Origin of the sequence: Alkalihalobacillus pseudalcaliphilus (assembly GCF_028610675.1) — a bacterium.
Lineage (GTDB): Bacteria > Bacillota > Bacilli > Bacillales > Bacillaceae_D > Alkalihalobacillus > Alkalihalobacillus pseudalcaliphilus.
Genome location: NZ_JAQQWS010000001.1, coordinates 766,451 through 991,174, shown reverse-complemented (window position 1 = coordinate 991,174; position 224,724 = coordinate 766,451). Strand labels below are relative to the sequence as shown.

General features: G+C 37.7%; 228 protein-coding genes, 4 tRNA genes, 1 other RNA gene, 3 pseudogenes, 4 riboswitches and 2 other annotated features (1 of these 242 running past the window's edge). Of the genes and pseudogenes, 163 read left to right on the top strand and 73 right to left on the bottom strand.

What is annotated here, in order from left to right; all coding sequences use genetic code 11:
* The first annotated feature begins 379 nt into the window (after positions 1-379).
* From PQ479_RS04875 to PQ479_RS04815, 13 genes are all read left to right on the top strand, one after another.
* A complete protein-coding gene (locus tag PQ479_RS04875; protein ID WP_047988770.1) occupies positions 380-1,096 on the top strand; it encodes a hypothetical protein in 717 nt (238 codons plus the stop codon).
* Positions 1,097-1,193: 97 nt separating this feature from the next.
* A complete protein-coding gene (locus PQ479_RS04870; RefSeq protein ID WP_273716788.1) occupies positions 1,194-1,715 on the top strand; it encodes a GNAT family N-acetyltransferase in 522 nt (173 codons plus the stop codon).
* Between the two features lie 168 nt (positions 1,716-1,883).
* Complete coding sequence (locus PQ479_RS04865; protein ID WP_273716786.1) at positions 1,884-3,161, top strand: GNAT family N-acetyltransferase; 1,278 nt, start codon at positions 1,884-1,886, stop codon at positions 3,159-3,161.
* Positions 3,162-3,316: 155 nt separating this feature from the next.
* A complete protein-coding gene (locus PQ479_RS04860) occupies positions 3,317-3,805 on the top strand; it encodes a tetratricopeptide repeat protein (RefSeq protein WP_053070394.1) in 489 nt (162 codons plus the stop codon).
* A gap of 269 nt (positions 3,806-4,074) precedes the next feature.
* Entirely contained in the window at positions 4,075-4,746 is a 672-nt protein-coding gene (locus PQ479_RS04855) for a Type 1 glutamine amidotransferase-like domain-containing protein (protein WP_047988772.1), read from the top strand.
* A 120-nt stretch (positions 4,747-4,866) separates the two neighbouring features.
* A complete protein-coding gene (locus PQ479_RS04850) occupies positions 4,867-5,841 on the top strand; it encodes a quinone oxidoreductase family protein (RefSeq protein WP_047989547.1) in 975 nt (324 codons plus the stop codon).
* A 15-nt stretch (positions 5,842-5,856) separates the two neighbouring features.
* The gene (locus PQ479_RS04845) at positions 5,857-6,195 is read left to right on the top strand and encodes an SdpI family protein (RefSeq protein ID WP_047988773.1); all 339 of its coding nucleotides are present in this window, start codon (positions 5,857-5,859) and stop codon (positions 6,193-6,195) included.
* 80 nt (positions 6,196-6,275) lie between these two features.
* Positions 6,276-7,190 carry an NAD(P)/FAD-dependent oxidoreductase gene (locus tag PQ479_RS04840; protein WP_047988774.1) on the top strand — a complete coding sequence of 305 codons (915 nt, stop codon included), beginning with the start codon at positions 6,276-6,278 and terminating at the stop codon, positions 7,188-7,190.
* A 424-nt stretch (positions 7,191-7,614) separates the two neighbouring features.
* A complete protein-coding gene (locus PQ479_RS04835) occupies positions 7,615-8,460 on the top strand; it encodes a 3-hydroxybutyryl-CoA dehydrogenase (RefSeq protein ID WP_047989548.1) in 846 nt (281 codons plus the stop codon).
* Positions 8,456-9,595 carry an acyl-CoA dehydrogenase gene (locus tag PQ479_RS04830; protein ID WP_273716860.1) on the top strand — a complete coding sequence of 380 codons (1,140 nt, stop codon included), beginning with the start codon at positions 8,456-8,458 and terminating at the stop codon, positions 9,593-9,595. The genes PQ479_RS04835 and PQ479_RS04830 overlap by 5 nt, the downstream gene beginning before the upstream one ends.
* A gap of 254 nt (positions 9,596-9,849) precedes the next feature.
* Positions 9,850-10,815, top strand: coding sequence for a biotin/lipoyl-containing protein (locus PQ479_RS04825; RefSeq protein WP_053070395.1), 966 nt, complete (start codon positions 9,850-9,852; stop codon positions 10,813-10,815).
* 26 nt (positions 10,816-10,841) lie between these two features.
* Positions 10,842-11,237 carry a methylmalonyl-CoA epimerase gene (mce, locus tag PQ479_RS04820; RefSeq protein ID WP_047988776.1) on the top strand — a complete coding sequence of 132 codons (396 nt, stop codon included), beginning with the start codon at positions 10,842-10,844 and terminating at the stop codon, positions 11,235-11,237.
* 27 nt (positions 11,238-11,264) lie between these two features.
* Positions 11,265-12,812, top strand: a complete 1,548-nt coding sequence (locus PQ479_RS04815) for an acyl-CoA carboxylase subunit beta (RefSeq protein WP_047988777.1) — start codon at positions 11,265-11,267, stop codon at positions 12,810-12,812.
* A gap of 303 nt (positions 12,813-13,115) precedes the next feature.
* Here PQ479_RS04815 and PQ479_RS04810 read toward each other — a convergent pair whose 3' ends face one another.
* The 5 genes and pseudogenes from PQ479_RS04810 to PQ479_RS04795 all read right to left on the bottom strand — a co-directional run bounded on the left by PQ479_RS04810 (position 13,116) and on the right by PQ479_RS04795 (position 15,502).
* Complete coding sequence (locus PQ479_RS04810; protein WP_047988778.1) at positions 13,116-13,337, bottom strand: helix-turn-helix domain-containing protein; 222 nt, start codon at positions 13,335-13,337, stop codon at positions 13,116-13,118.
* Positions 13,338-13,351: 14 nt separating this feature from the next.
* Positions 13,352-13,828, bottom strand: a complete 477-nt coding sequence (locus PQ479_RS04805) for a DUF2975 domain-containing protein (RefSeq protein ID WP_047988779.1) — start codon at positions 13,826-13,828, stop codon at positions 13,352-13,354.
* 109 nt (positions 13,829-13,937) lie between these two features.
* Positions 13,938-14,165, bottom strand: a pseudogene (locus PQ479_RS04800) (YolD-like family protein); the annotation flags it as partial.
* Positions 14,166-14,185: 20 nt separating this feature from the next.
* Positions 14,186-14,276: pseudogene (locus PQ479_RS21865) on the bottom strand (YolD-like family protein); the annotation flags it as partial.
* Complete coding sequence (locus PQ479_RS04795) at positions 14,273-15,502, bottom strand: DNA polymerase IV (protein ID WP_047988781.1); 1,230 nt, start codon at positions 15,500-15,502, stop codon at positions 14,273-14,275. The gene PQ479_RS04795 and the pseudogene PQ479_RS21865, both read right to left, overlap by 4 nt.
* A 323-nt stretch (positions 15,503-15,825) precedes the next feature.
* On the opposite strand from PQ479_RS04795, the gene PQ479_RS04790 reads away from it, so the two are divergent.
* Complete coding sequence (locus PQ479_RS04790; RefSeq protein WP_053070396.1) at positions 15,826-17,046, top strand: peptidoglycan recognition protein family protein; 1,221 nt, start codon at positions 15,826-15,828, stop codon at positions 17,044-17,046.
* A gap of 67 nt (positions 17,047-17,113) precedes the next feature.
* On the opposite strand, the gene tenA is transcribed toward PQ479_RS04790, so the two are convergent.
* From tenA to pssA, 3 genes are all read right to left on the bottom strand, one after another.
* On the bottom strand, positions 17,114-17,788 hold the full coding sequence (gene tenA, locus PQ479_RS04785) for a thiaminase II (RefSeq protein ID WP_047988782.1): 675 nt from the start codon (positions 17,786-17,788) through the stop codon (positions 17,114-17,116).
* Between the two features lie 121 nt (positions 17,789-17,909).
* Positions 17,910-18,015, bottom strand: a riboswitch (TPP riboswitch).
* A 246-nt stretch (positions 18,016-18,261) separates the two neighbouring features.
* The gene (locus PQ479_RS04780; protein ID WP_047988783.1) at positions 18,262-18,534 is read right to left on the bottom strand and encodes an HU family DNA-binding protein; all 273 of its coding nucleotides are present in this window, start codon (positions 18,532-18,534) and stop codon (positions 18,262-18,264) included.
* Positions 18,535-18,798: 264 nt separating this feature from the next.
* Positions 18,799-19,338: a CDP-diacylglycerol--serine O-phosphatidyltransferase gene (pssA, locus tag PQ479_RS04775; protein ID WP_047988784.1), complete on the bottom strand. Its 540-nt coding sequence runs from the start codon at positions 19,336-19,338 to the stop codon at positions 18,799-18,801.
* A gap of 205 nt (positions 19,339-19,543) precedes the next feature.
* On the opposite strand from pssA, the gene PQ479_RS04770 reads away from it, so the two are divergent.
* Positions 19,544-20,338, top strand: a complete 795-nt coding sequence (locus PQ479_RS04770) for a phosphatidylserine decarboxylase (protein ID WP_047988785.1) — start codon at positions 19,544-19,546, stop codon at positions 20,336-20,338.
* A 146-nt stretch (positions 20,339-20,484) separates the two neighbouring features.
* Here PQ479_RS04770 and PQ479_RS04765 read toward each other — a convergent pair whose 3' ends face one another.
* The 3 genes from PQ479_RS04765 to PQ479_RS04755 form a co-directional block, all read right to left on the bottom strand.
* On the bottom strand, positions 20,485-20,745 hold the full coding sequence (locus tag PQ479_RS04765; RefSeq protein WP_047988786.1) for a hypothetical protein: 261 nt from the start codon (positions 20,743-20,745) through the stop codon (positions 20,485-20,487).
* A gap of 330 nt (positions 20,746-21,075) precedes the next feature.
* Positions 21,076-21,885, bottom strand: a complete 810-nt coding sequence (locus PQ479_RS04760; RefSeq protein WP_047988787.1) for an SDR family NAD(P)-dependent oxidoreductase — start codon at positions 21,883-21,885, stop codon at positions 21,076-21,078.
* 14 nt (positions 21,886-21,899) lie between these two features.
* Positions 21,900-22,646 (bottom strand): SDR family NAD(P)-dependent oxidoreductase, encoded by a 747-nt coding sequence (locus PQ479_RS04755; protein ID WP_047988788.1) that lies wholly within the window; start codon positions 22,644-22,646, stop codon positions 21,900-21,902.
* 139 nt (positions 22,647-22,785) lie between these two features.
* On the opposite strand from PQ479_RS04755, the gene PQ479_RS04750 reads away from it, so the two are divergent.
* On the top strand, positions 22,786-23,331 hold the full coding sequence (locus tag PQ479_RS04750) for a TetR/AcrR family transcriptional regulator (protein WP_047988789.1): 546 nt from the start codon (positions 22,786-22,788) through the stop codon (positions 23,329-23,331).
* A gap of 52 nt (positions 23,332-23,383) precedes the next feature.
* Here PQ479_RS04750 and mnhG read toward each other — a convergent pair whose 3' ends face one another.
* From mnhG to PQ479_RS04715, 7 genes are read right to left on the bottom strand one after another with little or no spacing between them, the layout of a single operon-like run.
* Entirely contained in the window at positions 23,384-23,851 is a 468-nt protein-coding gene (gene mnhG / locus PQ479_RS04745; RefSeq protein ID WP_069187719.1) for a monovalent cation/H(+) antiporter subunit G, read from the bottom strand.
* The gene (locus tag PQ479_RS04740) at positions 23,829-24,128 is read right to left on the bottom strand and encodes a Na(+)/H(+) antiporter subunit F1 (RefSeq protein WP_047988790.1); all 300 of its coding nucleotides are present in this window, start codon (positions 24,126-24,128) and stop codon (positions 23,829-23,831) included. Before PQ479_RS04740 ends, mnhG begins: the two co-directional genes overlap by 23 nt.
* Positions 24,125-24,604, bottom strand: a complete 480-nt coding sequence (locus PQ479_RS04735) for a Na+/H+ antiporter subunit E (RefSeq protein ID WP_047989552.1) — start codon at positions 24,602-24,604, stop codon at positions 24,125-24,127. Before PQ479_RS04735 ends, PQ479_RS04740 begins: the two co-directional genes overlap by 4 nt.
* Before the next feature lie 10 nt (positions 24,605-24,614).
* Positions 24,615-26,096, bottom strand: a complete 1,482-nt coding sequence (locus tag PQ479_RS04730; protein ID WP_047988791.1) for a Na+/H+ antiporter subunit D — start codon at positions 26,094-26,096, stop codon at positions 24,615-24,617.
* The gene (locus PQ479_RS04725) at positions 26,089-26,430 is read right to left on the bottom strand and encodes a Na(+)/H(+) antiporter subunit C (protein ID WP_047988792.1); all 342 of its coding nucleotides are present in this window, start codon (positions 26,428-26,430) and stop codon (positions 26,089-26,091) included. Before PQ479_RS04725 ends, PQ479_RS04730 begins: the two co-directional genes overlap by 8 nt.
* Position 26,431: 1 nt before the next feature.
* Positions 26,432-26,854, bottom strand: a complete 423-nt coding sequence (locus tag PQ479_RS04720) for a Na(+)/H(+) antiporter subunit B (protein ID WP_047988793.1) — start codon at positions 26,852-26,854, stop codon at positions 26,432-26,434.
* Positions 26,854-29,265, bottom strand: coding sequence for a Na+/H+ antiporter subunit A (locus PQ479_RS04715; RefSeq protein WP_047988794.1), 2,412 nt, complete (start codon positions 29,263-29,265; stop codon positions 26,854-26,856). Before PQ479_RS04715 ends, PQ479_RS04720 begins: the two co-directional genes overlap by 1 nt.
* A 349-nt stretch (positions 29,266-29,614) precedes the next feature.
* Between PQ479_RS04715 and PQ479_RS04710 the strand changes: the two genes are divergently transcribed.
* A complete protein-coding gene (locus tag PQ479_RS04710) occupies positions 29,615-29,842 on the top strand; it encodes a hypothetical protein (protein ID WP_047988795.1) in 228 nt (75 codons plus the stop codon).
* A 51-nt stretch (positions 29,843-29,893) separates the two neighbouring features.
* Here the strand turns inward: PQ479_RS04710 and sda are convergent, their stop codons facing one another.
* On the bottom strand, positions 29,894-30,034 hold the full coding sequence (sda, locus tag PQ479_RS04705; protein WP_047988796.1) for a sporulation histidine kinase inhibitor Sda: 141 nt from the start codon (positions 30,032-30,034) through the stop codon (positions 29,894-29,896).
* 1,112 nt (positions 30,035-31,146) lie between these two features.
* Here sda and PQ479_RS04700 point away from each other — a divergent pair.
* The 9 genes from PQ479_RS04700 to PQ479_RS04660 are packed head-to-tail and all read left to right on the top strand — an operon-like array spanning position 31,147 to position 37,048.
* Positions 31,147-31,665, top strand: a complete 519-nt coding sequence (locus PQ479_RS04700) for a YqeG family HAD IIIA-type phosphatase (protein ID WP_047988797.1) — start codon at positions 31,147-31,149, stop codon at positions 31,663-31,665.
* The gene (gene yqeH, locus PQ479_RS04695; RefSeq protein WP_047988798.1) at positions 31,665-32,777 is read left to right on the top strand and encodes a ribosome biogenesis GTPase YqeH; all 1,113 of its coding nucleotides are present in this window, start codon (positions 31,665-31,667) and stop codon (positions 32,775-32,777) included. Before PQ479_RS04700 ends, yqeH begins: the two co-directional genes overlap by 1 nt.
* A 19-nt stretch (positions 32,778-32,796) precedes the next feature.
* Entirely contained in the window at positions 32,797-33,639 is an 843-nt protein-coding gene (aroE, locus tag PQ479_RS04690) for a shikimate dehydrogenase (protein ID WP_047988799.1), read from the top strand.
* Positions 33,633-33,923: a ribosome assembly RNA-binding protein YhbY gene (gene yhbY / locus PQ479_RS04685; RefSeq protein WP_047988800.1), complete on the top strand. Its 291-nt coding sequence runs from the start codon at positions 33,633-33,635 to the stop codon at positions 33,921-33,923. The genes aroE and yhbY overlap by 7 nt, the downstream gene beginning before the upstream one ends.
* 31 nt (positions 33,924-33,954) lie before the next feature.
* Complete coding sequence (gene nadD / locus PQ479_RS04680; protein WP_047988801.1) at positions 33,955-34,542, top strand: nicotinate-nucleotide adenylyltransferase; 588 nt, start codon at positions 33,955-33,957, stop codon at positions 34,540-34,542.
* Complete coding sequence (gene yqeK, locus PQ479_RS04675) at positions 34,520-35,098, top strand: bis(5'-nucleosyl)-tetraphosphatase (symmetrical) YqeK (RefSeq protein ID WP_047988802.1); 579 nt, start codon at positions 34,520-34,522, stop codon at positions 35,096-35,098. The genes nadD and yqeK overlap by 23 nt, the downstream gene beginning before the upstream one ends.
* A 14-nt stretch (positions 35,099-35,112) precedes the next feature.
* Positions 35,113-35,451, top strand: coding sequence for a ribosome silencing factor (gene rsfS / locus PQ479_RS04670; RefSeq protein WP_420535537.1), 339 nt, complete (start codon positions 35,113-35,115; stop codon positions 35,449-35,451).
* Positions 35,451-36,311: a CvfB family protein gene (locus PQ479_RS04665; RefSeq protein ID WP_047988804.1), complete on the top strand. Its 861-nt coding sequence runs from the start codon at positions 35,451-35,453 to the stop codon at positions 36,309-36,311. Before rsfS ends, PQ479_RS04665 begins: the two co-directional genes overlap by 1 nt.
* Positions 36,308-37,048, top strand: coding sequence for a class I SAM-dependent DNA methyltransferase (locus tag PQ479_RS04660; RefSeq protein WP_047988805.1), 741 nt, complete (start codon positions 36,308-36,310; stop codon positions 37,046-37,048). Before PQ479_RS04665 ends, PQ479_RS04660 begins: the two co-directional genes overlap by 4 nt.
* 151 nt (positions 37,049-37,199) lie before the next feature.
* Here the strand turns inward: PQ479_RS04660 and comER are convergent, their stop codons facing one another.
* On the bottom strand, positions 37,200-38,021 hold the full coding sequence (gene comER / locus PQ479_RS04655) for a late competence protein ComER (RefSeq protein ID WP_047988806.1): 822 nt from the start codon (positions 38,019-38,021) through the stop codon (positions 37,200-37,202).
* Positions 38,022-38,447: 426 nt separating this feature from the next.
* On the opposite strand from comER, the gene PQ479_RS04650 reads away from it, so the two are divergent.
* From PQ479_RS04650 to PQ479_RS04640, 3 genes are all read left to right on the top strand, one after another.
* Positions 38,448-39,080, top strand: a complete 633-nt coding sequence (locus PQ479_RS04650) for a helix-hairpin-helix domain-containing protein (RefSeq protein WP_047988807.1) — start codon at positions 38,448-38,450, stop codon at positions 39,078-39,080.
* A gap of 84 nt (positions 39,081-39,164) precedes the next feature.
* Positions 39,165-39,737 (top strand): ComE operon protein 2, encoded by a 573-nt coding sequence (locus tag PQ479_RS04645; RefSeq protein ID WP_047989553.1) that lies wholly within the window; start codon positions 39,165-39,167, stop codon positions 39,735-39,737.
* 12 nt (positions 39,738-39,749) lie between these two features.
* Positions 39,750-42,068 carry a DNA internalization-related competence protein ComEC/Rec2 gene (locus PQ479_RS04640; protein WP_053070397.1) on the top strand — a complete coding sequence of 773 codons (2,319 nt, stop codon included), beginning with the start codon at positions 39,750-39,752 and terminating at the stop codon, positions 42,066-42,068.
* Positions 42,069-42,141: 73 nt separating this feature from the next.
* Here the strand turns inward: PQ479_RS04640 and PQ479_RS04635 are convergent, their stop codons facing one another.
* Positions 42,142-42,279, bottom strand: a complete 138-nt coding sequence (locus PQ479_RS04635) for a YqzM family protein (protein ID WP_047988808.1) — start codon at positions 42,277-42,279, stop codon at positions 42,142-42,144.
* 887 nt (positions 42,280-43,166) lie between these two features.
* On the opposite strand from PQ479_RS04635, the gene holA reads away from it, so the two are divergent.
* Positions 43,167-44,201: a DNA polymerase III subunit delta gene (holA, locus tag PQ479_RS04630; protein WP_047988809.1), complete on the top strand. Its 1,035-nt coding sequence runs from the start codon at positions 43,167-43,169 to the stop codon at positions 44,199-44,201.
* Positions 44,202-44,514: 313 nt separating this feature from the next.
* Here holA and rpsT read toward each other — a convergent pair whose 3' ends face one another.
* Positions 44,515-44,781, bottom strand: coding sequence for a 30S ribosomal protein S20 (gene rpsT / locus PQ479_RS04625; RefSeq protein ID WP_047988810.1), 267 nt, complete (start codon positions 44,779-44,781; stop codon positions 44,515-44,517).
* A gap of 225 nt (positions 44,782-45,006) precedes the next feature.
* Here rpsT and gpr point away from each other — a divergent pair, with 225 nt between their 5' ends.
* The 14 genes from gpr to PQ479_RS04555 all read left to right on the top strand — a co-directional run bounded on the left by gpr (position 45,007) and on the right by PQ479_RS04555 (position 61,600).
* Positions 45,007-46,134, top strand: a complete 1,128-nt coding sequence (gpr, locus tag PQ479_RS04620; protein WP_047988811.1) for a GPR endopeptidase — start codon at positions 45,007-45,009, stop codon at positions 46,132-46,134.
* Between the two features lie 234 nt (positions 46,135-46,368).
* The gene (locus tag PQ479_RS04615) at positions 46,369-46,617 is read left to right on the top strand and encodes a hypothetical protein (protein ID WP_273716784.1); all 249 of its coding nucleotides are present in this window, start codon (positions 46,369-46,371) and stop codon (positions 46,615-46,617) included.
* Positions 46,618-46,651: 34 nt separating this feature from the next.
* A complete protein-coding gene (locus tag PQ479_RS04610) occupies positions 46,652-47,038 on the top strand; it encodes a DUF3679 domain-containing protein (RefSeq protein WP_047988813.1) in 387 nt (128 codons plus the stop codon).
* A gap of 145 nt (positions 47,039-47,183) precedes the next feature.
* Entirely contained in the window at positions 47,184-49,004 is a 1,821-nt protein-coding gene (gene lepA, locus PQ479_RS04605) for a translation elongation factor 4 (RefSeq protein ID WP_047988814.1), read from the top strand.
* 64 nt (positions 49,005-49,068) lie between these two features.
* The gene (hemW, locus tag PQ479_RS04600) at positions 49,069-50,274 is read left to right on the top strand and encodes a radical SAM family heme chaperone HemW (RefSeq protein ID WP_047988815.1); all 1,206 of its coding nucleotides are present in this window, start codon (positions 49,069-49,071) and stop codon (positions 50,272-50,274) included.
* A 77-nt stretch (positions 50,275-50,351) separates the two neighbouring features.
* Positions 50,352-51,374, top strand: a complete 1,023-nt coding sequence (gene hrcA / locus PQ479_RS04595) for a heat-inducible transcriptional repressor HrcA (protein ID WP_047988816.1) — start codon at positions 50,352-50,354, stop codon at positions 51,372-51,374.
* A gap of 101 nt (positions 51,375-51,475) precedes the next feature.
* A complete protein-coding gene (gene grpE / locus PQ479_RS04590) occupies positions 51,476-52,051 on the top strand; it encodes a nucleotide exchange factor GrpE (protein WP_273716858.1) in 576 nt (191 codons plus the stop codon).
* A gap of 31 nt (positions 52,052-52,082) precedes the next feature.
* Positions 52,083-53,924, top strand: coding sequence for a molecular chaperone DnaK (gene dnaK, locus PQ479_RS04585; protein ID WP_047988818.1), 1,842 nt, complete (start codon positions 52,083-52,085; stop codon positions 53,922-53,924).
* 238 nt (positions 53,925-54,162) lie between these two features.
* Positions 54,163-55,278: a molecular chaperone DnaJ gene (gene dnaJ / locus PQ479_RS04580; RefSeq protein ID WP_047988819.1), complete on the top strand. Its 1,116-nt coding sequence runs from the start codon at positions 54,163-54,165 to the stop codon at positions 55,276-55,278.
* Between the two features lie 51 nt (positions 55,279-55,329).
* A complete protein-coding gene (gene prmA / locus PQ479_RS04575; RefSeq protein ID WP_047989555.1) occupies positions 55,330-56,265 on the top strand; it encodes a 50S ribosomal protein L11 methyltransferase in 936 nt (311 codons plus the stop codon).
* 22 nt (positions 56,266-56,287) lie between these two features.
* Positions 56,288-57,046, top strand: a complete 759-nt coding sequence (locus PQ479_RS04570) for a 16S rRNA (uracil(1498)-N(3))-methyltransferase (RefSeq protein ID WP_420535521.1) — start codon at positions 56,288-56,290, stop codon at positions 57,044-57,046.
* A gap of 5 nt (positions 57,047-57,051) precedes the next feature.
* Complete coding sequence (mtaB, locus tag PQ479_RS04565; protein ID WP_047988821.1) at positions 57,052-58,407, top strand: tRNA (N(6)-L-threonylcarbamoyladenosine(37)-C(2))-methylthiotransferase MtaB; 1,356 nt, start codon at positions 57,052-57,054, stop codon at positions 58,405-58,407.
* Between the two features lie 915 nt (positions 58,408-59,322).
* Positions 59,323-59,994, top strand: coding sequence for a deoxyribose-phosphate aldolase (gene deoC, locus PQ479_RS04560; RefSeq protein WP_047988822.1), 672 nt, complete (start codon positions 59,323-59,325; stop codon positions 59,992-59,994).
* Between the two features lie 637 nt (positions 59,995-60,631).
* Positions 60,632-61,600, top strand: a complete 969-nt coding sequence (locus PQ479_RS04555; protein WP_047988823.1) for a DMT family transporter — start codon at positions 60,632-60,634, stop codon at positions 61,598-61,600.
* A gap of 37 nt (positions 61,601-61,637) precedes the next feature.
* On the opposite strand, the gene PQ479_RS04550 is transcribed toward PQ479_RS04555, so the two are convergent.
* Positions 61,638-62,570: a Na/Pi symporter gene (locus PQ479_RS04550; RefSeq protein WP_047988824.1), complete on the bottom strand. Its 933-nt coding sequence runs from the start codon at positions 62,568-62,570 to the stop codon at positions 61,638-61,640.
* Positions 62,571-62,859: 289 nt separating this feature from the next.
* Between PQ479_RS04550 and rpsU the strand changes: the two genes are divergently transcribed.
* From rpsU to recO, 15 genes are all read left to right on the top strand, one after another.
* Positions 62,860-63,033 carry a 30S ribosomal protein S21 gene (rpsU, locus tag PQ479_RS04545; RefSeq protein WP_003323311.1) on the top strand — a complete coding sequence of 58 codons (174 nt, stop codon included), beginning with the start codon at positions 62,860-62,862 and terminating at the stop codon, positions 63,031-63,033.
* Between the two features lie 19 nt (positions 63,034-63,052).
* Positions 63,053-63,496: a GatB/YqeY domain-containing protein gene (locus tag PQ479_RS04540; protein WP_047988825.1), complete on the top strand. Its 444-nt coding sequence runs from the start codon at positions 63,053-63,055 to the stop codon at positions 63,494-63,496.
* Between the two features lie 154 nt (positions 63,497-63,650).
* On the top strand, positions 63,651-64,976 hold the full coding sequence (locus tag PQ479_RS04535) for an NfeD family protein (protein ID WP_047988826.1): 1,326 nt from the start codon (positions 63,651-63,653) through the stop codon (positions 64,974-64,976).
* A gap of 15 nt (positions 64,977-64,991) precedes the next feature.
* A complete protein-coding gene (gene floA / locus PQ479_RS04530) occupies positions 64,992-65,996 on the top strand; it encodes a flotillin-like protein FloA (RefSeq protein WP_047988827.1) in 1,005 nt (334 codons plus the stop codon).
* 43 nt (positions 65,997-66,039) lie between these two features.
* The gene (locus tag PQ479_RS04525; RefSeq protein ID WP_047988828.1) at positions 66,040-66,687 is read left to right on the top strand and encodes a hypothetical protein; all 648 of its coding nucleotides are present in this window, start codon (positions 66,040-66,042) and stop codon (positions 66,685-66,687) included.
* 333 nt (positions 66,688-67,020) lie between these two features.
* Entirely contained in the window at positions 67,021-67,302 is a 282-nt protein-coding gene (gene yqfC, locus PQ479_RS04520) for a sporulation protein YqfC (protein WP_047988829.1), read from the top strand.
* A gap of 23 nt (positions 67,303-67,325) precedes the next feature.
* Entirely contained in the window at positions 67,326-68,513 is a 1,188-nt protein-coding gene (gene yqfD, locus PQ479_RS04515; RefSeq protein ID WP_047988830.1) for a sporulation protein YqfD, read from the top strand.
* A gap of 14 nt (positions 68,514-68,527) precedes the next feature.
* On the top strand, positions 68,528-69,514 hold the full coding sequence (locus PQ479_RS04510; protein ID WP_420535536.1) for a PhoH family protein: 987 nt from the start codon (positions 68,528-68,530) through the stop codon (positions 69,512-69,514).
* A 74-nt stretch (positions 69,515-69,588) separates the two neighbouring features.
* Positions 69,589-71,811, top strand: coding sequence for an HD family phosphohydrolase (locus PQ479_RS04505; RefSeq protein WP_053070398.1), 2,223 nt, complete (start codon positions 69,589-69,591; stop codon positions 71,809-71,811).
* Complete coding sequence (ybeY, locus tag PQ479_RS04500; protein ID WP_047988832.1) at positions 71,795-72,265, top strand: rRNA maturation RNase YbeY; 471 nt, start codon at positions 71,795-71,797, stop codon at positions 72,263-72,265. The genes PQ479_RS04505 and ybeY overlap by 17 nt, the downstream gene beginning before the upstream one ends.
* Positions 72,219-72,644, top strand: a complete 426-nt coding sequence (locus tag PQ479_RS04495; RefSeq protein WP_337957083.1) for a diacylglycerol kinase family protein — start codon at positions 72,219-72,221, stop codon at positions 72,642-72,644. The genes ybeY and PQ479_RS04495 overlap by 47 nt, the downstream gene beginning before the upstream one ends.
* 550 nt (positions 72,645-73,194) lie before the next feature.
* Positions 73,195-73,593, top strand: a complete 399-nt coding sequence (locus PQ479_RS04490; protein ID WP_047988833.1) for a cytidine deaminase — start codon at positions 73,195-73,197, stop codon at positions 73,591-73,593.
* Positions 73,586-74,503, top strand: coding sequence for a GTPase Era (gene era / locus PQ479_RS04485; RefSeq protein ID WP_047988834.1), 918 nt, complete (start codon positions 73,586-73,588; stop codon positions 74,501-74,503). Before PQ479_RS04490 ends, era begins: the two co-directional genes overlap by 8 nt.
* Positions 74,504-75,139: 636 nt before the next feature.
* Positions 75,140-75,289, top strand: a complete 150-nt coding sequence (locus PQ479_RS04480) for a YqzL family protein (RefSeq protein ID WP_083991240.1) — start codon at positions 75,140-75,142, stop codon at positions 75,287-75,289.
* Positions 75,290-75,329: 40 nt separating this feature from the next.
* The gene (gene recO / locus PQ479_RS04475) at positions 75,330-76,091 is read left to right on the top strand and encodes a DNA repair protein RecO (RefSeq protein ID WP_047988835.1); all 762 of its coding nucleotides are present in this window, start codon (positions 75,330-75,332) and stop codon (positions 76,089-76,091) included.
* 30 nt (positions 76,092-76,121) lie between these two features.
* On the opposite strand, the gene PQ479_RS04470 is transcribed toward recO, so the two are convergent.
* Complete coding sequence (locus PQ479_RS04470; protein WP_047988836.1) at positions 76,122-77,012, bottom strand: manganese catalase family protein; 891 nt, start codon at positions 77,010-77,012, stop codon at positions 76,122-76,124.
* A 39-nt stretch (positions 77,013-77,051) separates the two neighbouring features.
* A complete protein-coding gene (locus PQ479_RS04465; RefSeq protein WP_047988837.1) occupies positions 77,052-77,270 on the bottom strand; it encodes a YuzF family protein in 219 nt (72 codons plus the stop codon).
* 145 nt (positions 77,271-77,415) lie between these two features.
* Positions 77,416-77,593, top strand: a binding site (T-box leader).
* Between the two features lie 100 nt (positions 77,594-77,693).
* Between PQ479_RS04465 and glyQ the strand changes: the two genes are divergently transcribed.
* The 9 genes from glyQ to PQ479_RS04420 all read left to right on the top strand — a co-directional run bounded on the left by glyQ (position 77,694) and on the right by PQ479_RS04420 (position 88,157).
* The gene (gene glyQ, locus PQ479_RS04460) at positions 77,694-78,578 is read left to right on the top strand and encodes a glycine--tRNA ligase subunit alpha (RefSeq protein WP_047988838.1); all 885 of its coding nucleotides are present in this window, start codon (positions 77,694-77,696) and stop codon (positions 78,576-78,578) included.
* Complete coding sequence (glyS, locus tag PQ479_RS04455) at positions 78,575-80,656, top strand: glycine--tRNA ligase subunit beta (protein WP_047988839.1); 2,082 nt, start codon at positions 78,575-78,577, stop codon at positions 80,654-80,656. Before glyQ ends, glyS begins: the two co-directional genes overlap by 4 nt.
* Before the next feature lie 80 nt (positions 80,657-80,736).
* Positions 80,737-81,564, top strand: coding sequence for a pyruvate, water dikinase regulatory protein (locus tag PQ479_RS04450; RefSeq protein WP_047988840.1), 828 nt, complete (start codon positions 80,737-80,739; stop codon positions 81,562-81,564).
* Between the two features lie 298 nt (positions 81,565-81,862).
* Positions 81,863-82,345, top strand: coding sequence for a YaiI/YqxD family protein (locus PQ479_RS04445; protein WP_047988841.1), 483 nt, complete (start codon positions 81,863-81,865; stop codon positions 82,343-82,345).
* A 25-nt stretch (positions 82,346-82,370) separates the two neighbouring features.
* Complete coding sequence (dnaG, locus tag PQ479_RS04440; RefSeq protein WP_047988842.1) at positions 82,371-84,188, top strand: DNA primase; 1,818 nt, start codon at positions 82,371-82,373, stop codon at positions 84,186-84,188.
* Positions 84,189-84,228: 40 nt separating this feature from the next.
* Positions 84,229-85,347: an RNA polymerase sigma factor RpoD gene (rpoD, locus tag PQ479_RS04435; RefSeq protein ID WP_047988843.1), complete on the top strand. Its 1,119-nt coding sequence runs from the start codon at positions 84,229-84,231 to the stop codon at positions 85,345-85,347.
* Between the two features lie 499 nt (positions 85,348-85,846).
* Positions 85,847-86,221: a cytochrome c550 gene (cccA, locus tag PQ479_RS04430; RefSeq protein WP_047988844.1), complete on the top strand. Its 375-nt coding sequence runs from the start codon at positions 85,847-85,849 to the stop codon at positions 86,219-86,221.
* A gap of 110 nt (positions 86,222-86,331) precedes the next feature.
* Positions 86,332-87,036: a tRNA (adenine(22)-N(1))-methyltransferase gene (locus tag PQ479_RS04425; RefSeq protein ID WP_047988845.1), complete on the top strand. Its 705-nt coding sequence runs from the start codon at positions 86,332-86,334 to the stop codon at positions 87,034-87,036.
* The gene (locus PQ479_RS04420; RefSeq protein WP_047988846.1) at positions 87,036-88,157 is read left to right on the top strand and encodes a Nif3-like dinuclear metal center hexameric protein; all 1,122 of its coding nucleotides are present in this window, start codon (positions 87,036-87,038) and stop codon (positions 88,155-88,157) included. The genes PQ479_RS04425 and PQ479_RS04420 overlap by 1 nt, the downstream gene beginning before the upstream one ends.
* Positions 88,158-88,206: 49 nt before the next feature.
* Here PQ479_RS04420 and PQ479_RS04415 read toward each other — a convergent pair whose 3' ends face one another.
* From PQ479_RS04415 to vrrA, 3 genes are all read right to left on the bottom strand, one after another.
* The gene (locus PQ479_RS04415) at positions 88,207-89,151 is read right to left on the bottom strand and encodes a 4-hydroxy-3-methylbut-2-enyl diphosphate reductase (RefSeq protein WP_047988847.1); all 945 of its coding nucleotides are present in this window, start codon (positions 89,149-89,151) and stop codon (positions 88,207-88,209) included.
* Between the two features lie 415 nt (positions 89,152-89,566).
* Complete coding sequence (locus tag PQ479_RS04410; protein WP_047988848.1) at positions 89,567-90,058, bottom strand: CarD family transcriptional regulator; 492 nt, start codon at positions 90,056-90,058, stop codon at positions 89,567-89,569.
* A gap of 108 nt (positions 90,059-90,166) precedes the next feature.
* A complete protein-coding gene (vrrA, locus tag PQ479_RS04405; protein ID WP_047988849.1) occupies positions 90,167-90,748 on the bottom strand; it encodes a VrrA/YqfQ family protein in 582 nt (193 codons plus the stop codon).
* 245 nt (positions 90,749-90,993) lie between these two features.
* On the opposite strand from vrrA, the gene PQ479_RS04400 reads away from it, so the two are divergent.
* Entirely contained in the window at positions 90,994-92,352 is a 1,359-nt protein-coding gene (locus PQ479_RS04400; protein WP_047988850.1) for a DEAD/DEAH box helicase, read from the top strand.
* Between the two features lie 24 nt (positions 92,353-92,376).
* A complete protein-coding gene (locus PQ479_RS04395) occupies positions 92,377-93,270 on the top strand; it encodes a deoxyribonuclease IV (RefSeq protein ID WP_047988851.1) in 894 nt (297 codons plus the stop codon).
* A 92-nt stretch (positions 93,271-93,362) separates the two neighbouring features.
* On the opposite strand, the gene PQ479_RS04390 is transcribed toward PQ479_RS04395, so the two are convergent.
* Entirely contained in the window at positions 93,363-93,626 is a 264-nt protein-coding gene (locus PQ479_RS04390) for a DUF2624 domain-containing protein (protein WP_047988852.1), read from the bottom strand.
* Positions 93,627-93,802: 176 nt separating this feature from the next.
* Here PQ479_RS04390 and PQ479_RS04385 point away from each other — a divergent pair, with 176 nt between their 5' ends.
* From PQ479_RS04385 to PQ479_RS04360, 6 genes are all read left to right on the top strand, one after another.
* Positions 93,803-94,930: a two-component system sensor histidine kinase NtrB gene (locus PQ479_RS04385; protein WP_047988853.1), complete on the top strand. Its 1,128-nt coding sequence runs from the start codon at positions 93,803-93,805 to the stop codon at positions 94,928-94,930.
* A 261-nt stretch (positions 94,931-95,191) separates the two neighbouring features.
* Positions 95,192-95,893 carry a lytic transglycosylase domain-containing protein gene (locus tag PQ479_RS04380; RefSeq protein ID WP_047988854.1) on the top strand — a complete coding sequence of 234 codons (702 nt, stop codon included), beginning with the start codon at positions 95,192-95,194 and terminating at the stop codon, positions 95,891-95,893.
* A 231-nt stretch (positions 95,894-96,124) separates the two neighbouring features.
* Positions 96,125-96,901, top strand: coding sequence for a metal ABC transporter ATP-binding protein (locus tag PQ479_RS04375; protein WP_047988855.1), 777 nt, complete (start codon positions 96,125-96,127; stop codon positions 96,899-96,901).
* A 3-nt stretch (positions 96,902-96,904) separates the two neighbouring features.
* On the top strand, positions 96,905-97,771 hold the full coding sequence (locus PQ479_RS04370) for a metal ABC transporter permease (protein ID WP_047988856.1): 867 nt from the start codon (positions 96,905-96,907) through the stop codon (positions 97,769-97,771).
* A 454-nt stretch (positions 97,772-98,225) separates the two neighbouring features.
* Positions 98,226-99,065 carry a metal ABC transporter permease gene (locus PQ479_RS04365; RefSeq protein ID WP_047988857.1) on the top strand — a complete coding sequence of 280 codons (840 nt, stop codon included), beginning with the start codon at positions 98,226-98,228 and terminating at the stop codon, positions 99,063-99,065.
* Positions 99,066-99,098: 33 nt separating this feature from the next.
* Positions 99,099-99,521, top strand: a complete 423-nt coding sequence (locus PQ479_RS04360; RefSeq protein ID WP_047988858.1) for a Fur family transcriptional regulator — start codon at positions 99,099-99,101, stop codon at positions 99,519-99,521.
* A 242-nt stretch (positions 99,522-99,763) separates the two neighbouring features.
* Here the strand turns inward: PQ479_RS04360 and PQ479_RS04355 are convergent, their stop codons facing one another.
* On the bottom strand, positions 99,764-100,348 hold the full coding sequence (locus tag PQ479_RS04355; protein ID WP_047988859.1) for a 5' nucleotidase, NT5C type: 585 nt from the start codon (positions 100,346-100,348) through the stop codon (positions 99,764-99,766).
* Between the two features lie 283 nt (positions 100,349-100,631).
* Between PQ479_RS04355 and PQ479_RS04350 the strand changes: the two genes are divergently transcribed.
* A complete protein-coding gene (locus PQ479_RS04350; RefSeq protein ID WP_053070399.1) occupies positions 100,632-101,150 on the top strand; it encodes an SLC5/6 family protein in 519 nt (172 codons plus the stop codon).
* A 65-nt stretch (positions 101,151-101,215) separates the two neighbouring features.
* Here the strand turns inward: PQ479_RS04350 and ispG are convergent, their stop codons facing one another.
* Together ispG and PQ479_RS04340 are read right to left on the bottom strand one after the other, a co-directional pair.
* A complete protein-coding gene (gene ispG, locus PQ479_RS04345) occupies positions 101,216-102,319 on the bottom strand; it encodes a flavodoxin-dependent (E)-4-hydroxy-3-methylbut-2-enyl-diphosphate synthase (RefSeq protein ID WP_047988860.1) in 1,104 nt (367 codons plus the stop codon).
* A gap of 187 nt (positions 102,320-102,506) precedes the next feature.
* Positions 102,507-102,875, bottom strand: a complete 369-nt coding sequence (locus PQ479_RS04340; RefSeq protein WP_273716782.1) for a hypothetical protein — start codon at positions 102,873-102,875, stop codon at positions 102,507-102,509.
* A 595-nt stretch (positions 102,876-103,470) separates the two neighbouring features.
* Between PQ479_RS04340 and PQ479_RS04335 the strand changes: the two genes are divergently transcribed.
* Both PQ479_RS04335 and PQ479_RS04330 read left to right on the top strand, forming a co-directional pair.
* Positions 103,471-104,355 carry a DUF1002 domain-containing protein gene (locus PQ479_RS04335; protein WP_047988862.1) on the top strand — a complete coding sequence of 295 codons (885 nt, stop codon included), beginning with the start codon at positions 103,471-103,473 and terminating at the stop codon, positions 104,353-104,355.
* Positions 104,356-104,842: 487 nt separating this feature from the next.
* Positions 104,843-105,490 carry an NfeD family protein gene (locus PQ479_RS04330; protein ID WP_047988863.1) on the top strand — a complete coding sequence of 216 codons (648 nt, stop codon included), beginning with the start codon at positions 104,843-104,845 and terminating at the stop codon, positions 105,488-105,490.
* Positions 105,491-105,536: 46 nt separating this feature from the next.
* Here PQ479_RS04330 and PQ479_RS04325 read toward each other — a convergent pair whose 3' ends face one another.
* The 3 genes from PQ479_RS04325 to PQ479_RS04315 form a co-directional block, all read right to left on the bottom strand.
* Positions 105,537-106,325, bottom strand: coding sequence for a DUF1189 domain-containing protein (locus tag PQ479_RS04325; protein ID WP_053070400.1), 789 nt, complete (start codon positions 106,323-106,325; stop codon positions 105,537-105,539).
* 105 nt (positions 106,326-106,430) lie between these two features.
* A complete protein-coding gene (locus tag PQ479_RS04320) occupies positions 106,431-107,477 on the bottom strand; it encodes a hypothetical protein (protein WP_047988864.1) in 1,047 nt (348 codons plus the stop codon).
* On the bottom strand, positions 107,471-107,929 hold the full coding sequence (locus PQ479_RS04315; RefSeq protein WP_069187720.1) for a helix-turn-helix domain-containing protein: 459 nt from the start codon (positions 107,927-107,929) through the stop codon (positions 107,471-107,473). Before PQ479_RS04315 ends, PQ479_RS04320 begins: the two co-directional genes overlap by 7 nt.
* 224 nt (positions 107,930-108,153) lie before the next feature.
* On the opposite strand from PQ479_RS04315, the gene PQ479_RS04310 reads away from it, so the two are divergent.
* From PQ479_RS04310 to PQ479_RS04275, 8 genes are all read left to right on the top strand, one after another.
* Positions 108,154-108,228: transfer RNA gene (locus PQ479_RS04310), tRNA-Asn, on the top strand.
* 5 nt (positions 108,229-108,233) lie between these two features.
* A tRNA-Met gene (locus PQ479_RS04305) sits at positions 108,234-108,307 on the top strand.
* 23 nt (positions 108,308-108,330) lie between these two features.
* Positions 108,331-108,407 (top strand) — tRNA-Ile (locus tag PQ479_RS04300).
* A 7-nt stretch (positions 108,408-108,414) separates the two neighbouring features.
* A tRNA-Ser gene (locus PQ479_RS04295) sits at positions 108,415-108,504 on the top strand.
* Positions 108,505-108,847: 343 nt separating this feature from the next.
* The gene (locus PQ479_RS04290; protein WP_047988865.1) at positions 108,848-109,456 is read left to right on the top strand and encodes a superoxide dismutase; all 609 of its coding nucleotides are present in this window, start codon (positions 108,848-108,850) and stop codon (positions 109,454-109,456) included.
* Positions 109,457-109,954: 498 nt separating this feature from the next.
* Positions 109,955-111,226 (top strand): MFS transporter, encoded by a 1,272-nt coding sequence (locus PQ479_RS04285; RefSeq protein WP_273716855.1) that lies wholly within the window; start codon positions 109,955-109,957, stop codon positions 111,224-111,226.
* Between the two features lie 89 nt (positions 111,227-111,315).
* Positions 111,316-111,495: non-coding RNA, 6S RNA (gene ssrS, locus PQ479_RS04280), on the top strand.
* A gap of 276 nt (positions 111,496-111,771) precedes the next feature.
* Entirely contained in the window at positions 111,772-113,832 is a 2,061-nt protein-coding gene (locus PQ479_RS04275) for a penicillin-binding transpeptidase domain-containing protein (protein ID WP_047988867.1), read from the top strand.
* A 34-nt stretch (positions 113,833-113,866) separates the two neighbouring features.
* Here PQ479_RS04275 and PQ479_RS04270 read toward each other — a convergent pair whose 3' ends face one another.
* Entirely contained in the window at positions 113,867-114,208 is a 342-nt protein-coding gene (locus tag PQ479_RS04270; protein ID WP_047988868.1) for a hypothetical protein, read from the bottom strand.
* A 589-nt stretch (positions 114,209-114,797) separates the two neighbouring features.
* Between PQ479_RS04270 and PQ479_RS04265 the strand changes: the two genes are divergently transcribed.
* From PQ479_RS04265 to PQ479_RS04215, 11 genes are all read left to right on the top strand, one after another.
* Positions 114,798-115,475: a DUF4912 domain-containing protein gene (locus PQ479_RS04265; protein WP_273716780.1), complete on the top strand. Its 678-nt coding sequence runs from the start codon at positions 114,798-114,800 to the stop codon at positions 115,473-115,475.
* 13 nt (positions 115,476-115,488) lie between these two features.
* The gene (locus PQ479_RS04260) at positions 115,489-118,266 is read left to right on the top strand and encodes a 1,4-alpha-glucan branching protein domain-containing protein (RefSeq protein ID WP_047988870.1); all 2,778 of its coding nucleotides are present in this window, start codon (positions 115,489-115,491) and stop codon (positions 118,264-118,266) included.
* Positions 118,267-118,281: 15 nt separating this feature from the next.
* The gene (locus PQ479_RS04255; protein ID WP_083991242.1) at positions 118,282-119,439 is read left to right on the top strand and encodes a nucleotidyltransferase family protein; all 1,158 of its coding nucleotides are present in this window, start codon (positions 118,282-118,284) and stop codon (positions 119,437-119,439) included.
* Positions 119,440-119,616: 177 nt separating this feature from the next.
* Positions 119,617-119,766, top strand: a complete 150-nt coding sequence (gene rpmG, locus PQ479_RS04250; protein ID WP_003323811.1) for a 50S ribosomal protein L33 — start codon at positions 119,617-119,619, stop codon at positions 119,764-119,766.
* Between the two features lie 161 nt (positions 119,767-119,927).
* On the top strand, positions 119,928-120,488 hold the full coding sequence (locus PQ479_RS04245; RefSeq protein ID WP_053070402.1) for a 5-formyltetrahydrofolate cyclo-ligase: 561 nt from the start codon (positions 119,928-119,930) through the stop codon (positions 120,486-120,488).
* Positions 120,485-121,264: a DUF92 domain-containing protein gene (locus PQ479_RS04240; protein ID WP_053070403.1), complete on the top strand. Its 780-nt coding sequence runs from the start codon at positions 120,485-120,487 to the stop codon at positions 121,262-121,264. The genes PQ479_RS04245 and PQ479_RS04240 overlap by 4 nt, the downstream gene beginning before the upstream one ends.
* Positions 121,265-121,292: 28 nt before the next feature.
* Complete coding sequence (locus tag PQ479_RS04235; RefSeq protein WP_047988872.1) at positions 121,293-122,312, top strand: ThiF family adenylyltransferase; 1,020 nt, start codon at positions 121,293-121,295, stop codon at positions 122,310-122,312.
* A 556-nt stretch (positions 122,313-122,868) separates the two neighbouring features.
* Positions 122,869-124,254, top strand: coding sequence for a Na+/H+ antiporter NhaC (nhaC, locus tag PQ479_RS04230; protein WP_047988873.1), 1,386 nt, complete (start codon positions 122,869-122,871; stop codon positions 124,252-124,254).
* Between the two features lie 66 nt (positions 124,255-124,320).
* Positions 124,321-124,527, top strand: a complete 207-nt coding sequence (locus PQ479_RS04225) for a hypothetical protein (protein ID WP_047988874.1) — start codon at positions 124,321-124,323, stop codon at positions 124,525-124,527.
* Between the two features lie 150 nt (positions 124,528-124,677).
* Positions 124,678-125,403, top strand: a complete 726-nt coding sequence (locus PQ479_RS04220; RefSeq protein ID WP_053070404.1) for an HAD family hydrolase — start codon at positions 124,678-124,680, stop codon at positions 125,401-125,403.
* A gap of 6 nt (positions 125,404-125,409) precedes the next feature.
* Complete coding sequence (locus PQ479_RS04215; RefSeq protein ID WP_053070405.1) at positions 125,410-126,948, top strand: rhomboid family intramembrane serine protease; 1,539 nt, start codon at positions 125,410-125,412, stop codon at positions 126,946-126,948.
* Positions 126,949-126,994: 46 nt separating this feature from the next.
* Here the strand turns inward: PQ479_RS04215 and PQ479_RS04210 are convergent, their stop codons facing one another.
* Entirely contained in the window at positions 126,995-127,870 is an 876-nt protein-coding gene (locus PQ479_RS04210; protein ID WP_053070406.1) for a hypothetical protein, read from the bottom strand.
* A 109-nt stretch (positions 127,871-127,979) separates the two neighbouring features.
* Here PQ479_RS04210 and PQ479_RS04205 point away from each other — a divergent pair, with 109 nt between their 5' ends.
* Positions 127,980-129,428: a spore germination protein gene (locus tag PQ479_RS04205; RefSeq protein WP_273716779.1), complete on the top strand. Its 1,449-nt coding sequence runs from the start codon at positions 127,980-127,982 to the stop codon at positions 129,426-129,428.
* Here PQ479_RS04205 and PQ479_RS04200 read toward each other — a convergent pair.
* Together PQ479_RS04200 and PQ479_RS04195 are read right to left on the bottom strand one after the other, a co-directional pair.
* The gene (locus tag PQ479_RS04200; RefSeq protein ID WP_273716777.1) at positions 129,425-129,580 is read right to left on the bottom strand and encodes a hypothetical protein; all 156 of its coding nucleotides are present in this window, start codon (positions 129,578-129,580) and stop codon (positions 129,425-129,427) included. The genes PQ479_RS04205 and PQ479_RS04200 overlap by 4 nt on opposite strands.
* A gap of 549 nt (positions 129,581-130,129) precedes the next feature.
* On the bottom strand, positions 130,130-130,522 hold the full coding sequence (locus tag PQ479_RS04195) for a YueI family protein (RefSeq protein WP_047988877.1): 393 nt from the start codon (positions 130,520-130,522) through the stop codon (positions 130,130-130,132).
* Positions 130,523-130,676: 154 nt separating this feature from the next.
* Between PQ479_RS04195 and PQ479_RS04190 the strand changes: the two genes are divergently transcribed.
* The 16 genes and pseudogenes from PQ479_RS04190 (at position 130,677) to PQ479_RS04115 (ending at position 144,126) form a co-directional block, all read left to right on the top strand.
* Positions 130,677-131,186 carry a hypothetical protein gene (locus PQ479_RS04190; protein ID WP_047988878.1) on the top strand — a complete coding sequence of 170 codons (510 nt, stop codon included), beginning with the start codon at positions 130,677-130,679 and terminating at the stop codon, positions 131,184-131,186.
* 83 nt (positions 131,187-131,269) lie between these two features.
* On the top strand, positions 131,270-131,470 hold the full coding sequence (locus PQ479_RS04185; RefSeq protein WP_047988879.1) for a YqgQ family protein: 201 nt from the start codon (positions 131,270-131,272) through the stop codon (positions 131,468-131,470).
* A 19-nt stretch (positions 131,471-131,489) separates the two neighbouring features.
* Complete coding sequence (locus tag PQ479_RS04180; RefSeq protein WP_047988880.1) at positions 131,490-132,479, top strand: ROK family glucokinase; 990 nt, start codon at positions 131,490-131,492, stop codon at positions 132,477-132,479.
* Between the two features lie 78 nt (positions 132,480-132,557).
* The gene (gene aspA, locus PQ479_RS04175) at positions 132,558-133,973 is read left to right on the top strand and encodes an aspartate ammonia-lyase (protein ID WP_047988881.1); all 1,416 of its coding nucleotides are present in this window, start codon (positions 132,558-132,560) and stop codon (positions 133,971-133,973) included.
* Positions 133,974-134,431: 458 nt separating this feature from the next.
* On the top strand, positions 134,432-134,770 hold the full coding sequence (locus PQ479_RS04170; RefSeq protein ID WP_273716776.1) for a PadR family transcriptional regulator: 339 nt from the start codon (positions 134,432-134,434) through the stop codon (positions 134,768-134,770).
* Positions 134,757-135,926: a DUF2812 domain-containing protein gene (locus tag PQ479_RS04165; protein WP_047988882.1), complete on the top strand. Its 1,170-nt coding sequence runs from the start codon at positions 134,757-134,759 to the stop codon at positions 135,924-135,926. Before PQ479_RS04170 ends, PQ479_RS04165 begins: the two co-directional genes overlap by 14 nt.
* A gap of 144 nt (positions 135,927-136,070) precedes the next feature.
* On the top strand, positions 136,071-137,177 hold the full coding sequence (locus PQ479_RS04160; protein ID WP_047988883.1) for a YqgU-like beta propeller domain-containing protein: 1,107 nt from the start codon (positions 136,071-136,073) through the stop codon (positions 137,175-137,177).
* 61 nt (positions 137,178-137,238) lie between these two features.
* Positions 137,239-137,350, top strand: a riboswitch (TPP riboswitch).
* Between the two features lie 77 nt (positions 137,351-137,427).
* Positions 137,428-138,072 (top strand): thiamine phosphate synthase, encoded by a 645-nt coding sequence (thiE, locus tag PQ479_RS04155; RefSeq protein WP_047988884.1) that lies wholly within the window; start codon positions 137,428-137,430, stop codon positions 138,070-138,072.
* Complete coding sequence (gene thiS / locus PQ479_RS04150; RefSeq protein ID WP_047988885.1) at positions 138,056-138,253, top strand: sulfur carrier protein ThiS; 198 nt, start codon at positions 138,056-138,058, stop codon at positions 138,251-138,253. The genes thiE and thiS overlap by 17 nt, the downstream gene beginning before the upstream one ends.
* Before the next feature lie 2 nt (positions 138,254-138,255).
* Positions 138,256-139,035: a thiazole synthase gene (locus tag PQ479_RS04145; RefSeq protein ID WP_047988886.1), complete on the top strand. Its 780-nt coding sequence runs from the start codon at positions 138,256-138,258 to the stop codon at positions 139,033-139,035.
* Positions 139,036-139,217: 182 nt separating this feature from the next.
* Complete coding sequence (thiO, locus tag PQ479_RS04140) at positions 139,218-140,327, top strand: glycine oxidase ThiO (protein ID WP_047989567.1); 1,110 nt, start codon at positions 139,218-139,220, stop codon at positions 140,325-140,327.
* A 17-nt stretch (positions 140,328-140,344) separates the two neighbouring features.
* Positions 140,345-141,151 carry a bifunctional hydroxymethylpyrimidine kinase/phosphomethylpyrimidine kinase gene (gene thiD / locus PQ479_RS04135; RefSeq protein WP_047988887.1) on the top strand — a complete coding sequence of 269 codons (807 nt, stop codon included), beginning with the start codon at positions 140,345-140,347 and terminating at the stop codon, positions 141,149-141,151.
* Between the two features lie 1,022 nt (positions 141,152-142,173).
* Positions 142,174-142,758, top strand: a complete 585-nt coding sequence (locus tag PQ479_RS04130) for a hypothetical protein (RefSeq protein WP_047988888.1) — start codon at positions 142,174-142,176, stop codon at positions 142,756-142,758.
* 15 nt (positions 142,759-142,773) lie between these two features.
* Positions 142,774-143,445: pseudogene (locus PQ479_RS04125) on the top strand (DUF1385 domain-containing protein); the annotation flags it as partial.
* A gap of 72 nt (positions 143,446-143,517) precedes the next feature.
* The gene (locus PQ479_RS04120; RefSeq protein WP_047989568.1) at positions 143,518-143,826 is read left to right on the top strand and encodes an MTH1187 family thiamine-binding protein; all 309 of its coding nucleotides are present in this window, start codon (positions 143,518-143,520) and stop codon (positions 143,824-143,826) included.
* Between the two features lie 18 nt (positions 143,827-143,844).
* Positions 143,845-144,126: a DUF3986 family protein gene (locus tag PQ479_RS04115; protein ID WP_047988889.1), complete on the top strand. Its 282-nt coding sequence runs from the start codon at positions 143,845-143,847 to the stop codon at positions 144,124-144,126.
* Positions 144,127-144,205: 79 nt separating this feature from the next.
* On the opposite strand, the gene PQ479_RS04110 is transcribed toward PQ479_RS04115, so the two are convergent.
* Positions 144,206-144,631 carry a GNAT family N-acetyltransferase gene (locus PQ479_RS04110; RefSeq protein ID WP_047988890.1) on the bottom strand — a complete coding sequence of 142 codons (426 nt, stop codon included), beginning with the start codon at positions 144,629-144,631 and terminating at the stop codon, positions 144,206-144,208.
* A 44-nt stretch (positions 144,632-144,675) separates the two neighbouring features.
* Positions 144,676-145,410, bottom strand: coding sequence for an esterase family protein (locus PQ479_RS04105; protein ID WP_047988891.1), 735 nt, complete (start codon positions 145,408-145,410; stop codon positions 144,676-144,678).
* A gap of 153 nt (positions 145,411-145,563) precedes the next feature.
* Between PQ479_RS04105 and PQ479_RS04100 the strand changes: the two genes are divergently transcribed.
* Together PQ479_RS04100 and PQ479_RS04095 are read left to right on the top strand one after the other, a co-directional pair.
* Positions 145,564-146,115: a phosphatidylglycerophosphatase A family protein gene (locus tag PQ479_RS04100; protein WP_047988892.1), complete on the top strand. Its 552-nt coding sequence runs from the start codon at positions 145,564-145,566 to the stop codon at positions 146,113-146,115.
* 98 nt (positions 146,116-146,213) lie between these two features.
* Positions 146,214-146,408: a hypothetical protein gene (locus PQ479_RS04095; RefSeq protein WP_047988893.1), complete on the top strand. Its 195-nt coding sequence runs from the start codon at positions 146,214-146,216 to the stop codon at positions 146,406-146,408.
* A 45-nt stretch (positions 146,409-146,453) separates the two neighbouring features.
* On the opposite strand, the gene fumC is transcribed toward PQ479_RS04095, so the two are convergent.
* A complete protein-coding gene (gene fumC / locus PQ479_RS04090) occupies positions 146,454-147,836 on the bottom strand; it encodes a class II fumarate hydratase (protein WP_047988894.1) in 1,383 nt (460 codons plus the stop codon).
* A 381-nt stretch (positions 147,837-148,217) separates the two neighbouring features.
* Here fumC and PQ479_RS04085 point away from each other — a divergent pair, with 381 nt between their 5' ends.
* The 4 genes from PQ479_RS04085 to PQ479_RS04070 all read left to right on the top strand — a co-directional run bounded on the left by PQ479_RS04085 (position 148,218) and on the right by PQ479_RS04070 (position 151,968).
* Complete coding sequence (locus PQ479_RS04085; RefSeq protein ID WP_047988895.1) at positions 148,218-149,171, top strand: ABC transporter permease; 954 nt, start codon at positions 148,218-148,220, stop codon at positions 149,169-149,171.
* Positions 149,161-150,108 (top strand): iron chelate uptake ABC transporter family permease subunit, encoded by a 948-nt coding sequence (locus tag PQ479_RS04080; protein ID WP_047988896.1) that lies wholly within the window; start codon positions 149,161-149,163, stop codon positions 150,106-150,108. The genes PQ479_RS04085 and PQ479_RS04080 overlap by 11 nt, the downstream gene beginning before the upstream one ends.
* On the top strand, positions 150,102-150,860 hold the full coding sequence (locus PQ479_RS04075; RefSeq protein ID WP_047988897.1) for an iron ABC transporter ATP-binding protein: 759 nt from the start codon (positions 150,102-150,104) through the stop codon (positions 150,858-150,860). Before PQ479_RS04080 ends, PQ479_RS04075 begins: the two co-directional genes overlap by 7 nt.
* Before the next feature lie 124 nt (positions 150,861-150,984).
* Positions 150,985-151,968: a siderophore ABC transporter substrate-binding protein gene (locus tag PQ479_RS04070; RefSeq protein ID WP_047988898.1), complete on the top strand. Its 984-nt coding sequence runs from the start codon at positions 150,985-150,987 to the stop codon at positions 151,966-151,968.
* 918 nt (positions 151,969-152,886) lie between these two features.
* On the opposite strand, the gene msrB is transcribed toward PQ479_RS04070, so the two are convergent.
* The 8 genes from msrB to PQ479_RS04030 form a co-directional block, all read right to left on the bottom strand.
* Positions 152,887-153,321 carry a peptide-methionine (R)-S-oxide reductase MsrB gene (gene msrB, locus PQ479_RS04065; RefSeq protein WP_047988899.1) on the bottom strand — a complete coding sequence of 145 codons (435 nt, stop codon included), beginning with the start codon at positions 153,319-153,321 and terminating at the stop codon, positions 152,887-152,889.
* Positions 153,308-153,856 (bottom strand): peptide-methionine (S)-S-oxide reductase MsrA, encoded by a 549-nt coding sequence (gene msrA / locus PQ479_RS04060; RefSeq protein WP_047988900.1) that lies wholly within the window; start codon positions 153,854-153,856, stop codon positions 153,308-153,310. Before msrA ends, msrB begins: the two co-directional genes overlap by 14 nt.
* Before the next feature lie 73 nt (positions 153,857-153,929).
* Complete coding sequence (locus tag PQ479_RS04055) at positions 153,930-155,006, bottom strand: Ger(x)C family spore germination protein (protein ID WP_047988901.1); 1,077 nt, start codon at positions 155,004-155,006, stop codon at positions 153,930-153,932.
* The gene (locus PQ479_RS04050) at positions 155,003-156,094 is read right to left on the bottom strand and encodes a GerAB/ArcD/ProY family transporter (RefSeq protein WP_083991245.1); all 1,092 of its coding nucleotides are present in this window, start codon (positions 156,092-156,094) and stop codon (positions 155,003-155,005) included. The genes PQ479_RS04055 and PQ479_RS04050 overlap by 4 nt, the downstream gene beginning before the upstream one ends.
* A gap of 24 nt (positions 156,095-156,118) precedes the next feature.
* A complete protein-coding gene (locus tag PQ479_RS04045) occupies positions 156,119-157,636 on the bottom strand; it encodes a spore germination protein (protein ID WP_047988902.1) in 1,518 nt (505 codons plus the stop codon).
* A 331-nt stretch (positions 157,637-157,967) separates the two neighbouring features.
* Positions 157,968-158,114: a YvrJ family protein gene (locus PQ479_RS04040; protein WP_273716774.1), complete on the bottom strand. Its 147-nt coding sequence runs from the start codon at positions 158,112-158,114 to the stop codon at positions 157,968-157,970.
* Entirely contained in the window at positions 158,115-158,339 is a 225-nt protein-coding gene (locus PQ479_RS04035; protein WP_047988903.1) for a DUF2922 domain-containing protein, read from the bottom strand. It abuts the gene before it with no gap.
* A 22-nt stretch (positions 158,340-158,361) separates the two neighbouring features.
* Complete coding sequence (locus PQ479_RS04030; RefSeq protein ID WP_047988904.1) at positions 158,362-158,568, bottom strand: DUF1659 domain-containing protein; 207 nt, start codon at positions 158,566-158,568, stop codon at positions 158,362-158,364.
* A 434-nt stretch (positions 158,569-159,002) separates the two neighbouring features.
* Here PQ479_RS04030 and PQ479_RS04025 point away from each other — a divergent pair, with 434 nt between their 5' ends.
* Positions 159,003-160,799 carry a PAS domain-containing protein gene (locus PQ479_RS04025; protein ID WP_047988905.1) on the top strand — a complete coding sequence of 599 codons (1,797 nt, stop codon included), beginning with the start codon at positions 159,003-159,005 and terminating at the stop codon, positions 160,797-160,799.
* Positions 160,800-160,853: 54 nt separating this feature from the next.
* Here the strand turns inward: PQ479_RS04025 and PQ479_RS04020 are convergent, their stop codons facing one another.
* Positions 160,854-161,489, bottom strand: a complete 636-nt coding sequence (locus PQ479_RS04020) for a LysE family translocator (RefSeq protein WP_047988906.1) — start codon at positions 161,487-161,489, stop codon at positions 160,854-160,856.
* Between the two features lie 410 nt (positions 161,490-161,899).
* Here PQ479_RS04020 and PQ479_RS04015 point away from each other — a divergent pair, with 410 nt between their 5' ends.
* The 6 genes from PQ479_RS04015 to PQ479_RS03990 all read left to right on the top strand — a co-directional run bounded on the left by PQ479_RS04015 (position 161,900) and on the right by PQ479_RS03990 (position 166,302).
* A complete protein-coding gene (locus PQ479_RS04015) occupies positions 161,900-162,064 on the top strand; it encodes a hypothetical protein (RefSeq protein ID WP_273716772.1) in 165 nt (54 codons plus the stop codon).
* 358 nt (positions 162,065-162,422) lie between these two features.
* Positions 162,423-163,223: a transporter substrate-binding domain-containing protein gene (locus tag PQ479_RS04010; RefSeq protein ID WP_053070407.1), complete on the top strand. Its 801-nt coding sequence runs from the start codon at positions 162,423-162,425 to the stop codon at positions 163,221-163,223.
* A 42-nt stretch (positions 163,224-163,265) separates the two neighbouring features.
* Positions 163,266-163,925, top strand: a complete 660-nt coding sequence (locus PQ479_RS04005) for an amino acid ABC transporter permease (protein WP_047988907.1) — start codon at positions 163,266-163,268, stop codon at positions 163,923-163,925.
* A complete protein-coding gene (locus tag PQ479_RS04000; RefSeq protein ID WP_047988908.1) occupies positions 163,918-164,640 on the top strand; it encodes an amino acid ABC transporter ATP-binding protein in 723 nt (240 codons plus the stop codon). The genes PQ479_RS04005 and PQ479_RS04000 overlap by 8 nt, the downstream gene beginning before the upstream one ends.
* A 112-nt stretch (positions 164,641-164,752) precedes the next feature.
* On the top strand, positions 164,753-165,757 hold the full coding sequence (locus PQ479_RS03995; protein ID WP_420535520.1) for an aromatic acid exporter family protein: 1,005 nt from the start codon (positions 164,753-164,755) through the stop codon (positions 165,755-165,757).
* Positions 165,758-165,819: 62 nt separating this feature from the next.
* The gene (locus PQ479_RS03990) at positions 165,820-166,302 is read left to right on the top strand and encodes a L,D-transpeptidase (protein WP_047989571.1); all 483 of its coding nucleotides are present in this window, start codon (positions 165,820-165,822) and stop codon (positions 166,300-166,302) included.
* Between the two features lie 227 nt (positions 166,303-166,529).
* On the opposite strand, the gene prli42 is transcribed toward PQ479_RS03990, so the two are convergent.
* Complete coding sequence (gene prli42, locus PQ479_RS03985; RefSeq protein WP_273716770.1) at positions 166,530-166,619, bottom strand: stressosome-associated protein Prli42; 90 nt, start codon at positions 166,617-166,619, stop codon at positions 166,530-166,532.
* A 352-nt stretch (positions 166,620-166,971) separates the two neighbouring features.
* Between prli42 and PQ479_RS03980 the strand changes: the two genes are divergently transcribed.
* Entirely contained in the window at positions 166,972-168,093 is a 1,122-nt protein-coding gene (locus tag PQ479_RS03980; protein ID WP_047988911.1) for a M20/M25/M40 family metallo-hydrolase, read from the top strand.
* 237 nt (positions 168,094-168,330) lie between these two features.
* Here the strand turns inward: PQ479_RS03980 and PQ479_RS03975 are convergent, their stop codons facing one another.
* A complete protein-coding gene (locus PQ479_RS03975; protein WP_273716768.1) occupies positions 168,331-168,540 on the bottom strand; it encodes a hypothetical protein in 210 nt (69 codons plus the stop codon).
* 350 nt (positions 168,541-168,890) lie between these two features.
* Here PQ479_RS03975 and PQ479_RS03970 point away from each other — a divergent pair, with 350 nt between their 5' ends.
* The 7 genes from PQ479_RS03970 (at position 168,891) to PQ479_RS03940 (ending at position 177,087) form a co-directional block, all read left to right on the top strand.
* Positions 168,891-170,519 (top strand): Na/Pi cotransporter family protein, encoded by a 1,629-nt coding sequence (locus PQ479_RS03970; protein ID WP_047988913.1) that lies wholly within the window; start codon positions 168,891-168,893, stop codon positions 170,517-170,519.
* Between the two features lie 211 nt (positions 170,520-170,730).
* Positions 170,731-171,966, top strand: a complete 1,236-nt coding sequence (locus PQ479_RS03965; protein ID WP_047988914.1) for a DNA polymerase IV — start codon at positions 170,731-170,733, stop codon at positions 171,964-171,966.
* A 78-nt stretch (positions 171,967-172,044) separates the two neighbouring features.
* Positions 172,045-174,300, top strand: a complete 2,256-nt coding sequence (locus tag PQ479_RS03960) for a hypothetical protein (RefSeq protein ID WP_047988915.1) — start codon at positions 172,045-172,047, stop codon at positions 174,298-174,300.
* Positions 174,297-174,593, top strand: a complete 297-nt coding sequence (locus tag PQ479_RS03955) for an EscU/YscU/HrcU family type III secretion system export apparatus switch protein (protein WP_047988916.1) — start codon at positions 174,297-174,299, stop codon at positions 174,591-174,593. Before PQ479_RS03960 ends, PQ479_RS03955 begins: the two co-directional genes overlap by 4 nt.
* 56 nt (positions 174,594-174,649) lie before the next feature.
* Complete coding sequence (gene fliS, locus PQ479_RS03950) at positions 174,650-175,075, top strand: flagellar export chaperone FliS (protein WP_047988917.1); 426 nt, start codon at positions 174,650-174,652, stop codon at positions 175,073-175,075.
* A gap of 24 nt (positions 175,076-175,099) precedes the next feature.
* Complete coding sequence (locus tag PQ479_RS03945; RefSeq protein WP_047988918.1) at positions 175,100-176,524, top strand: flagellin N-terminal helical domain-containing protein; 1,425 nt, start codon at positions 175,100-175,102, stop codon at positions 176,522-176,524.
* 122 nt (positions 176,525-176,646) lie between these two features.
* Entirely contained in the window at positions 176,647-177,087 is a 441-nt protein-coding gene (locus tag PQ479_RS03940) for a YaaR family protein (RefSeq protein ID WP_047988919.1), read from the top strand.
* Positions 177,088-177,149: 62 nt separating this feature from the next.
* Here the strand turns inward: PQ479_RS03940 and PQ479_RS03935 are convergent, their stop codons facing one another.
* The gene (locus tag PQ479_RS03935; protein WP_273716766.1) at positions 177,150-177,752 is read right to left on the bottom strand and encodes a CPBP family intramembrane glutamic endopeptidase; all 603 of its coding nucleotides are present in this window, start codon (positions 177,750-177,752) and stop codon (positions 177,150-177,152) included.
* A 35-nt stretch (positions 177,753-177,787) separates the two neighbouring features.
* Between PQ479_RS03935 and PQ479_RS03930 the strand changes: the two genes are divergently transcribed.
* Positions 177,788-178,213 (top strand): hypothetical protein, encoded by a 426-nt coding sequence (locus tag PQ479_RS03930; protein ID WP_047988920.1) that lies wholly within the window; start codon positions 177,788-177,790, stop codon positions 178,211-178,213.
* A gap of 21 nt (positions 178,214-178,234) precedes the next feature.
* On the opposite strand, the gene PQ479_RS03925 is transcribed toward PQ479_RS03930, so the two are convergent.
* A complete protein-coding gene (locus PQ479_RS03925) occupies positions 178,235-179,212 on the bottom strand; it encodes a DMT family transporter (protein WP_047988921.1) in 978 nt (325 codons plus the stop codon).
* 125 nt (positions 179,213-179,337) lie between these two features.
* Positions 179,338-179,491, bottom strand: a riboswitch (FMN riboswitch).
* A gap of 93 nt (positions 179,492-179,584) precedes the next feature.
* The gene (gene cbpB, locus PQ479_RS03920) at positions 179,585-180,034 is read right to left on the bottom strand and encodes a cyclic-di-AMP-binding protein CbpB (RefSeq protein WP_047988922.1); all 450 of its coding nucleotides are present in this window, start codon (positions 180,032-180,034) and stop codon (positions 179,585-179,587) included.
* A 154-nt stretch (positions 180,035-180,188) separates the two neighbouring features.
* On the opposite strand from cbpB, the gene PQ479_RS03915 reads away from it, so the two are divergent.
* From PQ479_RS03915 to cysC, 6 genes are all read left to right on the top strand, one after another.
* Complete coding sequence (locus tag PQ479_RS03915) at positions 180,189-180,434, top strand: hypothetical protein (protein WP_047988923.1); 246 nt, start codon at positions 180,189-180,191, stop codon at positions 180,432-180,434.
* An 839-nt stretch (positions 180,435-181,273) separates the two neighbouring features.
* A complete protein-coding gene (locus PQ479_RS03910; RefSeq protein WP_069187721.1) occupies positions 181,274-181,414 on the top strand; it encodes a YezD family protein in 141 nt (46 codons plus the stop codon).
* A gap of 105 nt (positions 181,415-181,519) precedes the next feature.
* A complete protein-coding gene (locus PQ479_RS03905) occupies positions 181,520-182,233 on the top strand; it encodes a phosphoadenylyl-sulfate reductase (RefSeq protein ID WP_047988924.1) in 714 nt (237 codons plus the stop codon).
* A 14-nt stretch (positions 182,234-182,247) separates the two neighbouring features.
* On the top strand, positions 182,248-183,402 hold the full coding sequence (gene sat / locus PQ479_RS03900) for a sulfate adenylyltransferase (RefSeq protein WP_047988925.1): 1,155 nt from the start codon (positions 182,248-182,250) through the stop codon (positions 183,400-183,402).
* Between the two features lie 17 nt (positions 183,403-183,419).
* On the top strand, positions 183,420-184,496 hold the full coding sequence (locus tag PQ479_RS03895; RefSeq protein ID WP_047988926.1) for an inorganic phosphate transporter: 1,077 nt from the start codon (positions 183,420-183,422) through the stop codon (positions 184,494-184,496).
* An 18-nt stretch (positions 184,497-184,514) separates the two neighbouring features.
* Positions 184,515-185,150 carry an adenylyl-sulfate kinase gene (gene cysC / locus PQ479_RS03890; RefSeq protein WP_047988927.1) on the top strand — a complete coding sequence of 212 codons (636 nt, stop codon included), beginning with the start codon at positions 184,515-184,517 and terminating at the stop codon, positions 185,148-185,150.
* A gap of 289 nt (positions 185,151-185,439) precedes the next feature.
* Here the strand turns inward: cysC and PQ479_RS03885 are convergent, their stop codons facing one another.
* From PQ479_RS03885 to PQ479_RS03870, 4 genes are all read right to left on the bottom strand, one after another.
* Positions 185,440-187,215: a S8 family peptidase gene (locus PQ479_RS03885; RefSeq protein ID WP_047988928.1), complete on the bottom strand. Its 1,776-nt coding sequence runs from the start codon at positions 187,213-187,215 to the stop codon at positions 185,440-185,442.
* Complete coding sequence (locus tag PQ479_RS03880; RefSeq protein WP_047988929.1) at positions 187,208-187,771, bottom strand: GNAT family N-acetyltransferase; 564 nt, start codon at positions 187,769-187,771, stop codon at positions 187,208-187,210. The genes PQ479_RS03885 and PQ479_RS03880 overlap by 8 nt, the downstream gene beginning before the upstream one ends.
* Positions 187,768-188,568 carry a divergent polysaccharide deacetylase family protein gene (locus PQ479_RS03875; protein ID WP_047988930.1) on the bottom strand — a complete coding sequence of 267 codons (801 nt, stop codon included), beginning with the start codon at positions 188,566-188,568 and terminating at the stop codon, positions 187,768-187,770. The genes PQ479_RS03880 and PQ479_RS03875 overlap by 4 nt, the downstream gene beginning before the upstream one ends.
* 155 nt (positions 188,569-188,723) lie before the next feature.
* The gene (locus PQ479_RS03870; RefSeq protein WP_047988931.1) at positions 188,724-189,026 is read right to left on the bottom strand and encodes a MerR family transcriptional regulator; all 303 of its coding nucleotides are present in this window, start codon (positions 189,024-189,026) and stop codon (positions 188,724-188,726) included.
* Between the two features lie 228 nt (positions 189,027-189,254).
* Between PQ479_RS03870 and cobA the strand changes: the two genes are divergently transcribed.
* The 3 genes from cobA to PQ479_RS03855 are packed head-to-tail and all read left to right on the top strand — an operon-like array spanning position 189,255 to position 192,127.
* Complete coding sequence (gene cobA / locus PQ479_RS03865) at positions 189,255-190,721, top strand: uroporphyrinogen-III C-methyltransferase (RefSeq protein WP_047988932.1); 1,467 nt, start codon at positions 189,255-189,257, stop codon at positions 190,719-190,721.
* A gap of 4 nt (positions 190,722-190,725) precedes the next feature.
* Entirely contained in the window at positions 190,726-191,502 is a 777-nt protein-coding gene (locus tag PQ479_RS03860; protein WP_047988933.1) for a sirohydrochlorin chelatase, read from the top strand.
* Positions 191,495-192,127: an NAD(P)-dependent oxidoreductase gene (locus PQ479_RS03855; RefSeq protein WP_047988934.1), complete on the top strand. Its 633-nt coding sequence runs from the start codon at positions 191,495-191,497 to the stop codon at positions 192,125-192,127. The genes PQ479_RS03860 and PQ479_RS03855 overlap by 8 nt, the downstream gene beginning before the upstream one ends.
* On the opposite strand, the gene PQ479_RS03850 is transcribed toward PQ479_RS03855, so the two are convergent.
* Positions 192,120-192,731, bottom strand: coding sequence for a hypothetical protein (locus PQ479_RS03850; RefSeq protein WP_047988935.1), 612 nt, complete (start codon positions 192,729-192,731; stop codon positions 192,120-192,122). The two genes, PQ479_RS03855 and PQ479_RS03850, sit on opposite strands and share 8 nt — an antisense overlap.
* Before the next feature lie 106 nt (positions 192,732-192,837).
* On the opposite strand from PQ479_RS03850, the gene PQ479_RS03845 reads away from it, so the two are divergent.
* Together PQ479_RS03845 and PQ479_RS03840 are read left to right on the top strand one after the other, a co-directional pair.
* Positions 192,838-193,128 carry a hypothetical protein gene (locus PQ479_RS03845; RefSeq protein WP_047988936.1) on the top strand — a complete coding sequence of 97 codons (291 nt, stop codon included), beginning with the start codon at positions 192,838-192,840 and terminating at the stop codon, positions 193,126-193,128.
* Between the two features lie 237 nt (positions 193,129-193,365).
* Positions 193,366-194,739 carry an aspartate kinase gene (locus PQ479_RS03840; RefSeq protein ID WP_047988937.1) on the top strand — a complete coding sequence of 458 codons (1,374 nt, stop codon included), beginning with the start codon at positions 193,366-193,368 and terminating at the stop codon, positions 194,737-194,739.
* Positions 194,740-194,781: 42 nt separating this feature from the next.
* Here the strand turns inward: PQ479_RS03840 and PQ479_RS03835 are convergent, their stop codons facing one another.
* The 4 genes from PQ479_RS03835 to proB form a co-directional block, all read right to left on the bottom strand.
* Positions 194,782-195,618, bottom strand: coding sequence for an ion transporter (locus tag PQ479_RS03835; RefSeq protein WP_047988938.1), 837 nt, complete (start codon positions 195,616-195,618; stop codon positions 194,782-194,784).
* A 121-nt stretch (positions 195,619-195,739) separates the two neighbouring features.
* Positions 195,740-196,573 carry a pyrroline-5-carboxylate reductase gene (gene proC / locus PQ479_RS03830; RefSeq protein ID WP_047988939.1) on the bottom strand — a complete coding sequence of 278 codons (834 nt, stop codon included), beginning with the start codon at positions 196,571-196,573 and terminating at the stop codon, positions 195,740-195,742.
* Between the two features lie 14 nt (positions 196,574-196,587).
* A complete protein-coding gene (locus tag PQ479_RS03825) occupies positions 196,588-197,832 on the bottom strand; it encodes a glutamate-5-semialdehyde dehydrogenase (RefSeq protein WP_047988940.1) in 1,245 nt (414 codons plus the stop codon).
* A 167-nt stretch (positions 197,833-197,999) separates the two neighbouring features.
* Complete coding sequence (gene proB / locus PQ479_RS03820) at positions 198,000-199,115, bottom strand: glutamate 5-kinase (protein WP_047988941.1); 1,116 nt, start codon at positions 199,113-199,115, stop codon at positions 198,000-198,002.
* 64 nt (positions 199,116-199,179) lie between these two features.
* Positions 199,180-199,384, bottom strand: a binding site (T-box leader).
* 132 nt (positions 199,385-199,516) lie between these two features.
* On the opposite strand from proB, the gene PQ479_RS03815 reads away from it, so the two are divergent.
* Positions 199,517-200,293, top strand: coding sequence for an SDR family NAD(P)-dependent oxidoreductase (locus PQ479_RS03815; protein WP_047988942.1), 777 nt, complete (start codon positions 199,517-199,519; stop codon positions 200,291-200,293).
* A gap of 119 nt (positions 200,294-200,412) precedes the next feature.
* On the opposite strand, the gene PQ479_RS03810 is transcribed toward PQ479_RS03815, so the two are convergent.
* Both PQ479_RS03810 and PQ479_RS03805 read right to left on the bottom strand, forming a co-directional pair.
* Entirely contained in the window at positions 200,413-202,884 is a 2,472-nt protein-coding gene (locus PQ479_RS03810; RefSeq protein ID WP_047988943.1) for a YhgE/Pip domain-containing protein, read from the bottom strand.
* Positions 202,885-202,976: 92 nt separating this feature from the next.
* The gene (locus tag PQ479_RS03805; protein WP_047988944.1) at positions 202,977-203,552 is read right to left on the bottom strand and encodes a TetR/AcrR family transcriptional regulator; all 576 of its coding nucleotides are present in this window, start codon (positions 203,550-203,552) and stop codon (positions 202,977-202,979) included.
* Positions 203,553-204,090: 538 nt separating this feature from the next.
* Between PQ479_RS03805 and asnB the strand changes: the two genes are divergently transcribed.
* Both asnB and PQ479_RS03795 read left to right on the top strand, forming a co-directional pair.
* Positions 204,091-205,938, top strand: a complete 1,848-nt coding sequence (gene asnB / locus PQ479_RS03800; RefSeq protein ID WP_047988945.1) for an asparagine synthase (glutamine-hydrolyzing) — start codon at positions 204,091-204,093, stop codon at positions 205,936-205,938.
* A 311-nt stretch (positions 205,939-206,249) separates the two neighbouring features.
* Entirely contained in the window at positions 206,250-206,993 is a 744-nt protein-coding gene (locus PQ479_RS03795) for an SDR family NAD(P)-dependent oxidoreductase (protein ID WP_273716764.1), read from the top strand.
* A 183-nt stretch (positions 206,994-207,176) separates the two neighbouring features.
* Here the strand turns inward: PQ479_RS03795 and PQ479_RS03790 are convergent, their stop codons facing one another.
* Together PQ479_RS03790 and PQ479_RS03785 are read right to left on the bottom strand one after the other, a co-directional pair.
* On the bottom strand, positions 207,177-208,691 hold the full coding sequence (locus PQ479_RS03790; protein WP_047988947.1) for a SulP family inorganic anion transporter: 1,515 nt from the start codon (positions 208,689-208,691) through the stop codon (positions 207,177-207,179).
* A gap of 45 nt (positions 208,692-208,736) precedes the next feature.
* Positions 208,737-209,327, bottom strand: coding sequence for a xanthine phosphoribosyltransferase (locus PQ479_RS03785; RefSeq protein ID WP_047988948.1), 591 nt, complete (start codon positions 209,325-209,327; stop codon positions 208,737-208,739).
* Between the two features lie 93 nt (positions 209,328-209,420).
* Positions 209,421-209,522, bottom strand: a riboswitch (purine riboswitch).
* Positions 209,523-209,681: 159 nt separating this feature from the next.
* Here PQ479_RS03785 and PQ479_RS03780 point away from each other — a divergent pair.
* Positions 209,682-209,957, top strand: a complete 276-nt coding sequence (locus tag PQ479_RS03780; protein ID WP_047988949.1) for a holin — start codon at positions 209,682-209,684, stop codon at positions 209,955-209,957.
* 108 nt (positions 209,958-210,065) lie between these two features.
* On the opposite strand, the gene PQ479_RS03775 is transcribed toward PQ479_RS03780, so the two are convergent.
* Entirely contained in the window at positions 210,066-210,158 is a 93-nt protein-coding gene (locus tag PQ479_RS03775; protein WP_083991247.1) for a YjcZ family sporulation protein, read from the bottom strand.
* 197 nt (positions 210,159-210,355) lie between these two features.
* Between PQ479_RS03775 and PQ479_RS03770 the strand changes: the two genes are divergently transcribed.
* From PQ479_RS03770 to PQ479_RS03725, 10 genes are all read left to right on the top strand, one after another.
* Positions 210,356-210,874: a PTS sugar transporter subunit IIA gene (locus PQ479_RS03770; RefSeq protein WP_047988950.1), complete on the top strand. Its 519-nt coding sequence runs from the start codon at positions 210,356-210,358 to the stop codon at positions 210,872-210,874.
* 794 nt (positions 210,875-211,668) lie between these two features.
* Positions 211,669-212,226: a DUF2179 domain-containing protein gene (locus PQ479_RS03765; RefSeq protein WP_047988951.1), complete on the top strand. Its 558-nt coding sequence runs from the start codon at positions 211,669-211,671 to the stop codon at positions 212,224-212,226.
* Between the two features lie 149 nt (positions 212,227-212,375).
* A complete protein-coding gene (locus tag PQ479_RS03760; RefSeq protein ID WP_047988952.1) occupies positions 212,376-213,497 on the top strand; it encodes an amidohydrolase/deacetylase family metallohydrolase in 1,122 nt (373 codons plus the stop codon).
* Positions 213,451-214,560 carry a DgaE family pyridoxal phosphate-dependent ammonia lyase gene (locus PQ479_RS03755; RefSeq protein ID WP_047988953.1) on the top strand — a complete coding sequence of 370 codons (1,110 nt, stop codon included), beginning with the start codon at positions 213,451-213,453 and terminating at the stop codon, positions 214,558-214,560. The genes PQ479_RS03760 and PQ479_RS03755 overlap by 47 nt, the downstream gene beginning before the upstream one ends.
* Positions 214,557-215,306 (top strand): 2-dehydro-3-deoxy-phosphogluconate aldolase, encoded by a 750-nt coding sequence (gene dagF, locus PQ479_RS03750; protein ID WP_047988954.1) that lies wholly within the window; start codon positions 214,557-214,559, stop codon positions 215,304-215,306. The genes PQ479_RS03755 and dagF overlap by 4 nt, the downstream gene beginning before the upstream one ends.
* Complete coding sequence (locus PQ479_RS03745; RefSeq protein WP_083991248.1) at positions 215,299-216,312, top strand: sugar kinase; 1,014 nt, start codon at positions 215,299-215,301, stop codon at positions 216,310-216,312. Before dagF ends, PQ479_RS03745 begins: the two co-directional genes overlap by 8 nt.
* A gap of 8 nt (positions 216,313-216,320) precedes the next feature.
* Positions 216,321-217,034: a GntR family transcriptional regulator gene (locus PQ479_RS03740; RefSeq protein WP_047988955.1), complete on the top strand. Its 714-nt coding sequence runs from the start codon at positions 216,321-216,323 to the stop codon at positions 217,032-217,034.
* Positions 217,035-217,073: 39 nt separating this feature from the next.
* Complete coding sequence (locus tag PQ479_RS03735; protein ID WP_047988956.1) at positions 217,074-217,532, top strand: GNAT family N-acetyltransferase; 459 nt, start codon at positions 217,074-217,076, stop codon at positions 217,530-217,532.
* Between the two features lie 116 nt (positions 217,533-217,648).
* Positions 217,649-218,494, top strand: a complete 846-nt coding sequence (locus PQ479_RS03730) for a sulfurtransferase (RefSeq protein WP_047988957.1) — start codon at positions 217,649-217,651, stop codon at positions 218,492-218,494.
* A gap of 342 nt (positions 218,495-218,836) precedes the next feature.
* Positions 218,837-219,232, top strand: a complete 396-nt coding sequence (locus PQ479_RS03725; RefSeq protein ID WP_273716762.1) for an NUDIX hydrolase — start codon at positions 218,837-218,839, stop codon at positions 219,230-219,232.
* A 681-nt stretch (positions 219,233-219,913) separates the two neighbouring features.
* On the opposite strand, the gene PQ479_RS03720 is transcribed toward PQ479_RS03725, so the two are convergent.
* Both PQ479_RS03720 and PQ479_RS03710 read right to left on the bottom strand, forming a co-directional pair.
* Positions 219,914-221,407 (bottom strand): serine hydrolase domain-containing protein, encoded by a 1,494-nt coding sequence (locus PQ479_RS03720; protein WP_053070409.1) that lies wholly within the window; start codon positions 221,405-221,407, stop codon positions 219,914-219,916.
* 1,097 nt (positions 221,408-222,504) lie between these two features.
* Positions 222,505-223,347 carry a PaaX family transcriptional regulator C-terminal domain-containing protein gene (locus PQ479_RS03710; protein WP_047988958.1) on the bottom strand — a complete coding sequence of 281 codons (843 nt, stop codon included), beginning with the start codon at positions 223,345-223,347 and terminating at the stop codon, positions 222,505-222,507.
* A gap of 152 nt (positions 223,348-223,499) precedes the next feature.
* Here PQ479_RS03710 and pdhA point away from each other — a divergent pair, with 152 nt between their 5' ends.
* A complete protein-coding gene (pdhA, locus tag PQ479_RS03705; RefSeq protein WP_047988959.1) occupies positions 223,500-224,552 on the top strand; it encodes a pyruvate dehydrogenase (acetyl-transferring) E1 component subunit alpha in 1,053 nt (350 codons plus the stop codon).
* Positions 224,553-224,665: 113 nt separating this feature from the next.
* On the opposite strand, the gene mtnA is transcribed toward pdhA, so the two are convergent.
* Positions 224,666-224,724 carry the 3' end of an S-methyl-5-thioribose-1-phosphate isomerase gene (mtnA, locus tag PQ479_RS03700; protein ID WP_047988960.1) on the bottom strand. It continues 997 nt past the right edge of the window, so 59 of the gene's 1,056 nt are visible here — the last part of the coding sequence; the start codon falls outside the window, past its right edge; the stop codon is at positions 224,666-224,668.

Below are 224,724 nucleotides of genomic sequence, written 5' to 3'. Positions count from 1 at the left end.
CAAACCGTGGAGTAACTGCACAAAGAGGCGGTTAATGTGCAGATACGGAGGCCAAACCGTGGAGTAACTGCACAAAGAGGCGGTTAATGTGCAGATACGGAGGCCAAACCGTGGAGTAACTGCACAAAGGCCATTCTTCATGGATAGTGACGACTCTTAATCTGTGGGTACGATTATAACTAGTCCTCTCCAAATATATAAGTAGGGTTTAGCTTTTAACTGGTGGAACTTCATTCAATTTGATTTTGTTCTTTTTCATTTATAGTGTTGGATCGTTTTTTTGAACTAAAGAATTACTGTAACCAAGTGGAGCATGATTTTCGGTAGCAACGAGCAACGCTCCATGTTCGAACTAACTTTCATACAAATGGAGGTAAACATGAATACTTTTAAAGGGCCCTTTCGGATGGCATGGGAAGACATGCGTTTTATGGTACTTTTGATGCTTTCAGTAACGACTTTATTGTTCGGGTTCTATATAATGATGGGTATGCTATTGAAAGTAGAAGGGATGAGAGGTGTACTTTTTGGTCCCTTCTATGGATTGTTGGTATTCTACCCTTTACAAGTTATCAAACATACCTTTCCTACCTTTATCTCTTTTGGTGGGACTCGTAAACAATTTGTTTCCGCCAATATCTGCGTTTCGTTAATCTTTATTGTTATCGGTATGTTTTATTTAAATATTTTATATGCAATCAACCAATATTTTCATGACATGGGTATCAACACGACAAATCTTTTTCATCTAGGTGATCTTATTGAGCCCAATCATTTTATCGCTTATTTTTGGACCGATATGCTTTGGGGGATTTTCATCATAGGATTAGGAATGGCTGTTGCTTCAGTGTGGCATTTTTTTGGAACACCTAAATTGCTATATGGCTTTACTGTTCTTGTCCTCGCTTTTTTAGCCTGGTGGACTCTAGGTTATCTAACAAAATTCATCTCATTTATTGTGAATGAACATTTTGTATTTGTTCATGTTTTAGCTGGCATAGGAGTTATCGGAATTGCCGTTTCTTATTTCTTGATGAGAAACGGGCCAATTGAGCGAGGTGCACATATTCATGTGAATCTACCCACTAAAAATTAATTTTTCTATGAGAGCTCTCCGATTTGGGGAGCTTTTTTATGGTAGGGAATTTACTGTTTTTGTCGAATAATATCATTAGGCGAAGGGTTGATGTGAGGTGAAGGAACTAGTAGTAAACATTCGTACGATGGTGGCTGAGGATGGGGAGAAGTTCGTCTATGCTTTTAATAAGCAAGACTGGCATAAGTCGCTAGAGTTGTTTCAAAGATATGTAGGAGAACAGAAACAAGGTAAAAGAGCGGTTTTTGTGGCGGAGGCTGACAAGGAAGTGGCTGGATATGTGACCCTTGTTTATGAACCACTGGGGCCATATGCTGACAAGGCAATTCCAGAAATCGTTGACTTTAACGTTTTAATCCCATATCAAAAACAAGGTATTGGGACACAACTCATGAATGGTGTTGAAGCTGAAGCAAAGCGAGTAGCTGATGTAGTAAGCCTAGCCGTTGGTCTTCATACCGGTTATGGACAAGCTCAACGACTGTATATAAAACGAGGCTATATCCCTGATGGCACAGGGGTTTGGTATCAAGGACAACCATTAGAGCCGTATGGTCACTGTGAAAATGATGATGACCTCGTTCTTTATATGAAAAAAGAATTAACGTTGAAAAAGTAGAAATATTATGACTGAATATAAAGGAGTGGTTGGATGAGTGGATTGGCGAAGGTCCTATTGGTAGGCTGTAACCATTTTGATTTGGGGCAGGTTACGGATTATATGAAAAAGCATAGTTGAGCCCCTTATTTGGGATTAAATCGAATAATGAAAGGTTTGATTATCACCATGAGTACTCATGAATTAGCGTTATTAGCGATTGTTCACGATGAAGAAGGGCAATTGTATCATAATATCAATGAAGTGTTACCCTTTATTGAAAAGTATTATCCTCAAGCATATATAGCTGTCAGTGAGGTAACATCTCATAAAGTGAAAAAGTTGTTAGAGGGTTCAGCCCTTACTATTTATGAAATTCCAAAACGAGGTGCCGCACAAGCACGCAGGCAAATTGTGAGGAAGGCGGTAAATAACAGTGATGCTGACTATTATCACTATTGTGACCTCGATCATTTAATTACTTGGATTCAAACAAATCCAAAAGAACTTCTTAAGGTCCACTCGCAACTTAAGAAAGGTGATTATACGATTATTGGTAGAAATGAACAGGCATTTGCCACACATCCAAAGGAATGGCAGGAAACTGAAAAAATTACGAATCTAATCTTTTCGATCGAAACAGGAATAGAGGCTGATGTAACAGCTGGTAGTTGTAGTATGAGTAGGCGAGCATTAATGGAGGTAGCGAGAACTTCGGATGCAAAAATGACGGATGCCGAGTGGCCACTTATTGTTCGGGAATGTTTTGGGATAGAGGCGATTCAGGCCATTCATGTAGACGGGCTCCAATTTTTAAAAATTAATGAATCGCTACATTCAAGTGTAACAGATGCGTGGTTTAGTCGAATTCGGCTTTGTTATGTGATTTCTGAAAGTATTGCTCGTTTTTCAAAGAGGAATCATGAGAGAGTAAGTATTTCTAAAGAGCGAGTTTATTTAAGACCGATTGAGCGTAGTGATTATAGGACGATTTATGAAGGGATCCAGGATGAATCCTTACGTTTTCTTACTGGAACAAAAACGGTGTTCACTTTTGAACAAATTGAGCAGGTAAATGAACGTTTTCGAGAAGATAAGGCTCGTTATGACTGGGCCATCTGCTTGCATGACTCTAATAAAATGATTGGCGATGTAGCGCTCGTTGATATTGATGAGGACAATCAGCGTGCAGGTTTTCGGATTGCAATTTATGACTGCACCTATCGACAGCATGGATACGGTTCAGAAGCAATTCAGCTAGCTCTTGCTTTTTGTTTCGAAAAGCTAAAATTACACCGATTGCAGCTCGAGGTCTTTTCTTATAATCAAGCGGCTATTAAAGCCTATCAAAAAGTTGGCTTTCAACAAGAAGGTATCTTAAGGGATGCTTTGTATTGGGATGGTCAGTATTATGATGAGCTGATTTTTTCTATACTTGCAGAAGATTATTTTCGGGTGAAGGTGTGAGAAGGTACCACTTTCTTGAAAGCAGAAGGCTCTAATCAAGGGCCTTCTATTTGATCGATCAGAGCATTTTTGGATCTATGAATACTTGAACCTGAAGAACGCTTTACAAGCTCGCCCCTCCTCTTTAAAGTAGTAGTATTAAAGGAGTGATTGAAGTGAGTAGTGAAAAGAGACAAATTAAGAATTGGATTCAGAATGGAGAATATGAGCAGGCACAGGCACAATTAAAGATCGCTTTAGAAATGAACGAAAACGATGGTGAGTTATTTTACTTATATGCATCGGTTTGTGATCCTCAGGGATTTGAGCGCGAAGCCGTACCTTATTATGAAAAGGCACTCGAGCTAGGGTTAGAGAAAAGCGATGAGCAAGGGGCATATTTGGGATTAGGCAGTACATACCGTGTGTTAGGTCAATATCAAGATTCAAAAAGGGTTTTCGAACAAGGGATTAAAAAGTTCCCTAATTATCGCCCGTTGCATGTCTTTTATGCGATGACTCTATATAACGTAGGTGAAACGAATCAAGCTCTAGAAGTATTATTGACACAATTAATGGAAACGACTAATGATAAAGATATTCTCCTATATCAAAAAGCGATCGCGTTCTATGCACCGCAACTAGACGAAGTGTGGGATCAATAACAAACTAGGTAGAAAGAATCTTGACAGGATTAGCTTATTTTATATAGTGTCAATATTAAGAAATTTGCACTTTTTTATCACAAACACTTGCTGTTTACTGATATAATGATTGAAACATATTGAGTCTGAAATAGCTAATCATGAAGTGAGTCTGTAGAACGGTGCCCTTTGAGGGTGCATGATTTTTGGTAGCGACGAGTAGAGATCCGCACTCGAGCATCAGAAGTAACTTTCATACAAAATATAAAAAGAATGTAGAGGTGAATGAAATGGAAAAGCATATTTTTTTAGTTGGTGGAGGTCCACCATTCACGCCGAAAATGGCCAAATCCTTTGTTGGTTTGCTAGGTTTCAATAAACCCCGTGTCGCTATTTTGTGCTTGGACCGAGAAGGTTGGCAAGATTATATGCCGATTTATATGGAAGCGTTTAAGCAATATAAGAAAGTAGCCTTCGATTTCATTCCTCTACCGACTACGCCTATAAGTGAGGCACTCGTGACGTTGCAGTTATCTTCAGGAATTATCATTGGTGGAGGCGATACGAGCTTATACGCAGATTATATCGTGGAAACACCGATTGCGGATGTTATTAAGGAAAAATATGAAGCTAGTACTCCGATTATTGGTTTTTCAGCAGGAGCATTGATTTCCCCGACTGATTGTTTCATTTCTGCTCGTGATAATGTCTTAAAATTACCCGTGTATCGTGATGGCTTAGGCCTATTAAAAGACGTAGTCATAGCAGTTCATTATTCGGAATGGGATGAGGAAGAACATTTAAAAGAAATAATTGAACGCTTCCCGAAACATAAACATTATGGGATCGATGAACAAACATGCTTGTACTTCCGAAATGAGCAGTTAGTAGATATGGAAGGTCGTGGCGTATTTACTGCAGAAGACGGAGAGCTAGTGAATATTAATCGATCCTTTGTATGATTTTTTCTAGAAACAGATTACCTCTAAGATTTAATGATAGAGGTAGTCTTTTTTGTGCTTATTTTCATCTGATATACTGAAGAGGTTAACATGTCTATTCATAAAGGGGGAGGTTTTGGAATGAAAGCAATCGTCATCAATCAATTGGGTGGTCCAGAAGTTATGATATACCAAGAAGTTCCTATGCCAAAGTATGAAGCAGATGAAGTATTGATTCGCGTATTAAAAACAAGTGTAAACTTTGCTGATGTAAAAAATAGAAGGGGACAGAAATCAAAAGGTAACTTTCCACTTATTTTAGGCTTAGATTTAGTCGGTGTGATTGAGGAAGTCGGGGAGGAAGTAAAAGATCTTGAGGTAGGGCAACGAGTTATCGCTTTTCCAAAAAGTGGCTCTTATGCTGAGTATGCAGTGGCTCATGAACTTTTAACGTATCCAATACCTGCAAATATCAGTATGGAGACAGCCGCAGCAAGCCCAATAGTTAGTTTCCTCTCTTACCAATTATTACATTCTGTAGGTGGGTTACAACAAGGTGAATCAGTACTTATTCACTCTGGTGCTGGTGGAGTTGGTACAACGGCTATTCGAATGGCTAAATATTTGGGAGCCAAGCAAATCTTTGCAACTGTAGGTCATGAGAGTAAAATGGAAAAAGCATTACAAGTAGGGGCAGATGCCGTATTTACATATGATAATTTCACAGAAAAAATAATTACTAAAACAGAAGGCGAAGGTGTTAACCTAGTGTTAGACTCGGTTGCAGGTAATGTAACGGCTAGGAGTGTTGCTTGTTTGTCTTTGTACGGTAGACTTGTGCATTTTGGTAATTCAAGTGGGGAGGTTGGGGAAGTTAAAACAAAGGATGTTCATGCAAGTTGTCGGTCGTTCTTAGGTTATAGTTTAGGAACGACACGAAAGCATAAGCCAGAGTTATTAAAGAAAATTTCCGGGCATGTCATAAAGCTTTTGCAGTCCAAGGCGATCGAGGTGGAAATTGGTCATCAATTTTACTTGCAGGAAATGTCGGAAGCACATAAACTTATTGAGGAGAGAAGACACCAAGGAAAAATCATCATTCACGTGAATGATTAGAGGGTAGTTGATAGGATGGAAAATGGGTGGGTTGCCTTTTATTGCTTGGTTTTGGGGGCGATTTTTATAGGAGTCGGTTATCCATTGTGGAAAAGAAAGGTAGCACCTAATGAGTTATATGGCTTTCGTTTCAAACGAACATTAGAGTCTGAAGAGGTTTGGTATGATGTTAATGAGCATGGAGGTAGGAACTTTTTTTTTTATGGCACCGCCACTTTTTTAGCGGGAATTGTTGTTTTATTTTTTCCACCTTTATCAGAAGTGTCAATTTTGATCTGGCTGCATGTCCCAATATTTTTGATCTTGTTCGCTTGCTTACATACATACGTATGTATGAAAAAGGAATACGAATGAGGTGCAGATTGAATCTGCATCTTTTTTTCTGTGCGCGTAAAAGCTAGGAGGGAGAATGTTTTTAACGAAAGGGTTTTAACATGAATATATATGATTGTGCAATTATTGGTGCGGGACCTGCGGGATTAACGGCTGCCTTACTCTTGGCACGTGCTAGACGAAGTGTTGCATTATTGGATGACGGTACAAACCGTAACCAAGTGAGTCAGGCTGCTCATGGTTTTATAACGAGAGACGGCTTTGCACCTGCAGAGATAAGGAAGCTTGCTCTTCAAGAAGTTTTGGCGTTTGATACGGTTGATTTTTATCAAGCGACGATTGTTCACATTGAACGGGAGAGCTGGAACCAGTTCGGTATTTTTCAATTAATGAGTTCAAAAGAAGAGGTATTTAGAGCGAAAAAAGTCTTACTGGCTGCCGGTGTCCATGAGATTTTTCCGGAAATTCCGTTCATACGATCTTATTATGGTAAAAGTTTATTTAGTTGCCCTTACTGTGATGGTTGGGAAAATCGCGATAAGCCCCTTGTTATTATTGCTGAAAATCAAAAACATGTGCATCATCTAACAAAACTTTTATATCAATGGTCTAAGGATTTACTTGTAACGACAAATGGTCAGCCTATGTCTGATGAAATGGTACAGGAGCTAGAAGCAAAAGGCATTAAAGTCTGTAATGAGCGTATCCATAGTATTCATGGAGAAAAAGGATATTTGGAAGGTATTGAATTTGAGGGTGGTACGTATATAAAACGGGAAGCAGGCTTCATTTCACCGACACTTGTACGACCACAACCTTTTCTCGAACAAATTGGTTGTGGACTCAAAGAAGATGGTAAAGTCAAAACGGATGATTTGGGTCGAACATCGATTTATGGCGCGTACAGTGCTGGTGAGTATTCCCATCAAGGACCAACCTCGATAATGATTGCTGCAGCAGAAGGTAACAAAGCCGCTGGAGCCATCCATTATGATTTAGCTGACGAAAGCTTTTGAATGAAATCATTATGTTGGAAAAAATGGTTAAGGGTTCGAAGTGGTCGTAAAAGTGGGATGAGGACAACATATCGGGAGGAAGAGTCCGTAAGTTGTTGTGAAAGCAGAATGAGGACCACAAAACTGGAGGAAGAGCCCGAATATTGTCGTGAAGGTTTTTACTTAGTGACACTTCGTTCAATTTGTTTTTGTTCTCATCAGCAGTAACTTTCATATAAAACCCACATTAAGGAGCCGGCACAAACTATCGTCCATAAGTAACATTCATATAAAAGTCATAGGTACATAATCTTATTTTCAGAAAAATGAATGAATTGAAGACGAAGTGCAGGAGCATCTGTAGTAAAATTATAGATGAGTGGAGAAGAAATGATATCGCTACTTTAATGATGGAAGGATTCATGAAGGAGTGAGCGATGTGAACATGAACAAAGTGATGGTTATTGGTGCTGGACAAATGGGCGGGGGTATTGCTCAAGTTGCAGCAACAGCTGGATTACACGTTTACGTATTTGATCTTAACTTAGAACAAGCACAGCAATCAGTCATAACGATTGAAAGGTTTTTGGAAAAAGCAGTCGCTAAAAAAAAGATAACGGCTACAGAAAAAGCAGATATTTTATCACGTATTCACATTACTGGGGAACTGTCACGAGCGAAAGAAGTTGATTTAGTAATCGAAGCGATTGTTGAAAAGCTTGATGTAAAAAGTCAATTATTTCGACAGTTAGATAAAATTTGTCCGCCTCATACAATTCTAGCCAGTAATACGTCGTCACTTCCGATTACGGAAATTGCTGCGGCTACAAGTCGTCCCCAAAAAGTGATAGGCATGCATTTTATGAATCCTGTTCCTATTATGCGTTTGGTAGAAGTCATTCGTGGTTTAGCAACAAGTGATGAGACGTTCAATACGATTGAACAACTCGCTAAAACGATGAATAAGGTTGCTGTGGAAGTTAATGATAACCCAGGTTTTGTCTCGAATCGCGTGCTTATGCCCATGATTAATGAGGCGATTTACTGTGTATATGAAGGTGTAGCAACGGTTGAAGCGGTTGATGACGTGATGAAGCTTGGTATGAATCACCCGATGGGGCCATTAACCTTAGCAGACCATATCGGGTTGGATACGTGCTTATCAATTATGGAGATTTTACATGAGGGCTTTGCTGACTCTAAATATCGCCCGTGCCCGCTTTTAAGAAAATATGTAAAGGCTGGTTGGGTAGGGAAAAAATCTGGAAGAGGGTTTTATACCTATGATTAATTGGACAGAGGAGCAGCAATTAATTCGCGAAATGGTACGAGATTTTGCTCAAAATGAAATCCAACCAGCCGTTGAAAAAATGGAAGAGACAGACCAGTTTCCATCAGAAGTCGTGAAGAAGATGGGCCAATATGGGTTGATGGGTATTCCGATTGAAACGAAATGGGACGGTGCAGGTTCTGATTTTCTTTCTTATATTATTGCTATTCATGAAATTTCGAAGGTAAGTGCGACGCTTGGTGTCATTTTATCCGTGCACACATCAGTAGGAACTAATCCGATTTTGTACTACGGTAATGATCTTCAGCGCGAGCACTTTGTTCGTAAGCTTGCAACGGGGGAATATTTAGGGGCATTTGCTTTAACAGAACCGAGCTCGGGCTCGGATGCGAGTGCGATGAAAACGACGGCTACTAAAAAAAGAGATTCATATTTTCTCAATGGCAGTAAAGTGTTTATTACGAATGGTGGGGTAGCCGATACGTATGTAACTTTTGCAATCACCGATGCAACCAAAGGAAGGAATGGCGGTATTTCTGCTTTTATTGTTGAAAAGGATACACCGGGTTTTAAAGTCGGCAAAAAGGAACGAAAGCTTGGGTTGCATGGTTCGAATACGACAGAGCTTATTTTTGATCAGGCAGAGGTGCCGTGTGAAAACTTGATTGGTCAGGAAGGTGATGGTTGGAAAATTGCGATGGGTAACTTGGATGTTGGTCGCATAGGCATTGCTGCTCAAGCACTTGGTATTGCGGAAGCCGCTCTTTCATCAGCTGTTGCTTATTCTAAATCTAGAAAGCAATTTGGTCAGCCTATTTCTGTGAATCAAGGTGTGTCCTTTAAATTAGCTGATATGGCGACAGAGCTTGAGGCCGCTCGCTTACTGGTGTATCAAGCCGCCTTATTACGTCAACAAGGGAAAAAAGCTGGGAAATTTGCTTCTATGGCGAAGCGTTATGCGACGGATACAGCGATGAAGTTAGCTACGGAAGCTATTCAAATATTTGGTGGTTATGGCTACATGAAAGATTATCCAGTTGAAAGACTCTTCAGGGACGCTAAGGCTACACAAATTTATGAAGGGACAAATGAGATTCAAAGGATGATTATAGCCAAACACCTGTTGGAGGATTAGTCGGGATCATTACTGAGTGAGCGTTCAGTCGAGAAACTCATTCAAAAAATAATTCTGTAAAGGGATACTTAACCATTTGTTTAAGTATCTTTTTTTGCGTAATGTAAATATTATATTTTCTGTACGTCTTTTTGGAATCAATTCAGTAGACTTAATTCTAATTGAGACGAGCGTTTCGGGCATATCTCGTCTTGTTTCTGCATATTTTTAGCAAGGATTGACATAGGTTCGGGATTATTAAGGGGGAGGAATATTTGAATATACGATCATTACTTACATCCTATCTTCATATGTTACGGCAGCATCCTTTTTTACATGCTTTATCGATTGAACACGGCCCTTTTTTACTGGATGTAAAAAAAGGGGAAGAGCCATTTGCTTCTGGTTTAGTAACAGTAGAGGTGAAGTCAGATTTTCTTGAAAAAGACCATTACAGGTATGTCACCGCGGCGCAGGTCGGTCGTTTGACAAATTTACTTGTGCAAAGTGGGCACAAGCTTGAAGCCGGAAAACAAATTGGAACCTGTCGAATCGATCATTTGCATTTGGAACAACCGATTATCACATCATTATCAGGTGAGGTTGTTGAAATTTTAGTTCAAAATGGGCAAATCATTGAATATGGTCAGCCGCTACTGAAGTTACTAGTTACATCGACAGAGGGGCAAAGAGAAGCACCTGTTTCTGTCGAAGAGCTGGAGGAGCTTTTGAGTTTATTTAAGGATATAAATCTTGAACAGTTAAAAATTGAGGCATTGGATCAATCGTTTTATTTGTGCATAGATCGTCAGATAAAAGAAGAATCTACGCTGAAAAGACGGCCAGAGTCTGAATCTAATCAAAAACGTCCTGAACGTAGAACTGTTCAAATAAGAATGCCAAAATCAGCCGATGTGTATACTAGTGACAAGCTAGGGGGAGTAAGCGAAGGGGGAAAGAATAGGACGCTGAGTCTGGAGCAAACAAAGCTGTCCCTTTTGGAGATTCAATCTCCGATGGTGGGTACTTTCTATCAAGCCCCCGGCACGGGCGAGCAGCCTTTTGTGACGGTTGGGCAAAATATTGAAGCTTCTACGGTGGTTGGTATTGTTGAGGCAATGAAACTGTTTAATGAAGTTGAAGCAGGTATTTCAGGTGAGATTTGTGATGTATTAGTTGAAAACGGACAATTTGTGAAGCAGCATCAGCCTTTATTTTTAGTGAAGCCGCTCTCTGAATAGTCAGAAGAGAAAGGAATGGTTAAGTAATGAAAAGGTTCGATCATGTCGCCATTGCGGTCTCGGACTTAAATGAAGCTATTATGCTTTATCGGGATGTTTTTTCTTTTTCTTATATGGGCACAGAGTTCGTATCAGAGCAGCAAGTACGGGTCGCATTTTTTGAGCTAGGTGACTTCAGATTGGAGCTATTAGAAGCGACAAGTGAAGAGAGTCCCATTGCACGTTTTATAAAAAAGAGGGGCGAGGGTATTCATCACCTTGCTTTTAAAACGGATGAGCTAGCATTAGAAGTCTCTGAATTAAAAAAAGCAGGCGTTCATTTCATTGGTAACGGAATAACAAAGGGGGCAGGAGGTAGCAAGGTTCAGTTCGTACATCCAAACGCTACATTTGGTACATTGATTGAGCTATGTGAAGGTTGAGTACGGGCCACAAGGTGGGGGATGCCGATGCGTGAGGAGCTTAAGGAGTTAAAGAATCGTGTTGAACAAGTCAAGGTTGCTGGCGGTCGTATCAAAAAAGAGACACAACATGCCAGGGGTAAGCTTTTAGCTCGGGAAAGACTGGAGCTTTTATTTGATAAGGACTCATTTGTGGAGACCAATCAATTTATATCACACCGGTCTGAGCAGTTTAATTTATCGGAGAAGCGGATTGTTGGAGATGGCGTGATTACAGGGTATGGTCGGGTGAGGGGCAGGCGTGTGTTTGCCTTTGCCCACGATTTTACTGTGTTTGGAGGCACCTTAGGCGAAATGCATGCTTTAAAAATCGCTCAATTAATGGATGCGGCAGTAAAAGCGGATGCTCCTATAATTGGTTTAAATGATTCTGGGGGTGCCAGAATTCAAGAGGGCGTTCTTGCTCTTGATGGTTATGGTCAGCTTTTTTATCGAAACGCCACCTATTCGGGGGTGATTCCGCAAATTTCGATGATTTTGGGACCTTGTGCTGGAGGAGCGGTATATTCCCCGGCCTTAACAGATTTTGTTTTTATGGTCGAAGGTATAAGCCAAATGTTTATTACGGGTCCTAAGGTGATCGAAACCGTAACAGGGGAAACGGTTTCGGCAGAGGAACTTGGCGGTGCACACATGCATGCCTCTAGAAGTGGCTGTGCTCATTTCACTGCCAAAACGGAGCAAGAGTTATTTGAACAAGTACGACGTTTGTTGTTCTTTCTTCCGGATAATGATGCCGAAAATCATTCTGAACCGCTAGATGACGTGCTTGATCAATCGGGGGCTTGTGAAGAGTTATTGGAACTTGTGCCAAGTGAATCGACCAAGGTGTACGATGTTCGCCATGTGATTGAAACGTTCGTGGATCAACGTGATTTTATGGAAGTGCAGGGCGATTTCGCTCCCAATATTGTGATTGGTTTTGCTAAGCTAGCAGGGGAAAGTGTTGGAATTGTGGCTAATCAGCCTAAGGTGATGGCCGGTAGCTTAGATTTAGATGCGTCAGATAAGCTCGCTCGTTTTGTTCGTTTTTGTGATGCTTTCCGTATTCCTCTGCTCATTTTAGAAGATGTTAGTGGTTTCTTTCCGGGGATTGACCAAGAACATGCTGGCATTATTCGTCATGGGGCCAAGATTTTGTATGCCTTCGCTGAGGCAACGGTACCCAAAATTACGATTATTTTGCGTAAAGCATACGGTGGTGCTTATGTAGCCCTTAATTCCAAAGCAATGGGAGCAGACTATGTGTTCGCCTGGCCAAGTGCTGAGATTGCTGTGATGGGACCAGAGGCGGCAACATCGATTATATTTGCACACGATATTCAAGAAAGTAGCAACCCAGAGGCTACACGTAAGCAAAAAATCACTGAATATAAGCAGCATTTTGCGAATCCCTATGTCGCTGCTGCTTATGGTATGGTCGATGATGTAATTGACCCAAGAGAAACAAGAGCTAAGGTCATAGAGGCCTTAGGATTACTAAAAAATAAACAAGAAAGCAGACCGATTAGAAAGCATGGCAATATACCACTTTGACAGACATACGTGTCGAGATGTTAATACTCTTTGTAGCAAGAGTTGAGGGATAGAGGCATTTTTATGTGCTATAAATGGGAAATACGCGGCAAGTGTGGGAAAAGAGAGTTCAATGCGGAGTAAACGGAAATACGCGGCAATGAAGCCGGAAAAAGAGTGTTCAATGCCGAGCAAATGGAAGTACGGGGCAATGAGTCGAAGAAAAGAGACCGAGTGTCTTGTCCATAAACATACGTCGCGTCAATGTCCTCCTTAATAGGCAACTTAAAAATGCCCCTCATCTAAAAGGAGAGGGGCATTTTTTCATTTATTTGTTTCTTCGTCAGGTCGGTATTCTAATATATCGCCTGGCTGACAATTGAGTGCTTCACAGATTGCTTCCAAGGTTGAAAATCGTACCGCTTTTGCTTTGCCGGTTTTTAAAATGGACATGTTTGCCATGGTGATTCCAACTCTTTCAGATAGCTCCGTTACACTCATTTTTCTTTTTGCTAGCATGACATCGACATTTACAATAATGGCCATATTCTCATCTCACCTCAAACCGTTAAATCATTTTCATTTTGAATATAAATGGCCTTGTTCAGAAGTTCACGTAAAACAGAGGCGAAGATAGCAATGATAAAAGAGGAGAAGGCAATAATGAGTGTGACTAGCCAAACCGCGAGATTACCTGCACCTTGGGATACTAATGTGATGAGCCCTGCTAAATAAAGAATACATACAGTAAAAGCACAGTATTTAATATAATTTAAATAGTTTGCTGGTGGCTTCGTAAAGGAATGCCCTTTGTCTATGTAACGAACAATTTGATAGGCATAATACAAAGCGATAAAAAATGGAATCATCGTCGCATAAACACCTATTAATAGTGGATATTGCAAATATAAAAATTCAGGGTATACGTGACCAAGCGAGTTGGCTTGCCACGGTAGCCAAAAAACGCCAAGAACAGCTATGATAAGTGCGATACCAATGATGGCTACTTTTAGTAGCTGTGTTGATACATGTTGCAAGTCAAACACCTCACCAAACTAGTTTTATCTAGTATAACTTGTTATTTATCGTTTTTCAATAAAATATCAAGATTCTTGAATGCTGAGCTTAGTGAGGAGTTTTCTAAAACTATAAAAATTCGACTTCGGTTAAAGCGTGGAAAGGAATGCGCTGCTTATGTTGATTGGTCTCTAGATGAATGTGCTTGTTCCATTCATCTACATGGGCAATAAGTCCTTCTGTTTTTTTCATACGATGCTGTTCCCAATAGTGGATACGTACAGGCATTGTATAGTTAAGAGCGGTTAAAAGGTACATCCCCATTTCGTGATAGGCTTGATCATCAAGTTCAGGCTTTACTTGTCGCTTCTCTTTTTCTTTTAGCTCAAGTAAGGCTTCTTTATGCTCAGGTAAAAACATTCGGCTTCCTTCCCATAATAAATTACCTCTCTTTAAATGTTCACTCATCGGTAATGTCCTCCAATTTTAGCGGCTCGATCCTTTGCTTGGCTTGCAGAGAGAAACGAGGTTGCACGCATTAATGTCGTTTTTCCGTAACGATTGTTGATTTTGTCCATGGTATACCCGATTTTTAACAACCGATCGCGATTTTGTTCGAAAAGGCTTAATTGAATTTCTTGATCGCTTGAAAGAGACGAGAGCGAGACGGCTAGGCGACGAATCGGATAGTTCTGCCAAAAGCGCTCTAATAGCTGGCAAGCGGCGTGGAAAAGTTCTAAGGTTATATTGGTCGCTTGCTCGATTTTAAGTTGGCGGTGGAAACCTTGTGGGAGCTCATAACTTGCACCAGAAATACTGAGGCTCACAGTTTCACCTTGAACGCCCTTTGAGCGTGCTCGTCTACATACCTCTTCACAAAGTTCGAGTAAAACAACTCGAATATCTGTGAGATTGTCATAATCACGTGGCAAAGTCATACCGTGACCAATTGCCTTTTGCCCATCATGTGAACGTGTGGTGACGGGCGAATAGTCGATGCCGTGGGCTGTCATCCAAAGAACGTGACCTGGTATCCCCCATTTTTTCTTGAAGTGCTCAAGGGGGGTATGAGCAAATTGACCAATCGTACGAATCCCCATATTGCGAAAATGTTTAAGGCGTTGTCGACCGATGCCGTAAAGCTTTTCAATAGGTAGTGGCCATAGGGTTTGTTCGAGTTGGTCTTGCTTTAACCAGTAAATCCCATCTTTGTTTTTTTTGGCGAATAAGTCACAAGCCATCTTTGCTAGCACTTTGTTCTCACCGATACCAATACGAGCACGTACACGCATGTGATCCCAAATGTGTTTTTGAATCTTTTGAGCGATTTGGTGCGGTGTGCCAAACAGCCGCTGACTCCCTGTGATATCTAAAAACTGTTCATCAATTGAAAATGGCTCGACGAGGTCTGTATATTGCTTTAAAATTTCTGTTATTTGGATTGAGGCTTCCACATAGTCCTGCATACGTGGGCGTACAATCAATAAATTTTTACACTTCTGTTCGGCCTCCCACAAGCGTTCTGCGTTTTGAATGCCGTAGGATTTGGCAATCGGACAGGCGGCGAGGATAACGCCACTACGCCGTGCTGGGTCACCCGATACGACAAGTGGTTTGTCACGTTGCTCGGGGTAGCGTGTCTTTTCGATCGATGCATAAAAGGATTGCATATCAATCAAAAAAATAACCCTCATTTTAACCCCTCCCTTTCATAGAACTTATGTTCGTATTTGTATTATATGCGAAAATATGTTCGTTATGCAATGAGAAAAAGTGGAATTTATAACAGGGTTGCAGCAGGGAGATAAAGAAAATAATTGAAAAGGTCTTTTCAAAACATACAAAAGCATTCCCCATTCACGATATTGATTTCGATTTAGTAAATAACGAAAAAATTCCTGTTTGTCCTAAGCTTTTTTATGAAGTAGACATACAGTGTTAGTAGGTCGCTTGAAGTCATGAAGACAAAGGCGATGTGTAATCATATCAGGAAATCTTTAGTTAAGGAGGAATAAGTATGGAAATTAGACAGGACTTTATCCCGACAAGTAATCGCAATCGTCCTGGTACAAGGATGAATGCTCGCTTCATCACTGTCCATGAGACCGCAAATAGAAGAAATGGTGCAAATGCACGTATGCATGCTGCATATGTAAAGAATCCATCCACATCAGTAAGTTGGCATTATACGGTTGATGATGAACAAATTATTTACCAACACCTACCAACCAATGAGATTGGGTGGCATGCAGGGGATGGGGGCACAGGTCAAGGAAATCGAGAGTCTATTGGTATAGAAATCTGTGTGAATAGCGATGGTCAATTTGCTAAAGCAAGGGAACATGCCATCACATTAATTCGGTTTTTGATGGGGGCCCATCAAATCCCGATTGACCGAGTAGTTCCCCATCAACATTGGACGGGGAAAAACTGTCCAGCTACTCTTTTGAAAGATTGGTCAACTTTTATAGGACAGGTGCGACAAGCACAGGAAGTCGATTTGATTGTTAGACCTGACGTTGGTGGTGAACAAATTGGGGCCACTATTTTAAGAAGAGGGAGCAAGGGTAATGCTGTACGTCAACTGCAGCAAGACTTGTTGAAGTTAGGTGAAGTATTGCCACGTTTTGGAGCAGATGGGGATTTTGGTGCAGAGACAGAAAGTGCGGTTCGGTCATTTCAACAAAAACAAGGGATTGCCGTTGATGGTATCGTCGGAGAGCAAACCTTTAAGGCTTTAGAAAGGGCACTTGCCGCGTTAGAAGAGCAGCCAGCACCCCCACCGGTGCCACCTCCGACATCTGGTGGAGGGACCGAGAGAAGGACACTAAGAAATACAACACCTATGATGCGTGGCGATGATGTTAGAGTCGTTCAAAGAGCAACTGGAGCGACTGCTGACGGTATTTTTGGTCCGGCGACCGAGCAAAGAGTACGTACCTTTCAGCGAGCTCAAGGCTTAACCGCAGATGGTATAGTTGGTCCAAAGACATGGACGGCGATTGATAATCCGAAGCCGGCGCAACCAGCGACGCCTAAATATACACGATTATTAACACTGAGAAGCCCTAATATGAGGGGCGAGGATGTGCGTGCTGTTCAAAGGAAAATAGGGGTAACCGCAGACGGCATTTTTGGACCAAATACGGAGCGAGCGGTTCGAGATTTTCAAAGAAAGGAAAGAATAGCTGTCGATGGCAAAGTAGGCCCTGTAACATGGGGACGGTTATTTTCTTAATCATAATGAAAGCTGTTCTAAGGAAATCCCCTTAGAACAGCTTTTTTTGATCGGTACGTATTAAACGTTAATCTTCCATAGGCCATGATGTTTGCTCAAAGGACATATCCCAGAACATATATTCAAAACGACTCGTCGTGAGGAAAATTTCTTCTAACTCCTGTAATTCTTTTTCCGTACTAGAAGCAGTTAATTCATCGATTAATTGAATTTGCCACTGTGCTACAGCGCCAAATTCATCTGATTCATACATTCTAATCCACTCACCATACCATTCGTGCTCACGGGCACCTGGAATTTCACTTAAACGCAAACCAATTTCATAATAACTCCATGTACAAGGCATAATGGCTGCTAATAGTTCTTTTAGTGAACCGCGTTGAGCAATGTTTAGCATATAAGAGCTGTAGGCTAAAGTTGTCGGTGCTGGCTTTGTCGCTTCAAGCTCTTCTTCAGATATGCCTAGACGCTTCGCATAAGCTCTGTGTAAGCTCATTTCTTCGTCTAATGTTACGTGTAGCATTTTAGCGAAAACTTGCATAGTCGTTAAGTCTGAAGCTTTTAAGCTACCTAAAGCAAATAACCGCGAGTAATCGATTAAATAAATGTAGTCTTGACACATAAAAAATTTAAACTTTTCAATGTCGAGACTTCCATCACCAATTCCTTGTACGAATGGGTGTGAATGACTCTTCTCCCAAATAGGCTTAGCTGCTTCATATAAGCGCTGTGAAAATTTCATATTCTCATCATCCTCCTCGTTCGCTAGTCACTAGAGCGTACGACGACGCAAATAAACTCCTCTAAAAAGAAGAGGAGTTGTAAACAAGTGTAAGAAAAGTACACGTCGCTAACGTGCATACTTTTGTCTACTTCCACTTCCCTCCGCTAGTATTATCTAGTTCAGGTAAAAAGGGTTAAGGCTCATAGCCTCTCTCAGCACAAATAAACGCACCCCTAGTGAACGAACTTATATCATTTATCCCTTTCAAATTAACATATAATGCATATACAAGCAATGAAAATGATTGACCATTCAGCTAAATAGTTGGTAAAAAAGTGGGAAGAGCAGTAGGGTACTATGTAAATCGAAGAGGTGGTTATGCAGTGAGCAAATAAAATGTGCGGCTGAGGTCTTGATACGGTTTCAAATAAAAAATCGAAGCAAGGAGGTTAATCCTTTGCTTCGATTTAATGTTCATTACATATGTGTAATTAGTTTACTGCGTCTTTTAATTGCTTACCTGGCTTGAATGCAGGGTTCTTAGTTGCTGGAATTTCAATTTCAGCACCTGTTTGAGGGTTGCGACCCTTACGAGCAGAACGCTCACGTACTTCGAAACTACCAAAGCCAACTAATTGAACTTTGCCACCTTCTACTAATGTTGAAGTAATGCTTTCGAATACTGCGTCTACTGCTTTAGAAGCATCCTTTTTAGAAAGGTCTGCTTGCTCTGATACTGCGTTAATTAAGTCTGTTTTGTTCATGAAAAAAACTCCCTTTCATACCTTGTTTAGAAAAAACTTATTTTCTATCATTTTAGAAAACAAAAGCTTATTTCTGCATTATAGCAAGCTAATCTGCCTTGATTTAAAGCCTGCACTTACAATTTACTCTCCAAGCCTATGACTGTCAAGCCTTTCGAAGGAAAATCATTCATATTAAGCCAATATTTTCACCGTTTTTGACATTTCTTCGTATATTTTAGTGATAATGTCGAATAAAGAACGAATCCTTCTTAAAAAGTCATATTACATTTTTCGAATTTTCATAGGGCTAATCATAAGAAAAGCTAAGATTAAAGTGAAAAGCATAAATACATATTCCGGAATATAGGCGACAAGAAGAGTTAAAATGGTTAACATACAACCGGCAGCTGTAATAGGGAGGCCAAAGAAGAAACCATTAGATTCGGTAATATTAAACTTCGCTAATCGAATCGCACCACAAATAATAAAAACAATCGCAAAAAATGCACCTGCAAAACCAAATTCAAATAAGACCGCTTGATGAATTAATAAGGCTGGAGCTACGCCAAAAGAAATCATATCGCATAATGAGTCCAGTTGTTTTCCTAACTCTGACGTACTATTTAGTTTACGGGCAACAGCACCATCTAAACGATCAAAAACAGCAGCGATTGTAATGAGCAGTAAAGCGAGTCGTAGCTGATCTTGAATCGTAAAAAGGATTGCAAATGCACCTAAACTAAGATTTAATAGAGTCAGGATATTGGCAATTTGTCCTTTTAACTTCTTTTTCGTATGGTCAAGGCGTTGTAATAGCAACATCCATTTCACTCCTTGAGTTAATAATCACATAGGTTGTTCTATATCTTTATGAAACTTCCTTCAAAAAAATCGCATATTAAAATAAATCATGGTACATTTTTTTACATGCGCTATTAAAGTATAATCTTATCATATACAGGGTGTTTACACTACTAAAAGGATAAAGATTGCCAAAAATATTTACAGGTACATGGGGGACAGGTCGTTGAAACAAAAATTGTTCAGGATATTTGTTGAATTGAGTAATTCACCTTTTCAATCGAAGATAATCATGCGTTTTGCTCAATCTAAAATAAGTAAACGCATTATACCGGCGTTTGCTAAAACATTTCAAATTAACATGCATGAAGCTGAAAAGTCAATAACAGAGTATCAAAGTCTACATGCTTTCTTTACGAGGAAATTAAAAAATGGGGTTCGTACTGTGGATGATAAGGAAACAAGTATTGTTAGTCCTGTGGACGCCAAAATAGCCTCCTTGGGTACATTGACACCTAAAAGTGAGTTTCAAGTTAAAGGGCAAATGTATCAACTGCTTGATTTATTAGGAGACAGAGAAAAAGCACAGCAGTATGTGAATGGACACTACATCGTCCTCTACTTAAGTCCGAAAGATTATCATCGTATACATAGTCCTCTTACGGGAGAAATCACAAAGCAATGGGAGCTAGGAAAACGTTCATACCCTGTCAATGATGCAGGATTAAAATATGGAAAAAAGCCATTATCGCATAATTATCGCTCGTTAACAGAGCTGTGCGTGATGAATCAACATGTCATCATGGCTAAAGTGGGGGCGATGAATATTAATACAATTGCTCTTACACATTCACACGAGCAGCTAAAAAAGGGAGAAGAGCTCGGCTATTTTTCCTTTGGCTCGACAGTCATCCTGCTCTTTGAGCCTACTATGATGGAATTTGAACATCTGCAAGAAGGAGATTCCGTTCAAATGGGCCAAAAGATAGGGATGTTATTGACAACAGAGGGCGCGAAATAAAAAAGTAGAACGCTTTTTAGAACATGTAAAATTAATCGGATAAGATATAGACCCAAGGCAGTTAGATGGAATAACCTAACACGCTTGGGCCAAGTGTCAATAAAGGTCAACGTTACGATACCCTTTTAAATAGGGCGCTATTTTTTTCACCCTTCTGGAATGCCTTCATACAAGAGGTATTCGTCATCTTTTACAACATATATAATGTCGGGGTTATCTGATTTGAAAATTTTCGTACCTGGTTGAAGTTTAGTAGCAGAAACTGTATTTGAGTTATTTTCCATATGATATTCTGATTCTATTGCTATTTCTTCAAGTTCTTTAGGTGATTCTATGATGTGTTTTTGTGAAAAAATATAGACAACATCATTAATAAATATAAAATCAGCTTCTTTATTTTGGGACAACTGTTCTTCAGCAATTATTTGACCTGTTGTTGTAACGGCTGTCTCAGATGAATGTTGCCCATTACTACAACCAATTAAAAAAACAAAATTAGAAAAAATGGTAAAAGAGTCTTTATCATTTTGCCTACTCTCCTTGAAAAGTTTTTCATATCATAACTTCAGCAGTAATTTTAAGATTATTAATATTGTATAAGATTATGTGTCATGAAGCTATGGTATTATAATAAGTATGATGGTTGTTAGGTTACTACAAAAAGTCGACAAGATACAATTTGTACCATGCCGACTTTCCTTCATGACAGTCAAGTGTCATCTATTTTTTTTCACTTTCTACCACCCAATACCAGCCTTTTTAATCGCACTAATCGTCGGGTTCCCAACGGTCATGCCGCCATCAGCAGAAATCACTTGTCCGGTAATAAAGGAAGATTCATCACTTGCTAAATAAAGGGCAAGTTGAGCGATGTCTAATGGAATCCCAATACGTGGCGTTGCTTTTGTTTCTTCAAAAATCTGAGCGTATTGCTTTAGGCTCTCGTGGCCGTTTTCAACAATCTCAGGCTCAAGCACCATCCCTGGTGCAATGGCATTGGCACGAATTCCTTGCTTGCCAAATTGAATCGCTGTCGATTTAGTTAATGAGATAACACCAGCTTTTGCGACAGAATAAGCAGACTTAGAAAGCTCAGGGTGAATTCCTGCAATCGAAGCGGTATTAATGATCGAGCCACCGCCATTTTCTAACATAAGAGGAATCGCGAATTTCGTCCCTAACATTACCGAAGTCAAATTATAACGTAATGTTTCTGTCCACTCGTCAATGTCCATATTCATCACATCGACATCGCCCGAAAAATTAAGGCGTGCTGCATTATTATGCAAAATATCCAAGCGACCAAAATGTTCTTTCGCTGCTAAGACCATTTCCTCAATTTGCTGGGCTGAACCGATATCAACTGGCTGAGCAATTGCAGTAAATCCAGCGTCATTAATTTCCTTCACAACTTCCTTAGCACCGTCGATATTAATGTCAGCGGCAATGACTTTCGCCCCTTCACTGGCAAAAAGCTTAGCGGTTGCTTTTCCCATACCTGATGCTGCACCTGTAATAATCGCTACTTTATTTTCTAAACGTTTCATATGTTATCCACCTCTTAGTTATAAATTTGTCCACCAGCACAGTTAATAATGGAACCTGTCAATACTTTTCCATTATTCATCGCAAAAATGACAGCATCGGCAATCTCCTCGGCAGTTGCTGCAATGTTTGGACCCGTAGTAGCACCGATTTTTGCTCCAATTTCAGGCGTAAAAGTCGTGCTTGCATTTGCGGCAATATTCGTTTGCATCGTATTAGGAGCAACACCAACCGCATAGACATTTACGTCTTGGTAATCTTGACCGATCGATTTTGTCATACCGGCTAAAGCATGCTTGGAGGCAGAATAAATTCCATTATAAGCAGTTGGTTTATAAGAGTTGGATGATACAGTATTAATAATCGTACCCCCACCGTTCTTGAGCATCACCTCAATGACGTATTTAATGCCTAAAAAAGCACCTTTTACGTTAATATTCATTAAGCGATCATACTCATCTGCTGAATACTCATGGATCATTCGAAAAGGAATCATAATGCCTGCATTATTATGGAAATAATCGATACGTCCAAATGTTTCCTCAGTACGTTTGACGTAAAGTTTGACGTCATCTTCATTGGACACGTCGGCTTTAATAAAAATAGCCTCGGCACCTTTATTTTTCACTTCCTCGGTTGTTTGCAAACCAGCTTCTTCATTAAAATCGACAAGGGCTAGACGGTAGCTTTGTTCTGCTAACTTTAAGGCAGTGGCACGACCTAAGCCTGTAGCCGCACCTGTAATAAGAACAACTTGATTCATAATGGTTAGCCTCCTATAGGAACTTTGGTATACTAAAAGTATAGCTTGTTTATGTAAAGGCTTACAATATGCAAAAGATACAGTTTTGTAGGATAATGAACAACTTTTAAAGACTTGTACGATAAGTGAGGAATTTTTTATGAATATGAATGATTTACGCGTGAAGAAAACAAGAAAAAATATATTTGATACGTTCATAAAGCTGTTAAAGAGGAAGACGTTAGAAGAGATAACCATTTCAGAAATATGCAAGGAAGCTGAAATTAATCGAGGAACGTTTTACGCACATTTCTTGGGAAAAGAGGAGCTGTTTCAGGAATATTTTAATGAAGTGATTGGATTATTAGAAGTGAAATATCGTCAGGTTTACGAAAGGAATACGTCTTCGAGTGAGTCAACAATCACTCCTTTGTTTGAACATGTGTTAGAGCATAAAGATTTTTATGAGATCATTTTCTCTGAACATGCCCCTATAAAATACATGAATCTATATCACCAAACGATTATGGACGTTTCCATGAATCTTAACTTAAAAATGCTACCTTTCAATTTAAATCGAGAGCTTTATTTATCAATGATTACGAGTGCAACGATCGGTATGATTATGTATTGGAAAAGACATCAATATCAATTGAGTATCGAAGAAATGAACAAACATCTTATGCATTTTTTTCAAAAACAGTAATAAAAGCCGCCACTTTGCTTAAGCATCGTGACGGCTTTTTATTGTTTGTCTATTACATTTCACCTTCATGGCGATTGACTTCTTCTTCTTCTTTTTTGCGACGATCAAACTCTTTCAGTCTTCGACCTTCGTCACCTTTTTTCTTAGCGAGCTGCATTTCATAACGCTTTCTACGTTTTTCAAGTACTTCTTTTAAATCATCTCGTACAGCATTCTCCCATTGCGGTACGTTAGAGAAATAGGCAGCACGGCTGACTAAATGACCAGCAACAGGTGAGGAAACAAATACAAAAATAATCGCTAACAAAATTCTTGCATCAAATCCGTATTCTGGATAGAAAAAGGCGAGTGCTGCTAGTAAGATTAACAAAACTCCTAACGTAGCACTTTTACTTGCTGCGTGAGCACGTGTATACGTGTCAGGTAGTCGGATTAATCCCACCATCGTTACTAGGGAGATAATGGAACCAAGGACGACAAACACAGCAACAATAATATCAATGATTACGTTTTCGCTCAAGAACAACACCCCTTTCGATAAACTTAGCAAAGGCTACCGTACCAATAAACGCTAGAATGCCTACAAGGAGAATCACAGTTAAAAAAGCAGAGGTACGTAAAATCATACCTGTAAGTGCTGTGATTGAAATAATATTAATTCCAATAGTATCTAAAGCCATAAGTCGATCGGCTGGTGTTGGCCCTTTGTATATACGATAAACGCCTCCAATAAGACCTACAGAAATGACGGCAATGCCAAAATAAAGGAAATAATCAATCGTCGCATTAATAATCATGTCCTGCTCACCTCCAAAATCACTTTTTGAAAGGAGTTTGAAATATGCTCAATACTATTTTCAAGGTCATCAATATTCATTGTGTGAATATACATTTGTTCTTTGTCGTGTGAAATATCAATCACGACTGTTCCAGGTGTTAATGAAATTAAAAGGGAAAGCAAAGTTAATTCCCAATCGGATTTGTAGTCTATATGCAGAGTGAAAATACCAGGCTTAATGTCTAGCTTTGGCTTCATAATAATTTTCATAACACTCAAGTTAGAAAGTAAAAGTTCCCTAATAAACACAAACAACAGGTGAATGACCCCGTAAATACGAATGATATATAACCTTGACGGGAAAATACGTCTCATTAAAACTAGAATAATGAAACCTATTATATAGCCAATAATAAAAGTCTTTAAATCATACGTATTATATAAAAGCATCCATGCAATAGCCAGTGCGAAATTTATGAGTAACTGAAAAGACATCATAATAAATCTACTCCTTTAATACGGCTTCAATATAAATTTCCGGGTTTAGTAACACCTCAGCAGCATTTGTTAGGTGTGGAACAAAGAACTCAGCACCAAAGCCCATCACAAATGATAAAAATAAGAGAATCATACTAGGGTAAAGAAGCCCTTTAATATTCGCTTTCTCGTTTTGAGAAGCATGATTTTCTTCCCCTAAAACAACGTTAAAGAAGATACGCATAACGGAGTAGAGGAGGAGTAGACTAACAAAAATCATGATAATAACGGAAATATATTGTCCGGCTTCAATACCGCCTTGGAATAAATATAGTTTCCCGAAAAATCCACTAAAGGGAGGTATTCCTGCTAAAGAAAGTGCTGCTATTAAAAATGACCAACCAAGTAGTGGATATTGCTTAATTAAACCACTAGCATTCTTCATCGATGATGTTTGTGTGACAATCATGATCGCACCAATTAATAGGAAAAGTGCTGCTTTAATAAGCATATCGTGCAATAGGTAAAAACCAGCTCCGAAAAGTCCTGCTTCATTAAAAGAAGAGATTCCAAAAATAATAAACCCAACACCAGCGACAACGTTGTAAACAACCACTTTTTGCATATCATTATAAGCAACTGCACCGATAACACCAACAACCATCGTTAGAATCGCTAATATTTCAAGGACCATATGAGTGATTTGCGGTTGATGATGAAAGATGATCGTAAAGATACGCATAATCGCATAAATTCCTACTTTTGTTAGAAGACCAGCGAATAAGGCGGTAATAACAGGTGGCGGAGCAGAATAAGAGCCCGGTAACCAGAAATAAAGTGGAAAAATCGCTGCTTTCATTCCAAATACAATTAGGAATAAGAAGGCAATAACAGTGACAATACCTGGCTGTCCGATTTCAGCAACACGTTCTGATAAATGAGCAATATTTAATGTCCCGACAACGGCATAAAGATAAGCGACTGCTGCAATAAAGAAAGCAGAAGAAATGACGTTAATCAACACATATTTTATCGACTCTTGAAGCTGTGCTCTCGAGCCACCGAGTGTTATTAGACCATAAGAAGCCATTAATAACACTTCAAAAAATACAAATAGATTAAATATGTCCCCTGTTAAGAAAGCACCGATTACGCCAAGAAGTAGAAATTGGACAAGTGGATAGAAATAGAATTTGACTCGAACTTCATCAATTCCTTTAATCGAAAACAAAACACATACAAAAACAACAATACTAGCAAATAAAACAAGGAGTGCAGAGAGAGGGTCGGCAACTAAAGCGATCCCAAATGGTGGATCCCAACCACCGACTGCATAAGAGATAACTCCTTGGTTATAAACATCTATCACTAACCAGCCACTGACTAAGATGGTTGCAATCCCAGCAATGATGCTGAGAATACGCTCAGCAGTTACACTCTTTCTAATAAAAAGAAGAATGATTGCAGCTAGAAAAGGGATTAATAGTGGAAAAACAATTAAATTACTCATCTTCTTTCATTCCCCTCAATTTATCCATGTCAACCGTTCCGTGTACTTTGTACGTACGATAAGCAAGCACGAGCAAGAATGATGTAACACCAAAGCTAATAACGATAGCTGTCAAAATTAGTGCTTGTGGAAGCGGGTCCGTGTAAGCTGCTTCTTCGTACCCAAGTAGGGGTGCAGCGCCTAATTTAATACCTCCCATTGTTAATAGCAATAAGTGTACACCGTGTGTAAGAACAGCTGTTCCAATTACAATTTTTGTTATATTTCTCGATAGAATGAGGTAGGTCCCAATAGTAAAGAGGACACCACACAATATGGAGATAATAATTTCCATGTTATTGCTCCTCCCCTATTGTAAAAATAACGGCTAAAACAACAGCAATAACGACGAGGTAGACGCCGATATCAAATACAAGTGCTGTTGCAAGCTCCGTATTTCCAAGCAACGGCAAATCAAAATAGTCAAATGTTTGCCATAAGAAGTTTTCTCCAAAAAAGAAAGGAAGTACCCCTGATATAACAGCAATCAAAAGTCCAACAGCCATAATTGTTTTAAAGTCGACTGGGATCATTTTTTTGACCGTTTCAATATCAAAAGAAACACTAACAAGTAAAAAGGCACACGCTGTAGTAAGTGCTCCGATAAATCCACCGCCAGGGTTGTGGTGACCAGCTAAAAATACATAGAAGGAGAAAATTACAATAATAAATGCCAAGACTTTTGTGACAGTTTGGAGTATGACATCATTTGGGTGCATTATAATTCCTCCTCTTTAATACTACCTTTAATCATTGCATAAATACCAATGGCGGCAATGCCTAGTACAGCAATTTCAAATAACGTATCAAATCCACGGAAGTCAACTAGAATAACGTTAACCATATTGTTTCCACCTGCTTGCTCATAACTAGCATCTACGAAAAAGTCCACTAATGAATCAAAATAGCGATTATTATGTGCAGAGATCGCAAGAACGGTAACGAGCACACCGATGCCCGTTGCAACAATACCATTTACAATTTGTGATGATTTTGAATCAATCGTTTCTTTGAAAAGAGGTAAATGGTAAAAGCAAAGTAAGAACAATAATGTTGACACCGTTTCAATAACTAATTGAGTTAAAGCTAGATCTGGGGCACGGAATAGCACAAAGAAAATAGCAATCGCAAAGCCTAAACTTCCTAATGCAGCTAAAGAAGTTAAGCGTGTTTTTGCAACAGCAACTGTAATGGCACCAGCAATCATAATGACAACTAATGTCACTTCATGGAAGGCGATCGGTGCATAGACTTCTGGGAATAGAGCAATAACATCTAAATGAATCATCATATAACCTAGGAACAACACAATAAAGCTGTAAATGTAAATTAAATATTGTCTGAAATTATCCTTCATATAAGAATCAGTTAGCTTGCGTCCACCCGTTGAAACACCTGCTAAAAGGCCATCATAAACACGATTGAATGGATCGCGTTCTTTTTTATAAATAGAGAGCTTTACCCATTTATTCATAAGAAGGAATAAGATAGTACCTAAAACAACGACACCAATCGTCATCATTAATTCAGTATTAAACCCGTGCCACATATAAATGTCGACATCTAAATACGCACTGTCGGCAAGCATCGGTGCAATGGAAACCACGGCTGGTTCAATAATTGATTTAGATAAAATGTTAGGGAAGAACCCGAAAATCACAACTAATGAAGCTAATACAAGAGGGCTTATTAATAAGCCGGCCGGTGCTTCATGAACCACTTTCTTAAAGTTACTTGGTTCAAATTTGCCTGTGAAAGTTTGGAAAAACATAACGGCACAGTATAAGAATGTAAATATACTAGCTATCCAAGCAATAACAGGAAAGAGCATACCGAATGTTTCCATATTAAATATCCCGAATTCTGTTGCATGTAAAACAGACGTGAAGAACATCTCTTTACTTAAGAATCCATTAAAAGGTGGTAAACCAGCCATAGCGGCTAATCCAATTAAAGACATCGTAAAGGTTATTGGCATAATGGTCATAAGACCGCCCAGCTTACGAATATCTCTTGTACCTGTTTCATGATCAATAATTCCAGCACTCATAAACAAACTACCTTTAAATGTAGCATGATTAATAAGATGGAAAACAGCGGTAACAATGGCCGCTAAGTAAATTTCAACATTTTGTCCATCAGTAAAATAAAGGGTAGCCGAACCTAATCCTAATAAAGTCATGATGAGCCCTAGCTGACTTATCGTTGAAAAGGCTAATATTCCTTTTAAATCTTTTTGTCGAACAGCCGACAATGATCCCCATAATAAAGTGACGATACCAAAAGTTGAGATAATCCAGAACCATTCTGCGGCACCACCAAAGATAGGAGTAAACCTTGCGACTAAGTAGATACCTGCTTTAACCATCGTAGCGGAATGCAAATATGCACTAACTGGAGTAGGGGCTTCCATCGCATCTGGTAACCAAATGTGGAAAGGAAATTGCGCTGATTTAGTAAATGCTCCGAGTAAAATAAAGAGCATGGCAGGGATAAATAATTCACTGCTTGCAATGATGTCTGCTTGTGCAATCATTTCGCGAATAGAGAATGTATCCGTAATAATCGAGAGCATTATGATACCGGCGAGCATCGAAAAACCACCGAATACCGTAATAAGCATTGATTTTTGGGCACCATCACGAGATTTCTTTCTCGTATACCAATAACTAATTAATAAAGCTGAAGCTAAACTTGTTAATTCCCAAAATGTGTATAAAACGATTAAGTTATCGGATAAAACAACACCTAGCATAGCTCCCATAAATAACAGTAGATATACGTAGAATTTGTGGAGTTGCTCTTTGATTTTTGATAAGTAGAAAATCGAATAAAGAACAACGAGGGAACCGATTCCGGTAATGAGTAATGCAAATAATAGACTTAATCCATCTACATATACATTAAAATGAATCCCGAGGGATGGCACCCAAGGAACTGAGTTTGAAATGATATCTCCATTTGAGACAGTTGGTAGAAACTGAATGAAATAGATAAACAGTATGACCGGCAAAATTAACACGAACCAGCCCGTATGTATTTGACGAACATACTTATAAATGAATGGAATAATAATGGCTAACAATAAGGGTGAAATCGTAGCCCAATGTAAAGCTGTAAACACACACATACCTCCTTAAAAAATGTTGATCATTGAAATGGGCCCTTTTTTAAACTCCCCTTTACGATTGTAAGCGAAACATCTTTTTCTTTCGCACTAAGTAAGATTATAACCCAATTTGCATAAACACGCATCAAACATGCTTATCCTAGTGTTTCCTGAACTTTTTTATTTTATTAATATATGTAGACTTTGAAAATAGAGCTATTTGGAAATCGTAGTAAAAAATTGTTTAAGTACTGATATAAAGGTAATTTCCGATGATTAAAAGCTAAATGTGTATATTTATTGACGATTTGGGCGAACGTAAGGATAACTTAGGTTTTCGGTACATCAAATTTAAAAATGAGGGAGTACCATGAAGTTACGCTCAAAAGTGATCTTTTGTATGATTGTCTTTATATTAATGTTCATCGGTGCCTGGTATATTAATTTGGATTCCAGATATGTTGAACAAGAACGTGGTTATCAAATTCAGCAGCTCGACGGTGTGCGCATAAAGAAGGAGCGTCTAGCACCTAGACAGTATATAAAAGTCATTCCTAAAGAACAGTCAGAGGTTAACAACAAAGAAGAGAGTCGATAGAGTTCGACTCTCTTCTTTGTTATGCTGGAATGGATGGGAAATAAGATAGTTTTAGGAACTGAGTTTTATTTTGTCTAATAGAGCACGATTGTGAAGTTCGTGTTTGATTAATTCAATAAAATCATGATTTAAATTAAGTTCAACAGCTTTGTGGTATGTCTCAATTAATAATTCATCGGAAAGGTTTTGCATAAGTTCCTGTCAGACCTTTGACAGGTCACCTCCTTTAAGATGTTTATTTAATCCATTTACGTTTCATTATTCAAAAAGTTTCAGAAAGTCAGAAGTTAATCGATTTATTAAAATAATCCTATCATGTTCGATTGAATAGAACAACCGTTCGTTTTATCCACAAATCCCAGTGGATAACCTGTGGGTTACTTGTGATTAAAAGGATATAAGTGTAGTTAATAAAAGGTTTAATTCGTGCATAACTTTATCCACAGTTGAGAATTCAATTAGAATTTGTCGAAAAGTTTTCTAAAAAAACAATAAGAACTAGTTCTAACTTAAAAAACTTGTTAAATGAGCAGACTGAATAATAGAAGTGGTATCTAGAAACATTGGTGAGGGAAACTTTAGAGCAGAGGTGTCGTTATGTTGTCGTGGAAAGCGGTATGAGGACAGCATAAGTAGTACCCAGTGGAATATGATTTCCGGTAGCGAAGAGTAATACAAACCCCAGATGGCGAAGCCCGATTCACTTCGCCACCAACAAAGATGAAAGTAGTGGCGACTGTTCAAACTGTTGGCACATGTACAACTCGATCACCATCAGGAGTCGGTCTGAACAAACAGGGAGCACTGTCCTACTAAGGTCATTTATCGTAAGATGGATGACGTGCTAACTTCAAGGCACAACGCCCATAAGTAACTTTCATATAAAACCCACATGGCAAAGCCAAAACCAGCTTCGCCACAAACAAGAACGAAAGTGGCGATAAGCCCTTTCCAACTCAGCTCTTGATGCAATTTGGTTTTGATCTTTCTCAATTTAAATGAATGATCTTGGATTGTTGTTTGAACCTGAGAATTTCCAGTAATCCAGCGGACGAAAATATGCGGAGACTCCCGCGGGACGTAGTGGCAGAGCTGAGATCCAGCGGCGTAGCCGATTAGCTCAGCGCCACCCCGCAGGACGAGTAGCATAAGTTTCGGTAGCGACGAGTAACGCTCTATGTTCGCACTAACTTTCATACAAAATATCGAAAGTACGGGTTATGCCAAGTTTTCAATTGAATTTTGTCGTAAATATAGGTATAGTTAAAGATTGGTTAAGAAGAACGTGATAAGAGGTGCGTACAATGTTTAAAAATTTATTTCCGAACCAGTATGTAAAGAGCATTTACGAAATAAACTTGACTGAATTAAAAGAACTTGGCATTAAAGGTATTATCACAGACTTAGATAACACACTAGTAGAATGGGATCGAGCTCTAGCCACAGAGGAAGTCAAAGGGTGGTTTAAAACGGTACAAGACTTAGAAATGAAAGTGACGATTGTTTCTAATAATACGGAAAAAAGAGTGAAAGCCTTTTCTGACCCAGAAAGTGTTGTGTATATTCATAGTGCCAAAAAACCGATGCGCCGTGCTTTTATGAGAGCGTGTAAAGATATGGGACTCGCCCCTAACGAAGTCGTTGTAGTAGGTGACCAAATTTTTACGGATGTATTAGGTGGGAACCGAGCTGGTTTACAGACAATATTAGTGGTACCGGTGGCTAAGACAGATGGCTTCATTACGAAATTTAACCGAAAAATGGAACGAATTGTTTTAAAGAAAATGCGTCAAAAAGGTTTAATACAATGGGAGGAAGATTAATGTCAGATGAAAAAATAATTTGTGCGGGCTGTGGTGTGCGCGTACAAACAGAGGATCCTAAAGGACTAGGTTATGCACCGAGTTCAGCCTTAAAGCGTGATGTGATTATTTGTCAACGATGCTACCGCTTAAAGCATTATAATGAAGTGCAAGACGTTTCATTAACAGATGATGATTTCTTGAAACTGTTACACACAATTGGACAAGAAGATGCCTTAATCGTAAAAATAGTTGATGTCTTTGACTTTAACGGAAGCTGGCTCAATGGCTTACATCGTTTTGTAGGCAAAAATAATGTCCTATTAGTAGGTAATAAAGTGGATTTACTACCAAAATCATTTAAAAGAAATAAGTTAATCAATTGGTTAAAAAAATCGGCGAAAGATTTAGGCTTAAAACCAATTGATGTACAATTAATGAGTGCTGCTAAAGGTGATAGTGTCCTTGAAATTGCTGGTGCTATTGACGAGTTAAGAGAAGGAAAAGATGTATATATAGTAGGGGCTACGAATGTTGGTAAATCAACTTTTATTAATCAATTGATTAGAGGATTTGATGGAGATGAAGACCAGCTGATTACAACCTCTCATTTTCCTGGTACAACATTAGACTTGATAGATATTCCTTTGGATGACGGTAAAACCCTATATGACACTCCAGGGATTATTAATCAGCACCAGATGGCTCATTATATGGATAAAAAAGAATTAAAAATTATTACGCCTAAAAAAGAAATTAAACCAATGGTCAATCAATTAAATGACGGCCAGACATTATTCTTTGGTGGTTTAGCTCGTCTAGATTTCGTCAAAGGAGAAAGAAGTTCATTTGTTTCATACTTTTCAAATGAAATAAAGCTGCACAGAACGAAATTAGAGAAAGCAGATGAACTGTATGAAAATCATTTAGGGGAATTGCTTGCACCACCAGGGCCAGATACAAAAGAGTCATTTCCACCTTTAACGAAAAAAACATTTAGAATTAAAGAGAATAAAATGGATGTTGTTTTCTCTGGATTAGGTTTTGTAACAATTAACGGTTCCAATATTGATATTGTTGCACATGTGCCTAAAGGCGTAACGGTTTCATTACGTGATTCCATTATTATTTAATTAGGAAGAGGGGAAGATTATGAAGAAGGTATTTGGTTTATTTGGATACCCAGTCCACCACTCGATGTCACCGATTATGCAAGAGGCCGCTTTTTCTGATTGCGATATTATGGCTAATTATCATGCATTTCTAGTTAAACCTGAACAATTAAAAGAGGCTGTTAAAAGTATTCGAGCCTTACAATTAGGTGGGGTAAACGTCACAATCCCACATAAGGTTGCTGTTATGGAGTACTTAGATGAAGTTGACGAAGAAGCCCGGCAAATCGGTGCCGTAAATACGATTGTTAATCGTAACGGCAGACTTATCGGTTATAACACAGATGGTAGAGGGTATTTAGAATCTTTATTAGAGCTAACGGAAACCGTAGTAGGTAAAAATGTGGCGATTATAGGAGCGGGTGGTGCGGCAAGAGCTGTTGCCACAGTTCTAATCAATGCCCAAGTATCTCAACTGGTCATCGCTAATCGGACGGTTCTAAAAGCTGAAGCCCTCCTTCAACGTCTTCCAAACGGAAACACCGTGACAGAAGTTATGAGTATAGCTGAACTTGAACATACATTACACAAATTTGATATCATTATAAATACAACATCCGTTGGTATGAGTCCACATGCGGATGAGAGCCCGCTTTCGCTAACACATCTCAAAGAAAATACAGTGGTTAGTGATCTTATTTATAACCCACTTCAAACCAAACTATTAATGGAAGCTGAAGCGATGGGAGCACTAACGTTAAATGGACTTGGGATGTTTGTGAATCAAGGAGCACTCTCGTTTGAATATTGGACTGAACAAAAACCAAACCGTCAAAAAATGACAGATGTTGTGTTAAAGCAACTTGGAGGTATACGATGTTAACTGGAAAACAAAAAAGATTTTTACGCTCAAAGGCTCATCATTTAAACCCTATTTTCCAAGTAGGGAAAGGTGGAGTCAACGATAATATGATTGCCCAAATTTCTGATGCTCTTGAAGTGAGAGAATTAATGAAAATTAGCGTCTTACAAAATTGTGAGTTTGATAAGGGAGATGTCGCAAAAGAGCTTGCCAAAGGAACAAAAGCAGACATTGTGCAAATTATCGGTAATACGATTGTTTTATACAAAGAATCAAAAGAAAATAAACAACTTATTCTCCCTTAATAAAGGTGTCCAAACGATAAAGGAGAACATTATGAAACGAATTGGTTTATTTGGTGGAAGCTTTGATCCCCCGCATATTGGTCATATGTTAACAGCTGTACAAGTGATGGAATCATGTGAGCTAGATGAAGTTTGGTTTATTCCTGTTCATACAGCACCTCACAAATATAAAAAATCAATGTCCAGTAATGTAGAACGTTTAAAAATGCTTGAAGAGAGTACCGCTTTTCATGAAAAATTTTTTATTTCTACAGTCGAGTTAGAACGAAAAGGTGTGTCCTATACAATTGATACGGTAATGCACTTGAAGGAAAAGTACGATAACACTCAATTTTATTTTATCGTTGGTGGTGATATGTTAGCCACACTTCATACGTGGAAAGGTATCGAACAACTTTATTCAAACGTGACATTTATAGCGGTAGAGCGCCCGGGGGTATCAATGGAACGGCTTCCTCATGAAACCATCATTCAAATTGAAACGAAGCAATTGGATATATCCTCAACGATGATTCGAGAGCGAGTCAAACTTGGAAAATCAATTTCTTATATGGTGGTGCCAGAGGTTGAGGCATTCATTAGGAAGAAGGGGTTATATGGAGAGAGAGAAAGCACTTGAAATCGTGCAACCGCACTTAACTGAACATCGTTATCAACATACATTAGGAGTTATGCAGACAGCATTACGGCTAGCAAGGAAGTTTGGAGTCGATGAAAAGAAAGCAGAAATTGCTGCTATTTTTCATGATTATGCCAAGTTTCGAAATAAGGATGAAATGAGAAGCTTAATTCGTGAGAAGTTACAATGGCTTGAAATTTTAGACTATGGTGATGAGCTTCTTCACGCTCCGTGTGGTGCTTATTATGTGCAGCATGAGGTGGGGATTCGCGATCAAGAGATCTTAGGTGCGATTGCGTATCATACAACCGGGAAACCAGGGATGAACGATTTAGAAAAAGTGATTTTTTTAGCTGATTATATAGAACCGGGTAGGCATTTTAAAGGTGTTGATGAGGTAAGGGCATTGGCTGAAGATGATTTGGATGAAGCGATTTTACAATCGTTACACAATACGGTTCAGTTTTTGATGAATCGTCGTCAGCTTATTTTTCCCGATACGTTAGCGACATATAATGATTTTATTTTTAAGAAAAAAAGGAGAAGTGATCGTTAGTGTTAGAAGATAAAATGTTAGAACTAGCCGTTAAAACTATAGATGATAAAAAAGCAGCAAATATTGTTGCGTTAAATATGAAAGGTGTTTCATTAATAGCTGATTACTTTGTTATTTGTCATGGTAATTCAGAAAAGCAAGTACAAGCAATTGCCCATGAGTTGAAAAAAGTAGCTCAAGAACAAGGAATTGATATTAAGCGCTTAGAAGGGTATGACACGGCGAGGTGGGTATTAATCGATTTAGGTAATGTGGTTGTCCACATTTTCCATAAAGATGAACGTGTTTATTATAATTTGGAAAAGCTTTGGGGAGATGCGGCTATCATTGAGTTAGAAGGAGTATTGGACTGATGGAACTAAAGCCAGGATATATGGCGGAGTTGACCGTTGATCGTAAAACTGATTTTGGTTATTTTCTTTCAACCAGTGCAGAAGATGTGCTTCTTCACAATAACGATGTTGTGGGTAATGTGGCAAATGGAGACAAAGTTCAGGTGTTTTTATATTTAGACCACCAAAACCGACTAGCAGCAACGATGAAAGAGCCGATTATTTCGGTTGGCGAGTATGCATGGTTGGAAGTTGTTTCTGTTCGCACTGGGCATGGTGTGTTTATGTATAATGGGATTTCGCGTGATTTATTTTTATCCATGGATGAATTGCCTGAAGATCGTGATCTTTGGCCAAGAAAAGGCGAGCGTCTCCCTGTAACTATTACATGGGATAAGCGTGGTCGAATGATGGCTAGGCTTTTAAAAGGCGGTCCGATTGAGGAAATGTCAGAGAAAGCACCAGAATCAGTGAAAGACGAAGAAGTTGCTGGATATGTATATCATTTTCTCGATGAGGGTGCATTACTCTTAACGCAAGAAGGTTATTTGGCATTTATCCATAATAATGAAATGACAAGAGCTTTACGTTATGGAGAATTTGTACAAGGGCGAGTTCAGTATGTAAGACCTGATGGACGAGTAAATATTACTTTACGTGGGTCTAGAACGGAACGCCAAGATGATGATTCTGAAGTAATTTATACGTATCTTGTTAATCGTGGTGGTGCAATGCCATACACGGATAAAACCCCACCGGAAGATATCAAGGCACGTTTTCAAATTAGTAAAGCCGCTTTTAAGCGTGCTTTAGGTAAGTTAATGAAAGAAGGAAAAATTGAACAGCGTGATGGTTGGACTTATCAAAAGGGGAAGAAATGAACTATTTAACTTTTGCCCATTATTATGATCAATTAATGGCAGAGGCACCTTACGATAACTGGCTAGAATTTGTATTAGATACAGTTGGAAAAGACTCTCTAAAAGGCCACAAGGTATTAGACGTAGGCTGTGGAACAGGTGAATTACTTCTTTCATTCCTCAAAAAAGAAGCTGAGGTTACAGGGCTTGATCTATCAGCTGAAATGCTGATGGTCGCCCACGCTAAAGCGGAAAAAGCGGGGTATAAGCCTTTTCTTATCGAGCAAGATATGTCCGAGATGACGTTAATGAGCCAATTTGATATCGTTTGTGCATTTTGTGATTCCATCAATTATCTTGAAAATGAGACGGATGTTCAACGAACCTTTGCCGCTGTTTTCAAGCAGTTAAAGCAGGGCGGATATTTTTTATTTGACGTACACAGCCTGTATAAAATAACACGTTATATAGAAGACACACATGCAGAGCCAGGAGAAGAGATTTCATATATTTGGAATTCTTTTGAAGGCGATTGGCCGGACAGTGTAGAGCATGAATTGACATTTTTCGTGCGAGATTCGCTAGGGAAGTATGAACGGTTTGATGAGCTTCATAAACAACGAACCTATGAGATTAAGCAATACGAAGAATGGTTAATAGAAGCGGGTTTTTCTATAGAAAAAATTACAGCTGACTTTACAGATGAAACACCAAATGATCAAAGTGAAAGAATCTTTTTCAAAGCCATTAAAAAATAAGCAGGAAAAACATTGTTTCTGTCGAAAAAGATAGCCTAAGAATAAAAAACTTTGGTGATGAGCAAATCGATGCCTCCGTTGATTTACAGCTAACTTTTAAGTACAAATAAACTGTCCTCCGTGAACATAAGAGGACAGTTTAGCTAAAATGTTAGGTCTTAAACATGATTTTTAACTTTTCTTGCTCATCATAATATTTTCTATGCGTTTCTTGAAAAAGGTGATCAAACATCGACCCTGTCTCATCTTCAAGCACCTGCAAGCCCACCCCGGTAATCCCACCAGGTACACATACTCTTTCTTTTAAGCTATCTAAAGAATAATGCCCTTTTTCAATCAATTGACCCATTCCAATTAACATATTTGAAGCTAAAATCGTTGCTTCTTCCTTTGAAATATCGGTTTGCCTTACTGCTGCATTAATGAACTCTTGCAATAAGTAACTGAAAAATGCAGGTCCGCAACATAAAATGTCAGAAGCAACACGTGTAATATTTTCATCGATAAAAAGTGGTTCAGAAATAGAGGACATCAATTCGATAATTGTTTCTTTGTCAGATTCTGAACATCTTCTTCCAATATTAACTAAAGAAGAGCCTGCACTTACACGATTCAAAATGCTAGGTATGACTCTAGCTACCTTGCAGTTTAGTTGCTCTTCCAGTTGTTCAACAGTGATGGGGCTTGTAATGGAGACGACGATTTGTTCATTTTCTAGCTTATGTGCAATTGCATCAATCACATCAGGAAAATGGTGTGGCTTGACACAAATAAAGATAATTTCAGAATTCTGAACGACATTAACAGGATTAGAAAACAAATGAATGGAGGGATATTGTTTTTGGATCCTCTCCGCTTTGTGCGATGAACGATTGTAGATGTTGATGGATTCAGGGCTCATTTTTTTTGAATCGATCCATGCTTCAATTAAAACTGTACCCATACTACCAGTTCCGATAACGCCAATTCTCATGGTATTCCCCCCTTTGCTATTTCGTCCATATTGATGCGTTCAACACTATAAATAACTTTATGTTCTTATAGCCCCAGATATGAATCAATACAAAAATAAAAATGTCCATTAAGTTAATTCTTGTTGCTTAATTATATTATTAGTAAAATAGATGAGACAAAGATGTGTTATTCAAAGCTATAGTTAGATCTTTAAGGAAGCGGGTAAGTAGCAGGGGTGCTTTCATACATTTGATGAACACGAATCTATGTGATCTCGTCGTAAGTAAGATGTGTGTAATGGCAACGTTTATGAGTAGTTTGGGAAAATGCTCGATAACACAATTACACAAAGAAAGAGCAGACGTAATGTGCATGTAAGCTATTTAATAAGGCAGTTACTCAACGAAAGTGTGCTCGGTAACTTCATACAAAGGAAGGTGTCAAAATGAAGAAGTTATCTATACGTGAATGGTTAGTTTTGATTGCTTCAGGTTTGATGGTCATTTTTAGCTTAGGATTATTTACATTTGTATTTAATCGAGATAAACCTCAAGCAGAGGAAGCGAATAGTTGGGCGTTTTTAGAAGAAGGTAAAACAGACGAAGAGGCGAATCATGACAAAGAGCAAGAAGATCTTTTAGAAGTGGTTGTCGATATTAAAGGTGCGGTAAAAATACCGGGGATTTATGTGATGGAGCAGGGTGATAGAATCCATGAAGTAATTGAAAAGGCAGGAGGGCTTAGTGACGAAGCCGATGATCTACAAGTAAATTTGGCTTCATTACTTGAGGATGAAATGGTTATTTATATTCCCTTTCAATCAGATGAGGACAACCAAGCTGAGGTTATTGCTCAATTAGCTGCGTCTCAAGACCAAGATGAAGTCCTGATCAACCTTAATACCGCAACTCAAGTTGAATTAGAACGATTACCGGGAGTAGGGCCTTCCAAAGCGACTCAAATTATTACATATCGTGACGAACACGGAAAGTTCACAGATATTCAGGAACTAACCAATGTTTCTGGTTTTGGAGAAAAGTCATTTGAACAACTTAAAGATTTAATTACAGTTAAATGATGGTTTGACGATTTCGAAGGAGCTTCACTAAACGAGCTAGTAGACAAGCCTTTAAGCTTGAACATCAGGAAGGTGCGAATGAAAATGGAGAGAATTTCATGGAATCAATATTTTATGGCACAAAGTCAACTATTATCTTTACGTAGTACGTGCACGCGTTTAATGGTTGGAGCCACTGTCGTGCGTGATAAACGAATTATTGCAGGTGGGTATAACGGATCTGTTTCAGGTGGTGACCATTGTGTAGATAAAGGATGTTATGTGGTTGATAACCATTGTATACGAACGATTCATGCAGAAATAAATGCCTTGTTACAATGTGCTAAATTCGGTGTACCCACAGAAGGGGCAGAAATATACGTCACTCATTTTCCGTGTGTGCATTGTTCAAAAGCATTAATTCAAGCTGGTATTAAAAAGGTGTACTATGATACGGACTATAAAAACCATCCATACGCCTTAGAATTGTTTGAACAGGCTGGTATTGAAGTAGAACAAGTGGAATTAGACGAAGTCGTGCTTGACCGTAATTATCAAGAAAAGCTACAGCTTACGACTGATTTATTACGTAGATTAGAAGAGGTCGAGGTCGATCACGAACAATTAATAGAGATGATTGAGAAAACAAGGAAGTTGTATACACCGACAAAACCTTAAGGGGTTGAGGCCTTGAATCATTATTTATTCATCTGCGTATTAGCAACGATACTCGGGATTTCTTTTGGTGTAAAAGGACCGAGTATCTTTCTTTTCCTTTTGCTCGGCATGTTTCTTATCTTCCTATCACTTCTGAATTTACCCTCATTCAAAAAATATTTCCTTGCTATTTTTATATGCTGCACGTTTGCGACAATTGGTTTATTGTTTGATTACTCGAACGACTCTGTATATGAAGCTGGTGCTTTTGCTGGTTGGATTGAAATTTTAAAGACACCAAAAGTTGATGGAAATCGTGTTCTTGTTCAAGTGAAAACAGAACAAGGAGAGAGTCTGCAATTAAGAAGTTATGTAAAAGTAGAGACGGAGCAATTCGCTTTTAAACAAATAAGTGCTGGTGATAGGTGTTATGTTGAGGCCATCCTTGTTGAACCTTCTGTTGCCACTAATTTTTATAGTTTTAATTATAAAGAGTTCTTATATTATCAACGTACTCATTGGATATTAGAAGCTAATGCTCCATCATTACAATGTATTGAACGGCAGGGTCATCTTATACAACGGCTAGAGACGTTTAGGCAGGAACAAATGTATCGTTTAGAAGCTGAATTAGATACATCTGTAGCGGGTATGATTATCGCTTTGCTGTTTGGAGAAAGGATGTTTTTTGAAGAAGAAATATTAACCGCTTACCAAAGACTAGGTGTCTTTCACTTATTAGCTATTTCTGGCCTACATGTAGGGTTTATATTCTCTGCTATTTATTTTTTACTAATACGTATAGGTATCCCGAAAGAACGTGCACAAGTCACTATCATGTGTCTTTTACCTATTTATATGATTTTAGCTGGTGCGGCACCACCGGTTGTAAGGGCTTGTTGTATGACTTTTATCGTTTTCCTTTCTTTACGTCTTAAAAGAAGGCTACCGTCTTTTTATATTATTACATTTGTTTTTATGCTCTATTTAGGCATTAACCCTTATGCTTTATTTCAATTAGGTTTTCAACTTTCCTTTCTGATTTCATTTGGCTTAATTATTTCTAGTCAAACGATTAACGCTCGTTATCCGAACTATTTGAGTCAATTGGTCATTGTATCTGCTCTCGCACAGCTTTTGTCATTCCCCTTTATGCTTTATCATTTTTTTGAGCAATCTTGGTTACAAATCCCCTTAAATTTAGTGTACATTCCATTTATCAGTTTAATTATTTTGCCGTATGTCTTTTTTATCTACTTAACAGGCTTTGTTTGGCCGTTTTTGTCCGGATGGCTCTTAGAAGGTATGATTTTCGTGTTATCATCTGTGCACAGCTGGTTAATTGTGGTAGAGGGTTGGGATTTTCATTATATGACGTTTGGAAAGCCGTCGTTAGCGTGGTTGATTGTTTTAACGATTTTAATTGCTCTTCTATTGCTTGCGTGGGAGAAGAGAAGCTATCGATATACGCTAGCCAGCTTTTTGATAGGCATAAGTGCGCTGGGCACTTTCCTTGTAGAACCGTATTTGAACAAAATAACGAAGATTACGATGATCGATGTCGGTCAAGGTGATAGTTTTTTGATTGAGTTGCCAAGAAACCGGGGTGTGTACTTAATTGATACAGGTGGAACGATCCGTTTTGCTGAGGAGGAATGGAAAAAAAGTAGAAGTCAATTTGAGGTAGGTGCGGATGTGGTCGTTCCTTTTTTAAAAGCGAAAGGTATTCAGAAAATTGATAAATTAATCATTAGTCATGGCGATTATGATCATGCTGGTGGTGCGATGGCAGTCATGGATAAAGTGAAGGTGATAGAACTTATGTATCCTAAAGGAGAATTAGATGACGGTGAGTTAGCTTTATTCTCTAATTGGAAGTATTTTCAACCTGAGTTGAGCTTTGTTGAGCAGGGCTTTCATTGGTCGGTAGGTGATGCTCATTTTTATGTGTTATCACCTACAGCTCATGAGTCGGGGAGGAATGACCGCTCTATTGTATTATTTGCCGAGATAGAAGGGTATCGCTTTCTTTTCACTGGAGATATAGAGGAGTCGGTTGAAAAACACATAATCCGTCAATTTCCAAATCTTGAAGCAGATTTCTTAAAAGTTGGTCACCATGGAAGCTTAACATCATCGACTCAAGAATTCCTCGAACAAGTCAAACCGAAAGTAGCGCTTGTTTCTGCGGGAAGGAATAATCGTTTCGGTCATCCACACCCACAAATTGTTGAACGGATGGAAAAGCAAGGTATATTTCTATACCGAACGGATTTGGATGGGGCAGTTAAAATTTTATTGAACGATGGCGAGATTACGATAGAAACGATGTTAAAGGAAGAGGAAAGGTGAAGCCATGAGAAAAAGCTCAATGACCAAATGAGGTACTTGAGCTTTTTCATTCAAGCATTGATTATGTAGATTCTTAAAAGAAGCTAACCACATCAACGGCTTGGGCAATAATAAATACTAAGGCAAAAAAGGCAAAAGAAGCAATGAATCCTACACCAGAATCAATGGCATCATTGCGCTTTTCTTGAACATCTTCTTCAAAATGATTCATCTTGATCCCTCCTTATACAACCTATAGTATACGTGAAGCTATTTGAAAAATCTAGATCACAGTCATTTAGTTTTTCTTAAAAGTAGTAATTATTGACTGAGCATATAATAAAATTCACAAAATCGACGTTTACTTTTATATACCCGAATGTTTGAAATAACTAACATATACACGTTTAATATTTACAAAAAAGAGATCCGTATACATAAAGAGTACTGGCTACTTTGTTAAGAGTTGTCACCTATAGAAGAGGAATGCATAGGATATGATACACAGTAAGAGATGATTATCGTTATAGCGAAGAATACCTAGGATCCTCGCTATGCGTTTATCATAAATGGGGGGATGTCAGTTTTACGGAAACTGGGATCCTCCTTCTTCATTCTTCAGGAAAAACAAGCTACATATTCTAACTAGTTTTGTGCGACCTCTAAAACAGCTCCGCCACCAACAAAGATGAAAGTGTGGTTTTGCTCTTTAACTGGTGGCTTTTCATTCATAAACGGTTTTGAGGATTCTCGCACTTTGCCGTAGCCCCGCCACTTTTTTGGAAAGAGCTCGCAAGAGCTTTCCTAAAAAGATACAGCGCACCGCACAACACCACCAACCAAAAAAATGTGTAGTATTTCATCAGGATTAGTATCTAAAATCAAGTGTTTTTGGACCTTTGAAAAGCGAAATGAACCTTTAGACGAAATCATTCGTCTGTGAGGTCATTTCGCTTTTCAAAAACGGTCAAAAACAAAGACCGAAAGGTCAACATATCTCGAGAAATGTGCACTATCCTTGTAATTTTCACATAAAAAATACTTGTGTATACCTGCATTATTCAATAAGCTTAAATGAATAGCATTAAAATAGAAATACATAAAGTCTGGGGATTAAAAATGAACTATATACAAGTAAAAAAATCAATAGAACAAGGAAAACTTAGTCCTGTTTATTTTACATATGGAACACAAGCTTTCATCATGGAAGAATTAAATCAAAGTATCTTAAAAAAGCTTCATGAGTCCCAACAGCAAGAACCAAATAACATCGCCTATAGGCTTCAAGATACCCCTATTGAACAAATTATTGAAGAAGCAGAAACGGTCTCCTTTTTTGGTGGCAGGAAACTAGTTATTATTCGTGACTTTTATGCCGTAACTAGTCAAAAAGTTGAGTCAAGACTCGAACATAATTTTGATGTACTTGAACGTTATATGCAAAATCCGTTATCTGAAACAATTGTTGTCATCCAAGCACCATATGAAAAACTGGATGAGCGGAAAAAATTGACGAAGCTATTGAAAAAAGAAGCTCAAATCGTTGAAGCAAATCCGTTGGATGAACAATCTTTACATTCGTGGATAGACGAACAAATGAAAGAAAGGCAAGTGAAAATTTCAACCGAAGTAAAGAATACACTCATAGAACGGATCGGCACGAATTTACTTATGTTGGCGTCAGAGGTTGAGAAGCTTTGCTTATATGTAGGAGAAGGTGGAGAGATTGCAACGGAGCATGTAGAAACGCTTGTTGCACGAACGTTAGAACAAGATATTTTTGCTTTAATTGATTTTGCCATTACGAAACAAACCGACAGAGCATTAGTCATTTATCACGATTTACTGAGGCAAAAAGAAGAGCCGTTAAAAATCTTAGCCCTCTTAACGAGGCAATTCCGAATTTATTATCAACTAAAAGAATTACATCAACGGGGTTATTCGCAAAAAGAAATGGCCAGTCAATTAAAGCTACATCCTTATGTAGTTAAATTAACAGTGCAGAAATTACACCATTTTAACAAGGGGAAACTTTACCAATTAATAGAGTTAGCTGCAGATACCGATTACGCCATTAAGACCGGAAAAATGGAAAAAGTATTTGCCGTAGAACTATTAATTCTAAAACTCGGTATTGAACAACATCGAGATTAAAAAAAGTATGATTCGTAAGTTTGGTATGATGGAAAAGTAAAATATATCCTTTAGAATCTTTTTGTAATAAAGAATGTGGACGAGCTACATTTTAAACCTGAGAATTAGTCATAACCTGAGGAGATTCCAGTGAAACGTGGTGGGAGGACCGGTAGCTGGTCTTCGAGCTACGCCGATTAGCTCAACGCCATGTGATTGTCTCGGAGCATGATTTTCGGTAGCGGCAAGCAGAGCTCCGCACATAATCATTAGCGTCACTTTCGTACAAAAAAGTGATGAGAAGAAAACTTCTCATCACTTTTTTTGGTCCTTATTATGCAGTTACACTGTTTAATTTCTTCGCTAGGCGAGACTTTTGACGAGATGCTGCATTTTTATGAATAAGACCTTTGTTCGCTGCTTTATCAAGCTTTTTAGTAGCTGTAACAAAAGCTGTTTTCGCATTTTCTGCATTACCAGCCTCTACAGTAGCTTCAAAGTTTTTAACTGCTGTACGAAGAGCTGATTTAATCGCGATGTTTTGCGCACGTTGCTTGTCATTTGTTTTCACACGTTTGATTGCTGATTTAATATTTGGCATACCTTTCACCTCCTGAAGAAACAGTAGCTGTTTCAACTTACTCTCTAACAATAAAGTAAGAGTCGTTTTATCCTTTATTCAAGGCCATGATAATATCACGAATACTATCAATACAACAATCTGCATTCTATCAAAAAAAGCAACTAATTGCAATAGAAGAATGAAAACAAAACGAGAAGGAAACGCTATTCATACCGTTTATTTTTAGAGGTGGAGGTATAAATAATGTATAATGAAAAAGAACTTGATTTGTCAAAATATCAAATACGAACAGATTTAGCAGTAGAGGCACATCAAATTGCTCTTGAAGAGAATCAACAAGTACCGCAAAGTATAAACCAATCATCTGTTGATGGAGTAACCGTTATAGAAGATGATGTCGATGGTGTTAAAATAACAAGAGTCGAAATTTCAGAGGAAGGTGCCAAGAGGCTGCAAAAGAAGCCAGGTAAGTATTTATCATTTGAATCCCAAGCTATTAGGCAAAAAGATACGGAAAAGCAAGCTGTGATGGAGCGAGTTTTTGCAGAGCACTTCCATCAATTTTTAGTTGAAGTTGGTATCCAAGAAGAGCATACATGCTTAGTCGTTGGGCTAGGTAACTGGAATGTTACACCCGACGCCCTAGGTCCGATTGCCGTAGAGAATCTTTTGATTACGAGACATTTGTTTGAACTAGCTCCTGAGCAAGTACAGGATGGATTCCGACCAGTTAGTGCTTTATCGCCTGGTGTTATGGGGTTAACAGGAATTGAAACAAGCGATGTAATTTTTGGTATTATTGAGAAAACCAAACCAGATTTTGTTATCGCTATTGACGCGTTAGCCTCACGTTCAATTGAGCGAGTAAATGCGACGATTCAAGTTTCTGATACGGGCATACATCCTGGTAGTGGGGTTGGTAATAAGAGAAAAGATTTGAGTCGTGATACATTAGGAATTCCTGTAATCGCCGTAGGTATTCCAACAGTAGTAGATGCGGTATCGATTACAAGCGACACGATCGATTTTGTTTTAAAACATTTTGGTAAGGAAATGCGTGAAGGTGGTGCCCCATCACGAGGGTTGGTGCCAGCAGGCATGACTTTTGGTGAGCAACGTACGCTAACGGATGAAGATTTACCGGATGAAAATAAAAGACAAACGATTATGGGGATGATCGGAAATTTAGAAGAAGAAGAAAAGAGACAATTAATTCGTGAGGTTTTATCTCCTTTAGGTCATAATTTAATGGTCACTCCAAAAGAAGTCGATGATTTTATTGAGGATATGGCCAATGTCATTGCGGCAGGACTTAATGCAGCTCTGCATAAATCGATTAACCAAGGGAATACAGGAGCTTATACTCACTGATATTGCTAAAAGAAATGTAAATCAATAACACGAGCCTTTGAGGGCATTAACCCTCGGAGGTTTTTTTAGGTTCTAACTGGACGAGCGTGAACATATAGTATGAACAAATGAAAAAACAGTTTCGTCAAACAAAAATTAATTTGCTAACCTTCCGAAACAGCTGAGGTATTTAATCATAGGGAAATGCATGGGGTTACTCGTGAGAAAAGTGAGAGGAAGCCCGAGAAAAGAGAAATGCCCGGGGTTACTCATGAGAAAAGTGAGAGTAAGCCCGAGAAACCAGAAATGCACGGGGTTACTCATGGAAAAAGCGAGAGTAAGCCCGAGAAAACGAAAATACGCGGGGTTACTCATGGAAAAAGCGAGAGTAAGCCCGAGAAAAGAGAAATGCCCGGGGTTACTCATGAGAAAAGTGAGAGTAAGCCCGAGAAAACGAAAATACGCGGGGTTACTCATGGAAAAAGCGAGAGTAAGCCCGAGTAGTCATTGTATGCACAAATTAGAGGAGGGCATAAAAATGAAGAAATTTCTAATCTATACATGTCTTTTTACTTTCGTTTTAGCTTTTGGTTTACTGGCGGGTGTTCAATACATGAATGAACAAGCAGGGAGGTCCACGCCTGTTCCTTTGAAAAATAATAGCGAGGAAAAGTCACATGAAACACATGAAAAGGAGCAGAAAGAAGAAACTAAAGTGGGACAAGTGACAAAAACAGGAGCCAATGAAGACTTATTAGAAAAACGAGCAAAAAGAGAAGAGCTTGGTAGCTTTAACTTCTTCTCTGACCTAGGTGAACAACTTTCAACATCATTTAATAAAGGAAGCCGTGTTGTGCTTGAGTCCGTTATGGGCTATGCGAACCAATTGTTTACGGGAGTAGTCGGTGGGGGTAGTGCCGATTGATACACGTACAGGGGACCAAAAAGATGGCCGTCGTTTCAAAAAAAAGAATTAATTGGCTAATCCCAATGAAAAAGATTGAACAGCAACGATGTGGTTGCTATAATGAGGGTTAGTCTATGTTGTACGTATAGTAGGAGTGACGAGAATGAATAATGAACAGCGTCGAGCAAGGCAAGAAAAGATTCGTAACTTTTCCATTATTGCTCATATTGATCATGGGAAGTCAACCTTGGCTGACCGTATTTTAGAAAAAACAGGTGCTTTAACTGATCGAGAAATGAAAGAACAAACGTTAGATGCTATGGATTTAGAGCGTGAGCGTGGAATTACGATTAAATTAAATGCTGTCCAGTTAACATATACCGCAAAAGATGGCGAAGAATATATTTTCCATCTTATTGATACACCTGGACATGTCGATTTTACATATGAGGTTTCAAGGAGTTTAGCTGCTTGTGAAGGTGCCTTACTTATCGTAGATGCGGCCCAAGGTATTGAAGCACAGACACTAGCGAATGTATATTTGGCTCTTGATAATGACTTAGAAATTTTACCTGTCATCAATAAAATTGATTTACCAAGTGCGGAGCCTGACCGTGTGAAACAAGAAGTCGAAGATGTGATTGGTTTAGATGCCTCGGATGCTGTCTTGGCCTCTGCCAAAAATGGCATTGGTATTGAAGAGATTTTAGAGCAGGTCGTTGAAAAAGTTCCTGCACCAACTGGTGATCCGGATGGTCCATTAAAGGCTTTAATATTTGACTCTTTATATGACTCTTATCGTGGAGTCGTTGCTTATATTCGAATTATTGAGGGGACTGTAAGGCCCGGACAAAAAATTCGGATGATGGCAACTGGTAAAGAATTTGAAGTGACAGAACTTGGTGTATTTACACCTAAAGCTGAAAAACGTGATGAATTAACGGTGGGAGATGTAGGTTTCTTATCCGCGGCGATTAAAAATGTAGGAGATACCCGTGTAGGTGATACGATTACGAGTGCGAAAAATCCTGCAACTGAGCCGTTACCAGGCTATCGGAAAATGAATCCAATGGTTTACTGTGGCTTATATCCAATTGATACGAATGAATATAACGATTTACGAGAAGCACTAGAACGTCTAGAATTGAATGATGCTTCCCTACAATATGAGCCTGAAACATCTCAAGCATTAGGTTTTGGCTTCCGTTGTGGATTTTTAGGATTACTGCATATGGAGATTATTCAAGAGCGTATTGAGCGTGAATTTGGAATTACATTAATTACTACAGCACCAAGTGTTATATATAATGTAACTATGACAAATGGTGAAGAGTTAAAAGTGGATAACCCAGCTAACATGCCAGATGCTCAAAAAATTGAATATGTTGAAGAGCCGTATGTCAAAGCGAAAGTCATGGTACCGAATGATTATGTTGGAGCGGTGATGGAACTTTGTCAAGGTAAACGTGGTATTTTTGGCGACATGCAATATTTAGATGAAAATCGTGTGCAAATCGTATACGAAATTCCGCTTTCTGAAATTGTTTATGATTTCTTTGACCAGTTGAAGTCTAATACAAAAGGGTATGCCTCGTTTGATTATGAATTAATTGGTTATAAACAGTCTAAGCTTGTGAAAATGGATATTTTATTAAATGCGGAAACGGTTGATGCATTATCTGTTATTGTTCACCGTGATAGTGCTTATGAGCGTGGGAAGATTATTGTAGAAAAACTAAAAGAACTTATACCTCGTCAACAATTTGAAGTGCCAGTTCAAGCAAGTATTGGCCAAAAAATTATTGCCCGTTCGACGATTAAAGCGATGCGTAAAAACGTATTAGCGAAATGTTACGGTGGAGACATATCTCGTAAGCGTAAGTTACTTGAGAAGCAAAAAGAAGGTAAGAAACGAATGAAGTCTGTTGGAAGTGTAGAAGTACCGCAAGAAGCGTTTATGGCTGTTTTAAGAATGGATGATTAATGAGGTCAAGCCGCAGGGGTTATTCTCCTGCGGTTTTTCTATCAAAGGTTAGAGGAGGGGAAGTATGGCAAAAGCAGCGTATATTCACATTCCCTTTTGTGAGCAAATTTGTTTTTATTGCGATTTTAATAAAGTATTTTTAAAAAATCAGCCTGTTAATGAATATATAGAGGCATTATTAAAAGAAATAGATTTAACCAAAGATAAACAGAGTATCTCCGATTTATTAAGGTTAGATACGATATATATTGGTGGGGGGACACCGACAGCTTTAACAGCTGAGCAGTTAGAAAAACTATTGGCTGGCTTACAAACGCGAATTGCTCTTAAAGAAGTGAAAGAATTCACGGTGGAAGTCAATCCTGATAGTGCAACGAAAGACCGTTTAGAAGTCTTACATGCATATGGTGTGAACCGTTTAAGTATAGGTGTACAAACCTTTGATGAAGAGTTACTTCAAGCTATTGGAAGAACACATTCAGAGGCAAATATCAGGCAAGCTATTTTAACGAGTCGAGCGGCAGGGTTTCAAAATATCTCGATCGACCTTATGTTTGGATTACCGCACCAATCTGTTGAGCAATTTGTAAATACTTTAAAGAAAACGTTCGAACTTGGCGTGGAACATATTTCTGCGTATTCTTTGAAAATTGAAGAAAAGACAGTCTTCTTTAATCGACAAAGAAAAGGGAAGTTAAGCTTACCTCCTGAGGAAGACGAAGTTCGTATGTATGAACGACTAAGAAATGAAACGAGCAAACATGGGTATACTCAGTATGAAATTAGTAATTTTGCCAAACCTGGCTTAGAGAGTAAGCACAATTTGGTTTATTGGAATAATGAAGAATATTATGCCTTTGGGGCAGGTTCTCATGGATATTTGCAAGGGGTTCGCTTTCATAATCACGGACCACTTCCCAAATATTTAAAAGCGATTCAAGAAAATAAACTACCTCGGCTACAAGAGCATTTCGTACCACTCGTTGAGAAAATTGAAGAATATATGTTTTTAGGATTGAGGAAAAGGGAAGGATTAAATCGACATCAGTTCCTTAACGATTTTCAACTCGATTATGAGCAATTGTTTGCTAATCAGCTAAAAACATTAAGGGAAAGGTTACTTATTGAAGATACAGACATAGGTATTCGTCTTAGTGACAAAGGTCTCTTGTTAGGTAATGAGGTATTTGAGCAATTTTTAGCTGTACTTGAAGAAGAGAAGCTTGTCATAGACGAAAATGTTTCTAATACTTCAAGTAAATATGATTGACAAATTACGCTCTTTTTGATAATTTATCAATAGATTTAGCACTCAGGTGCTAAGAGTGCTAACAGGGGTGATAATCAATGCTAACAGAGAGACAATTGTTAATTTTACATGCGATTGTAGACGATTATGTACGCTCAGCGGAGCCTGTTGGTTCACGAACCATTTCAAAGCGTGATGATATCTCCTTTAGTTCTGCGACAATCCGTAATGATATGTCGGATTTAGAGGAATTAGGTTTTTTAGAAAAACCACATAGTTCTGCAGGGCGTATTCCGTCGCAAAAGGGTTATCGATATTATGTCGATCATCTCCTGATGCCAGAGAGTCTTACGATAGAAGAAGAGGCTGATATTCAGACCGTTTTTAATGAACGTATTCAGGAAGTAGAGGATGTAATCCAACATTCTGCAAGAGTACTTTCTAATATGACGAGCTATATATCCATTGTGTTAGGACCTGAAGTTTTTGATACGAGGCTAAGAAGTATTCAAATTATCCCATTAACAGACGTATCGGCTATTTTAATTTTAGTGACTGATACGGGTCATGTTGAAAATCAAACGATTGCCATCCCGCCTAATATGATGGGCGAGGACATGCAAATGGTAGTTAATATTTTAAATGACCGTCTAGTTGGTGTTCCGTTATTTGAACTGAAAAATAAGCTAGCAACTGAAGTGGCTAATGTGATGCGTCAACATGTTTCACATTACAAACCATTTATGAATATGCTTAATCGTTCTTTCCATATTCAGAAACAGGATAAAGTTTTCTATAGCGGGAAGATGAATTTATTAAATCAACCAGAGTTTCGAGACATTGAAAAGGTTCGAGTACTCTTTGAGATGTTAGAACAAGATAATCTTATGAATGAGGTGCTACGTTCTCATAAAGTAGGGCTTCAAGTGAGAATTGGTCAAGAAAATGAACATAAGGCATTTGATAATATTAGTATGATTACAGCTAGCTATGAAGTGGCTGGTCGCCATATGGGTACCATTGGTATTATAGGGCCAACTCGTATGGAATATCGGCGGGTCATGAGTGTTGTTGATATGATCTCAAAAGATTTAACGAAGATATTAACGAGGCATCGTTAAAAAATATCCCATCATAAATGAGATAAGAAACCTAATTATCTTTTGTCTCGTATAAGAGATAATTAGGTTATGCTTGAGTAAGTTTACTCTAAGAGGAGGTGATTTTAATGAAGAAGGAAACAGAAGAAATGGAAGCGACTGTAGAGGAACATGCTGAGGAAGTGACTGAACAAGAAACTTCTGAAGAAACAACGGATGATTCTACAGATGAGAACGCCAGACAAGTTAACTCAAGGGAAGTTGAGCTCGAATTGCAAGTGGCTGATTTAAATCAACGTATCTTAAGAGTTCAAGCTGATTATGATAATTTCAGACGTCGTTCTCGTGAGGAAAAAGAGTCGGCGGCTAAATATAGATCGCAAAATGTTATCGAAGGGCTTTTACCTGTTTTAGATAACTTCGAACGTGCTCTTTTAGTGGAGCCTGAAAACGAAGAAGCGAAATCATTGCTTACTGGAATGGAAATGGTCTATCGTCAATTACAGGAAGCTCTTAAAAATGAAGGTATTGAAGTAATTCCAACTGTTGGAGAGAACTTCGATCCACATCGTCATCAAGCTGTTATGCAAGTTGAAGAAGAGGGTTATGAATCCAACCAAATTGTGGCAGAATTACAAAAAGGCTATTTGCTCAAAGACAAGGTCATTCGCCCATCAATGGTAAAGGTAAACGCATAATTACATACAAATTAATAGGAGGCACAAAAAAATGAGTAAAATTATCGGAATTGACTTAGGAACGACAAACTCTTGTGTGGCTGTTATGGAGGGTGGAGAAGCAACTGTCATTCCAAACCCAGAAGGAAACCGCACAACACCATCTGTCGTAGCATTTAAAGACGGAGAGCGTCTAGTAGGGGAAGTAGCAAAGCGTCAAGCCATTACGAACCCTAATACAATCATGTCTATCAAACGTTATATGGGTACAGACCATAAAGAGACAGTTGATGGAAAAGAATTCACACCTCAAGAAATCTCTGCAATTATTTTACAAAAATTAAAGTCAGATGCAGAAGCTTATCTTGGTGAAACGGTAACTAAAGCGGTTATCACGGTTCCAGCTTACTTTAATGACTCGCAACGTCAAGCGACAAAAGACGCTGGAAAAATTGCTGGTTTAGAAGTGGAACGTATCGTCAATGAGCCAACGGCTGCAGCGCTTGCTTATGGACTAGAAAAAGAAGAAGATCAAACGATTCTTGTTTATGACCTAGGTGGCGGTACATTTGACGTTTCTATCCTTGAACTTGGCGATGGATTCTTTGAAGTAAAAGCGACTTCTGGTGACAATAAACTAGGTGGAGACGATTTTGACCAAGTTATTATCGACTATTTAGTTGAATCATTTAAGAAGGATAACGGCATTGACCTTTCTCAAGATAAAATGGCGATGCAACGTTTAAAAGACGCCGCAGAAAAAGCGAAAAAAGATTTATCTGGTGTAACTCAAACACAAATCTCATTACCATTTATTACAGCAGACCAAACAGGGCCTAAACACTTAGAAGTAAGCTTAAGTCGTGCGAAATTTGAAGAGTTATCTTCTGATTTAGTAGAGCGTACTTTGGCACCAACTCGACGTGCTTTATCTGACTCTGGCTTATCTGCTTCAGAAATTGATAAAGTAGTATTAGTTGGTGGTTCAACACGTATTCCAGCTGTACAAGATGCGATTAAGAAGTTAACAGGTCAAGATCCTCATAAAGGTGTTAACCCAGATGAAGTTGTTGCCTTAGGTGCAGCTGTTCAAGCGGGCGTTTTAACTGGTGATGTTAAGGATGTTGTATTATTAGATGTAACTCCACTTTCATTAGGAATTGAAACAATGGGTGGCGTATTTACAAAATTAATTGAGCGTAATACGACGATTCCAACTTCGAAATCTCAAGTATTCTCTACAGCTGCTGATAACCAACCTTCTGTAGACATTCATGTCCTACAAGGTGAGCGTGAAATGGCAGCTAATAATAAAACATTAGGTCGTTTCCAATTAACGGATATCCCACCAGCTCCACGTGGTGTTCCACAAATTGAAGTGAGCTTCGACCTTGATGCGAACGGTATCGTAAATGTTAAAGCGAAAGACTTAGGAACAAATAAAGAGCAGTCCATTACGATTACATCTTCATCTGGTTTATCTGATGAAGAAATTGACAAAATGGTTAAAGATGCAGAAGCAAACGCTGAAGATGACAAAAAGCGTCGTGAAGAAGTAGAGCTTCGTAATGAAGCCGATCAACTTGTCTTCCAAACAGAAAAGACGTTAAAAGACGTGGGAGAAGCGGTTGATGCAAGTGAGAAGGAAAAAGCAGAAGCGGCAAAAGATAAGTTAAAAGCAGCTATTGAAGCGAACAACTTAGATGAAATCCGTACGGCGAAAGATGAGCTTCAAGAAGTATTAACAGCTATTACAACGAAAATGTATGAAGCAGCAGCTCAAGCTCAACAAGCACAACAAGGTGCTGGTGGAGAAGAGAATGGTCAACAAACAAAATCTGATGATAATGTTGTGGATGCTGATTACGAAGAAGTCAACGACGACAAAAAGTAATACGATCTTAATTGGTAGGGGAGTTCATCCCCTATGAACTTGGCAAAAGTCAAAGTCAGCTTAATGGCTTTGACTTTTTTCAAGGAGATTGAATATGCGTCTTGCACAGCGATAAAAAGTGATGGTAAGATGTACGTTATGGACTAGTGGAGCGGCAACAAATAAACGTCACTTCTAATTAGTAGGAATAATAGGATGAAGAAACCAATGTTGATAATAGTCTCGGGGAGTGGATGAAATGAGTAAACGCGATTACTATGATGTCCTCGGCGTTGAAAAGGGTGCTTCTGTTGATGAGATGAAAAAAGCGTACAGAAAGCTTGCGCGGAAATATCATCCGGATGTCAACAAAGCAGCAGATGCTGAGACCAAATTTAAGGAAGTAAAGGAAGCTTATGATGTTTTAAGTGACCCTCAAAAGAAATCACAATATGACCAATTTGGTCATGCAGCTACAAATCAAGGATTTGGCGGAGCTGGTTCTGGTGATTTTGGTGGCTTCGGCGATATTTTTGATATGTTCTTTGGCGGTGGCGGGGGTCGCAGAAATCCCAATGCACCACGTCAAGGGGCTGACCTTCAATACACGATGACGGTTGAATTTAAAGAGGCTGTATTTGGTAAAGATACGGAAATTGAAATTCCACGCGAAGAAAACTGTACTACATGTGATGGTTCTGGAGCAAAACCAGGAACAAAGCCAGAAACATGCTCGCACTGCCAAGGGTCAGGGCAAATGAGTGTTGAACAAAACACACCATTTGGCCGCGTTGTCAACCGCCGCGTATGTCACCATTGTGAGGGGACAGGAAAGCAAATTAAACATAAATGTTCAACATGTGCTGGTAAAGGAAAAGTACGTAAGCGCAAAAAAATTAGTGTTAAAGTTCCAGCTGGTATCGATCACGGACAGCAACTTCGAGTGGCTGGTCAAGGAGAACCCGGAACAAATGGTGGGCCTCCGGGAGATTTATTTGTCGTATTTAATGTGAAGTCCCATGAGTTCTTTGAACGTGAAGGCGACGATATCTACTGTGAAATGCCGTTAACCTTTGCTCAAGTAGCTTTAGGTGACGAAATTGAGGTCCCAACCTTAAATGGTAAAGTGAAATTAAAAATTCCTGCAGGGACACAAACGGGTACGAATTTCCGATTGCGTGGAAAAGGAGTACCGAATGTTCATGGGCGTGGTCAAGGTGACCAACATGTTCAAGTGCGTGTAGTAATTCCAAAGAACTTAACAGATAAGCAAAAAGAAGTGATTCGAGATTTTGCCAATCTATCAGGAAATAAGATTGATGAACAAGACGATAGTTTTTTTGGGAAAGTAAAGAGAGCATTTAAGGGCGATTAATTTACTAAGTGTTTAATGGAGAAATCATGAAGGATGGAGTTGGAAGAAATAATGAAATGGATTGAATTTAGTATTCATACTACCCAGGAGGCGGTTGAACCTGTCTCTAACATATTACATGAAGCAGGTGCCAGTGGTGTTGTCATTGAGGACCCAGCTGATCTTGTAAAGGAATGGGGCGATCGTTTCGGTGAAATCTATCAACTCTCTCCTGATGATTATCCTGAAGAAGGTGTCATTGTCAAAGCGTATTTCCCTGAGACAAGTTTTTTATCAGAAACGATTGAAGAAGTTACACTTTCAATAAAAGGATTATCTCAATATAATATTGATCTAGGGTTAAATAAAATAAATTTGACCGAAGTGAAAGAGGAAGAGTGGGCAACGGCTTGGAAGAAGTATTACAAGCCCGTGAAGATTTCACAAAAGATTACCATCGTTCCTACTTGGGAAGAATATACAGCAAATGAAGAAGAAATGATTATTGAATTAGATCCTGGTATGGCCTTTGGAACAGGTACACATCCAACTACTGTATTATGTATTCAAGCCTTAGAAAAAGTAATACAGGGAGATGAGCGTATTGTCGATGTTGGTACAGGCTCTGGAGTATTAAGTATCGCTGCGGCAAAGCTTGGAGCAAGCTCCATTCTTAGTACAGATCTAGATGAGGTAGCGGTGGAAAGTGCTCAAATGAATATTGAGTTAAATAAACTCAGCGATAAAATTGAGGTCAAACAAAATGACTTATTAAAAGGGATTGATGGACCTTATGATATCGTTGTCTCCAACATTTTAGCGGAGATCATCGTGAAATTCACCCAAGATGCGGCAGCGATCCTTAAACCAGGTGGAGCTTTTATTACGTCTGGTATTATAAAAAGAAAAAAACAAGAAGTGAAAGACTCTTTAATAGAAGCTGGATTAACGATTCAAGAAGTTGTTGAAATGGACGATTGGGTAGCGATCATTGCTACAAAGTCATAATCCTCAACTGCTATAAGGTGGGGTGTGTGTATTGCAAAGATATTTTGTTAAGTCAGTGACTGAAGTGAGCTTTACGATTACAAGTGATGATGCTAAGCATATAAGTCGTGTGATGAGAATGAATAGTGGTGACAAAATCATTTGTGTTTCTGAGCAAGAGCATGAAGCATTCCTCTGTCAATTACTTACCGTCGATATTGAAAAGGTGGAAGTGAAGGTACTAGAGAAAGTAAAGGTAGAGACAGAACTTCCTGTACATGTGACCGTTGCTCAAAGTTTGCCAAAAGGGGATAAGCTAGATTACATTGTCCAAAAAGGGACGGAGCTTGGAGCGTCTCATTTTATACCACTCCAGTCAAAACGAGCAATCGTAAAGTGGGAAGCTAAAAAAGTAAAAAAGAAACTGGAAAGATTACAAAAAATCGCCAAGGAAGCAGCAGAACAATCGTATCGTTTAGTTATACCTCAAATAGCCGATCCTATTAATTGGAATGAACTGATTGAGCGTGTACAGGAATACGATTTGGTTATTGTTGCTTATGAAGAGCAAGCTAAAAGTGGAGAACAAGCCGAATTAGCTAAGGCATTAAATCAACTAGAAGACGGGAATCATATTTTAGTTGTTATCGGACCAGAGGGTGGTCTTGATTCCGAAGAAGTACAAGCCTTACATAATAAAGGGGCAAAAGTATGTGGACTTGGGCCGAGAATATTAAGAACTGAAACGGCCTCCCTATATATGTTAGCTGCAATATCTTATCAATTTGAATTATTGAGGTGAAGAAAATGCCTTCAGTTGCATTTCATACATTAGGTTGTAAAGTAAATCATTATGAAACAGAAGCGATTTGGCAGTTATTTAAAGCTCAAAATTACGAGAAGGTCGATTTTGAGAAGCGTTCTGACGTTTATGTAATTAATACGTGTACCGTTACGAATACGGGTGATAAGAAAAGTCGTCAAGTGATTCGTCGTGCCATTAGAAAGAATCCTGATGCAGTCATTTGTGTGACGGGTTGTTATGCTCAAACATCTCCTGCAGAAATTATGGCAATCCCTGGAGTTGACATCGTTGTTGGTACGCAGGAAAGAGTGAAAATGCTTGAATATATCGAGCAGTTTAAAGAAGAAAGAGAACCGATTAATGGTGTTGGTAATATAATGAGAAGTCGTGTCTACGAAGAGCTTGATGTGCCTTCATTTACAGACCGAACTCGAGCCTCTTTAAAAATTCAAGAAGGCTGTAATAACTTTTGTACATTCTGTATTATTCCATGGGCTCGTGGATTAATGCGTTCTAGAGATCCGCAAGAAGTTCTAAACCAAGCCAATCAATTAGTAGAAGCAGGTTATAAAGAAATTGTTTTAACGGGCATTCATACAGGTGGTTATGGAGAAGATTTGAAAGACTATAGCTTAGCTCGATTGTTAGAGGATTTGGAAACGGTTGAAGGCCTTAAACGTATTCGCATTTCCTCGATTGAAGCAAGTCAGTTAACCGATGAAGTCATTGATGTGATTGATCGTTCTGAAAAGGTCGTCCGTCATCTTCATATTCCGATCCAGTCGGGTTCTAATACAGTCCTAAAAAGAATGCGTCGAAAATACACGATGGAATTTTTTGCTGAGCGAATTGAAAAATTAAAAGGTGTATTACCTGGACTTGCGATTACTTCCGATGTTATTGTTGGTTTTCCGGGAGAAACGGATGCTGAGTTCCAGGAAACATATGATTTTATTGCCAAGCATAAATTCAGCGAATTACATGTGTTCCCTTATTCGAAGCGTACTGGTACGCCAGCTGCTAGGATGGACGATCAAGTGGATGAAGAAGTGAAAAATCAAAGAGTGCATAAGCTTATTGAGCTTTCTAATCAGCTTGCTAAGGAATATGCGAGTCGTTTTGAGCAAGATGTACTGGAAATGATTCCAGAAGAAGTAGATAAGGATCAGCCTGATAGTGGTTATTTGATTGGGTATACGGATAATTATTTAAAAGTTAAAGTAAGAGTACCTGAAGCGATGATCGGAAAGATCATGAAGGTGAAGGTAACGAAACCTGGATATCCATATAGCGAGGGTGAATTTGTTCGCGTCATGGATGAGGATGATGCGGGATTAAAACAAGCTGTTTCAAACTAATATTGAATTCTAATAGTCATGTGGAGTTTGTCTCTGCATGGCTTTTTGTATGGAAGTTTAATGGGTGGTGTTCATTTCTCAAGGTTCATTTCGATTTTCAAAACTTCACGCAGTGGCGTGAAGAAGCCAAGCGAGCTTGGCTAACGGTCCAAAAACACTTGGATTTTAGATACTAAACCTGGTGGGGTTACTATTATCTCTTTTTGTTGTTGGTGGCTGTTTGTGCGGTGCGCTGAATCTTTTTGGGAAAACCCTTGCCCGGCAACACCCAAAAAGTGGCGGGGCTACAGCAAATTGTGAGAATTCTCAAAACCGATATTGAATGAAAAGCCACCAGTAAAAGAGTAAAACCACACTTTCATGTTTGTTGGTTTTTTAACTTTTATTACTTTTCAATAAAGATGAAAGTAATGTTATGCTTTTTAACTGATAGCATTTCATTCACTTTGTTTTTTTGTTAATGGATCTTATTTGTACTTGAGAATCAGCAGTACCCAGCGGACGAAAACATGCGGAGACTCCCATGGGACGTAGTGGCAGAGCTGAGATCCACCGGTGAAGCCAGTTAGCTCAGCGCCACCCCATAGGACTCGGATCATGATTTTCGGTAGCGGCAATTAACGCTCCGCACTTGAGCTTTAGTCCACTTTCATACAAAAGCAACTACAATTTGAGAGTAGCTTCACATTAGGGCTACTTGAGCATGATAGTTTAGCGGGATCGGTGTAGAGTGTGTGTAGATTGCTCCAAGAGGATAAGGATTAATTATTGTGTTAACGCTACTATTGAAGAAGTTACATTCCCTGTTTTGCTATTGAGATTGGTTTTGGATGAATTTTTGCTGTGTCTAGAGAATAACTCTAGATTATGGTAAAATGGAAGAGGTTCGGACAAGTTGAGAGGAAGTGTTCATAGATGGATTTAGCACGATATATTGATCATACGGCATTAAAAGCCAATACGACAGAGGGAGAGATTATGACACTTTGTAACGAGGCAAAGGAATATCGTTTTGCTTCTGTTTGTGTAAACCCTTTTTGGGTTAAGTTTGCTTCAGACAAGTTGAAAGATGTAGCAAATGAAGTGAAGGTATGTACAGTCATTGGTTTTCCATTAGGAGCGACAACAACGGCGACAAAAGCTTTTGAGACAAAAGATGCGATTGAAAATGGGGCAACTGAAGTGGATATGGTCATTAATATCGCGGCTTTAAAGGCCGGCGATACAGCATATGTCCAAGAAGATATTGAAGCGGTTGTTAACGCTGCAAAGGGAAAAGCTCTGGTTAAAGTTATTATTGAGACATGTTTATTAACAGATGAAGAAAAGGTACTAGCGTGCAAACTTGCCGTGGCTGCTCATGCAGATTTTGTCAAAACATCAACAGGCTTTTCTACTGGAGGAGCAACAGTAGCTGACATTCAATTGATGAGAGAAACCGTTGGTCCAAATGTAGGAGTTAAAGCTTCAGGTGGTGTACGTGATCTTGACGGGGCAAAAGAAATGATAGAAGCGGGGGCAACAAGAATCGGTGCAAGCGCTGGCGTTTCTATCGTTAAAGGATTAACAGGAACAAACGATTATTAACAGTTACGTGCACCGGATATACTGACGGTGCACTTTGTTCTATATGTTCATAGGAAACTTGGTTCAACAGTAAGAAAAGAGCTAACCATGACAGTTACTTGAGGGAAGCAGATGAGTAACGGCGCAAAAAAGAGCCGAACATGACAGCTACACGTGGAGAGCATGTGAGTATCTTCACAAAGACCATTCTCATGTATAGTGGCGACTGTTCAGACAGTTGGTACGTTTACAGATCGATCACCAGTAGGAGTCTGCTGAACAAATAGAGAGCACTGTCCTGATAAGGTCATAATCACCAGATGGATGACGAGCTAACATCAAGGTACAGGATATCGCCCATAAGCAACTATCATATAAAACCCGTATGACGGAGCAAAAACCGCTCCGCCACCAACAAGAATGAAAGTGACGATTATTCCTATACAACTCAGCTCTTGATGCAATTTGATGTTTGTCTTCCTAATTGGGGTACCGATATTTTCAAATTGGTTTTGTTCTTTTTCAATTTGAATGAATGATGTTCGATTGTTTTTCTAGCTTGAAAATTAGTAAGCGGAGCATGATTTTCGGTAGTGGCAATCAAAGCTCCGCATATGAGTATCAGCAGTAACTTTCATATAAAAGAACGGGGGGAATTATGAAAGCCATTATAGTCGGTATTGTTGCCTCAATTTTTTTCTCCTCTACCTTTATTATTAATCGTTCAATTGATTTGGAAGGGGGGAGTTGGTATTATAGTGCTTCTTTACGTTATTTATTTATGATCCCTTTTTTAATTGTATTAGTAGCAATGAAAGGCGGTCTAAAACCCATTATTGTTGAAATAAAAAAAGCACCCCTTCAATGGTTTTTATGGAGTTTTATTGGGTTTGTGTTATTTTATGCCCCGATCACATATGCGGCTGCATTTGGGCCAGGTTGGTTAGTAGCAGGAACGTGGCAAATGACGATCGTCGCTGGTCTACTTTTGTCACCACTGTTTTTTATGGTGAGCCAAAAAGAAGGGCATTTCATAAAAGTAAGACAAAAAATTCCACTAAAGGCATTATGGCCATCACTCATTATCTTATTTGGGGTTCTACTGATCCAGCTTCAACAAAGTGAATCCGTTTCTGTTTCTTTATTTTTGTTTAGTGTGGTTCCCGTGGCAGTTGCAGCTATTTGTTATCCTTTAGGGAATCGAAAAATGATGGAACTTTTGCAAGGGCGATTAAATAGCTTTCAAAGGGTATTAGGTATGACACTCGCAAGTTTACCTTGGTGGTTACTTTTATTTGGGTATGGACTTATTAAAGAAGGACCACCTCCTTCCAATCAAGTCATGCAAACATTCATAGTTGCCTTATTTGCAGGGGTTATTGCGACGGTACTGTTCTTTTGGGCAACAGACCTTGTGAGGAGCCAGCCGGAGAATTTAGCTGCAGTAGAAGCGACTCAATCAGGAGCTGTTTTTTTTGCCCTTTTAGGTGAAGTCGTATTATTGTCGATGCCGTTCCCTTCAATTTGGGCATCAAGCGGACTTGTCTGTATTATGGCGGGCATGATTATTCATAGTTTTGTTTCTACACGTAGTTCGCCAAAGGTTAAGCCGTTAAAAAAACACTAATTGTATGAACTAAAAGCACTTTAGGATGGATAAACGACTAAAGTGCTTTTTTGTGCATGAATAAGATAAATCGTGTAAATAAAGGAACAAAGGGCAGCATTAATAGCGAACAAGCTACGTTGAAAATAACGCTAGAGTGAGCAAGTTGCATCATTGTGTTGGAAGTGAGCATTTCAACAAATTGACTTAAGATCCCAATAAGTGGAATAAAAAGCATAACGCCAAATACATTCAACCAGATGTTGGCATAGGCAACCATTTTGGCACTTTGTCCGGCTCCAATACTAGCAATATAGGCGGTCATGCATGTACCGATATTTGCACCAAGCATAATAGCAATTCCAGCAGGTAGAGTCAAAATATGATCCCCGATAAATCCCATAGCAATCGCAATCGTTGCAGTACTTGAATGAATAATGGCTGTTAAAGTGCCGCCAATCAGAATGCCGAGTAAATGATGGTCATTGGTCGTATTAAAGAAGTTATGCACCCAGCTAATGGAGGCCAGTGGGTGAGCTAATTCTTGTAAACCATTCATAGCAATAAATATACAGGAGAGACCAAATGTTAAACAACCAAATGCATAAGCAACTCTTCCTGGAATTAAAAATAATATAAAACCCATAAACAGAAAGGGTGTTATAAAAGATGTAAATTCGTAGGCGATCAATTCAGTTGTGATCGTAGTTCCTATATTGGCCCCTAAAATGATACCAATTGAATGTTGAAAGGTTAGTAGTCTTGCGGCAACTAGGGCGATGACAATAACCATAATCGCAGAACTACTTTGAATTAAGGCGGTAATGCATGTTCCGACAAGAAGCCCTTTCCACGTTGAATCGGTCATTTTGAGGATGATTACTCGAAGACGTTCCTGACCAATTTGGGCAAAACCATTTCTAAGGACGATCATTCCAAATAAAAAAAGTCCAATAAAGACAGCGAGTAAGGAAAATACTTCTTTAAACATCACACACCTCCTCTAATACTGTATGGGACAAGGTGCCAAAGCATGTCTATTTTTTGAGTGAAAATGAATAAGTGGAGAGTGTTTCCTCCTTAAAGTAATTTGCTCTGGGAATGGGAGGAGTCTTATCTAATTCCAAACAGACCTATTTTCGTAGTTATTCGTGGAATTGTGTTTAAATGTGGTAATTTTAGTTGACGCAATCATATTGATATATTATACTTTACTGAGACGTGCACACTTTTAATAGTTCGCACGTATGAGTTGGTTGTTTCGGAGGGAGGGATATATTATGGCAGAAACTCGTGTTCGCAAAAACGAATCGATTGATGCTGCACTTCGTCGCTTCAAGAGATCGCTCTCTAAAGAAGGAACGTTGGCTGAGGTTAAAAAGCGTAAGCACTATGAAAAGCCTAGTGTGAAACGTAAGAAGAAATCTGAAGCAGCAAGAAAACGTAAGTTCTAATAGTGAGAGGGTGGATTCATTGAGTCTTCTTGAACGCTTAAATACTGATATGAAGAATGCGATGAAAAATAAAGATAAGTTAAAGCTCTCTGTTATCCGGATGGTGAAAGCTTCGCTACAGAACGAGCAAATTAAGCTTGGTCGTGAGTTAACAGAAGACGAAAGCCTGACGGTTTTAAATCGTGAACTTAAGCAGCGCAGAGATTCCCTCCATGAGTTTGAACAAGCAAACCGTGAAGACTTAGCTTCTAAAATCCGTGATGAATTTGCGGTTTTAGAGATTTATATGCCAAAACAGCTTACTGAAGATGAGCTCAATGAAATTGTCACTCAGACCATTTCTCAAGTTGGAGCAACTTCCAAAGCAGATATGGGCAAGGTCATGGGTGCATTGATGCCTAAGGTTAAAGGGAAAGCTGATGGTGGATTAGTGAATCGACTAGTGCAACAACAATTATCATAATGAATGCGTACAAACGCTCTGTTTCTCCTTGGAGAAGCAGAGCGTTTTCTAGGTTTTTAGCACTAATTATGGTAGAATTTAAATGAGAAGTGAAACCTTTTTTGAACGCATTCGTATTAAAAAGGAAGACAACGATAGAAAGGAGGAATTTTACGTGAAAACAATTAGGGTGACTGGTTTTATGCTATGTATCCTCTTTGCCTTCATTCTTCTTCCGTTTTCATCAAGTGGCGAAACGAGAATGCCCAATGATCCACTCGTTTATGTCATTCCTGTTGAGCAAACAGTGGAAAGAGGACTATTTAAATTTTTAGAGCGTGGATTTGAAGAGGCGATACAAGAAGGGGCGGATCATATTGTCTTAGATATACATACTCCAGGTGGTGCTGTTGATTCTGCTAATGATATTGCTAAGTTAATGGGAAGAACGGATATTCCGATAACTGCCTACGTGAATACAGATGCTATATCAGCGGGAGCTTACATCTCCTTAAACGCGGATTATATTGTCATGGCTCCAAATGCTAGGATGGGTTCTGCTGGTATTATTGATGGAGCAGGGAATGCTGCTGATCAAAAAATGCAACAGTATTGGTTGAGTAGTATGCAAACAGCAGCTGAGCTTAATGACCGAGACCCTAAATATGCAATTGCGATGGCAAGTGAATATGACTTGCCTGAATTTGGAACGGGTGAATTCCTAACAATCAATGCTTCACAAGCACTTGAAATTGAGTATTCTGAAGCAACGGTGCAAAATTTTGATGAAGTTCTAGCTTTTATTGGACTAGAAGATGCTCATGTAACGAATATGGAAGTTTCTTTCGCTGAGCAGATCGCTCGTTTTGTGACGCACCCAGTTGTTATTCCGATTTTATTGTCCATTGGTAGCCTAGGACTAGTGCTTGAATTATACTCGCCAGGATTTGGTGTCCCAGGTATTATGGGGATTTCGGCGTTATTATTATTTTTCTTTGGCCATACGATTGCTGGTTTTGCGGGTATGGAAGCGATTTTACTTTTTGTTGTTGGTGTGATATTGATATTAATAGAAATATTTATCGCTGGTTTTGGTTTGTTTGGAATATTAGGCATTATATCGATTTTAGCAGGGATGTTGATGGGTGGTTATTCTACAGCACATATGCTCATTTCGATTGTTATTGCTATAGTAGTAACGGCGGTTGCGGCGATTATTTTATTTCGTTATTTTGGCGATAAAGGGCCATGGAGAAAGGTTGTTTTGCAAGCGGCAACAACAGCTGAAGAAGGTTACATTAGTAATGTCACAAGAAATGACTTAATTGGTGGTATAGGTGAAGCCTTAACCCCATTAAGACCTTCTGGAACAGCACAAATTGGGGAGGAATTCCTTGACGTTGTGACAGAAGGACGATATATTGAACAGGGGACAAAGGTTCAGGTAGTAAAAACGTCTGGATCACGTATCGTTGTTCGAGAAAAAAAATCTGAAATTTAAAGGGAGGCATTTATTATGAATGGAATTGACCCAACTACTATTACGATTTTGATTGCCATTGCTATCATTATTGTACTATTGTCAGTCTTATTTACATTCGTACCAGTAATGCTATGGATTTCTGCTTTAGCTGCTGGCGTAAAAATTGGAATCTTTGAGCTTGTTGGGATGAGATTACGTCGAGTTATTCCAGCTCGTGTTGTTAATCCACTAATTAAAGCGGTGAAAGCAGGAATAGACTTAGATACATCTCGTCTAGAGGGACACTATTTAGCAGGTGGTAATGTAGACCGTGTTGTTAATGCCCTTATTGCTGCTCAACGTGCAAACATTGAATTATCTTTTGAGCGTGCAGCTGCGATTGATTTAGCAGGTCGTGACGTATTAGAAGCCGTTCAGATGAGTGTAAATCCAAAAGTTATCGAAACACCTTTTATTGCCGGTGTAGCGATGGATGGTATTGAAGTAAAAGCAAAAGCGAGAATTACTGTTCGTGCTAATATCGACCGTTTAGTCGGGGGTGCTGGTGAAGAAACAGTTATTGCTCGTGTTGGTGAAGGTATCGTTTCAACGATTGGTTCTCAAAACGATCATAAAAAAGTACTTGAAAACCCTGATATGATTTCTCAAACTGTACTTTCAAAAGGTTTAGATTCAGGTACGGCATTTGAAATTCTATCTATTGATATCGCGGATATTGATATCGGTAAAAACATCGGTGCTGAATTACAAACAGACCAAGCGGAAGCAGATAAGAAAATTGCTCAAGCTAAAGCCGAGGAACGTCGTGCGATGGCCGTAGCACAAGAACAAGAAATGAAAGCTCGTGTTGAAGAAATGCGTGCGAAAGTTGTGGAAGCTGAGGCAGAAGTTCCAATGGCGTTATCTGAAGCTTTAAGAAAAGGTCATATGGGTGTTATGGACTACATGAATTATCAAAATGTTATGGCTGACACAGATATGAGAGATTCAATTAGTAAAGCAACAGATGACGAAAAAGGTCATGATAATCAAAAATAATAGTAAGTTGAATAGCTGACTCTCTTGAAGGGAGGAATTATGCTTGAATATATTTGAATTTTTATTAGCTAACCCACTTTTTCTATTTATCGCTATAGGGATTTTGTTTAGTTTATTTAAACGGCCAAAACCAGAAGCGGGCGAAGAGCAAAATCAAAAGCCGAGGACAGCCTCTGGTCAACAAAGACAACAAAGACCAACAGGTCAAAATGGTCAAGGTCAACCAACTCAAGCAGGGCCTGTGAAAACACAGCAACGTGAGATAAAAGATTGGCGTGATTTGTTTTTCGAGCCAGAACCTGAGGTACAATCCGAAGAACCTAGGCAACCGACTAAGATTGAACGTTATCCTACTTTGGATGAAGAGTTGGTCGTTGATGATCGAAAGACGGATATGGAAAAAGAGAAAGATAGAAGACGTGAACAGCTTAAAAACGTTAATAATGCCGTTTCGGAGCTAAGTCGAGCTCAAGAAGAAGCTGCTAAAAGGTTTGAGCAGCAGACGGAGCAAGTATCAAATAAGCGAAGCACAACTTCTAATGATTTGGGGTTACATTTAAATCAATTATCTGGTAAGGAAGCAATGCGTGCTGTGGTCATGGCTGAAGTATTAGGCCCGCCACGTGCTCGGAATCCACGACAAGCATTTGCACGAAGCAATCAAGAGCAAGCTTCGCAAAGAAAATATTGAAGCAAAAAAGCACAGTGATGGTATTCATCAACTGTGCTTTTTTACTGATTAAAAAGAACCTTTTAAGATATTTAGTTAAATAAACTAGGAGATTTAATATAACTTATAACCATTGTACTTGGAACGAAATGATGCCGACATTATCTGTTCCCTTCCGATTAATCATTTTCATTGTCGTTTTAAGGTAACTTCGAAAAAAGGTACCATCCCCCCTAAGTAACTTTCATTTAAATACAACAAATCAGTCATGCATGAATCTTTCTCTATTTTCATAGGAAATAAAGTGATAACGTTCACTTCGTCTACATAAAAATGAAAAGAAGGAGGGTGTGTATGAGGAAGCTTAAACAGAAGATGAGATCATGGGTCACCACGAAATGGCAACTACCTCCAGATATCTTAATGGATTTACCGAGAATTACGATGGTAGGTCAATTGCATATTTATATAGAAAATCATCGCGGAGTATTACGATTCTCAAATCAAGAACTACGATTACGTTTAAAAAAAGGACAGCTAATCATCAAAGGTGATGGATTTGTTATAAAAACGATATTACCCGAAGAACTATTGCTAGAAGGGAGAATTGATCAGGTTAGCTTTATCAATGAATAGTGGAAGTAGGAGGAGGAACAGCCGTGAAAAATTTCTTTATCAAAAGAATACAAGGGTATGTGAGGCTATATGTAGATGCCCCCTTTCCTGAACATTTTCTGAATCGATGCTTAGAGGAAGGGATTGAAGTGTGGAAAATTAAAAAAGTGGGAGAAAAACGAATCTCATTTTATATGGATTTAGAGAATGTGCATCGAATTCGTCCGATTGCCAAAAAGACAGAGTCAAAGGTCCATTTCTCATCTAGATTTGGACTTCCATTCTTTCTTAAAAGAATGTTAACCCGAAGTGGCTTTGTAGTAGGAATATTGTTATGTTTGATTATGTTATTTGTAGGCTCTAATATGGTTTGGGGTATTGAGGTAAAAGGAGCTTCACCACAAGTCGAGACGCAACTCATAAAACTTATTCATGAAATTGGGTTAAAAAAAGGTAAGTTTCAATTTCAGTTGCCTCCAGAAGAGGATATACAGACGTATGTAACCGAACAATTAGATGGTGCAACATGGGTTGGTGTAAAGAAAAAAGGGACGACCTATGAATTTGAAGTCGTTGAACAAACATTACCTGAACGGGCTGAATTATTAGACCCTCGCCATCTCGTCTCTACACGTAAAGCTATTATTCATGATATTTATGTAGAGCATGGTCAAGCTCTAGTTAAACCTAATGATTTTGTACAAAAAGGTGACATTTTAATTTCGGGATATATCGGTAAGGAAGGGAATGAGCAAATTGTTCCAGCGGTTGGCGTTGTACGTGGTGAAATTTGGTACAAGTCTCATGTTGAAACATCGATTGAAAGTCTTTTTACTAATCTAACGGGTGAACATAAGGAAAAACATTATCTACAAGTTTTCGGCTTGGATATTCCAATATGGGGGTTTGGTAAAACGGAGTATGAGAATTTTCGTGAGTTTGAGGATGAGAAGCCATTTCAATTTTTAAAATGGGAGCTACCTCTCGCTTATAAAAAAACAACGATTTCTGAAACAACCCCTTTCCAACGGACGTATAGTAAAGAGGATGCCATAGAAAAAGCGAAAGAATTTTCAAAAAAAGAATTGATGAAACGTTTGCCTGATAACGCTGAGGTACATGGAGAAAAACTTTTGCACGAAACCCTTGAGAATGGTAAAGTTATACTAGAGATTCATTATGAAGTTATTGAAGATATTATGCAAGTACAACCGATTATTCAAGGAGACTGAGGCTATTGTCAGAAATGAAAGTGCTTAAGTTAGATGCAGAGAATATGAATGAACCCCAATTATTATTCGGACCGAATGACAGGTTTCTAAAACAAATTGAACGATTACTAAATGTTTCAATTGTAACAAGAGGGGAAGAAATATCTGTTACAGGTGAACAGAAGTCCATTTTACTGGTAGAAAAAACATTGCATGCACTCATTGCCATTATACGTAAAGGGGTTTCTATTACTGAAAGAGATGTCGTGTACACCGTACAATTAGCTGAACGTGGCCAATTAAGTGAACTTGACCAACTCTATGATGAGAAAATAACGTCCAATATGAAGGGTAAATCAATTATCGCCAAAACATTGGGACAACGTCATTATGTAACAGCGATTAAGAAAAAGGATATGGTCTTTGGTATTGGTCCTGCTGGAACAGGAAAAACCTATTTAGCTGTTGTGATGGCCGTGGCTGCACTTAAGGAAGGTTATGTAAAAAAAATTGTTTTAACTCGTCCGGCAGTAGAAGCGGGTGAAAGCTTAGGTTTTCTTCCAGGTGATTTAAAAGAGAAGGTTGATCCTTATTTACGCCCTATTTACGACGCTTTGCATGACGTATTAGGTGTTGAACATACAACGAGGTTAATGGAAAGAGGGACGATCGAAGTTGCCCCGTTAGCCTATATGCGTGGTCGGACATTGGAAGACGCTTTTGTCATATTAGACGAGGCTCAAAATACAACAAGTGAACAAATTAAAATGTTTATTACTCGGTTAGGATTTGGCTCGAAGATGGTGATTAATGGAGATCTAACTCAAATTGATTTGCCACGTGGGAAGAAATCGGGCTTAAAAACAGCGATCGAAAGGTTATCAAATATACAGGATATTGGTTTTATTTATCTAAACCAAGTGGATGTTGTCAGACATTCTCTCGTACAAAAAATTATTCAAGCTTATGACGAAAACGATAAGAGTGAGCAAAACCAAAACAATGGACCATTACTAACATAATAAAAGAAGAGTTAGAGTCATGGGTATATACCCATGATTTTTACTCACTTTTTTAATGGGTGAGGTGAAAGGCTTTGGGCAAAAGTAAACCAATTGACCAGTACCAATGGTGGAAACGTTTAAGAGAGAGTCGTTATATTCGTTTTACTCTTCTTGCAATTATGGGGGTCTTATTATACATATTAATGCTGGGTAACATTATACCAGACAAAATTGACATTCAATTATCCCAAGCAATTGAACAAGATATTCGTTCACCTATAACCGTGGAACACAAAGCAGCGACCGAAGAAAGGCGAAAGGAAGCTGTAGCCGCCATTGGACCTGTTTATGATTTGAAACAAGAGTATTCCCAAAATCAAGTAGGAAAAGTTACAGATATCTTTGAACTCATCCGACAAGTTGCGGCTGATTATGAAGCGGAGCAAGAAGATTTACGAAAACAGCAGGAAGAGTTGGAAGAGGGAGAAGAGTTAGAAGTTGAGATACCGAGTGAGGAAGAGGTACGTGAAGAACAATTAGCCTACATTCATGAAACACTAGCGATAGGAACAAGTAATGATTTAAGTGATGAAACGATTGTTACTTTATTAGAGTCTTCTGATTCGCAACTACAAATTGCCCAAGAAGCAACGGCAAATGCTGTGTTTGATATAATGAATGAGCAAATATCAATTCGTGATTTAGGGGAAAAAAAGGACCAAGTTGAAGATTCAATTGACTTACCGACGCTAAGTAATCGTCTTGTTAATGCTATGAAAGAAATTGCGTCTTTTGCCATCATTCCCAATTATATATATGATGCTGATCAAACTGAACAATTAAGGCAAGCAACAGCTGAAAGTATAGAACCAGTCTTGATTAGGGAAGGTCAGTTACTGGTGAAGGAAGGCGAGATTGTTAATCATGATGTCTATGAACAGCTTCGTCTTGTTGGTTTATTAGATGATGAAATTAATTTATATCCATATATTGGATTGGCTATTTTGGTTATATTAATCATGAGTGTGATTGGCTATCATATAAATGAAGCGAAAACGAGTCTGCAACATAATAACAGTCATTTAGTCATGTTTACGTTAATTTTTGTATTGACTGTCATCTTGTTAAAGGTCTTTAGTTTATTAGAATCGTTAGCGATTACGGGATTAGGATATGCGGTGCCCGTTTCGGTTGGAGCGATGCTCTTAACGTTATTATTAACGAAACGAGTAGCCGTCTTCATGAGTTTTATCTTAGCAATTATTGGGAGTATTTTCTTTAATCAAGAAGCGGCAGGCTCTTTTAATTTCACGTATGGACTATACTTATTTTTTAGTTCTATTTCGGCAGCTTTTTTCCTCGGAGAGTCCAATCAGGTTTCTAGAATCCTCCGAGCAGGTATGTATGTTTCACTTGTTAATATCCTTACCGTCGTCTCATTACTGTTTATGAAAGTAGTTCCGAGTGGTTGGGTAGAAATTGGTATGCATGTTGGATTCGCGTGGTTGTCTGCTTTTATTGCAGCTGTTTTGACTTTAGGTTTACTCCCATTTTTTGAAGCTGGTTTTGGAATCATTTCAACAACCAAGTTGATTGAGCTTTCCAATCCGAACCATCCTTTATTACGTAAAATATTGACAGAAGCACCGGGCACTTACCATCATAGTGTTGTCGTTGGTAATCTTGCCGAATCAGCAAGTGAGGCAATTGGAGAAAATGGGTTGCTGGCAAGGGTTGCCTCGTATTATCATGATTTAGGCAAAACGAAACGGCCGCATTTCTTTATTGAAAATCAAATGAAAATGGATAATCCCCATGATAAAATTTCTCCACAGCTTAGTACAACGATTATTACTGCCCATCCATATGATGGAGCAGATATGCTGAGAGAACATAAAATGCCTAAAGAAATCATTGATATCGCGGAACAACACCATGGAACAAGTTTGTTAAAGTTCTTCTATCATAAGGCCAATCAAGATAGTGAGACGCAATTACCTGAAACTCAATTTAGGTATCCTGGCCCAAAATCACAAACCAAGGTTGGATCTATCGTACAAATTGCTGATAGTGTGGAAGCGGCTGTTCGGTCTATTTCAAAGCCAACTCCTGATAAAATTGTGAATCTTGTCCGCAAGATTATTAAAGATAAACTTGAAGATGGTCAATTTGATGAATCTGATTTAACTCTACGTGAACTTGACCAAGTCGCGATTTCAATTTGTGAAACCTTAAAAGGGACATTCCATCAGCGAATTGAGTATCCCGATGACGAGAAGAAAAAAGGAGATAAGAAAAATGAAAATGACGATTGATATCGTTGATGAAACAGAAACATTAAATGAAGAGCAACTACAACTAGTGGATAAGCTAGTAACAAATGCTGGTCATAGTGAGGGATTAACGGGTGACGTGGAATTATCAGTTACTTTTGTAACAGATGAGGAAATCCAGGCCATTAATCGTGAGTACCGCGACAAGGACCAACCAACGGATGTCATTTCATTTGCTTTAAATGAACAGGGAGAAGGAGAACAAGAGGTCATCGCAGAAGGCTTACCCAATGCTCTTGGTGACATTATTATTTCGGTACCACGTATTAAGGAACAAGCTAACGAGTACGGGCATTCATTTGAACGAGAGTTAGGTTTTCTTGTTGTTCATGGTTTTCTGCATTTACTTGGTTATGACCATATGAGTGAGGTAGAAGAGAAAGCCATGTTTGCTAAACAAGAAAGCATCTTGGATGATTATGGCCTTACAAGATAGGAATAAAAGAGGATTCAGGCGGCTCCTTCGTTCATTTGATTTTGCTTATCAAGGTCTAAAACATGTGATTAAGCACGAACAAAATATGCAAGTTCACGCGATTGTTGCACTACTGACCGTGGCTATGGCAGCTTGGCTCTCATTTTCTTTAACTTCCTGGATGATTTTATTACTCGTTATTGCCGGGATGTTTTCGATGGAAATAATGAATACAGCTGTTGAACGTACCGTCGATTTAATCACGAATGATTTTCATCCGTTAGCGAAGAGGGCGAAGGATATCGCCGCTTCTGCTGTCTTGGTTTACACACTATTTTCCATTGTGATTGGGGCTTTATTATTTATCCCACCTATATTGGAAAAGTTTCATATACTGTGAAAAGTCATAACTGGTGGAGACTCCCGCAGGGCGTAGTGGCAAAGCTTGAGATCGGCTGCCTGTGCCGAACAATTCAGCGGCACTCCGCAGGACGAACAGTATGATTTTCGGTAGCGGCAAGTAGAATTTTGTTTATCAGCTTGAAGCAACTTGGGTACAAAATGCTCATAGCGAAGCCAAATTCATTTCGCTACCAATAAATTTGGAAGTGACGATTAGTCCTTAACAACTCAGCTTTCAGGCAATTTGATATTTGTCTTCCTGAATGCCGGAACGATATTCTAAGTGTGGTTTTGCTTCATTATTTATTGGTTCTTCATTACTTTTATATTGTTTTTTATGAGTAGGGACCTAATCAATGAGTTCGCACTAACCTTAGCGGAGGGAATGGGGGCCGACTCCTGCAGGAGGAAAGGGCAGGCTGAGATCCACCGGCGTAGCCGGTTAGCTCAGCGCCCGCCTGCGGAAAGCGTGCCCCCATTCCCGGAGCGATCTTCGAAGAAGAGCACTTGAGTTCTAAGCAACTTTCAAACAAAGGAGAAAAAATAAAATGGAAAAAGAACAACTAATAGAAGAAGCACTTATTGCCCGTGAAAATGCGTATGTTCCTTATTCAAAATTTGCTGTAGGAGCCGCATTGTTGTTAGAAAGTGGAGAAGTTGTACACGGGGCCAATATTGAAAATGCTTCATATGGTTTATCCAACTGTGCTGAGCGGACTGCGTTATTTAAAGCTTATTCAGATAATAAAAAAGCGATCAAGGCAGTAGCGGTTGTGGCTGATACGGAAGGCCCATGTTCACCGTGCGGGGCATGTAGACAAGTATTAATTGAGCTTTGCTCAAAAGAAACACCGGTAATTTTATCAAATTTAAAAGGTGATATCCAGGAGACCAAGGTGATAGACCTCTTACCTGGTGCTTTTACATCGGAGGATTTACATGAGTAACGAAAAAGAAAAAAGCTTCAAATCAGGGTTTGTGTCCATTATTGGACGACCGAATGTCGGAAAATCGACATTAATTAATCACGTTATTGGACAAAAAATTGCGATCATGTCAGATAAACCACAAACGACTAGAAACAAAGTTCAAGGAGTATATACGACTAATGAGGCGCAAGTCGTTTTTATTGATACACCTGGTATTCACAAACCTAAACATAAATTAGGCGACTTTATGATGAAAGTGGCACAAAATACGTTAAGAGAAGTAGACCTTGTCTTATATGTGATCGATGCAACTGAATCTTTTGGTCCAGGTGAAGAATTTATTATAGAACGCTTAAAAGCATCAGGAGCTAAGACTTTTTTAGTTATTAATAAAATTGATCAAATTCATCCTGAAAAACTATTAGAAGTCATTGATTTGTATCGTACGAAACTTGAGTTCCTAGAAATTATACCAATTTCTGCTCTGCAAGGTAATAATGTTGATACATTATTAGAGCAAATTATTAGTTATTTAGATGAAGGACCGCAATATTATCCAAGTGATCAAGTTACCGATCATCCAGAACGTTTTATTGTGGCGGAGTTAGTTCGTGAAAAAGTGTTACATATGACCCGTGAAGAAGTGCCGCACTCAATTGCAGTTATGATTGAACAAATTAAACGTAGGGAAAATAGTGACACCGTCTATATCGGTGCGACAATTATTGTGGAGCGTTACTCACAAAAAGGTATTGTTATTGGAAAACAAGGTAAGATACTAAGAGAAGTGGGTAAACAAGCTAGAGCGGACATTGAGGCATTATTGGGCTCGAAAGTATTCCTCGAGCTTTGGGTTAAAGTCCAAAAGGATTGGCGTAATAAAGCTACTCATTTACGGGATTATGGCTTTAGGGATGATGAATATTAAAAAAATGGGCTTTTTTATTTTCTCACTTTAACAATGGCTGTGCGAATAGCCATTGTTTTTTGATCTCACAAACAATTATAATAAATATATGTTGTAAAAAAGAAAGCAATAGTAGTTCTTTACTTTAAGATTTTCCATTGGAAGTATGTTCATTGATTTTAGCTGCTATTACCTTGTTCAAACCTAAATGTCTTACAAAACGCTCATGGCAGTGCGATCTACTTCGCCAGCAACAAACACGAAAGTGGCGTTTGCTTTTATCTTGCTGACTCTTCATTCACTTTGTTCTGGTTTTTTAAATATTTGTTGTAAGAATGATTTTATACTTGAGTATCAGCAGTACCCAGCGGGCGAGTCATGCGGAGACTCCCATGGGACGTAGTGGCAGAGCCGAAATCCACTAGCGAAGCTAGTTAGTTCGGCGCCACCCCATAGGACGCGGAGCATGATTTTCGGTAGCGACGAGTAGAACTCCGCATTCCAGCGTTAGCGAAATTCCATACAAAAATCAAAAAAAACGCGTTGTCAAGCAAATTAAATTAGTAATTATTCCATAACATGAATTGTGCAAACTAGGGTCATGATAGTGATAAGATGTGTTTTAAATGTTATCTTCAAAGAAAGGTGGAATCTGTTGTGCTCGATTTTTCTTGGAAAGTTTTTTCGATGACTGGAAATGTTGACATGTATTTGTTAATGAAAGAAATTGAACGAGATTCAGATCAGCAATTCGAACAAGAAATAACATTACTTAATGAGGATTTTAACTCACCTCCTAATCATTAAGCTCGTATTTGCACCATGTTGTTTAAAGTGGTGATTGATTATGTTACAAAAAGTAGAAGGAATTGTTATTCGTTCCTCTGACTATGGAGAAACAAATAAAATTGTTACTTTGTTTACGAAGGAATTAGGAAAGATTGGGGTTATGGCTAGAGGGGCTAAAAAACCGAAAAGTAGGGTAGCTTCTATATCGCAGCTTTTTATTCATGGTCAATATCTTATACAAAAAAGCCAAGGCTTAAGTACATTAAGTCAAGGTGAAATTATTAATACGTATAAATCTATTAGGCATGATTTATTCTTAGCAGCATATGGGAGCTATATGATTGAGTTGTTAGATCGACTTACAGATGAAAAAGAAAAGAACCCGTCGCTATTTAATCTCATTCAACAAATGTTATTTTACTTGGATGAAGGAGTAGATCCAGAAGTATTATTAAGTATTTATGAAATGAAAATGTTAGACCAAGCAGGGGCAAAACCACAAATAGATGCTTGTACTAGCTGTTCTCAACCTAATATCCCTGTAGCCTTTTCGATAAAAGAAGCAGGTTTTTTATGTGAGAAATGCCGTCACCTTGATGAATACGCCTTCATGATAAACGAAAAAACGGCTAAATTATTACGCCTATTTTATTATATGGATATGGAACGATTAGGGGTTATTTCTTTAAAAGAAACAACAAAAAAAGAAATTAGAACAATTATTTCGACGTATTATGATGAATATGTAGGAATTGCACTAAAATCAAAGAGATTTTTAAATCAACTCGAAAAATTAGGTCCGCTTTCTCCAGAAAAATAAAGAGCAGAATTAAAATCTGCTCTTTTTTTCTTATAAATTGGACTTTAAACGTTTAAGAATCTTTTGATAATCATCTTCGTCTAATCCTGGTACAAACATTTCTGGTTTTGGTTCAAAATCAGGAATAGGTGCGCCTTCGGGTGTTCCATGAATGACGCGAAGCTGCTCACCTGTTTCGGGATTTTTACCTTTCCAGATTTGATTAATATCCCGATATTCCGCTTCACCCCAAGTATAAAGGACGTTGTATAAGCCTTGGTCCATATATTTTCTTGCATGGTCAAAAGAATGATTGTCAGGGCGTGGTACAGGAAGCATCTTCCCTATTTCAACACCGGTCGCTACTTCAATAGCTTTTGCGTAAGCAATAATATGTGTGCCTCCACGAACGAGAAGGTAGCCGCAGAGCTCTCTTGCTGTTGGATTAGTTGTCATTTCATATACACGCATTTTATGAAGTCTTGCTCCGATTTCAAGACAATAATTATGCAATAAGTCTTCTACTAAAGCACCGCTCCCATGCACATAACTACCGTTCCATGGGTTCCCCATGCCGTCACCAGGAAAAGCAGTCTGTGCTGTAGTCGTAAAATGATAGGAGTACCTTTTATTTTTGCCGATTTGTAGAGGAGCTGAATCAGGTGTACCTGGGTGAGTATTACCATATGACATGAGATTAATTGTATTTGCGACCAATTCTACATGGCCAAATTCTTCAGCGGTTATACTGGCGATTAGATCATAAAAGGGTTTATATTTCTTTTTTCCGCGAAAATTAAAAGATTGGAACATGTAATTATTTAATGTGGACATTTCGCCAAATTCTCCACCTAATAACTCTTGTACAATAGAGGCACCGTCAATATCCCCGTGTTCCGGAACCGGTAAGTCAATCGCGAGTTTATTAATACGTTTCATCATGTTTGTTCAACCACCTTTCTGAACAGATTGATTGGATGACTATGATTTCTTGACAGGAAAAAACCAAATAATTTCTTGAGTACGGATGTAAAAAGGGGTGTCACCCATCTCTACAATAATATGGTCAGGGTAAACATGAGTTAGTTGACCTCTAACTGAACCTTGAGTTGTTTGAACACCAATTGTTGAATTTTCTAGGTTTGATAGGTTTTGATAAACATAAGGATCACTTAATCTCCAGTCTAACTCGCTACTCATCTTAACAACTCCTTATTTGAATATTTATCATCCCTATAAGTTTATATAAAACGGCTTTTCCAATATTCTTTGAATATCAATTAATTTATTATTGAAGGGTATCATTGACTTTGGAATATTATTTATATAAAATATATATACTACGTATGATGCGAAGAAAGAGAAGAGTACTTATTGTTTATTTATGAAAGCGAACCTAGGATAGTGGAAGCTAGGGCATAAAAGCAATAAGGAAGGCACTCTGGAGCATAACGGAAAAAGTGATTTGCGAAGTGCTTTCGCAAATAAGTAGGGTGGAACCGCGGGAAACTCTCGTCCCTATGCTGGAAGAATCAGCATAGGGACAAGAGTTTCTTTTGTGTTTGATGACTTCCATTGTTATCCATATTTTCATGTGATGTGAGAACTGAAGGAGGAAAAGCAATGAATGTACAAACGATGATTTTAACATTGCAGGAGTTTTGGTCAAAACAAAACTGTATGATTTTACAGGCGTACGACACGGAAAAAGGAGCAGGGACGATGAGTCCTTACACGTTACTGAGGACGATTGGTCCTGAGCCATGGAATGTCGCTTATGTGGAGCCTTCAAGGAGACCTGCAGACGGGCGCTACGGTGAAAATCCTAACCGCTTATATCAACATCACCAGTTTCAAGTGATTATGAAACCATCGCCACTTAATATTCAAGAGCTATATTTAGATAGCTTACGTGCACTTGGAATTAATCCACTTGAACATGACATTCGATTTGTTGAAGATAACTGGGAAAATCCGACTTTAGGCTGTGCGGGACTTGGCTGGGAAGTTTGGTTAGATGGGATGGAAATTACCCAATTTACGTATTTTCAACAAGTAGGGGGTATTGAAGCAAGTCCTGTATCAGCTGAAATTACATACGGACTAGAACGCTTAGCCTCTTACATCCAAGATAAAGAAAATGTATTTGATCTTGAATGGGTAGAAGGGTTCACGTACGGAGATATTTTCAAGCAACCTGAATACGAGCATTCAAAATATACGTTTGAAGTTGCTGATGCAGACATGCTATTTGGACTTTTTAATACGTATGAAGCCGAAGCGAAACGAGCTCTTGATGAAAACCTCGTGTTCCCAGCTTACGATTATATTTTAAAATGTTCACATGCCTTTAATTTATTGGACGCCCAAGGAGCTATATCGGTGACAGAGCGAACGGGCTATATTGGTCGAGTCAGAAATTTAGCGAGAACGGGTGCGAAGTTATACTTTGATGAAAGAGAAAGATTAGGGTTTCCTATGTTGAAAAAAGAGGAGGCTGAATCATGACGACACGTGATTTTTTATTAGAAATAGGATTAGAGGAATTACCGGCACGATTTATTACGGATTCTATGAATCAACTAGAAGAAAAAGTAACGACATGGCTGAAAGAACAGGAATTATCCTTTAATAAAATTGAGTCTTTTTCTACACCGCGTAGGTTGGCTCTTCTGATTCACGGTTTAGAAGAAAAACAACCAGATATTGAAAAAGTAGCCAAAGGGCCAGCAAAAAAAATTGCTTTAGACAAAGAAGGGAACTGGTCTAAAGCAGCACAAGGGTTTGCAAGAGGGCAAGGTGTTGACGTTTCTGAATTATTTTTCCAAGAGCTTAAGGGTGTAGAATATATTTATGCCAACACAAGAACAATTGGAAAAGAAACCATTCAATTGCTACAAGAAAACCTTCAAGACTTAATTTTGACCTTGCATTTCCCTAAAAATATGCGCTGGCATACGTATCAGCTACGTTACGCTAGACCGATTCAATGGTTAGTTGCTATATATGGTCATGAGGTTATTCCGTTCTCTATTGAAGGCGTACAAACCGCTCAAGTAACGAGAGGACACCGTTTTTTAGGTGAGGAAACGACAATAAATAATCCAAGCTCCTATAAAGAAGCCCTTAGTGCTCAATATGTTCTAGTCGATCCCAAAGAACGTAAGGGAATCATCGTTAGCCAAATTAACCAAATAGCGAAGCAGCAACAATGGAACATTCCGATTTCTACGGAGCTACTTGAAGAAGTGAATAATTTAGTTGAGTATCCAACGGCACTATTTGGTCATTTTGATGAAAGCTTTTTACAGTTACCTAAGGAAGTATTGATTACTTCTATGAGAGAGCATCAACGTTATTTCCCCGTTGAAAATGAACAAGGTGAACTTCTGCCATATTTTGTGACAGTTAGAAATGGAAATGATGCACATCTTGAAAATGTAGCGAGAGGAAATGAGAAGGTTCTTCGTGCGAGGTTAGCCGATGCAGTATTCTTTTATGAAGAAGATCAGAAAACACCAATTGAAACTTTCTTACAAAAGCTTAAAAATATCGTCTATCATGAAGAGTTAGGATCAATTGCAGATAAAGTCAAAAGGATTGAGAACCTGTCAGAGAAGTTAACAAAAGCTCTCTCTTATGATAAGGACTACACAGAGCGAACATTAAGGGTTGCAAGCATCGCTAAATTTGATTTGGTTACACAAATGGTCAACGAGTTTACAGAGCTTCAAGGAAAAATGGGTCAGAACTATGCGGAGCTCGCTGGTGAACAACAAGCAGTTGCTTTAGCAATCAACGAGCATTATCAGCCAAGGTTTGCTGGAGATCAAACACCAACGACAAAAGAGGGAGTTGTCGTAAGTATTGCCGATAAAATTGATACGATCGTTTCATGTTTTGCGATTGGATTAATTCCGACAGGCTCACAGGATCCTTATGCATTAAGAAGACAAGCAACGGGAGTTTGTCAAATTATTCTAGAGCACGAACTCGCCATCTCATTGGAAGAATTAGTTGAATGGAGCTTAGCGGATATGGAAGCTAAAGGATTATTAAAGCGTCCAAAAGCAGAGGTTCATGAAGAATTAGTAAGTTTCTTTAGGCAAAGAGTGAAGTTCTTGTTACAAGAAAAAGGTATTCGTTATGATGTCATTGATGCTGTTATTGAAACGTCAAATTATATCACGATTTTATTAGCGAAAGCCCACGTTATTATGAATCACTTAAAAGAAGAAGATTTTAAGCGTTCGGTAGAAGCGTTAAGTCGTGTAACCAATATATCTACGAAGTATCAAGGGGAAGTAAGTATTCAAACGGATAAATTCCAGAAAGAGCAAGAGAAAGCACTTTATGATTGCTATATCGAATTACAAACATCTGTTGAAACGGCGATAAAAGCTCAAAAACATGAATCCGTCTATCAGCAGTTAGCGGATACACAAGACGTCATTGATGCTTATTTTGATCATATCATGGTTATGGATCAGGATGAAGAAATTAAGCAAAATCGTTTAGCTCAAATGAAAGCATTCGCCAATGTGATTCAATCTTTTGCAGACTTCCAAAAGATCGTATTTAATTAAAGTTTTTTTCTGAACAGAAAGGAGTTTGTGCAAACCTTTCTGTTCTCTTTTGTAATTATTCCAATGATGGTGGTGAAATCATGACCGAGAAGGGAAAGAAACAATCTGTCGTTTATATTGTCTCTGACTCCGTAGGGGAAACGGCTGAACTAGTTGTTAAAGCAGCGGCAAGTCAATTCCGTGATGCTGGTTTAGAATTAAGAAGAGTCCCTTATGTGGAAGATAAACAAACCATTGCAGAAATTGTACGATTGGCAGCTGATGCCGATGCGTTGATTGCCTTTACGTTAGTCGTGCCAGAAATTAAAACATATTTACTTGATGAAGCACAGAAGGTCGGGGTCGAAACGGTAGATATCATTGGTCCTATGCTTAGTCAAATTAGTCATCTTGTGAAGACGAAGCCAAGATATGAACCTGGCCTTATTTATCGACTAGATGAAGACTATTTCCGAAAAGTTGAAGCGATCGAGTTTGCTGTTAAATATGATGACGGTCGTGATGCAAGAGGGGTAGTCAGAGCAGACATTGTTTTAGTAGGGGTTTCAAGAACTTCGAAAACACCGTTATCTCAATATTTGGCTCATAAGCGTTTAAAAGTGGCCAACGTCCCGTTAGTTCCAGAAGTGAAACCGCCGGATGAACTATTTAAAGTGTCCGCTAGTAAATGCATCGGGCTTACTATTAGTCCAGAAAAGCTCATAGACATTAGAGCAGAGAGATTAAAGGCTCTTGGTTTACAAGCAGAAGCGGCGTATGCTAATATCGATCGAATAAAAGAAGAGCTGAAGTATGCAGAAAAAATTATGGAACGGATTGGATGTCCAGTTATTGACGTCTCCAATAAGGCCGTAGAAGAAACTGCTAATCAAATATATAGTATGTTTCAAAAGAGACGATATAGTTAATAATTCCAGATGTCTGATAAGTTAATACTTTTTACTAGTCTTTTCTACAATTTATGCGTATAATAAGAAATTGTGTTGCTATTTTTTTATGACAATAATCAGGAATATTTTCGAAAAGAACAAATAAATTTAAAAAGTCAAGGTTTTTTATCAAATTTTTGGTAATGATAGTAAAAGAAATACGGATTTGACCGTTTATTTTTACTGTTCATGTAGAAGTACTAGACCTTCGACAAAAATCAACGTAATTCTTTTTCGGAATAGCAGGAAAAACGAAGGAGATGTTGAATTATTTATTATGGAGAATTTCGACAAGCACATTTATGTTGATGCCGATTCATGTCCCGTTAAAAATGAAGTGATAAGAGTAGCGGAAAAGCTGGATATACCTGTTGTTTTTGTGTCCTCTTATGCACATGAGCTCACCCTACCATCTTTTGTGAAAAAGGTAACCGTGGACGCTGACAAGGAGGCGGTAGATTTATACATTATTAACCACATCCATATAGGTGATATTTGTGTAACTCAAGACCACGCATTAGCCTCGTTACTTTTAGCAAAAGGAGTTTTTGCTTTATCTCCTAAAGGCTATGAATTTAAAGAGGAAATGATTCAGCAGCTTTTAGATTACCGTTTTTTTTCTCAAAAAGTACGAAGAATGGGAGGTAGGACAAAAGGCCCTAAAGCCTTTACGAAGGCGGATCGACAAAATTTCACGTATTCCTTAGAGAAAATCATAAAAAATAGCAGGAATATAAAAGAAAATAGCGAAAAAATATAAGACTTACAATGAATTGGTGATGACGATGGTCAATGGTCGAATTCCTGAAGAGGTCGTCGAGCAAATTCGACAAAGCTCGGATATAGTTGAGGTCATTAGTGATTTTGTTCAATTGAAGAAGCAAGGGAAGCAATACACAGGACTTTGCCCTTTTCATGGAGAGAATACACCATCTTTTTCGGTTTCTCCAGACAAACAGCTATACCATTGCTTCGGATGTGGGGCTAGTGGAAATGTTTTCTCTTTCTTAATGAACCATGAGAATTATTCCTTTTTAGAGACTGTACAAAAATTAGCAGAGCGTTCTAGAATTGAGCTCCCAGAAAATGTTCAGTCAACAGATGTGGTTAAGAATCAGCCTTATCAGGTTATGCTTGATGGACATGAGCTAGCAGCTAAATTGTATCATCACATATTACTGCTCACTAAAGAAGGGAAAAAGGGGTTAGAATACGCCACAGATATTCGAGGTTTTACGAAAGAGCAAATTGAGCATTTTCAGATTGGCGTTGTGCCTGACCGCTGGGATACATTAGTGACCGTTTTTAACAAGCGAAACCTTGCTCTTAACCAAATGGTCATAGGTGGATTGTTAGGTACACAAGAATCAAGTGGAGATTATTATGACCGGTTCCGAAATCGATTAATGTTTCCAATATGGAATGCTCAAGGGAAGGTCGTTGGCTTTAATGGAAGAAGTTTAGGTGAGGATAAGCCCAAATATCTCAATAGCCCAGAGACTCCTATATTCCATAAGGGTCAGACACTATATGCATTTCATCTAGCTAGAAGTGAGATTAGAAAATCGAATACTGCGATCCTTTTTGAAGGAGCCGTCGATGTAATCGCGGCATGGGGGGCCGGTATTCAACACTCGATTGCTACGCTTGGAACAGCCTTATCGCAGGAACAAGCAAAACGTATAAGACGAAATGCTGAAATGGTGACCATTTGTTATGATTCAGATAAAGCTGGAATTGAAGCGGCTTTCAAAGCGTCTCAAATCCTAGAAGAAGTTGGATGTAACGTAAAAGTCGCTTTAATGCCAAATGGTTTAGATCCCGATGACTACATCAAAAAATTTGGAGCTGAACGCTTTAAAAATGACGTATTAGGGGCAAGCTTAACAGTAATGGCATTTAAAATGCACTATCTACGAAAAGGTCGGAATTTACAGGATGAGTCCGAACGATTGCAATATATCGATTTGGTTTTATCAGAAATTGCGAACCTCCCACGTGCAATTGAACGCGATCATTATTTAAGGCAAGTGGCAGAAGAGTTTTCTTTATCATTAGATGCTCTTAAGCAAGAACAATATCGTCTTTACCGTGAAGGCAAAAAACAAACGACTCCAGTCCATGCGAAGACTGAGCAAGGTGTTAAGTTAGAGAAAAGAAACTTTGAGCAAAAGAAACTATTCCCTGCTTATCATAATGCCGAACGCCTATTACTTTCTCATATGATTAGAAATGAAGAGATTGCAGAAAAAGTACAAGAGCGAATTGGTGGGCACTTTAATGTAGATGAACACCACGCGATTGCTGCTTATCTATATGCTTTTTATGGTGAAGGACTTGAACCAAACCCAGGTGCATTTATTCAAAAGATAAGTGATGGACGAATTCAACGACTTGCATCCGAAATAGCGATGCTAAAAATCGATGAAGATTGTTCAGAACAAGTAATTGAAGATTATATTAAACAGATTGAAAACTATCCAAAATGGGTAGAGATTCATAAAAAGCAACTAGAACTAAAACATGAACAAGACCCACTAGTTTTTGCAAAACTACAAATGGAAATTATTAAGATGAAAAGAGAGCTACAATCTTCATCTTAAAAAAGAAGCATCGTTTTGAACAATGGAAGGAGGGGATCGAATGGCAGATAAACCATTACGTCCGTTAGCGGAGGGTGAGTTGTCGATCGATCAAGTGAAAGAACAATTGGTGGAGCTAGGGAAAAAGAGAGGTTCGCTTAATTATGTAGAAATTACAGATAAGTTAGCTAGCTTTGACCAGGATTCTGACCAAATGGATGAATTTTTTGAATACCTTGGAGAGCAAGGCGTTGAAATTATTAATGAAGGTGAAGATGGACCTTCCATTCAACAGGTTGCTAAAGAAGATGAAGAGTTTGACCTTAATGACTTAAGCGTGCCACCTGGAATTAAAATAAATGATCCAGTTCGTATGTATTTGAAGGAAATTGGTCGTGTACCACTATTATCTGCTGATGAAGAGATAGAGCTTGCTAAACGTATCGAGCAAGGTGATGAAGAAGCGAAGAAACGTCTTGCAGAAGCAAATCTACGTCTTGTTGTATCCATCGCCAAAAGATATGTTGGCCGTGGTATGTTATTCCTAGACCTCATTCAAGAGGGAAATATGGGTTTAATTAAAGCTGTAGAGAAATTCGACTATGATAAAGGTTTCAAATTCAGTACGTATGCAACGTGGTGGATTCGTCAGGCCATCACACGTGCTATTGCTGACCAAGCCCGTACTATTCGTATACCCGTTCATATGGTTGAAACAATTAATAAGTTAATCCGTGTTCAGCGTCAACTTTTACAAGATTTTGGTCGTGAACCAACTCCTGAAGAAGTTGCTGAAGAAATGGAATTAACACCAGAAAAGGTACGAGAGATATTAAAAATTGCTCAAGAACCCGTTTCGCTTGAAACACCAATTGGAGAAGAAGATGACTCTCATTTAGGTGATTTCATTGAAGACCAAGATGCTTTAGCTCCATCTGATGCAGCTGCTTATGAGTTATTAAAGGAACAGCTTGAAGATGTATTAGATACACTAACCGACCGTGAAGAAAACGTATTACGTCTTCGTTTTGGATTAGATGACGGCCGTACTCGTACGTTAGAAGAAGTCGGAAAAGTATTTGGTGTAACGAGAGAGCGTATCCGCCAAATTGAAGCAAAGGCTCTGAGAAAACTACGTCACCCAAGCCGAAGCAAGCGTTTAAAAGATTTCCTAGAATAATCAAACAGGACTTTCTCTTATGAGAAGGTCTTTTTTTTGATATTCCGTTCCTCTTTCCATTTATTTTACTGTTAATTCTTTACTAATGCAAATTAATCTAGAAGAATTTTTAATAATTTAACAAAAAATTCTGATTTAATCAGAGCAAGTTAAGCAAATTCAAAGCAAAAAAACTTGAAATCAAGCAAAGCACCTCGAAAGAATTAAGCAGAATAGAAAGGCAATTGAATGGCAAATGCTAGCTGGAGTGGAGATGAGTCTCTAAAAAAGAGCTAGGAAGCCCGAGCAAAGCAACTAGTAGTATTTTCGATGAAAATTAGGGTATGCTATAAATAATTGTCAATATTCTATTTTTAAAAAGATTGACAAAAAACGCAAATAATAACGAATGGCTTTTCTTTAATGCTTTTTTCAAGTACAATAAGAGGGGTATTTCTTGGCAATCTACATAAGATGTCAAAATTATGAATGATGTTTATTGGCAAAGGAGGGTGACAACATGAGAGGAAGACCTTTAATTCCATTCGCGGTTATTGCGATTGTTGGTCTCTTATTGATCACAGTGCTTTCATTCGTTGGTTTAAATCAACGTGATGCAATGCAAGAAGACGAAGATGGTAATGGTGGAGAAGAAGTAACTGAATTTGATGATCCAGTAGCTGCTGGAGAAGAAATGGCTCAACAAAGCTGTATCGGCTGTCACGGTGGTGACTTATCAGGAGCTGGTTCAAATCCTGATTTAACAAACCTAGATTTGACACATGATGAAGTAGTTGATGTTATTTTAAATGGACAAGGTGCAATGCCATCTATGACAGATAATGAAGTAGAAGCGGACGCTATTGCCCAATATATTATGACCTTAAACGAATAATGGAAAAAACGAGAGTGTTGATAACTCTCGTTTTTTTTTGCTTTTTCTTGCTTGAAATTAGGAGAGTCGGTAAAATGAGAAGAGACTTTAATGAAAGAGTAGGTTAGAAAATGAATGAATATAAATTATCTGAACGTTTACTAAAAGTGGCGCAATTTGTCCCAAAAAGCACAAAGGTTGCCGATATAGGCTCCGATCATGCTTATTTACCGAGCTATTTAACAGTCAGGGATACTACGCTTTTGGCGATTGCAGGTGAGATAAATGAGGGACCTTATCAAAGTGCAAAGAAACAAATAGAGCGCTTAGGACTATCTAATAGAATTCAAGTACGCAAAGGAAGCGGACTAGCTGTTATTGAAGATTCTGATCAGGTTGATGTTATTACAATCGCTGGAATGGGAGGTGCTTTAATCACGTCAATCTTAGAAGAGGGCAAAGGTAAGCTAGGGCATGTAAAAAGATTGATTTTACAACCGAATGTAGGGGCTATATTTATTCGTGATTGGTTATTAGCGAATCACTGGTCTCTTATCGATGAAGTAATCATAGAAGAAGACGAAAAGATCTATGAAGTGCTAGTGGCTGAAAAAGGACATGACCTTATTTATGACGAAAATCGTGATGCGAAGCTATTACTTGGGCCATTCTTAATGAAAGAAGCTTCTTTAACATTTATTAAAAAGTGGACCAATGAGCAAAAGCACTGGACACAAATTTTACATCGGTTAGAACAAGCAAATGAGAGTGAAGATAATCAGAAAAAGAAAGCCGAGTTAAAGAAAAAGATTCAAATGGTACAGGAGGTAATCTGATGGCTACATATATACATGCCGCACATCTTGTGCAATTATTTGAACAATGGGCTCCGAAGTCGATCGCTGTTGAGGGTGACAAAAACGGCTTAATGATTGGTACATTAAACAAACGAATTAAAAAGGTAATGGTTACCCTTGATGTATTAGAGAATGTCATGGATGAGGCGATAGCTGAGAACGTTGATTTTATATTTGCCCATCATCCATTGTTATTTAGACCGTTAAAAAAGATTGATATTAACACAGCACATGGAAGGATTGTGGAAAAAGCAATCAAGCATGACATAACCATTTATGCTGCACACACTAACCTTGACATCGCCGAGGGAGGTGTCAATGATATGATGGCAGAAGCCCTACAACTGAAGGATTTGGAGGTTTTGGCACCTACACAAAGTCACGAACTAATAAAAGTAGCTGTCTTCGTTCCGGAATCTCATGCTGACCAGGTACGTAATGCCCTTTCAGATGCAGGAGCAGGTCATATTGGGGCATATAGTCACTGTACATTCAATACAAACGGAACAGGAACATTTAAGCCTGAACAAGGTACAAATCCTTACATAGGCAGTATCAATGAATTAGAACGTGTATCTGAAGTGAAGATTGAGACGATTCTTCCGGCATCTCTGACAAAAAAAGTCATACAAGCGATTTATCGCTCGCATCCTTATGAAGAACCAGCTTTTGATTTATATCCTCTTAAAAACAAGGGGAAAGAAATCGGATTAGGCAGAATGGGTGTATTGAAAGAAGAGATGTCTTTAGCCGCTTTTACTGAATATGTGAAGCAAGTATTTGATGTAGAAGGAGCACGAGTGGTAGGTGACTTACAAGGTCGTGTTAAAAAAGTGGCTGTTCTTGGAGGGGACGGAAATAAATATTTACAGACAGCCTTATTTAAAGGTGCTGATGTTATAGTGACTGGAGATGTTTATTACCATATGGCTCATGATGTGATGATGGAAGGCTTAAAGATCGTAGATCCAGGCCATAATGTTGAAAAAGTGATGATTCAAGGTGTTAAAAAGGTATTTGACCAATTCATGAATGAGCAAAAAGTAGATACGGAAGTCATAGCCTCTAAAGAAAGGACAGATCCATTTCAATTTAGGTAAAGGCACAAAAATAAGAAGCTGGGTCCCTGAGGGGCACAGCTTCTCTTTTTTATTTCTTAACACGTACTTTAGGTAAAATCTTTTCTAACTTGATGGTTGATTCATTTTGCCAAGTAGCCTCATTAGCAGGATCAAAGGCTTCTAAATATTTAATAACTTCACGCGTAATCGGTGTAGGTGTAGAGGCACCAGAAGTGACACCGACTGTTTCAACGCCTTCTAACCATTCAACCTTTAACTCGCTTAAATCCCCAATTCGATAAGCACGAGTGCCGGCGATTTGCTCTGAAACTTGTGCTAAACGGTTGGAGTTATTACTTTTCGGATCGCCAACGACAATGACAAGGTCACACTCTTTAGCTTGCTCAGCTACGGCTTCTTGTCTAACTTGTGTTGCCATGCAAATTTCATTATGAATTTGGGCGTGAGGATAACGCTTCATCGCTTTTTTCATAATGTCTGAAACATCCCACTGACTCATCGTTGTCTGATTGGTAATAATTAATTTCTCAGACTGAATGTTAAGTGCGTCGACATCTTCTAAGGATTCAACAAGGTGAACGGCATCAGGAGCAACACCGATAGCTCCTTCTGGCTCAGGATGACCCTTTTTGCCGACATAAAGAACATGGTAGCCTTCTTTCGTTTTTTCACGAATTAAGTCATGTGTTCTTGTCACATCAGGACATGTTGCATCCACAACAGTTAAACCTTTTTCTTGGGCTATCTTTCTAACTTCCGGCGAAACACCATGTGCGGTAAAGATAACGGTTCCTTTCTCAACTTGTTGCATAATCTCTAGTCGATTCGGTCCGTCTAAAGAAATGATTCCATCTTGCTCAAAAGCATCCGTAACATGCTGATTGTGTACAATCATTCCTAAAATATAAATAGGTCGTGGTAAATCTAAATTCTGTGCTGCCTGTCGAGCTAGCACCATCGCATCTACAACCCCATAACAATATCCACGGGGAGAAATTTTCAATACATTCATGACATGCCTCCTAAAATAAGAGCTCTTGTTCATTGATTTTTGTAGAACAAGATTTGTCTAGTTCGCCCTATATTATAATAGAGTTTGGTTCATGTGACAATGAATAAGTCTCATCCTTGAGCAAACAAACCGTCCGAATCCCCTTAAAAAGTGGAAAGGTATCATTCATTCAGTCAGAGTTTTGGAGTTGGGTGTATTTTAATCATGTAGGGACGTGTACTAGTTGAAATATGACAAAAAATATTAACATGGTGGAATAGAATCACAAAGCTTGGGGTGTTATACAAAACATAAAGCTTCCATCACAGATGGACTAAAAATATAACTAAGACTCTAAGTTCAATTAATAGGCAAACAAAAAGACACAATCAAAAGATAGTGTCTTCAAAATTTTGTATAAAAATTTGCCTATTTCCTAGAGGCTTTCATCAATTAAAGAACTGTCGATAAACTCATATGCTTGTTCTTCTGTCATATCATTCATCAGAACTAATTCACTTGCAATCATTTGTTTCGCTTTTTGTAAGTGATTACGATCTTGAATATGAAGACCATTAGAACGTTCGGTTTGTTTCTTAGAAAGAGAAGATATTAAATGAGCGGCATCGATAATACTACCCGATTTCAATAAATTTTCTGTGTCACGAGAGAAATGGCTTGTTGATGGAGGGCTATCTGGACCATTTTGTAAGGCTTCAATTAACTCTTCAAGCTCTGCTTGATCAATAACCTTACGTAACCCCGATTGTTCAATCCTATTTTCTGGTAGCATAAGCTTCACATCAACTAATGGGAAATGGAGAATAAAATACGAATGAGTTTCACCTAAAACATTCTTTTCTTCAATGTTCTCAATAGTTCCTGCTCCATGATAAGGATAAACAACATGATCACCGACTTTAAACATAGGCATTCCTCCAATTCCTGTAATATTCTTAGTATAACATAAAAAAATACAAAATAAAAATTTTACTATTTTGCTAAAGAAGTGTCAACAAAAAAATTACTGGAATTCTTATACATATAGCTTTGGTAACGGGATTCCAGCTTTCGTTGTATCACTATAGCGATGGGTGGAATCTGTTAGAACTTCAGAATTGACCGTATTTGTGTCGGCAGGATCTAGGTCTGACGGTTGCTCTGCAATGGTAGAAGGGACAATTTCTGATTCGGAAAGGGGATTTACTCCGTTGTTATCCATATTAAAGGCATTGGGGTCAAATTGATTTGCCATTTGACTTAGATCGTCATCACTTGAACGCATGATGCGCCACATAGTTGGTAAGTTACGAATTATCGGTCCGTATTGTCGGACCATGGGCATTACTTGTTGGGTCAAACCTAAAATTCGTTGAGAGTTATCTATTATCGTCGAGAATTTCAGGGAGCTACCTGCCGCTTTCGTTAACCCTGATGTGCCAACATTACCTCCACCAAGTCCCCCAAATAAGCGGGAGAGCAATCCACCTTGCCGGGCTGCACCTTGAGTCGCTGCAGCTAAGCCATAAGGTGCAGACCCACCCATAAACGGTGCACCACCCATTGCATTTGGGAGCATCATGGGAGCTTGCATCGGCATTTGCATAAATGGAGACATTGGGAATGCTCCTTGTAAGGGCATAGAGGTTAACGGCGGGCCGAAAAATCTGTCCATAAATTTATTCACCTCATTAGTTTATGCGAGTAATTCTATTATTATTAGTATGTAATCTACTTTAGATAGGTGCTTATCCAGAAATAGAAGGTAAATGTACCGAATCCAAGAACTTTATTCGCTTTTTAGGTTATAATTATGATAAAATAATCTATTGCAAAGCCAAACGGATGAAAGTAGGAAAAATAATGAGTATGAATAATTTTAAAAGGTTCGATTTAAAGCCTTATTTAATGGACGCTTTAAATGAGCAAAGAATTACAATGCCAACAGAAATTCAGGAGCGCTTAATTCCTGCGATTAGAAATAAACGTGATGTAATGGGACAGTCACAAACGGGAACTGGAAAAACATTTGCTTTTCTACTACCGATTCTTGATATGATTGATGAATCAAAGGATGAATTACAAGTCATCCTTACAGCACCAACTAGAGAGTTAGCGAGTCAATTATTTGAAGAAGTAAAAAAATTGATTGAACATGCCCCGGAGGAGAACGCGGTAAAAGCCAAATTACTTGTTGGAGGGACTGATAAGCTTCGTGCGATTGAATCTTTAAAGCAAGCTCCTCATATTGTTGTGGGGACACCGGGTCGGATTCGTGATCTTGTAAATGAACAAGCACTTCAAGTGTATACAGCTACAACATTAATTGTTGATGAAGCCGATCAAATGTTAGACATGGGCTTTATTGAAGATGTCGATTATGTCGCGGCGAGAATGGCTCCAGAATTACAAATGCTTGTTTTTTCAGCTACAATTCCTGAGAAGTTAAAACCATTTTTAAATAAATATATGGATAATCCTAAACATGTGCAGGTTGAACCAAAACATGTGACAGCATCTACAATTGAGCATCGTCTTGTAGCTTTAAGACACCGCGATAAATTAGATTTTGTCGCAGATTTAGCCTCTTCTCTGAATCCATATTTTGCGATTATTTTTGCAAGTACAAAGGAGGAAGCGGATGAGGTAACCAAGGCTCTTATCTCTAAGGGCCTCAATGTTGGTTGTTTACATGGCGGCTTAAAGCCAAGAGAGCGCAAACAAGTCATGCGCCAAGTAATCGAGCTTAAGTTTCAATTTTTAGTGGCTACAGATTTAGCAGCTAGGGGTATTGATATAAAGGGTGTTAGTCATATTATCAATTATTCATTACCGAATGATTTAGATTTTTATATCCATCGTGTCGGCAGAACTGGACGAGCTGGTGCAGACGGTATTGCTTATACCATTTATGATTTATCTGACCAACAAAAAGTAGAAAAATTAATTCAAAAAGGCATTACCTTCACTTATTATGATTTTAAAAATGGCGATTGGAAGCAATTAGATAAACCACCGATTGGTATGCCGGGTAAACGAGTGAACAAACGACAACCGGAAAAAACAAAGACTGAACCAAAAAGAAAGCAAGACGTAGCAAATACGGGCGGTAAAGCAAAAGCCAAGCCTAAAAAGGTGAAACCTGCTTATAAAAAGAAAGCACGATTTAAACAAGCTAAAGAAGAACAGCGTCAAAGAAGAGTCAAAAATAAAAAGAAGTAAATGTTGATAAAGGGGAGAGGAACGATGACTTTAAAGTTAGGCTCACATGTTTCCATGAATGGTAAAAAAATGTTACTTGGAGCAAGTGAAGAAGCGTTATCATATGGAGCAAATACTTTTATGATCTATACAGGGGCTCCTCAAAATACAAGAAGAAAACCGATAGAAGAGTTAAATATTGAAGCCGGTTTTGCACATATGAAGGAAAACGGTATGACGGATATTGTTGTCCATGCTCCTTATATTATCAATATAGGTAATTCGGTGAAACCAGAAACGTTTGAGCTCGGTGTCAATTTTCTTCGTTCTGAAATAGAAAGAACAGAAGCACTAGGATCCAGACAAATTGTTCTACACCCAGGTGCACATGTGCAAGCTGGAACGGACGCAGGAATTGCGAAGATTATTGAGGGTTTAAATGAGGTATTAACTGAGGATGGACCTGTTCAAATTGCATTAGAGACAATGGCTGGTAAAGGATCAGAATGTGGGAGAAGCTTTGAAGAGCTTGCTCGTATATTTGATGGGGTCAAAAGAAATGATCGTTTATCTGTTTGTTTTGATACTTGTCATACACATGATGCTGGGTATGATGTTAGAGGAGATTTTGACCAAGTCTTAAATCAATTTGACAAAACAATCGGTATTGATCGCTTGAAAGTGCTGCATATTAATGACAGTAAAAATGTTCAAGGAGCGGCTAAGGACCGACATGAAAATATTGGTTTTGGTCATATCGGTTTTGAAGCTCTTCATAAAATTGTCCATCATCCACAGTTAACCGAAGTACCGAAAATCTTAGAAACACCTTTTGTAGGTGAAGATAAGAAAAACAAGCTAGCACCATATAAATTTGAAATCGAGATGTTGCGTAGCGGAACTTTTGATGAAAACTTCCGAGAAAAGATGTTCCAATAAAACAGATGGATTATAAACAAATTAAAAGATACCGTTGTCTATCATTGACAGTGGTATCTTTTGATTTGTGGTTTAACATATCTTTAGGGTAACTAGAGGTATTTATTAAATTGCTGCATGAGCTGTTGAACAACACTTGCAACATGTGGGTCAACTTCAGTTTGCAAACGATGCAAAATGCGATGGATTTGCTCTGTATTCGCCACATTTATTTTTTCTGAATGGACAATGTGTAAGACATGTTCAGCCTGTTGTTGGGTAATGGGAATTTGATGCTGCTGTGCCAATTGAAGTAAATCTGAAGTTGTTAATGAATTAACTTTATGATTAACGAGCTGCTGCATAATCGGATTCATGTACAAAAAGCCTCCTCGTTGAAAAAAGATAATTAAGTATATGCAAATAAATAAAAATAAGAATAAAAAAAGGAAATCATTCCATTTATCGCGAATATCTGAAATGAGTGAAATGAAAACAAGAACGGTGTAGGTAGTTAAATCTTGGAGTAGAGATAAAGGGAGAGGCTTCATTTATGGATAACCAAAGGGTGAATAGTCAATTTGTCCCTAAGGACACAAGAAGAATGACGATTGAACCAACGAGTGATCAATATCCTTTTCCTCCTGCTGAGCTTTGGGAAATGGACCAAACAAATGATTTGAAATATATCGAAGAACTTGAAATTGCTTATATCAAAGTTGATACTCATTATCATGTAAAGAAATGGAACCAGCTTTTTTTAGATATTGTGGATATCACAAAATCTGAACTCATTTATGAACGGCTTAACACTTTAGCAGATCAATCTTTTTTAATGGAACGTATGTATGATTTATTAAACCAATCTCTCCAATCAAAGAGGGTGGAAGTCAATCACTATGAGGATAAAGAGACCATTCTCCATTTAAGAGCCTTACCAAATGAAGATTTATCGGCCGTATATATATTAGTAGAAGATCGATCTATTCAAAAGCAATTTGAGAACTTATTAACCTTTCATCACCAAATGGAAGCTGTTTCCCATATTGCTGCAGGTGTTGCACATGAATTGCGAAACCCATTATCGGTCATTAAAGGTTTTTTTCAATTAGCTCAATTAACCAATGAATACCAAAAATATTATGATACAATTCTTGCTGAATTAAATCGTATGAATGCCATCATTGAAGATTTTTTATCAGTATCACGAAGAAAGATGGAGCGGAAATTACAGTCGCCCGTTGAAATTTTACAATCGCTTGTTGAAATTATGAAGGCTGAATGCCTTTTACACAATGTTGAATTTTCAATGCACCTGAAGGAAACGGCTCTACAAATTAATGTGAATGAATCGATCATCAAACAGATTATGCTCAATCTGTTAAGGAATTCGATAGAAGCGTTTGGTAAATCAAATGATAAAAGAGAATTTGAGGTGAATACAGAAATAAATCGTGATCATTATGTTGTTTTCATTCGTGATAACGGAAAAGGGATGCCGAAAGAGGTGCTTCAGCAGTTAGGGAAGCCGTTCTTTACAACAAAAGCGCAAGGCACAGGCATTGGAATTCCTTTGTGTAAAAAGATGATTGAAGACCATGGTGGCACGTTTAAAATTGAAAGTACGTTTAACGTAGGAACAACGGTTATTTTGTCGGTTCCGTTATTTGAAGCTAATTGAATAAGCGTCTAGAATTGGTATATTCGCCTAAAAAATTGTATGATTTATCCAAGTAATATATAAATTTCTAGTGGAATAAGGTAATTATGGAGTATACAAGAGTAAATAAGAGTAATTTCAAGAATGAACTTGAATAGAAAGTTATATAAAGCTTTTTTTAGCGAGGTTGGATCAATAACCTTTCATATTAAGGTTGTAGAAAAGCGCTATATTCGTTAAGCTGTAACAGCTATATTAATGTTCTCTTAACGGAGGGATAAAATGAAAAAGCTCATATGGATTAGTGGCAGTGTGCTAGTGTGCCTATTAGTTGGAATTTTTGCTGTGCAAAATAAACAGCTTCAAAATAAATTGGTGGTAGCAGAAGAGAGAAATGAAGAACTTAAAATTGAGCGCGAAATGGCGGAAATGAAAAGTTATTTTGAAACGAAACCTATTGATTCCGAAATCGTGCTTAATTATGCATCGTGGGTGCAATCTAAGCAATTAGCGGAACAGCTATATAAAGATAGTAATGGCTTGTTTCAAAAAGAGTGGGGCCTTTTTCTAGGTGAATTAGCTCAGAAAAAGAATATTGACCCATATATTGTTTATGAACTTCTCAGAACGGAAACTGGAAATACGTTTGACCCTTCGCTGGTTGGTCCTGAAACAAAATACGGTCATGCTTATGGAATGGCTCAATTTATGAAAAATACGGCACCGTGGATTGCGGATATGGCTGGACTTGAATATCAAGATGAACTACTGTTTGATCCGCTTTATTCCATTCAGCTATCAATTGAATATTTAAGTTTTCTTATTGACAGATATGACGATTGGGATCATGCTTTAACAGCTTACCATCGAGGGATGTATGGTTTAGAAGCTTACATTGAGGAAAACGGTCATGCGGAGAGTGTCTATGCTGTAGAAATTCAAGATAATGCTAACCAATTTGAACAAATCGTTTTTAAAGATTAATAAATGTTTATGGTCAGTCACGATGAGGGGGAACCTTGTTGTGGCTTTTTCTTTGTGTGAAAGTGTACTTAGGATCGATAGTTTGTGCCTTGAAGTTAGCTGGTTGTTTGTGGGTAGCTAGAAATACGGTGGGAAAAAAACATTGGAATTACATGAGATATGCTTTATAATAGATTCAGCTTATAAATCGTAATGATTCTTAAATGAAGAGAAGAATTTGGAGGCTGACTTATGTCACAGTTACTAGAAGAACATATTGCTCCGATTGAAGTGGATGGATTGACCTTTCGGTATGGTCATCAAAATGTTCTTGAAAATATATCTATTAAAGTTGAAAAAGGTTCTTTCTTGGGTTTGGTTGGCCCAAATGGTTCAGGGAAGTCAACTTTAATTAAATTAGTATTAGGATTATTAAAAACAGATGTTGGCACTATTCGTTTGTTTGGGAAAGATTTAGTCAAATTTCATGAGTGGGATAAAATTGGATTCGTGTCACAAAAAGCAAATAGTTTTAATAGTGGTTTTCCAGCAACCGTTTTTGAGGTTGTTTCGATGGGGCTATTTGGTAAAATTGGCCTGTTTCGTTTCTTTAATAAAAAGCATAAGGAAAAAGTAATTGAAGCGATTAAAAGTGTAGGCATGGAAGATTATATGTATAAAAATATCGGGCAGCTTTCAGGTGGTCAGCAACAACGTGTCTTTATTGCTCGTGCGCTTGTAAGTGAGCCTGAGTTATTAATTTTGGATGAGCCTACTGTCGGGGTAGATACACAAAGTGTGCAGCAATTTTATTCGATGTTGAAAAAATTGAATAAAGTTAAAGAAATTACCTTGCTACTTGTTACGCATGACATTGGTGCAATGACGGATTATGTGACAGATGTAGCGTGTTTAAATAAGACCTTGCACTTCCATGGTCATTCTGATGAATTTATGGCGGATCCAGACCTTTCGAAAATGTATGGACATGATGTCCACTTGATTACACATAATCACGGAGGGCATTAAGGTATGATTGAAGCTTTTTTACGATATGATTTTTTACAAAATGCACTATGGGTTGGCATCATGGTTGGTTTCTTAGCACCGATTCTTGGTGTGTTTTTGGTTGTCAGACGCTTATCACTGATAGCGGATGCTTTATCTCATATTACCTTATCAGGAATTGCATTTAGCTTGTTGTTAGGGAAATCTATTCCTTTTTTTTCAATGCTTAATCCTTTGTATATAGGGATGGTGTTTTCTGTAGGAGGAGCATTGTTAATAGAGCGATTAAGAAATTCCTTCCGACATTATCAGGAAGTCGCCATTCCCATTATTTTATCAGGTGGAATAGGTCTTGGTGTTTTATTTATTTCGTTAGCTGATGGTTTCAATAATGATTTATTTAATTATCTGTTTGGTAGTGTGATGGCCGTAAGCCGTTCTGATGTTTGGACGATTTTATTCATTACTCTAGTAGTTAGCTTTGTTTTAGTTGTGTTTTATAAAGAGTTCTTTTTTCTAAGTTTTGATGAGGAACAAGCTACCGTAAGTGGCTTAAATAGACGTTTTTTTCATATTCTTTTTATCGTAATGGTCGCCTTAGTAATAGCGGCATCTATGCGTGTGGTAGGGATTTTACTTGTATCATCATTAATGACTCTTCCCGTTGCAGCAGCGATTCGTTTTGCTCGTGGTTTTAAGCAAATGTTTATCTATTCAGTCCTATTCTCACAAATATCAGTGTTAAGTGGCCTTATGGCGGCTTTTCAGCTAGATATAGCTCCTGGTGGAACAATTGTACTAATAGCTGTAATCATCTTTATAGGTGCTGTATCATTTGAAAAAATTAAACATGGAAAAGTTGTACATCGCTTTATCGGACGAGCTGGTTAACAAGTTAGTAGGAGTCTGCACAGGACGACAAGGAGAAGAATCGAACTTTATTCAAAGACGCTAGCATCAAAGCTATTTCCGGTGTATCCTCCAAAAAAGAACACATCGATTAGCACAGGCCAAGAGAATGTCTGGGAGCATAAAGATGTATCCTTTAATTGGTGGTTTTTCATTCACTTTGTTCTTGTTCTTTTTCATATTTGTTGTAAGAATGATGTTGAACTTGAGAATGAACAGTGACACAGCGGACGAAAATATGAGGAGACTCCCGCGGGACGTAGTGGCGGGCTGAGATCCACTGGCGTGTGCCAGTTAGCTCAGCGCCACCCCGCAGGACGCGGAGCATATTTTTCGGTAGCGGCGAGCAACGCACCATGTTCGCACTTACTTTCATACAAAAAACTAGGCAAATTAAGAATATATTGTTATGATCAAAAAACTAGGAGTTATTAAAATGGAATGGTTAAATGAATTGAATTTTATTGAAAGAGGTGTGTTAGCTGGAATTATAATTGCCTTAATCGCACCGATAATTGGTTCGTTTTTACTAGTGAGGCGAGTTTCGATCATTTCAGAATCACTATCTCATATTACATTAACAGGAATCTCAGCAGGGGTGTTGCTAAGTAGCTTGTCTATTTGGAACCTTGAGGTTAATCCTTTATACATGGGTGTTGCATTTGCCTTAATTGGTTCACTTTTAATCGAAAAGTTAAGACAAGTGTATCCGCATTTTCAAGAACTAGCCATTCCTATTATTTTGTCTGCAGGTATTGGTTTAAGTGCGGTATTTATTAGTATTTCTAACAGTAGTACACAAGAATGGTACGCTTATTTATTTGGAAGTATTGTTAGTGTAACGGTAGAGGATTTACAATTTATTATGATTGCGGCACTTATCATTATTATAATTGTCATCGTTTTTTATAAAGAATTCATTTCGATCGCTTTTGATATAGAGCATGCCAAAGTTTCCGGGGTATCTGTGAAGCTTAGCAATTTTGTTTTCTCTTTTTTAGTGGCCTTAGTTATATCTTTATCGATGAAGGTTGTAGGTATCTTACTTGTTGGGGCTCTTATGGTTATACCAGTGGCAGCCAGTATCCAGCTTTCTAGAAGCTTCAAACATCTGTTATTTTTCAGTGTCGCATTTAGTATGATAGCTGTTTTAGCAGGTATCTATTTTTCTTATCATTTTCAGCTTGCACCAGGAGGGACTATTGTGGTGGCGGCTTTGTTGATATTATTTGCAGTTCTTTTCACAACGAAGAAATGGAGTAAGGTAAAAGTCTAATGATACATCCATATCGCACGGGAGGAATTTGAAATGGACATCAAAGAAGCAATGATTCGATTAAAGGAAAGTGGTTATAAGCATACGGGCAAACGTGAAGAAATGTTAAAGCTTTTCTCGGATGAAAAAAGATACATCTCGGCAAAAGAGGTATTAGAAGCAATGAACGATGAATACCCTGGTTTGAGCTTTGATACGATTTATCGAAATTTATCATTGTTTACGGATTTAGATATTTTAGAAACAACTGAACTTGAAGGGGAGAAGAGGTTTCGTTTTCGCTGCTCTACCGATCACCATCACCATCATTTAATCTGTCTAGATTGTGGCAAAACGGCCCATATCCAAACGTGTCCTATGGAAGGTTTACAAATTGAATCGCAAGTGCAGTTTTCAGATTTTGAGGTAACTGGACATAAATTCGAAATATATGGAAAATGTGGCCAGTGTCAATGATGAAAGTAGAATGGACTTTGCTCATTATATGTTCTTAAGAGGAGCACATAGCTAGCGGGCAAGTCATGGTGGAGACTCCCGTGGGAAATAGTGTAAGAGTTGAGAAGCAGTGGTGTAGTGGATTAGCTCAGCGCCAAGTGATTGTCTCGGAGCATGATTATCGGTAGTGGGATTAACGCTCCGCAAATGAGCTTTAGTCAATTTTTATAAAAAAAACCGCTTAGCTAAGCGGTTTTTTTGTCTTAAACTTTACTGGTTTCGCGTAACCAATCATTTACCCAAGCCTTGGCTTCCTGCCAATTATACGTTCGAATCACATTTTTTGGTGCGGCCAGTCTATTGTAAGGTGTATCTAATAAAATGACTGGGATGTCAAACTCTTCAGCTATTGCCACTGCATTGTCATGTTTATCCTCAAAAAAGATATCAATGTTGTGCTTGCGAACAGCCTCAATCTTATCATGTTTTCCAACCATTTCAATCTCATCATAAGGTAGTTTACTATTTGAAAACCATTGTTTTGTCGCATCAAACAAATGATTTCTCCGAGCGGTAATGTAAATAAGGGTATGATTTTGGGACCATTCATGTATCGTTTCTTCAGCATCAGCAGCCATTTTTGCCTCAAGGTAAATATTCTGCTCGTTTAGTTCCATCCAATCCCAAAACTCATTCGTAGTAATGTTAAGGACAGAAGTTAAGTCATATTCAGTTAAATCATCTAAATGTAATGTTTTATTAAAATCTCGGTTTAAATAAGGAATAAAAGTAGCGGGATCAGTTACTGTTCCATCAATATCTAAGCCAAAGCGTTTTTTTTCTCTCATGGTTTATCACTCCACTTGTATTTTAAAGCATTCCTAATCTCATGTATGAATGAACTCCTAAAAGCCAAATCGTAAAAAATCTCAACAAAACTGTTTGAGGCAAGTTCTTTCTACTGTTAAAGAGAAGGGGCAAATGCTTCATTAAGTTTTCTCTTCATACCATACATGATTTTTGCTAATAGGTCTAGCTTTTCCTAAGTATGCAAAGATTGTCTGCGATAAATAATTAATTCTGCGTCATACTAAGAAAGCTCCTCTATTATGAAGAAAGTGAGGGATTTTGATGGATGAAAAAAAAGAATATCCAACCGATCCGGTACGACTCGTAGATGAAAACGATCCATCGTTAACTTTTTTGAACACAGACGCAGGTGGACGTCGTGACACTAGGTCAATTGAAAATGAAGAAGAGTCAAGTGAGTATCAGAATAGTGAAATAAATCAAAATCGTCGGGATGGTAGAGATTATAACGAGGAGACTGCAGCGGAGTATGCTGCATTAAATGGTATGTCGCCAGGTGGCCGTCCATTTGATGAAAATGAATATGTTGCTCGTGATAGTCGTCAAAACGTCGAATATGATGAAACGCCTGATACACCTGTTGGAGGAAGAGGGATGGGTACATTTGCATTTGTTCTGTCCTTCTTATCACTGTTCTTCTTGCCAGTATTGCTTGGAGCAGCTGGTATTGTGCTTGGTTTTGTGGCTCGACATTATGGAGCAAAGGCACTTGGTAATTGGGCAATTGGGATAGGTGCCGTTTCGATTGTTTTAAGTTTATTTTTCTCCCCATTTTTCTAAACAGTTAAACATTAGAGGAGCAATTGAGTTTTATGATCCAAAAGAAAAAGCATAGGCCCATAGGCTTATGCTTTTTCTAATTCACGTTGCTTGGCATAATGTTCTTCTGCAAGCTTATCAATTTCTATTTTTAGTTCTTCGACCATGGTTTCTTCCGGTACTTTACGAACTGTTTTACCTTTCATGAATAAAAGGCCTTCACCTCTCGCACCTGCAATACCGATGTCAGCTTCACGAGCCTCTCCAGGCCCATTCACCGCACAACCTAATACAGCTACTTTAAGTGGTGCTTTAATGGTCGAAATGTATTCCTCCACTTCATTGGCGATACTAATTAAATCAATCTCAATTCTCCCGCATGTCGGACAGGAGATTAGAGTTGCCGCGTTCGACGCTAATCCGAATGTTTTGAGAAGCTCACGTGCAACTTTTACTTCTTCCACAGGATCGGCACTTAGTGAAATACGCATTGTATTACCAATCCCCATGTTTAAAATAGCACCTAAACCTGCTGCACTTTTGACGGTTCCAGCAAATAATGTTCCACTCTCTGTAATCCCAAGGTGTAGTGGGTAGTCAAACGCTTTTGCCGCTTTTTCGTAGGCTTCAATAGCTAAGTGAACATCTGAGGCTTTCATTGATACGATAATATTATGGAAGTCTAAGTCTTCTAAGATTTTAATGTGATGTAAGGCACTTTCAACCATTCCATCTGCGGTCGGGTAGCCGTATTTCTCGAGAATTTTCTTTTCAAGAGAACCGGCATTAACGCCAATTCGAATTGGGATCCCTTTTTCTTTTGCTGCTTTTACAACGGCTTCAACCTTTTCACGACGACCGATGTTACCAGGATTAATTCTAATCTTATCTGCGCCACCTTCAATCGCTTTTAAAGCTAGCTTATAATCGAAGTGAATATCAACAACTAGAGGGATATTAATACGTGCCTTTATATCAGCAATTGCTTCTGCTGCTCTCATATCAGGACAAGCTACTCGAACAACTTGGCAACCAGCTTCTTCTAATCGATTGATTTCAGCGACAGTTGCTTCAACATCGTGTGTTTTGGTTGTTGTCATACTTTGAATAATAATTTCATCGTTTCCACCAATCGTCAAATTACCTACCTTGACGGGGCGTGTGTTTGTACGATGTGTTAGTGTGGTCATAGACCAATCGCTCCTTTTATACGAGGAATATGTCATTCGCTCGATTCAGTTACGATCTTATTTTATCAATGACTTAATTCATTTGGCAAGAAATATCTCACAAGAGCTTTAGTCACGTATCAATTCTTATTCGATTCGACTGTAAATGGTAAAAAATATAGGTTACCTCAATGATAAGAATATCTCATTACTCTTGATAGAGCGGGAACAAATACGTTTGTCCAATTTGGATTTTTTCAGCACTAACACCAGGGTTAAGCTCTTGAAAGTCAAAAATCACCTCTTGGATGGATGCGGAAATGGGACCTGTATGTAAATGTTCAACGATAGATAAGACGGTATATCCTGGTTCGACGATTACTTCCTGATAGGAAAGTGTGGAAGGTGATTCATGTTCTTTTTTCGGCTCATTTGCGTTATGTGCCAGTTCGCTTTTTTCAGCTGCTTCTACGGAACTGTTAGACTTAGCAGGTAATGTACCTACCGATAAATCGTAATAAATGCTAGTCAGGGTAATAAATGTTAGGATAATAAACAACAGTTTTTTCAATAGCATGTCCTCCTTTTATATAAAAGTGAACTTAGGGGGGAAAGGTTGTGCCTTGAAGTTAGTTGGTCATCCATCTTCCGATAGATGACTTAACAGGACACTGCTCCCTTTTTATGCGTGCGACTTCTCATGATGATGGAGTTGTAAACGACGAGCCAACTATTTATAAAGTCAGCCACTACTTCATCTTTGTTGGTGGCGGAGTGAATGGTGCTCCGTCAGGTGGGTTTTGTAAGACAGATCACATGGTTATAGTATATGTGAAGCGAATAACATTTATAACATAAATATTTCCAAAAAAATCGACTTCAAATGAGAAATGAAAAGAATAAGTTGTCTAGCTAAGGAGAACAAAGTCGTAATTTCCTTTTTTGCTACAGAGTTCCGGATAATAAAAAAGTCATTATTTTATGAATGAGAAAGTAGTAATGTGATGGAAATGATGAATTTGTAGGAATATGTATCTTGTTTAACAATTTTACAAATGATTTATCTTTGTAAATAGGTATAAAGACCCTTTTGTTTTGGTCTGGAAACGTGTTTTCTATAGTAGTAGGGTCAAATAAAAAGAGTTTGGTATTTGAAAAAAGGGGTCGATGGAATGATAAAGAGATGGAAGACGGCACTGATAAGTGTAATGATTTTTGCCTTATTATGGCCTACATTCGCATTTGCTGACGCAGTTCCAGGAGATGTAATTGTTACTTTAGGTCAGGATTTAAGTGCTGAACAAAAACAAAGTGTTTTAAGTGATATGGGCGTCAAAGAAGATGAAGTAGAAGTTATCTATGTGACTAATGAAGAAGAACATCAATATTTAGGGGAATATGTGAATGCAAGTACGATTGGCTCGCGGACGATTTCATCCTCGAAAATTACATTAGCTGATGCAGGAAATGGTATTACGGTAGAAACGAATAATATCTATTGGGTATCAGAGGGTATGTATGCTAATGCCTTAATTACGGCTGGTGTAGAGGATGCTGATGTCTATGTAACAGCTCCATTTAGTGTGTCGGGTACAGGGGCATTAACGGGATTAATTAAAGCGTATGAAATCGCTACGGATACGGTGATACCTGAGGAACAAAAGCAAGTAGCGAATGAAGAGATTGTAAAAACTTCTGAGCTTGGTGAGTCAATTGGTGTTGAAAAAGCGACAGAGCTGATGAATCGGATTAAAGAAGAAATTGCTGATAACCCCGTTCAATCTGAAGATGATTTGCGAGAGTTAATTAGACGGATTGCTGAGGAATTAGGGATTACTTTGTCTGATACAGAATTAGATGGATTGGTTTCGTTATTTATGAGAATGAAGGATTTGAATATAAATTGGGATCAAGTGCAGGATCAAATTTCAAAGGTAAGAGACAATCTTGGTGAGTTTTTGAACCAAGAAAGTACGCAAAATTTTATTGAGAAATTTTTGGGTTTTGTGAGCAGTGTGATTGACAGTATTAGAGATTGGTTTAGTTCTAGTAACTAGGAACAAGCTGAAGCAGAATGCAAAGGATTTATCTTTTGCATTCTTTTTTTGCGAAAAGATTAGAGCTGACGTTCCTTAATATTTGACTCTAAGGCAAACGGTCAAAAACACTTGGTTCTTAAATGTCGCTCTCTTTTTTTGATTGGGCTATTTGAGCGGTGCACTGATTCTTTTTTTTTTGAAAACTTCTTTCGAGCTATTTTCCAAAAAAGTGGCGGGGCAACGGCTTAATGTGAGTATCCTCAAAACCGCTGATGGATAAATAGCCACCAGGTAAAACATGAAATGATATTTGCTGGAAGCGGAACTTTGAATTTGATGTGTTTGTTCTTGCAAAATGACATTTAGTGATGGAGTTAATAAAGAATAATGTATCTTCTTAGAACTTTGTGTGTAAAGCTGTTATAATGATGATAAAGATTTTTTACATATGAAGTGAAACTTTACTTACATGAATTCCGTACATATAGAAAAAGGAGGTCGTGGCATGGAATGGCTTGATCATGCTGTAGTTGGATTTATTGTTATTTTACTTGGGACGTTATTTTTATTTGGAGAATTACTTGTACGTGCAAAAGGTTTGTTTGCGATATTAGGGACGGCCATAATGGGTACGTACTTTACCTACCATTTAAGCGGTGATATAGGTTATTGGGTTCTTCTTCTATACATTATTGGTTTACTTCTCATTATTTTTGATGGAAAGGTTCTTACGGATGGAACCGTTTCTATAATCGGTATTATTTTAATGATTGCTGGTTTAGCGATTCCATCTCCTGATTTAGTTTATGGATTTTTAGTTTCAATGGCCTTTCTAATTGGTGGATTTAGTTCGTTTTTATTCTTGAAAGTATTCCCATCTCGGAATATGTGGGCTAAGATGACGTTAAAAGATAAGTTATCGAGTGAAATGGGCTATAATTCCATTAACGAAGGGTATAAAGAGCTTGTAGGAAAACGAGGGAAAACACTCAGTCCTTTTCGCCCGACTGGTACAGTTGAGATTGATGGTGAAGGGTATAGTGCGACAAGTGGAAGTCAATGGATTCAATCAGGGATTGATGTGAAGGTCGTATCTGTTGATGGAACGAGAATCCTTATTAAAGAGCTTGATGAAGAGGAAAAAGCTGAATAACGAAAGAAACCTCGGTAACTATGAGTTACTTGAGGTTTTTTCTTTGTTAATGGGGTTGTTTATTAGGGCGGGTTGGTCGTGGTTTTGGGATTGGAACTTGACGAACGGCACCATATAACATACCTATACAAGCGATGATTAAAAGTAGTGCAGGGACTTCTACAAGCACTTCCATCCAACCGAAAAGAATAACAGGTAATGTAATTGAATAAGCACTCATCACCCAGAGATGCTTATATTGTAATTGTTTTCGTTTACCTTTCATGAGAAGGCCAACTAACCCTAGAAGAGTAATACCTAGAAATGTAGTACCTAACAAGCTTGCATAATTAAAAAAGCTGATAAGTGTAAGCATGATGGGCATAAAACCAGATAAATCGGCTAAGTGCTCGAGAATTTGATCCCGTGACATTTGATCAACGCCTAGTAACGTATAGGAAATCTCTTGACTTTGACCATCTGAAAAGGTGATTAAACCGTTTTGTAATAAAGCAACGCCATTCCCATATTCTAATATAGTCTGCTCATCTAATTCGTTTTGTGGGTCAACGATGAAATAACCTGTTGTACCTGAATGCTGAACAAAGGGTTCGCTTATTTCACTCACTAATTGATGTGAGGTAATGGAGAAGTCTGGGAGTTCCGATTCGACAAGTGCTTCAATCTGATTTAATTGATTTTGTAAGGTAACGCTAGAAACAATGATAAATGGTAAGAAAGCAATAAAGGTCATGACGGTTACATGAAAAAGCGATTTCGTAATTGGCTGTAACCGCGAATATGCTAACGCTTTAAAGTTGTATAAACATTTATAGAAAAACTTAAAAAAATTCACATGCTGCTCCTTTCTTTTATTTCACTTTAAAAGTAATCAAGTAGACCTTATTCATCATACCAAGCATTGTTACGGTTTGGAAGGTGTAGAGCTGGGATTCGCTTTTTAGTCACAAATCCGATAGTAACCGTTAATTTTTTTCAAGCTATTAGCAGCCAATTGGAGGATGACGGGTTGATGGATGAGTTTTCTTTCTTGTTCGATTTCAAGGATAATGAAGTGTCGACAAAGCATAATGCCATCTTGGTAAAAAGAATTCATCGGGTCAAATCCGATGATGTGACCGCTCAGTTGGATGAGTGAGCTTTTTTTGTTCCAAAACGTTTGGAAAAGCTGTTTTCTTTCTTTGGTATGCTTATCAAAAGCATGTTGGAAAGCTGATTCATTTCGTATAGCGACTTGATTAAGGCTTTGCGGTGCATCTTCAAATCGAGATAAGATATTCTCGTTGATATGCAAATTTTGATTATACGTCATATGAAGTTGGTTCATTGCCATGAAAAGTAGGGTCCCGGTATAATAAGCTAACTTTCGAACGTGAAAAAAATCTTGGTCATAACGGGTAATCTTAGTTTTATAATCTTTCATTCTCGCTCTAAATTTCTGCTCGTCAAGTTGTTGTAAGGCTAGTGTACCAACAAATTCAGCACCGCCCTCAATCAGTTCTGTTTTTATTTCCTCATCTAAAAATTCACCAATAACGCTTCTTCGTTTTTGACGTAATCCAAAGAACGTAGAAAGACTCTCTTTTTTACCCTCTAATACGGAGACTAGCTCTATATTTTCGATCGCTTTCATCCTAAGATTTTCCTCACTTGCTGGGTATTGTAACAGCAATAACTCGTTGGCATAACGCTTTTCATCTCGTTCTTTTTGAAATGCATGAAACATTTCGTGAACTAAATTAGAGGCTAAAACATCGTAATCCTCATTTAAACCGACAGAAACGTCCCATATTGCAACTAAGTGATTCTCAAATTCTATGACAGTATTCGCTAAAAAACGTTGGTCTTTCTTATAATATTGACCGTTATAGTAGACTTGGTCCTCATTATAAAGAGCAAAAGGGTATTGATGGAAATTGGACCATAATTGTGAAAAATTGATTTTTGCAAGACGAATCTCTACTTCTTGATAAAGGATTTCTAACATGTTTGATCCTCCGCGTCTTGAATGATACTTTGAATAGTAAGAATAAGCTCCTTTTGTCCAGAGAACATGACTCGGATGATTTGTTTATTTTCTAAGTATTGATAAGAGAATTGGAATTTACCTTCTTTTGGTAATAATTGCATGACCTTCTTTTGCCAATGTGTCGCGTGTTGAATAGTTGAGCAGGGAATATCTATGACCGTGCACATTTCAGTCTCTTGTATAGAGGAGTGATTTAGGAATTCAGATATAATTTTATTTTTTTCTTGTTCGATTTTTACTTCTATATCCGAATTATGAAATAAAGCTTCTAGATTTTCCTCAGTGAAGCGCCATTGGCCTCCAATTTTTGTCCCTTTGAGAAGACCATTTTTTAAATAGGTCCTTATAGTGCGAGAGGTTAAGCGTGTCATGGTGGCAATTTCATCAATCGTATAAAATGTTTTATTCATATTGGAACCTCCTATTTATTCATTTATTTTCATTTTATTTCATATAATTTCATATGTAAAGAGAGAATTATATGTAAATAAACATAAGCTTCATTGAGGTAAAAAACTCGTACTTGTCGTATGGGGAAGCTTATGATACATTATAAAAAGAGTTGGAAATAATTAATTTCAAAGAAAGTATTGTCAAATTTTTATTATCGTGATATTATAGTTCTTGTCGTTATTCCACAGTAGCTCAGTGGTAGAGCAATCGGCTGTTAACCGATCGGTCGTAGGTTCGAGTCCTACCTGTGGAGCCATATTTGGCGGTGTAGCTCAGCTGGCTAGAGCGTACGGTTCATACCCGTGAGGTCGGGGGTTCGATCCCCTCCGCCGCTACTTTAATTACATACACATACTTTGGACCCTTAGCTCAGTTGGTTAGAGCACTCGGCTCATAACCGATCGGTCGTAGGTTCGAGTCCTACAGGGTCCACCAAAGTTACGGAGGAATACCCAAGTCCGGCTGAAGGGATCGGTCTTGAAAACCGACAGGCGGGTTAAACCGCGCGGGGGTTCGAATCCCTCTTCCTCCGCTTCGAAAAAAGCTATTTACCTCGATTTATATCGATGGTAAGTAGCTTTTTGTTTTATATCCAATCAGTTGCGCCGAATGTTAAAAGGACAGATTGTAGAATAAATAAGGTGGAGGATGTTTTAATTTAGAGAGACTGGGAATAGCTCCTATGGAGGGCATTTGAAAGATGAAACCATAAAGTGTAAAATCAAAAAAACTTTGATGCATAATGATTGCAGAAACGCGGAAACTTTGATAATGTAATATTTGTAGACTTAATAAACATTTTTGTTTCAAAAGTCGATGCCTATTTTGAAGTTAGACTTCAAAACTATGCTTAAACATTTAAGGAGGAGATTAGAATGGCATACGAATTACCGCAATTACCTTACGCAGCAAACGCATTAGAGCCTCATATTGATGAAACGACAATGAATATTCATCATGGCAAACACCATCAAACTTACGTAACGAAGTTAAACGCAGCACTTGAAGGACACGAGGATCTTGCTAGCAAGACGATCGAGGACTTAGTAGCGAACTTAGACGCTGTACCTGAAAGCATTCGTACAGCTGTAAGAAACAACGGTGGTGGACACGCTAACCATAAGCTATTCTGGGAACTGCTTTCTCCTAATGGTGGTGGAGCACCAAAAGGTGAAGTAGCAGACGCGATTAATTCTACTTTCGGTAGCTTCGAAGCATTTAAAGAAAAGTTTGCAGATGCAGGTGCTAACCGTTTCGGTTCTGGTTGGGCTTGGTTAGTTGTTGCTGATGGCAAACTAGAAATCACAAGCACGCCAAACCAAGATTCACCATTAACAGAAGGTAAAACTCCTGTTCTTGGCTTAGACGTTTGGGAGCATGCTTACTACTTAAATTATCAAAATCGTCGTCCTGACTACATCGGTGCATTCTGGAATGTAGTAAACTGGGACAAGGTAGAAGAATTATATCAAGCAGCTAAATAATTTCATTTAGCCAAATAACTAACCATAGGTCTATGACCTTTATGGTTAGTTTTTTTATGGTTTTAGGATATTTTCTGGGGACGAGAGCAGTTAGTAGTGAGTAAAGAAGTTAAAGCGATATGTACTAATTACCTAATTGGCAATTTAAACAGTTCGTTAGGTAATTGAAAAGATAGGAGTATGGCACTCTATATGGGCAGTTACTCAAGAGGATTGAAGGAGTAAGTGAAGAAAAATCGTGGAAGGCTCTGGCTTTTAACTGTTGGCTTAACCTAGCGGAAGAATAGACCTTAGATCCAGTGGCGAAGCCGATTAACTCACCACCGCGCGATTGTCTCGAATCATGATTTTCGGTAGCGACGAGCAACGATCCATGTTCGCACTAATTCATATAAAAGGAAAAATGAAGCAACTTTCATCTGAAAGAATATCGTCAGAATCAAATGACACACTATGAGTAGGGTGGTGTTGTCTTTGAGAAAAGCAATCCTTACAAAAATGATTGGTAACATTGAAGTGACAAAGGATTTAGCGCTCTTACTCTTTATAGGAGGGCTTTATGCCTTAAGTATCGCATTATCGAACACGTTTGTGAACGTCTACCTCTGGAAGCAATCAGGTGAATTTATTGATTTAGCCTTGTATAACCTAGCTTCAGTTGTCTTTCAGCCGATAACGTTCATCCTCGCCGGAAGGTGGGCGAAAAAAATTGACCGAATTATCGTCCTAAGATTAGGTGTTATATTTCTGGCGATATTTTTTACGACCGTATTATTACTAGGAGAACAAGCAAACCGTTATATCCTTTTATTGGGAGCATTAATTGGTATCGGATATGGATTTTATTGGTTAGCGTTTAATGTTTTAACTTTTGAAATCACTGAACCTGATACGAGAGATTTTTTTAATGGCTTTTTAGGGTTATTAACATCTTTTGCAGGAATGATTGGACCGATTGTTTCAGGTTTAATTATTACAAAAATGAGTTCTTTTACAGGGTATACTGTCATTTTCTCGATTTCTTTAGGGTTGTTCGTTGTGTCTGTACTCCTTAGTTTCCTTTTACAAAGGAGGTCAGCAGAAGGGCGTTATTACTTTAAAGAAATTTTACAAGAAAGAAAACATAATAAAAATTGGGCTCAAATTCTTTATGCACACTTTTTCCAAGGGTTACGTGAAGGGACATTTATGTTTGTGATCACTGTGTGGGTGTATATCGTTACACAGAGTGAATTAGCACTTGGAACATATGGCTTAGTAGCATCTTCTGTCCAGTTTGTAGCTTATTACTTAGCAACTAGATTAATCAAACCTGCTTATCGCAAAAAGGCTATTTTAATTGGCGGTTTAATTTTATATGGGGCCATTTTTCTCATACTATTTCAATTATCCTTTCCAAAACTAATTACATATGGAGTTATCATTTCACTCGCATATCCCATGTTACTAGTACCTTATTTATCATTAACATACGATGTAATTGGGAAAGCCAAAAACGCAAAGGAAATGAGGATAGAATACATTGTAGTTAGAGAAGTATTCTTAAATAGTGGAAGGATTATTTCGGTCTTAGCCTTTATAGCTACCATTAGTTTCTTTCCAGAAAAAACCGGCATTCCGATCTTGTTATTATTCCTCGGAGCAGGACACACATGTATTTATTGGTTTGTCCGTAAAGTTAGGTTTTCAGGACCAGAAGGAGGAAAGGGTGTGCCATTTTCAACGCAACGTAATGGCGAAAATGGTAGTACTGGGGGAACAACCTTTTAAGAAAAATTGAAACAACATTGTCAAAAAGGCTATCGCTATTTTTTTTGACAGCCTTTAAAGTTATGTTATAATAATTGTACAAGTAAATGAAAAGCCTGCTGTGTTAGTCAGCTTCTATTTGTTTCGAACCTTGTTTTCATAAAGGGAGCCTCAAATTGAATGTCTGCCAACATGCCAATATATTTGGACGTTGAAGGATCTTCTGCGGGCACCCACCTACGAGTGTAGGTTCATGAAACAACTGTAGCAACGGCATTCGCGGGTTTTACGACTTACAAACAATCCAGGCACCTGACATTTAGGTGTCTGTTCTTATGTATACATAATCACTCTCACGTATTAATCACTTTAATTTAGTCCTTTTTTATTTGTTGAGTTTTGAATTAAAGTATTAGTAGACACCTAGCGGAAGAAATGCCAGTGGGACATAGTGTCATGCGATTGTCTCGGATCATGATTGTCGGTAGCGGTGTTTAATGCTCCGCACATGAGGTTTAGATAACTTATTACATACAAAATATTAAATAAAGGCGAGGTGAGAACGGGTGAGTCCAAAAGAAAAAACAAAGAAAAAAAGACAAATCCCTTTTCGATTAAATATCTTGTTCTTTGCGGTTTTTATCCTATTTTCAATCTTAATATTACGATTAGGATATGTACAAATAGTACAAGGTGAAGAGTACAAAAAAGAATTAGAACGAACAAGTGCTTCAACAGCTAGAATTGATGCCCCCCGAGGGTTGATGTACGATCGTTACGGTCACATCGTGGTTGATAACGAATTAGTCTTATCACTTACATACACGAACCCTTCACAACAAACAAGCGCAACTGAAATGTTAAAATTAGCATGGAAATTACGTGAATTCGTTAAAATTGATACTGAGAATGTACGTGATTTCACTATGAGAGAATATCTTCTCCAGCAAATGAATGCTGATGATATTAAAGCTTTAACAGAAGACATTGAAACAGAGGACATGTCAGCAGGAGAACTTTATCGTACTCAAATTAATGCAATTCCAGCTGAAAGATTAGAAGCGTTTTCAGAGCGGGAGCTCGAAGTAATTGCGATCTTTCAAGAAATGTCTGCAGGGTATGCCAATACACCACAGAGAATTAAGGTCGATATAACAGAAGAAGAAGCACATATAATTAGTGAGAGATTGGATGAATTACCCAATATTGATATCATTCGAGATTCTGAACGAGCTTACCCATATGGAAATAATTATGTTTTTGGTAGAATAAGTTCGATTCCACGTGAAGCGATAAATAGCTATTTAGCTAAAGGATATTCTCGATCTGATCAGGTGGGGACAAGTTATTTAGAAAGAGAATATGAAGAGGCTCTACGTGGTGAAAAGGCGTTAGTTGAAAATTATACAACAACTACAGGTAATTTAACCGAAAGTGAAACGGTAGAACGATTAGGACAAAGAGGTAATGATTTAGTTTTGTCACTTGATATGGAATATCAGCAGTTACTCGAAGACAGCCTCGAAAAACATGTTAAGGCTGGAGCAGCTGAATATCGATATCATAAAACGGCTTATGCAATAGTAATGGATCCGTTTACAGGTGAAGTTCTAGCAATGGGAGGTTATGAAGATAATGTAGGAGGAAATGGTCCTACATTTGCCAATCATGGACCTATATCTAATATGTATGTAATGGGTTCTACAGTAAAGCCAGCTACGGTTTTAGCTGGTTTTGAAACAGGAGTAGTACAACGTCAGACGATAATTAACGATCGACCCATTAGAATAGGGGATGAAACATTTAGTTCAGTTAATCCTATGGGAAACATTAACTATGTTACCGCAATAGAACGCTCTTCTAATATTTATATGGCAGAAATTGGTCTGAGGCTTGGGAATTATTATCAAAATGGGAATCGTATCATTATGAATAATTTTCACTCAGCATTAGATACTTTAAGGTATTATTATAGTCAATTTGGTCTAGGTGTAGATACCGGAATAGATTTACCCGAAAATCAAGTCAATAACGGATTGATAGGTGATATGACACAAGGTGGTTCATTATTACACAATACTTTTGGCCAATATGATAATTATACCCCATTACAAATGGTTCAATATGTCTCAACGATTGCTAACGGTGGTTATCGTGTTCAACCACTCATGGTATCTGAAATTAGACAACCATCTTCAAATAAGCTTGAACTAGGCCCAATTGTGAAAAAGAATGAGATGAATATCTTAAACAGAGTAGATATGGATGATAGTATGATTACTGATATGCAAAAAGCTATGGAACAAGTGGTACATGGTAATCGTGGTACGGCAAGAAACGTTTTTAGAGGTAATTTAATGCATGATATTAGAGCTGCTGGAAAAACAGGAACAGCACAAGCATTTTATTTTGATAATGAAGGTACTATGCGTGAAGCTAATAATCAAACTTTTGTTGGTTATGCACCAGCTGACAACCCAGAAATAGCTTTTGCGATAGTGGCTCCTTATGTAAGAGAAACAAACTCGTATAATATGAGTCAACAAATTGGTGCAGATATTGTAAATAGTTATTTTGATTTAAAAGAAAAACGAAATGGACCTGCGAAAATAGGAACCGATGAATAAATGGAAAAAGCACCTGTGAAACAGGTGCTTTTTGTTAGGCTTTTTTGTATTTTGTATGAAGAATGCTAATGACTTCATTTTCAGTTAGCTTCATTTGTACCGCAATTTCTTCCACTGTTAAACCTTGTTCTTGGAGGGTTAACACATCTTCTATTAATCGGTCACGAACACTGCCCCGCTTGGGTTTGTCCTGGCTTTGTTCCTTTTCCGTTTCTAAATGTTGGATTCTTTTGTTTAGTAAATATAATTCCTTTTTTGATGTAATGATCAGTTCATCTAGTTCTTTATGAAGTTGTTCGGTTTGATCCTTTTGATAAAAAGATAAAATCATTAATAATATCGCTAAAACGAGCAACGAGCTGAAGACCCATTCCATTTAAATCAACCTTTCTACAAGTTAAACTTATCTCTACTATGATATCGGAACTTTTAGGTGTAATTCCATACTTTTAATAAAACCTTTTTAATTTTAACATAGTCGAACAAAAAATATAAGAATTTAAATGTAATCGCTTACTTTGAAGGTGTTTGAAGTATGAGATAAAATCTTACATAAATATACGTTAATATGTAATGAAACATGGCTATAAACTGACAAAATATGATAAAATAAATTGTCGAAATATTTTTATTAATTTTGTAACTATTGATTTATAGGGGTTATTATTGTTTTCGACATGTTTCTTCACTTGTCTGTGTTTGTGATGGTATGTATGATAAATGTATCGAAAGTAGAGTATCTCATTTAAGTTCTAAGTAAGGAATTATAAAAAATGACCATGTGTATATCTTTAATCAGTCAAGTCTACCCTCATATAACAAACTAGAGATTAACCTCCATGATACATAAACGTTTTAAAACCCTCAAGCAAGCAACAGAGACTTAGCCCAAAATAATCATCACATATCAGAGAAGTAAATGTAATTGGTTATAGATAGCATTATACTTTTATTCTTTTAAGGAGGTGAAAAAATTGATCGATCAAATCGTAGATTTACGAGCAAAGGGATACTCATTTAAACGAATTGCTGAGCACTTAAATACGACTGTTGGTAAAGTACAATATCGCTATCAAAAATATAAGGCTCAAGCAAACGCAGAAAACCAAGATTTAAAAAGTACGAAGTCGTTTAATGAGCAAGAGCAGTATGAAAGAAAAAGTGTCCACCATCCAGCTCTTCGTTATAATGTTGATTCTGTTCAATTATTACCGGTAGACCCATCTCGAATTCATTGCATGTGGGATATTCAAGAGTCAACGGAGAAGATGGCCGAACATTTATTTCGTAAGGAGTGGGCTGACTTTGACAAGAGTCTCGTTGTATATGATGTTACAGCCATTCATTTTGATGGACATAATGCTCATCAGTCCCAGTGCATTTCATTACCTGAGATGACAAACAATTGGATGCTTACAAACTTAAAGCCCAATCGAACGTATATCGTTGATATCGGTATATGTAATGAGAATCATCAATTTTTCAGCCTCGTTCGTTCAAATCCAATTGATACACCACGTTATAAACAAGGTGAGGTAGGGTTACATCAACAAGCCGTAATGAAATGGCAAAAAGGAGAAAGTACGGAACCAGAATGGTTAGAGCATTTTAGTACTTATTCATATTATGAATCGTTGAAATAGGAGTTGAAATGAAATGAAGGAAGGATATTTTTCTCTTGTTCTCCATGCACATCTCCCGTATGTTCGTCACCAAGAAGAGAATCGCTTAGAAGAACGGTGGTTGTTTGAAGCTATTACGGAAACTTATATCCCTTTAATTTGGGCGATTGAGGAAGCAGAATTCGAAGAGTCGCTGACGATTTCTTTCACGCCACCATTAATGGAAATGCTCGCGGATCCTATGCTCCAGGAACGTTATGAACGTTATTTGAAGTTAACAGAAGACCTGTTAAGTAAAGAATCAGAAACTCAGCATGACGTCGAGGAAAAGAAGCTCATATCTTTTTATAAGAAGCGATACGAACGAATCAGGGGTACGTATGAATCTTGTGGACGTAATATTCTGAATAGATTTTACAAATTAAAAGAACGAAAACTCATAACACTAATGACATCTGCGGCAACACATGCATTTTTACCATATGTACAAACAGAACAAGCAATTCGTAGTCAAATTCGAGAAGGGATCGCTTGTTTTAAAAAGCATTTTGGGGAGTCGCCACTTGGGTTTTGGTTACCTGAATGTGCACTTGTACAAGGTATAGATCGAATTCTTGTCCAGGAGGGAATTCGTTATACATTTGTCGATGAGCATACATTGCTTGCGGCAGACCCTTATCCAGAAAAACAAAGTGGAGCACCTATCTATTCTCCACACGGTTTAATATTATTTCCGAGGCATTCTACGTTATCAGCTAAAGTATGGAGTTCCACTTCTGGATATCCTGGTGATGTTGATTATCGAGAATTTTATCGAGATATCGGACATGACCGTGAATGGACATATATTCGTAAATATATGCACCCCGAAGGTATACGTATAGATACGGGATTAAAGTATAAAAGAATTACTGGTCAAACAGATGATAAAGCAACTTATCAACGAGAATGGGCTGTAGGTAAGGTTCAAAGTCATGTTGAAGATTACCTCAATGAGATTGAAAATGAAGTCAATAAATATGGTGAACAATCGTATCCTCCATATCATATGGTTGCACCATTTGATGCAGAATTATTTGGACATTGGTGGTTTGAAGGTCCAGAATGGATTAGCGCTTTATTAACAAAAGCGAAGGGGAGAGTCTATTTTACTACACCGGAGGAATATATGCATCGCCATTATCGTGATTTTACGACTTCTCATATTAGTTTTTCTACGTGGGGAAGAGATGGATATGGTGACGTTTGGTTAAACGAACGTAATGCTTTTTTATATCGACATTATCATCAGATGGAGAGAGATTTAACCCAGACATTAGCTCAAATCTCAAGGCAAATAGATATAAACATAAGGGCACAAAAGCAAATGGTCCGGGAATGGATGCTAGCTGTTAGTAGTGATTGGGCATTTATTATGGATGGGCAAAGTGCTGCTCAATATGCCTATGAGCGCTTTAAAAGTCATTACCAAAGATTCTATTACATTAAAGAATTACTAGAAACTGAGCAATTAACAGAAGTGGAGATGAGCCAATTAGAGGCTGATTTCCCTTTCTTAAAAGATGTCGATGAGTCTCTTTTTTTAACCGATCATGATAACTATATTCAAACGAAAGACGCACCGCTAATTGCTAGAGATTCAAAGACGATTTTAATGTTAAGTTGGGAATTTCCGCCTATGATGGTCGGTGGTCTTGCACGTCATGTGTTTGATTTATCCAAAGCATTAGTGAAGAGCGGACACCATATTTATGTAATTACTTCTCATATAGAAGGGTACCCAAGTTACGAAGAAAATAAGGGTGTTCATGTTTTTCGTGTGAAAGGATTACAACCTAAGACGCATTCATTTTTTGACTGGGTAGGAAGTTTAAATATCGCGATGACTCAAATGGCCACTCAATTATCAAGACGTATTTCTTTTGATATCATACATGGTCATGATTGGTTAGTAAGTGTCGCCGGCAAAGCATTAAAGCAAATATTAAAGCGGCCATTATTAGTAACGATTCATGCCACTGAACACGGACGAAACCATGGAATCCATAACGAATTACAATTTGAGATTAACCAAAAAGAATGGGAATTAATGTATGAGGCAGACCGCATCATTGTATGCAGCCAATATATGAAACATGAACTCCAAACGGTTTTCTCCATTCCAGAAGATAAACTAGCCATGATCCCTAATGGTGTCGAAATTACACAAGTGAAACAACATGCAAACAATATGGTCAATAAGGATCAGAGATTTACGATTTTTTCAGTAGGTCGAGTAGTGAAGGAGAAAGGTTTTGAGACGCTCATTTATGTTGCCGAAAGATTAAGAGGACGTGGGATGGATGTTCGTTTTGTCATTGCTGGTAAAGGGCCTATGTTAAATCAGTATCGTGAGCTTGTGCATGCACGTGGGATGGGTGGCGTCGTCGAGTTTATTGGCTTTATTTCAGATGATGAAAGAAATGCCTGGTTAACCGAGTCTGACGTCGTTGTTTTTCCAAGCCTTTACGAACCGTTTGGCATTGTAGCATTAGAAGGCATGGCGGCAGAAAAGCCTACGATTGTTTCTGATACGGGAGGTTTAGCCGATATTATTAAACACGGCGTCAACGGTCTGAAGATGATACCAGGACATGTTGATAGTTTAGTTGATCAGATATTGACTCTTTACTATCACCCTATTAAGCGTGCTGAGTTGGCACGTGCAGGATATTTAGATGTTCAAACGAACTACCAATGGGAAAAAATTGCTTCTCAAACGATGCTTGAAATCAATCAGTGTTTGTCTAAACAGATTAAGGTTCTACATTAAAAAGGAGGCGGTATTGTGAAAGGTGTCATTATGGCTGGAGGAAAAGGAACAAGATTAAGACCATTAACATGTAATCGTCCAAAACCGATGGTTCCACTCGTCCAAAAACCTGTTATGCAATATAGTATCGAGTGGTTACGTGAACATGGGATTACCGACATAGCCGTAACCGTTCAGTATTTGCCAGATGTCATTAAGAACTATTTTGGAGATGGTTCAAAGTTTGGCGTGAGCTTAACCTATTTTGAAGAAACGACACCTTTAGGGACCGCAGGAAGTGTAAAACAAGCAGAAGACTTTTTAGATGAACCATTTGTTGTAGTAAGTGGAGATGCTTTAACCGATCTTAATCTATATGAGGGAATTTCCTTTCATTATCAGAGAGGGAGTTTAGTTACGATATTTATGAAGCATGTGGATGACCCGACTGAATTTGGTGTCATCACGACAGATGAACAAAAGAAAATCGTGCGCTTTTATGAAAAGCCAAGCTGGGATCAGGTGTTTAGTCATACGGTGAATACGGGGATTTATGTAATGGATCCAAAAGTATTCGGCTATATTGAGGCTGAGAAAATGGTTGATTTTAGTAAAGAAGTATTTCCGAGGCTATTAGAAGAGAATGTCGGATTGTTTGGTTTTCAAGCTGATGGATACTGGTCAGATATTGGCAATATTCAACAGTATCGTCAAGCCCAATTTGATCTATTAGATGGGAAAGTAGTAGCTTCATTAGCAGGTGACGAATTTGCTCCGAACATTTGGATGGATGGGCATGCGATTATTGAAGACGGAGCGGAGATTACAGGGCCCGTTTCGATCGGGGCAGGCGTTCGTATTAGGAAAGGAGCAAAAATAGGTCCCTACTCAATTATTGGTTCCCAGTCTTTGATAGATAAGTATGCGACGCTCCAACAGTCGGTATTGTGGGAGCAAACATCTATTGGTGAAGCTAGTGAATTAAAAGGGTTAACAGTTTGTGACCACGTAAAGATAGCACCATACGTTCAAGCCAATGAACAAGCGATTATTGGTTCAAACACGACTATCCTTGAGCATGTCCATATCCAAGCAAAGGTGAAGATTTGGCCATCGAAGAAAGTGTTGGCCAACCAAATTATATCTGAGTCCGTGCTTCGGAGTAAAGGAGATATTGTGAAAACACCGTCTTAAATGAGTCTGAAAGATTCAGATTTATTAAAAAACATCGAGGCTAAAGAGGTAGAGAAGAAATAAGTCATCATTTTTTTACGAATAGTTATAAGCTGTAAAGAAAAAATACTTGATCGTCTTAATCAGTTTTGCTAATATAGAAAAGTATGAAGTAAGCACAGTTTGGAGGGATAACAGATGCGTGTACAAGTCACTCTTGCTTGCACTGAGACAGGCGATCGTAATTATATTACAACTAAAAATAAACGTACGAATCCTGAGCGTATTGAATTAAAGAAATACAGCCCAAGATTAAAACGTCATACGCTTCACCGTGAAACAAAATAAGCAGTTGGTTTCCAGCCTGCTTATTTTATTTCGATAAGAGAGTTGGTATGGATGCCCCCATGTTATAATAACGTGGGGGCATTTTCAATAGAAATCAACGGATGAATTTTATTATTCTAGGACAAGTTTCATGATAATATGTTGGAAATGGGAGGTTGATGATGAATAAAATAACGATGCGTGAAGAGGTTAAGGAGAAAAGGTTGGCTTTATACTCAGAGTTGTATCATCAATATTCACATCAAATTCAAGAGCTTTTTTTTTCTATTGAAGCTTTTAAGGAAGCGAGAACAATTGCTTTAACCGTCTCTATACAAAATGAAGTTGATACATATGAGCTAATCAAGAAATGCTGGGAGCTAGGTAAAGTCGTTGTTTTGCCAAGAAGTGATTTTAAGACGAAACGGTTAACTTTTTTTCAAGTACAAACTTTTGAGCAATTAGAAGAAACAAAATGGGGCTTAAAAGAACCAAAAAATGAAGACAAATGGAAGGTATCAAAAGAACAAATTGACTTGGTCGTTGTGCCTGGATTGGCATTTAATCGATTAGGGGCACGACTAGGCTATGGAGGCGGCTTTTATGATCGGTTTTTAGAAAATGAGAACTTCGTAAAAGTCGCATTAGCTTTTTCATTTCAAGTGTTAACATCGATTCCCACTGAGGAGCATGATCAAATGGTGGATATTGTTATTACTGAAAAAGAAGTGATTTATACATGATCCTTGAATCGATCGGTGTCTTTTTTTTAGCAGCTCTTTCCTATTGGCTGAGAAAGCTTAGCCTGTCTGGTGCTCTTTGTGCCATTTTAGTTGGTGTATCAATCGCTTATGGTACTGGTTTGCCTGGTTTGCTTTTACTGGCAGGCTTTTTCATCAGTTCCGTCGTATGGAGCATGTTATTAAAGAGTAAAAAAGAAAACGATATTGATTTAAAAGATGGAGCGAGAGATGGTTCGCAAGTTTTAGCGAATGGCGGTGTTGCCGCTATTTTAGCTGTTTTATCAGGAGTTACTGGTGAGAAGTTATTCTTTTTGGGATTTGTTGTGGCTTTAGCTGCTGCAACCTCAGATACATGGGCTTCTGAGCTCGGTCGTTTAAGCCGAGGAAAACCAATAGATGTTATCCGTTTCCAACGGGTTAAAACCGGGACTTCAGGGGCAGTATCTTTACTTGGAACGATAGCTGCCTTAATGGGGAGCTTTTTCATTGTTGGTTTAGCTTATGTCATAGAGGGAGCAACATATTCTTTATCCTTATTTTTGGGGATGGTGTTAGCTGGCTTTATCGGGAATTTAGTAGACACGTATGTTGGAGCTACAGTGCAAGTGAAATACCGTTGTCAAGATTGTCAAACCGTTACAGAGAAAATAGAGCACTGTGGAAATGTAACAATCAAAGATCGTGGATATCGCATATTTAATAATGAGTCGGTGAATCTGTTGTGTACAGTCGTAGCTCCGCTGTTCTTCTTTGCGCTTTATGGCATCTTTCGTTAAACTAGTTGAGTAAGGAAGGGGAGTATGGATGAAAGAGTTATATGAACGTTATTCTAGACAAATGTTATTTCCTGGAATTGGAGAGCGAGGGCAGGAAAAACTATTACAAGCTCGTGTGTTAATTGTTGGTGTCGGAGCACTAGGTACGGTTTTAGCTAATCACTTAGTTCGTTCTGGTGTCGGCTTTGTGCGAATCGTTGATCGTGATTATGTCGAAAAAAGTAATTTGCAACGACAAATGCTTTTTGATGAAGAGGATGTCGCAAAAGCTACACCGAAAGCGATTGCTGCCAAATATAAATTAGAAAAGATAAATTCAGATGTTGATATAGAAGCGATCGTTGAAGATGTTAATGTGACAAATATTGAATCATTAACAGAAGATATCGATCTCGTCTTTGATGGAACAGATAATTTCTCGACTAGATTTTTAATCAATGATTGTTGTTTCAAAAAAGGAATTCCCTTCGCCTATGGAGGGGCAGTAAGCTCGCGTGGGATGTCAGCCCTCTTTATTCCAAGCATGACACCTTGCCTACGCTGTTTTATTCAACCAGGAGAGGGCAACGGTCAGACGTGTGATACTATTGGAGTCATTAGTCCAGTTGTTGATATTGTTGCTTCCTACCAGGTGGTGGAAGGCTTGAAATATTTAGTTGGTGCTTCTGATAAGCTTAGACCAACGCTCAAAACATTTGACCTTTGGAATAATCATCAATACGAAATGAAATTGTCGCAAAAAAAATCGACGTGCCCAGTTTGCCAGGACGGAGAGTTCCCTGCATTACATACAGAGAATGAGCAATTAGTGACGACTTTATGTGGGCGGGAGACGGTCCAAATCAAACGTCCACATCCGATGATTTTAAAGGATTGGGTCATGCGTTTATCCTCTGTCGCCAAAGTAAAAGAGACACCGTTCTTATTACAAGTTGCTTTGGATGAAGGGGAAAGGTTGGTTATTTTCCCAGATGGCCGTGTACTTGTTCAAGGCACAGAAGATTTGAATCGTGCGAAGAGTTTATATAGTAAATACATTGGAGATTAGCTGTTGCGGCTAGTCTTTTTTGTATGAAAGTTAAGGCTAATACTCAAATGCGGAGCTCTAATTATCGCTACCGAAAATCATGCTCCTTGACAATCGCGTGTCGCTGAGCTAATTGGCTAAGCCGCTGGAACTCAGCTCTGCCACTATGTCCCACGGGAGCCTCCGCATGTTTTCGTTCACTAGGTTACAGTAATTCTTTAGTTCAAAAAAACAATCCAACACTATTCTTTTAAAATGAAAAAGAATAAAATCAAAGTGATTTTGAGGATTCTCATATTTTGCTGTAACCCCGCCTCTTTTTAGGAAGGAGCTCGAAAGCGCTGTCCTACTAAGGTCCTTGAACGCGAGATGGATGACGAGCTAACTTCACGGCACAAACTATTGCCCATAAGTAGCTTTCATACAAAATTAATAATTACGACTATTTGAAAATGAATTGACGCATATAGATATGTCCGTTATGATAATTTTTATTACTTCGAGTGCTTTAATGCAAAAAAGCACAAAAGCATAAAAGTGATAAAGCGGATCTGATCATGTGAGGGGAGAATAAGGAATGAGTAGAAGGCAGATACCAATAATACAACTACTATTTTTCATCATGTTACTTTTAGGTATTATGATGTATAGTATGTTTGTTTTACAAGTGGAACCGCATTTTCCACTATTAATTAGTTTGCTTGTGTTGTTATTAATTGGCCTAATAAATAAATTTTCTTGGAATGAGCTTGAAGAGGGGATGGTAGATGGCATTAAATTAGCGATTAAACCTTTATTAATATTAGCGATAGTTGGTATGTTAATTGCTGTCTGGATGATGAGTGGGACGATCCCGACTTTAATCTATTACGGCTTACATGTCATATCGCCACAATGGTTTGCGCTAAGTGCGTTATTTATTTGTATAATTGTCTCTACCTTTACGGGGAGTTCTTTTACGACTATTGGCACAATTGGTATTGCGATGTTTGGAATTGGAACGGCATTAGGTATTCACCCTGCTTTAGTTGCGGGTGCTGTTATTTCAGGGGCCTGCTTTGGAGATAAAATGTCACCATTATCTGATACGACAAACTTTGCAAGTGGAATTTCAGGGGTGGATATATTTGAACATATTAAGCATCTCAGTTGGACGATGATCCCAGCATTAATGATATCGATCGTGTTTTTTATCATTATCGGTTCAAATGTGGAGCCAAGTACTATGGCGGACATTAACATTTTAATCGATAGCCTTGAGCAATCCTTTACGATTAGTTTTTGGACGTTATTGTCACCTGCCTTTGTAATTATATTTGCGATTAGAAGAAAACCAACTTTGCTAGCTTTACTTGTAGGATTAATAACAGGTTTACTTGTTGCTATAACGATTCAAGGTGTATATGAGCCAAAATTGTGGATGGAGACATTGCAGCATGGATTTCATGCTCCTATTACAAACGATACGATTGCAACGATTGTGAATCGTGGCGGACTTCAGTCAATGATGTGGGCAATATCTTTAATTATGATTGCTTTAGCATTCGGTGGCGTCGTGCAAAAATTGGGTGTGCTTGAAACGTTAATTGAGTCGGCTCTTAAACGCCTAAAAAGGACTGGTGATTTGATTGCTGCAACTGCTGCAACTTCAATTGCTGTCAATACTCTTACAGGTGAACAATACTTGAGTATCTTAATACCTGGGCAAATGTTTCCGAAGCTCTATGAAAAGCAGCAAATACATGTGAAGAATTTATCTAGAACGATTGAGGATGCCGGTACATTAGTGAACCCACTTATTCCATGGGGAGTAAGTGGAGCATTCTTCACAAGTGTTCTTGGAGTATCTGTTATCGAATATATCCCGTATGCGATCTTTCTGTTTATATCACCAATTTTAACGGTCGTTTTTGGCTATTTAGGTTGGGGGATAGCAAAGAGTGAAAATAGAAGTGCGGATTAAGTTTTTGAATTTGACGTATAAAAAATAACCTTACTCAAAAACTATGCCCTATAAGGAGGGGATAGGATGGAACGTTCTGTTATTTCTTTTTTCATTAGTATGGTTGCTATTTATGTAGGTTATAAAAATCGTTATCGAATCATCAATTTAATTTTGAAAAGGCGTTGGCTAAGAAGAATAGCCGTTGCGTGGGTAATGCAAATGCCATTTTTTCGTGAAAAGATGGTCGCCTCTATTTTTTCTACACCTTCCAAGAGTATGGAACGCGTGTAAGAGCACTGACTCAACAATCTGTTTAATAGATTGTTGAGTCTTTTTTTTGAAATGAACAATGATTTTAAGCGCGTGATAGTCATCTACTCTGTTGATGATTTTATGATTGCTAAGCACCTGTTATAATAGAAAGGAGAGGAGCTGAGGAGCATGCTTGTTAGTTTCGATATAGATGATACATTATATAATTTTAAGGATACATTTCAACAAGCTATGGATGTTGCTTTTCAACAACTGGTGAAGAAGGAAGGTCGGAACGTAACTTTTTCAACTTGGTTTAAGGTATTTCAAGACTGCAATCAAAGGCTATGGCCAAGGTTTGAAGCGAAGGAAATGGACATACATACATTTAGAGAATTAAGATTTACTGAAACGATGAAAAAGCTAGGGTATGAGGTGAAAATAGGGGAAGGACAGCTGTTTCATGACGTATATGTACAAGCTTTTTATCAGGTAATAAAGCCGTTTCCTAGTGTGAAAAAGCTCTTATCACAGCTACATGCAAAAAACGTGGAGCTGGCTATTATTTCAAACGGTCCTAGTGATACACAATACGAAAAGCTACGTTGTCTAGGGCTACAGAATTATTTTTTAAAAGAAAAGATATTTATCTCAGAAGAGGTAGCCAGTGCAAAGCCAGAACAAGCTATCTTTCTACAATGTGCCAATCAACGCTCAGGCGAGATACATACGAAAAAATACCATATTGGAGATTCATGGTCTCATGATGTTATGGGTGCTGTAAGAGCTGGCTGGACGGCGGTTTATTTTAATTGGAAAAACGAGCAGGGAGATCGTAGTATGGTTGCTAATGAGCGTGTTATTGAAGTGCAAGAATTGAATAGTTTAAGTAAATGGTTTAGAAAGAAAGGTTGATGTTGTTTGGAAGCAATTAGACATGATTATCTTTTCTGGAAGGTGATTCATGAGCTTGTCATGGAGAGGAATTACGTTCCCATCTATCATCGTGATGATGAAATTTGGTTGGAGGATGACTCGATAAAGCCTGTAAAACTCTTAAGACTGGTACGTAAGGATTCAGATTGGACGAATCGATTTAGAGAGAATGCTAGCGCAGCGGCTCAAAATTTGGATTTCATTCGAAAGCAACGAAGAATAAAAGAGCTACAAGTTGAGAATATCTACTTTTGTCTTAGACCACCTGTTGATGATTGGAGTAAGCTTGAGCATCCAATAGCCGTGGGTAAGTCAACAATGGTGAGAAATCACTTCGTCTTTCTAGAAAATAGTGAAGGTCAGCTTGAACTATCAGAGAAATTAGAACAAATGCAGATGTGGAAGCAGCCGTTGCATGTAGACAAGAGTTTGGAGCCCATACAGCTTGATGCAAAAATGGTCGCCTACAAGTATGAAGTAAGGCTGCTTGCCCAAAAAATAGCAAAGGCTGAAAAAGATTCTTTTTCCTATGGGAAACCAATATTCACGTATATCATACTTGCTATCAATATTTTAGCCTTTTTACTTATTGAATATTATGGTGAGAGTGAATCGCTATTGACGTTAATTGAAGTAGGGGCAAAATATACACCACTGCTACTTGATGGTGAGTGGTGGCGTTTAGTGACGACGATGTTTATTCACATTGGATTTCTTCATCTAATGATGAACAGCTTGGCTCTTTATTTTCTTGGCACACTTGTTGAGCGTATGTATGGTTCATTACGTTTTTTTGGGATATATGTTGTTGCGGGTATTACGGGATCAATCGTGAGCATGTGGACTAATTTATCCATTGGTGCAGGAGCTTCAGGAGCCATTTTTGGTTTATTTGGTGCTCTTCTTTACTTCGGCTTAAAAAACAAAAGACTCTTTTTGAGAACGATGGGTATGAATGTATTTGTCGTCTTAGCGATTAACTTGGTATTTGGCTTCGTAGCCCCTTTCGTAGACAATGGTGCTCATATTGGCGGATTAATTGGTGGCTTTGTTGCAGCAGCAGCTAGTCAATTACCAAAAGAAAAAAGAAGTATGAAGCAGCTTGTATCTGTTGCCATAATCCTATTAGCTTTTGTCGCTCATTTCCTATTCATTGAAGCGTATTTAGATCGATCCGAATTAGATTTATTAGAAACTCAAATCGCTTATTTGTATATAGAAGAGGAAGATTATGAGAAAGCATTCCCACACTTAGAAAGGCCTTATTTGAATGGCTCAGAACTTGGTGAAGTGTATTTTTATTTAGGTTATTTAAAAGCGAATGATGAAAAATATGAAGAGGCGAGGGAATTGTTTGAGCAGGCAGTTGAGCGAAATCCACAATTACATCCTGCTTATTTTAATCTATCGCTTTTAGCAGAGCAACGAGGCGAAATAGAACTCGCTATTAGGTATGTGAAACAAGCGATTGACCTAGAAGCAGAGCCCTCCTATCAAGAAAGGCTCGAGTATTTAGAGAATTGATGTTTAGTTAAGGGCCTATTTAAGTTTCTCCTTAATACGTAGTAGTTCAAAATGTTTGTTTTAAAACAATTGGCTCTCCTGATTTGGTTTTGAATACAACAAATAGCTCCCCTTGGCTGATATCCTTTGGAAAAAGAATAGTTGGCATTGTGCTGCCTTGTGCAGAAATAACCTGTCCATTGTTGAGACGAATGCCGTGCACATATTCTCTATATAACCCTTCCCACAAACCACCCATGATTGCGGTGGTTTTTTCTTTGCTGAGTTGCGGGATGGAAGCTAATGTGGATTCTAAATCAGTAACAGATGAAGTTACATAATCTTCTTGATTTAATTGAAACGTTTTTAGGAGCTGGGTCAGTTCATATTCTTGTTTTTGGTTCACAATATAATCTATCGTTCTTTTGTTTTCTTTCTCCGCTAAAGATTGTGGTTCTTTAAAGCTATGCACTTTTTCTAAAGGTGAATCAATGACATATAACCAATCATTGGTTAATGCTTGTGCACTTTTAATATCTTCGTTTTGATGATGAATTTCAGCATAATGGAAGGTTATTGCTTCATAAAGCCCACTTTCGTTCCCCACTATATTTTTACTCTGAAGAAGGGCATCTGTATTCTCTTTCCAATTCGATAAAATCTCGATTAGATAACCGTCTTTGTAAAGCAGTGATACATCCTGACGTAGATAGGCTTCTTGATCGAGCATGGATTTTGATAACCAAGCGAGTTCGTACCCTTTTTCATTTGTCGCACTTTTGAGCTCTAGTTGAGTCAGTGCTTCAATAAATGAACGGTCTGGATCGGGCGGGAAAAAGGTGAGCGTTTCTTTAGTGCTTGTTTGATAGAAATAAAAATAAAGAAAAATGCTCATGCTAATGATAAGAAATATAACGAGAGGAATAGGAGCTATTCGTTTCATGATGACCTCCAATTCTGGCTTTATTGCCACATATATATGTGGGCTTGTCTAACTATATACCGGTAGAAGTAAATTAGAGCCGATTGTTATTGATGCGGGGGTGTGTGAAATGAAAAGAAAAATAACTGCTAGTTATCAAGAAAATCTTGAATATCTAAAAAAAGAGTTAGGTACAGACGAAAGCATGGACATGATCTGTTTGGAGATGGAGCATGCCGATCTTAGAATGGCCTTTTTTGTTGTCGATGGTTTTGCCAAGGATACCGCTCTAACAGAAATACAAGAAATGCTGGCCCGAACAACGGAAAAAGAATTACGTGATGACCCGTTACGAGCTCTTACACAAAGTAGGATTCCATACATTGAGATAGATACAGAAAAAGATTTAGATGAAGTGGTCGATCAAGTTCTATCTGGACCAACAGCTTTACTCGTAGAAGGGATAACCGAAGTGATTATCATTGATACGAGAGAATATCCAGTTCGTGGACCAGAAGAACCAGATACAGAGCAAGTTATTCGTGGTTCAAAAGATGGTTTTGTTGAAACCTTAGTTATGAACGCTGCTCTTATTAGAAGGCGAGTTCGTGATCGGACCTTTCGGGTTGAGTATGTACAAGTAGGTCGACGGTCTAAAACGGATATTACCCTTTGTTATATTGGTGATATTGCAGACAATAAAATGATTGAAGAAATGAAAGCGTCGATTCAAAAAATTGATACAGATGGTTTGCCGATGGCAGATAAAACAATTGAAGAATTTGTTTTTGGTCATCATTATCAGCCATATCCACTCGTCCGTTATACGGAAAGGCCAGATGTTGCGGCGACCCAATTATTTGAAGGACATGTGGTTATTTTAGTAGATGGCTCTCCGAGTGCAATGGTAGCACCGACGACTTTTTGGCATCATTTACAACATGCTGAGGAGTATCGGCAAAAGCCAATCATTGGTGCTGGTCTTAGGCTTGTTCGTTTTGTGGCAGTTTGGGCTTCTATTTTTTTAATGCCTCTATGGTTTTTATTAGCAGAGCATCAACAATTTGTGCCTGAGGTTATTTCATTTGTGGGTTCAGAAGAGGAAGGTACGGTGCCATTGTTTGCTCAATTTTTAGCGGCAGAAGTAGGAATTGAGATGCTGAGGATGGCGTCTATTCATACGCCCAATGCTTTAGCAACCGCTCTTGGTCTTGTCGCAGCTCTTTTAATTGGTGAGGTTGCCATCGAAGTGGGATTATTTTCCCCTGAAGTGGTTTTATATTTAGCCGTCGCAGTTGTAGGATCTTTTGCAACTCCAAGTTATGAATTAAGCTTAGCAAACCGCTCGATCCGAGTTGCTTTATTAGTTCTGACCGCTTTCTTTGGCTTGGGAGGCTTCTTAGTAGGTACGACTTTATGGATTTTCATGCTAGTTCGTATTGAGAAGTTCGATACACCTTATTTTTGGCCGCTTATTCCATTTAACATGCGTGCACTACGAGATGTTATTTTGAGAGCTCCAATGCCATTAAAGAATCGTAGGCCAACAGCTATCCATCCTAAAGATCCAGACCGCTAACGCCGAATCGCGGGGTTGCGAGCTGAAAAAGAGGTAGAAAGCCCGAGCAAACGCCGAATCGCGGGGTTGCGAGCTGAAAAAGAGGTAGAAAGCTCAAGCAAACGCCGAATCGCGAGGTTGCGAGCTGAAAAAGAGGTAGAAAGCCCGAGCAAACGTGTTGGCCCGTTTACAACTCGATCACCATCAGGAGTCGGTCTGAATAATCAGGGAGCACTGTCCTACTAAGGTCATTGATCGCGAGATGGATGACGAGCTAACTTCGCGGCACAAACTATCGGCCATAAGTAACTTTCATATAAAGCCCACATGGCGGAGCCAAAAACAGCTCCGCCACCAACAAGAATGAAAGTGGCGATAAGCCCTTTACAACTCAGTTCTTGGTACAATTCGGTTTTGATCTTTCTCAATTTAAATGAATGATCTTGGATTGTTGTTTGAACTTGAGAATTTCCAGTAACCCAGCGGACGAAAATATGCGGAGACTCCCGCGGGACGTAGTGGTAGAGCTGAGATCCAGCGGCGTAGCCGATTAGCTCAGTGCCACCCCGCAGGACGCAGAGCAGAATTTTCGGTAGCGATGAGTAGAACTCCGCATACTAGCATTAGGTAACTTTCATATAAAAAGCTTGGCTGCATGCCAAGCTTTTTCCTAATCCTTAAACTAATGTCCGCCTAGTTAATGTGCCGTAACTGTCTTTCCGTCATTCTCCCATATCGTACTCATATAATTCATCTTCAATAAATATATTATCTAGGTCAATAGCGCGCCTTTCTGTTGCTAAAACAAGACCAAAAGGAGTCTCATGTTGAGGGTTCGTGATGGTGAAACGCACCCCCTTAGAATTGGCAGCTTGTACATACTTGGCATAGTCGGAATAGGACAAGTTTCCGTTAATAAACAACTGAACATCTTGTTCCTTATCCATTTTATCGATAACCTCACGATAGATAGCTGAAGTCCTAACTTGTGATAAAGTCAAAGCATAAAAGATTCTTTCCGCAATCGTTGTCAAAAATAAGTTTCTTTCCTCGATTTTCACTTGTGGCGTTCCTCTTAGTGCATAGTCCATCTTCTCTTGAATTTTATGGTTCATTTGTATGCCCCCTAAATTCTAATTGTGCATTTTCTTGTCCTTTTTTTACTTATTCCCACATATCATAACATAAGAAACCAAAAAACATGTGTCTGTCTCGTGAAACTAGTCTCAACACACAGCTAAGATAAACATCACAAGGAGATGATAAACGATGGTGGCCTTCACAGTCCTATTTTTCGTGTTTGTTGTAGGTGTTACAATCGGTGGTTTATTGGCAGTTGGAAAAAATCCACCTTCCTTATTTTTATTTGGATTAATCGCTTTTGCTTTTTTAATAGTAGGATTTATTGGTATGGTCGTTGGCTTGTTGTTTCCATCTTTTTTAATAGGATTTTGGTTTGCTGAGTTTATTATATGCATTTTTGCCTTTCTATTTATATGGGCAGCCGTAAAAACATTTCACCCAAATCTTGGATTTATGTTTGGTCAAAAAATGGGCTTAAATATATTGTTATGCTTATTCTTCTTTATGGGATTCGAATGGGGAATTTTTGATTTAAGAGCGTTTTTCACTTTGTTTGCAAGTATTATTTTTACACTCTCATTATTTATTGGCATTTTTGTACAATGGCAAGTCAAGCAAAAGTTTTGGCATTTCCCTTATGTCGTTTATGCACCCTGTGTATGGCTATTTGTCTTCACCATCATTAAACTGTTTTAATCATCAAATTAATAAGATGAATTAAGATAGAAACCTTTTCGTCCATCCACTTGCCTGTTATAATAGCGATGAGGTGAGCTTTGTTGAAAACGTTTTACGATTTATTACAGTTATTAAAAAAGTTTGGGATTTTTATTTATACAAGAGATAGAAAAATGGACCTCCAGCTCATGGAAAAAGAAGTGCACGAATTACATAGTTGGGGTATGATTGATACGTTAACTTTTCAACAAGCTATACTAATATTACGTAAAGAGTTAAGTTTACTCAATGAAAAGAAATGATAAAAGGTGGATTGGTTAAATGACTAATTCTTGGCTTGTCGGAGCAGATATCGGCGGAACAACAATTAAACTCGCCTTTATTACATTAGAGGGCGAAATCGTAACGAAATGGGAAATACCAACAAACACAGAAGAAAGCGGAATACTTATTCCGAATGAAATTGCAAAAGCTATACAAGAAAAATTAAAAAAGTTAAATGAAACGAATGAGAAATTAATGGCAATTGGTGTAGGAGCACCAGGATTTATTGAAATGGATGCAGGTTTTATTTATGAATCCGTTAACATCGGTTGGAAGGATTTTGCCCTTAAAGATCAGTTAGAGAAAGTGACAGGTCTTCCTGTAACGATAGATAATGATGCCAATGTAGCTGCATTAGGCGAAATGTGGAAAGGGGCAGGTGATGGTGCCTCTGATTTGTTATGTGTGACACTCGGAACCGGTGTTGGTGGAGGCATTATTAGTAATGGCCAAATTGTGCATGGAATTAATGGAATGGCCGGTGAAATTGGCCATATTACAGCTGTTGCGGAAAATGGTGCCCCTTGTAATTGCGGGAAAACAGGTTGTATTGAAACAATTGCTTCTGCAACAGGAATTAAACGTATTGCAGAAACAGGTTTACTTTACCACCCTGAAAGTCGTCTCCAAGCAACATTAATTAAGGAAGGATCTATTAGCTCAAAGGATGTATTTGAAGCGGCAGAAGCTGGAGATGAGTATGCTCAACAAGTGGTTGAAAAAGTAAGTTTTCATTTAGGACTAGTGATTGCTAATTTAACGAGTTCTTTAAACCCTAAAAAGATTGTCATTGGTGGAGGTGTTTCCAAAGCAGGTGAAACGTTACTTTTACCATTAAAAGAACAATTCAGACGTTTTGCGATTGGGAGAATTGCAACATCAACGGAATTTGAAGTTGCCACTTTAGGGAATGATGCTGGTGTAATTGGTGCTGCGTGGATTGCGAAGATAAGTGCACCATCTAATTTTACCCAACATACGGTATAATAAATACGGACAATCTATAATTATTATTTTAAAATAGCAAAGTAAAGAAATTGACCCTGGTGAAGGAGAATAAATCGAATGACTGAATATCGAATTGAACGAGATTTACTTGGAGAAAAGCAAGTTCCAAAGGAAGCCTATTATGGAATCCAAACGATGCGTGCGAGGGAAAATTTTCCGATTACTGGATACCCGCCACATGAGGAACTTATTAAGGCTTTTGGTTATGTAAAAAAAGCTGCTGCGATGGCTAATCGTGATGTAGGTGTCTTACAAAAGAAAATAGCCGCTGCCATCATTAAAGCAGCAGATGATGTAATCGCTGGAAAGCTTTCCGAGCATTTTATCGTAGATTCAATTCAAGGGGGAGCAGGTACTTCGTTTAATATGAATGCAAATGAAGTCATTGCTAACCGAGCGATTGAAGAATTGGGCGGAGCTAAAGGGGAATATGTGCGGGTAAGCCCTAATACGCATGTAAACATGGCCCAATCAACCAATGATGCATTCCCTACTGCTATTCATATTGCTTGTTTAAATTTATCAAAAGGACTTATTGAAACATTAAAGGCTTTAATAGATGCCGTTAAATTAAAAGAAGAAGAATTTGATGATGTGCTTAAAATGGGAAGAACCCATCTACAGGATGCTGTGCCTATTCGTTTAGGACAAGAATTCGGGGCTTATCGTCGCGTATTAACACGTGATTTAAAACGGATTGAGCGTTCAGTAAATCATTTATTTGAAATTAACATGGGAGCAACTGCGGTTGGTACTGGATTAAATGCGAAGCCAGAGTATATTGAAAAGGTATCAAAGTATTTAGCTGAAATTACTGGGTACCCTTTAAAAACAGCTGAAGATTTAGTCGATGCTACCCAAAATACAGACGCCTATACGGAGCTTTCAAGTGCATTAAAAATTACTGCGATTAACTTATCAAAGATCGCGAATGATTTACGTTTAATGAGCTCTGGTCCACGTACAGGACTAAACGAAATTAATCTACCAGCCAGACAGCCAGGATCATCAATAATGCCTGGTAAGGTTAATCCTGTTATGTGTGAGGTCATCAACCAGATCTCATTCCAAGTGATCGGTAATGATCATACGATAAGCTTAGCTTCAGAAGCAGGGCAACTTGAATTGAATGTTATGGAGCCTGTGTTAGTCTTTAATTTACTCCAGTCATTCTCAATCTTACAAAACGGGATGGATGTTTTCCGGAAATATGCTATCGAAGGAATTACAGCAAACATTGAGCATTGTCGTGAAATGGTTGAAAAGAGTGTCGGAATCATTACGGCTATTAACCCGCATGTTGGTTATGAGGTAGCCTCAAGAGTAGCGAAAGAAGCCATTGAAACGAATCGTTCGGTCCGTGAGATTTGCTTAGAACGTGGCATCCTTTCAGAAGAAGAACTTAATGAAATTTTAGATCCAAAAGAAATGACAAACCCTGGCATTGCAGGTGCCCGTTTTATATATGGATAATATCATATAAAAAGCCCATTCTTGAAGCTATAAAAAGCCTATAGGATGGGCTTTTTTATTTGCGTACTAAAATAGAATGAGAACCAGGTGTGAATCGGAATTCGAATCGTTAGATAAAGAACTGTAATCCAATTAGTGTGTTCACCGTTGGAGTGAAATTAGTGAATAAACAGCTTTATCGACAACAGGTGGGTGAGTGGAATGAAAAGGAATGGTAAACAAAAGAGTTTAACCTCACCATAAAATGCTATCTTTCTCTCTATCGTCTGTCAGGTCATTTCAATTTTCAAAATAAGGACAAATACAATAACGAAGAAGTCAACTTTTGTGAGAACAGCACAACTTTCATACAAAAGTTTCTAAACAGGGCTTGTAGATATATGTCACGTTGTGATATAGTCACAGTATGACATAGTCGCGTTTTGACATAGATTGCTATATAGAGAGCAGGTGACTTTTTGAGCGAAAAGATAATAAAAAAATATTTACCAATGACAGAGACCGCTTTTTATATTTTGTTTTCATTAGATACACCGAAGCATGGTTACGGGATAATCAAACATGTAGAAATACTTACATCACAAAGGATTAAGCTCGGATCAGGCACCGTATATGGAACCTTAACAAAAATGGAAAAAGACCAACTCATCATAGGCTTCTCTGACGGAGATAGGAAAACGGTGTACGAAATAACCGAACTAGGTATAACCGTCCTTCAAGCAGAAATGACAAGAATTGATGAGCTATATCAGAATGTCATCCAAAAGAGAGGAGCGTTTCAACATGAAAGTATGTAAACCTTTTTGGAGTTACGATCCGATAAAGACAGAAATATGGTTAAGCGAACAAGCAAAAAATGATTTTCAATTAGTAAGAATAAACCGCTGGCTTCGAATTTTCTACTTTAAGAAAAGTTCAAAGCAACAAAGAATAGAATTTCATATTAATTATCAAAAAGAAGCCAAATTGCCTCGGACCTTACATGATCGAGGATGGGCGTTAACGCTTCAGGAAGGTAAATGGACGATATATCAAAATCAAACAGATAACGAATCGCAGCTAAGGCCGTCTAGAGAAGGTATATTAAAAAAGAATCGACTGTTAAAGCGAGGGTATATGATATACCTTGGTTATCTTGCATTTGTATTAATGTTCATGATGACAATTCTAGGCACTTCTTGGTTTGTAACCGGAGAGCTTGGTGAAATGACTCGAGTAGAGAGCCCGTTATGGGCACTTACTTATACGTTGCAAGCTGCAGGGATTATTTTAATGGTCATAAGTATTTACTCTGTCATAAAAATTAAGAATGTTGAGAATCGTATTTATGGACAGCAGGAACTAGAACTAGTAAAGCGTGAGGAAAACAATAATCATGATAATTCTCAAGATTTTATAACGATAACAAGGTGGAAGTTTGGATGGCAATATGCTCCGGATAAGCTCGTAGATTGGTTAGAAGAAAAGGGGGAAAATGGTTATCGCCTTTTCCATATAAACAAGTTAGGGACTAAATTCACATTTAATAAGACGTCCAGTAAACGAACAAGTTATGCTGTCGATTTCCAAGGAAGAGCTACAAGTCATTATGAAACGATCCATCATGATGCAGGCTGGGTGAAAGTATTTGCTACAAAAGGTCGAGCGCAAAAGTGGACGATATGGTCAAAAGAATATGAGGTAGATGAGGAAGTTCCACAATTTTATAGTGAATATTTGGAACTTGTAAACCAAGCTAAAAGTGTATTGAAAAATTACACATTATGGTTTGTACCATTAATTATCATGTATCTTTATTTAATTGTACAAATGAGCTCAAGTATATCTACTAGTGATGCTTCGCCGTTACAAATCATTAATTTTTTTATTTTTATACTTGTTATCATTAGTTTCACTTCCATCATTATCAAGTGTTACAGCTATTATCGTCGCTTAAAAAGACGGATTTATTAAACATAGGCGGAACGACTTAATCAAACGATGGAACTACTGAATTATGTCGAAATAATCAATCAAAAGTCTTATGAATCCTTTCATTGTAACTTCTGCTAGTGCATGAGATAATAGGACATATGTATGAGAAAGAAGGGATGCAGATTGAAAATAGGTCTCGCTTTTCTTCTTTTGCTCCTATTATCTGGATGCTTTCGTGAACAAGTCCAACCTCAACCACATATAGATGGAGACTGGAAAGAGCAGATCTCCAAACCGCTTAACCAAAATCAAGCATTTATCCCTTATGAAACCATAAATCCTTATACACAGGTGATTGGCTGGATCGATGATACGTCTGTCATTTTATTTGAGGAAGATACCGATTTAACGAAAATAAGCCATTATGATATATTCTCCGGTGAAAAAACGGTGATATTTGAAAGCGAAAATATGATGTTAGATGTCCAATTGAGCCCTAACAGGGATATAATTGTCTTTCAAGAATTTCAGTCAAATAGTTATGATAACCATTTAATTTTCCTTGATATATATGGTCAGTTAACGATGAAATTAGAAAATTTTGGCGAGCAGTATCAAGTGCATTTTCATCCTGACAAAGAGGAACGAATCGTTATTGTTGTTTTTTTGCCAGACTGGGAATTTGAGACCTATTTATTAGATATCAGCCAGCAAGACATGCAAATGATTGATTTAACAGAGCTACATGTGGAATGGTTTGAGAATGGGGACTTAGCTTATTTGAAAACTAAAGAAGAAGGGGAGTTACCGATAGCTGATTTAATTCGCTTACAGGTAGAGGAGGAACAAGAAGATATTGTACAAGAACGACTACTGGCTTACCGTTACTTAAGTGATGGGTTCTATTTTGTGGTGAAGTCACATTCCATTGATGCTGAGAACAGCCAATGGACTATTTTTCAACAGGACGAACCATTAGTAACATTGGATGTACCTGTTTTGACGACTGGGACAAATGAATGGTGGATCCCATTTTATGATTTCGAACAGAAAAATAAGCAGCTTTTATGGTTTAAGCCTTTTTATAACGATAGCTTTTTTCATTATCAAAATGGCTTTGAATTATCACAAATGTCACTAAAAACCGGTCAGATCGATGTTTTGTTTGAATGGCCTGAAAATGTTCCTCTAGAAACTTCGCCAAACGGTACAATGCTTCTTTTAGGTCATCAGCTTGAACATATTTATTTCTTAGAAGAAGATGTATTAGTGGACGTTTTTAAAAAGTAGTTTGCTTGATTTTTACGTGAAATCTGTCATAATAAAAGTCAATAGTGATTTTAAATAAACATGAGAAAACTAGGGGTGCCTACAGGAAGTAGGCTGAGAAAAAGGTATGTTCCTTTTAACTCTTTTAACCTGATCTGGATGATACCAGCGTAGGGAAGTTGTTGCTTGTTTGTCTATGTAGAGTAGACCGCATTTCTTTCCTTATGGAAAGTATTGCGGTCTTATTTTAATTTTGTAGGAGTGTTAGATCATGAAACCATTTTATTTATATGCGATTACGGGCGATGAGTTCCATCAAGGTAGAGATTTGATAGAGGTGATGGAACAAGCGATACTTGGTGGTGTAGATATTATTCAATTGCGTGACAAAGAGAGCTCAAGAAAAGTCGTTTTTGAAAAAGCGAAACGATTACGAGAGCTTACAAAGAAATATGGGGTTACGTTTATCGTCAATGACTATATTGATGTTGCATTAGCGGTAGACGCTGATGGGGTTCATGTCGGACAAGATGATATGCCTTTATCCGAAGTACGACAATTAGTCGGTCATGATAAAATCATTGGTGTGTCTACTCATAAAGTAGAAGAAGCGATTGAAGCTGAAAAGGGTGGAGCTGATTATATTGGCGTTGGACCTATATTTCCAACGAATAGTAAAAAAGATGTCGTAGACCCTGTCACAACTTCGTATATTTCGGAAGTAAAGGCAGCAGTGAATATTCCATTTGTGGCCATTGGTGGTATTAAGTTACACAATGTTCGGCAAGTGTTGGAAGCTGGGGCCACTAGTGTATGTATGATTAGTGAAATTGTTGGTGCTAAAGACGTCCAAGCCACAGCGCAGAAATTTATCGGCATTTTAAAGCGAGGTGATACGGATGAAACTTTTAATTAATGGAGAGAAGCATGATTTAGAGGTTACTCAATTAGATGAAGTTGTTGCTTATTTTGAATTAGAAGCTCATTTAGTTGTGACTGAGTTAAATGGGGAAATTATTGAGCAAGAAAAGCGTAGTTCTGTACAACTCATACCAGAAAGTACGATTGAGCTTGTGCATTTTGTTGGAGGCGGATAATCATGAAAAAAAAACACCTAGAAATCGCGGGTCAAAAGTTAAACTCACGTTTTTTCCTTGGAACGGGAAGATACCCGAACCCCTTTGTCCAAAATGAAGCGATTCAGGCTTCAGAAGCTGAAGTTTTAACCTTTGCGATTCGTCGCGTTAATTTAGAGGCGCCAAGAGAAGATGCGATTTTACAACATCTTGAACCTAATCAATATCGTTATTTACCAAATACCTCAGGTGCTTCCAATGCGGAAGAAGCGGTAAGAATAGCGAGACTCGCTAAAGCTGCTGGAATTGGTAATTGGATAAAAGTAGAGATAAGTGCAAATGAAAAAACATTACTTCCTGATCCCATCGAAACATTAAGGGCAACAGAGATTTTAGTGAAAGAGGGTTTTGTAGTTTTACCATATACATCAGATGACCCGATTTTATGTAAAAAGCTTGAAGAGGCAGGGGCGAGTGCTGTTATGCCTGGAGCTGCGCCAATTGGTACGGGTTTAGGTGTTTTAAATCCTTATAATATCAGTTTAATTGTCGAAGAAAGTGAAGTTCCCATTATCGTTGACGCAGGTTTAGGTAGTGCGAAAGACATTGTAGAAGCGATGGAATTAGGTGTTGATGGTATCTTAATGAATACGCCAGTTGCTAAAGCGAAGGATCCAATCAAGATGGCTCAAGCGATGAAATTAGCGATTGAATCAGGACGCTTATCGTATGAAGCTGGAAGGATTCCAAAGAAAAAATATGCAAGTGCGAGCAGTGGTTTTGAACAATTTAAATTAAACTAAAAGCCCTTTACTAGTATTGAGGGAAGATTCTGAGAGAGGTAAAGAGGATTCGAAGAATTTGGCCGCTTGATTTAGAAGCAAACGGTGCGTGGAATTCTCATTTTAGCTCTTTACAAAAGTGTTAGGCATCTGAGGTTTATGTAAGGAACGTTCAACATAGGTGTGAAGGGAATGTGGCAAAAATGAGTCGATCCGTCATAGTTATTGGAGGTGGAGTTATCGGCTTATCGATAGCTTATCAACTCCAACGTAACGATTTTCAAGTAACCCTCTTAGAAAAAGGTCGTTGTGGTGGGCAGGCATCAGGAGCGGCGGCTGGTATGCTTGCCCCTTTTTCTGAGATTGGTGAAGATCAGGATGATTTTTTTCGACTATGTGTAACAAGTTTAGGGTTGTTTAAAGAGTGGCAATCCAATATTAAAGAGGATTCTAACATTGATTTTGAATTTAGTGAAAGTGGTAGTTTACATGTTGTTTTTCATGAGGCCGATGTTTTAGCTCTAAAAGGAAGGCTGTCTTGGCAAAAGAAATGGGCAACCTCAGCTCGAATGCTGTCGGGGGAAGAGGCAAGAGAGCTTGAACCAGCTTTATCAAAAGAAGTTTTGGCAGCGATGTATTACCCAGAGGAAAGTCATGTTTATGCACCGGCCTATGTCAAATCATTAGAAGAGGCTTGTCGAAAAGTAGGCGTTAAAATTATTGAAGACACGGGCCAAATCTATATACATACTGAAAAAAATTCTACGTATGTGAGTGCACAAAACGGTGGTACTTGGCAAGCGGATGAATATGTTTGTGCCCAAGGTGCATGGGGTAAGGAGCTTGAGGAAACATTAGGAGTATCACTACCCATTTTTCCAATACGAGGCCAAATCTGTGCGTATCAAGGATATGCAGAGTCTGTCAATCATATCGTGTATTCGAGCCAAGGGTATCTTGTTCCTAAAGAGAATGGGACATTAATAAATGGTGCCTCTGAAGATATTGCAGGTTTTCAAACGACTGTAACAGAAAAAGGAATCGAACGTTTAACCAATTGGAATCATAAGTTATTTCCATTTTTAAAAGAAATAGATCCTTTCCATACTTGGGCTGGATTGAGACCAGCAACGTTAGATGGTTATCCTCTTATAGGGAAACTGAAGGAGCATCCACATATAACGGTAGCATTAGGACATTATCGAAATGGTATTTTATTAAGTCCAGTCACAGCTCATATAGTGACTTCCATATTAAAGAATGAAAAAACGATAACACCGATAGATTTGTTCAATCCGGAGAGGTTTTCATAATAGAGGAGGAAAAGAGATTGAGTTTAGCAAAAACTTTAACGATTGCTGGTTCTGATAGTGGTGGAGGAGCTGGAATACAAGCTGATTTAAAAACTTTTCAGGAGTTAGATACGTTTGGAATGAGTGTGATTACCGCATTAACGGCTCAAAACACATTAGGCGTTCATGGAGTCTACCCACAATCGTTGGAAGCGATTGAAGATCAGCTCGATGCTGTGCTAAGTGATATTGGAGCAGATGGGACAAAGACAGGTATGCTTTTTTCCGCAGATATCATTCAATTAGTAGCTAAAAAAGTCAAACACTATCAATTAAGCAATGTCGTCGTTGATCCGGTTATGATCGCTAAGGGTGGAGCTACACTTTTACAACAAGAAGCCATTCATGCATTAAAAGAGCACTTGCTACCGGTAGCGACGGTCATTACGCCGAATCTACCTGAAGCAAAGGAAATTCTTGGCTGGAGTAAGGACATCGAAACGGTTGATGAAATGAAAGAAGTAGCGAAGGCTCTTCATAAGCTTGGTCCTGAATATGTATTATTAAAAGGCGGTCACCTATCCAAGGGGCCAGCAATAGATTTATTATATGATGGCAACAAGATGACTGAGTATTTTGTTGAAAGAATAGACACTAAGCACACCCATGGTACAGGTTGTACATTTGCTGCTGCCATTGCTGCTGAGCTAGCAAAAGGAGCTTCTATTGAAGAGGCCGTTCAAGTCGCTAAAGACTTTATTACGGCAGCGATTGCCAATTCGATTTCGATTGGCTCAGGCATTGGACCAACAAATCATCATGCATACCAAAAAGGAAACAAGTAATCGTTGACAAAAAATCTCCCTTGAGGAGGTTTTTTGTTGTTTTTGCAAGAATAAATCTTGCTGTTGAAACTTAATCACGATTAGAATTTTGACCTCTTCACGTTAAACTGAATCAACTCCCAAAGAGATAGAGCCAAAAGCTGGTTATGCCCCATCAGAATGAAAGTTCTGTTGGGGAGTGTTGTAAGTGGAGTGAGTGAGAAATAGACTTTATATCCTTTTTTTGGTTGGGTATTCGTTTCTTTTTATAGAGAAAAAAATACGCATCCAATCATCCAAAAAGGCTCCCAAAAAATTAGTCTGCAGCTAGTCGCACAGGAATCTAAATCAAAATCTAATACATTAAAAGCACTGAGAGAAATTGTAATGAAATTAAGGAAACCATACATAAATAAGAAAAGATCTGAAGCCTTTGATGACTTGCCATGAAACTCACCACCAACAAAGATGAAAGTAGTGGCGACTGTTCAAACAGTTGGCCCGTTTACAACTCGATCACCATTAGGAGTCGGCCTGATCAAACAGGGAGCACTGTCCTACTAAGGTCATTTGTCGCCAGATGGATGACTAGCTAACTTCAAGGCACAACCTATCGCCCCTAAGTCCACTTTCATACAAAACGCACTTAGCGAAGCCGCAGCAACTCATCACCAACAAAAATGAAATTTGGGTTTGGCTTTTTAACTGTTGACTTATCGTCAATTTGGTTTCGTTCTTTTTCAATTAAAAAAATGTAAGGTTGGTTTGTGAACTTGAGAATGAGTAGTAACCCAGCGGGCGAGTCATGCGGAGACTCCCGTGGGACGTAGTGACAGAGCTGAGATCCAGTGGCATAGCCGATTAGTTCAGCGCCACCCCACAGGACGCGGAGCATGATTTTCGGGAGCGATGAGTATAGCTCCGCATATCAGTATCAAGCAACTTTCATATAAAACACAATATCGTCATGCGAAAGGCTGTACGCATACACGCTTTCCTGTATAATGTCGGTATGAGAAATACTTACATAAGGAGAGAATAGGATGTTTGAAGGAAACAAAGGATTACTAATTATGCCTGGAATCTTGATTGTATTAATGATTATTGGTGGTGTATTTTTTCTGAATGACCAAGAAGGAATCACCAACGAAAAGTTAAAAGAAGAAATTGAAATACATATGAATGTCAACACGGAAGGGGAACAATGGGAGGTGCATACAGAATGGGATTGGACAGTGGCCCCATCTGATGGCCTGTACGGAAACGATTATATCGGCGTCGTTTTTTATGATGCCTCAGGTGAAATCGTTGATTCGTTTGAATTAATAGAAGCAGAATTAGCTCTTTATCATGGTGACAAAATCATAGAACAATCAGAACCAATCAGGGGAGAAAATGGACTTATTTTTACTTTTACGAATCAATTAGATGAACATTTAAGTTATGGAAATATTGGGGATATTCATGTTGTTGTCAAATCTCCTGACATTGTCAATACTGAGACATTTTTCATGCATACATGGATGAATCACGCCCCGATGCAGTCAACAGATGCAACGTTTGAAAACGTAGCGTTTGAGCACGGTGGAGACATCCCGTATTGGGTGATTTCAGTGGATGATCAATAAGAAGCGAGGTAAGCTATGGCGGTTATTAGAGGCCTTTCATTTCAGACAGGCATTTTTTTTATCGGACAAGATCATGTTGCGTGTGGCTATCATCATAAAAATAGACTCCACAAATGGTGTAAGCCCATTTCAGTAAAGACTTTTTTCGAAATGGTCTATTTAGTAACAAGCTCACTGCCGATTTGGTTGAAGCTTTTCACTATGACTTTATTTGGATTGATTTTAATTCCGAAATTTCTTCCGATTGATTTTAAGGGCTTCCCGTATTACTTTTTTATTTATTTTGCATTTGGGACCCATTTTATCTTTCCAAATCAACTAAAAAAATATCATGGAGCCGAGCATAAGGTATTTAGTGACCGCGGTAGAAAATTAGTGACTCGTATTCATCGTATTAAAAAAGCGGCAATTACGAATCGAAATTGTTCAACGAATGCGGTAGTTATCTACTTTTTGTCGGTTATAATCTTGACGTTCATAGGTTTGGTTAGTATCCTACCATTTCAAGATAGTCTCATGTATGCTTCATATAGTTCTGTATTACTGGTTCCTGTTGTGATTCGTTTAATGAAAAAACGAGCCTTCATGTGGTTACGTAAGCCTATTTTACAAATATCCTATTGGTTACAGCGAAATTGGACAACTTCAGAGCCTGAACGAAAACATTTAATTGCCGCGATAGAATCATATCGGCAATTAGCATTAGTTGAATTCCCAGACCAACTGCAAAGACAAACGATTAAAAAGGAGAAGAAAAACATGGCTATAGTAGATATTACGATTATTCCGATTGGCACAGATTCACCTAGTGTGAGTGAATATGTGAGCGAAATACATAAAGTTTTAAAAACATATGAGGGTAAATTGAAATATGAATTAACGCCGATGAGCACGTTAATTGAAGGAGAACTCCCTGTATTATTTGAGGTTATCCAAGCGATTCATGAGGTTCCATTTACAAAAGGATGTCAGCGAGTAGCTACAAATATACGAATCGACGATCGCAGAGATAAATCGTCTACATTAGCGAGTAAGCTCGCTTCTGTTCAAAGTAGAATGGATTCGTAATGGAGAGCGGGGGATGGCTTGTTATTTGATGAACAGTTCCATCAACATGTAGGCTATTATGAACATGATTTAGATTTAGAGGGAATTCTCTTAAAAGTTCTTGATAAAGATATGTGGTGTCTATTTTTTGATTTTGATTTTTATGATCAAGAATTCAGGAACAAAAATCAATATCCTTTTTATCAGGATTTTGGTTATCTCGTAGGTATTTATGATTTTTCGACTAGGATGTTAACGGAAGAGAGCGGCCATACACTTTTTATAAACTTTCTAACATCTGTATCACTCATACATGAATAAATATGAAAATAAGCTACCTGCTACAAGTAGCTTATTTCTATTGAGACTATTTTCATCCCGACACGAACCAACCAATTTACTAGAAATGTTTGATCATTGTTACATGAGGGATGCCTGCATCTAAAAATTGCTCTGATACGATGGAGAAACCTAATTTCTCATAAAATATGATCGCTTGAACTTGAGCATTGAGCTTTGCTTTTGTTAAACCAGTTGTTTGAATATGAGCTAATAATTGATTCATTAATTGGTGCCCTAAGCCAGTTCCTCTTACTTCTTGGAGTAAGCAGACACGTTCGATCTTACCGTAACCGTCGACTTCACGTAATCTTGCTGCTCCAACAGGCTTGTCACTTTCATTATAAATGACAAAATGCGTAGCGCTTGATTCAAATTGGTCAATTTCTTCTTCGACTGCTACCTTTTGTTCTTCTACAAAGACCTTTGTTCTGACTTCATAAGCATCTTGTAACTGTTTGTCTGTTGTTGTTTGTATAATCTTCATTTTCTCGTTTCTCCTTACTTTATATAAATCTTTCAGTCACCGATTTAATCATAGGATAAAAGTTTTTTCAAGCCATTTTGTAAATCCTTTTGCCAATAAGTCCAAGTATGGTTACCTTCAAATTCATCATAATCATAATCTGTCACAGAGTTTGTGAGTATTTCTTTTAACGAGCGGTTCGGTTCGAGAAAATCAAGTGTTTGTTTATCGGTCGTCTTAACCGCTGTCTCTTCAAGACCAATTCGATGGTAGATAGATAATGATTGGATATCAGAAGCATTTTTTATGGCATGAAGAACTGTGTCATTGACAAATGGAGAATGCATCATCACCTGACCAAAGGTTTTAGGATATTGAACGGCGGTTAGAAGAGATATCGTACCAGCTAATGAATCTCCAGCTAGTGTTCTCCTTTGAGCAAAAGGCTGTATCGGATAATTTTCATCCAAAAATGGCATGACTTCTTTCACTAAAAATTGTATGTAAGCGGCCGATTTGTCTTGCTCAGGGTGATAGCGATTTCTTCTTTCACTCACATTAGGGTAAGGTATGCCAACGATAATCACTTCTCTAATTTCTAAATCCTCTATTAAATCGTCAATTTGCCTAGGTAACCGTCCTAATTGAAAATAGTCTTGTCCATCCTGACAAATCAATACATCATAATCTTTGATAGGGGTGAAATCTTCTGGTGTATAAATCATTAGCTTTACTTCTTCGTCTAAGAAGGTACTTTTGATGATAGCTTCATTGGTATTTCCACGTAATTGTTTAGCCAATTGGATCGGCTCCTTTAAGTATGATTTGTTTTATTTTAACATAATTTGTGGGCATATCCTTCATAGGAACACTTACATGTTAAAAATATGTTTATTTGTGATACACTACTAGAAATAGCATGAAAATATAGAGAGAGCATGAGGTGGTCAATTGTGAAAAAGCAAGTACCGTGTGAAATCGTTGAAAATGCAGCTCGAAAGAAATTAGAAGAACGAGGTGTCTCAATAGACGCTATTGCAGAAATTGTTTATCAAATGCAAGAGCCTTACCATGAAAATTTATCTATAGAAGAATGCTACGATAGCGTGAATGCTGTTTTATTAAAGCGAGAAATTCAACATGCTATTTTAGTTGGAGTTGAATTAGATGTTTTGGCGGAGCAGAAAAAGCTATCGGAACCTTTACAATCGTTAGTGGATACGGATGAAGGCTTGTTTGGAGTGGATGAAACGATTGCATTAGGATCAGTTTTTGGATTTGGCTCCATTGCTGTCACGACATTTGGATATCTTGATAAACAGAAGGTAGGAATAATTCGTGAGCTTGATGAGAGAAAGGAACAGGTACATACGTTCTTAGATGACTTAATTGCCAGCATTGCGGCGAGTGCTTCAGCAAGACTAGCTCACCGTCATCGCGATATTCAAGAAAATCGTCGCTTAGAGGATCGGAAAAAGCGTGAGCGTGAGGAATTGATTGGTTAATGCATGGAGCTTATGCAATTTTGCAGGGAAATTTTCATATACTAAGACCAATAACCTAACCATTAAGGCAGGTGGCTCAGATAGAAAGGAACGAAAAAATGTCGAGTACTCAACTTCAAGCACCTAATTGGGTTTACTATCGTCAATTGTTTCCTACAAGGTTTCAGGCAAGTTGTATTAAAGCTAAGATAGAAGATAATTGGCATAATGGCTATGAAATTGGGCCGGTTGTAGAAATCAGAAAGTTAAAAACGAATAAATATGTCGTTCGTTATACGTATGATGAGAGCTAGCTTTCAAGTATGAAAGCTAGCTCTTTTTTATGCTAACGTTGACCGTTAATCTTTTGGTTTAATCATTAATTGAGGATTAACAAGTAAATCAAATTGCTCGGCATCAAGTAACTGAAGGGCAAGGGCTGCTTCTTTTAATGTTGACTGTTCAGAAAAGGCTTTTTTGGCAATTCTTGCAGCATTTTCATAGCCGATATGGGCATTTAATGCCGTGACTAACATCAAAGAACGAACGACATTATCCGTCATTTTTTCTTCATTAGGCTGAAGTCCTACTAAGCAGTGATCGTGAAAGCTATTTAACCCATCTGCTAATAATCGTATGGATTGAAGCACATTATAGGCAATGACAGGTTTGAATACATTCAACTGATAATGACCTTGACTTGCCGCAAATCCAACACTTGTATCATTACCAAAAACTTGGCTACATACCATAGTAAGTGCTTCAGATTGAGTTGGATTAACTTTTCCTGGCATAATGGAGCTACCAGGTTCATTGGCTGGAATCGTAATTTCACCAATCCCAGAACGAGGTCCACTAGCTAACAAACGAATGTCGTTAGCTACTTTGAATACATCCGCAGCTAATGATTTTAAGCTTCCATGAAAATGTACAAGTGCATCATGGCTTGTTAAAGCATGAAAATAGTTGTTTGATGGTATAAAAGTAGAATGAAGTTGTTTGGACAATCGTTCCGCCATTTGTCGTCCGTAGCTTGCAGGAGAGTTGAGCCCTGTTCCCACAGCCGTACCACCAATCGCTAATTCACGAACATATTGTAAGCTCTCTCCAATCATTTTGTCCGTCTTTATAAGCATTTCCTTCCATCCACTAATTTCTTGACCGAATGTAAGAGGGGTAGCATCCTGTAAATGGGTGCGACCCACTTTAATGATGTGGTGATATTTAGTTTCTAATTGTTCTAACGTACGTATCCATTGTTGAATGGCTGGTAATAGAAGACGTTCCGTTTCTTTCACGGTAGCGATATGCATCGCTGTTGGAAATGTATCATTAGAGCTTTGTGAACGGTTAACATCATCATTAGGATGTACATACAGTTCCGGTTTGCTAAGTTGCTCGTTGGCTAAATAGGCAATGACTTCATTCATATTCATATTCGATTGAGTACCACTACCTGTTTGCCAAACGACAAGTGGAAAATGCTCATCATAATTTCCCGTTAAAATTTGCTCGCATGCATGAACGATCGCATTGCTTTTTTTGTTGTCTAAATCGCCGTTCTGAGCATTTACAATGGCTGCAGCTTTTTTTAAGTCTGCAAAAGCATAGATAAGCGGTTTAGGCATTTTTTCATCACCGATTTTAAAATTCTCCAAACTTCTTTGCGTTTGAGCACCCCAGTATTTATCTTTAGGTACTTGAATTTCTCCTAATGTGTCTCGTTCTATTCTCATTGCCATGGTAAAACTCCTCTGCTAAGTTTTTCAATCAATTATTATAATTGTGGCATATTTGTGACAGGAAAGAAAATGAGCTGCTTATATGTATGGGGATATGAAGGGGGAAAAGAGTCATTTAATGTATTATAAAGCTGGAACAGGACGTTTACGGTCCCTGTTATACATGTTCATTGATTAATGACATTCTTTTCATATGATTTTTTGAAAGAGATTTGAAAGATTTTTTATGTTAATCCTATACAAGACAACGAAATATAAAGAAAAATATAAACATATTCATTGACATTCTTAGTGATAACCATTATCATTGTCAATGTGATTGATAATCATTTTCGATGAGAATGAATATTAATTATAAACCGGTTTGAAAAGGGTTGCTGTATGAAAAACTTCATTCTACTTATCGTCTGTCTTATTTTAAGTGTGACATCGATATTTATCGGTGTAAATAACTTAAACCTAGCTGGGATTATTCAGTTAGATGAGAACCAATTACATACTCTTATTCATAGTCGTTTACCTAGATTAATAAGCATCATCATTGCTGGTTCTAGTATGGCGATTTGTGGCTTAATTATGCAACAGTTAACGAGAAATAAGTTTGTTTCACCAACCACAGCTGGAACGATGGATTCAGCTAGCTTAGGTATTATGGTGTCGATGCTTATGTTTGCTTCTGCGACAATGATGCAGAAGATGATTGTGTCTTTCCTTTTTGCGTTAGCAGGGACACTCATTTTCATGAAGATACTCGACCGAATTAAATTTAAAAACATTATTTTTGTTCCATTAGTAGGTTTAATGTTTGGTAATATTGTTGGATCGATCACAACCTTTTTTGCTTATTCCAATGATTTAATTCAAAACATATCGAGTTGGTTGCAAGGAAGCTTTGCACTAATTATAACGGGTCGTTATGAGATGTTATATGTTAGTATTCCACTTCTTATTATTGCTTATATTTTTGCAAATCGATTTACGATTGCAGGAATGGGCGAGGAATTCTCCGTAAATTTAGGATTAAACTATAAGCAAGTGGTTAATATCGGTTTAATTATTGTTGCGGCGATAACATCGGTTGTTGTGTTAACAGTAGGTATGATTCCGTTTTTAGGCCTAATCATTCCAAATATTGTAGCGATATTCCAAGGGGATAACTTAAGGAAAAACTTGCCAACAACTGCACTCTTAGGGGTTGCTTTTGTTCTAGCCTGTGACATTATTGGAAGAGTCATCATCTTCCCTTACCAAATACCGATTGGTTTAACGGTTGGGGTTATCGGAAGTGCGATTTTCCTCTATTTATTGATAAGGGGGAAAAAGCATGGGTATTAAAACTAAGATTCTATTATTATCTTTATTAGCAGTTATATTAACAGGATTATTTTTATTTTACGATTTAAGAAGCTGGGAATATGCACTGCCTCGTCGTGGTATCAAGATTTTATCAATCATCGTAACGGGTGTAGCGATAGCCTTTGCTACAGTTGTTTTTCAAACGATTACGAATAACAGGATACTAACACCAAGTTTGATAGGGTTGGATTCTCTCTATCAGCTATTCCAAACATTTATTATCTTTTCGTTTGGTTCTATGAGTGTTTTAGTTTTAAATCAATATTTGAATTTTGCTATATCTACAATTTTAATGGTCATTTTCGCGATGCTTTTGTATCAGCTCCTATTAAGGGGCGAGGGAAAGAATATATTCTTCCTATTATTAGTAGGGATCATTATGGGAACTTTCTTTGGGAGTATTTCCACATTCCTTCAAGTTCTTATTGACCCGAATGAGTATTTAAACCTACAAAACCGTTTATTCGCGAGCTTTAATAATGTTAATTCGGATTTATTGCTGGTTTCAATAGGGATTCTTATTTTCGTGACGATTATCTTCTATCCACAATTAAAGTACTTGGATGTTCTATCACTTGGAAGAGACCAAGCGATTAATTTGGGTGTGAATTATGATCGAGCAGTGAAGTTATTACTTATATTTATAGCAATCCTCGTTTCACTTGCGACAGCTCTTGTTGGACCGATTACTTTCTTAGGTTTACTTGTGGCTAATGTGGCTTATGAAGTGGTTAAAACTTATAAACACGCCATTATTATTCCAGTAGCGATGTTAATCAGTGTTATTGCTTTAGTTGGCGGACAACTTTTAGTGGAGAGAATCTTTAGTTTCTCAACACCAATTAGTGTCATTATTAACTTTGTTGGTGGTGTCTACTTCTTATATCTTTTATTAAGGGAGAGTAAAAAATGGTAGAAGTTATGAATGTATCCAAATTATTTGGGGATAAAGCCGTTGTGAATAACGTCTCTGTTAAAATTCAAAAAGGGAAAATAACTTCTTTTATTGGGCCAAATGGAGCCGGTAAAAGTACACTTTTATCGATGATCAGTCGGCTAACTGTGGCAGATTCAGGAGAAATTCTTATTGAAAACTCTAAAGTAGCAGATACAAAAAGTAGCGATTTAGCAAAGAAAATTTCGATATTAAAGCAATCTAATCATATTAATATACGATTGACGATTCGTGAGCTTGTCTCATTTGGTCGCTTTCCATATTCTCAAGGAAATTTAAAAAAAGTAGACCTTCAATATATAGATGAAGCGATTGCTTATATGGAGCTTGAGGATATTCAAGATAAGTATTTGGATCAATTAAGTGGTGGTCAACGCCAACGTGCTTATATTGCGATGGTTATTGCTCAAGATACTGAGTATATATTACTTGATGAGCCATTGAACAATTTGGATATGAAACATTCTGTTCAAATTATGAAGGTATTAAAGCGAATGGTGAAGGAATTAGGAAAGACGATTGTGATTGTTCTTCATGATATTAACTTTGCTTCGTTTTATTCTGATCAAATTGTGGCCCTTAAAGATGGTCAAATTATCCATGAAGGCCCCACGCATGAAATTATCAATAATGGTGTTCTAAAAGATATTTATGATATGGATATCACCATTAATGATATTAATAATCAGCGTGTATGTGTTTATTTTGTTTAATTAAGTAGGATAATTAGGGATATATAGCGTGCGTAGATGAACGTCGACGTCAGAGGATACCATCCATTTACGTACGCTATTCTAATCCTTTATTATAAAAAAAATACCGTAGGGGTGTATGTAGATGAAGAAACTTTGGTTATTAATGTTAGCTGCATTTGTTGCATTAGTATTAGCGGCGTGCGGTTCAAATGACGATTCAGATGATGCGACAGAAGGCGCAGCAGATGACGTAGATACAGAAGATCCAGCTACAGAAGAAGAAAAAACACTTACTTTCGAACATCAATTAGGTGAGACGACTGTTGAGAAAAACCCAGAAACTGTTGTTGTTTTTGATATGGGTATTCTAGATATGTTAGACGGTTTTGGTGTTGAAGTTGCAGGTTTACCACAAGCAAATGTTCCTGAATACTTATCAAAATATGCTAGTGATGATTATGTGAATGCGGGTAGCTTGTTTGAACCTGATTTCGAGGAAATTTTTGAATTAGATCCAGATTTAATCATTATTAGTGGTCGTGCATCTGAAGCATATGACGACTTGAATGATATTGCACCAACTTTATTTATGGGTATTGATAATGCGAACTATTATGATTCGTTTAAAAACAATCTTGATATGATTGCACAAATTTTCGATAAGGAAGATGAAGCGGCAGAAAAGTTAGCAGAAATTGATGCATCAATTGAAGAGGTTCAAGCATTAGCGAGTGAGCAAGAAGCAAAAGGTTTATTATTGATGGTAAACGAAGGAAGTTTATCTGTTCATGGTCCTGGTGGACGTTTCGATTTACTTCATAGTTTATTCGGTGTTGACCCTGTGGATACTTCTATTGACATTGCCAATCATGGACAAGAGGTTGACTTTGAATATATCGAAATGCAAGACCCAGAGTATTTATTTGTCATTGACCGTGGTGCGGCGGTAGCTAGTGGTGAAGAGTCTGGTAATGAGTTATTAGATAATTCTTTTGTACAAAATACTCAAGCTTATGAGAATGATAATATTGTATTTTTAGATGCGATTTACTGGTACATTACAACTGGTGGTTTAACTTCTTTCCCTGGTATGATTGAAGAAGTTCGTGCTGGTTTAGCTGAATAATGATTAAGGTATGTGTTCAGAATGATTCTGAGCACATACTTTTTTGAGTGCTGGGCATGGGTGATGCTCAATTCTCGAGATAATTTGACCTTTTGGTCTTTGTTTTTGGTCCGTTTTTGAAAATCGTAATGACCTCACAGACGAATGAATTCGTCTGAAGGTTCCTTACGATTTTCAAAACTTCACGCAAATGCGTGAAGTAGCCAAGCAAGCTTGGCCAACGGTCCAAAAACATGTGGATTTTAGATACTAATCCTGATGGGTTAGTACTCTCTGTTTTTTTTGGTTGGTTGTGGCTGTTTGTGCGGAGCGCTGAATCTTTTTAGGGAAACTCTTGCGAGCCCTCCCAAAAAAGTGGCGGGGCTACGGCATAGTGTGAGAATCCTCAAAACCGTTAATTGAATGAAAAGCCACCAGTTATAAAAGAGAAAAACCATACTTTTATCTTTGTCGTAGTGAAGTGAATGAGGCTTCTTCATGAGTGAAGTTGCATGGGTGATGCTCAATTCTCGAGATAATTTGACCTTTTGGTCTTTGTTTTTGGTCCGTTTTTGAAAATCGTAATGACCTCACAGACGAATGAATTCGTCTGAAGGTTCCTTACGATTTTCAAAACTTCACGCAAATGCGTGAAGTAGCCAAGCAAGCTTGGCCAACGGTCCAAAAACATGTGGATTTTAGATACTAATCCTGATGGGTTAGTACTCTCTCTTTTTTGGGTTGGTTGTGGCTGTTTGTGCGGAGCGCTGAATCTTTTTGGAATGCTAACAGCTTGTGTTTGGGAACCTTAGTGAACCATTGCTGGCAGAAGGGTGTGTATAACTTTGGGAGCCTGAGTGCGTCGAATTAAGAAGCCGATGACTACTGTCACCGGCTTCTTTTATCAGAAAAGCTTTGTTAGTGTATGGAGAAGGATTTTTAATCGAATAATTTAAGATAGGCTTTGTAGCCTTTTTCTTCAAGGTGTTCTTTAGGAATAAATTGTAAAGCAGCGGAGTTAATACAATAGCGTAAGCCACCTGATTGTGGAGGACCGTCTGGGAATACGTGTCCTAAATGGGAATCGGCTTCTTTACTTCTCACTTCAGTTCTTACCATAAAGTGACTTCGGTCTTCTTTTTCTACAATTTCCTCGTCTTGTATTGGTTTGGTAAAACTAGGCCAACCACAGCCTGCATCATATTTATCTTTGGAAGAAAACAGCGGCTTTCCTGAGATAAGATCAACATAGATACCTTCTTCCTCCGTTGCATAATATTCATTACGAAAAGGCGGCTCAGTCCCGTTGTTTTGTGTGACTTCATATTGCATAGGTGTTAGTTTTTTCTTTAAATCGTCTTTATTCGGTTTCATGCGGTTCACCCCAATGTCGATTAATAAAAGCAGCTCGTCCCGAACCATGTTGATAGCGTTCGTAATGAGCAGGGTTTTTCTTATAATAGTCTTGATGATATTCCTCTGCTTCATAGAAGGTTTTTGCCGGTAACAGTTTGGTTGCAATCGGTTGTTCAAATTTACCGCTCTTATCTAAATCCAGTTTAGATTGTTCGGCTGCTTTTTTTTGACTATCATTCATATAAAAAATAGCCGTTTGATAAGACTGTCCTCTATCATAAAATTGGCCGCCAGCATCGGTAGGGTCGATCTGTTTCCAAAAGATTGAAAGTAATTCTTCATAAGTGATAATCTTAGGGTCGAAGGTTATTTCGATCGCCTCATAATGGCCAGTTGTTTCTGAACAAACCTCTTGATAAGTAGGATTTTTGGTATGTCCACCCGTATAACCTGAGGTTACTTTGAGAACACCATCATATTTATGAAAAGGTTTGACCATGCACCAAAAGCAGCCTCCTGCAAAAATGGCTTTTTGGTCGTTTTGTGTTGTCATATAAATATCACCTCACTAAGTGTGTATGTTTATTATATCATGTTGCTTAAAGCTTATCATACAATCTGATTTTCTACTTCTTTACACCTTTATCTAGGAAAGTAATATCAGGATGGATAGAAATGATTAATTCATTCATGTAATAGTCATCCCATTCTTCAAAAATAAAATGAGGATTATGGGCTTGCACCTTACCGCCTAAACCAATTGGATCAACATGTAATTGTTGAAGCTTTTGAAAGAGTGCTTGTGATTGTTCTCGGATGTCCTGTTTAAATTGGGTATGGATTTCATTTAATTTTTCATCTGAGATTTCATTACCAGAATACTCAATAACTTGGACACTCATTTTTAAGTGAATATCAATCTGTGGTTTATTGGTATTTTTCTCAATTTGATAAGAAGGTTTTGCATTAACGTTTCGTATCATCGCATATTCGTCTTGTTCACGAAGTTCAATTTCATACTCTCCGTGATTGAAAGGTTGGCAAAGTAATTTTAATAAAAAGGAGTCTGACACATTTATTTTTTCTACATAGCGATCTCCACGCAATAAGGCAATTCCACTCAATTCGATACTATTATTATGTTTCCTCAGAATTGGTAAATAAGGATCTTGTCCTAATCCATAATATTGATTTAAGAATATATAAAGGTTAGTCTTCGGAATATTTTGTGCCTCCATATTATGTCTAAGAAGTTCTTCTATATAGGTAGAGACTTCTTCTTCATGTTCATATTTGCTCGATAATAAATCGTTAACTGTACCTTCAACAATACATATTTTATTTTGTAAACCGATAGTTGGATCGCGGGTAAATGCATCTAAAATTGATAATATACCTTCTTTTTCTGCCAATTCTATGTTAACCAATAAGGATTTTAGTTTACCACTATGAAGACGCTTAGGCGACTGATTGTTTAACTTGATACGAGCAGCTCTACTTGTTGCAGCAACAGCAGATAAAGTATCACTCATAAGAACATTTTCTGTACGGTATAGAGGTACACTGATTGTTACCTCTACTGCATCGTCAGATAAATAATCAAAACCAGCACTATGTATGTGTTGTACCTCGTCAATAATTTGAGTTTGGACACAGCCACTTAATTGCATAAATAAAAGTATAGATAGGAACTTGTGTTTCATGAGGACATCTTCCTTTTTAATAAAACTATTATAAATATGACGGGAATGAAAATCGTAACAAATACTTGACCAATCAATGACATGAAGTTGTTTAGCTGATCGATCGCTTCTCTTGAATGGAAAAGTAATGCTATCAGTAATATAATAACTCCGGTTATTCGTAAGGTATAAATATGTTTAACGTTACATATTTCTTTTAAAGCACGACTCGAAGCCCACAGAGCCAATGTAATATTAGGAATAATAATAATGAGCCAAGTTGCAATACCTATGTATTCGAACCTTTCTAAGAACGGTAATTCTACGATTTTCCATATGTTAATAGTTGGCCAGATGATGGTTTGTAAATGACCTAATGTATAAAAACTAAAGTGTACGAATGCAATAATTAGATAGAGAGCCATTGTATAAAAGGAAGCTAAGTGAGCAAACTTTTGAGATTTAGGTGCTTGATCTATAAACGGATAAGCAAGTAAAAGAATTTCTGGACCGAGAAAACTTAATGTCATTGTTTTTGCAGCTAATAATTGCTCTTCTACATTTGTGTTGAAAAGAGGAAGTACGCGCTGGAATTCTGCATATTCAAATGCGCTAAAATTAGAGAAAAGAAGGAAAAATGGGATTATTAAACTAAAGAAACTAACGCCTACTATGACACGAAAGCCTTGAATAATAATATAATAAGCTAATACTGATAAAGTCAGACATAAAATTGGAACAGATATATCGGGAAATATCCAAATTTGAATGATTTCTACATAAGTCCTCAGAACAACTACACCTGCTAATACAAAGTAAAAAACAATCATTAAAGAAATGAAACTACCGATGAATTTTCCAAAAGTTTCTTTATTAATCGCTATGATATCCTTTTTTTGATTCCCTATGATTTTGTAGATCATCCAAATGAGCAAGTGAAAATACAAACCACTTATGATAATGGCTATCCAGCTCTGAAATCCTGCTGCCTCAGCAATATATCTTGTAAAACCTAAAACCCCTACGCCAGCTTGCAAGGAATGAACGAGAAAGAATACTAAATAAGGTTCAATTAATAGAGCTTTGTTATTTATATTAGATATATTCACGAGAACACCCTCTTTTCCGTGCTCTTAAATACCTTCATCAATGTCTAGCTTCTTTTTTGCTTTTTCTTTACTAAATTTCTTTGTTCTTTTAGTCTGCAGTTCATCTGGTCTTGTCGATTGGAAATGAAATGGTAATCTAATAAAAGAATCTTTTAAATCACTAAATTTAAATGGATAAATGGGAGCTAAATAAGGGCGATTTAATGATTTGATTGATAATAAATGAACCAATAAGAACATAAATAAAATCGTTAAACTAACAATTCCCCATAATTGAGCAGCAAATAAAAAAGGAAATCGAATGATACGAATTGTATTTGTGATACTGTAAATAGGAGTTGTAAAAGAAGCGAGTGCGGCTAATGCCACAAAAATTAATAATACGTTACTTGTTAAACCTGCTTCAACGGCAGCAGTACCGATGACTATTCCACCAACAATCCCGATCGTTTGACCGACCTTTGTAGGTAATCTCGCTCCTGCTTCTCGTAAAAGTTCAATCGTAATTTCTAAAAAAATCGCTTCAATTATAGGTGGAAATGGAATTTGATCGCGAGACAAGATTAAGGTTGCCATTAAATCTTGGGGAATAATCTCAGTATGGTATGTTAGTATGGCCACATACAAGGGGGTTGCAAAGATTGAAAACCAGACAGCAAATATTCGAATTAGCCGAAATGCAGAAGCAATTTGCCAACCGAGAAAATAATCTTCAAAAGACGAGAAGAATTCAATAAATGTTGTGGGTGCAGTAATAACTTGTGGTGAGCCATTTACAAAAACAGCTATTTTTCCTTCCGCCAATACAGCAGCCACTCTGTCTGGTCGTTCTGTATCGATGAATTGTGGAAAAGGACTATTCGAAAAGTCCTCAATTAGCTGATTAATATAAGAGCTGTCGCTTATGGTCTCAATCTCTATCGATGAAATTCTTTGTAACATTGTCTTGACGTTATCCTCATTGGCAACTGACTCAAGGTACATAACGATAACTTTTGTTTTAGATAATGAACCAACAATAAACTCCTTCGAGATTAGATTGGGAGTAGGTAGTCGTTTTCTTACTAAGTTAATATTGACATCAATAGATTCTACAAAGGCTTCTTTTGGACCAATGACACTAAATTCTACTTCTGGAATCGTAATATTTCGGATTTCTTCCTGTGGTATCACGGCAACTAAGCATTTGTCGCTTGTAGCATTAGCCGTTCTAATTGCAACTGCTCCGATTAGAAGTAATTCATTTAATTCGTGAGGGTTTTCGATTATTTTTATGTTTTCAACATGTATGATGTTTACTAAGTTCTCTAGGGTAGTGAAAGGTTGCTCTTTAATCGGCTCAATTAACAATCGCTCTAATTTAATATGATTGATAAGTGGTTGATAGTAAGAGAGTAGTAATACATCTGTTTTGGTTTCAAACTTATGCTGGCAGAAATCGTCTGAGCGTGCGTGTAATTCTAATGTTTGCGATACAGTTCTTAATGCGACATTTTCAAAGATGTTTTTTTTGATTTTTCGTTTTAATTGAAACCAGCCCATATGTATACCTACCTTAAAAGACATTTTTTTCAAATACGACTAGCTAAAAAATGATTGACTGAAGGAGTTATCATGATTGATTATTTGATTTTCGATATATAACAATATGATTTTTTAGTATGGGACATTTGAAAAAAATTATGTATACCTTTTAATTAATCTTCAAAAGCTTGGATAATCTGTCATAGTTTCGCATCTATTAATCATTACTCCTCTGTTTCAACGAATTCAATAATGAAGGCTCAAACATAATGATTCCAGTAATTCGAGCGTGCTTATCAGTCAACGAAATGAAAAAAGAGGTAGGGTTTAGACCCACCTCTTTTTCATGTCATTCTGGCTTCATTTTATTCGGAAGTTGTTCTACCGCAACAATCACATGGTCTAACTTTTGCTCGAGGCGGTGTAGCAAATAAAATGTGACGACAACAGGAAAACTATACTCCGCAATGTAAGGAAGCCAAACCTCGATATTCATTTAGCTAATAGGTAATTCAATATTCTCTACTTGACGATCGACTAATCTCGCCCCACGAATTGCGACAATGTCGCCACCAGTTGAAGAAACGGCTCCTGATGAAATCATAGAAAGCATCGCCTCATAAACCGTTTGAGGCTCGACAGGTTCAATTGGATAGTCGACCGAAATAGTCACTTGCTTTTCTTCTTCATTTTCAAAAAGTAACTCTAGCTTTTTACTCATTTTAACTCCTCCTTAAATGGTTTTAGATGATACCGTACTGATTAATTCGATTGGCAACTTCAAGTTGATACTGTTGTAAGGAGACGTAAGCCTGTGCAAATTGGACTAACTCTTCATCGTTAGCACTCCCTTTTACTAGCTGGAATGATTTACTTAAATAAGAGATTTCACCAAATTCATCCGTACCAACAATAAATCGTAACGCTAATCGGCTATTTTGAGCTTCCATATTAACACCTCCTTTCAACTTATAAATCGAAGTGAATGATTGAAATGGTGAAATAATCTTTTGTGGGTCGTAGTGAGTAGGACTTGATTTGGTTGGCATAATTTGTTGTCGTAAAACAATGAGATTCGCATTAATATCTCCTAATTTAGAGAGCTTATTAATAGGAATGGACAGGAAAAAAGTATGGGATGAATGGATTCTGTTGAAAAATGTCGCAAAAAAATCGATAAATATTCCTGTGAAGGAGGAGGATTTAATTTAGGAAAATCGAATAATATTACTGAACTCATAATGTAAATAAGGTTTGACTGCCTATAATAGACAGTTGAGGTCTACGTAGTTAAAACAGGCTGCAAAGGTCTAAATTGACTCGACCAAAAGTAAGTTGAGTGGCCCTATAAACTGAAGTTTCACTATATAAGGAGAATGTGGTTATGGAGGTATCTATTTATCAACTGTGTTTTAATGCTACGTCAACGTGGCAAGCTGTTATTAATAAGGACGGGCTAATATTAGAAGTGAACGAAACGTTTTGTAAAAGCTTCGGTTTTAAGAGAGAAGAATTATTAAAAGTATCATTTTACCAATTATTAACTGAAGATTCGGATTTTAAGTTTGTTTTAACTCATAACACGGCTTCAACGGTTATTCACTTACTTGGTTCATCAGGTGTCTTCCAGGAGACGAAAGTTTTTATCTCACCAATCGTTGATAGTGAAAGTCAGAATACGTATTATTTGCTCCAATTAAGTCCCGTTCAAAACTATCAACAACTTACCTATTTTAAGCGTGCTCAAGAGGAGGGGATGTTTCAGCATCAGCACCTCGAAGGGATGAGTCAATTAATACTAGAGAATTTAAAGGATGCAGTGATGACGATTCAATTTGATGGTCAAGTATTATTTATGAATTATCGAGCGGTTGAACTTTTTGGTGATCAAGTTGAGAAAGTGAAAAGAATGAACTTCTGGAATTTTTTAGAAGAACAAGATTTAGAGATTACCCACAAAATCCATCAGTTTTTGGCAGGTGAAGAAACCTTTAGTTCGGAAGAGTTTTTAACAAGCTTAGATGGTTGGTTTGATATTCGTGCCTATCGAATGGAAGATAAAATCACGGTTTTTTTTCTTAATATTACGAAAAGAAAAAAAGCTGAACAATACTTAAAAGATAGTGAAATGCATTATCGAAGTTTAGTTGAACATATACCAGAGACGATTACTGTACACGATGGAACCCGCTTTATTTATATGAATCCTGCAGGGGTGAAATTATTTAAAGCACAAGAAAAGGGTGATATCGTTGGACATCCTCTTAATAAGTTATTTATCGGACAAGAGTACAGGCGAGCAAGGGAAAATATTCGCTTACTTTTAACCAATAAGAAGAAAATTACAACGACAATTTTTAGGTTACGTTGTATAAATGGTGAATATCGAGAAGTAGAGGCCTCAACGACCATTATCTTATTTAGGGGAAAGCCCTCATTTAGGACGATTTTTAAAGACGTTTCTGAGCGAAAGCGAATGGATGACATCTTGCGGAAATCAGATAAGTTATCTGCTGTTGCTCAAATGGCAGCGGGTGTTGCTCATGAGATTCGTAATCCATTAACATCTGTAAAAGGATTTTTGCAGCTTTTTGAAAAGGAGAAGGTGTACAACGAGCAATTTGTTAAGCTTATTATGGAAGAATTAGATAGAGTTGAATCTATCATCTTTGAATATTTAACCTTAGCTAAGCCTAATTATGAAACGCCATTTAAACGTATCAATGTACAAAAGTTATTAGAACAGTTATTAACGTTATCAGAAACGCAGTCGATTTTGAAAAACATCTATGTTGAATTTGAATACGAGCATGTACCTTCAATATTTGGTAGTGAAAAACAGTTAAAGCAAGCAATTATGAATTTAATTCGTAACGCCATTGAGGCCGTCGAAAGAAACGGTAAAATCATTATAAAATTAAAAAATCACCCCGATGAGCAAGTATGTATTCAAATCGAAGATAATGGCTGTGGTATTTCTACAGAAAGAATTGAAAGGTTGGGTGAACCATTTTATTCGACGAAAGAAAAAGGCACAGGACTTGGTCTAATGGTTTGTTATAAAATATTGGAACATCACAATGGTCTCTTACACGTGCAAAGTGAAGTTAATGTTGGAACAAAGGTCGAAGTGATTTTGCCTGCATTTGTTCCGGTTCCAGAAGAAGTATTGCTAACTTAAGAAATGTAAAAAGCTTTCCTCGGACTAAAATAAGTCTTGTTTGGGAGGCTTTTTCTATGTGAGTAAAATAGTTAGAGCTTTAATCAAAAAGTGAATGGAAAAGGCGGTAAGAAGTATAGCAGCACCTATATGGATAAAGCGGAAAACGAATGGGTTCATTAATGTACGTAGGAAATGAGCTAAAAAAGCGATATTTAAATTCCATAATAAGATACCAAAAAATATAGCACTGCTATGCAGGGCAATCAGCGTAAAAGGTTGCTGTAATTGTTCACTTAAAACGGAACCATATATAGCAAACCAAAAAACGATGTTAATGGGATTAAATAAGGCAATGAAGAAGCCAACCTGGTAGGATTTCTTTAATTGCTTGGAATGAGCAGGTTCATTGCTGTGCTTATTCATCTTTGAAATACTTGTAGTGTCCAAACTATTTATCGCCAAATAAATAAGGATGACAGCTCCAAAAGAATACATAAAAAACTGGGCATATTCATGTTGTAAAAGAGGATGAAGTCCCCAAAATATAAGTAGCATAAAACAGATATCTGCAGTTATTCCTCCTAAACCAACAACAAGGCCGTTAAAGAATCCATGTTTCATGGCTCTACGAATAATCTCCACAGAGATTGGTCCAACAGGGGCTGCTAAGCTTATCCCTAAAAGAAGTGAAGAGAAAAATGGGGTCAATGTAAAACCTCCTTCCTAATGATAGTACATGCTCTATGTAATTTAGATAGAACAGATAATTATAATTAAACGTAAACCACGTTAATTAAAGCGACACCTTGCTATGGATCAAAGTTACTCATATAAATGTTAGCTAAATAGAATGATTGAGTGAATTTTCGCTTAATTTTTAGGTTTATCCCTTACATGTCGATATCTTATCTGTATCATCTATGGGAATGCCAAATAAATTTTAAAAAGATGTGTGAGAAAATCAAACAATCTCTGAGCTGTTGTGAAAGGATGTAAATGGAACAATTTATGTTATTTCTCTAGTTACTATCGGGTAGTATAAAAGTAGAACAGCGAAACAACTTAGAAATGGGCATCACCAAATTAAAACTATGAATCTAATTAGGAGGCGTTTTATAATGAGTAAAAAATTCTTGTATATGTTGGCAGCCGGTGCAATTTCAGTGAGTATGTTAGCAGCATGTGGTGGAGATGGAGAAATGGAAGACCCAGCATTAAATGAAAACCCTGAGCTAGAGATGGATGGCGAAGAAGGCGGCGACATGGGCGGTGACTTCGAGTAAAATATAGATTCTTAATGGAAAAAGATGGGGAGTGTTTCCCATCTTTTTTTTTTTGAGTATACTAGTTGAACAAGTCCTCTTTGATTACGTTCCCAGGCAGAGAAAGCCCTCAACATTTATCATAAGCAATGATGAATTATATACCTTTTCCCAATGAAGAATATTTACTGTTAAGTTTGTATAATGAAGTGACCAGTGAGTATGAATTCTCATTCATACCAAAGAAATAAAAGTCTAACTATTCCGATAATGGAGAAATATCATCTTTTTTTGTGAAACTAGTTTTCAATAATTTGATGATGTGTTATTATGCATAAGTGGGTATAATTATTAAATATTGTCTTGGAGGATTTTAAAAATGAATAAAATGAAATGGTCAAAAATTGGTTTAACAGCCGTATTATCAGTAGGACTTTTAGCAGCTTGTGGAACAGCTGATGACAATAATCAAGGTTCAGGTGAAACAGAGGTGGATGAAAATGCAGAAACATTAGTAATGGGGACTTCTGCAGATTATCCACCATTTGAATCTGTAGATATTACAACAGGAGAGTATGTTGGTTTAGATATTGATATTGCCAAACATATTACTAGTGAATTAGGGTATAATTTGAAAATCGAGAACATGGATTTTTCTACCTTACAGCCTTCTTTACAAAGTGATCGTATAGATTTTGCTATCTCAGCAATGAATGCGACCCCTGATAGAAAAGAAAATCTAGATTTCTCTACAGAGTATTATGATGCGATTAATGAGATGGTGTTCTTAGAGGAAGACGGTTATACAACATTAGAAGAGTTAGAAGGTTTAACCATTGGTGTTCAGTTAGGATCTATTCAACAAGATGCCGCAGAGGAGCTTGGTGAGGAGTACGGGTTTGAAGTCAAACCTTTTGATCGTATCCCAGAAACGGTTCAAGAGTTACAAACGGGTCGTATCGCTGGTATTTTAATGGAGAACTCGGTTGCAGCTGATTACACAGAGCGTCAAGATACACTTGCTTCATTTGCGATTGACACTGAGGATCAAGGTGGCTATGCGATTGCCTTTAATAAAGGTAGTGATTTAGTGGAAGAATTTAATGAAGTTTTAGACGAGATGATTGAAAGTGGTTTATTGGAAGAGCTCATTAATGAATGGGTACGTGATGTAGAATAATCCATCACTCCTTTTCTCGTAAACGTAAGAAAGGATGTTTCGATGGATTTTTTGAAGTTTGATCAAATTGTTCCTTATATCCCCTATATTACGCAAGGGGTTTGGGTAACATTATCATTTGTATCAGTAGCTTTAATTATTGGATTAATACTCGGTATTATCATATCTATTTTAAAAATTAGTAGGTATACGATCTTACGATTAGGTGCTGATTTTTATACATCTTTATTTAGAGGAACGCCGTTAATTTTACAACTAGCTATTTTTTATTTTGGATTACCACAAATGGGTATAGATATTACCGCTTATCAAGCAGGAATTTTAGCTTTTGGTCTCAATTCAGCCGCCTATGTTTCGGAAATTATACGTGCTGGTATTCAAGCGGTAGATAAAGGACAAGTCGAAGCATCAAAAGCTCTTGGTGTTTCGAATCGTCATATGATGATAAATATCATTTTACCGCAAGCGTTTAAGAATATCTTGCCTGCTTTATTTAATGAATTCATCAACTTGACAAAGGAATCAGCGATTGTCTCGACCATTGCCGTTACGGATATTATGAGACGGGCTCAAATTGTTAATGCCCAAGTTGGTTTGTATTTAGAGACATTATTATTTGTTGGTCTTATTTATTATACATTAGTAATGGGATTAACCTTGATAGGTCGACTCCTTGAAAGGAGGCTAAAACGCGGTGATTAATGTAAAAGCTTTAACAAAAAACTTTGGAAAAAATGAGGTACTTAAAGGGATCTCTACAGAAATTGCTAAAGGTGATGTCGTCGCTATTATTGGTCCATCCGGTTCGGGTAAGTCAACGTTTTTACGTTGTCTGAACCAGCTAGAAGAAGCGACTAGTGGCCAAATTTTTATTGGTGATATTGAGATTACCAAATCTAAAGTGGATATTAATAAAGTCAGACAAAAAATCGGTATGGTTTTCCAGCACTTTCATCTATTTCCACATATGACAGTACTTGAGAATATAACGTATGCTCCTTTGAAAGTGAAAGGTCAAACTAAACAAGTGGCTCTAAGTAAAGCAGAAGAGCTTTTGGAGAAGGTTGGATTACTCGAGAAAAAGGATACGTATCCTAATCGTTTATCTGGTGGTCAAAAACAACGTGTTGCGATTGCCAGAGCTTTAGCGATGGAGCCTGAGATGATGTTATTCGATGAGCCGACTTCAGCACTTGATCCAGAGATGGTCAAGGAAGTGTTAGCTGTTATGAAGGATTTAGCAGATAGCGGAATGACGATGGCTATTGTGACGCATGAAATGGGCTTTGCTAGAGAAGTGGCTGATCGTATTTTATTTCTAGACCAAGGGTTACTAGTGGAGGAAGCGACACCCGAACAATTTTTTTCTAATCCACAATCTGCAAGGGCCCAGGAATTTCTAGAAAAAGTTCTTTAATATAGGCGAAAAGTCAATGAGACTTTTCGCTTTTTTATACTTTGATTTCTAGTATATTCTTATATATACACGTATAATATAGAATAACTTTGAAAAGCTAGGGTGAATGAATGTGAGTGAAGCATGGAGAAGGTTACCGAAATATCGAATTGGTTATCGGACGTTAAAAACAGCGTTAGGGGCAGGTATATCCATTGGGCTTGCTCGTTTTTTTGACTTAGATTTTTATTCATCTGCTGCTATTATTACGATTTTATGTATTTCTGTGACAAGAAGACATTCATTAATCGTTTCTTGGGCAAGAATATTAGCCTGTGTCCTCGCTTTGTTACTAAGTGCGTCGCTTTTTGAATTGATTGGCTATCATCCTGTGAGTTTGAGCTTATTTCTTCTATTGTTTATACCTCTTGTCGTCGTTTTGAAAATTCAAGAGGGTTTAGTAACGAGCTGTGTTATTTTATTACATATTTATGTGCTACAGGAGTTTTCTTGGACAATTTTCTTGAACGAATTATATCTAATAATTATAGGTGTTGGGGTCGCCTTGTGTATGAACCTTTATATGCCTAGTGATGAGAAAGAGCTTAGGAAATATAGGCGTGAGATTGAAAAGAATATCTCTAACATATTAAATGAATTGGCAACTTATTTACGGGAAGGTAATGAGGACTGGGATGGGAAAGAGATTAACGAGTCTGTTCAGGTGTTAAAAGATGGTCGGCGTTTGGCAAGTAGAAGTATTAATAATCAATTAATAAGATTTGAAAACCATTATTATCATTATTTCCTTATGCGTGAAAAACAATTTGAAGTGATTGAGCGGATGATGCCATTTGTATCCGTTTTACATGCAAATTCTCCTGAGTCTCAAAAAGTGGCACGATTTATTGAAGAGCTAGCTAAAGCAGTAAGCCCTAATAACTATGTAGCCTATTTTTTAGGGGAGTTAGCAGAAATACGAAATGATTTTCGGAAATTGGAATTACCTAAAAGTCAACAGGAGTTTGAGGAACGCTCTAATCTTTCTTATATCCTTTATGAGTTAGAGCAATATTTATTAATAAAAGATCGATTATGGAATGAAGTGGATAAAACTGACCTCAAAGCAGCAGAATAAAGAAACAGATAAGTCGAAAGTAGGTATTAATTTTGATTAGAGGTTTGATTTTATTTTGTACGATGCTCGCATATTTATCACCGATTTGGCCGCTAGGAGTCAATCCGACTGTAGGTGATCCCTATCTGATTATTGATACGGCGAAAAATGAACTGGCGTTTATTAATGAAGGGAAGATTCAAAGCATTCATGATGTTGCTAGTGGACATATCGTTAATGCAACTCCGCTAGGTGAATTCACGATTGTCGTAAAAGCGGAGAATCCTTATTATCGAAAGTTAGATATTGAAGGAGGTAGTCCGAATAATCCATTAGGCACACGTTGGATTGGCTTTGACGCGAAAGGAACCGATGGACGCATTTATGGTATTCACGGAACGAATCATCCAGAAAAGATTGGGCAATATGTGACGGCTGGTTGTGTCCGTTTACCAAATGAAGAAATAGAAGCATTATTTGAGGAAATTCCAATTGGAACAAAAGTTCTTATTACCAATCAAAACTTGGACTTTACCGAACTTGCCAAACAGGCAGGTGCTATGTAAGATTTTAGCAGCGGTCAATTGAGCCCTGCACTCGAGTATGGGAGTAACTTTTATGACGAAGCCCGACTCACTTTGCCGCCACCAGGCAGGACGCGCAGCATGATTTTCGGTAGCGACGATTAACGCTCTATGTTCGCACTTTCATACAAAAGGACAAGGTGCTCATTCACCTTGTCCTTTTAATCATAAGTTGATTCAATTAATTCTCATCGAATGTTAAGGTTATGTTAGAAAAAACTAACTCCCATTAATACGGTCCCAAGTACCATCGTAATAATCATGATATAAATTATAGTTTTTTGGAATTTACGTGGCATGCTAACCCTCCTAAGTTTCACTACATCTATTTTACTTGGAAATGAAGCTGTGTACAAGTGCTTTTCTAAAAATACCATAGTATTAAGAAAATAATCATTTAATGAAGCTTTTATTAGGTGGAAGTACCAACATACCAGAGTAAAAAGAAGTGGTATCCTGTAGGGAAAGCGAAGAAGCACGAGCAAAAGCTGAATCACGGTATGAAGTGCCAAATGAAGTACCAACATACTAGGTATGAGCTTTAGAAAGAGAACCTGTACGAACTTTTTAAATAAAGCACTCAAAAAGATGATCTCATGTTAACTTCGTGGTAAGATCATGAAGTATTTTAATTGATGGAGGAATAGACGCATGATTAACACAGAACGACTATTAAATCAGTTTTTAGAATTAGTTCAAATTGATTCAGAAACAAAATTTGAAGGTGAAATTGCTACATATTTGAAGAAAACATTTACAAGTTTGGGGTTACAAGTAAAAGAAGATGACGCTGCAAGTAAAACAGGACATGGTGCAGGTAATTTAATTTGTACGCTACCTGCTAATCAGGAAGGTATTGATCCGATTTATTTCACATCTCATATGGATACAGTTGTACCAGGTAAAGGGGTCAAACCATCTATAGAAGGAGACTATGTCGTAACAGATGGTACGACGATTTTAGGAGCTGACGATAAAGCTGGCTTAGCGGTTATGATTGAAGCTATTCATTTTCTAAAGGAACAGGGTTTAAATCATGGTGACATACAATTTATTATTACTGTAGGGGAAGAATCCGGTTTAGTAGGAGCTAAGCAACTACAGCGTGAAGATTTAATCGCAAAGTATGGGTTTGCACTAGATAGCGATGGACCTGTAGGAGATATTATTGTTGCTGCTCCCTTTCAAGCTAAAGTTAAAGCTATTGTCCATGGAAAAACGGCTCATGCAGGAGTTGCTCCGGAAAAAGGAATATCGGCTATCACTGTAGCGGCCAAGGCTATCTCCTCCATGCCACTTGGAAGAATAGACAATGAGACAACAGCTAATATTGGTCGGTTTGAAGGTGGCACTCAAACGAATATAGTATGTGATCACGTAGAAATTTTAGCTGAAGCACGTTCGCTTGTTAATGAGAAGTTAGAAAAGCAAGTTTCGAAAATGAAGGCTGCATTTGAAGAGACAGCAGCTTCAATGGGGACAAAGGCTACGGTTGATATTACGATTATGTATCCGGGTTATAAGCGCTCAGAAGGTGATGAAGTTGTAGAAGTAGCCAAACGTGCGATTGAATCAATTGGAAGAGAACCGAAGCTTCTACAAAGTGGCGGTGGTAGTGATGCTAATATTATTGCCGGGATGGGCATACCAACGGTGAATTTAGCAGTTGGTTATGAAGAAATCCATACGAAAAATGAAAAGATGTCAATTACGGAATTAAATAAACTAGCAGAGCTTGTCGTGACGATCATTAGACAGACAACCCAATCATAATGACCCAAAAAAGAGTGCGATTAAGTTGATTATCGCATTCTTTTTTATAATCCCTTTTATAAGACAGACAGCCTCACTTGATTGTAAAACATATAGTAAAAGTCGGGGACATTCCACACAAAAAATGTCTCCGACTTTACTATTTTTGAAGGTCGCACTTGACCTTCTTTTTTATATGATCCTATAAAGTAGGAATCTATGTTGAATTTTGGGACATACTAACCTTTGAACGAATGACTAATGGAAAGTCCTTGATTCAGGGCTTGTTCGACCAAACTCTAAACACTCTAAAATAGTTTCTTCATCTTCACCTAACATCTCAGCTAGTTGAATAATAGATGGTGATTGATAATTTACGAGACGGTAATTTTGAATAGTGCTATGGACATGTTCGAGAAGGTCAGAGTATACTTTTGGTTGACTTGAGTGTGTTACATACATCGACATCAAAACACCCCCAACTGTAATATGAACCTGTCTTTTATTAACCTTAACGTACATATAAAAATAAAGCAATTCTTTATCAGTATTTTTGAATTTTTCAATAATCATTATGTAAGTGTTTCAACATTAATAATGTAAATCCCTTCATTTACCATATAAATTAAAATGTTAGAAAATTCACTGATATTTTATGAGTTATTATTAAAATAAGGGTTCAATTGTAAAGGTTTTGTAAAGGTGAGCATTACATTATTAAAAATGTGTAAATGATGACTAATCTGTGTTTACAGTTATCATAAAAAAAGTTATGCTAATATGCGGAAAAAGAAAAATAACCTCTAGGAGTGGAATGAATGGTTGAAATTAATATCCAAGAGACGATCTTTTATTTTCTTGGCGGCTTAGGGATTTTCCTATTTGGTATTAAATTTATGGGTGATGGCCTTAAAAACTCAGCAGGTAATCGCCTAAGAGAGATTTTAGATAAAATGACATCTAACCCTGTAAAAGGTGTTCTTGCAGGTATTCTAGTAACAATTTTAATACAATCGAGTTCTGGAACAACGGCTTTAACCGTTGGATTAGTTAGTGCGGGTTTTATGACACTTAGACAAGCAATTGGTGTCATTATGGGTGCCAATATCGGTACAACTGTCACAGCTTTTATTATTGGGATAGATATTGGTGAATATGCACTACCTATCTTATTTGTCGGTACAGCATTAATTTTCTTCTTTAAAAAACCGGTCATTAACTACGTTGGACAAGTATTCTTTGGCTTTGGTGCTTTATTTTATGGCTTAGAGCTGATGGGCGGTGCTGTGAAGCCATTAGCTGATTTAGAGGCTTTCTCTACATTGACGTTAACCATGAGTGATAATCCATTGCTCGGGGTTCTAGTCGGAACGGTTATGACGATTATTATACAAAGTTCAACCGCAACCATTGGTATTTTACAAGGATTCATGGCTGAAGGTGCAATGACTTTAGATGCAGCTTTACCAGTTCTTTTAGGTGATAACTTAGGTACAACGATTACTGCTTTATTAGCAGCGATTGGAACCACGATTGCAGCAAGACGTGCAGCATTAACACATGTTGTCTTTAACTTAATAGGTGCAGTCTTTTTCTTAGTACTATTGGTACCATTTACAGCTTTAATTGAGTATCTACAGCAATTATTAAACTTAAATGGGCCAATGACCATTGCATTTGCTCACGGTTCGTATAATGTGATGAACACACTTATTCAATTACCATTCGTAGCTGTCTTAGCTTGGATTGTAACGAAGTTGATTCCTGGTGAAGATAAAATCATTGATTACAAACCAAACCTAAGTCCACTGTTATTAGAGCAATCTCCATCTGTAGCTCTTGGACAAGCTCGTGAGGAAGTAATTAGAATGGGTAACCATGCCGTTGAAGGTATGGAAGAAGCAACTAAATATTTGGACTCAAAAGATAAAAAACATGGTGAATTAGTCTTAATGTATGAAGAAGCTATTAATACCTTCGACCACGCGATAACGGATTATTTAGCTGGTATGTCTGGTCATACTATGTCAACGGCTGATACAAGATTGCATACGGTATTAGTTAATGCCGTTCGTGACATTGAAAGAGTCGGTGACCATATTGAGAATGTGAAAGAATTGGTTGATTACCAGCTATCTAATAAGTTTGAGTTGTCTAAGGAAGCAATGAATGAATTAAAAGAGATGATTAACCTTACGTTAACAACATATAAGGAGTCATTGGAGGCTTTACAATCGTTAGATCATCAATTAGCAGAGGAAGTTCTTGTTAAAGAAGAACAGATTGATAAAATGGAGAGAACATTACGTAAAAAGCACATAAAGCGTCTAAATGAAGGTGTTTGTACAGGAAGTGCTGGTATTGTTTTCGTTGATATTATTAGTAACTTAGAACGTATTGGAGACCATTCCGTAAATATTGCAGAGGCAGTGTTAGAGGAACATTGATACGATAAAGCTGTATGGAAGAATTAACTTCCATACAGCTTTTTTTTGCACAAGATTAAGATATGGTTCCATCTAGCCGTCATACAAAAGTTTGTTCTCAAGTTATGTTCATAAAAGATATCCCTTATATAGAGTAGATAGAACGGTTGAGGGCGAACGGATTTTCGTATAAAATAAAGAGACAAGGATATGGGATGAGAGGTGAGTTTGGATGAGTAGGCGTGTTATTTTCCATATCGATATGAATAGCTTTTATGCATCGGTTGAAATGGCTTATAATCCAGACTTAAAAAACAAACCGATTGCGATAGCAGGCAATGTCGAAAAAAGAAAAGGGATTATTGTCACGAGTAGTTATGAAGCAAGAGCGAAAGGTGTAAAAACAACGATGCCTGTTTGGAAGGCTTTAAAGCTATGTCCGAACTTAATTTTGCTTCCTCCTCATTTTCAAAGATATAAAGAAGCTTCTCAAGCAATGTTTGAGTTGTTAAAAGGCTACACACCATTAGTAGAGCCTGTATCCATAGATGAGGGCTTTTTAGATGCAACCTATTATTTACAAGAAGGCAACCCGATCCAGCTTGCGGAGGAAATCCAAAGTCGATTACTGAAGGAAATGGATTTACCGTGCAGTATAGGGATTGCACCTAATAAATTTTTAGCAAAAATGGCCAGTGATATGAAAAAACCAAAAGGTATTACGGTATTGAGGAAACGGGATATCCCGCAAATGTTATGGCCACTAGATATTAGTGAGATGTATGGCATCGGTAAAAGAACGGTTGAGAAATGGAAAAAATATAAAATTACAACGATAGGTGAGCTAGCTTTGGCGGAACCACATTTTCTTGAACAACATTTTGGTTCACATGCAATCGATTTAAAAGAACGTGCCCAAGGTATTGATAATCGAGTGATAGATCCTAACTCTATCTATGAATTTAAAAGTATCGGACATTCAACAACGTTACCATATGATACGATGAACGAAGAAAAGATTAACAAGGAATTAAAACGATTAGCTCAGTTAGTTGAACTGCGCTTGAAAAGAAAAGGTGTCTGTGCTTTCGGGGTTCAGTTAATGATTCGTTATGCTGATTGGAAAACGACAACGAAAAGTTATCAATTAGACAACCCGATTCAATCTGCGGATGAAATTTATCAAGAGATTAGTAGGCTATTTCTCATTTCGTGGAACAACCAATATATTCGTTTACTCGGGATTAGTACGTATGATTTAGTTGAACAGCAGCATGCCTACAAGCAGCTTGACTTATTTCATTACAAAGAGGAAGAAAAAAAGCATCAGTTAAAGCAAATGGTTGATCAGATGAAAGCGAAGTTTGGAGCGGATGTTTTTGTGAAGACGGATCAATTAAGTAAAAAAGAGGAAAAAGAACCTTCCTATATAAGAACGAGTTTCCAACGTGACTTTTTAGATCAGTAAAGAAGTCACGTTTTTTTTATTGAACATCATAGTAAAGATGTCGATATAAGATATAGCGAGAATGAAGGAGTAAAAGAGATGCAAATACAGATTCCGACTTATCAAACAAGCCAAACAAATGAGCGACAAGCCCAGGTGAAATCAGGTGAGAAGGTCGCAGTCACCGTAACAGAAAAGCATAGTTCCACAGAGGCTACGGTTTTAATAAAAGGAAGAGAAGTGAAAGCTCATTTTCCGGAGGGGGTTCCTAGTCAAACACGTAGTACGGTTGAAGTCGTTGCTGAAAAAGATGGAGTCTACACGTTAAAAGAACTTCCTAATCGTACTTCTCAAAATGAACAAGCTCTAACAAACCAACAACAAGTACCTCATATAAAAGGTAGTCCGGAATTAAAACGAGCCCTAGAAATTTTGCAAGCGAATAAGATTCCGCTCTCTCAAGAGGCCATTCGATCTATACAAACCTTCCTATCAGAGGGGAACGATGCTTCTAATAGAATGGCGACCATTAATGCTTTAGCCCAGAAAAGGCTCGAACCAACCATCGCTCAACTTAGGAGTATCCATCAAACATTACATCAAGGTAATTATAGTGATTTAATTAGTGAGTTAAAGATTAAACCGATATCAGTACGAGAACACCCGGTCATTAGCACGGCTTTGCGTGACCTTTTATCAAGCAGTCAACATCATGCGAATACCGATCGGATGGTCCAGTTACTTCAACAGGTAACACAACAGGCATTACCGCAGCAAAACATGGCGAATATAAAAGCCTTAGTATCTCTAATTGAGGGACATCGTTCTCAATTCTCGGCCCCTAATCAATTATTGCTATTCCTTACTCAGCTTGCTCAACTGGAAGGTAGTGTGCAGCAGGGGACATCCTCTTCTGATCAAAGTCGATTCTCTACATCTGAGCATGTCAACAACCAAGGTGGAAGTCAGCTTCATCAAGCTGCCGCGTCCTTACATGGTGTCGAGAGAAGTTTACAAACCGATGCTAATCTAAATCAGGTCATGGAACAAGTGAGAAGTTTCATTCATCAACAGGTCGAAATATTGGGACCAATTAACGAGCAAACACTGACTCAAAAACTGGATCAAGCTAGTACATTTTTGGCAAGTGGACGTGAGCTTAAAGCGAGAACTCAGCTAAATGAGCTCGTTCAACAAATACAAGCGATCGTAAAACCAACAAACGCGACACTAGAGGTCCAAACACCCGTTATGCAACAAGGAAAACAAATAGCGGTAACAACAGTTACAGAACAGATGGCCCAGTTGACAGATCGTTTCCAGCAATCTCGACGTGACCTCGTTCGCCATTTGGATGTGTGGGTCAGACAGCAAGAGCTAATACCCAATACTAAGCAAAGCAAACCGTTACTCGAAACAGCGATAAAAAAGCTTGATCACATGATGATGAAAAGTGAGATGCTCTTATTCGCCGACATGAAAACGGAACGCTCTTTATTAAAAATGAGTGGTCAACTTCAGGAAGCAAGGACACTCCTGCAATCAGGTCAGTTCCAGCAAGCGAAAGCGATTGTTCAACAAGTACAAAAGGGAATGGAAACACTCGTATTTAAACCGTCCGAGACGAAAGTACATTATATGACAGAACCAAACGGACGAGTCAATCAAGCGACAACCGCTTCTTATAATCCACCATCATCTCAAGAAGCGAGTGCAAGAGGTTTATATGAGCAAATGAGACAATTAGGGTTATCTCGTGAGGTTGATATCGCACAAGGATTTTCTGCAAGGCAGAGCGTGGCGGAGTCTAGTAATATCAAAGCTCAACTCATGCAGATTTTACAATACGAGCAAGAGGGATCACGTCAACATCAAGCAGCACAGCAAGCCTTACAAAATTTAACAGGACAGCAGCTTTTAAGTAGAACAGATGCACATAATCATCTTCAAAGCTTAATGATCCAAATCCCATATTTATTAGGGGGAGACACGGAGAATATTCAGCTTTTCTTGAAATCAAGACAGCAAGGTGAACAATTGGATTGGGAAAACTGTTCTTTATATTTTTTATTAGAAACCAAAAAGCTAGGTGAATTAGGTATATCAATAAGTGTGTCTAATCGCCAATTATCCGTATCATTAAAAAGTGATCACCCACTCTTAGAGCAGCGTTTAGCCACTTTAGCAAATGAGGCTACGTCACATTTACAAGAAATCGGCTTTAATGTCCATGCGATAAAATTTGAACGATTGAATGAAGAGGATAAAAAGGATGAGCAGTCAAGTACGCAAGAACTCATAGAAACTCCTCAACAAGCTGTGTTCACAGAGAAAGGATTTGACTACAAAATATGAATCATTATCAATATGTGAATACGTCTAAAAGGCAACAACTGAATGGTAAAAGCGCGGCAGTGATACGGTATGATGAAGGATCTGATGCCCCAAAAGTGGTCGCTCAAGGTAGAGGGCAGTTGGCAAATCACATTATTAATTTGGCCAAAGAGCATCAAGTTGATATGCAGGAGGATTCTACACTATTAGCTAATCTCTTAGAAGTTGATTTAGGTGACCAAATTCCGCCACAGCTCTATTCAGTAATGGCAGAGATTTTATTAATGGTAGAAAGATTAGAAAAAGACGCTTAAAAATAAGAGAATGTAACCGATACAATCAGTAACAAGGCGATTTAGGAGGGAAATCATTGGTTGGGCGATTGTCAGAAGAATGGGTTTATCAGAAGTCATCCCAAGAAATAACGAGTTTGTTGTATGAGGGGTGTATCATTCATTTAGAAGATGCGATAGCGGCATTTGAAGCCAAGGATTACGTAGAAGTAAACATCAAGCTTCAAAAAGCCTCAGACATTTTAGTTCGTTTAGGTTCTGGCTTGAATTATGAAGCAGGAATAATAACAGACCAGTTGGAGCAACTATATCAATATATGACCGATCAATTGTTTATAGCCAATTTACATAAGAACAAGCAGAAGGTAGAAGAGGTTATTTCAATTCTTGAAACGATTATGAGTGCTTGGCAAACGGCACTAGTAAAAGGGAAAGACCAAGAATCGGCGATGATAAAAAGTAAGAAAAATAGATACGAGAAACACGCGATTTATGAAAGTTAATCATTTATAAAGGGGTTTATTTTAATGAAAATTAATAACAATATTCAAGCGTTAAATGCCTACCGTAATCTTTATCAAAATCAATTTCAAACATCTAAAAACCTAGAAAGACTATCGTCTGGTTTACGTATTAACCGAGCGGCAGATGACGCAGCTGGACTCGCGATTTCTGAAAAAATGCGTTCTCAAATCCGTGGCCTGAAGATGGCAGAAAGAAACGCAATGGATGGAATTTCATTAATGCAAACATCTGAAGGAGCGATGCAGGAAGTTCATACGATGTTGCAACGGATGCGTGAGCTTGCTGTTCAAGCTTCCAACGATACAAATACCGAGTATGACCGTGAACAAATCCAAAAAGAAATCGACCAACTGATGACAGAAATTGACAGCATTTCAGAAAAAACCGAGTTTAATACGAGAAAACTACTAAACGGTTTTAGTGCCGTGTTGACAACTTTTGATCAAGGTTCTAATGATATTAATTTAGATGGATTTCCTGTTGTGACAGATGCGAACCTGAAGTCTGGTGATTACCAAGTTGTTATTAGTGATGTCTCTCCTACGTATACAATGACTCAGCCTTCAGCAGGATTGTCAGGTGAAGATATCACGATAGCGAATTTTGGTGAAGACGAAAATGAAAGCAATATGAAACTCGGAGAATACACGATTAATATTCGTGAAGTCGAGAATGGCTATGCCAAAATCGAGGTCATTGATCCAGATGGGTTATCTTTAGGAGTAGAGTCTGTACCTGTTGGAACTAGTGAAGAAGCAGGAGAAGGTGGAGAAGAAGCCACTGAAATCTTTGGTTTATCCATAAACACGCAAAATATTAGCTCTGCTGGTACAGTTAAAGTGAAGGTGGAAGTAACCGCAACGTTTGAATTAAGAGATATGAGTGGAGTTGATCCTGATTCAAATGATGAGGGTAGACCAGTTCAAGCAGCAAGAGAGGTAACCTCTGTCAATGGTAAATTCAAACACGGGGGAATCGATTATCAATTTAAATCGAATATAAATGAGGATTCACTAAATTTCACCGTTACAAATAACGCACTTTCTTTCCAAATCGGGCCTAATACGAATCAAAATGTGATGATTGATATTCCACAAATGGATGTTGTGACGTTGGGAATTGAGGGTGTCAATGTTCTTTCGAATGATGCGGCCAATGACGCTATCTTTCGTATTGACCAAGCGATTAATAAATTATCGGATGCTAGAGCCAAATTAGGAGCTGTTCAAAATCGTTTGGAACATACGATTAATAATTTACAAGTGACGCATGAAAACTTAACGGCTTCTGAATCACGAATTAGAGATGCAGATATGGCTTTAGAAATGACCGAATTTACTCGAAACAATATTTTGAATCAATCGGCAACAGCAATGCTTGCTCAAGCTAATCAGCTACCACAAGGTGTGTTACAGTTATTACAATAATAAGCTGATTGTTGTTTTCCATACTTACTAAGGATATACGAGCCACAGCTTTACTTTGATAAAATGATTTAACGTAGTAAGATGAAGGGTGATTATAAGACAAAAGAATTAGGTGAATACAGATGGATGTTCAGCGTATTGCAACAACAGGTGTAGGGAAACCATCTCCGCGGACTACGTCACAAACGAATGCTTCTGTTTCATTTTCTGAAGTGATGTCTAATAAAAGAGATCATGCAGCAGAGCACCGTTTACGTGAATTGATGGGGAAAATTGAGGATCAAGGGAAGACACTTTCTGAGTCGAGAACAGTTGAAGAGTTGAGAAAGTATAAGCAATTAATTAAAGAATTTGTTGGAGAAGCGGTGGAACACGGTTTAAGTTTAGAGGAAAAACGTGGGTTTAATCGTAGAGGTCGAACAAAGATATATAAGATTGTAGAGCAGGTAGATGAAAAGTTATTAGCTTTAACCAATGCCGTTTTAGAAAAAGAAAAATCGGGCCTTGATATTCTTGATATGGTTGGGGAAATTAAGGGATTATTGATCAATATTTATGCATAAATGTTTTAAAAGGTGATGAAGCTTAATGGCTTCATCACCTTTTTATGGAGCGTTCCCCTTTGTTATAATAAAGGAAATAAGATAAGCAGACAGATATTAAAGACAATATGAGACCAAATAACGGCAAAGATATTTTTCGTGTAATAATATAAGACATTCCAAATGAAACCGGCTATAAATGCGGCCAAAACGAGCAGTATGGAACCAGAGAAAAGGTGTACAGCACTATATAATAAAGTGGCGAGCAGGATGGAATGCTGTGGTGAAAATTGTACTAATGCTCTGTTCAGAACGTAATATCGCCAAAAAAGCTCTTCCCCTGGAATAATAATGATGAATAAACAGAGCCACTGTATCCAGCTGTTTGGCTGGACAAGTTGATATAGCTGTTCTAAAGATTCAAGTAATGGAATTTGGAAGAGAATTAGGAACGCTTTTCCTATCGCAAATAAAAGGTAAATGCCGATACCGCCTATAAAAGCGACAAGCCATCCGTGTTGATGATGTAATGGAATGACAGGTTTGCTCTGCAAAAGGGCGATCAGGATTAAGAGAACATAAGAAATTGAAAATAACATCCAAAATGATAATGGTTGCCATGTAAAGCTGATAAAAAGTAAACTAGAAGCCATAATTATATTAAGTATAAACGATCTAGGTATCAATGGTTTTCAGTCCTAACGAAAAGGGTGGAATAAAGATGAATGTGAAAATTTTTGAATATAGAACAATACTTGCTTGTTCGATAGATGAGGCGTGGTCCTTTTTTTCAACCCCATCTAACATTAAGTTTATCACAAAGTTTCCACCAATTGTTGATGTCTCAGAATCTAGGCAGGGGGACTTAGCGATTCACTTTGGCTATTCTTTTTATTCGTATGAGTGGCATGCGACTTTAAAAAATAACCCCGAATGTTATTCATTTACCGATATAGCTGTCAAGCCTCCTTACCCGTTTACATTTTGGCGTCACGACCACCGGTTTGAAACTTTTCAGAGTCGTACAGTGATGGTTGATACAATGACAGTCGAGTCTAAATGGCCAAGTATGTTTTTACGCTTCTTTTTTAATCGGATGTTTCGTAGTCGAGAAAAACAAATGAAAAAAATCCAATTGGCTTATTAAAGAGCCCATTGGATTTTTCTATTAGTGTGAGGTAAGTGGTTCATGTTTGCTTTTATCTCTTTTTTTAAGTGGATTTTTTTGTATAGATAAAAAGTACATCGTCCCCCATATGAATAAAAACCCGACTAATTGAGGAATTGTAATGACTTCATTAAAGGCAAACCAGTTAATGACTAAGGCAACGGTAGGAAAACTTAACTCTGCTATCGTTGCAAGAGATGCTTTTGTATTCGCTAAGCCCTTATAATAGATAAGGATACTTAGTAAGCCAGGTATTAAGGCTGAAGCAGCTAAATTAACAAATAATAAAGCGGATGAGCCAGCTGTTGCTGGTATCGACCAGGCAGCCCCTTGAAAGGCAACAATCATGATTAATAAAGGTAGTGCCACAATAAAACGTAACGCAGTAACCGTCTCATACTTCATATCATGTAACAAATAACGACCCATCACGGTGGAACCGCCCCATAATGCTGCGGCTGCGATTGATAATAAACTCGCCGTTTGGAAAAAGTCACCAAATGAATGGAATGGAAAAGCGAATCCAAATGTAAGCAAATAAGTACCTAATAACGCAATGATAACAGCCGTTGTAAAATGTTTAGGTAAGGCTTCTTTTAAAATAATTCTTGCAAGAAATATCGCAAAGAGTGGTTGAAGCTGCTGTAATAACAAAACGACATTAATTTCTCCATACGTTAAGCCAAGCGTAAATAAAATTGTCGCAAAAGCAGACCCGCCCCAAGCAATAAAAATAATCGCACCGACATGCTTTAGCTTGACTGATTTTAAATCTGCACGGTTAACCCACAGCAAAGGTAGGGCAATAACCATAAGTAACACATGTTCAAGCAAAACAATTTGTGCGGATGTAAAACTGTCTAATAATAGCATTCTAAAAAGCGGATTAATACCCCAAAATGCAGCACCGATGGCCACGAACCAAAAACCATTTTTCATTAGTTTTTGCTTCTTGTCTGACTGTAAATTTTGTACCATGATTCAAACTCCTTTTTTGGTTTGAATATGGAATCTTACATAGAGAAAGCCTTCTTTTTATTATAAAAAGAAGGCTTACCAAATAAACGTGTAGTTTTATTATTTTGGAAAATAAACACGCTGTATTCGATCTCCTCCCATCCGGACTTTAACCGTCGGCCTTGGATTCACACCAAGTCAGTCTTTTATCAAAATCATCACGATAAAAGAGTCGCGGGCTACGATTAACACTCAATCATCACCGCCGGTAAGGAATTTCACCTAACCCCGAAGATTCATATTCGATTTTTATCTTTTACTATTGTAATAGGAATATAAGAAAATATCAATACTTCCTTTTTGTTAGTTACCGCTTAACTTAAGCTCGATAGACTACTTAACCTCTTGCGTATGCAAATATTTACTGACTAGCGCCAGAATAGACCTGCGTGTTAAAATCCCTAAAAACTCTTGTTCATCATTAACGACACATAAAAATGGGTGGTTTATTGATAAATTAAGGGCTCGGGCGAATGTATCTTCTTTCTTGATCATCGGTACATTCGTATTCATTACATCAGAAACGGTTTGATCAGATAACCGTTCGAGTTCAAATTGCTCAACACCTAATAATGAGTCGAGAATAAGTGAATTACTAATAATTCCATGCAGTTTAAGCGTTGGGTCAAGTACGGGTATAACAGTATAACCTGACTTGATTAATACAAGCAATGCATGCTCTAATGGGTTTTTTAATTGTACATGTGCCACTTTTTCCATTGGAACAATTAAATCACGTAATTCATTGTCTAATAGTGTCTTGTTTTTTAATTCTTGGAACATTCGATCACTTCTTTTTTTGTTATTTGTTTACGAACATCTATCTTTATCGTATATCTCCAAAAAACATTATGTCAAGAAATAAGCGATCATTGATAAAAGTTTCTGAAGTAAATTTTATCAATATTGGTGATACTGGTTATTAGAGGTGAAAAAGATGCATACAAAACATACTGTCACATATATATGTGAAACTTATTTATCTGGTAATAACTATTATTTTAAAAAAGAGCTTATCACATTTGATTCGTGGGATAATCCAGAGTCAATTTCATGGTCAACACCAAGGCCCATTTCAAAACAGACATTCTTGAAAAGGGAAAAAGAAGGCTACAAAACATTATACAAAACCAATCATAAAAAACCAGCAGAGGTCATCACATTACATGGTGAATCAAGTTGAAAGCAATTAGTCCTAAGACTACAATGGAGGAAGAAAAATCGCTCTGCTCCCCGCATAAACGCATTACTCCATGAAACCTTGAATAAGAAGTCCTGTAATTACTTTTATCTTTAATGGTGGTGAGGTGAACCGTATTTCGCTATGAGGTTTTGTATGAAAATTGCTAATGCTGGAATGCGGAGTTCTACTCGTCGCTACCGAAAATCATGTTCCGCGTCCTATGGGGTGGCACTGAGCTAACTTGCTACGCCAGTGGATCTCAGCTCTGCCACTACGTCCCATGGGAGTCTCCGCATGTTTTCGTCCGCTAGGTTCGTCTAAAGTCTCAAGTTTAAGAATATTCTTACAATAATCATTAGCATGAAAAGAATAAAGCGAAAATAAATGAAGAGCCACCAGTCAAAGAGCACAAAACCACTTTCATGCTTTTGGTAATAGCTTGCTGAACAACTAATCACCAACAAAAACGAATTTATGCGTTAGTTAGTCCTTAACATGGTGGACTTTCATTTAATTTGGTTCTGTCCTTTGATTGTTGGCATTTTGGTCAATTTAGTTTAGTTTCTTGCTTTATTGGCTTTTCATTTATTTTGTATGAGAAGGGCACAAACCAAGAAGTCTGCATCAACCAAAGCGTGCCCCCAATCCCGCAGCGATCATCGAAGGGTACACCTTCGCCTGTAGCCAACTTTCATACAGAAAAGCACGAAAGCCTATTTTCGGAAAATTCAAGAACTATTATTGACATTCTAAGTATAGACCGATAGAATACTATTAAACTAATAAAACATATAAAAATACAAGGAATTAAATTTCATGCTAAGGCTAGGAGGAGAAGCATGGATGACCAAAAATTAGATGAGGTTTCTGAACAAATTAAAGGGTTACTAAAAGACTTAAAGTACGGTTCCATCACGTTAGTTGTTCAAGATGGTAAAATTGTTCAGCTTGAAAAAAATGAAAAGGTAAGAATTAAATAATGAGTTGCTGACTAGACAAACTAGAGGTGACGTTTTTTCAACTAGGTATAGGAACTAGGTGAGGAAACGTCGCTTTTTCTATTTGGTAAAAGGAGGTGTCTACACTTGAATGTATCTTATCAAGCACTCAAAGACGAAGATTACAAAAAAATAAACCAACTGTTAGCCAAAAAAGACAGTATGGACGTTTTAAAATGGGCCTTTCAAGAATTTGGGGATGAACTTGTTTATTCCTGTAGTTTTGGTGTTGAGGGAATGGTATTAATTGACCTAATTAATAAAGTCAAAAAAGATGCCCATATCATTTTTCTTGATACCGATTTTCATTTCAAAGAAACGTATGAATTAATAAAAAAAGTAAAAAGCAGATATCCACAATTAAACATTGAATTAATCAAACCTGAGCTTACACCATTAGAGCAATCAAAGCAATTTGGCGAGAAATTATGGGAAAGAAATCCAGATGCATGTTGTCAACTTCGTAAACTCATTCCATTAGAACAGCAATTATCGAAAAAAAGAGCATGGATTTCTGGACTACGTCGGGAGCAATCACCAACGAGAGCGAACACGAAATATGTGAATCAGGACAATCGTTTTCAATCTATAAAAATTTGCCCACTTATTCATTGGACGGAAGAAGAGATATGGATGTATGTGAAATTGAACAAGCTTGATTACAACGTATTGCATGATCAGCAATTTCCGAGTATAGGCTGTGAATATTGTACGAAACCAGTTAAAGAAGGTGACGACCCGAGAAGTGGTCGTTGGGCTAATTCCACAAAAACAGAATGCGGCTTACATCAACAACCTTAAAGAGGAGAATGAATATGAGTCATATAGCACCACATGGAGGTACATTAATTCAGTTATTTGATCCAGAATATGATGATTCGAACATTTCTAAGGAAATTGAATTAGATTCTTTTGCTTTATCAGATTTGGAATTAATAGGTATTGGTGGATTCAGTCCACTTACTGGATTTTTAGGGAAAGAAGATTATGAATCTGTTGTTCGACATATGAGATTAGCAGATGGAACGGTATGGAGTATTCCTATTACATTGCCTGTTACAGCGGAAAAAGCACAAGAGTTAGTTGTAGGTGAACAAGTGAAGCTCGTCTTTAATGGTGAGGGCTACGGAGTTATCAAAATATCTGAACTGTTTGAGCCGAATAAAATAGAAGAGGCTTTGCATGTTTATCGAACCGATGACAAAGCACACCCAGGAGTCTCCAAGCTATTTGAACGCCCACATGTATATGTAGCTGGTGAAATTATTTTGACCAGACGTGTTAAACGGGGGCGTTTTCAATCATACCACCGTGACCCGAAAGAGACTCGAGGGAAATTTACGGAGCTAGGTTGGAAAAAAATTGTTGGCTTTCAAACGAGAAATCCCGTACACCGAGCACATGAGTATATTCAAAAAGCAGCTCTTGAAATTGTCGATGGCTTATTTTTAAATCCACTAGTTGGAGATACGAAGTCCGATGACATTCCTGCAGATGTCAGAATGGAGAGCTACGAAGTATTACTTCAACATTATTACCCTAAAGATCGAGTATTTTTATCTGTTTTTCCGGCGGCGATGAGATATGCAGGACCAAGAGAAGCTATTTTTCATGCGATTGTTCGTCAAAATTATGGATGTACGCACTTCATTGTAGGCCGTGACCATGCAGGTGTTGGTGATTATTATGGGACATATGATGCACAGCTTATTTTTAACGAAATTCCAGAAGATGGTTTGCAGATAACTCCTTTGTTTTTTGAGCATAGCTTCTATTGTCAAGCTTGTGGAAATATGGCTTCAACGAAAACATGCCCACATGACAAGGAACATCACGTCATTTTATCAGGGACAAAGGTACGAAAAATGCTTGCAAATGGAGAATTGCCGCCAGCTGAATTTAGTAGAAAAGAAGTCGTGGAAGTCTTAATAAAAGGGATGAGTGTTCAAGCAGAAAGTATTCAATCATAATAAAGTAGGTGAATTTAATGCTGGAGATCCTTGCGTTTATCATTGCCTTCTTTTTTGCGATGAATATTGGAGCGAGTGGGACAGCTGCGGCAATGGGCCCAGCATATGGCAGTGGTGCAATCCCAAATAAAAAAATAGCGATGGTGCTAGTCGGTATCTTTGCCTTTTTAGGTGCTTTAGCGGGCGGAGAAGTAGTCAAAACAATTGGTGAAGGCATTATTCCTACAAATATTGTCGATGTTCCTTTGGTTATTATTATTTTAACTTCCGCTTGTGGCACATTATTTTTTGCTAATATCATTGGCATTCCTTTATCGACAAGTGAAGTAGTGGTTGGCTCGATTGTCGGGGCTGGAATTGCTTATCAATCTTTGTTTGTAAAAGAACTTCTGATTATAGTTAGCTTTTGGATTATCACGCCATTTGTCGCTTTTTTTCTAGCTTTGTTTATTGGTAAATGCACTAGATATTTAGAGAATACTTGGCCGCAGTTAAAGGGGACGGGGAAGTGGAAGAAACCGTTAGTATTCTTTCTTATTACATGTGGCGGAATTGAAGCCTATGCGGCTGGTATGAATAATGTCGCAAATGCTGTAGGGCCACTCGTTGGTGCAGGTTTAATCGATGTTCAAACGGCTGTTGTTTGGGGAGGTTTGTTTGTCGCACTTGGGGCTCTTCTTTTAGGAGGCAGAGTTTTGGAAACCAATGGGAAAAAAATTACGCAGCTCTCCCTTTTACAAGGAAGCTCGGTCTCGTTAACGGGTGGTTCACTTGTTATAGTGGCTTCCATATTTGGTATACCTGTACCACTTACCCAAATTACTACTTCTGCGATTGCTGGGATAGGCACCGCATCAGAAGGACTTAAAATGTGGCAAAAAGACATTATCAAAAGAATTATTAAGGTTTGGATTGTATCGCCAGTGTTCGCCTTAGTAGTTTCATATGGTCTTATCTTACTTTTTCGACAAGCTGATTTTTACAAGTTATTTATCATTCTAAGTGTTTTCATTGCAACTATCGGTGCCTATTGCTTATATCAATCTACTCGTAAAGAGAAAAGCACTACCTACGATAAAGGAGAAGGAATTTAAACAGGAGGAGGCGGGACAATGAGCACACAACACTCGAAAAATATCGTTTGGCATGAATCGGTCGTATCAAAGCAGGATCGTCAAAAGCAAAAAGGCCATAAGAGTGTGATCTTGTGGTTTACAGGTCTTTCTGGTGCAGGGAAATCAACTTTAGCTAATGCGCTTGATTTGTACTTACATCAAAAGGGCTTGACCAGTTATGTACTAGATGGTGATAATGTTCGACATGGATTAAATAAAGGACTTGGTTTTAGTGAAGAGGACAGAAAAGAGAATATTCGCCGTATTGGGGAAGTGTCAAAACTATTTTTAGATGCTGGCACGATAGTATCGACCGCGTTCATATCGCCATTTCGCCAGGATAGGGATCAAGTAAGACAACTCGTTGAAGACGGAGAGTTTATTGAGATTTATGTAAAGTGTTCTTTAGAAAAATGTGAATTAAGAGACCCAAAAGGTTTATATAAGAAAGCGCGGTCAGGTGAAATTCCAGAATTCACAGGAATAAGCTCGCCGTACGAAGAGCCCTTAAATCCTGAGGTTTTGGTCGAAACCGATCAACTGTCAATTGAAGGGTCCATTCAAAAGGTGATTGCTTATTTGGTGGAAGCAGGTATCGTAGGAACTGAAATCATCAACAGTAATAACGGGTAATATAAAATTCTTGAAGCCATGTCGCCTCATGGACAGGATGTGAAGGTGTGTAAGGGAGTAACTGGACCAAAGAGGCTCTTTGAAGGTTTTGATATCCTTTTGGTTTGATGTATGGCTTTTCATTCTGCGTAGCTCTTTCCTTTTTTAAAATGATGAATGACTGATCAAGCTTGAGAATGAGCTGCTCATCAGCGAGAAGCGAAGCATTAATTAGGACGAGAATATTGTACCTTTAATCATACGTACGAACAAAAAAACGAGCAAAATGCTCGTTTCTTTGTTTGTAGTACTAACGAATAGATTGTAGAGCTTTGGCAACATCCATCTCACCATAACCATAATAAGGATCTTTTCCATTATCACCTAAATCATTCGCTGTCGAAGTTATCGTATCATAAACCTGCTGATTGGATAAATCGGGACGAAGTGCCCGGATTAATCCAGCTAAACCAGCTACATGTGGAGCAGCCATAGATGTCCCTGACATTACGGTATAATTATTATCAGGGAATAAACTAGGTATATGTTCTCCTGGAGCAGATATATCAACATGCTCACCGTAATTGGAGAAGAAAGCACGGTTTTTATCTTGATCAACGGCAGCAACCGTTAGCACCTCGGGATAATAAGCGGGATAAAGAGGGTCGCTCACATTATCATTTCCTGAAGCGGCAATTAAGACGACATCTTTCTCATAAGCATATTGAATGGCATCGTAAAGAGCATCTGAATGATAATAATCACCTAAGCTCATATTGATGACATCGGCTCCTTGATCGACAGCCCAATAAATTCCGTTGGCAACTTCATAAGATGAACCTTCACCTTCGTCATTTAAAACTTTCACAGGTAAAATTTCACTTTTCCATGATACCCCGGCAATTCCTGTAATATTATTGGTCGTAGCCGAGGCGACACCAGCGACATGGGTACCATGACCATGTGCATCAGCAAAATCTCCATTTTCACTAAAGGCATTATAGCCTTTATTTATTTTGCCTTGTAAATCTAAATGATTTTCATCAACGCCCGTGTCGAGAATGGCAATCATGATATTCTCACCACCAGATAGATCCCAGCCATTACTAATATTAATTTGTTCAAGGTTCCATTGATACGGCTGGAAGAATTCATCATTAGGTACTGTTGATGCTATTCTCACCTGATTTGTCATTAAGTAATTAGGTTCAATAAAAACTAGGTCAGCATCGTTGTTTAAACGATTGATTAATTCTTCGGTTGTAAAAGAGTCAGATTGGACAACGAGAAAGGGTCCCGATGATTCAATAAAGGTTAAATCTTGATGTTCATCTATCCAATTTAAAGAGCGTTGATTATCTTTAAATTTAATGACAGCTTGATGTTCAATATAGGTTCTTTGCTCGGATTCGCTTTTTTTCTGATCAGAATGTACGACAATATCCCAACCTAACTCAGGCACGTGTTCCGCTTTGTATCCTGAGGGAACGTCATTCATTGTTTGCCATTGAATGTCGGGGTTTTCGCCAGATACAAAGAAATTACCGTTTGAATCAGCAACAGAAGCTAGGTCTTTTACATAAGATTTGACGAAGGTTAAATCAACTTCACCAAGTAGCGTGCGCCCATCTGCAATTTGCTCACCCATTAACATATAATAAGTTCCTTCTCTTTCAAAGGGATCCGAAAATTCACTAAGCATATGTGTATGAGTGAGTAAAGAACGATCCGTGGTCGAAAGTTGACCTTCTTGAATCGTTATGGAATCGCCATTAAAAATGGCAAAACCATGAAAGTGTGGATGCTCATTAAGCTCCTCCTTAAATACTGTGTGGTACTCTTCATTATTTAAGTCGTACTCGCCCCAACGATTAAGCTGGTTGGAAAGTTGGCTTAGAAACATAGAGGTAGTTAATGCTAAATCCTTTGCCATTAATTCATCCATCGCTCTAGAATCCAATGTCTGAGGTATTTCCTTGTCTAGGACATATGGTTTTTCGTCTTCAAGAAAATACTGCCCCATTAAAAACATCCCAATTCCAAATGCACTTATTAATACGATTACAATTGCTAACTTCCTAAACATTTTCTTGTTTCACCTCATTGTTCATAAAATAGCCCATCCAAATTTCATCATCATACACTCCTTGAAGTTGGACTTGTTCTTTTTGTCTGCCCTCTTCGATAAAACCATATTTTTTATACAAAGAGTAAGCTGGTTTATTTGATGCAAAAACCGTTAAACAAAGCTTATGCAAACCTCTTAATCGACACCAGTCTAATGTATAGGTCATAATAAAATGACCAATACCTTTTCCTTGTGTACGCGGATGAATCCAAGTTCTAAAGAGGCCAACATGTTTTTTCATTTCAAGTTCACCTAGTAAAACACGGGCAATGCCAGTAATTTCATTATTCACCTCAATGACGATATACATATGATTTTGTTTGATTACCTCATCTATAAAAGCATGCTCTTCTGCTTCGGTTTTTACTCGTTCTTTCTGAATGTATTTACCAGCTGAGACAATGTCATTAGCTGCCTGTATAATGGCTTTAGCATCCTTTTTCTCGGCAGGCCGCAATAAGATGTGCGATCCGTCTTTTCCTTCATACTCTTTCGTATCCAATAAATGATTCAAGGCTTTTCCCCGCCTTCGTATTGAATGTGGTGCAGCTGGTGAGTGAGAGGTGAGTCCATCAATTCAGATAAAGATACGAGTCTTAATTGATTTTGTTTCATTTTTTTCCAGCCGTTTTCAACGGCCAGAAAGGTTTCGTGACCTTTTACGCCGACATGACCGATGCCGACTGCTTTACCTTTATCAATGGAGAGTTTTATCAATTTATCTAATTGTTGTTCGACCTCGTATTGACTTGACAATGTATCATCAATGAAGATATCGCGTTTTATATAGGGCATATTGAACTCTTGGGCGATTTTAGGAATGACTGATTGAGGACTTGTGCCACTATCTAAAAAATAAAATTGATGCTCATTAGCGATCTTTAAGATAATACGCATAATATGTTCGTCCTCCACTATTTTGGAGCCCATATGGTTATTCATCCCAACGGCATGGGGGACATTTTCAATCGCCTCTCTGACCCGCTTTTCAATTTCGTCATCACTTAAGTTTGTTGTAATGGCATTGGGGCCAAGCCAAGACGCCTTGCCTTGCTTTGGTTCCATTGGCATATGGATAATTACCTCTAAGCCGGCATTATAGGCCAGTTCTGCTTGCTCTTTTGCATGTTTTTGAAAAGGCATAATAGCAACTGTAATGGGAATGTCCGCTTTTAAAAATTGCTTCACTCCTTTAACATCACCACCAAAGTCATCTATGATGAGGGCAATTTGATTTTCTTCTGCTAATGTTTGAATCGGCATACAAAGAATGGCGATACCAAAAATGATTGCGATCATTGCTCTTGCCATAAAATACTTCCTCCTTTTTTTCCTGTTAGTTTGTCGTAAAAGTGTGTATCTCATTACAGAAACGGAAAAAAGAGCTCACAAATTATAAAAATAAACTAAAAGACATGGAGTGAGAGGTTTATCCTCTGCACACCATGTCTTTTGATAAAAGCTGACTATTTTCTAATGTTAAAAGCGGCGTTAATTTGACCACGCAACATCTTTTCACGAACTTCTTGTTTTTTCATTGCTTTTTGTTCCATTCTTCTTATTTCAAAGGTTTGCATACCATCTTCCATTTTGTTGGCAATTTCAATCAACCGTTCTACATCTAAGAAGGAATATTTCCTTGTGCCGCCTTTGGTCCTTTCAGGAAAGAGCAGCTTCCGTTCTTCGTAGTAGCGTATTTTACGCTCGGATAATCCAGTTAACTCACTAACAACACCTATTGTAATGACCTTTTTATCTTTATAGGACAATCCACTCCACCTCGCTGTAAAAAGTAAGAATGTTCTCATCTTTTGTAATACTATATCACATCAAGGGAGATTATGTGCGAACACTTGTTAGATTATCTTCCAATTTTTTAATTGAATTCTTTACTTTACTAGTAATATTCGAAAAAATCAGATTGCCTTTGTATCACTTCATATATTATACTTATAAAACATATTAAATAACTCGGAATTGGTGTAGGAGATGAGATGATGGATGAGGACAAAAAGGGTGTCGTGTATTTGGTTGGTGCAGGGCCTGGAGATACCGAGCTATTAACTTTAAAAGGGTATCGGGTATTAAGACAGGCAGATGTCGTGATTTATGACCGATTAGTGCATCCGTTATTTTTAGAATGGACGAAACCGAATTGTGAATTGATATATGGAGGCAAGCTACCAGACAGGCATTTTTTGAGACAGGAAACGATACAGGACTTATTAATTGAATATGCAATTCAAGGGAAATGTGTTGTGCGCTTAAAAGGTGGCGACCCGAGTGTTTTTGGACGAGTAGCAGAGGAGGCAAGTGCTCTAAGGGAAGCGGGAATTCAGTTTGAGGTGGTTCCTGGTATCACGGCGGGAATTGGTGCAGCTACTTATGCGGGTATGTCGGTCACACATCGCGACTATAGTAGCTCATTTGCTGTAGTAACTGGCCATAATCAATCTGTATCGGGTGAACCAACTGTAGATTGGCAAGCATTAACTCAAGGGGTTGATACGATTGCTTTTTATATGGGCGTCAAAAACCTTCCTTTTATCACAGAGCAGTTATTAAAACACGGAGCAAATCCAGAAAAGCCTGTTTCTCTTATTCAATGGGCGACTACAGGTAAACAACGTGTTGTTTCGGGTAATTTGACTACAATCGTTGCCAAGGTGAAGGCGGCACAGATTCAAAATCCAGCAATCGCTTTAGTGGGTGATATTAACCAATTAAGGCAGGAGAAAAGTTGGTTTGAAGAGAAGATTTTATTTAATCAAGAACTGTTACTCGCTAAAGCAGGGGTAGAAAGCGGGGAGATGGCTGCTCAATTAAGCAGCTTAGGTGCAGATGTTTTAGAATTTCCTCGATATGTCATTGAGCCTTGTTTGGAAGGACAAGTAGTAGATTATCAACGGTATACACAAATTGTATTTATGACCCAATCAAGTATTGAGGTGTTTTTTGAATCTCTTCGTCAAAAACGAACAGATATTCGGATGATTCATGCAGACTTTATTGTCAGAAATTCCAAACAAGCCGATGTACTCCAGCAGTATGGATGTCAAGCAAGTCTCCTACAAGATGTTACTTTAGATAATAGTGGATTATTAATAGGTGAGGAGGGGGCTCGGAGAAAGGTTCCAGAGGTGGTCAGCCATTTTGAATATCTCGGACTTTATCGCAAAACGGTTGTGCCTCAAAGTCTCATTACCTTCCAGAGAATGTGGGAAGAGGAGCGGATTGAAAAGATTATTTTTCCGAATGCAAAATCTGTCGAAATGCTCACATTTGCTTTAAAAGGAACAAATTTTACGCCTCATTATTTATCAGAACAGACGTCGATCATTTGCTTTGGCCCCATCACCTCCCAAAAAGCAGAGTCGTTAGGTTATCAAGTTACAACTAAACTAAAACAACCGAATGTCAATGAGCTTATCAGTCATTTAAGTTCGGAGTATGTGGAGGACTAATTACATGCAGGCGATTTTATATGTAGGACATGGGAGTCGAGTTAAAGAGGGGAATGAGCAATTAAGAGCATTTGTTCATAAAGTTCAAAACCTTTTCTCACATATACCCATACAAGAAATTGGATTTATTGAGTTAGAATCTCCAACGATTAGGGAAGGTTTAAAAGCATGTGTTGTCCAAGGAGCAACTAAAATAACGGTAATTCCAATTTTATTACTGAGTGCTGGTCATGCAAAACAAGATATCCCTGATGAATTGAGTGATTTTCAAGATGAGTATCCGAATGTGCGTATTCGATATGGGCGGCCAATAGGTGTGGAAAAGGGAGTTATTCGTATTTTACAAGATAGATTAGAGACTGTGAACATTCCTAAACTAAACCAAAAGCCATTACAGACTGAACGACTCCCTCAAACCGTACTTCTCATTGGTAGAGGTAGTAGTGATCCAGATGCGAATAGTGACTTATGTAAAATAGCAAGATTATTATGGGAGTTTACGCCTGTTAAGCAGGTGGAGGTTTGTTTTTTAGCGGCAACAGAACCCACTTTAGAGGAGGGAATTGAGAAGATTTTGCGATCTGAAACGGAGAAATTGATATTGCTTCCGTATTTATTGTTTACAGGTGTTCTTATGAAAAGTTTGGAGCAAAAAAAGAAAGTGATTGAAAGTCAAGGTAGGAAACAGGTAAAGTTAGCTGATTATTTAGGTTTTGACCATCAATTAGTTCCGATTATTTCTAAGCGTGTGGAAGAAGTATTGGAGGAAAGCGATGAGTGAAAAGTTACCTATTTTGTTACAACTAAAAGATAAAGTCGTAGCGATCGTTGGAGGTGGCCCCATTGCCTTAAGGAACATCAAGCGCTTTTTATGTGTGGGAGCACGTGTAGTGGTTTATGCGGAGCGATGTGAGCCGGAAATAAGTGATTTATTCAAGCAAGGCCTTATTCGATTACATGAAAGAACATTGACAGGTGAGGAGAAAGTGGAAGCGGATATATTGTGTTTAGCGACAAATAACCGTGTTGTACACGAGATGCTAAAAGAGGCTAATCCACATATTTTCCTTATCTATGACGCAGCCAATCGATTTACCTCATCTTTTCAATTTATGAATTTTATGAAGGAACGCCATCTTCTAGTTGCTTGGTCAACACAAGGAGCAAGTCCGATTTATGCTAAAAGATTAAAAAAAGATTTGAAAGAAAATCTCCCAATTAAGCAATACAATGATCACTTAGCCTTTTTAGCAAAAGCAAGGGAGCTTATTCAACAAATCCAAGTAGCAAAAATAAAAAAAGAACAATTGCTGTTAGCGATAACGGATGAGACTTTTTTAAATAGGGCGGACCGCGAGACACTTCTTCTGAAATATTTACTTGACCTCACTGACGATGTTAAATAAGGGTTACTTGATGAGTTGAAATATCTTGCTCGTTGTTTAATATATCTTGCAGAGATACTAAACCGTCCTCTAAATTTGGTTGCAAATAAGAATTAAGTAGGTTGTCATATAACCATTCCTTCCAATCTCTACTTACATTCGTTGTGGTGATGGCAATTGATAAAGATTCATGGTTTCCAGTGTTCAAAGGGGCATAGGTTAAATCGTCCGATATCGAAATCGTTAATTGAATGCTTGCGTTAGAAGTGATTGTAAAGCTGTAAGAGGTTTTTATAGCTTTGTATACGTGGTGGACACCTTCTGAGATAAACCAAATCAACGATAATTTCATCATTCGAATAAATGGGTTTTGGTTTATGGAGTAGTTGTTGAGAAACCTTTGTGCGGATTCCAAACTCAATAGCTCCATTTGGAAAAAATCATGAAATTGTTGATGGAAGGTGCTCCTTAATAACAAATGGTTTACCTCTTCACTTTGAATGGTCACTTTTACAGAGGCTGTCTGTATAGTTGGCTCCAAGCTAGATTCAAACATTAAAGGGTAATAAAACTGATAAAGGCCATTTGGATCATTTTTAATTGTATCTCGTTCTACATTTTTCATCATATCACCTCATACTCGTCAACTCTTGTCAAGCAAACTACTTGAAAGAAATTACACTTCATATTACACTACTAAAGGATTCTATGACAAGAAAGTTGGAATGAATATGAAAAAAGTAATGATTGGAGCCATTATTTTCTTTTTAGCCTTTATCGTTTTTGGATTTACTGTCCCACTTATATCTGAAACTTCTAATGATGAGCGAGTCATCCTCGATCACACTTTACTTGCCTACAGTGCCCCGATGTGCTTTGATCAAGCTGACTTTACGAATAATATTGATGAAGGAACGATTCGCCTTGCACAAGATATCGGGTATGAAGCAGAATCTTCTTGTACATTAGAGAACATGTCAACAGAGAAAAAGCCGCTTTTTATCGTTTGGTTTACAGCTTAAACAAATGTTTAGGCTTTTTTAATTGGGGAAAAAAGGATTGGTAAGGATTTTGTCTTATTGAGCTTTAATTTTACGCCTCCTAATAATCAAAACGTTTAAAAGGAATTAGGCGAGTGAGAGTCCAATAAACACGCTGTTATAGCTTTTGATAACTCGTAGTGATTGTGTTATAGTTAGAATGTTCAAATAATTTTTAAAAAAGAGAGAGAACGTAAAGAAAGTAGGAGATGGAGAGTCATGAAAGTAGCTAAATTTGGAGGCAGCTCAGTTGCAAACGCCATGCAAATTCGAAAGGTTGCGGCGATTATTCAAGAGGATGCAAATAGAAGGATCATTGTCGTTTCTGCTCCTGGTAAGCGTGATAAGGAAGATATAAAAGTGACTGATTTGTTAATTACCTTAGGTGAGGCTAGATTAAGCGGTTCCGAAGCAGAGGAAGAGCTTCAAGCTGTTGTTAATCGGTATCGTGCCATTGCCTTAGAGCTTGAATTAGATCAAGCAATTATGGCCACGATAGAAGCAGATTTACGTGAGCGGATTACATACGATACGAACAACCATGCGCGGTATATGGATGTCATAAAAGCGAGCGGAGAAGATAATAATGCAAAGTTAATTTCTTGTTATTTACAGAGACTTGGTATGGACGCTCATTATCTATCTCCATTAGAAGCAGGTTTATTAGTGAGTGATGAGCCTGGTAATGCTCAGGTTTTACCTGAAGCTTATGAAAAGCTTGCATTATTAAGAGAGACAAAGCAGGTTCTTATTTTCCCAGGATTTTTTGGTTATTCAAAAGAGGGAATACTTTGTACATTCCCGCGTGGGGGCTCAGATATTACCGGTTCAATTGTAGCTGCTGCAGTCAAAGCTGATTTATATGAGAACTTCACAGATGTGGATTCTGTTTATGCTGCGAATCCTACCGTTGTTGATCAACCTGTTCAAATTAAACGCATGACATATAGAGAGATGAGGGAGTTATCTTATGCTGGCTTTTCCGTATTTCATGATGAAGCCTTAATTCCAGCATTTAAAAAAGGAATTCCAGTATGCGTGAAAAATACGAATAACCCATCAAGTTCCGGTACGATGATCATTGCCGAACGAGAGTACTTCTTAAATCCTGTTATTGGCATTGCGGCAGATAAAGGCTTTGCGGCTATTTATGTGCGAAAGTATTTAATGAATAGAGAAGTAGGGTTTGGTCGAAAACTTTTACAAATTTTAGAGGATGAAGGTATTTCGTATGAGCATATACCTTCAGGCATTGATGATACATCCATTATTTTAAGAGAAGAACAGCTTAGCGATGATGTAGAAAAAAGAATCGTTAAGAGAATCACAGAGGAATTAAATGTTGATGATGTGCATATTGAGCATAACTTTGCGATGGTGATGATTGTAGGTGAAGGCATGCATAATACGATTGGTCTAGCAGCAAGAGCTACAGCTGCATTAGCTCAAGCGAATGTAAATATTGAGATGCTGAATCAAGGTTCATCTGAGGTAAGTTTAGGATTAGCTGTACATGCAGAAGATGCAGATGCGGCGATTAAGGCCCTGTATGAAGAGTTTTTTGGTGGAATTAAGGAAGCGGTCATTGATTAGAACATGAAAGAAAAACCCTCACTCATTTGAGGGTTTTTCTGTTTATTTGCTTGATGATGACCTTTTTTCTAATTCCTTTAAATAGCCTTTGATTTCACGAAGTTCGGCATGAAGAAGTTTCATTTGTTTTTGTGATTGGAACTCCTTTTCTTTCACTTCATCAGCAAGGTCGGCTTCATTCGCTTTTTCCACATTATTGACAATAACCCCAATAAATAGATTGAAAATAATAAATGTACCAACGAGCACGAAGGCAATAAAATATATCCATGCCCAAGGTAAGCTTTCCATAATTGGGCGCATGACGCCACTTCCCCATGAGTCTAAAGTAACTATTTGGAAGAGTGTCAACATGGAGCGTTGCAGATTCTCAAAATACTCAGGTGCGACTTGGTTAAACAGCATCGTTCCGAGTACCGCAAATATGTAAAAGATAATACTCATTAAGATCATAATATTACCTAACGCTGGTATCGTAAGCATTAAAGCATCTACGAGTCGTCTTAAAGAGGGAATAACGGAAATCGCTCTTAATACCCTTAATACTCTAAGGATCCTTAAGACCGTGATGAAATGTCCTCCTACAAATACATGGCTTGAAAGTACAATCACCGTATCAAACCAATTCCACCCACCTTTAAAAAAATCTTTCTTCGGTGTTGTTGCAAGGAATCGTGTAATGATTTCTATCGTAAAAATCCAAAGTAATAGTACATCTAATGAATGAAAGAGAGTGCCATACTCACTTCGTAAAGACGGATAAGTTTCAAGACCTACTAAGATAGCGTTAAGCAGAATTAGTGTGATGATAATACGAGTGAAATAACGATGCTCAACGATTTTTTTACTTAGTTGAACGATGGTAGAATGACTTTTCATCTCTTTTTAAAACTCCTAACTTTGATAACCTTTCTAAGCAACAGTATAGCATGTAAATAAGTTGGACGGAGAAAAAACCCATTCACTTTTAAAAATGAATGAGACCAATTTTAGTTGCAATTTATAAGGGATTGTTATGGTTCGCGTAAACCTTCCCTAATTCTTTCGAACGGTTAATGGCTTTTAAGACCGCATCCTTAAATTGTTCCTGCACCTGAAACCGTTCTAAGTGTTGGAAACCCGCTTCTGTTGTTCCGTTGGGACTCATTACCTCACGATAAAGCTGTTCAGGTGTTTTTTCTGTAGCTTTTAACCTTTGTCCGACACCGATTATAGTTTCCGTAATTAATGTATGGGCTTCATCTTGATGTAAGCCAGATAGGTGAGCGACTTCATATAAGCCTTCTATAAAATAATATAAGTAAGCGGGGCCGCTACCTGTTAAACCCGTAATTGCGTCGAGCTTCGATTCGTCCGTTTCTAAAACAGTACCTAAAGCGTCAAATAATTGATTTACTGCTTTTAAATGTTCTGGTTTTGTGAAGCGTCCTTTTGTTATGGCGGTTGCTGAATGACGAACGAAAGCGGATGTATTAGGCATGGTCCTTATCACAGCTGCCTCAAATCCGAGCAATTCTTCGATAAAATGAGTAGGTACTCCAGCTAAGATAGAGATAAAAAGACTTTCTCGATTTACAAAATCCCTTATTTCAGTAATCGAATCTTTTATTCCATATGGCTTCATGGCAAAGATGATCACATCCGCTTTTGCAACAGCCTCTTGACGATTACGTGTGACTTTAACATCATACTGAGCGGAAAGTTGCTTCAGACGCTGCTCATCCGTAAAATTGGTCACGGTAATTTGTTGCGGCGAGAGTATGTTCTGTGCTAATAATCCACCGATGATGGCCTCAGCCATAGAGCCAGCCCCTAAAAAAGTAATATTTTTCATGCATACACCTGCCTTTATTTAATTTGACCATTTCCTAACACTTTATATTTTGTTGAAGTTAAAGCTTCTAAACCCATAGGACCTCGGGCATGTAATTTTTGTGTACTTATACCAATTTCTGCTCCAAATCCAAATTCAAAACCATCGGTAAACCGAGTAGAAGCATTGTGATAAACAGCAGCAGCATCTACTTGATTTAAAAAGGCCTCTACACTTGTTGCGTCTTCACTAACAATTGCTTCGGAATGTTTAGTTCCGTACTTATCAATATGTTGAATGGCTTCATTGAGGTTGTTGACAACTTTTAGGGCTACTTTATAGTCTAAGTATTCATCTACCCAGTCATGTTCATTCGCTTTGTTAACATGAGGATACTCCCATAATGTAAACTCATCCGTAAATATCTCGACTTTTTTGTCAGTTAGTTCTTGAATCATTGTGGCAAGATGTTGTTTGGCCCAACTTTGGTGAACGAGAATAGTTTCTGCTGCATTACAGACAGAAGGCCTTTGAGTTTTGGCATTGATGGCAATGGATAGGGCCATCTCTTTATTGGCTGATGCATCAATATAAATATGGCAGTTTCCGACACCTGTTTCTAAGACGGGGATGGTGGCATTCTTTACAACAGTCTGAATTAACCCTGAACCACCTCTTGGAATTAAAACATCAATATATTCATTTAATTGAAAGAGCTCACTAGCTGTTTCTCTACTTGTATCTTCTAGAAGCTGGATCGCTTCAATAGGATAATCTACTTTCTCTAGAGCACGACCAAGGAATTTGACAATGGCTTTATTGGAATATAAAGCAGAAGAACTACCACGTAATAAAACAGCATTCCCTGTTTTAAGGCAGAGACTTGATGCATCAACAGTTACATTAGGGCGTGCCTCGTAAACCATTCCGATAACACCTAAAGGTACTCTAATTTTTTCGATTTGTAATCCATTCGGTCTTGTTCTCGTTTCTAAAATGTCTCCAATTGGGTCATTGAGACTTGCTACTTGTTCAATTCCTTCCGCCATGGCAATGATTCTTTGTTCGTTGAGAGCAAGTCTGTCAATGAGGCTTTCTGATAGGCCGTTTTTTCTCCCTGCTTCTTGATCTCTTTTGTTTTCGGTTAATATTTCATTCTTATTTTCGATGAGTTGTTTGGCCATTGCGAGTAAGGCTTTGTTTTTTTGTTCGGTTGTTTTTAATGCAAGCTGTTTTGTTATTTGTTTGGCTGTTGCTGCTTTTTGTAGCAATTCGCTCATGGATATCTCTCCTTTTGGATGAAAGTTCAATGGGTGGTGCTCAATTCTCTAAGTTAACATGACGTTTTGGTCTTTATTATTGGTCCGTTTTTGAAAAACGAAAGCAACTTATCAGAGAATGAATTCATCTGAATGGTAGCTTCAAATCCTCAGAATAAGAAATTATTTTACGGTTGGATGATGCGGACCCATTGATCGCGATGGATGACTTCTGGTTTGGTAATTTGTATTTGTTTTTTGGCTTCATGGCTTGTTAGACCTTTGATTTGTTCTAATTCTATCGATGAAAATCTTGTTTTTCCTTTTCCGATTAGGTTGCTCTCTTCATCATACACATCAATTATCGCATCGCGGGTAAACGGTTGGTTGATCATAGTGACACCTGCTGGTAGTAAGCTTTTTCCTTGAAATAAAATAGCATAGGCAGCTCCAGCATCTATCGTAATTGCTCCGTTGCTTTTTGAGTGTAACGCAATCCACTGTTTATGTGTAGGAATTGAGCGCTCAGCTTGGGGGCTTTCGAGATACGTGCCATCACCTTGATTCTGAATGATTTGGACTAGTTTATCTTCACCTGACCCTTTTCCAATAAAAACTTGAACTTGTAAAGAGAGGGCGACATCTGCTGCAAGTATTTTCGAACGCATACCTCCTGTCCCTACTTGGGAGTTACTTTCACCAGCTACTGCTAAAAGTTCTTCTGTAATTCTTTCTAGGCGATCATATTTTTTTGCATGTATGTCGATGTTGGGGTTTGCCGTATATAAGCCATTTACATCAGTTAAGATACATAACGTATCAGCATGCATGAAACCACTGACGAGAGCTGAAAGCATATCATTGTCACCAAAGGTAAGCTCTTCAACAGACGTTGTATCGTTTTCATTGATAATAGGAATTGCTCCTCGTTTTAAAAGCTCAGTCATCGTGGAATATGCATTTTTAAAGCGTTCTTCACTAGAAAAATCTTCTCTTGTTAGGAGAATCTGAGCAGCGACCATTTGTTCTTGTTGAAATTGCTCCATATAACCTTGCATTAATAAACCTTGCCCAACCGAGGCGGCAGCTTGCTTTTGAGCAATATTCGCGGGTCTGACCGGATAACCAAGTAGGGAGAAACCAGCAGCAACGGCACCTGAAGAAATTAAGATGACTTCATGACCCATTTTTTTGAGTTTGGCAATCGCTTTGACATGTTCATTTAATTTTTCGTAACTGAGAGAGCCGGACTTACTAGTCAGTGAGCTACTACCTATTTTGATGACAATTCGCTGTTTTTTCATTTGTATTCCTTCTTTCCTGATAAAGCTCAAGTGGTTTTCGCAAATAAAAAAACTCCCCCGTCCATAAAAGGACGGAAGAGCTATTCCGCGGTACCACCTTGTTTGACAATTAATATTGTCCTCTCAAACCCGTATCGTGGGATGGACGGCTAGTATCTAGCTGCTCAAGGACAGGTTCAATTGGAGCAGTGGTCAAGGATCTTTCAGCCGGTGGATCCTATTCTCTAAAGACATGAAGCCAATTTACTATTTCCTCTCATAGCATCTCTATGATTTAATTAGTAATGTGAAAGGTATTCGTTTAATTTTCTATAGTATATAGTCATAAGGGAATTTACGTCAAGACTTTAATGTGAAAAAGAGTTGTCCATTTTTTAACTTTTATTAATTAGGTGAGATGAATGAAAAAAACAGTTTGGATTACTGGTTCAACAAGTGGATTAGGGAAAAGATTAACCTATCAACTTTTATCCGAAGGGCACCGTGTCGTAGCACTTGCAAGGAGTGAAACAAAACTTCAGCAATTAAAGCAAGCCGTTGCTCATTTACCGGGTGAAATGATAGGTATCGAAACTGATGTCACGGTGACAGAGCAAATAACGAAAGCCATGGAATATGGAATAAGGCATCAATTAGCTTTTGATGTCTTAATCAATAATGCAGGATTAGGTGTATTTGATTCCATTATCGATGCAAAGTTATCAGATATGGAGGAGATGTTTGCTGTTAACGTGCTTGGCATGATGAAGGTGACGCAGGCCGTTTTACCTTATATGATAAACGTAGGTAAGGGTCATATCATTCAAATCGGCTCTCAAGCAGGCAAAATTGCGACGCCTAAGTCTAGCGGCTATGTGGCAAGTAAACATGCGGTCTTAGGTTTTTCTAATAGCTTACGAATGGAAGTGAAGGAACAGGGGATCCATGTAAGTGTTGTGAACCCAGGGCCAATTCGTACCGCATTTTTTGACAGAGCAGATAAAACAGGTACGTATGTTCAAAATGTGGGCAAACTGATGCTTGAGCCTGACGATGTCGCAAGAAGAATTATCAAATTAATGGATAAGCCAAAAAGAGAAGTGAATATGCCGGGCTGGATGGCGTTAGGCTCTAAGTTATATCAACTAATGCCCGCTATTGTAGAAAGAGTAGCGAAAAAACAGTTTATGAAAAAATAAATGTGACGTGACTAAGGAGCAAAGATGTCAAAATAGCAACGATATAATCAAAGAAAAGAGGCACCTTTCAAATGAAAAGGTGCCTTGTTTGAAGTGAAAAAAGCTTTTTATCTAATGAGTTAAGAGCTTTTTTCTTGTACGAATTGTCCATACTTGTTAAAAGTGAATTTATAAAATATGACAAGTAAAGCGATTGAGATAATGAATACACCAAGTAGAAATAAGATGCTTCTTCCTGCTAAGGCTGGAGATTCCATAAAAATAAACGAGCGGAATCCTAAGACTGAATAGGTCATTGGTAACCAACCGTGCACACTTTGAAGTGGTGATGCCAATAGTTCAACGGGAAAGCTTCCGCCACTTCCACCGAGTTGAATAATTAATAAGATGATCGCAACAAAGCGACCCGGATTATCAAGAATGCTGACTAACATAAATACAAAAGTTACAAACACAAGTCCAGCAAGCAACGTAAAAAAGTAAAAGGAGAAAGGATGTGCGGCATCTAGTCCGATAACAAAAAGCAAATATAAGCTAACGAGTGTGCTTTGGATCAACGATATCGTCCAGACAACGCCTAACTTACCCGAAAACCATTCAACCCAATTTTTGTGAGGACCTAATGGTGTTCGAAAAGGATATATAATGGATAAAGTCAAACCGCCTACAAATAAACCAATTGATAGAAAATAAGGACTTAATCCCTCGCCGTAGGAATAATTTTGTTCCTCGTGTTTACTTGTCGATTGAACGGGGTGCGAGGCCATTTCTTGCTGCTTGTCATTAGGGTCAACGCCTAGAACTCTATCCTCTAGTTTTTCCATATTCTTAGATAATGAACTTGCTCCTTCATAAAGTGAGTGTAAACCATCGGTTAAAGCTACAGAACCATCAAAGGCTTTAGAAAGGTTTTCTGCTAATAATTGTCCACCCTGTTTTAATTCGGATAAACCGTCGTTAAGTTGTGATAATCCAGTAAAAGCTTCATCTTTCATGGTTTGTAAGTTATCATAAGCTTTCGTCATTTCGGTAAAAGTTGAATCGAGCTCAGATAACTGTGAAAAAAGATCATTCTCAAACTCGGTTAGTCGAGAGGCTACTTCATCGAATGCAAGATCATCTAAGAGAACACTTTGAAATTGCGTTTCAATTTTATCAACAGCGTTTTGTAACTGCTTAAGGACGTCAATTGAATCTATTAAAATAGTATGGATAGAGGAATGGCTAGTAAGTAACTCATTTTGATTCTCTTGTAATGAGTTCAATAGCTTTTCTAGTAAGTCAGTTTGATCATTATTTTGCTCCTCCAAATCGTCGATGACTTGCTGCCATTCCGAAATAATGGTCGTATTTGCTTCTATACCTTGAGAAAGTTGATGGTCTATCTGTTCATACCATTCAACAAGTGATTCATTTTCGCGCCAATTAGGGTCATGATTTTCCATAATTGCTTCAAATTGTTCGAAATGCTCTTTGATCAATACGAATTCACTATTAAGCTCTTTTAAATCCTCGATCAATTTTTCTAGTTGCTCATGCGCAGTCACTTCGTCATTGTTCAAATCCTGCAGTGTTGATTCGAGCTCTTCGATCAGGCTCTCATAAATATTAGAAGAACTTGATAGACTTTCTTCCAAGTCTTCTAGTTGCATGACGATTTGACCTAACCGTTTAGACAGTTCATTAAATTCTGTTGTACTTGAAGTGATTTGTTCCGCTACATCAGTAAGAAAATCCTCGATTTGCTGAAGTTCTTGAGCTTGGCCCGAAAAGGCGTTATTTTCTAACTGGTTCATGATTTGCTGATTTTTACTTTGATAAAGCTCAATTTGTTGGGGAATGCTCTGCATAACATCTGAGTTATGGATATCGTCATAAAGTATCGTGGCCTCTTGTTGAATTTCCCCTACAGCACTCGTCACTTCTTCGAGACCGTTACTGAGTTCAATAGAACCTTCACTCAGCACCTCTAAGGCGTCTTTAAGATTCGTCATATTATTATGGGCACGCTCTGAGCCTTCCATCACATCATCTGTACCTTGATTAAGCGAAATGATAGCCTCACCTAATTGACTAAAGGCATCATTAGCAATTTTGATATAAGCCAGTGTTAGTGCACGTGAAAGCTCTTCTTCCATAGTGGAAATGGCTGTGTTAGCAATTTGTGAGGAAACAAAATTATAATCTTCATTCACTTCATAATAAATAGAAGGTGTTTGAGGATCTGTCTGTTGGATCGACATAATATTTTCAGAAAAATGCTCTGGTATTTCAACATAAAAATAATAATCAAATTTCTTAAGCCCAGTTTCTGCCTCTTCTCTAGAAACAAAGTCGAAGTCAAAGGCGGGATCTTTTTTTAATTCCTGTATAAAATCATCACCTGCATTTATATGTTCTTCTTCAATTTGTGCCCCTATGTCTTCATTGACCACAGCTACCGGAAGTTCTTCAATAGCGTCATATGGGTCCCAAAAAAAGCTAATTAATAAGCCACCATATAGTAATGGCATGATAGCAATACCTAATAAGGCGATGAATAGTTTTTTGTTTTTCCAAATTCCTTTTAATTCGTTGATATAGCCGGTCATGATTCACCTCAAAAAACAATTTGATTGATTCGATATAGTTCTATAATAAAAAAAGTGCTATGAATGATTAAATTCGTCAATTGTAGATTTACCTATTTAATCTCGAATGTGTGGATAAAATGTGATTTGAAGATCGTGATTATCTCTTCTTGTTGAAGTGGTTCATACTGTTCTTCATAATCACTTACAAGCATCATGTATGTTTTATACATGAGGTAAGCTGTGACGTGTCTGTGCGGTGATACGATTTTTTTGCGTTGCTCGGCTTGTTGTAAGTAATGATCAATAAGTCGAACGATGACTTGGTCAAATTCTTTTAATGCTCTTTTGGAACTCTCTGATGCGAAGTAGGTCATTTCATCCTGTAATTTGACGAGTAATTGATGCTGTTCGCGAAATAAGAGGAGCTCTTTTAAGGCCATACTAATATTTTCAATAAGGTCTTTTCCTTCAGAAATCGAGCGGTGAAAGATATCTTGAACTTCATTTAATAAATCGTGTAAGACTTCATTAAATAGGTCATCTTTGTTTTTAAAAGTTGTATAAATCGTTCCTTTTCCGACATTGGCGATTTTGGCAATTTGGTCAATAGTTGTTGCTTTGTACCCGTATTTTGAAAATGCTTCTTTAGCAGCAGTTAAGATGGTCTCTTTTTTATTCTTTAACATGGTTTACCTCTCTTTTTGTTGAAATGATTCTACTTTTGCTGAGTTTTCTGAATGAAAGTTAGAGCTGGTGCTCACAATAGTTAACTCCTTGGTTTTAGTTTTTGGTCGGTTTTTAAAAATCGAAAGCACCTTATCAGATGAATGAATTCATCTGAATTGTGTTTCGATTTTCAAAACTTCACGCAGTTGCGTGTTAACAGTTTAAGAAGTCTTACTGTAGGCAGGGTGGCAGCATGATTTTTGGTTGCTACAGTAAAGCTTAGTACATGAGATTTAGGATAACCTTATCAAGAAACTCAAAAATGACTATTTGACTAATTTGGTCATTTCTATTTTAGGTTGATTCGTTTAAGACATCAATCAATAGGATGTAAAAAAATATGATATTTTATGTGATTGGTTTATTCGCATAAACACGTCAAATTGAAACGTTTTTAGAACAAAGGACGACAATTGTGAATAAGATAAATGGTGAGTAGCCCATAACGAGGGTAGAGGAGAACACAGAATAAATTCCCAACAAAGGGGCTGATAATAGATGTGTGGCATTACCGGATGGATTGATTGGAAAGTGGATATGAAAAAGGAAAAGGATCAAGTATTAAAAATGGCTACGACATTAAATCGTCGCGGTCCAGATGATTTAAATGTTTGGGTAAGTGACCATGTTGGTTTCGGTCATGCACGACTTGTTGTTGTTGATCCAGAAGGTGGAAAACAACCTATGTGTCGTGTAGTTAATCATAAAGAATATACAATTGTTTATAACGGAGAGTTATACAATACTGAAGATATTCGAACTGAGTTGCTACGAGCAGGGCATACCTTTTTGGGGCACTCTGACACCGAGGTTTTATTAAAATCCTATATTGAATGGGGTTATCAATGTTTAGAGAAACTCAATGGTATTTTTGCATTTGCGATTTGGAATGAACAGGATCAAAGTTTGTTCATGGCACGTGATCGTTTAGGTGTGAAGCCTTTATTTTATACGGTAGACCATGGTCGGTTACTTTTTGCGTCTGAACTAAAAGCGTTACTCGCTCATCGGGACGTTGATCCGATTGTTGAGCGCGATGGGTTAGCAGAAATTATTGGTTTAGGTCCTTCACGAACACCTGGACATGGAATATATAAAAATGTTAACGAATTAAGGCCAGCTCATATGCTTATTTATGATCGCAATGGAGCGAAAATAAGTAGATATTGGACATTAAAAGGGAAAGTCCATACAGAATCGACCGAAGAAACGGCAAATCATATTCAAGTATTATTAAAAGATATCGTTAAGAGGCAGCTTTTTGCTGATGTGCCAGTAGGCATGTTTTTATCAGGCGGTGTTGATTCGAGTGCTCTGACAGCACTCGCAGCCAAAATTTATGAAGAAGAGGGTAAGGGTTCTATTCGAAGTTACTCGATTGATTATGAAGAAAACGATAAATACTTTAAAGCGAGTGATTTCCAACCTAATTCGGATGCACCTTGGATTAAGTTAATATCAAAAGCATTAAAAACAGATCATTATAATGCGGTCATTGATATGGAAGAGCTGGCAGGATTGCTTGAAGAAGCTACCGAAGTTCGGGATTTACCAGGTATGGCAGATATCGACTCTTCTTTATTATGGTTTTGTAAGGAAATCAAAAATGATGTAACGGTAGGGTTGTCAGGCGAATGTGCGGATGAAATTTTTGGTGGATATCCGTGGTTCCATCGTGAAGATTTATTCAATTTGGATTTTTTCCCTTGGATGAGAGCGATTGATGAACGTGAAGCTTTGTTAAATGATACGTGGAAAAAGAAATTAGACTTAAAAAATTACGTCTATCAAAGCTATAAAGCGACGATAAAGGAGACGCCAAAATTCCATAAAGATAATGAGATAGAGGCGAGAAGAAGGGAAATCTCCTATCTAAATATCATTTGGTTTATGACCAATTTATTAGATCGTAAAGACCGAATGAGTATGGGAGCAAGTCTTGAAGTTCGTGTTCCTTTCTCCGATCACCGCTTAGTTGAGTATGTTTGGAATATCCCGTGGGAAATGAAACAGCTTGATGGGAGAGAGAAGGGAATTTTAAGAAAAGCACTTGAAGGAATTTTACCTAATGAAATTCTCTATCGTAAAAAAAGTCCGTACCCGAAAACACATCACCCTCTTTACACACAAATTGTCCAAACAAAAATAGAGAGAATTTTAAAGGAAAAAGATGGTCCGTTGTTTGAATTTATTAATAAAGATCGGTTAGCGGAGGTTGCTAAAACAGGTGGTTTACCTGCAGGAAAGCCATATTTTGGTCAACTGATGGCAGGCCCGCAGCTACTGGCTCATTTTGTCCAAATGGATCATTGGTTGAAGAAATATCAGGTAAAGATTGAAGGGTAAGTGCCACTTACGAATAAGTAAAGGGGTTAAATCGCATCGATTAAAGCTAAAAACCGTTTCTTACAAGAGGCGGTTTTTTTGCTATAATTTTTGATGTAAAGAATATATTGGTGAATGGAGATTAGGCAATAAGTATCTCTATTGGATATTATCATGTTGATAATAGTATGATGGTTAATAGTAAGAGGTTTCGATTTCTAGAAGATGGAGAATGGCTTTATTTTTGAAAGGAAACGTAACGAGCTGGATATGAACTACTATAGGGAATATTAGTGACAGAAATCACTAAGGTGTAAAGTAGGAGGTAGATAATGGAAAAACGTGTTGTCGTCGTGACAGGTGCTGGACAAGGTATCGGCTTGGCTATTGTAAAAATGTTTGCCAATCGTGGAGATCTTGTTTATGCATTAGATATTAATAAGGTGAAGTTATATGAGGCTGTTGAACGTTTAAGAAAAGATCAACTTGAGGTTCGTGCGATTCCTTGTGATATTAGAAGTGAAGAAGACATTCAAATCGCTGTATCACAAATTAAACGTGAGACCTTACAAATTGATATTTTAATAAATAATGCCGGTGTCTCAAAGATGAAGTCATTATTTGAATTATCGTTAGATGAATGGAATGATGTTTTACATACTAATTTAACAAGTGTGTTCTTAATGTCTAAAGCCGTGGCAGCCTGTATGAAAGAAACACAAACTGGAGGCTCAATTATTAATATTGCCTCTACTAGGGCTGCAATGTCCGAGCCAAATAGTGAAGCCTATGCAGCATCTAAAGGTGGTGTTGTTTCGATCACTCATGCTCTTGCAGCAAGCTTACAAAATGAGAGAATAACGGTCAATGCCATAAGCCCAGGCTGGATTTACTTTGGGAAAGAGAATGATTTAAGAGAGATAGATCACGACCAACACTTTTCGAAAAGAGTTGGTGTAGGTGAGGATATTGCGAGCGCGTGCTTATTTCTAACAAATCCAGATAATAGCTTTATCAATGGCGAAAATATATCCATTGATGGCGGTATGACGAAAAAGATGATATACGAGCACTAACAGTGGAGCGTTAATTGCATATGGTGAGTAAAGTCACGAAAAGAGCCGAAGGGAATAAAGAACCTACTAACTTTAAGGCACGAACTATCGCCCCAAAGTAACTTTCATACCAAAGCCCGATTCACTCCGCCGCCAGCAAACACAGAGAAAAGGACGAACACGGTTCGTCCTTTTCCTTATCCTTTATGCAGCATGCTTTTTAGGTTCAGCAATCCTTTGTTGTCCTTTTTTAGCGGCAAAATGTAGATATACAAAAAAGAGTGAAATGAGAAGATAACCAACCATAAAGTCAGGTGCTGCATTCCATGTTAGTGATGGAGCGTGCATAAGGCCAATAAAAGATAAGCCCGCACCAATCAATGAAAAGACACTTGCTTTTATAAAGTCTTTATCAATTATGCATACAGTAATAGCACCAATAATAATCGCTGTAAACATAGCACCTTGTCCTAGAGGAACAATTCCTTCAGAAATACCAGCGACAACTTCTGGAGCCGCGTTGTTAAAACGAGTCATCATATAGTTTCCTAAATAAGGTAACATAGCTAATGCGACAGCTGGATAATATTTTTTCTCATTAGAAGAGAAACTTGTTGCAACCATTGAAATACCGACAAAAACAAGGATAGGAGCAATCGCAGCCATCGGAATTAAGGCTGATAATACAGCAATCGCACCTGTCAAGGCTAAAACCGCAAACACAGCGGCATTTAAAATACTATAACCTCGACCAGCACCCATCTTTTTTGAACCGACTGTAGCAATATAGACAGTTGTTGGGAATAAACCACCAAAGAACGCACCGATTACTGTCCCCATACCGTCAACAGCTTGACATTCACGAACATCGTAAGAATCTCCCTCAGCAGACATCGCATCAACATTATTCATTGTTTCTACAGCGTTGTATAAAGAAATAGGAATAAGAACAGCGAACAATCCAACTAAAGCTCCGAATAAATATTGATAGCCTTCAAAAAATGAGAGGGTTGGAAGGAACGGATAAAATCCAATAAACTCAAACGCATTGGTGAAATCAGTGAAAGATTGATAGCCAAATGCAAAAGCTAAAATGGTTCCGATAATGATAGCAAAAAGTGACGTTGGAATTTTAAATGGCATGACCACTTTCCCAATGATACCAACTACGATAATAGCTAAAGCGACAATTCCTACAACAGGTGTTGCAAATGTGTGGAAAAGCATCTCTCCAGCTACAAATGTTAAGGCAACCCCAGCTAACGCACCGAGTAAAGCAGCACGAGGTAAATTTTGACGAACCCAGTTTCCTGTAAATGAAACTAATACCTCAATTAAACCACTAATCAATGCAGCAGCGACACCGATTTTCCAAGCTAATTCATGATCACCTGTTAAAGCAAGGGCTGGTCCTAAAATTCCAAATAAGAACACAAACATTACAGGTGTGCTAATTCCATAAGAAAGTGCTGTAACATCTGTTCGATTTTCTTTTTTAGCAAGTCGGTTAGCCGTATAAGCATAATATAAATTACCGGCAATGACCGCTACAGCAGCACCTGGTATTACTTTTCCGAAAACGATACTAGCAGGAAACCCCATTCCTAACATCGTTACGGCAATTAACACAAAGTTGGCTAGATTGTTTTGTAATAAGGCAAAAAAGGCATCTGTATCCTCTTTTTTGTACCAAGGATAAACGATACTTTTAGCTGACATTTAATTCCCTTCTTTCTCTTTTGCGCACAAAAGGCCACACGGATTCTATTTGGATTCTATTAATTCATCTACAAATTTGACTTCGCCATTCTCTAAAGCATGAACTCGTGCTAATGATTCAACACGGTACCCTTGTTCTAGAAGTAGTTGACGTCCATCTTGAAACGATTTTTCAATGACAATACCAAAGCCAGCTATTTCTGCGTTTGCTTGTTTGACAATATCAATTAGACCTTTAGCTGCTTGTCCATTTGCTAAAAAGTCATCGATGATTAGTACTCGATCACCTTCTTGAAGAAAATCTTTTGAAACGGTAATATCATTCGTTTCTCTTTTTGTGAAAGAGTAGACTTGGCTCACAAATACATTTTGATTCATCGTTAATGATTTCTTTTTTCGTGCAAAAATAAGTGGGACAGCTAATTGATTGGCAGCCATTAAGCTTGGGGCAATACCAGATGATTCAATGGTTAATACCTTCGTAATTTTGTCGTCTTCAAACCGTCTAGCAAACTCTAATCCAATTTCTATCATCAGTGAGGTATCGACTTGGTGATTGAGAAAATGATCGACCTTTAGAACCTCATCTGACAAAACCTTTCCTTTTTCACGGATTGCTGTTTTTAAGAGCTCCACGTGAACCCCTCCTTTTTAGTAAAAAAATAAAAAAGTCACTTACCCACGCTATGCGTGAATAAGTGACGAAATAAACACATGATCATCAATGTGTACGTGTCATTATTCACTCATAGTCAAACTATTTACGGTAGTTTGGTAGAAACTTGCAAGCCATATCCTCGCTATTATATGAGTTATTTTCGATAAACTATATTCGTTAGTATAGAGCAAATGCTGTGTCAAGAAAAGCCTTTTTTGCATCTAATGAAATAAAAACATTAATCTAAATATTTTCACATTTCAAGAATGGGAGAATTGAATAAGTCATAAAATGAAGTAAGGCTTGTCTATTAAATAACTGAGGTGATTTTTATGGAGACGATTTTAATTTTTGCGACGATCCTAAGTCCTGTTATATTAGCACTAGTACAATTAGTGAAAAGAACAGTATCTATTCCGAAAAACTATATTCCCTTACTTTCTTTTGTCGTTGGTTTAGCTGTTGGTGGAGTCGCATATCCTTTTACAGATTTAGACCTAGCCTTAAGGCTTTGGGCAGGAGGAATTGCAGGTTTATCAGCAACGGGCTTATTTGAAATTGGAAATGATCGGAAAGGCTTTACGAAAAATAAGGTGAACGAAGAGTAGTTCTTTTTTAGTGGAGCAATGGAATTTGTTTTTAAATGTTTCATTGCTTTCAAATAATTATGTAATAAGAGCCCTACCGTGATAGGGCCGGTTCATTCGTCTATTTCATTAGCAAATGTAAGCAGAGCCTACAATAACTAGAAGAATGAATAATACTACGATGAAAGTAAAACCAAATCCGCCTTCAAAACCGTAACCCATCTCCCCAGCTCCTTTCTAAACTCTTCCCTACAGTGTATGGTCATTCATGGAATTGGTTTGGGCTTTTCGCCCATTTTCCATAAAATAAAATGTTTTAGATAAATCCTCTCGTGGAAAAGTATCATATATAGAAATAATGCTAAACTTGTATATACATGATACAATGAAATTTGAAAATGACGATTGAGGTGTTTATGATGTTAAAGAAATTATTTGGATTAGATAAAAAGAACAAACAGGAAGTAACAAATGAAGTAAGCTCAGTACAAGTGATGTCGCCATTAACGGGGAGTTTTGTACAAATTAGTGAGGTTCCAGACCCAACCTTTTCTGAGAAAATGATGGGTGATGGTGTGGCGATTCGCCCTGATAATGGACAAGTTGTTTCTCCTATTGATGGTGAAATTATTCAGTTGTTCCCAACAAAACATGCGATTGGCATAAAAAGCAAAAATGGAGCCGAGGTTCTAATCCATATTGGTTTAGAAACCGTTAAAATGAATGGAGAGGGTTTTGTGGCTCATGTCAAAGAAGGTGACCAAGTTAAAGTTGGCGATCCACTAATTGATTTTGATCTAGAGCTAGTGAAGCAAAAAGCCAATAGTACAATTACACCAATGGTTATTACCAATCAAGATGATTTAAAAGAAGTAAAAGTCTTATCCGCTGAGCATGTAGAAGCAGGGGCAACACCCGTCATTGATATTCAAGCCTAACAAATAAACAGTAGTGGAAAGCCTTTGTGCTATCCACTACTTTTTTTATGAAAAAAATGGTGACTAAAAGGATAAGAATTAACTCTCTTTTTCTCAATGCCGTTCCAATGTTCTAACTGAACAAAGAGGGGGTTAATCTGAAGATACGGATAAAGAACGAGTAAGTATCTGCACATAGAGGAGTTTAATGTGTAGATACAGAGAAGAAACGAACGCGTAACTGAACAAAGAGGCAGTTAATCTGAAGATACTGAGGCCAAATCATGGAGTAACTGCACAAAGAGGTGTTTAACGTGAAGATGCAGAAGCCAAACCTTGGAGTATCTGCACGAAAAGGTGCGAAGAGATTAAAGAACCAGTTAACTACGAGGCACATCCCATCGTCCCTAGGTAACTTTCATATAAAACCCATATGGTGAAGCCCGATTCACTTCGCCAACAACAAAGATGAAAGTAGTGGCGACTGTTTAAACTGTTGGCACGTTTACAACTCAATCACCATCAGGAGTCGGCCTGATTAAACAGGGAGCACGGTCCTACTAAGGTTATTTATCGCGAGAAGGATAACGAGCTAACTTCACGGTACAAACTATCGACCCTAAGTAACTTTCATATAAAAAATACTAGAAATGAACTTATTTAAACCTGTATAGAAAGAAGCGAACTCCCTTACAATATAGACAAAAATAATAGCAAAAAATTACATAAAAAAACGGTAGTCAAATAAGTGCATATTTAGTACTCTTGAGAGAGTTTGAACGGTAAGTTCTCAATAGAAAGGTGGCTTTATTTTTATGGTTAGTGCATTAATTATTTTCGCAACTCAACTTTTATACGTTCCAATTTTAACTGTGAGAACGATTATGATGGTTAAAGGCATGAAGGAACGTGCTGCAGCAGTCGGGGTACTAGAAGGTGCTGTTTATGTTGTCGCGTTAGGACTAGTTTTTGCTGATTTATCCAATTACCTTAATATGATTGCTTATGCATTAGGGTTTGGGGTCGGCTTATATATAGGAGCCATTATTGAAGAAAGGCTTGCCATCGGTTATGTCACAATTGAAGTTAATATCATGAATCGAAACGACGATCTTATTCATCGGTTACGTGAAGTTGGATTTAGTGTATCCGTATCCGAATTAGAGGGTATGAATTCTGTCCGAGTCTTACTTGCATGTACAGCAAGAAGGGATCGTGAGAAAGAGTTTATTCGTATTGTTAGTGAGTATGAGCCTAGTGCTTTTATCGTCTCATTTGAACCAAGAAGCTTTAAAGGTGGTTATATTACTAAGGCGATGAAAACACGTCGAGAAAAATTCTTGAAAAAGACAAAGCAATCACAAGAAAATTAGAAGCAAGTCCATATATGATACATCCAAAGTTTTCATGTAAAATTTTATAAACATTATAATGTTATATTTACATCTGCTACTAACTGTGCTAACTTAACATTATAATGTTATATTTATGTTGTGACCGTGGAGAGAAGAGGGTGTGAGAGATGGAGAGGCGTTTCGTTCTACAAGAAGTTCAGAGAATAGATGGAACATATTTAGATATTGTTATTGAAGGAGAAAGAATCGTTGAATTAGCTGAAGCCGGGACGGCACAAGGAGAAATTATACCATGCCAAGGAATGTATATATCAAGTGGTTGGATTGATATGCATGTCCATGCCTTTTCAAAGTTTGATCCATACGGAGATCTAGCTGATGAAATTGGATACAAACAAGGCGTGACAACAATTGTGGATGCAGGAAGTTGTGGGGCGGATCATTTTGATGAGTTTGTTGTTCAAATGAATCAAGCAAAAACGAATGTACTGGCATTTCTAAATATCTCACAAATTGGCTTGAGTCGAAAAGATGAACTGTCCAATTTACTCTGGATTAATCGTGAAAAAGCAAAGCTGACTATTCTTGAGAATCCAGATTTGATCGTAGGACTTAAAGCACGAATAAGTCAAAGTGTCGTGTGTGAAAATGGAATCGCCCCTTTATTATTGGCGAAAGAGATGGCTAGAGAAAATGAATTGAAATTAATGGTTCATATTGGCTCTGGGCCACCAAATATTGAAGAGATTATTGTTAATTTGGATACTAATGATATTTTAACTCATTTTTTAAATGGAAAAGAAAATAATTTATTTAATCACAATGGTAAGCCTTTACAGGTTTTGACTGACGCAGTTAAAAGAGGCGTCCATTTAGACGTAGGGCATGGTGGTGCCAGCTTTTCTTTTGAAATAGCTGAATATGCCAAATGCGAAGGAATCCATTTTAACACAATTAGTTCTGATATTTATAAAACAAATAGGTTAAATGGTCCTGTTTTTAGTTTAGCAAAAGTAATGTCGAAGTTTCTAGCGATTGGGTACTCTTTAGAAGAGGTAATTAATGGCGTAACAAAACAGCCGGCCGATTGGCTTAAAAAGCCAGAGTTAGGAAGAATTCAAGTGGGAGATATCGCTCATTTAACCTTATTTTCTGTGGAGAATCACTTAGTGGATTTAGAGGATTCTCACGGTAAAACGAGGATTGGAACACAGGAAATTGTTGCAAAGGGAGTCGTGATTCATGGAGAATACTATTCATGCGAAGTACGGACTAAAGCGAGTCATTAATGCTAGCGGGCGAATGAGTATTTTAGGTGTTTCTGCTCCGACAGATACAGTCATGGAAGCAATGAAACAAGGCGGTCAAAAATACGTTGAAATGTCAGAATTAGTGAAAAATTCAGGGGAGTATATCGCGACTAAGCTAAAATGTGAAGCGGCTTTGGTTGTTAATTCTGCTTCAAGTGGAATTGCTCTTTCGGTTGCTGGAATCGTTACAAAAGGTCAAAAGAGAAAGGCATTGAAATTACATCAAGAAGAAATCAAAGAAAATGAAATTCTAATCCTTAAAGGCCATAATGTGCAATACGGAGCCCCGATTGAAACAATGATTGCTTTAGGTGGTGGTAAAGTTATAGAAGTTGGTTATGCCAACGAAGGAAAAAAAGAGGATGTTTTGGAAGCTATCAATGAAAAAACCGTAGCACTTTTATTTGTGCAATCCCATCATGCTGTGCAAAAAAATATGCTCACTGTAGAGGAAATGGCGGAAATAAGTCGCAAGTACCAAATTCCACTCATTATTGATGCGGCAGCTGAAGAAGACTTATTAACATATATTCAGTTCGGCGATATCGTTATCTATAGTGGTTCAAAAGCTCTAGAGGGTCCAACATCCGGAATTGTTTGCGGCAAAGCAAAGTATGTGGACATGGTTAAGGTGCAGATGTCAGGAATTGGTCGAGGAATGAAAGTAGGAAAGGAACAAATTTTTGGTTTATTACAGGCCCTCGATCAATATGAGGAAAAAATAGATAATAGCGAGCAAGAAAAGAAAAAGCTTGAACGTTTTTTGGATTTAAATAAATTTCCTGGTGTTCATGTGAGCATTATTCAAGATGAAGCAGGACGAGCAATTTATCGTGCCCGAATAAGTTTAGATGCCGCTGTGAGCCAATTACATGCTCTAGATGTTGTTCAGCAATTAAAATATGGTAAAATTGCTGTATATACAAGAGATTATGGGGCGAGTCAAGGTTTCTTCGATTTAGATGCACGTTCTTTTCAAGAGGATGATCTAGATGTGTTATTTATTAGATTAATAGAAATTTTAGGGGGGGAATCCCGATGAAAATAGATAAACGTTTTTATCAAGAACGAGTTGCTCTCAATGTTTTAGCTAAAGATGTCGAGAATGCGAAACAAGTTTTCGAGGCAGCAGAAGGGTTTGTTGTTGTAGGGGTTTTGTCGAAAGATTATCCATCCGTCGAAGAGGCAGTAAAAGCGATGCGATTATATGGAGAGGCCATTGATGATGCTGTTTCGATTGGGTTAGGTGCAGGAGATAACCGTCAAGCAAAGGTAGTTGCAGACATTGTCAAACACTATCCTGGCTCACATATTAATCAAGTCTTTCCTTTTGTCGGTCAAACAGCTAGTAATCTTTGTGAAGAAAGCTGGATTAATAGCTTAGTTTCGCCGTCTGGTCAAGTCGGTTATGTAAATATTTCTACCGGACCTTTTAGTGCGGCAGAGTCTAATAAGGCTGTGGTTCCAGTAGAAGCAGCTATTGCGTTAGTCAAGGATATGGGTGGACACGCACTGAAATATTTCCCGATGAATGGTTTAGCTTCCATTGATGAATTTCAGGCGGTTGCAAAAGCTTGTGCTGATGCTCATTTTTGCTTAGAACCTACTGGTGGTATTGATTTAGAAAATTATCAGCAAATTCTCTCTATCGCTTTAAATGAAGGAGTACCAAAAATTATTCCCCATATCTATTCTTCTATTATTGATAAGGAAACAGGCTTAACGAAAGTGTCTGATGTATCTAAGTTATTAGAACTAACAAAAAAGGCGATTCTTCAATATGCTTAGAATAGGCGCTTTTGGTGAAATTATGATGCGCTTGCAAACACCTGATCATAGGCTATTAAGGCAATCAGATTCTCTGCATATGTCTTTCTCCGGAACAGGCGTCAATGTTCTGTCGGCTCTTTCTAATTATGGTCATCAAGGCTATTTGATTTCAAAACTGCCAGCAACATCTGTTGGAGATGCAGCCGAAGCTGCGTTAAGACGGTTAGGCATACATACGGATTATTTAATAAGAGGAGATGCTTATTTAGGCCTCTATTTTTTAGAAAAAGGGTTTGGTGTGAGACCGAGTAAAGTAACCTATACGAATCGATTAGATAGCTCCTTTAACACGGCTAAGCTTGCTGAATATAAGTTTCATCAAGTCGCCAAAGAACTTGACGCGGTTCATTTCTGTGGCATCACACTTGCGATGAATGATGCAGTGAGAGAACAAGTTTTGACACTTGCCAAAGTCATGAAAGAACTTGGCAAGAGAGTGATTTTTGACTGTAATTATCGACCGACCTTATGGGGAGAAAATGGGTATGAAAAAGCAAAAATCTATTATGAAAAGATGCTTTATTTGGCTGATCTTGTTATGATGAATGAAAGAGATGCGATATCGATATTAGGGATTAGTACAGAGCACTTAACAAGAAAAGAGCAACTACTTGATGTGATTCCTGAGGTAGCGAGACATTACAAGATTGAGCAGATAGCAGGAACGCATCGTGACATACATCGTGATAATCAGCATTCCCTGACTGGCTTTATGTATCTAGATGAAACAATGACTTTTTCAAAAACGATAACGTTTGCTGTTTATGACAGAATTGGAAGTGGCGATGCCTTTACAAGTGGAATCATACATGGTTATGAACAGGACTTTTCAGCAAAAGAAACCGTTGATTTTGCAACAGTGGCTAGTATGATTGCTCATTCCACTGAGGGTGATACGCCTATGTCTTCTGAGAATGATATTCTTCGCATGATGTCAGAATCGGTCGGCGATGTAGAAAGGTAGAGAAGAGAATGAATATTAGTAGAAAAAAAGGGCCATTATATTTACAAATTCGTAATGTACTGAAAGACAGAATTCTTCATGGTTTTTACCCAATCGGTGAAAATATTCCATCCGAAATACAATTAGAAGAAGAATTTGAAGTGAGTAAAATTACAATCCGTAATGCAATTAAAGAACTGGTTCAAGAAGGCTTTTTAGAAAAAAAGAGTGGTAAAGGGACGAAAGTAATTCGAAATACCTCAGCTTCCAAGTTATCTAAAGGGAAGCGATTTACTGAAGTTCTTGTGGAAAAAGGTCATAAAATAAAAAAGAAGGTCGTAAAATCTGAAATTGTGCAAAATGAAGAGGACACGGAGCCTTATCGATTATTTGGAGATCGATGTGTAAGAGTAGAACGAATCTACTATTTAAACAACGACCCATACATTCATTTTACTCATTATCTATCAATTGAGCTCGCTGATTTTGAAGAATCTGATTTAAATGATCAATCGTTATATGAGTTACTCGCCGACCATCAACTTGTTTTGGAAAAATTCCGTGATGAATTTGCGGTAGAAACGGCACCAGCTTATATTGCTGATTTATTAGAAGTGGTCACACACACTCCTTTATTGAAACGTTTACGTTATTCTATGGGTGAATTAGGAGATGTCACAGAGTATAGCGTTGGTTATTATAATACGAATCTTCAATTATATGTAGTTAATTATGATGCCTAGTTGTTTTTCTATTATGGTCAAAGTGAGGGGATAAAACGTATGGGAGATTTATTAGTACCACTATATACATTACCAGAAATATCAAAAAAGCCTGAACAGTCATGGACGATAAGAAAACCGATCCCACCAGAGAAATATGTCATAACAGAGTGGGTGGGAACACATTTTTCAAAACAATGGCAAAGTGAAGTGGAAGTAGCTTTATCCCAAAATCCAGCTTCATGTTTGATTGCTGTAGAAGATAATCAAATGATTGGATTTGCTTGCTTCAATGTCACGGCATTAAGTTTTTTTGGACCAACAGGTGTGAGTGAAAAGGCCCGCGGTCGTGGTATTGGTTTGCAATTATTAATACAAAGCTTACTAGAGATGAAACATATGGGCTACGCCTATGCGATTATTGGTAGTGCTGGACCTGTTGATTTTTATAAAAAAGCGGTTGGTGCTATTGAAATTCCCGGGTCAGAAAAAAGTATTTATCAAGGAATGTTAAGATAGTATGTGAACAATAGATACTGTTTGTTTCAGAATGGAAAATACTGAAGCAAGCAGTATTTTTAGAACTTGTAACAGCTTGTTAAATCTTTAGAAAAAAAGATTAGGGAGGAAAGAAGATGCAAAGTCATTTAATCTCGACCACATATTTAAATGAACGTCAGCATCAAAAGGAGACAAATTTAGTGATTATTGATGTGCGTTTTTCATTAGCTGAGCCTGAAAAAGGCTATGAATCATATCTTTTTTCTCATATTCCTGGGGCACATTATTTAGATTTAAATAAGCATTTATCTGGAACAAAAAGTGAGCATGGTGGACGTCATCCTTTACCTGATAAGCAAGCTTTCATGGAATCATTGCAGGGACTAGGGATTGAAAAGCAATCTTTGGTTGTTGTATATGATGAAGAGGGTATGACGGCCCCGCGATTATGGTGGTTGCTTCAAATGGTTGGTGTGGTAAATGTAAAAATATTAGATGGTGGTTGGACGAAATGGGTAAAAGAAGGCAGGGACGTTGAAAGCGAAATTCCTGAGCTTTCAGAAACAAATTTTCAAGTGAAAACCAATTCGGCTTTCCACGTTCTTCATTATGAGGATGTCGTAGATTCAATTAAGAAGCAGGATACTGTTATTATGGATTCAAGAGAACCAGGTCGATACCAAGGGCTCCATGAACCAATTGATGCAAAAGCAGGTCATATTCCTTCTGCCAGGAATTACTTTTGGAAGGATGTATTTAATTCGGATAGTACGTTAAAATCGAAACAGGAGCTTGCTGAACATTTTAAAGATATTGAGCAAGAACAAGAGATTATCGTTTATTGTGGGTCTGGTGTTTCAGCTTGTCCGAATATTTTTGCATTAAAAGAATTAGGCTATCAAAATGTTTCTCTTTATGCAGGAAGTTGGAGTGATTGGATCTCTTATGAGAATAGCCCGATTGCGGTTATTAAAAGCTAGTGTTTTATATGAAAGTGCGAACATAGAGCGTTAATCACCGCTACCGAAAATCATGCTGCGCGTCCTGTGGGGTGGCGCTGAGCTAATCGGCTACGCCGCTGGATCTCAGCACTGCCACTACGTCCCACAGGAGTCTCCGCATGTTTTCGTCCGCTGGATTGCTACTAATTCTTGAGTTCACAAAACCATCTAACACCATTCATTCAAAAAGAAAAAGAACAAAATCAAAGTGAATGAAGTTCCACCAGTCAAAGGGCCAAACACTACTTTCATCTTTGTTGGTGGCGAAGTGAATTGGGTTTCGCCATGTGGGTTTTGTGTGACATACACGTTTAATGTGAGGTGATTAGCCTGGAGACTTGGTTAGGGGCGTCAGCTATTTGTTTGAATAATCGGAACGAAGTGCTTATGGTGAAAAATGCTGATGTAGATGGGTGGTCTGTTCCCTCTGGTGAAATTGAGAGAGGTGAAACTGCTGCACAATGCTGTGTAAGAGAAGTGAAAGAAGAAACGGGCTATACCGTTAAAACGATCAAACAATTATATGTCAAAGAAACGCTCCTCAAAAGCATACGTGTTACGGCTTATTATTTCGAAGTGGAGGCGATTGGCGAGAGTCAGGGTTTTAATGACCCGGAACAGACCATTGTTGAGACAGCTTGGATTCCTATTTCAGAATTAGAAAAAATTAAACATGTATATCCCGAGGATCTCGAAATCATTCGTAGGTTTTGTTAGTGTTGTAATTACATATACAAATGTATAGGTTAGAATTTAACCTGAACAAAACGTTGACATCATAGTTGTTAATAATTTTATATATGTAAATTAGAGTTTATAGGTAAATCATCAGGAAGATGAAAATTTACATTTAAGCAATAAGGGCTGCGAAATGTAATCCTTAAGAAGTTAAAAGAGCTATCATATAAAAATTATATTATTTGAATAAAAGTGTACAGTTATTAAAGTAGATAACCATATTTTACGATAAAACAAGTCCTAGAGTATATGTATGTTTACCAATCAAGGTAAGAATAGGAAGAGTGAGTTCACGTCTGCATCCAAAACCGTCAAGTTTTTTGGTGATATATTCCTTAATTTCATACAAGTCTCGTTTAGCAACAGGGTTTATACTAAACATATACATATTGATTAAACTCCAAGATCATCCTCAACTTGTTCTTCAGTTAGCCAATCATTCCCAGTTTTAATTGCCTCATTACCTTCTATAAGTTTGTAGCTTGGTTTTTCTCATATTTTTCAATAACGGCATATTTACTTCACCCTTTTTTCGTTAAAAAAACTGGATCAGTACAGTAAAATCTTTAAAACGAATTGTAATTTCTTAAATCTAAAACTTGTTTAATGTTTGGCATAATATCAAGCTCCCTTCGCTGAATTTTTTATTTCTATTTGTTATCAAAACTTTACATGTTTACGTATTTCGCTCTCCCTTGTGAATAGTTGTAAAACTGCTAATATTGTTCTAATAAAGACAGATGTGACGAGTAGGATTACAATAAACGGATCAATGAACCATAAAATCAGTACCGAAATTTTGCTCAAAAGAAACGCTCCACTCACTAAAACAATGGACACGAGCAATTTTAATAAAAGAACTTTCTTATTTGAATATGTAGTAACTATTAACTTCTTCTTAATAAAAGCAGAAACTAAATTAACTATGACACTTAATGACCAACATAGAATCAATATTGAGAGAACATACACCGTCGCCATTACAAAATGTCTTAATTGATCAAACTGGCGTTCGATCCCAAAGTTTGTATAGTACCAAGCACTAACTAATTCATTTAACAAATAAGTACCGTTATTTCCATTCGTTAAAATAATAAGCCCATTCCCTGTTTGTGGTTCCATCGAAAAATGTGCCTTCCAACCGTTGTTACTTCCATCATGTGTAACGATTTTACTGTTATTTGCGTGATTAATAAAATGACCTAATGCCGCCTCATCATTAATAAAGCTTTCAAAACCTCTAACTTCTAAGATAGGGCTAAACATCTCTTGAACCGTGTCAGCTTCTAAAATCCCCGATCTGTGAAAGCTATTGATTTCAGCAATGATAAACTTATTCATGTCTTCTATCGTTGTATAAAGTCCGGCCGCTGCTTTCTCGGTAAATATGTAGTTTGGTAACAACTGTAGTTTTACATCGTAAGCTTTCGCTGTCTTATCTTGGAGATGATCGTCCCATTGAAAACTACTATTTTCCATTCCTAAAGGTGCTAGAACAACTTCATTTAGATATGAATGAAAGTCTTCTCCTGTTACTTCTTCGATCATGAGTTGCAGTAAGTTATAACCACCACCTGAATAGCTATACCGTGCTCCTGGTTCATTTACTAATTCAACAGGTTTTGAACCACCACCAATCCCACTAAGTGAATCCTCTAAAGTAGGCAGCTGTGTATTGGACTCGTAGCCAGGATAACCTCCACCGACAGATAGCCCTGATGTATGACTTAATAACCCTCGCACTGTTATCGCTTTTTGGTCATATTCACTTTCAGGTAGCTGCCATCTTGTTATGTAATTCTCAATAGGATCATTTAAATTGATGAGACCATCCTCCACCAATTTCATCACACCAAGTGCTGTCACTGATTTAGAAATCGAAGCAACTTGAAACACAGTATTTTGATCTACTTTCCTTTTAACGTCAAGATCCGCATAACCGAACGTACCTATCCATGTAACTTGACCATCTTCTAGCACAGAAATTGCTGCCCCAGGAATATTTGATTTACTTAATAATTTTTCAGTTTTTGTTTCTACGTCTTTAATCAATTTATTAAGATCGGTTGTTCTAGTTAAATCGTTATGATTCAAAGAAAATGGAATAGTAGTGATGATTGCCAATAGAAGAAAAATGATGGCTTTTCTTTTCATAGATAACCTCCAAATTTATCAATATATAAATATTTTATTACTATTCTGCAAATTTTCATTGTAATAGACAGAAATATCACAATTCGTTCATCATTTGTACGAATTCAAGATCCGCTGTGACAACCCAAATTTTAACTAATGGATGAATCGTTATTGGTTCATGCTTTCGAATTAAGAAAAATAAAGTTTAATCTTAATTGTTTATTGTGTAGTATAGGTATACTGCACAATATAAGAGTTCCTCCACAATCTAGCTCTATGATAGAGGAAGAATACACTATTTGTTCTTTTTCGTTATCTTTCTAAATAATGAAGCTCTTGATACATATGTATTTTCGCAAATTTGATTTAAAGTCATATTTCCTTATTTATATAGTACAACACACATCATTAATAAGCTCAGTTAGGTTGTATCTATCTACTTTATCACCTATTCAAAGGCCACTCCTTACGCCGTATTTACTTTTAACAGTTAGGAGAGGCCTTTCTGTATACTAAAGAGGGGGACCGTCAGGAAAATGCGGATGTATAAAGTTAAGCAAATTGGAGCATAAAAATCAGTCCCTACACATTACATTTAGGGATTGATTTTTAATTTCTCTTATGAAGCTATTTCCCGTTAGTTACATTATTACAAAGGTATTTCTTGCAATTACTTTAAAGTTATAATAGATTTCTTAAATTAATTGTATATAATCCTCCAATAATTATTAGCGATAAAACCAGAAAACCGGTTCAGACGGTTGTAGAGACAGCCTGGATTCCTATTTCTGAATTAGAAAAAATTAAACATGTATATCCCGAGGATCTCGAAATCATTCGTAGGTTTTGTTAGTGTTGTAATTACATATACGTAAAGGTTAGAATTTAACCTGAACAAACCGTTGACATTATAGTTGTTAATAATGTCAACGGTTTTTTATTTTAATAAGTAAGAACAGCTTTTTTTATTAACCAACAAATTTAATCTCTCGTGTTTAGAGTGGTTGTACGGAACAAATTTACTACTCCGCTATACCCCAAATCATTAACCATTACATAATTTAATACAAATCACATGTGATCTCTTTTTTCTGGTAAAAATTTTTAAGTAAATGTTATGACCTTGTTTTAAAATTCTGGTTTATTTCATTTGAAATATATAGTGAATAATAGTTGTCTGTTGATAGTATCTTTTCAATGTAAGTTATTTGTTGGTCTATGTCGTGTAATACTTTAGTACCTAACCAATTCCCAGGAAGAAATTCAGGAGGTAGCATCGGATCCTGATTTATAAATTCTTCTTGTAAGACGATTAATGATAGATATCGAGAAAATAGAAGTGAATGATATTGCTGTTTCTCATAAATGGAAGTATTAATGAGTTTTTGATTTTCTTCAAGCCAAATCTGTTTTTCTTCATATTTATTATGTATCTCATCAATATTCCAAAGTCTTCTTACAGAATTCGAACTTGAAATACCTTCAGCACTAATTTTATTTAATATAAATTCTTGGCTAATACTGATTGTTAAATATTCTTCAATTTCTAAGGTATCAATGATATCAAATAATTGATTAGAAATATTCCATGGGAATACATAAACACTTTTATATAAATATCCAAAACCAATATTAAGTAGGAAGTTTCGAAAATAATCACGTTTACTTCTTAATGTTTCAGGTATTCCTATTAAAATAATAAGCCATTTCCCATTCCATTTTATATTATAGTAATTATCCTTCATTCTATATCCATTATTTGCTTTGATTCCCTTGTCTGTCAATGTGTAAGAAGCACGTTCTGTTGAAGTAATATAAGCTAGTTTTTTCAACTTTGTTAGTGAATTTCTGATCGATTGTGAAGTAAAACTTAAATCTGCTAATAGTGATATAAACTCTTTACTAGTTATGACCGTTTTTTTTGATAAAAGTAATATAATAAGTCTTTCTAAAGACAACACACTCACCTCATTTAAGATAATACCAGTTTTTAAAGGCAATTTAAATCATTCGCAAATAAATATTTGACAATTCTAAAAGTTTTATTATACTTTATATTATAACTATCGTTAAAAACAAGTTATAAAATTGCGTTCCGAGGGGGCTAATTATGTTTAATATTCAGGAGAACTTTGAAATGGTAACAATTCTTAATGAAAAAGGAGTCATAATAAACGAAAAGTTGATGCCAAACTTGTCAGATAAAGAATTAATTAAACTTATGGAAAGGCTTGTTTATACAAGAACTTTCGATGAGCGATGTGTGGCATTAAGTAGGCAGGGAAGATTAGGGTTTTATGCACCGGTCTCAGGTCAAGAAGCAAGTATGATCGGTACGCACTTTGCCTTGCATAAAGATGATTGGATTTTGCCGGGTTATCGTGATTTACCACAAATTTATTTCCATGGTGTACCTTTAAAACAACTTTTTCAATGGTCAAAGGGTCATTTTAAAGGGGGGAGTATGCCTGATGCAGTTCATGTTACTCCCCCACAAATAATCATTGGTGCACAGATTATTCAAGCGGCAGGAGTAGGGTTAGGTCTTAAAAAGAAAAACAAGAAATCGGTTGCCGTTACTTACACAGGGGACGGCGGGTCATCTCAGGGAGATTTTTATGAAGGATTAAACTTCGCAGGTGTATTCGCAACACCTACAATTTTTATTGTCCAGAATAATCAATTTGCTATTTCAACCCCATATTCTAGACAATCAGCAGCTGCTACAATTGCCCAAAAAGCTATAGCAGCAGGGATTCAAGGAGTACAAGTAGACGGAATGGATGTTTTGGCGACATATATGGTGACAAAAGCAGCAAGGGAACGGGCTGTTTTAGAAGGTGAGCCAACATTAATAGAAACGATTACATATAGATTCGGTCCACATTCCATGTCTGGAGATAACCCTAAAATCTATAGAACAGATGAATCTGAGATATCTTGGTTTCAAAAAGACCCTCTACAGCGTTATCGACTATTTTTGGAAAGCCTTGGTTTGTGGACAAGCCAAGATGAGGAGCATATTGTGGAAGAGGCAAAAGCTGATATCAAAGAGGCAATAAAACAAACAGAATTAGATCGGGAGCAAACAATCCAAGATTTGGCTGGGAATATGTATGAGTTTCTGCCAAGAAATTTAAAAGAACAACTGAATCACATGTAAACGGAAGTTTTATGAGTTTCGCAACTACTTGCAATGGAGGTATTGGATTTTAGAAGTCGATAAAAAAAATTAATGAAAGGACAGCATGAATCCAATTCATGCTGTCCTTTACACTACACCTGGATACCTTCTTTACTTTTATCAAGTAATGCAGTTAAATTTGTGCTGAATT

What these genes read in the sequence shown, in the direction of transcription:
- PQ479_RS04875 (WP_047988770.1), top strand. Translation starts at nt 380, where the DNA reads ATGAATACTTTTAAAGGGCCCTTTCGGATGGCATGGGAAGACATGCGT.
- PQ479_RS04865 (WP_273716786.1), top strand. Translation starts at nt 1,884, where the DNA reads ATGAGTACTCATGAATTAGCGTTATTAGCGATTGTTCACGATGAAGAA.
- PQ479_RS04855 (WP_047988772.1), top strand. Translation starts at nt 4,075, where the DNA reads ATGGAAAAGCATATTTTTTTAGTTGGTGGAGGTCCACCATTCACGCCG.
- PQ479_RS04850 (WP_047989547.1), top strand. Translation starts at nt 4,867, where the DNA reads ATGAAAGCAATCGTCATCAATCAATTGGGTGGTCCAGAAGTTATGATA.
- PQ479_RS04845 (WP_047988773.1), top strand. Translation starts at nt 5,857, where the DNA reads ATGGAAAATGGGTGGGTTGCCTTTTATTGCTTGGTTTTGGGGGCGATT.
- PQ479_RS04840 (WP_047988774.1), top strand. Translation starts at nt 6,276, where the DNA reads ATGAATATATATGATTGTGCAATTATTGGTGCGGGACCTGCGGGATTA.
- PQ479_RS04835 (WP_047989548.1), top strand. Translation starts at nt 7,615, where the DNA reads ATGAACAAAGTGATGGTTATTGGTGCTGGACAAATGGGCGGGGGTATT.
- mce (WP_047988776.1), top strand. Translation starts at nt 10,842, where the DNA reads ATGAAAAGGTTCGATCATGTCGCCATTGCGGTCTCGGACTTAAATGAA.
- PQ479_RS04815 (WP_047988777.1), top strand. Translation starts at nt 11,265, where the DNA reads ATGCGTGAGGAGCTTAAGGAGTTAAAGAATCGTGTTGAACAAGTCAAG.
- PQ479_RS04810 (WP_047988778.1), bottom strand. Translation starts at nt 13,337, where the DNA reads ATGGCCATTATTGTAAATGTCGATGTCATGCTAGCAAAAAGAAAAATG.
- PQ479_RS04795 (WP_047988781.1), bottom strand. Translation starts at nt 15,502, where the DNA reads ATGAGGGTTATTTTTTTGATTGATATGCAATCCTTTTATGCATCGATC.
- PQ479_RS04790 (WP_053070396.1), top strand. Translation starts at nt 15,826, where the DNA reads ATGGAAATTAGACAGGACTTTATCCCGACAAGTAATCGCAATCGTCCT.
- tenA (WP_047988782.1), bottom strand. Translation starts at nt 17,788, where the DNA reads ATGAAATTTTCACAGCGCTTATATGAAGCAGCTAAGCCTATTTGGGAG.
- PQ479_RS04780 (WP_047988783.1), bottom strand. Translation starts at nt 18,534, where the DNA reads ATGAACAAAACAGACTTAATTAACGCAGTATCAGAGCAAGCAGACCTT.
- pssA (WP_047988784.1), bottom strand. Translation starts at nt 19,338, where the DNA reads ATGTTGCTATTACAACGCCTTGACCATACGAAAAAGAAGTTAAAAGGA.
- PQ479_RS04760 (WP_047988787.1), bottom strand. Translation starts at nt 21,885, where the DNA reads ATGAAACGTTTAGAAAATAAAGTAGCGATTATTACAGGTGCAGCATCA.
- PQ479_RS04755 (WP_047988788.1), bottom strand. Translation starts at nt 22,646, where the DNA reads ATGAATCAAGTTGTTCTTATTACAGGTGCGGCTACAGGCTTAGGTCGT.
- PQ479_RS04750 (WP_047988789.1), top strand. Translation starts at nt 22,786, where the DNA reads ATGAATATGAATGATTTACGCGTGAAGAAAACAAGAAAAAATATATTT.
- PQ479_RS04740 (WP_047988790.1), bottom strand. Translation starts at nt 24,128, where the DNA reads ATGATTATTAATGCGACGATTGATTATTTCCTTTATTTTGGCATTGCC.
- PQ479_RS04735 (WP_047989552.1), bottom strand. Translation starts at nt 24,604, where the DNA reads ATGTCTTTTCAGTTACTCATAAATTTCGCACTGGCTATTGCATGGATG.
- PQ479_RS04730 (WP_047988791.1), bottom strand. Translation starts at nt 26,096, where the DNA reads ATGAGTAATTTAATTGTTTTTCCACTATTAATCCCTTTTCTAGCTGCA.
- PQ479_RS04725 (WP_047988792.1), bottom strand. Translation starts at nt 26,430, where the DNA reads ATGGAAATTATTATCTCCATATTGTGTGGTGTCCTCTTTACTATTGGG.
- PQ479_RS04720 (WP_047988793.1), bottom strand. Translation starts at nt 26,854, where the DNA reads ATGCACCCAAATGATGTCATACTCCAAACTGTCACAAAAGTCTTGGCA.
- PQ479_RS04715 (WP_047988794.1), bottom strand. Translation starts at nt 29,265, where the DNA reads ATGTGTGTGTTTACAGCTTTACATTGGGCTACGATTTCACCCTTATTG.
- PQ479_RS04710 (WP_047988795.1), top strand. Translation starts at nt 29,615, where the DNA reads ATGAAGTTACGCTCAAAAGTGATCTTTTGTATGATTGTCTTTATATTA.
- sda (WP_047988796.1), bottom strand. Translation starts at nt 30,034, where the DNA reads ATGCAAAACCTTTCCGATGAATTATTAATTGAGACATACCACAAAGCT.
- PQ479_RS04700 (WP_047988797.1), top strand. Translation starts at nt 31,147, where the DNA reads ATGTTTAAAAATTTATTTCCGAACCAGTATGTAAAGAGCATTTACGAA.
- yqeH (WP_047988798.1), top strand. Translation starts at nt 31,665, where the DNA reads ATGTCAGATGAAAAAATAATTTGTGCGGGCTGTGGTGTGCGCGTACAA.
- aroE (WP_047988799.1), top strand. Translation starts at nt 32,797, where the DNA reads ATGAAGAAGGTATTTGGTTTATTTGGATACCCAGTCCACCACTCGATG.
- yhbY (WP_047988800.1), top strand. Translation starts at nt 33,633, where the DNA reads ATGTTAACTGGAAAACAAAAAAGATTTTTACGCTCAAAGGCTCATCAT.
- nadD (WP_047988801.1), top strand. Translation starts at nt 33,955, where the DNA reads ATGAAACGAATTGGTTTATTTGGTGGAAGCTTTGATCCCCCGCATATT.
- yqeK (WP_047988802.1), top strand. Translation starts at nt 34,520, where the DNA reads ATGGAGAGAGAGAAAGCACTTGAAATCGTGCAACCGCACTTAACTGAA.
- rsfS (WP_420535537.1), top strand. Translation starts at nt 35,113, where the DNA reads ATGTTAGAACTAGCCGTTAAAACTATAGATGATAAAAAAGCAGCAAAT.
- PQ479_RS04665 (WP_047988804.1), top strand. Translation starts at nt 35,451, where the DNA reads ATGGAACTAAAGCCAGGATATATGGCGGAGTTGACCGTTGATCGTAAA.
- PQ479_RS04660 (WP_047988805.1), top strand. Translation starts at nt 36,308, where the DNA reads ATGAACTATTTAACTTTTGCCCATTATTATGATCAATTAATGGCAGAG.
- comER (WP_047988806.1), bottom strand. Translation starts at nt 38,021, where the DNA reads ATGAGAATTGGCGTTATCGGAACTGGTAGTATGGGTACAGTTTTAATT.
- PQ479_RS04650 (WP_047988807.1), top strand. Translation starts at nt 38,448, where the DNA reads ATGAAGAAGTTATCTATACGTGAATGGTTAGTTTTGATTGCTTCAGGT.
- PQ479_RS04645 (WP_047989553.1), top strand. Translation starts at nt 39,165, where the DNA reads ATGGAGAGAATTTCATGGAATCAATATTTTATGGCACAAAGTCAACTA.
- PQ479_RS04635 (WP_047988808.1), bottom strand. Translation starts at nt 42,279, where the DNA reads ATGAATCATTTTGAAGAAGATGTTCAAGAAAAGCGCAATGATGCCATT.
- holA (WP_047988809.1), top strand. Translation starts at nt 43,167, where the DNA reads ATGAACTATATACAAGTAAAAAAATCAATAGAACAAGGAAAACTTAGT.
- rpsT (WP_047988810.1), bottom strand. Translation starts at nt 44,781, where the DNA reads ATGCCAAATATTAAATCAGCAATCAAACGTGTGAAAACAAATGACAAG.
- gpr (WP_047988811.1), top strand. Translation starts at nt 45,007, where the DNA reads ATGTATAATGAAAAAGAACTTGATTTGTCAAAATATCAAATACGAACA.
- PQ479_RS04615 (WP_273716784.1), top strand. Translation starts at nt 46,369, where the DNA reads ATGCCCGGGGTTACTCATGAGAAAAGTGAGAGTAAGCCCGAGAAACCA.
- PQ479_RS04610 (WP_047988813.1), top strand. Translation starts at nt 46,652, where the DNA reads ATGAAGAAATTTCTAATCTATACATGTCTTTTTACTTTCGTTTTAGCT.
- lepA (WP_047988814.1), top strand. Translation starts at nt 47,184, where the DNA reads ATGAATAATGAACAGCGTCGAGCAAGGCAAGAAAAGATTCGTAACTTT.
- hemW (WP_047988815.1), top strand. Translation starts at nt 49,069, where the DNA reads ATGGCAAAAGCAGCGTATATTCACATTCCCTTTTGTGAGCAAATTTGT.
- hrcA (WP_047988816.1), top strand. Translation starts at nt 50,352, where the DNA reads ATGCTAACAGAGAGACAATTGTTAATTTTACATGCGATTGTAGACGAT.
- dnaK (WP_047988818.1), top strand. Translation starts at nt 52,083, where the DNA reads ATGAGTAAAATTATCGGAATTGACTTAGGAACGACAAACTCTTGTGTG.
- dnaJ (WP_047988819.1), top strand. Translation starts at nt 54,163, where the DNA reads ATGAGTAAACGCGATTACTATGATGTCCTCGGCGTTGAAAAGGGTGCT.
- prmA (WP_047989555.1), top strand. Translation starts at nt 55,330, where the DNA reads ATGAAATGGATTGAATTTAGTATTCATACTACCCAGGAGGCGGTTGAA.
- mtaB (WP_047988821.1), top strand. Translation starts at nt 57,052, where the DNA reads ATGCCTTCAGTTGCATTTCATACATTAGGTTGTAAAGTAAATCATTAT.
- deoC (WP_047988822.1), top strand. Translation starts at nt 59,323, where the DNA reads ATGGATTTAGCACGATATATTGATCATACGGCATTAAAAGCCAATACG.
- PQ479_RS04555 (WP_047988823.1), top strand. Translation starts at nt 60,632, where the DNA reads ATGAAAGCCATTATAGTCGGTATTGTTGCCTCAATTTTTTTCTCCTCT.
- PQ479_RS04550 (WP_047988824.1), bottom strand. Translation starts at nt 62,570, where the DNA reads ATGTTTAAAGAAGTATTTTCCTTACTCGCTGTCTTTATTGGACTTTTT.
- rpsU (WP_003323311.1), top strand. Translation starts at nt 62,860, where the DNA reads ATGGCAGAAACTCGTGTTCGCAAAAACGAATCGATTGATGCTGCACTT.
- floA (WP_047988827.1), top strand. Translation starts at nt 64,992, where the DNA reads ATGAATGGAATTGACCCAACTACTATTACGATTTTGATTGCCATTGCT.
- yqfC (WP_047988829.1), top strand. Translation starts at nt 67,021, where the DNA reads ATGAGGAAGCTTAAACAGAAGATGAGATCATGGGTCACCACGAAATGG.
- PQ479_RS04510 (WP_420535536.1), top strand. Translation starts at nt 68,528, where the DNA reads ATGAAAGTGCTTAAGTTAGATGCAGAGAATATGAATGAACCCCAATTA.
- ybeY (WP_047988832.1), top strand. Translation starts at nt 71,795, where the DNA reads ATGAAAATGACGATTGATATCGTTGATGAAACAGAAACATTAAATGAA.
- PQ479_RS04490 (WP_047988833.1), top strand. Translation starts at nt 73,195, where the DNA reads ATGGAAAAAGAACAACTAATAGAAGAAGCACTTATTGCCCGTGAAAAT.
- era (WP_047988834.1), top strand. Translation starts at nt 73,586, where the DNA reads ATGAGTAACGAAAAAGAAAAAAGCTTCAAATCAGGGTTTGTGTCCATT.
- recO (WP_047988835.1), top strand. Translation starts at nt 75,330, where the DNA reads ATGTTACAAAAAGTAGAAGGAATTGTTATTCGTTCCTCTGACTATGGA.
- PQ479_RS04470 (WP_047988836.1), bottom strand. Translation starts at nt 77,012, where the DNA reads ATGATGAAACGTATTAATAAACTCGCGATTGACTTACCGGTTCCGGAA.
- PQ479_RS04465 (WP_047988837.1), bottom strand. Translation starts at nt 77,270, where the DNA reads ATGAGTAGCGAGTTAGACTGGAGATTAAGTGATCCTTATGTTTATCAA.
- glyQ (WP_047988838.1), top strand. Translation starts at nt 77,694, where the DNA reads ATGAATGTACAAACGATGATTTTAACATTGCAGGAGTTTTGGTCAAAA.
- glyS (WP_047988839.1), top strand. Translation starts at nt 78,575, where the DNA reads ATGACGACACGTGATTTTTTATTAGAAATAGGATTAGAGGAATTACCG.
- PQ479_RS04450 (WP_047988840.1), top strand. Translation starts at nt 80,737, where the DNA reads ATGACCGAGAAGGGAAAGAAACAATCTGTCGTTTATATTGTCTCTGAC.
- PQ479_RS04445 (WP_047988841.1), top strand. Translation starts at nt 81,863, where the DNA reads ATGGAGAATTTCGACAAGCACATTTATGTTGATGCCGATTCATGTCCC.
- dnaG (WP_047988842.1), top strand. Translation starts at nt 82,371, where the DNA reads ATGGTCAATGGTCGAATTCCTGAAGAGGTCGTCGAGCAAATTCGACAA.
- rpoD (WP_047988843.1), top strand. Translation starts at nt 84,229, where the DNA reads ATGGCAGATAAACCATTACGTCCGTTAGCGGAGGGTGAGTTGTCGATC.
- cccA (WP_047988844.1), top strand. Translation starts at nt 85,847, where the DNA reads ATGAGAGGAAGACCTTTAATTCCATTCGCGGTTATTGCGATTGTTGGT.
- PQ479_RS04425 (WP_047988845.1), top strand. Translation starts at nt 86,332, where the DNA reads ATGAATGAATATAAATTATCTGAACGTTTACTAAAAGTGGCGCAATTT.
- PQ479_RS04420 (WP_047988846.1), top strand. Translation starts at nt 87,036, where the DNA reads ATGGCTACATATATACATGCCGCACATCTTGTGCAATTATTTGAACAA.
- PQ479_RS04415 (WP_047988847.1), bottom strand. Translation starts at nt 89,151, where the DNA reads ATGAATGTATTGAAAATTTCTCCCCGTGGATATTGTTATGGGGTTGTA.
- PQ479_RS04410 (WP_047988848.1), bottom strand. Translation starts at nt 90,058, where the DNA reads ATGTTTAAAGTCGGTGATCATGTTGTTTATCCTTATCATGGAGCAGGA.
- vrrA (WP_047988849.1), bottom strand. Translation starts at nt 90,748, where the DNA reads ATGTCTCCATTTATGCAAATGCCGATGCAAGCTCCCATGATGCTCCCA.
- PQ479_RS04400 (WP_047988850.1), top strand. Translation starts at nt 90,994, where the DNA reads ATGAGTATGAATAATTTTAAAAGGTTCGATTTAAAGCCTTATTTAATG.
- PQ479_RS04395 (WP_047988851.1), top strand. Translation starts at nt 92,377, where the DNA reads ATGACTTTAAAGTTAGGCTCACATGTTTCCATGAATGGTAAAAAAATG.
- PQ479_RS04390 (WP_047988852.1), bottom strand. Translation starts at nt 93,626, where the DNA reads ATGAATCCGATTATGCAGCAGCTCGTTAATCATAAAGTTAATTCATTA.
- PQ479_RS04385 (WP_047988853.1), top strand. Translation starts at nt 93,803, where the DNA reads ATGGATAACCAAAGGGTGAATAGTCAATTTGTCCCTAAGGACACAAGA.
- PQ479_RS04380 (WP_047988854.1), top strand. Translation starts at nt 95,192, where the DNA reads ATGAAAAAGCTCATATGGATTAGTGGCAGTGTGCTAGTGTGCCTATTA.
- PQ479_RS04375 (WP_047988855.1), top strand. Translation starts at nt 96,125, where the DNA reads ATGTCACAGTTACTAGAAGAACATATTGCTCCGATTGAAGTGGATGGA.
- PQ479_RS04370 (WP_047988856.1), top strand. Translation starts at nt 96,905, where the DNA reads ATGATTGAAGCTTTTTTACGATATGATTTTTTACAAAATGCACTATGG.
- PQ479_RS04365 (WP_047988857.1), top strand. Translation starts at nt 98,226, where the DNA reads ATGGAATGGTTAAATGAATTGAATTTTATTGAAAGAGGTGTGTTAGCT.
- PQ479_RS04360 (WP_047988858.1), top strand. Translation starts at nt 99,099, where the DNA reads ATGGACATCAAAGAAGCAATGATTCGATTAAAGGAAAGTGGTTATAAG.
- PQ479_RS04355 (WP_047988859.1), bottom strand. Translation starts at nt 100,348, where the DNA reads ATGAGAGAAAAAAAACGCTTTGGCTTAGATATTGATGGAACAGTAACT.
- PQ479_RS04350 (WP_053070399.1), top strand. Translation starts at nt 100,632, where the DNA reads ATGGATGAAAAAAAAGAATATCCAACCGATCCGGTACGACTCGTAGAT.
- ispG (WP_047988860.1), bottom strand. Translation starts at nt 102,319, where the DNA reads ATGACCACACTAACACATCGTACAAACACACGCCCCGTCAAGGTAGGT.
- PQ479_RS04340 (WP_273716782.1), bottom strand. Translation starts at nt 102,875, where the DNA reads ATGCTATTGAAAAAACTGTTGTTTATTATCCTAACATTTATTACCCTG.
- PQ479_RS04335 (WP_047988862.1), top strand. Translation starts at nt 103,471, where the DNA reads ATGATAAAGAGATGGAAGACGGCACTGATAAGTGTAATGATTTTTGCC.
- PQ479_RS04330 (WP_047988863.1), top strand. Translation starts at nt 104,843, where the DNA reads ATGGAATGGCTTGATCATGCTGTAGTTGGATTTATTGTTATTTTACTT.
- PQ479_RS04320 (WP_047988864.1), bottom strand. Translation starts at nt 107,477, where the DNA reads ATGTTAGAAATCCTTTATCAAGAAGTAGAGATTCGTCTTGCAAAAATC.
- PQ479_RS04315 (WP_069187720.1), bottom strand. Translation starts at nt 107,929, where the DNA reads ATGAATAAAACATTTTATACGATTGATGAAATTGCCACCATGACACGC.
- PQ479_RS04290 (WP_047988865.1), top strand. Translation starts at nt 108,848, where the DNA reads ATGGCATACGAATTACCGCAATTACCTTACGCAGCAAACGCATTAGAG.
- PQ479_RS04285 (WP_273716855.1), top strand. Translation starts at nt 109,955, where the DNA reads ATGATTGGTAACATTGAAGTGACAAAGGATTTAGCGCTCTTACTCTTT.
- PQ479_RS04270 (WP_047988868.1), bottom strand. Translation starts at nt 114,208, where the DNA reads ATGGAATGGGTCTTCAGCTCGTTGCTCGTTTTAGCGATATTATTAATG.
- PQ479_RS04260 (WP_047988870.1), top strand. Translation starts at nt 115,489, where the DNA reads ATGAAGGAAGGATATTTTTCTCTTGTTCTCCATGCACATCTCCCGTAT.
- rpmG (WP_003323811.1), top strand. Translation starts at nt 119,617, where the DNA reads ATGCGTGTACAAGTCACTCTTGCTTGCACTGAGACAGGCGATCGTAAT.
- PQ479_RS04245 (WP_053070402.1), top strand. Translation starts at nt 119,928, where the DNA reads ATGAATAAAATAACGATGCGTGAAGAGGTTAAGGAGAAAAGGTTGGCT.
- PQ479_RS04240 (WP_053070403.1), top strand. Translation starts at nt 120,485, where the DNA reads ATGATCCTTGAATCGATCGGTGTCTTTTTTTTAGCAGCTCTTTCCTAT.
- PQ479_RS04235 (WP_047988872.1), top strand. Translation starts at nt 121,293, where the DNA reads ATGAAAGAGTTATATGAACGTTATTCTAGACAAATGTTATTTCCTGGA.
- nhaC (WP_047988873.1), top strand. Translation starts at nt 122,869, where the DNA reads ATGAGTAGAAGGCAGATACCAATAATACAACTACTATTTTTCATCATG.
- PQ479_RS04225 (WP_047988874.1), top strand. Translation starts at nt 124,321, where the DNA reads ATGGAACGTTCTGTTATTTCTTTTTTCATTAGTATGGTTGCTATTTAT.
- PQ479_RS04220 (WP_053070404.1), top strand. Translation starts at nt 124,678, where the DNA reads ATGCTTGTTAGTTTCGATATAGATGATACATTATATAATTTTAAGGAT.
- PQ479_RS04210 (WP_053070406.1), bottom strand. Translation starts at nt 127,870, where the DNA reads ATGAAACGAATAGCTCCTATTCCTCTCGTTATATTTCTTATCATTAGC.
- PQ479_RS04205 (WP_273716779.1), top strand. Translation starts at nt 127,980, where the DNA reads ATGAAAAGAAAAATAACTGCTAGTTATCAAGAAAATCTTGAATATCTA.
- PQ479_RS04195 (WP_047988877.1), bottom strand. Translation starts at nt 130,522, where the DNA reads ATGAACCATAAAATTCAAGAGAAGATGGACTATGCACTAAGAGGAACG.
- PQ479_RS04190 (WP_047988878.1), top strand. Translation starts at nt 130,677, where the DNA reads ATGGTGGCCTTCACAGTCCTATTTTTCGTGTTTGTTGTAGGTGTTACA.
- PQ479_RS04180 (WP_047988880.1), top strand. Translation starts at nt 131,490, where the DNA reads ATGACTAATTCTTGGCTTGTCGGAGCAGATATCGGCGGAACAACAATT.
- aspA (WP_047988881.1), top strand. Translation starts at nt 132,558, where the DNA reads ATGACTGAATATCGAATTGAACGAGATTTACTTGGAGAAAAGCAAGTT.
- PQ479_RS04165 (WP_047988882.1), top strand. Translation starts at nt 134,757, where the DNA reads ATGAAAGTATGTAAACCTTTTTGGAGTTACGATCCGATAAAGACAGAA.
- thiE (WP_047988884.1), top strand. Translation starts at nt 137,428, where the DNA reads ATGAAACCATTTTATTTATATGCGATTACGGGCGATGAGTTCCATCAA.
- thiS (WP_047988885.1), top strand. Translation starts at nt 138,056, where the DNA reads ATGAAACTTTTAATTAATGGAGAGAAGCATGATTTAGAGGTTACTCAA.
- PQ479_RS04145 (WP_047988886.1), top strand. Translation starts at nt 138,256, where the DNA reads ATGAAAAAAAAACACCTAGAAATCGCGGGTCAAAAGTTAAACTCACGT.
- thiO (WP_047989567.1), top strand. Translation starts at nt 139,218, where the DNA reads ATGAGTCGATCCGTCATAGTTATTGGAGGTGGAGTTATCGGCTTATCG.
- PQ479_RS04130 (WP_047988888.1), top strand. Translation starts at nt 142,174, where the DNA reads ATGTTTGAAGGAAACAAAGGATTACTAATTATGCCTGGAATCTTGATT.
- PQ479_RS04120 (WP_047989568.1), top strand. Translation starts at nt 143,518, where the DNA reads ATGGCTATAGTAGATATTACGATTATTCCGATTGGCACAGATTCACCT.
- PQ479_RS04110 (WP_047988890.1), bottom strand. Translation starts at nt 144,631, where the DNA reads ATGAAGATTATACAAACAACAACAGACAAACAGTTACAAGATGCTTAT.
- PQ479_RS04095 (WP_047988893.1), top strand. Translation starts at nt 146,214, where the DNA reads ATGTCGAGTACTCAACTTCAAGCACCTAATTGGGTTTACTATCGTCAA.
- fumC (WP_047988894.1), bottom strand. Translation starts at nt 147,836, where the DNA reads ATGGCAATGAGAATAGAACGAGACACATTAGGAGAAATTCAAGTACCT.
- PQ479_RS04085 (WP_047988895.1), top strand. Translation starts at nt 148,218, where the DNA reads ATGAAAAACTTCATTCTACTTATCGTCTGTCTTATTTTAAGTGTGACA.
- PQ479_RS04080 (WP_047988896.1), top strand. Translation starts at nt 149,161, where the DNA reads ATGGGTATTAAAACTAAGATTCTATTATTATCTTTATTAGCAGTTATA.
- PQ479_RS04075 (WP_047988897.1), top strand. Translation starts at nt 150,102, where the DNA reads ATGGTAGAAGTTATGAATGTATCCAAATTATTTGGGGATAAAGCCGTT.
- PQ479_RS04070 (WP_047988898.1), top strand. Translation starts at nt 150,985, where the DNA reads ATGAAGAAACTTTGGTTATTAATGTTAGCTGCATTTGTTGCATTAGTA.
- msrB (WP_047988899.1), bottom strand. Translation starts at nt 153,321, where the DNA reads ATGAAACCGAATAAAGACGATTTAAAGAAAAAACTAACACCTATGCAA.
- msrA (WP_047988900.1), bottom strand. Translation starts at nt 153,856, where the DNA reads ATGACAACACAAAACGACCAAAAAGCCATTTTTGCAGGAGGCTGCTTT.
- PQ479_RS04055 (WP_047988901.1), bottom strand. Translation starts at nt 155,006, where the DNA reads ATGAAACACAAGTTCCTATCTATACTTTTATTTATGCAATTAAGTGGC.
- PQ479_RS04045 (WP_047988902.1), bottom strand. Translation starts at nt 157,636, where the DNA reads ATGGGCTGGTTTCAATTAAAACGAAAAATCAAAAAAAACATCTTTGAA.
- PQ479_RS04040 (WP_273716774.1), bottom strand. Translation starts at nt 158,114, where the DNA reads ATGAATATCGAGGTTTGGCTTCCTTACATTGCGGAGTATAGTTTTCCT.
- PQ479_RS04035 (WP_047988903.1), bottom strand. Translation starts at nt 158,339, where the DNA reads ATGAGTAAAAAGCTAGAGTTACTTTTTGAAAATGAAGAAGAAAAGCAA.
- PQ479_RS04030 (WP_047988904.1), bottom strand. Translation starts at nt 158,568, where the DNA reads ATGGAAGCTCAAAATAGCCGATTAGCGTTACGATTTATTGTTGGTACG.
- PQ479_RS04025 (WP_047988905.1), top strand. Translation starts at nt 159,003, where the DNA reads ATGGAGGTATCTATTTATCAACTGTGTTTTAATGCTACGTCAACGTGG.
- PQ479_RS04015 (WP_273716772.1), top strand. Translation starts at nt 161,900, where the DNA reads ATGAGTAAAAAATTCTTGTATATGTTGGCAGCCGGTGCAATTTCAGTG.
- PQ479_RS04010 (WP_053070407.1), top strand. Translation starts at nt 162,423, where the DNA reads ATGAATAAAATGAAATGGTCAAAAATTGGTTTAACAGCCGTATTATCA.
- PQ479_RS04005 (WP_047988907.1), top strand. Translation starts at nt 163,266, where the DNA reads ATGGATTTTTTGAAGTTTGATCAAATTGTTCCTTATATCCCCTATATT.
- PQ479_RS03990 (WP_047989571.1), top strand. Translation starts at nt 165,820, where the DNA reads ATGCTCGCATATTTATCACCGATTTGGCCGCTAGGAGTCAATCCGACT.
- prli42 (WP_273716770.1), bottom strand. Translation starts at nt 166,619, where the DNA reads ATGCCACGTAAATTCCAAAAAACTATAATTTATATCATGATTATTACG.
- PQ479_RS03980 (WP_047988911.1), top strand. Translation starts at nt 166,972, where the DNA reads ATGATTAACACAGAACGACTATTAAATCAGTTTTTAGAATTAGTTCAA.
- PQ479_RS03975 (WP_273716768.1), bottom strand. Translation starts at nt 168,540, where the DNA reads ATGTCGATGTATGTAACACACTCAAGTCAACCAAAAGTATACTCTGAC.
- PQ479_RS03970 (WP_047988913.1), top strand. Translation starts at nt 168,891, where the DNA reads ATGGTTGAAATTAATATCCAAGAGACGATCTTTTATTTTCTTGGCGGC.
- PQ479_RS03965 (WP_047988914.1), top strand. Translation starts at nt 170,731, where the DNA reads ATGAGTAGGCGTGTTATTTTCCATATCGATATGAATAGCTTTTATGCA.
- PQ479_RS03960 (WP_047988915.1), top strand. Translation starts at nt 172,045, where the DNA reads ATGCAAATACAGATTCCGACTTATCAAACAAGCCAAACAAATGAGCGA.
- PQ479_RS03955 (WP_047988916.1), top strand. Translation starts at nt 174,297, where the DNA reads ATGAATCATTATCAATATGTGAATACGTCTAAAAGGCAACAACTGAAT.
- PQ479_RS03945 (WP_047988918.1), top strand. Translation starts at nt 175,100, where the DNA reads ATGAAAATTAATAACAATATTCAAGCGTTAAATGCCTACCGTAATCTT.
- PQ479_RS03940 (WP_047988919.1), top strand. Translation starts at nt 176,647, where the DNA reads ATGGATGTTCAGCGTATTGCAACAACAGGTGTAGGGAAACCATCTCCG.
- PQ479_RS03930 (WP_047988920.1), top strand. Translation starts at nt 177,788, where the DNA reads ATGAATGTGAAAATTTTTGAATATAGAACAATACTTGCTTGTTCGATA.
- PQ479_RS03925 (WP_047988921.1), bottom strand. Translation starts at nt 179,212, where the DNA reads ATGGTACAAAATTTACAGTCAGACAAGAAGCAAAAACTAATGAAAAAT.
- cbpB (WP_047988922.1), bottom strand. Translation starts at nt 180,034, where the DNA reads ATGTTCCAAGAATTAAAAAACAAGACACTATTAGACAATGAATTACGT.
- PQ479_RS03915 (WP_047988923.1), top strand. Translation starts at nt 180,189, where the DNA reads ATGCATACAAAACATACTGTCACATATATATGTGAAACTTATTTATCT.
- PQ479_RS03910 (WP_069187721.1), top strand. Translation starts at nt 181,274, where the DNA reads ATGGATGACCAAAAATTAGATGAGGTTTCTGAACAAATTAAAGGGTTA.
- sat (WP_047988925.1), top strand. Translation starts at nt 182,248, where the DNA reads ATGAGTCATATAGCACCACATGGAGGTACATTAATTCAGTTATTTGAT.
- PQ479_RS03895 (WP_047988926.1), top strand. Translation starts at nt 183,420, where the DNA reads ATGCTGGAGATCCTTGCGTTTATCATTGCCTTCTTTTTTGCGATGAAT.
- cysC (WP_047988927.1), top strand. Translation starts at nt 184,515, where the DNA reads ATGAGCACACAACACTCGAAAAATATCGTTTGGCATGAATCGGTCGTA.
- PQ479_RS03885 (WP_047988928.1), bottom strand. Translation starts at nt 187,215, where the DNA reads ATGTTTAGGAAGTTAGCAATTGTAATCGTATTAATAAGTGCATTTGGA.
- PQ479_RS03875 (WP_047988930.1), bottom strand. Translation starts at nt 188,568, where the DNA reads ATGGCAAGAGCAATGATCGCAATCATTTTTGGTATCGCCATTCTTTGT.
- cobA (WP_047988932.1), top strand. Translation starts at nt 189,255, where the DNA reads ATGGATGAGGACAAAAAGGGTGTCGTGTATTTGGTTGGTGCAGGGCCT.
- PQ479_RS03860 (WP_047988933.1), top strand. Translation starts at nt 190,726, where the DNA reads ATGCAGGCGATTTTATATGTAGGACATGGGAGTCGAGTTAAAGAGGGG.
- PQ479_RS03855 (WP_047988934.1), top strand. Translation starts at nt 191,495, where the DNA reads ATGAGTGAAAAGTTACCTATTTTGTTACAACTAAAAGATAAAGTCGTA.
- PQ479_RS03850 (WP_047988935.1), bottom strand. Translation starts at nt 192,731, where the DNA reads ATGAAAAATGTAGAACGAGATACAATTAAAAATGATCCAAATGGCCTT.
- PQ479_RS03845 (WP_047988936.1), top strand. Translation starts at nt 192,838, where the DNA reads ATGAAAAAAGTAATGATTGGAGCCATTATTTTCTTTTTAGCCTTTATC.
- PQ479_RS03840 (WP_047988937.1), top strand. Translation starts at nt 193,366, where the DNA reads ATGAAAGTAGCTAAATTTGGAGGCAGCTCAGTTGCAAACGCCATGCAA.
- PQ479_RS03835 (WP_047988938.1), bottom strand. Translation starts at nt 195,618, where the DNA reads ATGAAAAGTCATTCTACCATCGTTCAACTAAGTAAAAAAATCGTTGAG.
- proC (WP_047988939.1), bottom strand. Translation starts at nt 196,573, where the DNA reads ATGAAAAATATTACTTTTTTAGGGGCTGGCTCTATGGCTGAGGCCATC.
- PQ479_RS03825 (WP_047988940.1), bottom strand. Translation starts at nt 197,832, where the DNA reads ATGAGCGAATTGCTACAAAAAGCAGCAACAGCCAAACAAATAACAAAA.
- proB (WP_047988941.1), bottom strand. Translation starts at nt 199,115, where the DNA reads ATGAAAAAACAGCGAATTGTCATCAAAATAGGTAGTAGCTCACTGACT.
- PQ479_RS03815 (WP_047988942.1), top strand. Translation starts at nt 199,517, where the DNA reads ATGAAAAAAACAGTTTGGATTACTGGTTCAACAAGTGGATTAGGGAAA.
- PQ479_RS03810 (WP_047988943.1), bottom strand. Translation starts at nt 202,884, where the DNA reads ATGACCGGCTATATCAACGAATTAAAAGGAATTTGGAAAAACAAAAAA.
- PQ479_RS03805 (WP_047988944.1), bottom strand. Translation starts at nt 203,552, where the DNA reads ATGTTAAAGAATAAAAAAGAGACCATCTTAACTGCTGCTAAAGAAGCA.
- asnB (WP_047988945.1), top strand. Translation starts at nt 204,091, where the DNA reads ATGTGTGGCATTACCGGATGGATTGATTGGAAAGTGGATATGAAAAAG.
- PQ479_RS03795 (WP_273716764.1), top strand. Translation starts at nt 206,250, where the DNA reads ATGGAAAAACGTGTTGTCGTCGTGACAGGTGCTGGACAAGGTATCGGC.
- PQ479_RS03790 (WP_047988947.1), bottom strand. Translation starts at nt 208,691, where the DNA reads ATGTCAGCTAAAAGTATCGTTTATCCTTGGTACAAAAAAGAGGATACA.
- PQ479_RS03780 (WP_047988949.1), top strand. Translation starts at nt 209,682, where the DNA reads ATGGAGACGATTTTAATTTTTGCGACGATCCTAAGTCCTGTTATATTA.
- PQ479_RS03775 (WP_083991247.1), bottom strand. Translation starts at nt 210,158, where the DNA reads ATGGGTTACGGTTTTGAAGGCGGATTTGGTTTTACTTTCATCGTAGTA.
- PQ479_RS03770 (WP_047988950.1), top strand. Translation starts at nt 210,356, where the DNA reads ATGTTAAAGAAATTATTTGGATTAGATAAAAAGAACAAACAGGAAGTA.
- PQ479_RS03765 (WP_047988951.1), top strand. Translation starts at nt 211,669, where the DNA reads ATGGTTAGTGCATTAATTATTTTCGCAACTCAACTTTTATACGTTCCA.
- PQ479_RS03760 (WP_047988952.1), top strand. Translation starts at nt 212,376, where the DNA reads ATGGAGAGGCGTTTCGTTCTACAAGAAGTTCAGAGAATAGATGGAACA.
- PQ479_RS03755 (WP_047988953.1), top strand. Translation starts at nt 213,451, where the DNA reads ATGGAGAATACTATTCATGCGAAGTACGGACTAAAGCGAGTCATTAAT.
- dagF (WP_047988954.1), top strand. Translation starts at nt 214,557, where the DNA reads ATGAAAATAGATAAACGTTTTTATCAAGAACGAGTTGCTCTCAATGTT.
- PQ479_RS03745 (WP_083991248.1), top strand. Translation starts at nt 215,299, where the DNA reads ATGCTTAGAATAGGCGCTTTTGGTGAAATTATGATGCGCTTGCAAACA.
- PQ479_RS03740 (WP_047988955.1), top strand. Translation starts at nt 216,321, where the DNA reads ATGAATATTAGTAGAAAAAAAGGGCCATTATATTTACAAATTCGTAAT.
- PQ479_RS03735 (WP_047988956.1), top strand. Translation starts at nt 217,074, where the DNA reads ATGGGAGATTTATTAGTACCACTATATACATTACCAGAAATATCAAAA.
- PQ479_RS03730 (WP_047988957.1), top strand. Translation starts at nt 217,649, where the DNA reads ATGCAAAGTCATTTAATCTCGACCACATATTTAAATGAACGTCAGCAT.
- PQ479_RS03720 (WP_053070409.1), bottom strand. Translation starts at nt 221,407, where the DNA reads ATGAAAAGAAAAGCCATCATTTTTCTTCTATTGGCAATCATCACTACT.
- pdhA (WP_047988959.1), top strand. Translation starts at nt 223,500, where the DNA reads ATGTTTAATATTCAGGAGAACTTTGAAATGGTAACAATTCTTAATGAA.